We start from the raw sequence: 222,232 nt of genomic DNA, 5'->3' as shown, positions 1-222,232 counted from the left end.
TCCGCGATCCAGTCCGCGCCGTCGGCTGTGACATGGGTGATCTGGGCGCACCTGCCTTCGCCGGAGGCTTCCAGTGCGTCGAAGAACTCCTCGAGGGTGGCGCGGTCGCGTCCGGCCTTGGCCCACACCAGCCGGCCGGTGTCGTGGTCGACCACGACGGTCAGGTACTTGTGGTTGCGCTTGTAGGAGATCTCATCGATGCCGATGCGGCGCAGTCCGGCGAAGGCGTCGATCCCTTCGGCGGTGTCGGCCCAGACCCGGGCGATGATCGATCCCACGGTCCGCCACGCGATCCGCATCAACTGGGTGATCGCGGACTTCGAGCACTGGGTAGCCAGCCAGGCGACCTGCTGGTCAAAGCTCAACGTGTGACCAGCCGCGTGACGCGCCCAGGGCACATGCCGCACCGTCGGCCCATGGACCGGGCAGTTGACCCTTGGCGCGTCGGCCTCGAGGAAGACCTCGACCGTGCCCAGGTCCAGGCTTCGCCACCGTCGGCGTCCTTCTCCGTGGTCGTACCAGGCGGCTTTGATGCCGCATCGTCCGCAGCGGCCTCGAGCAGCTCGTCGCGGTCGAACGTGCGCGATGACAATGTCCTCGACATCGCTGAACTCGATCGCCTCGATGACGGTGTTCTCGACGCCCAAGAGGGCGCGCCATAGGGTGGCGTTTCGCACGCCGTTCTCCGTTCCGTGGTTCCTGACTCTCGACAAGCCAGAAACCTAGAGCGGGAACGGCGTGCGGCCATTCAGGCGCGATCAACCACCCACGGAAGCGTCAGATGAGCCAGATTTCTTCGCGCTCGGTGATCGCCCGAGCGGGTCGGCCTTCCTTTGGTGACTGAACATGACCCCGGTCAACCAAGGAGCTGCCCGTGAGCACGCCCGCCGATTCTCCCTCCGCCGCGGCCGACCGTGACCCCGTTCAGGAGGCCCGCGACCACCTTGAGCAGGCCCTGGCCGCGCTCGACCGCCTCCGCGAGGTGCTTCCCCCGCCGAGCAGTACGCCCCCGTCCGACACGGGAGGCGGTGAGCCGGCATGACCACCGAGACCGCTCTGCAAGCGGCAGACGCCGTCTTCATGGCCGAGCAGGCCGTGGGACGCGCCCGCCGGGTGGTCGACGAACTCCACACCACGGTCAACTCCGCGCTCCGGGTTCTCGATGACGCCGAGCTCGACTCTGCGAAGGCCCGCCTCAGCGACCGCGGTGACTACTACCTCGAGGCCGCCGGCGAGCACTTGGGCCGCCTGCAGCGGCGCTGCAGCGACAACGCCGAGCTGGTCGACGAACTCACTGGACACCTGGAGCGTGCATCGCAGGCGATCGCGGATGCCCACGATCTCCTCCAAGACGCCGACACCTCCGATCCTGAGCTCGCCAGCGAGGTCGCGCAGTTGAAGCCACGCCTCGCAGTCGTGGGCGAGATGATCGACCTGGCCAAGCCGATGGCCCGGTTGACCGCTCAGCACGTCGACAGCGCGCAGCTGGCGGCCCAGCACGTGACTCCGCCGTCGCTGCTGGAGCCGGTCACCCTCGAGCGGAGCATCGCGACCGCCGGCAAGGAACTCGGCCGCGCCGACGAGGACGTGCGCCTGCTCGAGAACATCGTCGACCACGCCGCGGCCAACGCTCGGCAGTCGGCCGGCATCGCGAGCGAGATCACCGACAACGCTCGCCGGCGTATGGCCGAGCAGGGCCGCGGCCATGTTCCTCGCCAGGCGGCCCCGGCCGGCGGGTCGCCGGCGCGGTAGGCGGGAGGACGGGCATGGACCTCGATCAGCGCGGCCGCCAGCTGGCTGGCCTCGTCCTCGATGCCGCCAGCCGCGGGCAGCACGACCAGGTCCCCGACCTGATCGCGCCGCTGGACGCCGAACAGCTGCGGTCGCTGGTGACCGTCCTGGCCGTCCAGGTCGACCAGACCATGCCGGCGGCGCCGGCAACCGGCCTGGCTGCGGTGTGCGAGCTGGCCATCAACGCGGCCGCACCGATGTTCGGCACCACCCCGAAGGCGATCCTGAGCGCCGAGCGCAGCCGTCCGGTCAGCGACGCCCGCGCCGTGGCCATGACCCTCGCCCGCGAGGTCGGCCTGTCCCTGCCGGCGGTCGCCGAACACTTCAACAAGGACCACGGCTCGGTGATCCACGCCGTGCGCCGCACCGCCGAGCGACCCCGGCTGGCCGACGCCGCACCCCTGGTCACCGAGCACGTCAACGACCGCTACACCGCCCGGCTCCCCCGCCCCGAGGCCACGGTGGTCAGCCTCCACCAGGATCCGCCGGCGTCGACCTTCGAGCCTGATGGCCCGGTCGAGCAGGCCGTCGTGGCGACCGCGGAGGCCTTCGGCACCACGCCCGAGGTCCTCCTCGGCACCGACCGCAGCCGGGCGGCAGCGGACGCCCCCGCGGTGGCGATGACGGCGGCCCGCATCCACGGGCACAGCCTGCCGACGATCGCGCGTCACTTCGACCGCGACCACACGACCGTGCTCCACGCGACCCGGCGCATCGAGAAGACCCCACCGCTGCGCGAACTGGCCGCGAAGATCGCCGCCGAGCTCCCCGAGGAGCCGGCCGGCGCCCGCACGAGCGGGGCAGAGGTCGTCGAGCAGATCCCCGAGCCCGGCTACCGCTCCCCCGGCGTCCGCGCGCAGGCACGCGCGGTTCCCGGCGCCGGCGAGCGTCCCCAGCTGAGGGTCGCCCGATGAAGGCCCTCATCGGCCTCGCGGCCGCGGCGATCGCCGTGCTAACCGCCGGCGGCATCAAGGCAGCCCTCCCCGTCACGCCCGCAGGCCCCGACCCATCCGAGGGCAACGTCACCCAGGTCCGCGTGACGGCCGTGGTCGACGGGGACACGCTGCGCGTCGAGGACCTCGGCAGCCGCGAGCTCGGCCGAGTCCGCCTGCTCGGCATCGTTCATTAGGCAAATCTGGTTGTCGGGATTGAACCTGTCGGCTGGCGCAAGACGCCCCCGTCCCGGTGATGGAGCCGGACGGCTCCTACGGGACGTCCGTCGGGTTGTCGGGCCAGGATGGGCTTCCGAACTGTGCGTTCACCGTTTGAGGTTCCGCATGTGGGGACCGCCTGTAACCTGAGCGCCCAGTTCAGCCCCCTGCGGAGCTCGCAACGCATCAGGTCGCAAGACCGACAAGCCCTGGGGTTGTCGTGCCCCAGTGCTGCCAAGTCATCGTTGCTTGCCAGATCGGTCGGGTCGGGGTACGTGAGATGACCTCGCGTGGCCGCGTAGTGCGCCCCTGAGGCGGCTGGGACAGGCCGAGAGGGAGATCGGCCAGGGTATTCCCGCGAGGGTGTCGCTGCTGAGATACGGTTTCAGCCTTTCCAGCCGCCGATCATGTTTCCAGCGTCGCGTTCACTCGGTGTGAGTCTGTCAGCATTCGTCCATGCCGGCGGGCGGATCCTGGGCGGCTAGCCCACTGCACCGAGAGGGCCCAAGGAGAACGAGCCCTGACAGAGCCCCACCAGAGACCGCCGCCGTAGGCCAAGTCGTCCATTCGACGGCCGACGAACGCGGCGACGGGTCGATCGCGTACTCCCTCCGAGGCGGCTGCCACGACGTCGACGACGCAGGCGGTCACGACGGCACGGCGTACCGACCGGCTCGCGATCGCACCGACCACGGCCGCCGGCCACCAGTGGCGCAGCAGCAGCGACGACTCCTGACGCAACGACCACCCGAGTCCGCGTGCGGAGAGCTGGGCCACGAGCCGGGGCGTGACCACGGGCTCGGGGAGACTCGCGGCGAGGGACGAGGCACTGCGAGCGAGGCAAGCCGCTGCCACGGGCGCGGACCAGCGTCGGCGAAGCAGCAGCGCACCGGCCGCCAGCGCCATGGCGGGCGAGAGCCGGGCCACGGCCGTGTGGTCGCCGTGGCGCTGGGCCAGCACCGCGCCGCCCGTGCCGTAGGCGAACTTGCGCCCCAGCCACCCGGCAAGCGTCGGCCGCGTGTCGTGTCGTGCGACCACCGTGGGGTCGTAGCGGACCGTGTGACCGGCGGCGACGAGGCGCCACACCAGGTCGACGTCCTCGCCGATCCGCAGCTTCTCGTCGAACCCGCCGGCGAGCAGCTGCACGCGCCCGACGACACATGCGCTGGGCAGCCAGCCGACGGCCGCGCCGGGACGCACGGAGCAGGCACGACCACCCAGGTCGAGGGACGAGGCGTGCTCGTCGTAGCGCTCGTGCCAGCGTGGCCGCACCGAGCGAGCCACGCTGACGACTCGAGGTCCCACCAGGGCCACGCGGGGATCGTCGAAGTGCCGGGCCAGTCGCATCAGCCCCTTGGCGGTCACTTGCACGTCGGAGTCGACGAAAGCGACGTACGGCGTGGTCACCGTCGCCAGCCCGGCGTTGCGAGCGCCCGCGGGCCCCACGTTGACCGGGAGCCGGATGAGGCGGGCCCCGTGCCGCGCTATCACTTCGGCGACGGCCTCCGGGTGCGTCGAGCCGTCGTCGACAACGAGTGTGTGCAGCGGGTGCAGCGCCGCCAGGGCACGGTCCAGCTGCTCTGGCCGGTCTCGCACCGGGATCACCACGGTGATCGAGTCGGTCGCGGTCATCGTCGCCAGGACGGGGTCGGCGACGTTGGCATCGAGCAGCCGCTGGGCGAGCACACCGCTTCGGCGGTCAACGACGCGCACGCTGTCTCGATCCATCAGTTCAAGAGCACCGTCGGTCAGGGTGATGGCCCGCAGCGGTGAGCCACCCACGAGCACCCGCCCGTCGCCCGGCCGTTGCACGTCACCGCGAATGCTGACCTCGAACCCGAGAGGCAGCCCGGCCGCGAACGACGTCGTCACGGCGTGAAGCCGCCATCTGCGTGCAGGACGCTGCCGTTCAACACTCCGCCTGCGGATGAGGCGCAGAAGGCGATGGCGGCGGCGATCTCGGCCGGGTCGATCGATCGGCGGATCAGCTGATGCTCCGTGAGCTCGGCGGGCGTCACGGCGTAGAGGTCGGCGGTCGCCAGCAGCATCTGGGTATCGGTGGCACCAGGCGAGACGGCGCAGGTCGTGACACCCGTGCCGACCAGATCCGCCGCCAGTCCCTTCACGATGCCGACGACGGAGTGCTTGACCGCGTTGTACGCCGCCAGATGGAACATGCCCTGGCTGCCGGCCGCCGACGCGACGGCCACGAACCGGCAACCCGAGGGGTCAGGCCCGGCCAGCATCGCCGGCACCGCGACGGCCGCCGTGTTCCAGACACCCTTGGCGTCCACGTCCCAAAGCAGGTCGAGGTCGGCTTCGCTCGTCTCCCACAGCGGCGCCCCACCCCGAATGACCGCCGCGGAAGCGACGGCGACGTCGAGCCGCCCCCAGGTCTCCAGCGTGTGCGCGACCGCCTCGGCCAGCGCACCACGATCGCGTACGTCGACGACCCGGTGCAGCACGGCATTGCCATGGGCGGCAGCGACGGCGTCGAGCTCGGCGCGCGTCGCAAGAGGCGCACCCTCGCATGAGTCCACGGTCATGACCCGGTAGCCGTCGGCGACCAGCCGAGCGACGGTCGCGGCACCGATCCCCCGGGCGCCTCCGGTGACGAGGGCGACGCGGCTCATGTCACCGGGACCGCGGCCCGGGCCAGGACGTCGCGCACCATGCGATCGAACAGCAACGCCCCCTCCTTCGCCGAGGCACCAGCCGGATCGCCGAGCACTCCGTTTGCCGAGACGTCACGCACCCCGTTCGTGACGAGCGCGGGCAGGACCTCCGTGAGTGGCTGGGTGTTGCCGGCCTCGGCCAGGTCGAGACGAACGGAGTTCGGGCGCAGGAGCAGCATCAGCGAGGTCTCGGTGCGTCCGGCATGCAGGTCGACGTCCTCGGTCGCGCATGGCGCCCAGGCAACATCGTGACCTTCGTCCACAAGTTGGCGTACGGCGCCGGTCAGCGCTTGCACGTTGCCGCCGTGAGCATTGACGAAGAGCACACGGCGCGTCCAGGTCCGCATGGACCGCACCAACTCGACCAGCATCAGGTGCAGGACATCCGTGCCGATGGAGCTCGTCCCCGGGAACGCCTGGTGCTCACCGCTGGACCCGTAGACGACCGCCGGCGCCACCCAGGCACCACCCAGGTCCGCGGCGACGGCCTCGGCCACCGCGACCGCGATCGTGGTGTCCGTGTCGAGCGGGAGGTGCGGACCGTGTTGCTCGATCGACCCGACCGGCACCACGACGAGCTCGATCTGCTCGAGATCGGGCCAGGTGGCGTCTGCGATCCGTCCGCTCATGGGTTGGCGGCGTCCGTCGCCTCAGTGCCCAGGGCCCGATGGAAGCTCGCGGGCACCAGCACGTGGTCGGGAGTCAGCTCGTCGATGGAGGACACGCCCAGCCCCATGAGTGCCGAGTCGATGCCGCCGCGCAGGACGTCGAGGACGTTCTCCACGCCCGCCTGGCCATTGGCTGCCAGCCCCCAGAGATACGCCCGACCGATCATCACTGCGCGGGCGCCGAGCGCAACGGCCTTCACGACGTCCGAGCCGCGGCGGATCCCGCCGTCCATCACGACGTCGAGGTCGTGGCCGACAGCGTCGGCGATCGGCTTGACCATCCGGATCGCGGCTGGCGTGCCGTCCAGGTTGTTGCCGCCGTGGTTGGAGACCGACAGCGCGGCCACCCCGGCGTCACGAGCCCTCAGCGCATCGTCGACGCGGCACACGCCCTTGAGGACGAAGGGCGTGCCACTGATCTGGGCCCACTGCTCGCGCATCCACGCGACGTCCTCCCAGGAGGGCGGCGGCGTGGTCATCCACTCGTAGTAGGCGGTGAAGAACGTCGGCGCGCTGCCCAGCGTTCCATCCGCGCCCCGAGGTGCGAGGTTGGGTGCGGTGAGATCGGGAATCTCCCCGGACCGTCCGAACTCGTAGAGCCAGCGCGGCTTCGTGATCACCTTCGGTGCCATCCGCACCATGGTCCTGAGGTCGACCTTCTCCGGGATCTCGGGGCTCCCCCAGTCCCGACCCACCGAGAACGACCAGTCCAGCGTGGCGATCAGGCCCACCGCGCCTGCCGCGTGCGCGCGTTGCATCCGCTGCACCACGACCTCACGATCACCGGTCCAGTACATCTGGAAGAACGTCATCGCCCCGGTCGCCGTGACCTCCTCGACAGACTTGGAGGCGAAGTTCGACAAACCCATGATCGTGCCCCGCGCCGCCGCCGCACGAGCGACGGCCACCTCACCGTCGGGATGCACCGCCTGCACACCGGTCGGGCTGATCAGCACCGGCAGCGAGACCTCGCGCCCGAGCACGGTCGTGGCCATCGACCGCTCTGTGTGCTGTCCCGCGACGTGCGGTGCGAAGCCGAGCTCGCGGAACGCCGCCTCGTTGTCACCGACCGTCTGGCCGCGTTCGGAACCGGCCACCAGGGCGCCGTACACCGGAGCGGGCAGCCGCTTGCGCGCGCGCCGTTGGGCGACCGCGACGGACTCGAACCACGGGTTCTGCTTCCACGGGTTCTCGAGCTTCACGAGCAGCATCCGTTCTGGCTCGAAGGTGCGGCCTCGAAGCCGGCGAGCGGGCTCTGCGCGCAGGCCGACACCGGCGGCCTGGTCATCAGCTGGAGCATCACCGGCTGATTGCGTGTCGGCCCCGACCGGGAGTGGTCCTGGCTGGCGGCCGGGATGGTCCTGGCCCCGGCCAGGGCGGTCTCTCCGTAGCCCTGCACGCATTCGGGGTCGGGTCCGTCGAGCGGCAGACCGGTGAAGAACTTGGCGGCCATGCAGCCACCCCGGCAGGTGTCGTAGAACGTGCACTTGGCGCACGCCCCACCGGTCTGCGGCGACCGCAGCTCGGTGAACAGCTCGGAGGTCTGCCACACGCGCTGGAAGCCTCCCTGGTCCAGCAGATTGCCCGCGAGGAAGCTGTCGTGGATCGCGAACGGGCACGCGTAGACGTCGCCGATCGGGTCGATCAGGCACACCACCCGGCCGGCACCGCACAGGTTGAGACCGGGCAGGCTCTCGCCGAACGCCGCGAGGTGGAAGAACGAGTCCCCCGTGAGGACGTCCTCACCGTGCGCCATCAGCCAGTCGTAGAGGACCTTCTGCTGGGCGGGCAGGGGATGCAGTTCGTCCCACACATCGGCCCCGCGACCCGAGGGCCGCAGCCGGGTGAGACGCAGGGTCGCGCCGTAGCGGTCCGCCAGGGCCTTGAACTCGTCGAGCTGCCCGATGTTCTCGCGGGTGCAGACGACCGAGATCTTGGCGTCCTTGAAACCAGCGTCCTGGAGGTTCTGCAACGCCGTGAGGGCGGTGTCGTAGGACCCCGTCCCCCGCACGTAGTCGTTGACCTCGGCAGTCGCGCCGTCCAGCGAGATCTGCACGTCGACGTAGTCGGTCGACGCCAGGACTCGGGCTCGCTCGGGCGTGATCCGAACGCCGTTGGTCGAGAACTTCACCCCGACCTGGTGATCGACGGCGTAGGCCAGCAGGTGCCAGAAGTCCGGCCGGATCGTCGGCTCGCCGCCACCGATGTTGACGTAGAACACCTGCATCCGCTGCAGCTCGTCGATCACTGCCTCGCACTGCGCGGTGCTCAGCTCTCGCGGGTCCCGCTTGCCCGACGAGGACAGGCAGTGCGCGCAGGCCAGGTTGCAGGCATAGGTGAGCTCCCACGTCAGGCAGATCGGCGCGTCGAGCCCGAGCTCGAACTGGTCGATGAGCGAACCACCCACTGGTCGTTCCTGCACTGCTGTCATGAGGCCAGCTCCTGCTCGCGCGGCCGGATCATGTCGGTGCGGGCGAGGCCGCGGAGCGCTGCGCCGTACGCCGCGTGCTGCGACTCCGGCACTCCCGCGGCGACCAGGGCGGACCGGACGTCCGGGTGCTCAGCGAGCACCCGGACGACCTGGACCAGCTCCGGTCGCTTGAGGAAGGTCAGCTTGCGGTTGCCGAAGTGGTAGGCCAACGCGCCGAAGGGCTCCGGGCGCAGGGCGACCGACGGCGACAACGCCCAGGCCTGGGTCAGGATGCGGTCGAGCAGGACGTCAGGCATCAGTACACGCCACACATGCCGTCGATCGAGACCTCCTCGATCAGGTCCTCCGCGACCATGTCCTCGGCGGATTCGGAGTCGTCCTGCGTCTTCAGCTCGGTGGGTGTCATGTCTCAGCCTTTCGGATCAGATGGAGATGTTCACGGACTTGTTCTGCGTGTAGAGGTCGATCGCTCCCTCGCCCAGCTCGCGACCCCAACCCGACTGCTTGAAGCCACCGAACGGCATGGCCGTATCGAAGGCGTTGTGGCAGTTGACCCACACGGTCCCCGCGTTGATCTCGCGCGCGGTGCGGTGGGCCTTGGAGACATCGCGCGTCCAGACGCTGGCGGCGAGACCGAACGGGGTGTCGTTGGCCTGACGACCGACGCCTTCCTCGGCCCTGAAGGGAGTCGCCACGGCGACGGGACCGAAGATCTCCTCGCGATAGACACTGAACGAGTCGTCCACGTCGACCATCAGGGTCGGCTCGACGTAGAAGCCCTCCGTGCCGTGCCGGCGTCCGCCGGTCAGCGCGCGGGCGCCGTCACGAAGACCCGCCTCGATGTAGCCGGTGACCCGCTCGAGCTGCGTGCCGTCGACCAGCGGGCCGACCTCGGAGGTGGGGTCGAGGCCAGGGCCGAGCTTGCTCGCGCCGGCCACCTCGGCAACACCCTGGGTGAACTCCTCGAAGATCGACTCCTCCACCAGCAGCCGGGTGCCCGACGTGCAGGCCTGCCCGTGGTTGAACAGGAAGCCGCTCGCCACACCGGGGATCGCTGCGCTGAGGTCGGCATCGGCGTACACGACCTGCGGGCTCTTGCCGCCGAGCTCGAGCGAGACCTTCTTGAGGTTGCCGCGGGCCGCGTCGACGACCAGCTTGCCGACCTCGGTCGACCCGGTGAACGCGATCTTGTCGACGTCCATGTGTGCGGCCAGTGCCGCCCCGGCCTCGCCGTATCCGGTCACCACGTTGAACACACCGTCGGGGAGGCCGGCCTCGGCCATGACCTCCGCCAGCAGCAGCGCCGAGAGCGGCGTCTGCTCGGCCGGCTTGAGCACCGACGTGTTGCCGGTGGCCAACGCGGCCGGCACCTTGAAGGCAGCCATCAGCAGCGGGAAGTTCCAGGGCACGATCCCACCGCACACGCCCACCGGCTGCCGCAACGTGTAGGCGTGCCACTGCGCGCCGGGGGCCCACGGGACCGACACCGGAATGGTCCGGCCCTCGATCTTGGTGGCCCAGCCGGCGTAGTAGGCGAAAAGCTCTGCGGTCCAGAGGACGTCGACTGCCTGGGCGACCCCGGCGGACTTGCCGTTGTCGAGGGACTCGATCTGGGCGAACTCCTCCGCGCGATCGCGGATGGCCTCGCTGATCCGGAACAGGATGCGCTGCCGCTCGGCGGGCGTCCAGAGCGACCACTCCCCGTCGAACGCGGTGCGCGCGGCAGCGACCGCCCGATCGATGTCCTCGACGTCTCCACGGGCGACCGTCGTCAACACGTGACCCGTGGCCGGGTCGATGGTCTCGAACGTCTCGCCGCTCGCGGAGTCCACCCATTCGCCGCCGATGAACAGGCGCTTCGGGGTGCCGAGGAAGTCACGGACGGCGGGAATCACCGAAGCGTGCAGGTCAGGTGCAACAGCGGTCATGGAATGCCTCCGGTTTCGGGGACCTGCCACGTGCTAGGTCCGTGAGACGAGGATCACTCCCGTCGGCTCACGCCGATGTTCAGTCTCTGGACACTCCATGGCGACGGCGACCAGCGGCGATCAGTACGTCGTGATCCGCAGCGTTCGCATGCGCGCGTAGAGGGTCGTCCGCGACATGCCCAGCTCCTCCGCAGCGCGCACCTTGTTGCCGGCGGCTGCCTTCAGTGCCATCACGATCACGTCCCGCTCGGCCTGGTCCCGAGCGGTCAACCGGTGCTCGGGTGACGTCACGCGATACTGCTCGGGCAGGTCGGGCAGGGTGAGGGCACCCACGGAGCGCTGCAGCGCCAGGTGCTGGATGACGGCCTTCAGCTCCCGGAGGTTGCCCGGCCACGACTGGGCAGCCAGGGCCCGGATCAGGCTCGGCGCCAGGTGGATCGCCCGGTTCGGAGCGACCTCGGCCAACATCGCGGCGGCGATCCCGGGGATCTCCGTGCGGCGCGCGGACAACGGCACGAGCTCCTCGCGGTTCATCGCCATCCCGGCCAGGGTGGCCGCGCGGCCGGTGAGACCGGCGATCGGACCGGCGGTGAGGATCAGGTCGGGGCGCGAGTGCCGATCCACCGAGTCGATGACGAGGTCGAGCAGCTCGTCGGGCAACAGGTCGATCCCGTCCACGCAGACGGTGCCCTTCGGACGCCGCATGGCGTCCTCGAACTCGCACGCCCACTCGGCGCCGCCCTCGAGGAGCGCGGCGGCGGGACGCATCATCTTGAGCGGCGGATGCTCGGCCGCGAGCTCCCGTGCCCGGGTGGAACGTCCGGTTCCCGGAACGCCCGTGACGATCCGGGGAGCGCCGATCTGCTTGAGCTTGTCCTGCGTCCGGCTCTTGACCGCCCGCGCGCGGTCGCCACTCACGCGGTCCACCCGCAGGAGGGCCCCTCGGCGCGCACCTCCCACGCGCGCGATCTCGATGCTCACGGCGTCGCCGCACTCGAGGGTGAGCTCCAGCGCCTGCTCGTCGCGCTGCGGTTCCTCGGCCAGGGCGCGCAGCAGCGCGATGTCTGCCGGACTGAGCAGGTCGTTGGCAGCGTGGTTGGACAGCACGATGTCCTCGCCGATCGCCAGGATGGCTCGCCGCCTCAGTCCGGCCGCACCCTGGAACGCCCGCAGCAGGTTCTTCTCCGACGTCCGGCTCCCGTCCAGGAGTCGCTGCTCGATGTCGTGGACCGCGCGCGAGATCAGCGGCGGCAGCAACGGGCTCGCCTGCTCGATGAGAGCAGTGATGTCGAGGACACCCTCGATGCGCTTGGTGAGCGGGTGCCTGATCGGGTGCCCGTAGCAGCTGAAACCCTGGAGGGACTCGGCGAAGTGCTCGCTGCCGTTGATGCTGATGCCCTGTCGGGTGACCATGGCGGTGCCGAGCGCGTTGGTGCCGATGTTCTCCTCGAGCAGGCTCGCCCCGAGCGTGAGCTTGAGGGCGTCGAAGCCGCTCTCGACCCGGTGGTCGTCGAACCACCGGCGCACGACCCGGCAGTCACGGTCCACCAACAGGGTGGAGTAGTTGCTTCCCCTCAGGTGCTCCTCCAGCTCCTCGAGGACCGGCGTGGCACCCATCAGCAGGGAGCTGCGCGGATCGACGTCGTGTGCGGCCGTGTCGAACTCGGCGCACGGGTCGAGTCCGGCCATGCTCACGCGCCGCCAGGACAGGGCGATGTCCTCGCGCAGTGCCGTGCCTGGTGGTCCAGCGGGTGGGTGCGAGTCCATGTGATCGGTCCCTTCGCGCAGCCGGCAGTCATGTGACCGCTGTCACGAAGTCTCGTGCACGCCGTGACGTCGACTTGTCCAGACATTGAACAGAATCGCTCCCGCAATCTTGCGACGGTGTGAGCCCGATCACAACCCTAGGAGCTCACGTGAAGACCATCGCAGCCGTCGTCTACGAGACTGGAAAGCCCATCGAGATCGAGGAGCTCGACCTCGACGGTCCGCGGGACGGTGAAGTACTGATCCGCTACACGCACGCCGGCTTGTGCCACTCCGACGTGCACATCGCCCACGGCGACCTCGAGGCGCGGCTCCCGATGGTGCTGGGCCACGAAGGCGCCGGCATCATCGAGGAGGTCGGCCCGGGCGTCACGCGCGTCAAGGCCGGCGACCACGTGGTCTGCTCGTTCATCCCCAACTGCGGCACCTGTCGCTACTGCGCCAGCGGCCAGCAGTCGATCTGCGACATGGGAGCCACCATCCTGGAGGGCTACCTGCCGGGCGAGCGCTTCCCCATCTCGGGCCCGCGCGGCCAGTACGGCGCCATGTGCATGCTCGGCACGTTCAGCCAGTACGGCGTCATCCACCAGAACTCCTGCATCAAGGTCGACGACGACCTGCCCCTGGAGAAGGCCGTCCTGGTGGGATGCGGCGTACCGACCGGGTGGGGCGCGGCGGTCAACACCGCCAACGTCTCTGCCGGTGACACGGTCGCCATCTACGGCATCGGCGGCATCGGCATCAACGCCGTCCAGGGCGCACGCCTGTCGGGAGCCAAGAACATCGTGGCCATCGACCCCTTGGAGAACAAGCGGGAGAAGGCGATGGAGCTCGGTGCGACGCACGCCTTCGCCAGCGCCGAGGAGGCCCAGGACAAGATCGTCGAGCTCACCCGTGGGCAGGGCGCAGACTCCGCGATCCTGACGCCGGGGTTGTTGACCTCGGAGATCGTCGCCAGCGGCTTCAACGCCATCGGCAAGGGCGGCACCGTCGTCGTGACCGGGCTGAACAAGCTCGAGGAGCAGACGATCGAGCTGCCCGGGTCGATCCTCACCCTGTTCCGCAAGACCATCAAGGGCAGCCTCTTCGGCGACTGCAACCCCACCGTCGACATCCCCCGGATCCTTGGCCTCTACCAGAGCGGCGACCTCAAGCTCGACGAGATCATCACCCGCACCTATCGCCTCGACCAGGTCAATGAGGGGTACGACGACCTCCTGTCCGGCAAGAACGTGCGCGGCGTCGTCGTTCACGAGCACTGAATGACCAGCGACCTGTCACCGTCCAGGGGTGCGGCGCCGCACGCCGCGCCCCTGGGCGCCGTCGCCCGCGTCGAGGAGGCCCAGCTCCTCGAGGCCGCGCTGCTCAGTGGTGCCCACGTGCTGCTCGAAGGCCCACCGGGCACCGGCAAGTCCACGCTGCTGCGCCAGGTCGCGCACAACCGTGAGATCCCCTTCGTCCTCGTGGAGGGCAACGCCGAGCTCACCCCCGCCCGGCTCATCGGGCACTTCGACCCAGCCCTGGTCCTGGAGCGCGGCTATGCCGCCGAGATCTTCGAGGACGGGCCGCTGCTCGAGGCGATGCGAACCGGTGGGCTCCTCTACGTCGAGGAGCTCAACCGCATTCCCGAGGAGACCCTGAACGTGCTCCTCGCTGCGATGTCCGAGAAGGAGATCGCCGTACCGCGTCTGGGGCGCGTCGTCGCCGCCTCGGGTTTCGGCCTGGTCGCCGCCATGAACCCCTTCGACGCCGTGGGCACCGCCCGGGTGTCCAGCGCACTCTACGACCGCACCTGCCGGATCTCGATGGGCTACCAGTCGGCGGCGGCGGAGCGCGACATCGTCACCTTGCACTCCCCCGACATCGATGACGCCTGGCGGGCCAAGGTGGTGGCCCTCGTGCGGGCCTCGCGAGAGCACGACGCTCTCGAGTGGGGGTCATCCGTGCGTGGCGCCATCGACATCGCCCGCATCGCGGTGGAGCTGGCCCAGCTCCGCGGGGTGGCCGTCGACGACTGGCACGTCGGCCTCGCCGCGGCCGAGGTCTCCCTCAGCGGGCGGATCCGGCTGCACGACTCCACGGGCCGCAGCCCCGAGGACGTCGTGCGGGAGATGTACGAGCGCATCTTCGGGCCGGAGCCGACCGACGACTCGGCGGACGACGCCGACTCTGCGGGGTCGCCGGGGGAACCCTGAGCCCGCCGCCCTCGGCGGGCCAGCCCCAGCCCACCGCCAGCCCGGAGGCGCGCGACCGCCCTCGCGCCGAGCGCACGACCGGCCGTTCCGACCTGGCACGCAACCCGCGGTTCGCCGAGCTGTCGCCCGAGGTGGGCGTCCTCGACGAGGAGGCCCTCGCCTCCGCCCTGAGCGACGACCCCGACGAGACGCTCACCTTGTTGGTCGAGATGTCGTCGGCGACCGACGAGGCGCTGCGCAGCCAGGTGCGCCGGCTGGCGCCTCGACTCATCCTGGAGCAGACCCGACGTGGCCTGCCAAGATCCTCCGGGGTCTCGAAGCGACGCATCCGTGCCGCCACGGTCGGAGGTGACATCGACCTCGACCGGTCCATGGACAGCGTGCTCGGCGCTCGCGCGGAAGGTCGCCGCGCCCGGCTCGACGAGCTCCTCGTCAGCGACTGGGCCAAGCCCGAGCTGGCGCTGTGCCTGGTGATCGACCGGTCCGGCTCGATGAACGGGGCTCGACTGACGACGGCGGCGGTCGCGGCTGCTGCGTGCGCCAGCCTGGCTCCTCGAGAGAATGCGGTGATCACCTTCGCTGCTCTGGTCGACGTGCTCAAGCCGATGCAGGAGCGCCACCCGGCGAGCGAGACGGTGGCCTCGATCCTGTCCCTGCGTGGACACGGCACGACCTCGCTCTCGGCTGCGCTCGAGCAGGCGCGTCGTCAGCTGGGCAGGGCCGCTGCACGGCGCAAGGTCACGCTGCTGCTCTCGGACTGCCGGGCCACCGAGGAGTCGGAGTCCGCAGCCGCGGCCTCGAGCCTCCAGGAGCTGATCATCCTGGCTCCGAGCGACGACGTGGAAGCAGCCGAACAGCTGGCTCGAGCATCAGGAGCCGCCTGGGCTGCGGTCGACAGCGTGCTCGACGTGCCGCGGCTGCTCAACCGCTTGATGGCCGACGATCGTGTCTAGGTGATCGACTTCAGCGCGGAGAACTGGTCGTCTCGGAACTCGCCCGGAGCCACCGCGTCCTGCAGGGCCAGCTCGTTCTCACGCTGACGCAGCTCGACGCGCCGGATCTTGCCCGAGATGGTCTTGGGCAACTCGGCGAACTCCAGCCGCCGGATGCGCAGGTACGGCGCCAGGTGCTCGCGCGCATGCTTCAGGATCTCGAAGGCCGTGTCCGCGGTCGGTTCGTGACCGGGCGCCAGGACGACGTAGGCCTTCGGGACGGCCAGCCGGACAGGGTCGGGCGCTGGCACGACGGCCGCCTCGGCGACTGCCGGATGCTCGATGAGCACGCTCTCCAGCTCGAACGGACTGACCTTGTAGTCGGAGGCCTTGAACACGTCGTCGGTGCGACCGATGTAGGTGACGTAGCCGTCCGCGTCGATCGAGGCCACGTCGCCGGTGTGGTAGACGCCGCCGGCCATCGCCTCGGCGTTGCGCTCGGCGTCCCCCAGGTAGCCCGTCATGAGAGGCAGGGGCCGACCTGTCGGTCCCTCGAGGTCGAGACAGATCTCTCCCTCGACACCGTCTCCGGCAACGCGTTCGCCCGTCAGCGGGTCCACGAGCACGACGGGTATGCCGGGCAGCGGGCGACCCATCGAGCCCGGCTTGACCCGTGCCCCAGGGACGTTGCCCAGGGCGGCTGTCATCTCGGTCTGGCCGAAGCCGTCCCGCAGGGTCAGTCCCCACTTCTCCTCGACCTGGGAGATCACTTCGGGGTTCAGCGGCTCACCGGCGCCGATGATCTGGCGCAGCGCGCCGGGTCCTCCCGACAGGTCCGCCTTGATCAGCATCCGCCACACCGTCGGCGGCGCACAGAAGGTGGTGACCTCCTCGCGACGCAGCGCCCCCAGCAGCGCCGCCGCGTCGAAGCGCGAGTAGTTGTAGATGAAGACCGTCGCCTCGGCGATCCAGGGCGCGAAGAAGCAGGACCACGCGTGCTTGGCCCATCCGGGCGAGGAGATGTTGAGGTGCACGTCGCCGGGCCGGAGGCCCAGCCAGTACATCGTGGAGAGGTGACCGACCGGGTAGGACACTTGCGTGTGCTCGACCAGCTTCGGCCTGCTCGTCGTCCCCGACGTGAAGTAGAGCAGCAGGCGGTCGGCCGGCGTGGTCGCTGGATGCTCGACATCACGGTCGTCGAGGTCCCGGTGCTCGGTCAGGTCGAGCCAGCCGTCCACCGCTCCGACCGAGATGCGGGTGTAGTCACCGGGCACCTCGTCGAACTTGCCGGCATCGGCGGCATTGCAGATCACGTGCCTGGCCTCGCCCCGCTCGATCCGGTCGGCGAGGTCCGCAGGCCCGGCAGCGGTGGCAGTCGGCATGATCACCGCTCCGAGCTTCATCACCGCCAGCATGCTCTGCCACAGCTCGATCTGGTTGCCCAGCATGATGATGACCGAGTCGCCCTTGCGCACGCCTCGGTCAGCGAGCCAGCGGGCGACCTGGTTGGAGCTGCGCCGCATCTCGTCGTACGACGTGGAGGAGCGGGTCCCGTCCTCCTCCAGGATCACCAGGGCCGGCCGCTGGTTCCCGGCCGCGACGTGGTCGAACCAGTCGACCGCCCAGTTGAAGCGCTCTCCGACTTCCGGCCAACGGAACATGTCCAGGGCGTCGTCGTAGCGACCGGACAGTGCGATGAGCTGGTCCCGCGCGGCGAGGTAGGCGGTCGTCGATGTGTTCATGGGTTGTTCCTTTCGCGGTGTCGACCTCATGCTCGCCTTCCGGCGCCGCCGTCCGTGTTCACGATCTGCACATGCTCGGCCCCGGCGGGGTGACTAGGCTCGTGAGATCCGGATCACTGACCTGAAACGTGTGGAGGACCGCATGGAGTCGTACGCCGCCGGCGAGCTCGAACCCCCACTGCTGGAGGAGACGATCGGTGCCAACTTCGAGCGCACCGTCGCTGCTCAGCCCGATCGCGAAGCGCTGGTCGAGGTGGCCAGCGGGCGCCGGTGGACCTGGTCCGAGCTGAACCACGACATCGATGCCCTGGCGCGCGGGTTGATCGCCGCCGGGCTGACGGCGGGCGACCGCGTCGGGATCTGGGCGCCGAACTGCGCGGAGTGGGTGCTGGTGCAGTACGCCACGGCCAAGCTCGGGATCATCCTGGTCAACGTCAATCCCGCCTACCGCACCCACGAGTTCGCCTACGCCGTCAACCAGGCCGGCGTGCGCCTGCTGATCAGCGCGGAGAGCTTCAAGACCAGCGACTACCGCTCGATGGTCGGTGAGACGCACGCCGAGTGCCCCGGCCTCGAACGCGTGGTCTTCATCGGCACCGACGACTGGTCCGACCTGATCGCGTCCGGCGCTGACGTCGCAGCCGGCACCGTGGCGGAGCAGATGGCGCGGCTCGAGCCCACCGACCCGATCAACATCCAGTACACCTCCGGCACCACTGGTCGCCCCAAGGGCGCGACGTTGAGCCACCGCAACATCCTCAACAACGGCTACCTCGTCACCGACCTGATCGACCTCGGGCCCGACGACCGGCTGTGCATCCCGGTGCCGTTCTACCACTGCTTCGGGATGGTGATGGGCAACCTCGGCTGCACCTCCCACGGGGCGACGATGGTCATCCCGGCGCCCGGCTTTGACCCCGAGATCACCTTGCGCACGATCGCCGCGGAGAAGTGCACCGGCGTGTACGGCGTACCGACGATGTTCATAGCGATGCAGAACCACCCGAGCTTCGCCGAGCACGACCTGTCCTCCCTGCGCACCGGCATCATGGCCGGCTCCATCTGCCCGGTCGAGGTGATGAAGCGCTGCGTGAACGACATGCACATGGCCGAGGTCTCCATCGCCTACGGCATGACCGAGACCTCGCCGGTCTCGTGCCAGACCCGCGCCGACGACGACCTGGACCGGCGCACGGCCACCATCGGCCGGGCGCATCCGCACGTCGAGATCAAGATCGTCGACCCCGTCACCGGCGACATCGTCGAGCGCGGCCAGCCGGGCGAGTTCTGCACCCGTGGCTACTCCGTGATGCTGGGCTACTGGGAGAACCCCGAGAAGACCGCGGAGGCGATCGACAGCGACGGCTGGATGCACACCGGCGACCTCGCGGAGATGCGCGAGGACGGCTACTGCAACATCGTCGGCCGGATCAAGGACATGGTGATCCGCGGCGGCGAGAACGTCTACCCGCGCGAGATCGAGGACTTCCTCTACGCGCACCCCGACATCGAGGACGTCCAGGTCATCGGCGTCCCCGATGACAAGTACGGCGAGGAGCTGTGCGCCTGGATCAAGCTCAAGTCCGGCGCTGCCGAGCTCGACGCCGCCGCGGTTCGTGCGTACGCCGACGGCAAGCTCGCGCACTACAAGATCCCGCGCTACGTGCTGCTCGTGGACGAGTTCCCGATGACCGTCACCGGGAAGATCCGCAAGGCCGAGATGCGCGAGGAGACCACCAAGCGGCTGGACCTCGGATAATGGTTGGGTCGTGCCGAGGCTAGACGAGGCCCGGGTTGTCTACTAAGCGTGCGAGCGTTGGGCTCAAGTGCACGCCCGCGGAGTACTCGATCGCTCACGCCGCCCAGGACACAATCGGGGCCGACACACGCCTCCTCAGCCGCGAGACGCATCGGTGAAGCCGTCGTCCCGACGCGACCTCGCTGAACGTTGTCGCCGGTTCGCTTTGGGCATCTCATGATGTGTGGCCGTTCGGTGACAACGCGCAGAAGTTCGAGGAGATCGCGACCCTTGAGGCCCCGATGGCCAGGCCATCGACAGCATAACGGCCTGAATCGCCCTGAGAGTTGAACGGAACAGGATCTCGACCAGACCGGTGGGAAAGCGTTGGCCGATCTCCGTCAGTCAAGCGACAGGCACACGTCCGGCCTATCCCGAGTGTCGCTGGCCGACCGACATACGTCGCCTCCGCAGTTCACGCGGTTGCGCCGAACGCGATCAGCGGAAGCGGATCCCTCTGTGGCACGCCCTGGACTCGATGGAGGATGCCCGCGGCCTCCTGCGCGGTCACGACATGTCGAGCAGGGTAGGACGGTCGCCGGCCCGGCCGCTGGAATCATCCACAGGGATGGGCCGTGCCACTCTGGGGACGTGGATTGGTCAACGCTCATTGCCAGCGCGGGGAGCGCCGTTCGGCGCCGTGGTGTCACTTGTGGCCGTATCCCAGGTCACGGTGCGTCGAGCACGCGCTGAACGACGCGAAGCCGCTCGCCTCGCCGTCGCCGCTGCGGGCAAGCCGCTGCAACTCGAGTTGGCCCGATACACCTATGCCGCCGGTCAGAGAACCTCATCCAAGCGCGACAACGAGGCGGCGCACATGGACGACCATCAACACGTGGTGGTTGGAGTCAGGGTCTCGTGTCGAAGTCGACGTCGATCCGGAACACGTCGGCACGGAGCCAGGAAAGCGTGAGCTCGACCGGCCGATGGTCACGGGCGGCCGCGTCGGTGCGGCTGCGGATCGCGATCACCAGCGGTCGGCCGCTAAGCCCGAGATGCTGGGCCACCTCGGACGGCGCGGGGTCGATCGCGACGCCGAACCAGCCGCGCACCGGCTGGATGCCGTAGTGGCCTGCCAGGGTGTCGTGCAGAGACGCTCCGGGCTCGAGGACCTGTGTGAGGTTGGGGACGAGATCCGGGTCGAGCCAGGTTTCGGCGAAGCCAACTAGGTCGTTGTCGACGTACCTGTCGCGGGAGATTGCGAGGAGTTGTCGTCGAGCACCCACCCGCATCCGGCTCCGCACCTCCGCCGGTGGCTGGTCGAGGCGCCAGCCCGTGGTGCGAATGTGCGGGGTCAGACCGGCTTGGCGCACGCTCGCGCTCCAGCTCGGTGGGCTGTGCCGGCTGATGGTGTAGTCGATGCGCCGCGAGACGTACGTTCCGCTGCCCTGCCTGCGCCGGACGAGGTAGCGAGATTCGAGCTCGGACAGGGCGGCCCGTGCGGTGAGGCGGCCGACGCCCAGGTCCCGGGCGAGTTCGTCTTCCGATGGGAGCCGCGTGCCGACGGGTTGCTCTGCGATGCGCTCGGCCAAGGCGTCGGCTGTGGCTAGGTAGACCGGTATCCGGGCGGAGGGCCTTCGGCGCGGGACGTCGTTGATGGGTAGGATCATAGCGGCGAGCGGGACGTCGTCAGCACCTCTCGGTTCGGGTTGTTGACGGCTCCCTCGGGCACCTTTCCGGCCAGCACCTTCAGGATGGCGTTTGCCGCGTGCTCCTCGATCGCGAGCCGGGCAGTTGCGACCGCCGAGCCCAGGTGTGGGGTGAAGAGGGTCTGCTCGTTCAGCTCTAGCAGGTCGGGGTGCGGGCCGTCTGGTCGGTTGTGGCGTGACAGGTCCTCGAACTCGAAGACGTCGGCGGCGTACCCGCCGAGGTGGCCACCGCGCAGCAGCTCGGTGACGGCGTCCTCGCTCACCACCGAGCCTCGTCCGACGTTGACCAGCAGTGCGCCCGGCCGCATCGATGCGAGTGCTTCGCGGTTCAACAGGTGCAGGCTGTCGGGCACCAGGGGTGCACAAACCACCACGGCATCGCTGTGTGTGAGCAACTCGGTGAGCTCCACGCGCTCCAACCCGAGTGCGCTGGCCTTCGACGGCGTCACTGGCTGGGGGTCCCAGTAGAGCAGGCGGGCGTCGAAGCCCCCGAGCAGCCGCGCCACCGCCTGTCCAAGCACACCGGCCCCGACGATCCCGATCGTGGCGCCGATGAGCGTGCGGCCGTAGAGCACCGGCCGCCACCCCGGGAAGCCATCGCGCACTCGGCGGTCACCGCTGGTCACATGACGCGCGAGCCCAATAAGCAGCCCGAGGGCGAGCTCGGCGGTGGGTTCGGTGAGCAGATCCTCGACCCGGGTGAGCCAGATCCCGCGCTCGGTGCAGGCATCGACGTCGATGTTGTCGTAGCCCTTGAGGGCTCCCGCAACGACCTGCAGCCGCGGACAGCCATCGAGGAAATCCGCGTCGATCTGGTCGGGCATGAACGCCATCAACGCGTCGGCGTCTGCGGCCCGTCGCCGCAGTTCGGAGGCGGGGAGGCTGTCGTTGTCCTGGTTCGGCACGACCTCGCAGACGCGGCCGAGGAGATCGAGGATCTCGGGGTGCACCCGATGGGTCAGGACGACCACCGGACGCGCGAAGGTGTCGGTCATGCGAACCTCTTCCTGAGTAGGCCACCGAGGGCGTCGACCACGGTGACGGTAGCGAGAATGACGAGCAGGATGGCGGAGACTTCCTCGTATTTGAGCGTGCGCAGCGCGGCGATCAGTTCGAACCCGATCCCGCCGGCGCCGACCACACCGACCACCACCGAGGCCCGGAAGTTGAACTCCCAGCGGTAGATCGTGACGTCAGCCATCTGCGGCAGAACCTGGGGCAGGACACCGTGCATGATCACCTGCGCCGGAGTCGACCCGACGGCGCGGGCGGCCTCCACCGGGGCCTGGTCGGCGTGCTCGATCGCCTCGGCGAAGAACTTGCCAACCATGCCGGCCGAGTGGATGCCGAGGGCAAGCGCGCCGGGCAGGGCGCCGAAGCCCACTGCGGCGACGAACACGATCGCCATGATCAGCTCCGGCACTGAGCGCAGGACGTTGAGCATCATCCGCGCCGACCAGTAGACGGCAGGGTGGGGTGAGGTGTTACGTGCGCCGAGGAGCGCCAGGGGGACCGACAGCAGCACCGCGAGCGCGGTCGCGGCCAGACTCATCGCCAAGGAATCCCAGAGCGGACCCCACCAGGCGTTCAGGTTGGTGAAGTCTGGCGGCCACATCTCGCCGAGCAGGTCCACGATGTCGACCAGCCCGGCACCCATCCGGGCACTGTCGAGCAGGCCGACGAAGTAGGCGCAGAAGAGCACCAACGCCGCCACGGCGACGAGCTCTGCTGCCCGACGGCGCCAGTCAGCGCGCACCTGCTGGGCGACCGCCCGGAAGCTTGCCTCCTGGACATCTTCCTGGTCGGAAGAGAGCAGCCCGATGCTCACTGGAAGTCCGCCAGGTCGATGTCGAGCAGCGGCGCGAGCTCGCGTACGACGTCGTAGTCCTCATCGGTGATGGGCTCGAACCCGGTAGCGCCGAACGGCTCCAGCACCTCAGTGACGTCAAGCTCGAGGAAGGCGTTGCGCACCTGCTCCTTGAAGTCTTCGGGCAAGCTCGCCTGCATGGTCCAGGGGTAGTTGGGATAGGGCTCCGACTCCGCGATCACCGCCACCTTGGCCGGGTCGATGATGCCTTCCTCGACGAGCCGCTCGTAGATCGGCTTGCTGAGGCCGCCTGCCTCGGCGTTGCCGTTTTGCACCGCGAGAGCGACGGCGTCGTGGGCGCCGACGTGTTGCTCCTGGTAGTTCCCTTCGTCGACGATCAGATCCGCCTGCTCGACGAGCATCGCCTTCGGGATCAGGTGGCTGGAGGTGCTGGCCGGGTCGCCCCAGGCGACGGTCTTGCCGGCGATGTCATCAAGGTTCTTGATGACATCGGGGTTGCCTACGATCACTGCTCGGTACGTCGGGGCCTCGCCCTCTACGTCCTGCATCGCTGCGAATGGCTCGATGTCGGACTTCTCCTGAGCAAGGACGTAGGAGAGAGGGCCGAAGTAGCCGAGCTCGAGGCGGCCGCGGGCCATGGCCTCGATCATCGAGGAGTAGTCGGTGGTGACGACGAGCTCCACCTCGACGCCGAGCTCATCCTCGAGGTACTGCCGCAGCGGCTCGTTGTTCTTGATCACGTCTGAGGCGTTCTCGTCGGGCAGCAGCGCCACCCGCAGGGTCTCGGGTACCTCGTTGGCCACGGCCTTGGCCCCGCTCCCTGAGCTGGAGCCGCAGCCGGCGAGGACGAGCGCCAATGAGATCAGGGTCGCGACGACGAGGGTGGGATGACGGTGAACGGGCATGGGTGTTCCTTGGGATGTGGTTGGGAAAAAGGGGGTGGGTCGTACTACCTGGCGGCGGCGACGGCTGCCTGTTTGACCGTGGGGTCGGTCAGGGCTGGCTCGACGGCGTTATCGGTGACGCCCTCGTAGATCAGCTGCAGGTCGGCGTCGGTGACGTTGTCGGCTGGGCCGTCGTACACGACCTCGCCGTGCGCGAGGCCGATGATGCGGTCCGCGTGCCCGAGGGCCAGGTCGACCTGGTGCAGGCTGGCGACCAGAGTGATGCCGTTGTGCTCGCAGACTCGATGCAGCAGCGACATGACGCGCTGGGAGGTTGCCGGGTCCAGGCTGGCAACCGGTTCGTCGGCGAGGATGAGGCGCGGCCTTTGCGCGAGGGCTCGAGCAATGCCGACCCGCTGTTGCATGCCGCCGCTCAGGCTGTCGGCACGCTCCAGGGCCTTGTCGAGCAGCCCGACCTGATCGAGCGCATCGAGCGCGATGCGCTCGTCCTCGCGGGTGGAGGGCAACAACCCGCGCCACAGGGACTGGTACCCGACCCGCCCCAGCAGAACGTTGCGCAGGGCGGTATAGCGCGGAATCAGCTGGTGGTGCTGGAAGACCATGCCGGTTCGGCGGCGGTGGTCTCGTAGCGCGCGGCGGGACTCAAGGGGCGGCAGGTCCTCGGCTCGGACGGTGCCGGTCGAGGGAGTGACAAGCATGTTCATGCAGCGCAGAAGCGTCGACTTGCCCGCCCCTGAGGGCCCCAGTAGCACAGTCACCTGCCCGGGTTCGATCTTGAGATCAGTGCGTTCCAGAGCTCGCACGCCACCCTTGTAGGTCTTGCTCACCTCGGAAAGTTCGAGCACGAGCGCTCCTCTATAGGTTTTAGGGGGAATGCCTGAAACGTATAGAGGATTTGTGAAGGCGGAAGGGGTCACGCCTTAACGCCCGGTGAACGTGTGCCGGCGATCCGCCGCGATTACGCAGGTACTCGGGGACGGGCACGGTGTCGGGACTAGGCTGACGGACCGTGGCCCCTTGGAAGTCGACCGACTACGTGGTTGGTCACGTAGCGGCGGTGCTCGGCGACCGGATGATCGATAACGCCCGCGTCGTGGTGCGCGAGGGTCACGTCGTAGAGGTGGGAGCGCATCCACCGGGTGCCAGCTGCGACTTGGACGGGCGGGGCGCCCACCTCCTGCCAGGTCTCGTTGATGTTCACAGCGACATGCTCACCAAGGAGCTGTGCCCGCGGCCGGGCGTAACGCTCGACCCCTCGTTCGCCCTCGGGTCGGCCGGCGCCCGCCTTCGCGCTGCGGGTATCACGACCGCCTTCCACGGCCTAGCTTTTCAGCAGCGATCCATCCTGGGCATGCCGATCGGCTCCCCCGACGCAGTCGACCTGTCACACGTGCTGCGTAATCCCCCTGACACCCAGGCGGACCACCGAATCCTGCACCGGCTCGACGTCCGCTGCGCCTACGGCCGAACGACGCTGGACGACCACCTAGCTCGGCTCCCCCCTGAGGGGGGCCTCCCGGTCGTGTCCTATGAGGACCACACCCCGGGGATTGGTCAGTTCCACGACGAGGCGACGATGCGACGCTGGCTCGTGCTGGGGGAGGGAATGACCGAGCAGCAGGCCGCGGACCACGTCGCTGGTTTGCGCCGCGACCGGAACCTCCGCCTCGATATCCGAGACAGCGCGCTTGCGTGGCTGGGCCACCTGACACACGCTGGCCGGATCCGGCTCTGGGGCCACGATCTCGCCACCTCCGCGGAGGTCAACGCGCTCGTAGCGCACGGCGGGACCGTAGCGGAGTTCCCCACCACGCTCACGGCCGCACGCGCCGCCCGTGAGCGCAACATGCTTATCGTCGCGGGCGCCCCCAACGTAATCCGCGGCCGTTCCCATACCAGAAACGTCTCGGCCACCGAACTCGCAAGAGCCGGACTGGTCGACGCCCTGGCCAGCGACTACCTGCCCACCGCGATGCTGCCCGCCGCGCTGAAGCTAGCGCGGGACGGGGTGATGACCCTGCCGCGCGCGATCGCGCTCGTGACGGCAGGACCCGCCGCGTGCGTGGGCCTCCACGACCGCGGTTCTCTGCGGGAAGGCGCTCGCGCCGATCTGGTGCTGGCCGACCTCAGCTCCACCTGGCCCGTCGTGCACCCGCTTTGCCCACCCGCCGCGTCCGCGAGGGTAGCCGACGCTACGGAGTCGTGAGCCTCGGCCTCGATCCGCAAGTTGTTCAGCGGCCCGGGAGGGTCGGGTGTGGCTGAGCCTTGATCGCCCTTGAGGTCGCTCCGGTGAAATGGCCGCCCGGCTCCTCCGGGCGCCTTGGTTGCTGATTGAGAATGTGCGTTCTGGTCGCTGTTTACGGATCGGCTTACGGCGAATCCTGCCTGACCCTGGCACGTTGGGCCGACGAATGCGCGCCGATGTGTGGGATCTGTTGCAGGGTGCTGAGCTCGTCGCGGGCTTGGTGGAGTTCGAGGGAGAGTTCGCCAATGATCTTGGCCAGCGTCTTGGTGGTCTCGCGTTCGGCCGCGAGCTGCGCTTTGAGGCTGGCGTTTTCGTCCTTGAGCGCACGGTTGTCGTCGGCGACCCGTGCGATCGAGGCTGGGGTGGCGTGCTGGGCTTTGACGCGCGCCCGGAAGTCGTCGACGAGGTCCTTGTGGTCGGCGTAGACGACGTCGCGGCGCAGGCCGGATTCGGTGATCAGTTCGCTGCTGGTGAGCTTCCCGCTGGTCGACCGCAGCGGGGTGCCGGCGAGGAGTCGCCGGATGGCGGCGGCCAGTTCGCGGCGTTCGGCGTCCCGGTCGCGTCTCTTGCGGGTCATGAGATATCGCCTTGCCCGGATGGTGCCTGGTGTTGGGCAAGCACGGCTCGGACCTGGCCGGCTTGGGCGCGGGCACGGTCACGCATCGGAGCCGGTGTGAGTACGTCGGCGGCGGCATGATCGAGGATGTCTAGTCGTTCGCGCAGCTGGGTGATGTCGCGGTCGGTGTAGGCCAGGTTCGCGCATCCCGATTGGCATTCGGCCTCGAGGGGAGCGTCGTGCGCGGGAAGCCCCTGGGTCAGCCGGGTGGTGCGGCATGCGGCGGTTTCGGGCCGGTATACGCAGGTCATCCCCTCGCCGTGGTGGATGCTGGTGTCTGCGTGCCCGAGGAGGCGTTCGACGTTGCGGACGCGGTTGACGATTCGTCCGGCGAATCGGTGGGTGCGTTCGATCCGGTCCCGGTATTCGGTGGCAGCGGGGCCGCTGACGTGTTCCCCGTCTTGCAGCAGCGCATGGTCTCGTTCGTTGTGTTCGATGATGGCCTCCAATCGTTCGATGGCGAGATCGTCGAGCCATCCGGTGTCGGCCTTCCCGCTGTAGCTGAGCGTGACGGTGGTCGAGACGTGCCCGTATTGGAGAGCGGCGGCGATCAGCCCGCGGGGCCGGCGCACGATGAAGTAGGCCAGGGTGCGGCGGAAACGTGTCGGGTAGATACGCCCGGCCGGATCCGCAGGGACGAGCGGCCGCCCGTCGGCACGGTGGAAGGTGGCGTTCAGCCAGGCGATCAGGTTGCTCAGGTCGCGGGTGATCTCACCGGGGCGGCGGGCGTGGTGTTCGGCGGGCCTGAGCTGGTGTGGCTTGAGGAGGCTGGCCGGGAACACGAACGGCGAGTCGGACAGTTGCTCCAGCAGCGCCATGGCCTGGTGGACGGGGCGCACGACGACCCAGGAGCGGCCCCAGGGGTCGTCCCCGACCGTCGGGCGTGGGGCTCGCGCGGTTCCCTTGCCGTAGCGGCCGACCACCAGCAGCTGGCCGGTCGCCTCGTCCTGGCTGGCGCAGCCGCGGCGCAGATTGAGAACCTCTCCGGGGCGCATGCCCGACAGGTAGCTGACGACGACGAAGCAGGCGGCGGACAGGTGGGAGACCAGCCCGGGGAGCTCCCGTGTGGTGATGGGACGCTCGCGCCACGGGCGGCCATCAATTGTGCCGGTGATGGTGCCCATGGGCGAGCCGTCGGCGATCGGTAGGCCACTGTCGACGACGATGGGACGAAGGCTGGGATGTACTTGGTGGTGGGGTAGGCGCAGTAGCACGGCGATCCGGCTCCAGTTGATCCGTGCCTGCTCGTGCGGGTTGCGGGCCGGGTGCCCGGGCAGGGCGTGGCCCTGCGCGGCCGCGGCGGCCACGAACGCCTCGAGCCGCTGCCGTGAGGACAGCCCTTCGAGGGGTCGTTGGCTGGGGTGGGCGCCGGTCTCAAGCTGGCCAAGCTCGGCGCGCGCTGCCACGATGTCGGGGCCGATCGTTTCGACCATGCGCAGGCTCCAGTCCAGCAGGGCCTCCATGGTGGCCGGGGCGACGCGCGGGGTCGTGTTCTCCGCTCCCCACGCTCGGCCTGGGGCCGAGGCCAGCCGTGCCGTGCTCACACCGTCCCAAGGGTTGGTGGTGGCCAGCCGGCACTGCGGTGGAAGACAGGCCCGGTAGACCCAGATGGTGCGCACCGCGGCGAGCAGATCGGCCTTGCGGCGGTTGCTGGCCTCCAGCCCGATCACGTGCCGGCGGTACTGCTGCAGGTGCTGGTCGGTGACCTCGCGCAGGCTGCGCAGGTGATGCAGGCTCATCCAGGACGCGAACACCCACAGGGTCCGCAGCCGGAAGGACAGGGTTCTGACGCTCATCGGGTCGCCGCGACTGGTCATGGTGACGCTGTTGGGGGTGGGGTGTTCCAGGAAGGCCAGGGTGATGGTCTTGAACTGTTCGACCAGCTCGGCCGGCCAGTGGTCCCAGCGGATCGCGTTGATCTTCGCGTGCGCGTCAGGGTGGGCCGGCGCGAGATGCCAGACCGTGTCTTCGAAGCGGGAGAGCTTCTCCGCCGGGGTGCCCGGGCGCACCGTTCGGGCGCGCAGGACACGCACGTTCGCGGCGACGGGGCCGGCGTCGTCGGTCAGCGCAGGTCCCATCGGCCCTCCAGGAGGTCGCTGATCTGTTGGCGGTGCCCGTCGGTGATGGCGGCTTTGGCATGGTCGATCTCGGCGGACTGGAAACCGGTGGTGATCTCGCGCAGCTGTTCCAGTCGGGGCGCGTACCGACGCGCCCACAGGGCCGGTGGCAGGTGCGGGCGCAGCTGCTGCAGCGCCTCGATCGCGGCAAGCTGGATCGGCAGCTGGTGGGGTAGCGCGCGAGCATTGGTGCAGTCCAGGCAGGACAGGAACGAGGCCGAACACGCCACCCCGGCAGGGTCGTACGGGCCGTCGAGGTGATCTCGGCAGGACGCCAGCACGGTGTCCCGGGTGCCATCCAGCAGCCCGGCCAGCTGTTCGACGCTCATGTTGGCCTGCTCGGCGGCGGCCTGCGGGTCGCGGCCGGCCAGACGCACGAACGCCTGGGTGAATACCGGGACGCGGCAGTGGTCGCGGGCCTTTCTGACCTCGGCCCGTAGGGCCTCGGCGACCACGATGCGGCTCTCCTCTTGCACCCCGGGGTTGGGCATCAGGTAGGTATCGCGCATGGTTGCCGCGGTGTGCGCGACGGGGCGGCGGCGCCGTTCGATCGCGGTCAGCCGCAGCCGCCGCACCGAGACCACCGGTTTCTCGCCGGGGACCGCGTGGGTGGCGGTGGGGAAGCCGTGCGCGGCGGCCCACCGTTGCACGTGCTGGCCGGCCAGGGTGGTGATCCACGGGCTGGTCGCCGTGCCGGTGGTTTTGGCGATCCGGCCGGCGAACAGACCCTGGCTGCTGCTCAGGCGGCGGGCGGTGCCGCCCAGGTCGAGCAGGAGCTGGTACACCCGCAGCGGTGACCGGAAGAGCCGGTGCTCCCGGTCGGTGTCGTCGAGAATGTCCTCCAACGCGATAACCATGTGCTGCCGGTTCGGTCCCCGGCGCGGCTTGCACGACTCGACCAACGCCAGGCCCTGGTCGGTCAGTCCCCCATCGGGGCGAAAGTGCGCCGCGGGCCAGGCGGCGACGGTGCCGAAGTTCTGACCGGTCAGGGTGACCAGCAGCACCGCGAATGCGGCCAGCTCATCGGGGGATAGGCACAACACTCCGGCGACCTTGACCAGGCCGCCGCACCTGCGTACCTCCGACGAGGCATCTCCGCTGGGTTTTCGTGGCAGTTCGCCGGTGCGCTCGAAGCCGTCCAACAGCCGAGCGAGCCTGGCCCGGTCGGTGCCCGCCTCCAGGTCCCCGGCCCGGTACCGGGCCAGCAGTCGCCGCCCGTCGTGGATCCGGTCGCGGGCCACCCGCACGTCGTGTCGCGCGGCGGTCAGGATCGTTTGCCACTCGGTGTCGGTGTACACCCGACCGATGCTGTCGTCATGGTCGCTGCGGTGTGCGCCGCGGATGCGGATCGCCGATAGTCCCGCCCGAGCCTGAGGAGTGAGTTGGTCCTCCTCGCGCAGCAGCCATTGCAGCGATTCGATGTAGGTGGCCGCGGTCCGGACCCTCAGGTGCTCGTAGCGGCGGCGAAAGGCGACGAAGTGCTCGGCGACGATGTCCGCCGGGTGCTCCACGTCGATCGGATGCTCCGCGAGAGTTCCCGCGAACTGTCGCGCGGCGTATGCCAACGATCGCGCAGTGGCCAACCGCTTGACCGTCGAGCGGGTACTGGCCTGGCGGGCGAGGCATTCGGCCAACCACCGGCGGATCGGATCGGCGACCGGTAGCCCGGCGAGGTCGAACATCGTGCGGCGCCCACCGGTCTCCTCGATGAACAGCACGCTCTGACCACCCGGCCCCAGACGCGGCAGCGGCGCCCACCCTGCCGATGGCTGGGTGGCGCGCTGTCCGCCTCGCGCCACACGGCTCACCGGATCGCTGCCTGCCCGCTGAGGGGCGAGGTGACTGGCTGCACGGTCCGCCCGCCTTCGTGTGCGAGGGTGCGCAACAGCGCATCGACTCCGGCGGTTTCCTCCTCGTCCAACAGCGCCATCAGGTAGTCGATCTCCAGGCCGGCGAACGGTTCGAGGTAGATGTCTCGCGTGGTCATCGGGTGGGCGTGGCCCATCAGTGCGGCCAGCTGGTACCAGATGTCACCCAGCTGGTCGCGCAGGTCACGCGTCTCCTCCTCGGACAGGCCCGTGACCCGGGTCCGCCAGACCGCCGAGAGGATCGAGTACCACTTGAGGCAGAACGAGTGCCGCAACATGTGCGGGCGAGCCCACAACGGGCACCCGTCCACACCCGCCCCGTCACCGACGGTCTTGGCCCACTCTCGGGCGATGCGACGATTGGCGTGGTCGAAGGTGTCTTCCCACCCGTAGGGCTTCTTCGGCAGCCCATTCGGGGCGAGCCACAGCCACAACGGCGCCAGCCCGTTCGGGGTGCGTCGGAACAAACGGCGTCGCTCGTCCGGGCCGAGCACGTCCAGCGAGACCGACACCGGCCCGCCCGGGTCCTCGATCAGCAGCCGCCGACTGTGCGCGCGGTAGCCGGTCACGACCCGGACGCCGGGCAACTGCTGGTAGCGGCCGGCCCGCTGAGCCCGTCGGACGACCTCAGCCCGGGAGCCCTCCACCGGGTCGGTGTAGGCGGCTACCGCGTGCAGCACGCTCCGCGGGATCCGATACGTCCGGCCGGCCTTGCCGCCCTTGAGGCACGCCGCCGCCACGTGCGCCGGCGCGAACCGGGCCGCGCCCGGTGTGGGGATCTCGACGTCGAGGACGCTGGCCCACTCCGCCAACCGCAGGCCCGTCCCGTACAGGCCATCGACGAACGCCGCATCCCGGTCCTCGTTGATGCCGCGCCAGCCGGGCTGGCGCAGCCCATCGAAGCCGTAGCCGCACAACCCGATGTTGCGCCACTGCTCGAATGCCGACCGCAGCATCCACTTTACTTGCCGACGCGCCGACCCCGCGGGCCGCAACGGGTCCCGGCCCATTGACAGGCGACCCAGCGCATCCCCTGGTTGACGGATGCTGCGCCGCAAGCCCGCCCCGGCGGTCGCGACCGGGTTGGCCACCCCGTACCGCTCCCCGGCCCACAGGTAGAAGCTGTTCAACGCCGCCCGGTCGGTGTCGAAGCTCGTCGGCTGCACCCGGCCGGTGTTGTCCAGCGCGGTCAACCGCCACTCCTTGAACGCCTCCATGTCACCCGCCGTCGCCTTCACCCAACTGCGGTCGACCACCCGCAGGTACTCCAGCCACACCACCAGCGCGTACGCGTACCGGCGCCACGTCGCCGGACGGGCCTCGGTCATGCGCCCGGTGCGGAAGAACAAGTTGACGCGCGGGTCCGGCCGCCCACCCGGGCCGATCAGCACCGGCGTCCCCTGCCGGGCACCATTGGCCACCGCTCGGGCATGCACGTCCCCGAAATCCGACACATCGACCACAGGCACGGGTTCGGTGAAGTCATAGAAGTTCACCGTCCACCTCTCCAAACCAGCAGACAACGATCCCCTCCAAGCAGGCCCTAACCGACAACTCCGCAAAGCCTAGAGAAGCATCGACGCCCCCGAAGTCGCCCACCCGCCGACGCCGGCCGAGTGCTACGCCGACCAGACAACAGACCTGCTCGAGGAGCTCGCGCCGGTCGGCAGCACCGTCCAGCTTGCCACCGACAGCGGCCAGCCCAACCGCGACCGGTACGACCGGCTGCTGCGCTACGTCGACCACGCCGGCGTCGACGTAGCCCACGAGCTCCTGGCCCGGGGCGCCGCACGCCGCTACGAGGCCTCCCCAGAGCTCGCCCGCGAGAAGTCGTATTCCGCGGCCGCCAACGATGCCCAGTACGCCGACAGCGGCCTGTGGGGCACCTGCTGAGGGACGGCCGCGCATGAACGAGCAGCTGACAACGGCCGGGGAAGACGTTGGCCCGGTCGTGCTACAACCGCGGCGTCGACGAGCGCGTCCTCGGCTGCGGTGAGCAGCTGCTCAAAGCAGCGGTCGACCAGGCACTCGGCTGACCGGCGCCGACGCACCCCGAGCACCCGCTGTGGCACAGACCGCCACGCTGCTGCGCCAGCGGCGCGACTGGGACCGCGACCACCAGGTCACTCCCTCGCCGCCCGCCCCGTGTCTGCCCTGCGCCGTGGCGGGCGAGGGGTGCCCCACCCACGCCGGCCGGCGCTGTCGTGCCTGCGGTGGCCAACTGCACCGCATCATCGTCGACGAGGGCTACGACACCCATCCGTGCTGCGACCGCCCCGGGCACGACCGGTTCCCACGCCGTCCTCGAGCGCACGGCACAGATGCTCGCCGCCACATTGCTGGCCAAGCCGGCCTGAGCACTGCCAGGCCCCCGCGTTCAACCCAGTTCGGCCGCGGTGATCGCCCGGGACCTCGGTCCGCACATAGGTGACCAGGAGGACCGGCGCAGCCGGTGCCGGTCCACGGGATTCATGGGAGTTCACATGAGTGAAACCGCTCGCGATGAAGCCGCGCTCGAGGAAGCGGCGCGACGGCGCGCCGAGGAGATCAGGGCCAGCGAGGAAGCAGCCGCCCAGGCCGCTGCCGCTGACACCGGCCCCTCCCCCGACGCCGAGATCGCACAGGTCCACCGGTCCGGCCGCCAGCACGACCACACCGCCGCCTACCAGCGGCCCCAGCTCGGCCGCCGCCGCGGCCCGCGCCGATAGGAGGCCGCGATGGCTACCGCAGCCGCGCCGACAACCGGATCCTCGACCGTCCGCTGGGTCGACTGCTCACACAAGCTGGGGTCGCTGCCCTGCATGAACCACAAGCCGCACGAGGGCGACGGCCGCGGCTGCGTGCACCACTCCACGTCCGGCTTCCAGGACGACGAGTAACCCGCCGCCGGCCGCCGCACCGCCAGAGAACAGCCTCAGCCGTGCACCAGGTGAAGCCGCGGCCGCTGAGGCTGCTCGACGGCCGTTTCCAGGCGCTGCATCCGCTCGAGCGTCATCGGGTGCCCGTAGCGCCGCAGCAGCCCCGCCAGTGCGGGACCGAGGCCGAGCGAGAGCACGAACTGGTCGGCCTGGGCCTCCGTGTGGAGCTCGATCCGCCGGCCGGCCGCCGGCACCAGGTAGGTCAGCGCGATGACCGCGCCCCCGAGCAGACCGGCCCAGGCCCGGTCCTCGACGACCGACTGCACCACGCAGATCACCCCCACGACGCCGCGCAGCGTCCAGGCCAGCCGCATGAACGGAAGCCAGGCGAATGCACGGCCGACGCCGCGGAACGTCGCCACCATCAGCCGCCACGGCGTCGTCGCCGCGAGCACGGCAAGCTCCAGACGCGGCTGGAACGCCTGGCGCCGGCCGACCGCATGAGCCAGCGCGGCGGCCGCCTCCGCGCCAGTCACACCGCCGCGGTACGTCGCCTCGACCAGCCCAGGGCTGACCACCACGGTGCGCCGGCCGATCGCCACCGCCACCGGGGTGCTCGGTCGCAGCGCCCGGCGCACGAACAGCGCGCCGACGTCGACACCGCGGCCGCCCAGCTCGGCCAGCACCGGCGCCATCACCCGGACCTCGGCCTCCGTCGCCGGCCGCGACCTGGTCAACGCCGCGACCGCAGGCTCCTGCAGCTGCCCCAGCGCCAGCGCGACCAGCACGCCGCACGCAGCCATGAACGCCACCAGGCCCAGCGCCGGCGGGAGCAGGGCGCACACCACCACAGTGAGGACGAAGCTCACCAGCAGTGCCGGCGCCAGCGTCACGGCTCTCAGAACGGTCATCGGGAACCTCATCTCGACCCTCCTCCATCTTGCAGCACTAGTGCGGATCTCTTGACTTTGCTCGCGGTGATCGTCCGGCAACCGCCGAACGACATAGGCGAACGAGACCAGTTTGTGCCCAGGTGCCGACAGCACCCCGAGTTATCCACAGCCACGCTGCTCGGCGCAGCGGGCGCGGCCGGGACGTGGGTTCATGGGCCAGACCGACCTCCGACCGAAAGGAACACCCGTGGACACCCTCAACGCTGACGCCACCTGGGACCGCCTCGGCTCGATCGCCCAGCTGCTGCACCAGGCCGCTGCCCAGGTGTGGAGCGACGCCGACGAGGCCGCCCCCGACTCCCCGCTCCACGACCTCGGGCTGGGTGTCTACCTCGCGCACTCCCAGGCCAGCGCCCTGCTGCCCGACGACTACGAGCTACCCGACGTCGACCCGCTCCCCGACCTCGAGGAACGAACGCCCCTGCAGCTGCTCACCGAGGCCGAGGAGCTGACCCGCCCGCTACCGCTGCACCAGCCGGACATGGTCCACGGCTCGCAGCTGGTCGTCGACCTGTGCGACCTCATCCGGGAAGCCCGCGGCCTTGGCTACTGACCTGCGCCTGGCGTACGCCGACATCGACGAGGAGCTCTTCGACGTCGACCAGATCCCGATGACCTCGCGCGACGTACGCACCGTCGGCGAGATGCTCTGCGACGTCGACTACCTGGCTCGCCAGCTGCTCATGGACGTCGACGGCGATGACGCCGGCACGCTCCTGCGGAGCTGGCCGACGATAGTCGCGGCCGCGGAGGACCTGTGGGCCTCGCTACCGGGTCGCCGACCTGGCGTCGACGAGCGCGATCGGCCCATCACCAGACTGTCGGCGCAGGCCTCGACCATCGCGTCCAGCCTGTCCGGCCGGAAGTCCTGGCCAGGTCAGGGCCCGACCAACCCCCGCGTCGACCAGATGACCCAGACTCTCCTCAACGCCGCGGCTCTGGTGCGCCGCTACGGCGCCGAGGTCCCGCACGAGCAGACCGAGGCCCACCGCGACCTCGAGGCAGCCCGGACCAGAGTCATGCACGGTCTCTACCTGACCGCCCACGCCGTCATCGTCGCCCTGCACGAAAACGGCCGCGACCGCGTCAACGACGCCCGCGGCTCGGGCCGCCGGGTCCAGCTGGCCCAGCACCACTCCCCCTACGCGATCGCACCCACCGGGGTCTGGGTAGACCGGATGTCTGCGTGCGAGAACACCGCACGCAGCTACCTGACCGACCGGTTCGCCCAGACACTCGCCGGCGAGGCGATCCGGCCCGTCGACGACCCCGGCCGCCTGGCACAGGCCCTGGCCAACTGGGACATCCAGTCCCACCGCGCGCTGGCCCGCGACCTTGAGCCGTCCAGCATCCTGCTCATCACCCGTACCCAGGGACTCGTCGCCGGCGCCAGCATGGTGCTCGTCGACGCGGCCGCCACCGCCGGCATCCTCGAGCCCTCGGACCGCCTGGTCCCCGCGATCGCCGAAGCAGGGCGCGCCTGGAGCAACCTAGCCGGCCGCTGGGGCGACCTCGCTCCCCCGGGCGCCCGCCTCGAGGAGCCCTTGGCGCGCGCAGCCGCGGAGGTCCGCGCCGCGTACCGCCAGATCACCCACAACACCACCACGCTCGCGACACCGGAAGTCATCGCCACCCGGCCAGGACTCCCCCAAGCCACCCTTGCGACCCTCCGTGCGATCAGGGCCGGCGCCGAGCTCGCGCACGTTGTCGCCGAGAAAGGCAACACGGCAGGTCTCACCGGGCCTGCACGGGCACTCTCGATCCGCGCCCACAACGACATCGAAGCCGGCTTGGTCGTTAATCCGCCGGAAGGCGACGTCGTCTGGGTCAGTCCGGCCGACATCCTCGCCCGCCGCAACGTACCGATACCGCGACCAGTGCGGGAGTCCCTGCGTACAGCGAGTGCAACGACGGTATCCGCCAGTGCAACGGCTGCAGCAACTGCTGACCTGACCATCGCCAACGGCGCCGACCGATCGCTCGATGTCGCGGCAACTTCCCCGGCCCTGAACCCGCTGCCCACGCGTCGACGGTCGCTGCTCGAGCCGGCTTTTACACCCCTACAACGGTTCGGCGGTGCCCAATCACGATGAGGAACCTATGTCCAAGACCACCCTTGCCACGGCTACCAACTCCACGCGGAGGCGCCGGGCGATCCGACCAGCGGCATCGCACAACCGCTGCGCATGGGTCACTTCGGACCCGTTCCTCCTGCGTTGATCGCTGCGGGCGCCTTCCTTCCCCTAGGTGACCGTAAGCAGTCACCGGCGAGACAACGGAGTGGATGCACGATGGCACGACCGACAGCAGCACAGAAACAAGCACGTGAAGCGGCAGAACGCGCTCGCAAAGCCCGCGATACAAGCGCCGACCGACAGGTAGAAACCCCGGCGTTGTCGATGGTGACGGCGGGCTACGACCCGCTCCTGACCATCGAAGAGGTCTCAGAGTGGCTCGGGATTCCCAGAGGCACGCTCTACCAGTGGCGCACCCGCAAGCAGGGCCCTCGGGCCATCAAAGTCGGCGGAGCTCTTCGCTACCGACGCACCGAGGTGGAGACCTACCTGGACCAACACACAGATCCCCGCACTGCCTAGCACGCATACCCTCTAGCGAACGACCGCACAACGCGCCATCCGGAAGGCCCGCATGATCGGCAAGTACCCGTTCGGGATCGACCAGCCCGCATCGAGTGAGGCCGGCTGATGCCGCGCCCGCCGATGCCGCCAGGCACCTGGGGCACGATCGGCGTCTCCAAGACCGCCGCCGGCACCCATGAGGCCTCCGCTAACTATGTGTACTTCAGTGGCCGAGTGGCACGCGTCCGCGCCCGCGCTGACAGCGCCCAGGCTGCTCGCACCGCTCTGATCCGGAAGCTCCAAGAGCTCAACGGCGCCGAGGCCAGCGAGAACGAACTCACTCCGCTGACCACGGTGGCTGAACTCGCAGTCTTCTGGCTGCGAGAGAAAGAGGCGCAGCAGGTGGCTACGAACTCCCTCAAGGCATACCGCAGCACGGTGAACAACCAGATCGTGCCCGTGATCGGAGAGCGACGGCTGCGCGATTGCCGGACGAGCACCCTTGACCGCGTCGTCAAAGATCGAGCCGCCCTTGGCTTCAGCCCCACCATGCTCCGCAAGGTCCTCCACGGAATGTTCGCCGTGGCCGTCCGTCACGACGTCATGGCCTCGAACCCGGTGCGGGACGTCGCGCGTATATCGAAACCGCGACGCGAGATCGAGTACCTCGACATGGACCAGATCCAGGACGTCCGCAGCCTCGTCGCAGAGTCGACCAGCAGCAAGCGACCGGGCCCACGGCCGACCACCGATCTCATGGACGCTGTCGACCTCATCCTGGGTACCGGCTGTCGCATCGGCGAGATCGGCGCGCTTATCTACTCCGAGATCGATCTGGCAGCCACACATCCCACACTTACCGTGTCCGGAACCATCATCACCGAGACCGGTGTGGGCACCTTCCGGCAACCGTGGACTAAGTCCAGCGCCGGCTACCGCACCCTGTTCCTACCACCGTTCGCCGTCGGGATCCTGCTACGGCGCCAGGTCGAGAACCACGCCAACCCGCATGGCGCTGTGTTCCCGACCCGCCGCGGAACCTGGCGGCAGATCTCAAACTGGGAACGGATGTGGAACCAGGTGGTCGACGACACCGCCTACGACTGGGTCACCTTCCACACCTTCCGCAGGTCAGTGGCCACCCTCATTGACCGTGAAGTGGGAATAGACGCTGCCCAGGCCCAGCTCGGTCACGAAGACAGCGACATCACCCGCGACTTCTACGTTCACAAGGCCACGGTCGCGCCCGATCTGACCGTCCATCTCGAGAAGTTCCGGCCCTCTACCTGACGGTCGCCCCACGAAGTCCCCCGCACGGGAGCGCTCGATACCCGGCGTGCACTCTGCCCCGCGCAGAGCGTTCTCGAGGTCTTGGCCGCGAGCGTTACTGGCCTGTTTCTGGACAGTTTCGTCATCAGATTCAAATCTCAGAGGGCCCCTGCCTGGACGTTTGCCCAGGTCAGAGGCCCTCTTCTGGCTCCCCCGGTTGGACTCGAACCAACAACCCTCCGATTAACAGTCGAATGCTCTGCCAATTGAGCTACAGGGGATCGCTTTGCAGCGCGGGCAAACCCTAGCAAGGCCCCCGCGCGGTGGGAAATCAGGGCAGGCCGACATCCCGTCGGGCCAGGTCGAGCGCCTCTGCTGCGGCCGCGCGGACGGCGGGGTCGTCGGGATCGACGCCCTCGTCGTACTCGTAGATCCACTGCACCCCGCCTGCCCCGGACGGCGCCCGGCGCGCGATCACGCGCAGGTTCTGGCGGCGCCCCAGGCTCACGTGGCGCTGCAGCACGATGCTCGCGGTGACGCGCTCGTTCACGAGCTCGAGGAGACGGCCGGGCTGCTCCAGGACCGCGGTGTGGACCGGACGCTCCTCGCCCCAGCTGCCCACCTCGGAGAGCCGGAAGGTCTCGGTGTCGCGGTCCCAGCCGGCGGCCTCGACCTGCTCCCACGGCACGCGCCGGGTGTCGCCGTCGACGACGACGTAGAACGCGTCGCGGGTGCCGGCCATGACGGTGCCCTCGGCCGTGGAGGCCGAGGCCAGCACCTTCTCCCCGGGCTCGACCGCGACCGCCGGCGACGGCGTACGCCCCCAGCCCTTCCTCGACAACGGCCTCATGACGAGGCTCCGGCCTGGCCGACGGCACCCTCGCGCAGCTTGCGTCGGTGCTGCTCGAGCATCACGAGCTCGCCGAACATGCGGTTGTAGTCGAGGGCCTGGTCGACGGGGTTGGTGCGCTGGAGGCGCGCCTTGACGTCGGCGATGCGGCGGGACGTGGTGAGCTCCTGGAGTCGGTAGACGTAGGCCACGGCGAACGTCGGGTTGGGGTCGGAGGTGCCGCGCACGGGCTCGACGCCGAGCTCGGTGATCGCGGCGCTGACGGCCGGCTCGGTCGCGGCGCCCCGCACCTTGTTGGACCAGCCCGGGTCGTCGGCGCCGGCCGCCGGTCCCCCGGCCGCTGTGACGGCCTCCCAGACGCCCTGGAAGGTCGGGTGGGTGAAGTCGGAGGCGGTGACGTGGGTCGTCGTGCGGCCGACCCCGGACGGGTGCTGGATGACGAGCTTGAGCAGCTCGCGCTCGATGAGGAACCGCGGGTCGGACAGGCTCGGCAGCGTGGGCCGGGGCGGCTGCGGCGCCTCGGCCGGCTCCGTGGCGCGGGAGGGTCGCCGCTCCTCGGTGCGCGCGGGCCGGCTGGCGGCACGGCGTACCTCCGTGCGGACCTCGTCGACGTCGACGCCGACCATGTGGGCGAGCTCGCGGGAGAAGGCCTCGACCTTCGTCCTGTCGCGGATGCTCGCCACCAGGCCGGCAGCGTCGCGCAGCGCGTCGACGCGACCGTCGGCGCGGTCGAGGTCGTGGCGGTTGAGGATGTTGTCGAGGGCGAAGCGGTAGAGCGGCTGCCGCTTGGCCACCAGCTCCCGGACGGCCTCGTCGCCCTCCTGGATCCGCAGGTCGCACGGGTCCATGCCCTCGGGGGCGACGGCGACATAGGTCTGGGACGCGAAGACCTGGTCGCTCTCCAGCACCTTCATCGCCGCCTTCTGCCCGGCCGAGTCGCCGTCGAAGGTGAAGATCACCTCGCCGCTGGTCTCGTTGTGGTCGCCGAGGAACCGGCGCAGCACCCGCGCGTGGTCGGTGCCGAACGCGGTACCGCACGACGCCACCGCGGTGCGTACGCCGGCGAGGTGGCAGGCCATCACGTCGGTGTAGCCCTCGACGACGACGGCCTGCTGGGCGTCCTTCATGGCCGAGCGAGCGAGGTCGATGCCGTAGAGGACCTGGCTCTTCTTGTAGATCGCGGTCTCGGAGGTGTTGAGGTACTTGGCCTCGATGCGGTCGTCGTCGAAGATCCGGCGCGCGCCGAAGCCGATGGTGTCGCCGTTGGCCTCCCGGATCGGCCACACCAGCCGCCCGCGGAAGCGGTCGTAGTGGGAGCGCCCGTGCGCGACGAGGCCCGCCGCGACGGACTCCTCGTCGGTGAAGCGGCGTCCCCGCAGGTGGCGGGTCAGCGCCTCGCCGTCGCGGGGCGCGAAGCCGACGCCGAACATCTCCGCCGCGGCCTGGTCGAAGCCGCGCTGGTGGAGGAACTGCCGGGCGACGACCGCGTCGGCGGACGCGAGCTGCTCGGCGTAGAACTCCTGGGCGACCTTGTGCGCCTCGATGAGCCTCCCTCGGGCGGGGCCGCGCGGCCGGACGGGCTCGTCGTCGCCGTCCTCGCGACGCAGCTGGACGCCGACCTTCTCGGCCAGGCGCTCGACGGTCTCGGTGAAGGTGAGGCCGTCGACCTTCATGAGGAAGGCGATGACGTCACCGCCCTCCCCGCAGCCGAAGCAGTGGAAGAACTGGCGGGCCGGGTTGACGTTGAACGACGGGGTCTTCTCGTCGTGGAAGGGGCACAGGCCCTTCAGCGACCCGCCGCCGGCGCGCTTGAGCGTGACGTACTGGGACACGACGTCGTCGATCCGCGCCTTCTCGCGCACCTCGGCGATGTCGTCGTCGCGAATCCGGCCTGCCACGCCGGGGAGTCTACGGGCGTGCGCCCACCGCCGACGCCGAGTCTCCACATGGGCGCGCAGGCGCCCGTCCCCGCGGACCGCCACCCCTTCGGGCGGGCGCGGGGTTGGTCACCGCGCCGAGGACTGCCATGGTCGGGACATGACTCAACAGCACGGAGCGCCGGAGAGTCAGACCCTCGGTGCCCTCGTCCACCAGCTCTCCCAGCAGATCCCCGACCTGGTCCGCTCCGAGATCCGTCTCGCGCAGGCCGAGGTCGCACAGAAGGGGAAGCGCGCAGGCATCGGGATCGGGATGTTCAGCGTCGCCGGGCTGCTGGCGTTCCTCGGTCTCGGCACGCTGGTCGCGACGGCCGTCCTGGGCCTGGCCAACGTCGTCGACGCCTGGCTCGCAGCGCTCATCGTCGCGCTGGTGCTGCTCGCCGGAGCGGCCGTGGCCGGGCTCGTAGGGAAGAACAAGGTCTCCGAGGCCACGCCCGCAGCGCCCGAGAAGGCGATCCAAGGCATCAAGGACGACATCGCGACCGTCAAGGGAGACCACCATGGCTGACACCCGCACCCCCGAGCAGATCGAGGCCGAGATCGAGCTCCAGCGCGCACGCCTCGCCGGCACCGTCGACGAGCTCGCCGCCAAGCTGGACGTGAAGTCCCAGGCACGCCAGAAGGTGGCGGACCTCAAGGACTCCGCCACCACCGACTCCGGCAGTCCGCGCCCCGAAGTGCTCGGCGCCGCGGGCTCGCTCGTGGCGATGGCCGTCGTGCTCCTGCTCTGGCGCCGTCGCCGCACCCACTGACCACTCGTTCCCGGGAAGGGAGAACCACCATGAAGAAGCTCATGCTGCTCATCGCCGGAGGTGTCGGCTACGTGCTCGGCGCCCGAGCCGGGCGGGAGAGGTACGACCAGATCAAGCGGACCGCAACGCGCGTCAAGGAAGACCCGCGGGTCCAGGAGAAGGCGACGCAGGCGGCCGACCTCGCCAAGGAGAAGGCACCCGGCGTCAAGGACGCCGTCGTCTCCGCAGCAGGTACGGCGGCGGGCGCCGCGTCGGGAGCCGCCAGCGCGGCTGCCGACAAGGTGACGCCGTCGGGCAACGGCGGTCACCGCTCGGACCTCGAGGACCAGCTGCACCCCGAGAGCACCGCGCGCCAGGACAACCCCTACCCGCAGGGCGACCTGCCGTAGCAGCAGGCCGGGCGGGTCTCGATACGCTCGCTGGCGCTCGCTACTCGACCAGCGATGACCGGCGTCAGCCGCTCAGTCCGGCGTGGCGCGCGATCGCGCTGGCGTCGGTGAGCGAGGCGACCTGGTCGATGACGACGCGGCGTCTCGCCGCGTCGTCATCGGCCTGCTGCCAGTCGTCGACGAATACCGGGTCGAGGGCGTCGACACCGCGCGCCCACATCCCCTCGACGAGCTCGGCCACCAGCTCTCGCTGGCGCTGCATGAGGCTCACCCGGTCGTCGGCCTGCATGACGTAGTGGGCGGCGATGCCCTTGAGCACCCCGATCTCGGCCTCCGTGCGGGACGGCACGACCAGGTCGGCGCGGTGGCGCACTGGCGGCGCGCCGTTCGAGGCGGCGAGGGTCGCCTCCTGAACGCTGCCGCAGAAGCGGCCGACGAGGTCGCTGGTGAGGTTCTTGATCGCGGCCAGGCTGCGCCTGCTGCCGTCGTACGGCGTCTGCGGCCAACTCGTGACGGACCGCAGGTCGGCGAGAGCCGCGTCGAGCGCGTCGTCGTCGAGGCCGGGGAGGTACCACGACCGGACGGTTTCCCAGAGGGCGTCGCGGTCGAGCCTGGTCAGGTCGAGGCGGCCCGCGACGATCCCGTCCTCCACGTCGTGCACCGAGTAGGCGACGTCGTCGGCGAGGTCCATGACCTGCGCCTCCAGGCAGCGCCGGCGACCCTCGATCCCGGTGCGCAGCCAGTCGAAGACGGGGCGGTCGTCGTCATAGACGCCGAACTTCACCACCACCCGCGGTGTCCCGTCGGCGTGGACCCCGTGGGGGCCGGTGGCCGCCTCGCGGGACCAGGGGTACTTCGTGCAGGCGTCGAGCGTGGCCCGGGTGAGGTTGAGGCCCACCGAGCGCCCGTCGGAGTCGAAGGTCTTGGACTCCAGGCGGGTCAGCAGCCGCAGCGTCTGGGCGTTGCCCTCGAAGCCCCCGCACCCAGCGCTCAACTCGGCCAGCACCCGCTCGCCGTTGTGGCCGAACGGCGGGTGGCCCATGTCGTGGGCCAGCGCCGCGGTCTCCGTGATGTCGGGGTGCGTGCCGAGGGCGCGGGCGAGGTCGCGCGCGACCTGGGCGACCTCGAGGCTGTGGGTGAGCCGGTTGCGGACGAAGTCGTCGGTCTGCGGACCGACCACCTGCGTCTTGGCCGCGAGCCGGCGCGAGGCCGCCGCGTGCACCACGCGAGCCCGGTCGCGCTCGAACGCCAGCCGCACCGGCGCGTCCACCCTCTTGGGGGGCTCGGCGACGATGCGCTCGCGCGCAGCGTCGTCGTACAGGTCCTCGATGCTCATCGACCGCCCACCCTAGCGAGCGCCCCGGATGCGGATGCGCACCGCTCCGGACCTCAGTACGTCGACACGTGCACGTGGTCGTAGTGGTTGGCCGTCGACGACCCGCGGTCGGCCATCGATCGCCAGCCCTCGGCCGAACGCTGTCCCGACCAGATGTTCTGTGCGTGGATCACGTAGTTGACGCCGAGCGCAGCAGCGTTGGCGCGCACGAATTCGGCTACCTCCCACCCGGTCGAGCCCCCGACCATGATGTCCACAGCACGGCCGAGCGGGTGATCGCCGCCACCACCACGGAGAGTGCCGTAGGTCGTGATCGAGGGCCAGTTGGCACAGACGGCCGCATGGACCTTCTGGATGTTGACACCAGCGCCGCCTGCTGAGGTGCCGTTGGAGCAGGAGCCGCCCAGAGTCGGACCGGTCGGTTGGGGCTCAGGCTTGCTCTCGGCGAGATAGGCGGCCGTGACCCAACGGGACTGACCGTCCAGGACGATCTGGGCCCGATCCAACTGGCGTCGGCCGGTGACCGAGACCTTCGTGAGCGGGTCGATCACGCCGAGCTTCTTGGCCTTCTCGCCCGGGCCGTCCCAGAGGTTGAGGGCCTCGGTGGTCCACAGGCCGTTGTCGACCTTCTTGGCCAGGCGGCGGGCCTGGCGGTCGACGCTGATGTCCTTGCGGGCAGCAGCCTCGGCCTTGGCCGCGGTGCGGATCTGCGAGCGCGACACGATCTCGTCGCGACCGCGCGGCGCCGCACCGCCGGAACCGGCGCCGGCGCCGAGGTCGGAGGCGGAGCTCGCGCTCGAGATCGACTGCGACGTCGTGGACGAGGCCAGGAGGTTGGTGTCGGGGGTCTCCGGCTCCGCACCCAGCACACCCATGGTCACGGCGGACATGGTCGCCACGACGGCGAGCGGTGCCGACACCAGGACGGAGCGGGAGAGGCGGGACGGGCGGGTGTTGCTAGCAGGGGTTTCCCGCTTGTGGCGATGATGAGCCACAGCGCTGATCCTTTGCGGTTGCTGACGGGGGACTGCGTCGATCCACGAGGTGTTGCGGGGGAAGACCTCGTGCCCACGCCGACGCGATCATCGAGTGAAGCACAGGATTTGGCGGCTGTCCCAATCTCCCACAGCAAATTTCGGCGTGTTCCGGCTCACGAGACACCGATCACGTGGTCCGGAGGTCCACGCGGCCGTGCGGATCACCCTCCGGTGGTCTCGTCCGCGTCCTCGCGCAGGTGCGCACCGCGACCGTCGGTGTCGTCGAGCCAGCCCTCGGGGAGCACGACCCTCTTGCGCGGCGCGCCCTGCCGTCCGCGCGGCGTGCCGAGCTCCCGCTCGGGGAACGGCGCGTCGCCGTCGAGTCCGTCCAGCAGCTCGTCGAGGGCGGCCAGCGAGTCGATCAGGGCCAGCTGGTGGCGCATCTCGCCACCGGCCGGGAACCCCTTGAGGTACCAGGTGACGTGCTTGCGGAACTCCTTGCAGCCGCGCTCCTCCCCCATGTGCTCCGACAACAGCTCGGCGTGCCGACGCATCATCGTGCGCACCTCGCCGAGGGTGGGCAGCGTCGCCACGTCCTCGCCGTGGAAGGCGGCGGCCAGGTCGCGGAACAGCCACGGCCGGCCGAGGCAGCCCCGTCCGACGACCACCCCGGCGGCGCCGGTCTGCTCGACCATGCGCAGCGCGTCGGCGGCCTCCCAGATGTCGCCGTTGCCGAGGACCGGGATGTCCACGTGGTCGACCAGGCGCGCGATGGCGTCCCAGTCGGCCTCACCGGAGTAGGCCTGCTGGACGGTGCGGCCGTGCAGTGCGATGGCGGCGACGCCCGTCTCCTGCGCGATGCGGCCCGCGTCGAGGTAGGTCAGGTGGTCGTCGTCGAGGCCCTTGCGGGTCTTCATCGTCACCGGGACGTCGTACGGCGCTGCGGCGGCGACCGCGGCCGTGAGGATCTCCCCGAGCAGGCCCCGCTTCCACGGCAGCGCTCCCCCGCCGCCCTTACGGGTCACCTTGGGCACCGGGCAGCCGAAGTTGAGGTCGACGTGCGCCACGCCGTGGTCGGCGCAGAGGATCTCGACGGCCTTGCCGATGTAGACCGGGTCGCTGCCGTAGAGCTGCACCGAGCGCACCGTCTCGAGCTCGTCGAACACGAGCATCTTCTGGGTGGTCTCGTCGCCCTCGACCAGACCGCGGCTGGTGATCATCTCGCTGACGTAGAGGCCGGCACCCTGCTCGGCGCAGAGGCGGCGGTAGGCGGCGTTGGTGATGCCGGCCATCGGGGCCAGCACGACCGGGGTCTCGACGCGCAGCGGACCCAGCGTCAAGGAGGTGGGCACGGCGCTCATGCCCCCATTGTCGAACCGGGCACGGCACGACCCCAAATCAGCCGCCGCGCCCCTGCTTGTCGTTCGCCTTCCTGCCCGACCGCTCCTCGACCTCGCCGGTCCACACGATCGGGTCGTAGCCCTCAGTGGGCTCGAAGACGAGGTCGCGGATGCGGCCCCGGTCCGGCACGAGGTAGACCAGGCACATCTGCTCCTCCGCGCCCGCGGCGAACGGCGTGGGGAGCGGTCCGCTCTGGCAGGCGGTGAAGTCGCCGCCGAGCGTCCAGGGGGCGCCGAGGGTGCCGCCGTCGTCGCGGAGGTAGAGCGGCACGGCCTGGCCTGCAAGATCGGACTCGCCAGTGTTGGCCATCCGCACGCGTACGAAGTAGGCACGCGAGCCGGCCATGGTGTCGTCACGCAGCCAGCCGTCGAAGACCGACGCCCGCGGCTCGACCACGGACTCCACGCTCAGCTCCAGCTCACCGGTGAGGTCGGCGGTGGGCTGCCACACCAGCGTCGCGGGCTCACCGAAGCCCAGCTGCGTGCCGGGCTCGGTCCCGGTGGCCTCGACCGCAGCGGAGGTCGCCGGAGGATCGGCGGCGTCCGGAGCGCTGCCGGACCCCGTGCACCCCGTCAGCGCGAGGGCGAGGAACGCGCCCGCGACCGGCACGGGGATCGGGGCACGCCACATGACGTCATCGTGGCACGACGTACGCCGCCCGGGTCGCCGGACGGCGTACGTCCCGACCGGCGGTCAGCAGCCGACGAACTTCTCCGCGAACCAGCGCGTGATGCCCTCGAGGCTGACCCGCTCCTGGGCCATCGTGTCGCGCTCGCGGATCGTGACGGCGTTGTCGTCGAGGGTCTCGAAGTCGACCGTGACGCAGTAGGGCGTGCCGATCTCGTCCTGGCGACGGTAGCGACGACCGATCGCGCCGGAGTCGTCGAAGTCGACGTTCCAGTTCTCGCGCAGCTCGGCCGCGAGCGCCTTGGCCTTGGGCGAGAGGTCGGCGTTGCGGCTCAGCGGCAGGACGGCGACCTTCACCGGCGCGAGGCGCGGGTCGAGCTTGAGCACGACGCGCTTGTCGACGCCGCCCTTGGTGTTGGGCGCCTCGTCCTCGGTGTAGGCGTCGATGAGGAACGCCATCAGCGAGCGGGTCAGGCCGGCGGCCGGCTCGATGACGTAGGGCAGGTAGCGGTCGTCGGCGGCCTGGTCGTAGTAGGACAGGTCCTTGCCGGAGAACTCGCTGTGCTGCTTGAGGTCGAAGTCGGTGCGGTTGGCGATGCCTTCGAGCTCCTCGAAGTCACGGCCCGAGAACCCGAAGCGGTACTCGATGTCGGTCGTGCCCTTGGAGTAGTGCGACAGCTTCTCCGTGGGGTGCTCGTAGTGGCGCAGGTTGTCGGGGTTGATGCCGAGGTCGACGTACCAGCGGGTGCGCTCCTCGATCCAGTAGCGGAACCACTCGTCGTCCTCGCCGGGCTTGACGAAGAACTCCATCTCCATCTGCTCGAACTCGCGGGTGCGGAAGATGAAGTTGCCGGGCGTGATCTCGTTGCGGAAGCTCTTGCCCATCTGGGCGATGCCGAAGGGCGGCTTCTGGCGGCTGCTCGTGACGACGTTGGCGAAGTTGAGGAAGATGCCCTGCGCGGTCTCGGGGCGCAGGTAGTGCAGGCCCGACTCGTCCTCGATGACGCCGAGGTAGGTCTTGAGCATCATGTTGAAGTTGCGCGGCTCGGTCCACGCGTTGCGGGTGCCGCAGTTGGGGCACGCGACCGACTCGTTGATGTCGACGTCGTCGGGGTCGTCGATGCCCTTCTTGGCCGCGTGGTCCTCCTGGAGGTGGTCCTCGCGGAAGCGCTTGTGGCACGACTGGCACTCGACCAGCGGGTCGCTGAAGGTGCTCAGGTGGCCCGAGGCCTCCCAGGTGCGCGTCGGGAGGATGACGCTGGAGTCGAGGCCCACGACGTCGTCGCGACGGGTGACCATGAACTTCCACCACTGCCGCTTGATGTTCTCCTTGAGCTCCACGCCCAGCGGGCCGTAGTCCCACGCGGAGCGGGTGCCGCCGTAGATCTCACCGCACGGGTAGACGAAACCCCGGCGCTTGGCGAGGGAGACGACGTTGTCCAGGGCGGTGGGGGCGGGCTTGGCCACGGTGGTGTTCCTTCGGGTCGCGCCGGCTGGCTGCCGGCTCGTGGGGGCGAGCGCTCACCCTATCGACCGCGGCTGCGCCTCGTTGAGGTCGGTCCCCTCCTCGACGACCTCGTAGGCGCTGGGCTCGTCGAGGGCGTGCACCATCAGCGGCTGGACGTGCATCTTGCCCTCGAAGGACCCGAGCGCACGGCGGTAGGAGCCGACGTTCTCCCACCGCGTGGTGAGCACCCAGAGCGCGGGGTCGTCCACGTTGCGGCCGACCTCTCCCCCGACGTAGCCGGGCTTGGCCGCGAGGATTCCGAGGGCGTGCAGCAGGCCGCGGCGCAGCTCGTCCTCCGCAGCGGCGTCGGGGCGGGGCGTACGGAGGCGGGTGACGACGAGCACGGGGTCAGCGTACGACCACGCGCAGTTTGACAATGGTTCTCAACATTGCTGAGAATCGTTCTCATGTCGCTCTCCACCCGCCTCGTCCCCCTCGCCAGCATCGTCACCGCCTCCGTCCTCCTTGCCGGATGCGGGTCGACGAACGCCGACGCGTCTGGAAGTGGTCGCCAGGCCGTGGCGGCGTTCTACCCGCTGGCCTGGGTGACGGAGCGGGTGGCGGGCGATGACTGGGAGGTCACCAACCTGACCCAGCCCGGCGGCGAGCCCCACGACCTCGAGCTCGGCATCTCCCAGACGGCCGACCTCGACGAGGCCGACGTGGTCGTCTTCCAGCACGAGTTCCAGCCCGCGGTCGACGAGGCCGTCGAGAACGTCTCGGACGCCGTGCTCGTCGACGCCGAGGAGGCTGTCGAGCTCCGCTCGATCGAGGAGCAGCACGAGGGCCACGAGGACGAGCGCTCCGACGACGAGCACTCCGAGGACGAGCACTCCAAGGACGACGGCCACGACCACGGCGACACCGACCCGCACTTCTGGCAGGACCCCCTCCTGATGGCCGACATGGCCGACGCCGTCGCGGAGGGCCTCGCCGAGGTCGACGCCGACGGCGCGGCAACGTACCGGGCCAACGCCGAGGAGCTGCGCGCGGAGCTCGAGGACCTCGACGCCGAGTTCACCGAGGGCCTCGCTGCGTGCGAGCGCGACACGGTCGTCGTCAGCCACGAGGCGTTCGGCTACCTCGAGCGCTACGGCATGCACTTCGAGGGGATCGCCGGCCTCACCCCCGACGCGGAGCCGACCCCCGCCGTCCTGGCCGAGCTGGAGGAGCTCATCGCCAGCGAGGGCATCACCACCGTGTTCTCCGAGCGGCTCGCCTCGCCCGCCATGGCCGAGAGCCTGGCCTCCGACACCGGCGTCGAGACCGCCGTACTGGACCCGATCGAGGGACCGGGCGATGACGACGGCGCCACCGACTACGTTGCTCTCATGCAGCAGAACCTCGCGGCGCTCCAGCAAGCCAACGGATGCTGAACCCCGCCGGCACCGCGGTCGTCGAGGCCCGTGACGTCACGGTCGCCCTCGGTGGCCGTCCGGTGCTCCGCGGCAACGACCTCGTGGTCCGGCACGGGGAGTTCGTCGCGCTGATGGGCGCCAACGGGTCGGGCAAGAGCACGCTGGTGCGCGCCCTCACCGGGCTGCGGCCCCTCACCCAGGGCTCCGTCCTCCTCTTCGGCACGCCCTTGCCCGACTTCAGGGAGCGCCACCGCATCGGCTTCGTCCCGCAGCGCGGCACCGCGGCGGGCGGCGTGCCGTCCAGCGTGCGCGAGGTGGTGGCCTCCGGCCGGCTCACCCGGCGCCCGCTGCTGCGCCCGGCAGGGAAGGCCGACCGGGCCGCCATCGACGACGCCCTCGAGGTCGTGGGGCTCACCGGCATGGCCAGTGAGGGCGTCAGCACGCTCTCCGGCGGTCAGCAGCAACGTGTCCTCATCGCGCGCGCACTGGCAGGCGAGCCCGAGCTGTTCTTCCTCGACGAGCCGACGGCCGGCGTCGACCTGCCCAACCAGCTCGCGCTCGCCGACGCGTTGCGGACCCTGTCCGAGCGGGGCGCCACCATCGTCCTCGTCGCCCACGAGCTCGGTCCGCTCGAGCCGCTCGTTGACCGGGCGGTGGTGATGCGTGACGGCCGGATCGCCTACGACGGCCCGCCGCTCGCCCACGAGGACGTCCACGGCCACCACCACCCGATCGCGGGCTCGCACGACCACGTGCCGCACGTCGGTTCCCCGTTCGACACGATGTCGCTCGACCCGAGGGAGGACCGCCGATGAGCCCCGCCGAGCTCCTCGACCTGTTGGGTCGCCCCTTCATGCAGCGCGCGCTCCTCGCCGCCCTGCTCACCGGCCTGGCCGCACCCGCGATCGGCACCTTCATCGTGCAGCGCCGCCTCGCCCTGCTGGGCGACGGCATCGGCCACGTCGCCGTGACCGGCGTGGCCCTCGGGCTGCTCACCGGGACGTCCCCCACGTGGACCGCGGTCGTCGTCGCCATCCTCGGCGCCGTCCTGATCGAGGTCATCAGGGAGAAGGGCCACACCAACGGCGATGTCGCTCTCGCCCTGCTGTTCTACGGCGGGCTGGCGGGCGGGGTCCTCATCACCGGACTCGCCGGCGACGGCGCCGCGGGCCTGCAGGTCTACCTCTTCGGGTCCGTGACGAGCATCAGCTCGACCGAGGTCTGGTACACCGCTGGGCTGGCGCTCGTGGTCCTGACCCTCACGCTCGGCCTCCTCCCCCAGCTGTTCGCGGTCGCCTCGGACCCCGAGTTCGCGAAGGTGGCGGGACTTCGGGTCCGCGCCTACAACCTCCTCGTCGCCGTCCTCGCCGCCGTCAGCGTGACCGTCGCCATGCGGACCGTGGGCCTGCTGCTCGTCTCGGCGCTGATGGTGGTGCCGGTCGCCACGTCCCAGCAGCTCGCGCGGTCCTTCCGCTCGACACTGCTGTGGGCCATGGTCCTCGGCGGGGTCGCCGCGGTCGGCGGGCTGGTCGTCGCTGCATGGCTGTCCGCCAGGGCCACCGTGGCCCCGGGCCCCTCCATCGTGCTCCTCGCGCTGGCGATGTTCGCCGCGACCTGGCCGGTCGGCGTCTGGCTGCGCCGTCGTCGCCGCCTCGCCGAGCCCTTCCCCGCGCTGGGCACCGGGACGTCCGGTCCGCACGAGGTGGACGAGCACCCGCACCAGCACGGCGACGACTGTGGCCACCCGGCGGTCCCGCACGACGACCACCTCGACTACGTCCACGACGGTCACCGGCACGCCCCGCACGGAGAGCACTATGACGAGCACTGACCCCCACGGCGGTGGCACCCAGACGCAGCAGCGCCGTCCCACCCGCCAGCGGCGCGCGGTCGCCGCCGCCCTGGCGGGCTTCGACGACTTCCGCAGCGCCCAGGAGATCCACGACCTGATCTCGCGCCAGGGCGACTCCGTGGGCCTGGCCACCGTCTACCGCACGCTGTCGTCGCTCGCCGAGGCCGGCGAGGTCGACATGCTGCGCAACGAGGACGGCGAGGCCATCTGGCGCAGCTGCTCCGACACGCACCACCACCACCTCGTGTGCCGCACGTGCGGCGCCACGGTCGAGGTGGAGGGACCGGCCGTCGAGCGCTGGACCAACGCCATCGCTGCCGAGCACGGCTACGCCGACCTCAGCCACACCCTGGAGATCTTCGGGACCTGCCCGACCTGCCGCTGAGGCTGACGGCTGGTCCCGCCGGGCGGTGCGAGGTCAGGCGTTGGGAAGCGCGCCGCCGTAGCGACGGTCGCGGCGGGCGTACGTCTCCACTGCGGCCCAGAGGTGCCGGCGGTCGACGTCGGGCCACAGCACGTCGGTGAAGACCATCTCGCTGTAGGCCGCCTGCCACAGCATGAAGTTGGACAGCCGCTGCTCCCCCGACGTGCGCCAGACGAGGTCGGCGTCGGGGAGCTCGGGGACGTAGAGGTGACGGGCGAAGGTGCGCTCGTCGATCTTGTCGGGGTTGATCCGGCCGGCAGCGACCTCGCGCCCGATGGCGCGCGCGGCGTCGGCGAGCTCGGCACGGCCGCCGTAGTTGACGCACATGGTCAGGGTCAGGACGTCGTTGTCCTTCGTCATCTCCTCCGCGACCTGGAGCTCCTTGATCACCGACCTCCACAGACGAGGGGCGCGCCCGGCCCACCGCACGCGTACGCCGAGCTCGTGCATCTCGTCGCGGCGGCGCCGGATCACGTCGCGGTTGAAGCCCATGAGGAAGCGGACCTCGTCGGGCGATCGCGACCAGTTCTCGGTGGAGAAGGCATAGGCCGAGATGGCCTTGACGCCGATCTCGATCGCGCCCTCCACGACGTCGAAGAGCGAGGACTCGCCCTCCTCGTGGCCCTTCGTGCGGGGCAGTCCGCGGTCCTTGGCCCAGCGGCCGTTGCCGTCCATCACGATGGCGACGTGCTCGGGGACGAGGTCGCGCGGGATCGACGGGGGCGTCGCGCCGCTGGGGTGCGGGGTGGGCTGGCGGACGGAGCGCTTCACGGGGCACAGCCTAGGTCTCGATACGCCCGCTCGTCCCTCGCGGGCTACTCGACCACCGAGGGGATGTGTCCTCGCGGGCTACTCGACCACCGAGGGGATGTGTCCTCGCGGGCTACTCGACCACCGAGGTTCAACGCTCGACGTACGCCATCGAGCGCAGGCCACGCTCGAGGTGCCAGGCGAGGTAGGCCGAGACGAGGTTGCTGGCCTCGCGCAGGTGGCGCGGGTCAGCGGCGTGGACGACCGGCCAGTCACCGACGAGCAGCGCACCCAGGACCAGCACCGTCTCGGCGGCGGGGGTGGCGGAGCCGGGCAGCTTGTCGGAGGTGCAGAGCACGCCACCGGCCGAGGGGTTGAAGAAGCGGTGCGGGCCCTCGACGCCGCACTGCACGCAGTGGTCGAAGGACGGCGCGTAGCCGGCAACCGACAGCGAGCGCAGGAGGTAGGAGTCGAGGACCTGCTTGGCCCCGTGCTGACCGGTCGCCATCACCCGCAGCCCGCCGACGAGGAGAAGGAACTGCTGGACGGCCGGCTCTCCCTCCTCGGTGACGAGACGGTCGGCGGTCTCGAGCATCACGGTGCCCGCGGTGTAGCGGTCGTAGTCCATGCCGAGGCGGGAGTTGAACGGGTCGAGCGTCTCGGCCTGGGTGATCACGTCGAGGCTGCGCCCCTCGGCGAGCTGCAGGTCGACGTGGGCGAACGGCTCCAGCCGCGAGCCCCAGCGCGACGTCGTACGCCGCACGCCCTTGGCGACGGCGCGCACCTTCCCGCGCTGACGCGTCAGCAGGGTGATGATGCGGTCGGCCTCGCCCAGCTTGTGGGTGCGGAGCACGACCGCCTCGTCGCGGTAGAGGGGCACGGGTCCATCCTCCCCCACGCACCCTGCCGGAGGCGGTTGGCGCTCAGCGTTTCCGCGCGCGGGTGCTCGTGGCCGGTGCGGCGGCGCGCCAGCAGTCGAGTGCGAAGTCGGCGGCCGCCGCGGTGAGCCGGTCGGGTCGGAAGCGCCACTCCAGGATCGAGGTGGCCCGCTCGAACCGGACGTTGGGCAGCTCGGCGGCGAGCATGTCGGCGTCGACGAACGGGTGGATCGGGTCGATCGGGTGGCCCACCAGGAAGACGGGTGCGTGGATCCGGCGGCGCTGGCTCGACGACGGCGCGAGGCGGCCGAAGATGACGCCGTGCAGGACCGAGGCGATCGAGTCGGCCCGGTGGTCGACGGTGTCGAGCCCGACGCCGGCCCAGAAGGGGACGATCCCGCGGGGAACCGACCGCGAGAGCTTCTGCAGCGTGTTGGCGGTGAAGGGAAGGTAGCGCGCCGCGAGCATGATCGGGACGAACGCCATGATCCCGGCCACGAGCGCGTGGTTGAGCACCGGCATCTCGACGACGAGGCCCTTGACCCGCTCCGGGGCGATGACTGCGACCTCGAGGGACACGTTCGCGCCCAGGGACGTGCCGCCGATGACGGCCTGCTCGGCGCCGAGGTGGTCGAGCAGCGCGACCACCTGCTCGCCGAACGACGTCATCGAGTAGACGAGCGGGTCGGCGGGCTGGTCGGAGCGGCCGTGGCCGAGGAGGTCGAGGGTGACCACGTGCAGGCCCTGCGCGGCCATCGCCCGCGCCAGCGGCTGCTGCATGCGACGGGGCATGAGCAGGCCGTGGAGCAGGACCACCCACTCGTCGCCGGAGCCGTACTCGGTGTACTCCAGCCGGTCGCGCCCGCCGTCGGACTCGACGAAGAACTGTCCGATCCGCTCGCTCACCAACATGGGCTCAATGTAGTCGCGATGGAGCGCGCCGCCGTGGAACGCTCCGACCATGGTCTCGATCATCAACGCCGGCCCCGACGACTGGCGAGCGGTCCGCGACGTCCGGCTCCGGGCGCTCACGGACAGTCCGGACGCCTTCGGGGTGACCCTGCGGGAGGCGCGAGCTCAGGCCGACGAGGTCTGGCGCGAACGCCTGGAGGGGTCGAACCCGACGCTGCTCGCGCTCGACGAGGACGCCCCCGTCGGCATGGGTGGCGGGTTCCTCCCGCCCGAGAGCGACGTCGCCTGGATCTGGGGGATGTGGATCGCCCCGGACCGTCGCGGCACTGGTCTCGGGCGCCGGATCGTCGACGAGCTGGTCCGCTGGGCGCAGGGCACCGGACGCGTCGTGCACCTCCACGTGGCCGAGGGCAACCACGGCGCCCGGGCGCTCTACGTCTCCAGCGGCTTCGTGTCGACAGGCCAGTGGGAGCCCCTGCGCGACGGGTCCCCGGTGCAGATCGAGAAGCTGGTGCTCAGGCGCGGTTGACGGCGCTGATCACGGCCTTGAGCGAAGCGGTGACGATGTTGGCGTCGAGGCCGACGCCCCAGAGCAGCTTCTCGCCCACGGCGCACTCGACGTACGCCGCCGCGATGGCGTCGCCGCCGGCGGACAGCGCGTGCTCGGCGTAGTCGAGGACCCGGACGTCGTGGCCGAGCCCGGAGATGGCGTCGACGAAGGCCGCGATCGGGCCGTTGCCCTCGCCGGAGAGCTCCTGGCGCTCACCGTCGACGAACACCCCGACCGTGAGCTGGTCCTTCTCGCCCGCGGCGCTGGAGGTGTGCACGGAGTCGAGCTCGAGCGGGGCGGTGCGGTCGAGGTACTCGGCACGGAAGACCGACCAGATCTCCTCGGGGGTGATCTCCCCGCCCTCGGTGTCGGTGCGCAGCTGCACGACCCGGCTGAACTCGATCTGCGCGCGGCGCGGCAGGTCGAGCTTGTGCTCGGACTTCAGCACGTAGGCCACGCCGCCCTTGCCGGACTGGCTGTTGACCCGGATGACCGCCTCGTAGGTGCGGCCGACGTCCTTGGGGTCGATGGGCAGGTAGGGCGCCTCCCACGGCAGCTCCCCGACGGGTACGCCGAGGGCCGCGGCCTTCTTGTCCAGGTCCTCCAGGCCCTTCTTGATCGCGTCCTGGTGCGAGCCGGAGAAGGCTGTGTAGACGAGGTCGCCGGCATAGGGGTGACGCGGGTGGACCGGCAGGTTGGTGCAGTACTCGACGGTGCGGCGGACCTCGTCGATGTCGCCGAGGTCGACCTGCGGGTCGATGCCCTGGCTGAAGAGGTTCATCCCGAGCGTGACCAGGTCGACGTTGCCGGTGCGCTCGCCGTGGCCGAACAGGCAGCCCTCGACGCGGTCGGCGCCGGCCATCAGGCCCAGCTCGGTGGCCGCGACCGCGGTGCCGCGGTCGTTGTGCGGGTGGAGGCTGATCGCTGAGTGCTCGCGGCGGGTCAGACCCCGGCCGAAGTACTCGATCTGGTCGGCGTAGGTGTTGGGCGTCGACATCTCGACCGTGGCGGGCAGGTTGAGGATGATCTCGCGCCCGGCCTCGGGCTGCCACACGTCGGAGACCGCCTCGCACACGCTGAGCGCGAAGTCGGTGTCGGACTGGGTGAAGATCTCCGGGCTGTACTGGTAGCCGAAGTCCTGGCTGCCGACGATCGAGCCGAGCCGCTCCTCGGCGTACTTCATGACCATCTCGGTGCCGCGGACGGCGATGTTGCGGCACTCGTCGGGGGTGACGTTGAAGACCACGCGCTGGAAGAGCGGCGCGGTGGCGTTGTAGAGGTGGACGGTGGCCCTCGGGGCACCGACGAGGGAGTCCACGGTGCGCTCGATGAGGTCCTCTCGGGCCTGGGTCAGCACCGAGATCTGCACGTCGTCGGGGATCCGGTCCTCGATGATGAGCTTGCGCACGAAGTCGAAGTCGGTCTGGCTCGCGCTCGGGAAGCCGACCTCGATCTCCTTGTAGCCCATCTTCACCAGCAGCTCGAACATCGTGAGCTTGCGGGCCGGGGTCATCGGGTCGATCAGCGCCTGGTTGCCGTCCCGCAGGTCGGTGGAGAGCCAGCGCGGCGCCTTCTCGACCTTCTTCGTCGGCCAGGTGCGGTCGGGCACGTCGACGGGAACGAACGGCGTGTAGCGGCCGAACGGCATCGGGCTCGTGCCCTGCTGGTTGGCGGTGTTGCTCAGGTTGGTCATGGTGTCCTCGTTGTCGGTCGGTCCAGGGCGACCGGCGCGCGCCGCACTCCGCAACGAGGGGGCCGGTTCAGGCCTCGCTGCGGCAACCAAGGAGGAGGGTGCGCATCATGACGGGACCAGCGTACGCCGCTGCCCGCGGGCGCACAGCCGCGCGTCCGACCTGCGGACCGGGACGTCAGGCGCGACCGCGAGCGGCGTACGCCACCGCCGTGAGGTCGAAGGGCCCGGGGCCGAGCCGGCGACGCAGGACCTCCTCGAGCCGGGCCCGACCGTCCGGCCCGAGCGCGGCGACGACGTCGCCGGCGGGACCGACGCCGTGCAGGTAGGGCTCCCACCACTCCTCGAAGCTCGGGTGGGTCACCGTCACCGGGACCTCGACCGCCTCGACCCCACGCAGCCCGGCACCCTCCAGGATCGCGACGAGGCCGTCACGGGAGCCGCCGGGGAACTCGCGCTCCCCCGAGTGCGCGGGCTGGAGCTCCGCGACCGCCTCCCACAGCGGCCACATCGGGGCGCGCGACCCGGCAAGATCCCAGACCGTCGCGCCGACCCAGCCGCCGGGGCGGGTCACCCGGGTCATCTCGGCGACGCCGCCGACGGGGTCGGCCATGAAGTGCACCACCAAGCAGGCCGCGGCGACGTCGAAGGAGTCGTCGTCGTGGGGCAGCGACTCCGCCTCGCCCCGGCGGACGTCGACCCCGGGGAGCCGGTCGCGGCAGGCCTCCACGAAGGACGCCGACGGGTCGACCGCCGCCACCTGTGCAGCGCCGAGCAGGTCCACGAGGACGGTCGTCAGCGCTCCCGGCCCACAGCCGACGTCGATGGCCCGCTGGCCGGGCGCCACCTCCAACCAGTCGGCGAGGTCGGCCGCGAGCGGTCGGGAGTAGCGACCCATGAACCGGTCGTAGGCGTCACCTGTCACCTCGAAGGTCACGGCACACGACGCTACTCGCCCTCGTAGGCTCTGGCCATGCCTCGACTGCTGGTGGTCCACCACTCCCCGACCCCGTCGGTCACCGCGCTGACCGAGGCAGTCGTGGCGGGTGCGTCGGACGACGCCATCGAGGGCGTCGAGGTGGTCGTGCGGACAGCGCTGGAAGCCGGCGCGGACGACGTGCTCGCCGCCGACGGCTACGTGCTCGGCACCCCGGCGAACTTCGGCTACATGAGCGGGGCGCTCAAGCACTTCTTCGACACGATCTTCCTCCAGGCCGGCGGGGCGCTGGCCGAGGACGGCGGGGCCGCCGGCGCCGAGGGGGGCCGCCGCCCCTACGGCCTCTTCGTCCACGGCCGCTACGACACGACGGGCGCGGTGCGCTCGGTCCAGTCGATCGTGGGGGCACTCCCCTGGCGCCAGGCGGCGCCGGTGCTGGAGGTGCTGGGTGAGGTGGGCGAGGCGGACCGGGAGTCGGCGTACGAGCTGGGCGGGACGCTCGCGGCCCTGGTGATGCGATGAGGCGCCTCCTCGCCGCGGCCACCGCCGTCCTGGCGCTGTCCGGGTGCACCTCCTCCGCCCCCGCGGACGAGCCCGTCCCCTCGTCGACCCCGTCACCGACGGCGCCGTCGACGCCGGAGCCTCCCCCCGATCCCGGCCCGACGCCCGAGGTGGGCGAGTGCCACTCCCTCACGTTCCGGCAGGCCGTCGCGGTGGTCGGTCGCACCGCCCCCGTGGCGTGCGGGCGCCGGCACACCGCCCAGACCTACTTCGTCGGCCGGCTGCGGCTGACCACCCCGGCGGGTCGCACCCGGAGCGTGGACTCCGAGGCTGCCCAGCGCCAGGCGCGTACGACGTGCACGGCGCGTCTGCCTCGGCACCTCGGGGTGGCACCGCGCGACCTGCGCCGCACGATGGTCAGGGCGGTGTGGTTCACCCCGAGCCCGGCCCGCGCCGAGGCCGGCGCCGACTGGTTCCGCTGCGACGTCGTGGCAGTCGCGGGACCGCGCGAGCTGCTGCCGCTGCCGCGCCGGACGAAGGGCTGGGGTGAGGCCCCGGTGCTGGAGATGTGCGGCACCGCTGCCCCCGGCACGCAGGCGTTCCGACGGGTGTCGTGCGGCGCGCGGCACACGTGGCGGGCGACGTCGACGGTCGACCTGACCGGACGCCGGTTGCCACGACCGGCGGCGGTCGCGGCGCGCATGGACCCGACGTGCCGCGCGGACGCCCGCGCAGCAGCGACGGACCCGCTCGACTTCACCTGGTCGCAGGAGGCCCCCACCCGCGAGCAGTGGGACGCCGGCCAGCGCTACGGCATCTGCTGGGTGCCTGCCTGAGCCGTCAGCCGCACGTGCTGCGCACCTGGCCGTCGGATCGGCTCACCGAGGGCCAGCACCGCCGCACGTGCGCCGACCTGGGCGGGACCGTCGTCAGAAGCCGAGCTTGCGCAGCTGGCGCGGGTCGCGCTGCCAGTCCTTGGCGATCTTGACCTGGAGGTCGAGGTAGACCGGGGTGCCGAGCAGCGCCTCGATCTGCTTGCGCGCGGCGGTGCCGACCGAGCGCAGCCGCGAGCCCTTGTGGCCGATCATGATGCCCTTCTGGGAATCACGCTCGACGTAGAGGTTGGCCACGATGTCGAGCAGCGGCTTGTCGTCAGGGCGCCCCTCGCGCAGGCCCATCTCCTCGACCACCACGGCGATCGAGTGCGGGAGCTCGTCGCGCACGCCCTCCAGCGCGGCCTCGCGGATGAGGTCGGCGGCCAGCGCCTCCTCGGGGGCATCGGTGAGGTCGCCGTCGGGGTAGAGCGGCGGGCCCTCGGGCAGCAGGCCGACCAGCAGGTCGGCGAGCAGCTGGACCTGGTCGCCCGAGACCGCCGACACCGGCACGATCTCGGCCCACTCCGTCGAGGTCTCGGCCCCGAGCGCGGCGATGTCGAGCAGGTGCTGGCCGAGCTGCTCGGGGGTCACCAGGTCGGTCTTGGTGGCCACCGCGATGCGGACGGTGCGCCGCACCTTGGCCAGCTCGGTGACCAGGAACCGGTCCCCCGGGCCGATCTTCTCGTTGGCCGGGAAGCAGCACGCCACCACGTCGACCTCGGCCCACGTCGTGCGGACCAGGTCGTTGAGCCGCTCGCCCAGCAGGGTGCGCGGGCGGTGGAGGCCGGGGGTGTCGACGAGGATCAGCTGGGCGTCGTCGCGGTGCACGATCCCGCGCACCACGTTGCGCGTGGTCTGGGGCTTGGAGGACGTGATGACGATTTTCTGCCCGACCAGCGCGTTGGTCAGCGTCGACTTGCCGGCGTTGGGCCGGCCGACGAAGGAGGCGAAGCCGCTGCGATAGCCCTCGGGCGCGGAGTAGAACGCACTGGCGGGCGCGACCCCGGAGAGGTCGAAGTCCTCGTCGAGCTCGTCGTCCTCGTCGTCCTCGTCGAGGTCGTCGTCGAGGTCGTCCGTCTCGTCGCCCGGCTCGCCGACGGTCTCCTCCACCACGTCCTGGTCGGTGTGGTCCTGCTCGTCAGCCATCGCTCGCCTCTCGCGCTGCGTCGTACTCGGCCCAGATCTGCTCGTCACTCTTCCCTGCCGCCTTGCCCGCGCGCCAGAGCGGACCCGGATCGACCGCCCGCGGCTGCCGTCCGGCCGTCGCGCGCCAGTAGCCCATGACGTCGTAGTGGCTGGTCGGCAGGCCGACCTCGCGCATCAGGTGCTTGCGGATCGCGCGCATCTGCGCGGACTCCCCCGCCATCCAGAAGTAGCCCTCGCCGGCCGGCCACTCGATGCCCTCCACGACCTCGGCCAGCGCGCTCTGCCCGTGGGACGGCGGGCTCAGCCAAGTGACGTCGGGGCCCTCGGGGAGGTAGCCCGCGAGGTCGTCCGGCACCTCGGCGATGACGTACGTCGTCAGGTCGGGGCGCGTCTCCACGATGCGGGCCATCGCCGGCATCGCGGTGAGGTCGCCGACCAGCATCAGCCACGTGGCGCCTGCCGGGGGCGCGAAGGACGACTTGGCCTCGGTGATCGTCACGGTGTCGCCCACACAGTCGCGCATCGCCCACTCGGTGACGAGGCCGACGTCGTGGACCACCACGTCGAGGGTCAGCTCACCGCCGGTGAAGTCGCGGACGGTGTAGTAGCGGCTCTGGAACTGGCCGGGCACCACGAGCCCGACCCACTCGTCGGGCACGCCGGTGCTGGTGAACCCGTCGAGGCCGTCGAGGACCAGCCGGACCAGGTGGTCCGACAGCGGTTCGCGGCGACGTACGGTCGCCTGGAACTGGGCTGCGCGGGTGCTCACCCGAGGAGGTTATCGGCCTCCCCGCGGCGCGGGCGCATCGCCCGAGCCGGTCTAGGTGGTCGTGCGGGTGTGGATCTTCCCGGCGGGGTCACCGACGAGGACCGCCACACCCGCGCCGGCGAGATCGGTGACGGCACCGAGGTCGGGAACGACGTCCGCCCCTGTGTCGGTCAGCACGACCGCGGCCTCGAGACCGGCTGCCGCGGACGCCACGGCCATGGCCACGCAGGCCTCGAGCGCGGACAGGCCGAGGTGCTCCAGGCGCACGCTCGCGGCGGCGTACGTCCGGCCGTCGAGGTCGCGGACCGCGGCGCCCTCCTCGGCCCGGGCGCGGACCCGGGTGGCCCGGGCCAGCGTCACCAGCTTGGCGTCCTCGGGGCTGAGGTCGGCGGGCTCCGGCGCGTCGGTCATGGGCGACAGCCTAGTGAGCCGTCAGCGGCCCGAGCCCGCGGCATGCCCCGGTGCGTCGTCGTCCTCGGAGCCCTCCGCGGCGAGCACCGAGACGAGCACGGCATCGATCTTGTTGCGGCGACCGGTGGCCCGCTCGGCCTCCAGGCGCAGGCCGTGGCACTCCACGACCGAGCCGGGGATCGGGACCTTGCCGAGGTGCTTGGCCATCAGCCCGCCGACGCTGTCGACGTCGTCGTCCTCGACGGTGAAGCCGACCAGCTCGTCGAGGTCGTCGACGGGGTAGCGCGAGGAGACGCGGATGGTGCCGTCCTCGAGGTGGTCGACCTCGACCTCCTCGACGTCGTACTCGTCGGTGATCTCGCCCACGATCTCCTCGAGCACGTCCTCGATGGTCACCAGGCCGGCGGTGCCGCCGTACTCGTCGACGACGACGGCGATGTGCTGGCGGCGGGCCTGGAGCTCGGAGAGCAGCGAGTCGACCGGCTTGGAGTCCGGGACGTAGTGCACCGGTCGCATCACCTCGTCGACCCGCTGGGTGAACTCGACGTCGGGTGCCTCGAAGTCACGGCGGACCAGGTCCTTGAGGTAGGCCATGCCGACGATGTCGTCGAGGTTCTCGCCGATGACGGGGATGCGGGAGTAGCCGCTGCGCAGGAAGAGCGACAGCGTCTGGCGGATGTTCTTGTGGCGCTCGATGTAGACGACGTCGGGTCGCGGCACCATCACCTCGCGGGTGATGGTGTCGCCGAGCTCGAAGACCGAGTGGATCATCCGGCGCTCGCCGGACTCGATGACAGCCGACGCCTCGGCCAGGTCGACCAGCTCGCGCAGCTCGGTCTCGGTCGAGAACGGCCCCTCGCTGAACCCTCGGCCGGGGGTGATCGCGTTGCCGAGCATGATCAGCAGCGCCGGGATCGGGCCGAGGATCGTGGTGACCGCCGACAGCGGTCCCGACGACAGCAGCGCGACCTTGGCGTCGTGCTGGCGACCGATCGTGCGCGGGGCGACGCCGATGACGACGAAGGACACGACCAGCATCACGCCAATCGTGGTGAGGACACTCGGCAGCAGCGAGTCCTGGAAGGCGTCGCGCGCCCAGGTGGAGACCAGCACGATGGCGCTGATCTCGCACAGCAGCCGCAGCAGCAGCGCGGTGTTGAGGTAGCGCGCGGGGTCGTCGAGGATCATCACCAGTCGCGCGGAACCGGGCCGTCCGTCGGCCTTGAGCTCCTCGGCGCGGGCGCGCGAGAAGCCGCTGAGCGCGGCGTCGGCGGCGGAGAAGAGGCCGGCGAGCAGGACCAGGAGGGCAGCCGAGCCGAGCTGCCAGATGTCAGCGGTCATCTCAGGCGGGCTCGGGGGTGGAGCGCCACTGCTCCAGCAGCTCGCCCTGGAGGCCGAACATCACGGCGTGCTCCTCGGGCTCGGCGTGGTCGTAGCCCAGCAGGTGGAGGATGCCGTGGACGGTGAGCAGATCGATCTCGGCCTCGCGGCCGTGCCCGGCCTCCTCGCCCTGGCGCGCGGCGACGGACGGGGCCAGCACGAGGTCGCCGAGCACGCCCTCCTCGGGCTCCTCGTTGACCTTGCCGGGACGCAGCTCGTCCATCGGGAAGGCCAGCACGTCGGTCGGCCCGTCCTTCTCCATCCACTGGCCGTTGAGCTCGGCGATGGTGTCCTCGTCGACGGCCTTGATGCACAGCTCGGCCTGCGGGTGGACGCGCATCTGCTCCATGACGAAGCGCGCCAGCCGGGAGAGACGGCGTACGTCGAGCTCGAGTCCCGACTCGTTGAGGACCTCGATGCTCATCGCGGGCCCCGCTCGGCCGGGGCGGGTGCGGTGCGCGGGCGACGGGGCTGCTCGGGCGCCTGGTCCTGGGAGTCGAAGACCTCGTAGGCCTCGACGATGCGGCCCACCAGCCGGTGGCGTACGACGTCGGTGCCGGTGAGGCGGCAGAAGGAGATGTCGTCGACGCCCTCGAGGATGCCCTCCACGACGCGCAGGCCCGACTTGGTGCCCGAGGGCAGGTCGACCTGGCTGGTGTCTCCGGTGACCACGATCCGCGAGCCGAACCCGAGGCGCGTGAGGAACATCTTCATCTGCTCGGGCGTGGTGTTCTGCGCCTCGTCGAGGATGATGAAGGAGTCGTTGAGCGACCGGCCGCGCAGGAACGCCAGCGGTGCGACCTCGATGGTCCCGGCGGCCAGCAGCTTGGGGATGGTCTCGGGGTCGACCATGTCGTGCAGCGCGTCGTAGAGCGGACGCAGGTAGGGGTCGATCTTCTCGCTCAGCGTGCCGGGCAGGAAGCCGAGCCGCTCCCCCGCCTCGACGGCCGGGCGGCTCAGGATGATCCGGTTGACCTCCTTGGCCTGGAGCGCCTGCACCGCCTTGGCCATCGCGAGGTAGGTCTTGCCGGTGCCGGCCGGGCCGATGCCGAAGGTGATCGTCGAGTTGTCGATCGACTCGACGTAGCGCTTCTGGTTGAGCGTCTTGGGACGGATCGTGCGGCCACGGTTGGACAGGATGTTGAGGCTCAGCACATCGGCCGGGCGCTCCTGGGTCTCGGTGCGCAGCATCTGGATGATCCGCTCGACCGTCTCGCCGGTCACGCCCTGGCCGGTGCGCACGAGCGTGACGACCTCGTCGAGCAGCCGCTCGGCGGTCGCGACCTCGGCGGAGTCGCCGCTGAGGGTGATGCGGTTGCCGCGCACGTGGACGGTTGCGTCGAAGGCCCGCTCGATCAACCGGAGGTGCTCGTCGCCCGGACCCAGCACGGAGACCATGTCGATGCTGTTGGGGACGACGACCGTGTGGGTCGGCCGTTCCTGCTGGGAGTCGGTGTCGGGGCGGGTGGAGCGGCGCGTGTTGTCAGTCATGGATGCCCGGGTCGGGCGGCCTTCCGAGTCGGTGGCGGGGCCCTTCCATGCTAGCGAGCGTGCCGCGGACGGCCCACTCCATTCGGGGTGAGGGTCAGTGGGGCCGGTTCAGGGCCGGGTGACCTGCAGCATCCCGAGGCACATCTCGTCCGTGGTGCCCTCGCCCCACACGACGTAGCGGTCGGGCTGGCCCTCGAAGGCGGGGAGCTTGTCGCGCAGCCACTGGACGTGGGTGCAGGTCACCTTGACCTGCTCGAAGGGCTGCAACGTGATCGGCTCGATGGGCCGGCTGCCCTGGTCGTCGAAGTCCCACACCGGGATGTCGAGGACGGTCTGCGCCTGCGGCGTACCGGGTCGGACCTCGATCTTGATCGAGCGGCCCAGCAGGTGCATGTGGCCGGCGACCCCGTGGATGGTGACCGGCTCGCCCAGGGTGCGCAGGCACGACTGGGTCCGTCCTGCCCGCGGCTCGCCGCCGCAGAGGAAGTAGAGCAGGTCGGCGGTGCTGCCCTCGGCGGCACCGAAGCGCTCCTTCACGTCCGCGACTGCGGCGGTCCGGTCGCAGAGCTCGCCGTCGGAGTGCTCGGGGCGGCACGGCAGCTCGACCGGTGCGGGGAGCAGCATCGTGCTCAGCGCCTCGTACGGCCGCTTGCCGGGCGCGAGCCGCAGCTGGGCGGCACTGGTGTCGGGCTCCTGGCCGGCCAGCAGGTTGTAGTGGACCTGCATCACGACGCGGCTGCCCTTCGCGAGCCGGGTGCCGAAACCGGGCTTGACAACCGACTCGTCCCCGCCGGGCGCCCACGCGCCGATCCACGCGGCGTCGTCGACGTTCTGGAACCGGTCGAGGCCGGTGCCGCCGAAGCAGGTCCAGCCCTCGTCGTCCTCGGCGGCGTCCTTCGCCTCGGCCGCCGCGACCTGCTCCGGCGGGACCTTGAAGAGGATGACGTGGTGCACGACGTCGGGGTTGCCGGGCAGCACCTGGGTGCCGGTGAGCCAGGCGTCGCGCTCGAGCTCGGGGTCGAGCAGGAAGCAGCGGTAGTCGTCGGTGCCGGAGCCGTAGGGCGCCGACGGGGTGTAGCTGCCGGGCATCGCGATCGTCGTACGCGTCTCTCCCGCACGCAGCGGCTTCGACCGGGCCGGCTCCGCGTCGTGGCCGCCGCCGTGGCTGCCGATTGCCTGCTCGGCCTCGTCGGCCGCCGGGGCGGGCGCCTCGACGGGCTGGGTGGCGCTGCGCTGGGCGCCGGCGTCGGTCCCGGGGGCGGCACCGCCGCAGGCCGTCAGGGCGAGCAGCGCCGAGGTGAGGAGCGCCCCGAGGGCGGTGCGGGTGCGGGTCATGGGGGTCTCAGATCAGGGACTCGGTCATGCCCGGCGCCTGGCCGAGCACGTGAAAGTGGGTGTGGAACACCGTCTGCCCGGCACCCGCGCCGGTGTTGGCGACGAGGCGGTAGTCGTCGACCCCGGCAGCCCGGGCGACCTCGTCGGCCAGCGCCACGGCGTGGCCCACGCTCGCGGGGTCCGCGGCGGCCGAGGCAGCCGCGTTGTCGTGGTGGTCGAGCGGCAGCACGAGGGCGTGGAAGGGCGCCTGGGGGTTGAGGTCCTTGATCGCGATCGCGTGCTCGGTGCGACCGAGCACGTCGGCGGGGATGTCGCCCGCGACGATCTTGCAGAAGACGCAGTCGGGCGCGCTCGGGCTCATGACGCCAGCCTAGGGTCTGGGGTCGCGGCGTGTAACCGGAAGCGCGGGGCGCGCGTCCAACTACCGTGAGCGACATGACCTTCCCCACCACCCCGGCCCGACGCGTACGCCGCTGGGCGGGCGCAGCAGCGGTGCCGCTGGCCGCCGCGCTCGTGCTGACCGGCTGCACCGGCGACGGGCAGCGGCCCGTCTCCGACGAGACCAGCGAGCCGACCCGCACGGCCAGCCCCGAGCCCACGGAGGAGCCGACCACCGACCCGTCCTCGGAGCCGACGACGGATCCCACGACCTCCCCCGACGACGGCACGGTGGTCCCCCTCTACTTCGCCGGTGACGGGCCCGGCGGCACGGCCCTGTTCCGGGAGTTCCGGCGCGTGGAGGGCGACCCGCTGACCGAGGCCGCGCGCATCGTCGCCGGTGGTGGCGAGCCGGGCGACCCCGACTACCGCACCCTCTGGCCGCAGGTCGAGATCGCCTCGGTGCAGGCGACCGACGGCGTGCTGCTCGTGGAGGTCCCGTCCGACGGCTTCACCGAGCGCCCCGACGGGATGTCGAAGCGGGATGCGCGCCTCGCCCTCCAGCAGCTGGTCTACACGCTCCAGGGCGTCCAGCAGGAGCGAGTTCCTGTGCAGTTCCAGCGCGAGGGCGACGCTCCGCTCTTCGGGCTCCCCACGACGACGCCGTACGAGGCGGGCAACGCGCTGCGCACGCTCAACCTGGTCAACATCACCTCCCCCGCCGAGGGCGACACGGTCACCGGCGACACGCTGACGGTGACCGGCGTGGCGAACTCCTTCGAGGCCAGCGGACCGTGCCGCCTGCTGCAGGACGGGCAGGAGATCGCGCTCGAGGGCTACCAGTCGGAGGGCTGGATGGAGGAGCGGCTCTTCCCGTTCGAGGTCGACCTCCCGCTCGACGGCGTCACCGGCGAGGTCGTCGTGCAGTGCGAGACCGACGACCCGACCGGCGGCACGGAGGGCAACGGCCCGGCCATCGACACGAAGACGATCCGCATCGCTGGTTGAGGAGGTCGCGCAGCGACCGTCTCGAAACCTACGTCAACCGGATCACGCCGCGGCGCGTCCCACAGCGTGACGATCCAGACCACACGTCGAGGGAGGGTGCACGTGGCCGCTCCCCCTCGGCTCGAGGCGGCCGACGCCGACACCGCCGTCGAGCAGCTCTACGCCGCCCACTGGCGCCAGCTGGTGCGCCTCTCGGTGCTCCTGGTCCACGACCAGGGTGCTGCCGAGGACGTCGTGCAGGACGCGTTCGTCGCGATGCACGGCAGGTGGTCGCGGCTGCGCGACCCCGACAAGGCCCTGGCCTACCTGCGCCAGGCGGTGGTCAACCGCTCCCGGTCGACGCTGCGGCACCGCGTCGTGGTGGACCGGCACGCGCGCACGACCACGCTGGCCGACGTCACCGTCGAGGGCCCCTCGGTCGGCGGCGCGCGCCGCGACGCCGTACGGGATGCACTGCTCGAGCTCACCGAGCGGCAGCGTGAGGTGCTCGTGCTGCGGCACTACCTCGACTGGTCCGAGGCCCAGATCGCCGACGCGCTGGGCATCTCGCCCGGGGCCGTGAAGGCACACGCACATCGAGGCCGGGCAGCCCTGCGCGAGCTGCTCGGGGACTGGTGGGAGGACGGCTCATGAACGACCGCATCACGGACCTGCTGCACGAGGTCACCGACGACGTTGAGCCCGGCGACCGGCTCGACGCGATCCGCGCGGAGATCGGCGTACGCCGTCCCCGTCGTGGCTGGTGGGCCGCCGGCGGCGCCGGGCTGGTCGCGGCGTCGGTGGCGACGGCCATGGCGCTGAGCACCGGTGGTACGCCGCAGGTCAGCGTGCCGGACCCGGCGACGTCGACCGGTCCGAGCCAGCCGATCACCGAGCCGACGACACCGGACCCGCCGACGGCGACCGAGCCGGCGACCTCGACGATGGCGATCTACTACGTGGGTGACACCCCGGACGGGCCGCGGCTCTTCCGCGAGTTCCGACGGCTGGGCGGCGATCCCCTGGCGACCGCCGTCTCGGCCGCTGTGGGGCGCACAGGGGCGGCCGGACCACCCTTGGCACCTCTCGACCCCGACTACCGGGTGCCGTGGCCGCCGATGACGGATGCGACGGCGCGCGTGGTGCCCTTCGAGGACCGGATCGAGGTAGATCTCGGAGGGGACGTCGAGGGAAGTCTGCGCGATCGTGGCGCGCTGACGTCCGCCGAGGCGGGACTGGCAGTCGAGCAGCTCGTCCGGACGGCGCAGGGAGCTGTCGGCGAACGACTTCCCGTCAGGTTCCTGCTGTACGGAGAGATCACTGATCAGGTCCTCGGTGTCCCGACCTCGGAGGAGCTGGCGGTGGGGTCTGACCTGGCGACCCTGGCCCACGTCTCCCTGAGCGATCCGTCCGAGGGGCAGCAGGTCGACAACGACGAGCCGTTCACGGTGAAGGGCGTCGGCAACTCCTTCGAGGGCACCATCGTCACCCGCATCCAGCGCCTGTCAGGCGTCGTGGAGGTCGTGGCCGAACAGCCGGCGATCGCGGGGACCTACCAGGACCGCCTCTTCCCGTTCGGGGTGACGTTCGACCTCACGACCGTGCCGCCGGGTGACTACCTGGTGGTCTCGCGGACCGATGATCCGTCAAGCGAAGGCCGCGTGCATGTCGACGACCGGCGGATCACCATCGTCGACTGAGCCCCCGGCGCGCCGGACGACCAGAAGTCGAAGCCTCGACGCTGTCCACGCGGGGCGACCCGAGCCATACGTGAGTTGTGGTCGCCCGACGCGCCGGAGAGCCGGATCAGCCCCAGCGGCTGGTGCGGCTCAGCAGCGCCGCGACCGCGACGACACCGGCGGTCGAGGTGCGCAGCACCTCCGCGCCCAGGCGTACGGACACGGCTCCCGCGGCCGTGAGCGCCTCGAGCTCCTCGGGGGCGATCCCGCCCTCGGGGCCGACGACGACCACGATCCGCCCCGAGAGGGGTACGTCGACCGCGCTGAGCGCCGCGGTCGCGTCCTCGTGCAGCACCACCGCGAGGTCCGCCTCCGCGACGAGCGCGGCGAGGTCGGCGGTGGAGGCCAGCGGGGTGACCGTGGGGAGCCACGAGCGACGGGACTGCTTGGCAGCCTCGCGGGCGGTCGCCTGCCACTTCGCGTGCGACTTCGCGGCCCGCTCGCCCTTCCAGACCGCGACCGATCGCGACGCGGCCCACGGCACGACCCGGTCGACGCCGACCTCGGTGAGCACCTCGACCGCGAGCTCGCCGCGCTCGCCCTTGGGCAGCGCCTGCACCACGGTGACGGCCGGCTCGGGTCGCGGGACGACGTCGACGGACGCGACCGAGACGGCGAAGACCCGCTTGCCCGTGGAGGTGACGGCTCCGGTGACCGAGGTCCCCAGGCCGTCGGTCAGCACGACGTGCTCACCTTCGCGCAGGCGGCGTACGGCGACGGCGTGGTGGGCCTCGTCGCCGCTCACCTCGACGACGGAGCCGACCGACACGTCGGCCAGGGACTCGACGAGGTGGACCGGCAGCGACACCGGCTCAGCCCTGGAAGGCTTCGCGCAACCGGCCGAACATCGACTTGTGGGGCGCCTCGACCTGGCCGTCCGGCGTCTCCTCGCCGCGGATCGCCGCGAGCTCGCGCAGCAGCTCCTCCTGGCGGGGGTCGAGACGGGTCGGGGTGTCGACGGAGATGCTGACGACGAGGTCGCCGCGACCGCCCCGCAGGCTCGGCACGCCGAAGCCGCGGATGACCTGCTCACTGCCCGACTGCGTGCCGGGGCGGATCTCGAGGTCGTACGTCGTGACGGGCCTCGAGTCGGGGTCCGACTCCTCCGACTGCTCGAGGTCGGCCTCGAGCAGCGGCAGCGTGAGCTGCGTGCCGAGCGCGGCCGCCGTCATCGGCAGCGAGATCGTGGTGTGGAGGTCGTTGCCGTGGCGGGTGAAGGTCTTGTGGGGCTCGACGTGGATCTCGACGTAGAGGTCACCGGCGGGACCACCGCCGGGGCCGACCTCGCCCTGGCTGGTGAGCTGGACGCGGGTGCCGTGGTCGACGCCGGCGGGGATCTTCACCGTCAGCGTGCGACGCGAGCGGACCCGGCCGTCGCCGGAGCACTCGCGGCACGGGTCGGGGATGACCGACCCGAAGCCGCGGCACGCCGCGCAGGGACGCAGCGTGCGGATCTCGCCGAGGAAGGAGCGCTGCACGACCGCGACCTCGCCCTGGCCGTGGCAGGTCTCGCAGGTGACGGGCTTCGTGCCGGGTGCGGTGCCCTCGCCCTCGCAGGTCTCGCACTTCAGGGCCGTGTCGACCTTGAGGTCGCGGGTGACGCCGAAGGCGGCCTCGGCGAGCGTGACGTCGAGGCGGATCAGGGCGTCCTGGCCGCGACGGGCACGCGAGCGCGGGCCGCGCGACTGACCGCCGCCCGGGGCGCCGCCGCCGAAGAAGGCGTCCATGATGTCGGTGAAGCTGAAGCCCTGGCCGGCACCGCCGAAGCCCTGGCTGAAGGCGTCGCCGCCGCGGTCGTAGGCCTGCCGCTTGCCCGGGTCGCTCAGCACCTCGTAGGCGCGCGAGACGTCCTTGAACCGCTCCTGCGTCTCCGGGTCGGGGTTGACGTCGGGGTGCAGCTGGCGGGCCAGCCTGCGGTAGGCCTTCTTGATCTCGTCGGCGCTGGCGTCACGCGAGACGCCGAGGATCTCGTAGGGGTCCTGGGTCACTGGTTTCCTTCATCGAGGATCCGCGAGACGTAGCGCGCGACCGCGCGCACGGCTGCCATGGATCCGGGGTAGTCCATCCGGGTGGGTCCGACCACGCCGAGGGAGCCGAGGTGGAACTCCTGCGGTCCGTAGCCGGTGGCCACGACACTGGTCGCGGCGAGCTCTGAGTAGGGGCCTTCGTGCCCGATGCGCACGGTGAGGGCGTCGACGCCCGACTCCCCCAGCAGCTTGAGCAGCACGACGTGCTCCTCCAGTGCCTCGAGCAGGGGGCGCACGGCGGTGTCGAAGTCGCCGTAGCGGGCGAGGTTGGCGGTGCCGCTGACCGCGACCCGCTCGTCGCTGCGGTGGTCGGACATCGCCTCGACCAGCACGCCGACGACCGCACGCGCGGAGTCGACCTGCTCGGGGCGTACGGCGTCGGGCAGCTCGCCCAGCGCGGCGGCGGCCGCCGCGATCTGGACGCCCGCGGACGCCTGGTTGACCGCGACGCGCAGCTCGGCGAGGTCGGTGTCGACGACCGGCACGTCGAGCTCGACGAGGCGCTGCTCGACCCGGCCGGTGCTGAGGATGAGGATCACCATCAAGCGGGTCGGGGTCAGCGCGACGAGCTCGACGTGGCGCACGGTCGAGCGCGAGAGCGTGGGGTACTGGACGATGGCGACCTGGCGGGTCAGCTGGCTCAGGAGCCGCACCGACTTCTGCACCACGTCGTCGAGGTCGACCGCGCCGTCGAGCAGCGTCGAGATCGCGCGGCGCTCGGCCGTGCTCATCGGCTTGAGGGTGGCGAGCTTGTCGACGAAGAGCCGGTAGCCCTTGTCGGTGGGCACCCGGCCGGCACTGGTGTGCGGCTGGTGGATGTAGCCCTCGTCCTCCAGCGCGGCCATGTCGTTGCGCACCGTGGCCGGGGAGACACCCAGGCCGTGGCGCTCCACCAGGGCCTTGGAGCCCACCGGCTCCTCGGTGGCGACGTAGTCCTCCACGATGGCGCGCAGCACGTCGAGCTTGCGATCGTCGACCACGTGAGCCCTCCTCGCTGGCACTCGTCAATCCGGAGTGCCAACTCTACTAGCAGCCCGTAGTGTCGCCGACATGCCCGACGACACCCCGCGGTTCGAGGAAGTGGCGCCCCGCGTGTGGGTGGCGCACTACGACTGGATGCACGTCAACATCACGCTGGTCGGGGGCTCGGACGGGCTGCTGATGGTCGACACCCACGGCTCCGCGGCACAGGCGCGGGTCGTCGCCGACGACGTACGCCGCCTCGGTGCCGGGCCGCTCACCGCGCTCGTCAACACCCACGAGCACTGGGACCACCACTTCGGCAACGCGACCATGGTCGAGCAGTTCGGCGAGATGCCCGTCCACGCCACCGAGTGGGCCCGCGACCACGTCGAGGAGTCCGCGCACCGCACGTTCGAGGACTTCGAGCAGCGCGTCGACGACCCGCGGCGCGAGGAGGTCCTCGCCACCACGCTCCACCTGCCCGACCGCACCTTCTCCTCGGCCGTCCAGCTCGACCTCGGCGACCGCGCCGTCGAGCTGATCCACCCCGGCCGCGGGCACACGGCCGGTGACCTCGTGGTCCGGGTGCCCGACGCCGACGTCCTCCTCGGCGGCGACCTCGTCGAGGAGTCCGACCCGCCCTTCATCGGCGACGACTCCTGGCCGCTCGAGTGGCCCGCGACCCTCGACCTCGTCGTCGGCCTGCTGACCGACGCATCCGTCGTGGTGCCCGGCCACGGCAAGGTCGTCGACAAGGACTTCGTGCAGGACCAGCGCATCGAGCTCGGGATCATCGCCGAGACGATCCGCGACCTCGCCTCGCGTGGCGTGCCCGAGTCGCAGGCGCTGGACGTGGGCGAGTGGCCGTGGGAGCGCGAGCGGCTCGTCAGCGCCGTACGCCTCGGCTACGCGCACCTGCCTCGCGGGCAGAAGCGACTGCCCATGGCGTGATCATCCGCGTGAGGTTAGGGTTGCCTTACCTAATTCTCATGGAGCCGTGATGATCCCCGACGAAGCCGCCCGCCTCGCCCGCAGCGTCCTGTCGTGCCCCGAGACGATCACCGTGCGCGTCAGCGACGACCGTGACGCGGTCGCCGACGAGGTGTACGACGTGACCTGCGACGTGCACGGCTCCCCCGTCTTCAGCGCCTCGGAGACCTCGGCGCTCCTCGCCGCCGCCCGGACCGGGGCGGTCGCGGTGGTCGAGGTGACCAGCGGGCTCGACCCCCTCGCTGCCGACCACCGCCGCCTCGACCTCTTCCTCCAGGGGCGCCTGGCGCAGCGCGGGTCCGGTTGCCCGTGCTGCGGCGATCCCCGCGCGCTCGTCGCCCTCGACGTGTCGCGGGTGACCCTCTTCCGCGACGACCGTCCGGTGCCCGTCGAGGTCGACCGGTTCCGCGACCGCCGCCACGTGCTCAACCCCGGCTACCTCCAGCGTGCCGCCGAGCACGCCAACGAGGCCCACGAGCAGGAGCTGCGGGCCGCGACGGCCAGCACGTTCGGCGTACCGCTGGAGTCCCTCCTGGCCGCGAGCCTGCTGCGGGTCGACGCCTCCGGGGTCGTCGTGTCGTGGCTGGACACCGCAGGAGGACACACCGAGCGGCTCGACTTCCTGCGCACGGTCGCCTCGCCGCAGGAGCTCGGCGCCGCCCTGCGCTCGCACCTGCACGCCGGCATCTGCTGAGCAGCACACCCCGACGGGGCTGGTCACCCCGCTCCGCGGCCAGTAGGACTGATGACATGAGCGACCAGAGCCAGACCCCGACCGACCCCGCCGCCTCCACCGAGAGCCCCACTGCCGGCAGCGGCACCAGCCCGGCCGACTCCGACCACGAGGGCGGCACGGCCTCCCCCGACGACGCGACGCTGGGCGGCATCTCCGACGACCAGCTGCCTGAGGACCTCCAGCCGGGCGAGGACAACCCGCTCGCCGAGCCGCTGGACCCCGACGCGGAGGAGACCAAGAGCCGCGAGGAGCTCGAGATGGACGCCACCCAGGAGGACCTGGGCAACGACGACGGCGCCAGCCAGGCACCCACCCAGGAAGGCTGACCGCCGGGGGCTCAGCGGGTGAGCGCCAGCAGTGCGATGAACCCCGCGAAGCCTCCGACGAACACCGCCACGATGCCGACGGCGACCAGGAGCTCGGCCGACGGGAGGAGCCTGTTGACGCCGACCCGGTCGTCGTCGGCGTACTCCTCGTAGTGGTTGGACGAGTCGCTCCACAGCAGCCACGCAGCCGAGCGCTCGAGGCGGCTCATCTGCTCGGGCTCGGCGCCGCCGCGGTCCAGCTCCTCGGAGACGAACCCGCTCCGCCCGCCGAAGGATCGCGCGATGTCGCTCTGCTGCGTCAGCGCGAACGCCGGCGCATGCCCCCACCCCGCTCACTGTGTGGCGGCGAGCCACGCGATGAAGCCGCCGAAGCTGGCCAGGACCAGGACGACGATGCCCACCGAGATGCCCAGGTCGACGGCCAGCGAGAGCCGCACGGGGCGGAAGACGCCGTCCTCCTCGTAGTCGACACCGACCCACCGCCGGAGCCGTCGCCCGAGCGTCGACCGCTTCGTCGTGTCCGTCGTCGCGCGTGCTGCCACGGCGTGCCACCCCCGTTTTCCGCCCATGAGGCGCCTAACGTAACCCGGTGACCCAGGATCGATACGGAACCGACGTCCTCTCCGGCGACTGGCGTGCCCCGGCCAGGGGCCGCGCCGTGGAGACCCCGACCGAGCTCGGCATGGTCGTCGAGGAGGTCACCACCGACTGGTGCGGCGAGGTGGTCGCGGTCGACCGCGACATCGACACCCTGACGCTGGAGGACCGGCGCGGCAAGCGGCGTACGTTCCCGCTGGGCCCGGGCTTCCTGCTCGAGGGCAGGCCGGTGGTCCTCACCCGTCCCGTCCGCGGCGGTGCCCCCGCCGCCCCGACGCGGACGGCGTCCGGGTCCGTCGCGGTCCACGGCGCCAAGGCCCGGGTCGCACGCGCCAGCCGCATCTTCGTCGAGGGCCGCCACGACGCCGAGCTCGTCGAGAAGGTGTGGGGCGACGACCTGCGCATCGAGGGCGTCGTGGTCGAGTACCTCGGCGGCGTCGACGACCTCGCCGACCACCTGCGCGACTTCCGGCCCGGTCCGCAGCGACGGGTCGGCGTGCTCGTGGACCACCTCGTCCCGGGCTCGAAGGAGGCCCGGATCGCGCAGGGCATCGCGAAGTCGCCCGTCGGAAAGCACGTCCTCGTCGTCGGCCACCCGTTCATCGACGTCTGGCAGGCGGTCAAGCCCGACCGCCTCGGCATCCCGCGCTGGCCCGACGTGCCCCGGGGCATCGACTGGAAGACCGGCACGTGCCAGCAGCTCGGCTGGCCCCACCGCAACCAGGCCGACATCGCGCGGGCGTGGAAGCACATCCTGGGCCGCGTCACGTCGTACGCCGACCTCGAACCCGCGCTGCTCGGGCGGGTCGAGGAGCTCATCGACTTCACGACGCTTCCCTGAGCTTGCTCAGGGAAGATCACGTCGGGAGATCGAGTAGGGCTCGGCCAGACCCGAGCGCAGCGAGCGACTGGCGACCCGTATCGAGATCCGCGATGACTGAGGGGTCTCGATACGCCCGCTCGTCCCTCGCGGGCTACTCGACCAGCGATGCAAAGGTCCCTCGCGGGCTACTCGACCAGCGATGCAAAGGTCCCTCGCGGGCTACTCGACCAGCGAGAGGTGCCTCAGTCGACGAGGTCGCGGACCACCGCGTCGGCGAGGAGCCGGCCGCGGGGGGTGAGCACGAGCCGCTCGGTGGCGAGCTCGACGAGGCCGTCGGCGACGAGGCGGGCGACCTGGGCGCGTCCGGTGGCCTCGAGGGCCGTGACCGGCAGCCCGTCCACGAGGCGGATCTCGAGCAGCACCCGCTCGACGCGCTGGTCGCGGTAGCCGAGCACCTCACGCGCGAGCGCGGGTGAGACGCCGCGCGCCAGGCGGTCGGCGTACGCCGTGGGGTGCTTGACGTTCCACCAGCGGGTGCCGCCGACGTGGGAGTGCGCGCCGGGGCCGACGCCCCACCAGTGCCCGCCGGTCCAGTAGAGCATGTTGTGCCGGCAGCGGCGCTGGGGCGACGTGGCCCAGTTGGACACCTCGTACCACCCGAGCCCGGCGGCGGTGAAGCGCTCGTCGGCGAGCTGGTACTTGTCGGCGAGGTCGTCCTCGTCGGGCATCGGCAGCTCGCCGCGCTTGACCTGCCTGGCCAGCGCGGTGCCGTCCTCGACGATGAGCGAGTAGGCCGAGACGTGGTCCGGCTCGCACGCCAGGGCCGCCTCGACCGACGTCTCCCAGTCCGCGAGCGACTCCCCCGGCGTGCCGTAGATGAGGTCGAGGCTGACGTCGTCGAAGCCCGCCTGCCGCGCCCAGTCGACGGCCGCCGGCACCCGCATCGGGTCGTGGGTGCGGTCGAGGGTCCGCAGCACGTGGTCGACGGCCGACTGCATGCCGAAGCTGATCCGGTTGAAGCCCGCGGTCCGCAGCTCCTCGAGGTCCCACGCGGCGACGCTGTCGGGGTTGGCCTCGGTGGTGATCTCCACGCCGTCGGCCAGGCCGAACTCCGCGGCCGCGCTCGCCACGATCGCGCCGAGGTCGGCGGGCTTCAGCAGCGTCGGCGTACCACCGCCGAAGAAGATCGTCTCGATCTTGACGTCGCGGTGACCCAGCACGTGGCGGGCGAAGCGGATCTCGCGGATCGCGGCCTCGGCGTACGACGACCGGCTGGCGCCGACCTCGTCGCCGAGCTCGTGGGCGGTGTAGGTGTTGAAGTCGCAGTAGCCGCAGCGCACGCTGCAGAACGGGACGTGGACGTAGAGGCCGAAGGGCTTGCTGCCGAACTCGGCCCACGCCTCGTCGGGCAGCAGGCCGTCCTCGGGGGCGACGTCGCCGTCGGGTTGCGCGGGGGGCACGCCGGTATCCAACCACGCCGCAGACGCCGAACGGGTGCCAGTGGTCTCCCACCGGCACCCGTTCGCGGACGACGTGTCAGGCGTACATCTGGTCGATCAGCGCCTGGTGGTTGCCCTGGACGACGTTGCGCTTGACCTTCATCGAGGGGGTGAGCTCGCCCGACTCGACCGAGAGGTCGTGGTCGAGGAGCTTCCACTTCTTGATGGTCTCCCAGCGGTTGAGGTGGCTGTTGAGCTCGTCGACGTAGCCGGCGACCATCGCGTGGACGGCCTCGGACTGGACGATCTCGGTGTAGGACGCACCGCTCATGCCGTTGGCCTCGGCCCAGCCCGCCATCGCGTCGGGGTCGAGGGTGACGAGCGCGACGCAGTAGTTGCGGTCCTCGCCGAACACCATGAACTGGCTGGCGTAGGGGCACACGGCCTTGAACTTCGACTCGATCGCCGGCGGGGCGATGTACTTGCCGCCGGAGGTCTTGAAGAGCTCCTTGATGCGGCCGGTGATGACCAGGTGGCCGTCCGCGTCGAGGGCGCCCTTGTCACCGGTGTGCAGCCAGCCGTCGCTGGTGAGCGTGCGGGCGGTCTCCTCCGGGAGGTTGTGGTAGCCGTCCATGACGCCGGGGCCCTTGATCATGACCTCGTCGTTGTCGCCGAGCTTCACCTCGCTGCCCGGGAACACCGGGCCGACCGTGCCGAACTTGTTGCGGTCGGGGTGGTTGACGAAGGACCCGGCCGAGGTCTCGGTGAGGCCGTAGCCCTCGAGGATGGTGATGCCGGCCGCGCCGAACCACTCGGCGATGTCGCGGTTGAGCGCCGCGGCGCCGGAGATGAAGAAGCGGACGCGTCCACCGAAGCGGTCGCGGACCTTGCTGAAGACGAGCTTGTCGAAGAGGCCGTGCTTGACCTTGAGGCCGATCGGGACCGACTTGCCCTCGCGCTTGAGGCGCTCGACCTCGAGGCCGGTGGCGAAGGCGGCCTTGAAGAGCTTCTCCTTGGCCCCGCCCTCGGCGGCCTGCATGGTGACGATGCGGCCATGGGCCTTCTCGAAGATGCGCGGGGCGGCACCCATGAACGTGGGCTTCACGACGCCGAGGTTGTCGACGATCTTGTCGACGCGGCCGTCGATCGCGGCGGCGAAGCCGCACGCCATCTGCGTCGACATCAGCACCTTGCCGAAGGAGTGCGCCATCGGCAGCCAGCGGAACTCGAGGTCGGTCTCGGAGAGGATGCCCTGCGCGCGGATCGCCTCGCCCTCGTAGACCCACGACGAGTGGCGCAGCCGCACGCCCTTGGGGCGACCGGTCGTGCCGGAGGTGTAGATCAGGGTCGCGAGCTGGTCGGGAGCGATCGCCGCGGACGTCGTACGCACCACGTCGGGCTGCTCGGCCAGCTTCTGCGCGCCCATCGCGGCGAGGTCGTCGAGCGAGATCACCCAGTCCCCGTCGGCCTTGCCCTCGAAGGTGACGACCTTGCTGACGTGGGGCAGCTCGGCGCGGTGCGCGACGAGCTTGGCGAGCTGCTCGTCGTCCTCGGCGAAGACGACACGGCTCTCGGAGTCGCCGAGGATGTAGACGGTGTCCTCGGCGTTGGTGGTCGGGTAGACCGTGGTGGTCGCACCGGCGGCGCACATGATGGCCAGGTCGGCGAGGATCCACTCGTAGCGGGTGCCGGAGGCGATGCCGACGCGCTGCTCGGGCTGGACGCCCAGCGCGATCAGGCCCGCGGCGAGCGCCTCGACCTTGTCGCCTGCCTGCTTCCAGGTGACCGACTCCCACGCCTCGCCACGCGGGAAGCGGAAGGCCTCGGCGTCGGGGGTCGCGGTGACGCGGTCGAAGAACTGGACGGCCACGTTGGGCGGCATCGTGTCGAGGAAGCTCGTGTCGATCGTGGTCGGCATCTGTTACCTACTCATTCGTCTTTGCGTGACGCGGCAGCGTCACGCAGCGGGGGCGTGCTGGGCTGACTTGGCTGTAACCTAGATCACTGTGTTTACCGAGCGGTAGCAAACACCCGGATTTGTCCGGACCTTGGCCACCGATGGCGACTTTCGGCCCCCTCCGCCCGGTCTGGAGGGTCAGTCCTGGACGGCCTTGGTGACCGCGATGCACCGGGTGATCCACTCCTGCTCCTCGCCGGTGAGCCGGCGGTCGGCGCGTCGGGCGTCCTCCACCGTCCAGCCCGCGTTGATCACCATCCGCACCACCACCCAGTCCCTGGCCCGGTCCTCGTCGAGGCCTCCGGCATCGACCACAGCGTGGAAGCGGCGCCGCAACCCGTCACGCACCGATCCGACCGCCCCGGCGCCACTCAGCTCCTCCATCCGGTTCCAGAGCAGGGGCGCCGGCTCGTAGTGCGGGTCGCCGGCCATCGGCTTGGGATCGATGGCCACCCACTCCCCCGCCGCGTCCGCCATCACGTTGGCGTAGTGCAGGTCACCGTGCACGACGACCGGCGCCGCAGCGTCCGCCAGCAGCGCGCGACCGAGGGCCAGCGCCTGCTCGACGTAGCGTCGCGGGACCGGCACGTCGCGCCCGAGCCCCTCGAGGTCGCGCAGCCACCCCTCGACGTACGACTCCACGCTCGCCAGCTGGGGCAGCGCGGGGATGTGGAGACGGCCGTAGAGGCCGCCGACCGCCTCGCAGGCCTCGACGTCCCAGGTGTCGGCGAGGTCGGGGCCGGGCAGCCACGCCAGGAGCAGGGCGCGCCGCCGCGGGTCGGCGCGCAGGAGGCGTACGGCGCCCGCGCCGCCCCAGTGCTGCAGCGCCAGCGCCTCGTGGAGCGACTCCTCGTCGCCGTCGAAGGTGATCTTGAGGGCGCCCGCGGTGCCGTCGGCATCGGTGACCGGGAGGACCAGGGAGCAGTAGCCGTGCAGCGGTGCGGCGCTCGGCGTGAGCCGCCACTCCGCCACGAGCTCCTCGGCCAGGCGCGGCAGGCGGTCCAGCCAGCGCGCCCAGTCCTCCCCCAGCTCCCGCTGGGACAGCAGTCCTGCGGGAACGGGGAGAGGCATGCAGCGAGCCTAGGCAGGTGCCCTGCTACTTCACCCGCTGGATCTCGCCGTTGGCGATCTTGGCGCGGTACTGGGACAGCTCCTTCCTGAGCACCCGGGCCAGGATGTAGAGGCCGATGACGTTGGGCACCGACATCAAGAAGATGGCGGCGTCGGAGAAGCCCAGCACCGCGTCGAGCGCGGTGACGGAGCCCAGGACGGTGAAGATGCAGAAGACCACCTTGTAGACGTTCTCGGCGGTCTGGTTGTCCCCGAAGAGGTAGCCGGTGGCCTTCATGCCGTAGTAGGACCACGAGATCATCGTCGAGAACGCGAAGAGGATGACCGCGACGGCGAGCACGTTGGGGAACCACGGCACGACCGTCTCGAAGGCCGAGGACGTCAGGGCGACACCCTCCGCTCCTTCGCCGTCCTCCCACACCCCGCTGATCACGATCATCAGCGCGGTCATCGTGCAGATCACGATGGTGTCGATGAACGGCTCGAGCAGCGCCACGTGGCCCTCGGTCGAGGGCTCGTTGGTCTTGACGGCCGAGTGGGCGATCGACGCGGAGCCGATGCCGGCCTCGTTGGAGAAGGCCGCGCGCTGGAACCCGACGATGAGCACCCCGACGACGCCGCCGGTGATGCCCTCGGGGCTGAAGGCGCCCGAGACGATGTCGCCGAAGGCACCGGGGACCTTCTCGACGTTCGCGAGGATGACGACCAGGCACGCCAGCAGGTAGAGGGCGGCCATGAAGGGCACGACCTTCTCGGTCACCCGGGCGATCGACTTGATGCCACCGAGGATGACCATGCCGACCGCGAGGGCGAACGCGATGCCGATGGCCCAGGTGAGGCCGGTGTTGCCCTCGTTGCCGGTGACGGCGAGGATCTGGGCCGTCGCCTGGTTGGCCTGGAACATGTTGCCGCCGCCGAGCGAGCCGAGGATGCAGAAGACGGCGAAGGCGGCGGCCAGCACCTTGCCGAGCCCGCGCAGGCCGAGCTCGGCGAGCCCGTCGCGCAGGTAGTACATCGGACCGCCCGAGACCGTGCCGTCCGGGTGCTCCTTGCGGTACTTCACGCCGAGGGTGCACTCGGCGAGCTTGGTGCTCATGCCGAGGAAGCCCGCCAGGATCATCCAGAAGGTCGCGCCGGGCCCGCCGAGGGTGATGGCCACGGCCACACCTGCGATGTTGCCCAGCCCGACCGTGCCGGAGACGGCAGTCGCGAGCGCCTGGAAGTGCGAGACCTCGCCGGCGTCCTCGGGCTTGGAGTAGCGGCCCCGCACCAGGTTGATCGCGTGGGCGAACCCGCGGATGTTGAGGAAGCCGAGGTAGACGGTGAAGAAGAGCGCCGCCACGATCAGCCACACGACGATCGGCAGGATGTCGACCCCGCCGATGTTGACGGGGTAGAAGACGATCTCGGTGATCTTGTTGAGGATCCGGTCGAAGAAGGGCTCGTCCTCCATCACGGCACCACCGTCACGGGGATGGTGCTCTCGTGCACGAGGTGGCCGGGGATCGAGCCGAACAGCGCGCGCTTGACGCGGCTGTCGCCGGTGCGACCGACCACGATGGCCGTCGCGGAGAACTCACCGGCGAGCTCGACGAGGGTGTCGACGGGATCGCCGTGGCGCACCACCGGCGTCACCTCGCACGAGTGACCCGACGCGACCTCGACGGCCGGTTCGATGATCTGGGTGGTGGCGGCGCGCAGCTCCTGCTGCTTGCGCTCGCCGCGCTCCTCGTTCTCGGTGGGGGTGTTGAAGGAGTAGGGGGACCAGGGGATCACGTGGGCCACGACGAGCCCCACCCCCTGCGACTCGGCGAGGCTCAGAGCGAACTCGACGGCGCGCCTGCTCGGCTCGCTCCCGTCGATTCCCACGATCACGGATGCGCTCATGCGGTCACTCTTTCTGCCGGCGGGGGTTAGGGACGGCGTGCGGTGATCGGGGCAGGGTAGTACGCCGGACGTGATCCGGGCCACAGTCGATGTGGGATCGTGGTCGGGTGAGCGAGCGACAGCAGCCCTGGTCCGACGAGGCCGCCACGCACGGCCGGATCCTGGTCCTGAGCGACAACCCCATCTCCCGCGCGATCACCTCGATCGCGACCGCCGTGGGGCGCGAGGTGCACGTCGAGCCTGCCGACGACGGCGGCCCCGGACTGCACCCGCAGGCCGGTGACGCGGTGGTCCTCTGCGACCACGACGCCCCCGACGCACCTGGCGTGCTACGAGCCGCGCTGGCCTCACCGGCGGCGTACGTCGCGATGATGGCCAGCCGGCACCGCGCCGTGTCCCTCCTCGACGAGCTCGTGGAGGAAGGCGTCGACGTGGGCGCCCTGCACGTCCCGGCGGGGCACAACCTCGGCGGCAGGGGCCCGGGCGAGATCGCCCTCTCGGTGGTGGCGGAGATCGTGGCCGAGTCCTACGGCCGTCCCGGCGGACCGATGCGCGACTGAGCGTGGCCGGCACGTGGGAGGAGCTGGCCTGCGCGACCCTCGCACGCCAGTTCCCCGCAGCCCGCACGGCGTCCGGCGTCGCCGGGCAGCTGGCCCGGATCGGGCCCGTCCAGTCGCAGACCGCCCGCTCCCCCTTCCTCGCGCTCGCCGCCCGGTTCCCGGGCACCAGCCGCGCGGAGGTCAGCGAGGCCTACGAGTCCGGCGCCGTCGTGCGTGGGAGCACCATCCGCGGCACCGTCCACACGACCACCCCGGAGGCGTACGCCGTCCTCGGGGCGGCCACCCGCGTCGGCCAACGCACCTCGTGGCAGCGGATGCTGGCGCTGGAGCACGCCACGGTCGAGGAGCTGTGGCAGGCCACCGAGGACTTCGCGTCGACGTGGCGCAGCCCCGACGAGCTGCGCGACCACCTGCACCGGTGGCTGGTCGAGCACGAGGGCCGCGACGACGTCACCGGCGGGCAGGGTGGTCGCTACCTGGCCTTCGGCCACGGCGGCCTCGTACGCCGTCCGCTGAACGGCGACTGGTCCGGCCAGGGCGCGCCGGAGTACCGCACCCTCCCCGGCGGCACGGACGCGTCGGTAGGCGACGTGGTCGAGCTCCACCTGCGCAGCCACGGACCCGCCTCGCGCCACGACCTGGCGTGGTGGTCCGGCATGGGACTGCGGGTGGTCGACGAGCTCGTCGACGACCTCGACACCCGGGTGGGCCTGGTCCAGGTGGAGGGACCGGACGGACGCACCTACCTCGACCTGCCCGATCCGCCGGAGCCGCGCGGGCTGGACGGCGTACGCCTGCTGCCGGAGTTCGACGCCCTGATGTGCGCCTACGAGCCGGTCGGGCGGGAGCGGTTCGCCGCGCCCGCGCACCTCAGGCGCCTGTGGAGCGGCGCCAACGGCCTCGTGCTGCCGCCCCTGCTCGTCGACGGCCGGATCACCGGCTGGTGGAGGGCGACCGGGTCGGCGAGGCGCCGTCCGCTGGAGGTGGTGTGGTTCGCCGGGACCCGCCGGCCCCGGAAGGCCGAGCTGGACGCGCCGGTGGCCGCGCTCGAGGCGGCGCTCGGCATCGCGGTCACGGACGTCTCACTGACCCGCGAGGTGGTGTGACGGCGCCGGGCTGGTCGCGCAGGAACTCCCCCGGCGTCATCCCGGTCACCGTCCGGAAGTCGTGGGTGAAGTGCGCCTGGTCGGTGTAGCCGAGCATGGCAGCCATGTCGGCCAGGCCGGTCGAGCCCGCCTTCAGCGCCTCGACCGCGTCGTGCAGCCGTCGGCGCTGGACCAGCCACTTCGGGCTCAGCCCGAGTCGCTGCTCGACCAGGCGCTGGAGGCTCCGCTCGGTCAGCCCGACCTCGCGTGCCATGTCCGACACCCGCGTCACGTCCGGGTGGTCGCGCAACCAAGTGACCAGCTCGTTGACCAGCAGGCCCTGCTCGTCGACCGGCAGGTGCGTCGCCAACCACTGCTCGGTCACCTCGATCGCGTCGGCGTGTGCGTCGGGATCGATCGGGTCGGCCGTCATCGCGGCCCGGACCCGGCCGACGAGGTCGGCGTGGTCCGGCGCCAGCACGGTGTCGAGCTCGACCCAGCGGTCGGTCACCGTGGCGACCGACCGACCCAGCAGGAGGCGCCCCGCTGCGGGGGTGAGCATCGTGCCGACCGCCCAGCCGTCACCCTCGAGCGTGACGGTGGAGCGTCCCCGCGCAACCCCGTAGAAGCGGGCATAGGCGTTGCTGACGACCACGAGGCACACGGGGTGCTGGAGGGTGCTCTGGGTGGACGGCTCGGCCAGCGACCAGACCGGGATCCAGAAACGGTCCACCAGGTCCGTGAGGTGGCTGCCCGGGGCGTAGCGATGGATGGGCGGCGAGGGGCGGCTCAGTCCCGTGAGGTGGGCGCGGTCCACGGGATCGACCCTTCGAGCCCCGCGCGTGTCCGGCATGTGTCGGATTATCACAAGAGGCACCGACACCGCCGCTGCGAACGTGGGTCCATGACCGACACCGCACTGCACTTCGTCCAGCGTGCCGACGCCTTCGCCGCCATCGTCGACCGGGCCCGGCCCGCGTGGGACGCACCCACCCCCTGCGAGGGGTGGACCGTGCGCGACGTCGTCGACCACGTCATCGACACCGAGCGTGACTTCCTCGAGCGACAGGACCTCGACCCCGGCTCCTCTCCCGACCGGAGCGACCCGGCCACCGCGTGGCGCCAGCACGCCGCGGCGGTCGCCGACGTCCTCGGCCGTGACGGCGTCGCCGAGCTGGAGTACGACGGCTACTTCGGCCGCACCACGATCGCCGCGACCATGGCTGACTTCTACGGCTGGGACCTGGTCGTCCACGGCTCCGACGTCGCCCGCGCCACCGGCCAGGACTGGTCGGTCAGCGACGAGGAGGCAGCACGGCTCCACGTCACCGCAGACGGGTGGGGTGACGCCCTCTACTCCGAGGGCGTCTGCACCGAGGCCGTCGACGTGGCCGACGACGCTTCTGCGTCCGACCGCCTGCTGGCCCGCCTCGGGCGGGACCCGGGCTGGCGTCCCTAGCCCAGGAGCGCACCGCGGATCTCGGTCGCCACCATCGCCATCGTGGTGCGCGCACGGACCGGGTCCTCGGTGAGGAAGTAGTGGTCGACGCCGGGCGTGATGTCGTGGACCACGCGCACCCCCGAGGCGCGGAGCCGGTGGGCGTAGCCGTCCCCCTCGGCACGGAGGACGTCGTGCTCCGCGGTGAGCACCACGGCTGGAGGCAGGCCGGTCAGGTCCCGGGCCAGCAGCGGTGAGGCGTACGGCTCGCGCCGCGTCGCGGGGTCGGGGAGGTAGACGCGGCGCACCAGCCGGCGCAGCTCCGGGGAGATCATCCCGCGCTCGCCGTCGCGCGGCTCCGCGGACAGGTCGAGGGCCGGGATGCCCAGCACCTGGAGCGTCGGGGCGAAGGAGCCCGCGTCGCGTGCCTGCAGTGCCACCGAGGCGGCCAGCCCGCCTCCGGAGCTGAAACCGCCGACGGAGACCGGCGTGCCGTCCGCGGCCAGCGCGGCGGCGACGTCGTGGGCCTGGTGCTGGGCGACGGGGTAGGCCACGCGGGGCGCGACCTCGAAGTCGACGTTGGCCACCACGACCCCTGCAACTGCGGCGACATAGCGGCACCACCAGTCGTCCATCGCGGGGTGGCGCATGAGGAACGCGCCGCCGTGCAGGTGCACGTGGACCGGGAGCGGACCGGGTGCCGGGCGGTAGAGGTGCACCGGCACCTTGCCGTGCCGCGTCTGGATGCGGACCCGCTGCGGTCCGGGCAGGTCGCATCCGGCGAACCTCAGGTCGTCGCCGTACGACACCGTCCACCGCGCCGTGGCGCGCATCATCTCGACCCTGAGCCGGTCATCGAGTCTCATCGCAGCGCGTTCGGAGCCGCGGCACGTGCCGGATGGGTCGGTCCCGGATGCGTCAGGCGCGCTGGAGCGTGACGACCGCGACGGTGCAGCGGCCGGAGACCTCGCCGGGTCCGGTGACGACGTCCGGGGACTCCGTCCGCGTGAGGACGTGGGCCACCTGGTCGCCCGCCAGCGGCAGGATCGAGGACCTGCCCAGCTCGAGCACGGTGACGAACGGCTCCACCGGATCGTCGACGACCACGTCGAGCACGCGCACCGGTCCCTCCGGGACCGACGCCACGACCACGGCGTCAGCAGTCACCGCGAACGGCCGGTGCGGCTCGAGCACGTGCGTCGCGCCCTCGACATCGATGCCGAGGACGGGGCCGTCCACCACCGTCAGCAGGCGGCGTACGCCCGGGCGCGACGGCAGCGGCCCGTCGGCGCCCACGTCGACGAGGCAGACCACCCACGACCCGTCGTCGGCCCGGGCCAGCTCGCGCACGGCCACTACTTCTTGCCGGTCTTCTCCGTCGGCTGCGTGGTGGACAGCGCGGCGATGAAGGCCTCCGGCGGGACCTCGACGGTGCCGATGTTCTTCATCCGCTTCTTGCCCGCCTTCTGCTTCTCGAGCAGCTTGCGCTTGCGGGAGATGTCACCGCCGTAGCACTTGGCGAGGACGTCCTTGCGGATCGCGCGGATGTTCTCGCGGGCGATCACGCGCGCGCCGATGGCGGCCTGAATCGGCACCTCGAACTGCTGGCGCGGGATGAGGTCCTTGAGCTTGCCGGCCATCATCACGCCGTAGCTGTAGGCCGCGTCCTTGTGGATGATCGCGGAGAAGGCGTCGACCGGCTCGCCCTGGAGCAGGATGTCGACCTTCACCAGGTCGGCCGCCTGCTCGCCGGAGCGCTCGTAGTCGAGGGAGGCGTAGCCCTTGGTGCGCGACTTGAGCTGGTCGAAGAAGTCGAAGACGATCTCGCCCATCGGCAGCGTGTAGCGCATCTCGACGCGGTCCTCGGAGAGGTAGTCCATCCCCTGCAGGCTGCCCCGCTTGGTCTGGCAGAGCTCCATGATCGTGCCGATGTAGTCGCTGGGGCTGAGGATCGTCGCCTTGACGACCGGCTCGCGGACCTCGGAGATCTTGCCCTCGGGGTACTCGCTCGGGTTGGTCACGGTGACGTCGGTGCCGTCCTCCATCGCCACCTCGTAGACCACGTTGGGCGCGGTGGAGATGAGGTCGAGGTCGAACTCGCGCTCGAGGCGGTCGCGGGTGATCTCCATGTGGAGCAGGCCGAGGAAGCCGATGCGGAATCCGAAGCCGAGCGCGCCGGAGGTCTCCGGCTCGAAGGTCAGCGCGGCGTCGTTGAGCTGCAGGCGCTCCAGCGCGTCGCGCAGCGTCGGGTAGTCGTCGCCGTCGATCGGGTAGAGACCGGAGTAGACCATCGGGTTGGGGTGCTTGTAGCCGCCGAGCGCCTCGGTGGCCCCGTGGTGCTGGCTGGTGACGGTGTCACCGACGCGCGACTGGCGTACGTCCTTCACGCCGGTGATGAGGTAGCCCACCTCGCCGACGCCGAGGTCGGCGGCCTTGACCGGCTCGGGGCTGATCACGCCGACCTCGAGCATCTCGTGCACGGCGCCGGTCGACATCATCTTGATGCGGTCGCGGTGGGTGAGCTTGCCGTCGACCACGCGGACGTAGGTGACCACGCCGCGGTAGGTGTCGTAGACGGAGTCGAAGATCAGCGCGCGCGGCGGGGCGTCGGCGTCGCCCACGGGCGCCGGGGTCTGCATGACGATCTCGTTGAGGAGCCCCGCCACGCCGACGCCGGTCTTGGCGCTGACGCGCAGCACGTCCTCGGGCTCGCAGCCGACCAGGCCGGCCAGCTCGGCGGCGTACTTGTCGACCATCGCGCCGGGCAGGTCGATCTTGTTGAGCACCGGGATGATGTGGAGGTCGGCGCCCATCGCGAGGTAGAGGTTGGCCAGCGTCTGGGCCTCGATGCCCTGTGCGGCGTCGACGAGCAGGACCGCGGCCTCGCACGCCTCGAGCGAGCGGCTCACCTCGTAGGTGAAGTCGACGTGGCCGGGGGTGTCGATCATGTTGAGGACGTAGGTGCCGGGCTCGGCACCCTCCTCGTTGTCGCCCGGCACGGTCCACGGCATCCGCACGGCCTGCGACTTGATCGTGATCCCGCGCTCGCGCTCGATGTCCATGCGGTCGAGGTACTGCGCGCGCGCCGCCCGCTCGTCCACCACGCCGGTGAGCTGCAGCATGCGGTCGGCCAGCGTCGACTTGCCGTGGTCGATGTGCGCGATGATGCAGAAGTTGCGGATGATCGACGGGTCGGTCGAGCCAGGCTTGGGCGCGTTCTTGAGGCTCACGGACTGCTTTCCGGGGTACGACGGCGGGGTCGGGTCATTCTTCCACGCGGGCGTGGGGGCGCCGAACCGACGAGCGTCGCACGCGTCCGACCTCGATCCCCCACGCGACGAGGAGGACCGCCACCACGACGGCCGCGACCACCCCGGCCGCCATGCCGAGGACGAAGAGGATGACGGGCTCGGCCCACAGGTTGACGATGCCCAGGATCGCACCCACCGACGTCAGCACCGGCACCGCGGGCACGGTGACCGCGAGCACCAGCCAGGACGTCGGCACCACCTCGGCGCGGGCCAAGGTGCGGCCGGCCGCCACGGGCAGCAGGACCAGGGCGGGGAGGATCCCGAGGCCGGCGGTGAGGAAGCCCAGCGGGATCCCGACGCCGAGCGCGACGAGGCCGAAGCCCCACTGCCGGCGCAGGCCGGCCACGGTCGCCCCGGTGTCCCCCATGGCCGGACGCTAGCGTGCGCGAGTGACTTCTCGGACCGGATCGGCGCACCTGCCCCTGGTGCCCGCCGCCGCGTTCGTGCTCGTCTGGTCCTCGGGATACATCTCCGGTCCGGCAGCGGTGGACGCCGCCGCACCCTTCACTGTTCTGGGCTGGCGCTTCGTGCTGGCAGCGGTCCTGGCGGCCGCGCTGTCCCTCGCGCTGCGCCGGCCCACCCGGATGGACCGCGCCACCCTCGCCCGCGTCGCGGCGGTCGGCGTGGTGATGAACGCCGTGCAGTTCGGCCTGATGTACGTCGCCTTCGACCTCGGCCTCGGCGCCACCCTCGCCTCGCTCTTCCACGCCCTCAGCCCGGTCCTCACCGCGCTGCTCGCCGCCGGGCTGCTCGGGGAGCGGGTGTCGCCGCTGCAGGTCGTCGGCTTCGTCGTCGGGGTGCTCGGCGTGCTGCTGGTGCTCGGCGGGGACCTCAGCCACGCCGGCGGCGTGGCCGCGGTGCTGATCGGTTGCCTGAGCATGCTCACGCTCAGCCTCGGCACCCTCGGCCAGCGCTGGATCGGGGCGCAGCCCGACCTGCTGTGGTCGGCCGCCGTCCAGTTCGCGGTGTCCGCGCCACCGATGCTCGTGCTGGGATGGACCACCGAGGGCGCGTGGCCGGTCACCGACGGCCGCCAGGCCCTCGTGGCCGTCGTCTTCCTCGCCGTCGTCAACTCGATCGTCGGCCTGGTGCTGCTGTCGCTGCTGGTGCTGCGCGGGGGCTCGGGCGCAGCGGCGAGCCTGTTCTTCCTCAGCCCACCGGTCACCGCGGTCCTCGCCTGGCTGGTCCTCGACGAGACCCTCTCCGTCCTCCAGCTCGTCGGCCTGGTCGTCGCGGTCGTCGGCGTGGCCGTCGCGACCCGCACGCGGCGTACGCCGGACCGCGCGCCCTCGCCCTCCCCGCCGGCGTAGTCCACCGGGAAACGGTCGTCGGGCGGCCCTCAGTGCGACCACCTCCGGGTGGACTACCCGCGGGGCGGCCGGGAGGACTACCGCGAGGTCGGCACCCAGTAGCGCCGCTTCACCCCGCGTACGTCCTCCAGCTCGCCCCCCGCGGCCTCGATGACCCGGAGCGAGCCGACGTTGTCGTCGTCGCAGGTGACCAGGGCCGGGTCGATGCCCAGCTCGAGCGCCCACGGCAGCGCCGCGCGCAGCATGGCCGTGGCGTGGCCCTCCCGCCGTCGCGTGGGGCGTACGTCGTAGCCGATGTGGCCGCCGACCTCGAGCAGGAAGTCGGTGAGCCGGTGGCGGATCGCGAGCCGACCGAGGTAGTGCTCGCCGTCCACCCACCACAGCGTCGTGCACGGCACGTGCCACTCGGGGCGCGGGCTCTCCTCCAGCGCGTCGGCGCGGACGGCCTCGACGAAGGCGGCGAAGGCGGCGGGGTCCTGCCAGCCCGGGGCGTTGTGGTCGATCCAGGCCGCGGTCTGGCTGAGCTCGACGCCCTCGGCGACGAACTCGTCCATCGCCTCCAGGAAGGACTCGCGGACGGACGTGGTGGGCAGGACGAGCTCGGGCATGGGCGCCATCCTTCCCCGCCGCCGGTCCGCGGCGCACACGGGTTTCACCGGGCAGCTGTCCCCGACGAGGCGGGCCGGCGGATATCGGTTCGTCCCTCACAGGTCGGTGGGAGAGGATTCCGCACATGTCCCGCACCGCACCCGTCGCGCCCTACCCCGTCCCGCCCGACCGGACCGCCCGGCGCCTCGAGTGGCCCTTCCTCCCGGCCAACCTCCGTGCCTACATCGAGCGCAAGTGCGGCTCCCCCGTCGCCACGGCGACCTCCCAGACCAGCGGCTTCACGCCGGGCTTCGCCTCCGTGCTCGTCTGCGAGGACGGCTCGCGCCACTTCGTGAAGGCCGCGTCCGTCAAGGCGCAGCGGATGTTCGCCGACTCCTACCGCGAGGAGGCGCGCAAGCTCGCCGCCCTGCCCACCGGCGTCCCGGCACCCCGCCTGCTCTGGCACCTCGACGACGACTGGGTCGTGCTCGGCATCGAGCACGTCGCCGCGCGGGCGCCGCACCGCCCCTGGCGGGCTGGCGACCTCGACGCGCTCCTCGACTCGTTGGAGGTCGTCGCCGACGTGCTGACCCCGGCGCCCGCCGGCCTCGCCCTCGACACGGCCGAGGCCGACTTCGCTCCGCTGCTGGACGGCTGGGAGTCGATCCACCGTGACCGCACCGACCTGGACCCTGTGCGCCTCGCCGAGGCGGAGGCGCTGGCACGCCGCTACGCCGAGGTCGTCGGCGGCGACACGCTCGTCCACACCGACGTGCGCTCCGACAACGTCCTCATCGACGCCGACGGCCGCGCGCTCCTGTGCGACTGGAACTGGCCGGTGCGCGGCGCCGCGTGGTTCGACTCGTTCGCCGCCCTCATCGGTCCGCGCGGGGAGGGCATCGACGTCGACGGGGTGATCGCCGAGCGGCGGCTCCTGCGCGACCTCGACCCCGAGGTGCTGGACATCAACCTCGCCCTCTACGTCGGCTACTTCCTCTCCCAGTGCGAGCTGCCGGTCCCGCCCACCTCGCCGCACATCCGCGACCACCAGCGCTGGCAGGGCGAGGTGTGCTGGGACTGGCTGTCGGAGCGCCGGAGCTGGTCGTGAGCGCACCCCGCGCGGTCGGTGTACGCCGGCCGTACGCCGCCGTGCCGGCCACGGTGCGCGCATGGGTCGAGCACGAGCTGGGCTCCCCCGTCGTCGGCACCGCCGAGCAGGTGGGCGGCATGTCCCCGGGCTGCGCGACACGGCTGACCTGCGCCGACGGCACCCGCGCCTTCGTCAAGGCGGTCGGGTCCGAGCTCAACCCCGACACCCTCGGCCTGTTCCGCCGCGAGGCGGCGGTGCTCGAGCACCTCGGCGAGCACCCGCTGTGGGCGCGCATGCGAGCGGCGTACGACGACGGGGCATGGGTGGCACTGCTGATCGAGGACGTCGAGGGGCGCCATCCCGACTTCACCGATCCCGCCGAGCTCGCGGAGGTGCTCACCGGCACCGACAGGCTCTCCGAGGTCCTGCGGCACCGCCACGTCCCGACGACGGTCGACCTCGTCGACGTGGCGCACGTCCTCGGCACGTGGGCCGACAGCCTCGACTCGCTCGCCGACGCGCCGGACGAGGTGCCGGTGCCGAGGTGGCTGCGCACCGACCCGCACGGATGGGCGGAGGTCCTGCGCGAGCAGGCGCGCACGCCGATGCCGCACCTGGCCCACTGGGACATCCGCATCGACAACATGCTCCGGCGCCCGGGCGGCGAGGTCGTGTTCCTCGACTGGGGTGTCACCGCGCGCGGCCCCGCCTGGGTGGACCCGCTCCTCGCCCGGCTCGAGCGCGTCGAGGAGCCGTGGTTCGACGACTCGCTCGCCACCTCCCCCGCCCTGGCCGAGACAGGGGACGAGGCGGTCACCGCCTTCCTCGCCGGCTTCGCCTCCCACATGGCGCTGCGCTCGCTCGTCGCCGTCGACGTCAACCTCCCGACGCTCAACGATTTCCGGATCCGGGAGTCGCGGCGCATGCTGGAGGCCGTCGCTCGTCGCACCGGCCGCTGACGCGGTCCGCGGCGCACGACGGATTTGGGCGCGCACGAGGCCTGACGGTAGAGTTTCTCCCTGCGTGTCCGGCGCCCGCCCCTGACCGGGGTTGCCAGGCAGCCGACAGCACCAGACTTCCATTCCAGACCAGTTCGAGCATCCGAGGATCCACACGTGGCGAACATCAAGTCCCAGATCAAGCGCAACAAGCAGAACGAGAAGGCGCGCCAGCGCAACCAGGCCGTGAAGTCGCGCCTGAAGACCGCCGTTCGCAAGTTCCGCGAGCTGTCCGAGGCTGGCGACAAGGACGGCGCCGTGGCTGCCAGCCGCGACGCCATGAAGGCCCTCGACAAGGCCGCCTCGAAGGGTGTCATCCACTCGAACCAGGCCGCCAACCGCAAGTCGTCGATCGCCAAGAAGGCCGCCTCGCTCTGAGTCGTCCCTCTTCCGCAAGCACCCGCCCCCGTGGCGGGTGTTTCGCATTTCCGGCCGGTCGCGGGCCTCAGCGGGTCTCGCGCAGCCCGGCCACGGTGAGGACCAGCCGCTCGAGCGTGTAGGACGCGTCGTGGGCCTGGCCCTTGATGTCGGCGTCGGCGACCGCGACCGCGCGCACGGCGGCGGCGATGCCCTCCGGCGACCAGGCGCGCGACTGCTCGCGCACGGTCCGCACCTTCCACGGGGGCACGCCGAGGTCGCGGGCGAGGTCGCCGTCACGCGCGCCACGGGAGGCGCCGAGGTAGCGCGCCAGGCTCCGTGCCGAGGCCGCCATCGCGGACGTCACGAGCACGCCCGCGGTGCCGGTGTCGAGCGCCCACCGCAGCTCCTCGAGCGCGAGCGCGCGCTTGCCGGAGAAGGCGGCGTCGGCGACGGTGAAGGACTTGGCCTCCGCGCGGCCGCCGAAGTAGCGCTGGACCTTCTCGACCGTGAGCTGCTCGCCGGGATAGTCGTTGGTGAGCTGGTCGGCCGCAGCCGCCAGCGAACGCAGGTCGTGGCCGATGGCCTGCACGAGGAAGGTGGCGGCGTCCGAGGTGATCTTCGCGCCGTGGGTGGCGACCTCCGATGTCACGAAGCCGGGCATCTCGCTGGCCTTGATCTCCTCCGACTTCACCTCCGTCACGGCCGCGAGCTTGCGCAGCTTGGTGAGCACGCCGCTGCCCTTCTGCCCGCCGGAGTGCACCAGCACGAGCGCGACGTCGTCGGCCGGGGCGGCGCAGTAGGACAGCAGGCCGTCGACGGACTCGTCGGGCAGGTCCTCCAGGCCGCGCACGACCACGCAACGGATGGAGGAGAAGAGTGACGGCGCGGACATCTCGCCCAGCGAGGCCAGTGTGAGCTCGGAGGCAGCCGACTCGGCGAGCTCGGCCTCCGCGTCGTGGGTCCGGACGGCCTCGCGGACCGAGCCGACCGTGCGCGCGGAGAGGTATTCCTCCTTGCCCGTCACGAGGACGACGCGGCCGAGGACCTGAGCGGCGGAGGGAGTGCGAGCCATGGTGGGGCCAGCCTAGTCGCGGGTGACGACACCGACCTCGCCCCGTCGCACCACCACGACGACGTCGCCCGCCAGGTCCGTACGCCACACCTCCGCGCCCGCCGCGTCCAGGGCGGCAAGGACGTCGGGCGCCGGGTGCCCGTAGTCGTTGTCCTCCCCCACCGACACCAGCGCCACCCTCGCCCGCAGCGACGTCAGCCAGTCGAGGTCCTGATGCCGGCTCCCGTGGTGAGGCACCTTGAGGACGTCGACCTGCAGGCCCGCCACGTCGCGCGCCAGCGCCGCCTGCGCCGACGGCTCGACGTCCCCGGTCAGCAGGACCCGCAGGCCGCCGACCTCGGCCAGCACCACGACGCTGGCGTTGTTGGGCGCGCTCTCGCTGGGGTCCGTGCGGCCGGCCCCCGGGGGCGGCCACACCGCCTGGAGGACGACGTCGCCGAACCTGCGCGTGCCGCCGTACGCCGCCACGTCCGGGTCACGCCCCGCCGCAGCCTCCACCGCCTCCACCCCGGCGACGGGGTCGAGCAGCCCGGTCCCCTCGACCACCCCGACCTCGCGCCCCTCCAGCACCCCCGCCACCCCTTCGACGTGATCGGCGTGGAAGTGGGTGAGCAGCAGCAGCGGCACCTCCTCGACCTCGAGCCGGTCGAGGCAGGCGTCCATCGCGGCCGGGTCGGGGCCCGCGTCGACCACCACGGCCGCGCGCTCTCCCGCCCGCAGCACCAGGCCGTCGCCCTGCCCCACGTCGCAGGCGGCCAGCACCCACCCCTCGGGCGGCCAGCCGGGTGTGGGTGGCCGCACGAGCATCACCACCACGAGCAGACCGGTGCACGCCAGCGTGGAGGCGGGGTTGCCGAGGAGCCTCGGCGCCAGCGGCACGGACACCAGGCATGCGAGGGTGAGGGCGAGCAGCGCCAGCGGTCCGGTGCCCCAGTCGATGGCGGCGGTCGGGACCGCCGCGCCCCAGCGGGCGACCGTGATGATCCATCCCGCCGACCACGCGGCAGGCGCACCGACCACGACCCCCAGCGGCGCCCACACCAGCCCGAGCAGCCCGCCGCCGAGGCCGAGGACGGTGGCCGGCGCGACGGCCGGTGCGGCCAGCAGGTTGGCGCCGACCGCGACGAGGCTGACCTGGCCGGACAGCGCCGCCACCACCGGGGTGCACGCCACCTGCGCCGCCAACGGCACCGAGACCGCCTCGGCCACCCACCGTGGTGTCCACCGGCGAAGGGCGTCGCGCCACACCGGCGCGAGGAGCAGGATCCCGGCCGTGGCGAGCACGGAGAGCGCGAAGCCGGCCGTCACCGCCAGCCGTGGCCAGAGCAGGAGCAGGGCGAGCACCGCCACCCCGAGCCCGCGCGTCCCGCGTGAGCGGCCGTTGCTGCCCATCCCGATGAGCGCGACGGTCCCCATCGCCGCAGCGCGTACGACGCTGGGCTCGGCGCGCGCGGTCAGCACGAAGCCGGCGATGCCGACGGCGGCCAGCACGTGCAGCCAGCGACCGCGCACGCCCAGCCAGCGGCCGAGGATGAGCAGGGCGCCGACCACGAGGGTGAGGTTGGTGCCGCTCACCGCGAGCAGGTGCGTGAGGCCGGTCGTGCGGAAGTCGTCCGCGAGGTCCGGGTCGAGACCACCGTCGTCGCCCACCACCAGGGCCGGAACCAGCTCGCGCGCGTCGGCGTCCCGGCCGGCGACCGCGGCACGCACCGAGCGGCGTACGGCTGCTGCGGCGTCCCACCACACGTCCGGACCGGCCACCACGCGGGGCTCCCCGGTCGGGCGCACCAGCGCGGCCTCCTCGCCGTCACCGGGGACCAGCCGGGCCGTGGTCTCCAGCGTGGTGCCGAGCGGCAGGCGCGGCCAGTCCGCGCCCGCCATCACCACCACCGGCGCGGTCAGCGCCCAAGCGGTGCCGCGGCCCTCGACCCGCGACACCGTGGCTTGCACGACCTGGAGGTCGCCGTAGCGTCCCGCCACGACGCGTACGTCGGAGGTGAGCTCGAGCCTCACGTCGACGACCGCCGACTCCTCGGCGAGCGCGGTGAGCGGCGAGGTCGCGACCAGGGTGAGCTGGAGCGTGGCGACACCAGCGACCGCCGCCAGCGCGGCCACCGGCCCGAGCCACGCCGGAGCGACGGTGCGCCGAGCGACGAGCAGCACCGCGACGAGGACGACCACCACCACAGCACCGAGGGCGACCCACCCCGGCAGTAGCAGCACGAGGAGCGCCCCCGCCCACGCGCCGACACCGAGCGCGACCGCGCGCAGGTCGGGCACGGGTCAGAGGGTGACGAGCGGCGCGAGGTCCTCGAGGGTCGCCTCCCCGATGCCGTCCACCTCGAGCAGCTCCTCCACCGAGGTGAACCCGCCGTTGTCCTCGCGCCACGACACGATCGCCTCGGCCGTCACCGGCCCCACACCCGGCAGCGTGTCGAGCGCGGCGAGGTCGGCGGAGTTGAGGTTGACCAGCGCCCCGCCTTCCGGGGCGGGGGACGTCAGGGTGCCGGCGACCCCGGGCGCCGGCGCCACTCCCACCAGCACCTGCTCCCCGTCGACGAGCGGGCGGGCGAGGTTGAGCCCGGTGAGGTCGACGCCGCGCCGGGCTCCCCCGGCCGCCTCCAGCGCGTCGACGACCCGCGACCCCACCGGCAGCACCGCGATGCCCGGCCGGCGGACCTTGCCGGCCACGTCGACCACCACCTCCCCCGTCTCCTCGGTCCCGTCGCCGGTCGCCCCGGAGCCGCTGTCAGCACCCGCGTCGGTCTCCGAGTCGTCGGGGCTCAGCGACGTCAGCGGCGCCGGCGCGGAGGCGTCGACGCGCACAGGGACCGCCTCGGCCTGGTCCCGCACGGCCCACCAGGCAGCGAGCCCGACCGCCACCGCGGCAACGACGGCCACCACCGCGAGGTGCACCGGACCGAGCTGGAGCCCGCCGATCCGCACCCGTCGCGACGCGTGGCGCCCCGGGACCGGCAGCGCCACGGGTAGCGCGACGGATGGGGCGACGGGCGGGGCGGCCGCGGGCCCGACGTCGCCACCGCGGTCGCGCACCCGCGTGTGCGGCCAGGGCTCGCCGGACGCCGGCTCCCCCGCGGGCGGCTCCCCGCGGACCGCCGCGAGCTCGGCACTGAGCGAGGCGAGCCGCCGCGACACCGCCTCGGCGTGCTCGGCGGACGACTGGTTTCGGCGCATGCCTCCACGCTAGGAAGGCCGACGCCGCCACCGACAGGGGTGCAGGACGATCTGTGGACAGCCGTCAGGATGTCGGACGCGGCGAGACGCAGACCGCGACCATGCCGGGACCGACGTGGGCGCCGAGCACCGCGCCCAGCTCGCCGCACATCACCTCGCGCCCCTCCAGGCCGGCGGCCAGCCGCTCGGTGAGCGCGGCGGCCAGCTCCTCGGCACGGTCGGCGTTGGCGAGGTGCGAGACGCAGACGTCGACCGCCGCGTCGCCCGCCGCCTCCACCGCGAGGTCGGCCAGCCGGGCGAGGGCGCGCGACGCCGTACGCACCCGCTCGCGCGGCACGACCCTGCCGTCCGCGATCTCGAGCAGGGGCTTCACCGACAGCGCGCTGCCGAAGATCGCGGCCGCTGCGCCGATCCGGCCGCCGCGGCGCAGGTACTCCAGGGTGTCGACGTAGAAGAGCGAGGTCGCGGCGAGACCGCGCGCCCGCGCCGCCTCGGCCGCCACCTCGCCGCTGCCGCCCGTGTCACGCACGTCGGCGGCGGTCAGCGCGGCGTAGCCGGTGGCGATCCCGACCTGGCCGGAGTCGACCACGTGCACGGGCACGTCGACCTCGCGGGCGGCGAGCTGGGCGGACTCGAAGGTGCCGCTCATCTCGCGCGAGAGGTGCACCGAGACGATCTCGTCCGCACCGGCCGCTGCCAGCTCCCGGTAGACCTCGGCCAGGAGGGCGGGCGAGGGCCTCGAGGTGCTGACCGGCACGAACTCGCGCAGCGCCTCGGCGACCACGTCAGGAGTCGCGCCGTCGGGTCCCTCGTCGAGCACCCGGGCCCCGATCACGACCTGCAGCGGCACGACCCGGATGCCGCGCTCCAGCGCCACCTCGGCGGGCAGGCTCGCGGTCGAGTCGGTGACGATGACGGTGCCGGACACACCCCGAAGGCTAGTGGCTCGCACCACCTGGCAGCGCGGCCCGTCCGCCTTGCCGCGGCTTGGCGGCCTCCGCTTGGATGTCCAGATGCCCGACAGGCTCGACAGCTTCGCCGATGCGCTGCGGCTGGCCATCGACGCGCGCGGGCTGAGCCTCGAGCGGATCACCGACCACCTCGCCGGGCGCGGGGTGAGCGTCAGCGCCGCGACCCTCAGCTACTGGCAGTCCGGACGCAGCGTCCCCGGCCGCAAGTCCTCGCTGGCCGCCCTGCCGCACCTCGAGGCGGTGCTGGGGCTGTGCCCCGGTGACCTGACCCGGACCCTGCCCGACACCCGCGAGCGCACCCCGCGCCACGCCGTGCGCGGCCTCGAGACGCTGTGGCCCGAGCAGCCGCACGCCGCGGTGCTGGGTCGCCTCGACACCAGCTGGGACACCCACCTGGCCTGGGTGTCGGTCCACGACGTGCTCCGCGTCGGCCCGGACCGCCGCCAGGTCAGCCTGACGGTGCGCCAGGCGATGCGCGCCCGTGTCGACGGGCCTGACCGCCGGGTGGTGATGCACGCGCAGGACGACACGGACTCGGCGCTCCCCCGGATCCGGCCGGTGCGCGGCTGCTCCCTCGGTGCCGTCGAGCACGACCGCAGCGGTGGCGTCGTCGGCGCGGAGCTGCTCTTCTTCCGCCCGCTGCGACGCGGCGAGACGGTGATCGTGACCTACGACGTCGTGTCGGCCACGCCCGGCCCGCAGGAGCGCGAGTACACCCGGCGCCTGCGCCTGCCCATGCGCGAGTACCTCCTCGAGGTCGAGTTCGACCCCCGCGCGCTGCCCGCCGCCGTGGTGTCGTTCGCCGACGGTCTCGAGCAGCCGATCACGCTCGACGACGACCACCGCGCGCACCTGGTGCACTCCGACACGGCACCGGGCACGACGGGCATCCGCTGGAGCTGGCCGGCCTCCTGACCCGTCCCGGGCGGGGCACGCACCGGACCCTGAGTTAAGTGTTAAGGAACGGTCAAGCCTTGTCGCGGGGGCGCTCGCCCGGTCAGGGTCTGCTCGTCCATCTTTCTCGGGAAGGAACCCTTTGATGAACCCTGTCCACCCCCGCCTGGCCGCCGGCCTCGCTGTCTCCCTGGCCGGCGCCACCCTCGCGCTGACGCCCTCTGTCACCCACGCAGCCGAGGAGAAGCCGCAGGAGGCTCCCGCGGCGTCCGTCGCCGACGACGGGCTGGCTCCCGTCCGCGGCACGTCGGCCGACGACCGCTACATCGTCGTGCTCGACAAGGAGGCCCCGGGCAAGAGCCTGCGCTCCGCCAAGGCCGAGGTGCGCGCTGACGGCGCCACCGTCACCCACACCTACAGCACCGTGCTCGACGGCTTCGCCGCCCAGCTGAACGACAAGGCCCTCGCCGCCCTGCGCAAGAACCCCAACGTCGCCTACATCGAGGCCGACGCACCCGTGCAGCTCGAGGCGACCCAGTCGCCGGCGACCTGGGGCCTGGACCGCATCGACCAGCGCGACCGGCCGCTGGACAACTCCTACACCTACAACGCCACCGGCGCTGGCGTGACGGCGTACGTCATCGACACCGGCATCCTGACCAACCACACCCAGTTCGGCGGCCGCGCGGTCTCCGGCTACACCGCGATCAACGACGGCCGCGGCACCTCCGACTGCAACGGACACGGCACGCACGTCGCCGGCACCGTCGGCGGCTCGACCTACGGCGTGGCCAAGGGCGTACGCCTCGTGGCCGTCCGCGTCCTCGACTGCGCCGGCAGCGGTTCCAACTCCGGCGTCATCGCCGGCGTCGACTGGGTCACGCAGAACCACACCGCCGGCTCGCCCGCGGTCGCCAACATGAGCCTCGGCGGCGGCATCTCGAGCGCGCTCGACACCGCGGTGAACAACTCCATCGCCGACGGCGTGACCTACGCGCTGGCCGCCGGCAACGACTACGGCGCCAACGCCTGCAACAGCTCGCCCTCGCGCGTGGCGGCCGGCCTCACCATCGGCTCCACCACCAACACCGACGCGCGCTCGGACTTCAGCAACATCGGCTCCTGCCTCGACATGTTCGCGCCGGGCTCCAACATCACCTCTGCCTGGCACACCGGCACCTCGGCGACCAACACCATCAGCGGCACGTCGATGGCCACCCCGCACGTCGCGGGCGCTGCTGCGCTCTACCTCCAGGGCAACCCGTCGGCCTCTCCGGCCACGGTCGGCAACGCGCTGATCTCGGCCTCGACGCCCAACAAGGTCACCAACCCCGGCACCGGCTCGCCGAACCGCCTGCTCTACGTCGGCACCGGCGGCACCACGCCGACCCCGACCCCGACGCCGACCACGTGCAGCACGATGCCTGAGACGGAGTCCGGCTCGCTCTCCTCGGGTGGCGCGGCCTACCACCCCGGCACCAACGACTACTACAACGCCGTTGCCGGCACCCACGTCGGCTGCGTGTCGGGCCCGGCGGGCACCGACTTCGACCTGTTCCTCGAGAAGTGGAACGGCTCGACCTGGGTGGTCGTCGCGCAGGGCGTGACCAGCACCTCGGAGGAGAAGATCACCTACACCGGCACCGCGGGGTACTACTCGTGGCGCGTGGAGTCCTACTCCGGCTCGGGCAGCTACACGTTCGGTCTCGACCGTCCGTGACGCTCCCCCGCTGAACGACGAACGGCCCCGCGGCTCACGCTGCGGGGCCGTTCGTGCGCCTGGTCTCAGACGACGATGTTCACGAGCTTCGGTGCGCGGACGATGACCTTGCGCACCGTCGCCCCCTCCAACGCCCGCTGCACGCCGGCGTCGGCCAGTGCCGCAACCTCCAGGTCGGCCTCGGAGATGTCCGGGGCGACCTCCAGCCGGGCGCGGACCTTGCCCTTGACCTGCACGACCGCAGTGACGGAGTCCTCGACCAGCAGCGCGTCGTCGACCTCGGGCCAGCCGACGCGCACGACGGTGGGCTCGTGGCCCAGCCGCTCCCACATCTCCTCGGCCGTGTAGGGCGCGACCAGCGACAGCAGGATCGCCACCGCCTCGGTCGCCTCGCGCACGGCCGGGTCGGCCGGGCCGCAGCCGGAGTCGATGGCCTTGCGAGTGGCGTTGACCAGCTCCATCACCTTGGCGACCATCACGTTGAAGCGGTATGCCTCGACCAGCGTGGCCGCGTCGTGCACGGTCCGCGCCGTCGCACGCCGCAGCGCCAGATCACCGGTGGCGACGTCGACGCCGGGCTCCGAGGTGACGTCACCGGACAGCCGCCAGGCGCGCTGCAGGAAGCGCAGCGACCCGTCGGGCGACATGTTGGCCCAGTCGATGTCGTCCTCGGGCGGGCCGGCGAACACCAGCGTCAGGCGTACGGCGTCGACGCCGAAGGCGGTCAGCTGCTCGCCCAGGTTCACGCCGTTGCCCAGCGACTTGCTCATCTTCTTGCCCTGGTTGATCACGAAGCCCTGGTTGAGCTGGGCCGACCACGGCTCGCGGAAGCCGACCAGGCCCATGTCGTTGAGGACCTTGGTGAAGAACCGCCCGTAGAGCAGGTGCAGCACGGCGTGCTCGACACCGCCGACGTAGAGGTTGGCGGGCATCCAGGCGTTGACCTTGTCGGGGTCGAACGGCCGGTCGTCCTCGTGCGGCGAGCAGTAGCGGAACATGTACCACGACGAGTCGACGAAGGTGTCCATCGTGTCGGTGTCGCGGGTGGCCGGGCCGCCGCACGTCGGGCACGCCACGTTGACCCAGTCGGTCGCCCCGCCCAGCGGCGAGGTGCCCTTGGGCTTCAGGTCGGCGCCCTTGAGCATCGGCAGCGTGACGGGCAGCTGGTCCTCCGGGACGGGGACCTCGCCGTCCACGGGGCAGTGGATGATCGGGATCGGCGCGCCCCAGTAGCGCTGGCGGCTCAGCAGCCAGTCGCGCAGGCGGAAGTTGACCGCACCGGACCCGCGGCCGTCGGCCTCGAGCCTCTCGATGATGGTGCGGATGCCCGACGCCTTGTCGTGCAGGCCGTCCAGCTCGCCGGAGTTGACGTACGCCCCGTCGCCGGAGGTCGCGACGAAGGTCTCCTCGGGGTTGTCGTCTCCGGTGTCGATGACGCGACGCACGGGCAGGCCCATCGCCCTCGCGAAGTCCAGGTCGCGCTGGTCGTGGGCGGGCACGGCCATGATCGCGCCGGTGCCGTAGTCGGCCAGGACGTAGTCGCTGGCCCACACCGGCACCTCCTCACCCGAGACGGGGTTGGTCGCGGTGATGCCCAGGTCCACACCGGTCTTCGGCCGGTCGGTGGCCAGGCGGTCGATGTCGGAGGCCTTGCGCACCTCGACCAAATAGTCCTGCAGCGCCTGCGCGCGGTCGGGGTGCACGATCTCCGCTGCCAGGGCAGCGTCAGCGGCGACCACCATGAACGTCGCGCCGTACAGCGTGTCCGGCCGGGTGGTGTAGACGTCGATGTCGTGCCCGGTCGACAGGGTGAAGGTGACGTGGGCGCCCTCGGAGCGACCGATCCAGTTGCGCTGCGCGGTGACGACCCGGTCTGGCCAGGTGCCCTCCAGCTCGTCGAGGCCGTCCAGCAGCTCCTGGGCGTAGTCGGTGATCTTGAAGTACCACTGGGTCAGCTCCTTCTTGGTCACCTCCGCCCCGCAGCGCTCGCAGGCACCCGCCACGACCTGCTCGTTGGCCAGCACCGTCTGGTCCTGCGGGCACCAGTTCACGGCGCTGTTCTTGCGGTAGGCCAGGCCGCGCTTGAAGAACTCCAGGAACAGCCACTGCGTCCAGCGGTAGTAGTCCGGGTCGGAGGTGTTGAAGGTGCGCGACCAGTCGAAGGAGGCGGCGTACTTCTTGCACGACTCGATCGACTTGGCGATGTTGGCCCGCGTGTAGGTGTCGGGGTGCTCGTCGTTGCGGATCGCCGCGTTCTCCGCCGGCAGGCCGAAGGAGTCGAAGCCCATCGGGTTCAGCACCTCGTAGCCCCGCTGCCACCAGTAGCGCGCCACCACGTCGTGCAGCGCGAACACCTCGGCGTGGCCCATGTGCAGGTCGCCGCTGGGGTAGGGGAACATCGTCAGCGCGTAGCGCTTCTCGCGCGGGCTGTCGTCGTCGGCCCGGAAGGGGTCGAGCTCCTCCCAGACGCGCTGCCACTTCGTCTCGGTGGCCGCGATGTCGTACGTCGCGCGCTCCGCCGTCTCGTGCGGGGCCGTCTCCTGCGGGGCTGCGGTGTCTCCCGTGTCCTGGCTGCTCATGGCGTGTCCTCTTGTGGCGTGCTGCGGGGTGTTGGCATGAAAAAACCCCTCACATGGAGGGGTGGCCGCGTGTCCGTCCTGGTGGGACGAGATCAGCGCGGCTGAGGAAGAAGGAGGTTCTGGTGCACAGCAGCAGCATACTCGCTTCCATGGCCGCTGACCTGAGCAGGTACGACGACGTGCTGGACCTCCTCACCGCGCTCCCTCGCCGGGTGCCGGAGCTGCGGGTCGTCGTGGTCAACGGCTCGGCCGTCACCGGCGGCTGGGACGACCACTCCGACCTCGACGTCGAGGCCTGGTGCGACGGCGACGCCGCGACGACGTACGCCGCCGTGCTGGCGCTGCTGCGCAGCGAGCTCGAGGTCGACCACGTGTGGGAGCTGCCGGAGGCCACCTGGCCCACTGGCCGCCAGTGCTTCGTGCACCTGCAGCCGGACGCCGCCGACCTCAGCCGGCCCACGCGGCTGATCGACGTGGTGGTCCAGACGCTGCCCCAGCGGCTCACCATGGACACCCGGCGCCACGGCGTGCCGCTCGTGCTCCACGATCCCGACGGCCTGCTGCTGCTCGAGGACGACGACGAGGCCGGGCTGTCCGCCCAGCGCGCGCAGGCGGTGGCGCAGACCGCGGCACGCCGGCAGACCGGCGCCTGGCTGGTGGAGCGGGCGATCGCACGCGGCGACCTCGCCGCGGCGACCACGCTGCACCTGCGCTTCGCGGTGGAGCCGCTGGTGCGGCTGCTGCGCATCGAGCACTGCCCGGCGCGCCACGACTTCGGCCTGCGCTACCTGCGCACGGACCTGCCGGCCGGCATGGCCGAGCAGGTGGAGGCGCTGCTGCCCGGGCCGGACCTCGCGGTCCGGACCCGGGCGGCGTTCGCGTGGCAGGACGAGGTCCTGCGACGGCTGAGCTGACGGCGCCTACTCGACGAGGCTCACTTCACGAAGGCCGGGGTGAGCGGCGGGTTCCACCACTCGCCGTTGTAGGCCTTGACCGCACCGATGACGTGCAGCACGCCGGCGATCACGAGCGGCACCAGGAAGATCGGCAGCAGGACCACGAAGCCGATGCCGAGGGTGAGGATCGAGAGGACCACGTAGACGATCGTGGCGACCACGAGCCAGATGAACATCGAGATCTGGATGTTGATCGAGTTGGCGGCGTGCGACCGCACGAACGGCCCGCGGTCCTTGTGGATCACGTAGACGGCGATCGAGGCGATGAAGCCGAGGAAGCCGGCCGAGCAGATCATCGCGACGACGGCGCCCGCGTGGCTGATCGCGCCCCACGTGCGCTCGTCCTGCGGCGACATCGTGGTCGGCGGCATGCGGTAGGCCTGCTCCTGCGGCGGCTGCTGGCCGTAGCCGCGGGGCTGGCCGTAGCCGTCCGGCTGTCCCGGGACCTGCGGGTCGTGGGGCTGCTGGGGGTACTGCGGGTACTGGTCTGACATCTCACTCACTCCTCGGGGCGGGGTGCCCTGCCTCTGGGGACAAGCCAAGCACGCCCGGAGCCCGGAATCACCCCGTTCCGGGGTCGAGTCAGGGTGTGTTCAGGGTGGGGTGCGGGTGCCCCGTGGCACCACACCGCCCAACAACCGTTTGACAGTCGTGCGGACGGCGGGCACACTCACTCCCCAAGAACTCTTGGAGGGGTACGCCGTGGTGGACGAGACAGAGCCCGAGACCGACGGGCAGGCGGTGGCCCGGCTGCGCGCGACCGCGCACCCGGCGCGGCTGCGCATCATGTCGCTGCTGACCGCGCAGGCGATGAGCGCCGCGGAGGTCGCCCGCGCGCTCGGGCTGACGCACGCCAACGCGTCGTACCACCTGCGGGTGCTCCACGACATCGGCGAGCTGGTCGTCGAGAGCGAGGAGAAGATCCGCGGCGGGACCGCCAAGCGCTACCGCTACGACGCGTCCCGCGAGCTCGCCGACCGCACCAGCGGCATCGACGACCGCATTGCCTACGCCCGCGCCAACGCCGTCGAGGTCGAGCGCCGACTGCTCGACGCGGCGAAGGGCGCGGCCTCCTCCAGCGACCTGGAGGCGTGGGTCCCCGTGCCGGTGTGGCACCGCGCCCTGGACCTGCTCCACGAGGCGTCGCACCTGCTGCACGCCGAGGCCCGACCGGCAGGTACGCCGGACACCGTCCACGTCAGCGCCACCACCAACGCCTTCACGATGACCGGCGGGCTCGACGCCGAGGCCGTGCGCTGGATCCCGGCGAGGGAGCAGCGATGACCTGGACGACCGCGCTCGCGCCGCTGCGCAACCGCAACTTCGCGTGGTACTTCGCCTCGCGCTTCGTCAACACGCTCGGCAACATGATGGCGAGCATCGCGCTCGCGTTCGCCGTGCTGGACATCACCGACTCCCCCACCGCGCTCGGCCAGGTGCTGGCCGCCCACATGATCCCGATGGTGGCGCTGCTGCTCTACGGCGGTGTCATCGCCGATCGGTTCCCGCGCACCCTGGTGCTGCAGTTCTCGAACGTCGCCTCGGCGGTGAGCCAAGGTGCCATCGCGATGCTGGTGCTCGCGGGCGAGGCCGAGATCTGGATGCTCGTGGTGCTGTCGATCGTCCACGGCGCCGTGTCCGGAGTGGGGTTCCCGGCGATGGCCAGCGTGCTTCCCCAGCTCGTGCCCCGTGAGGACCTCCAACCGGCCAACGCCCTGGTCTCCCTGACGCGCAACGGCATGATGGTGCTGGGCCCGACGATCGGTGCGCTCCTGGTGGTCACGGTCGGCTCGGGCTGGGCCCTCGCCGTTGACGCGGCCACCTGGTTGCTCGCCGCGCTGCTGCTCATACCGGTGCGCATGCCCGCCCGGCAACCGCGGGCGGAGGCACCCGACACGCTGCGCGAGCTGCGGGAGGGCTGGTCGTTCTTCTGGGCGACCCCGTGGCTGTGGATCGTGGTCGTCGGCTTCGGCGTGCTCAACGCGATCCACGCCGGCGCCTGGCTCACGCTCGGACCGGCGGTCGCCGACGACACCGTCGGCCGCCAGGCCTGGGGCATCGTGCTGTCGGCGGAAGCCGCGGGCCTGCTCCTCACCACGGTCGTCCTGCTGCGCGTACGCCTCGAGCGACCGCTGCTGCTCGGCATGCTCGGCGTGGCGATGATGGCCCCACCGATGCTCCTCCTCGGCGTCTCCCCCACCCTGGTCGGGCTCGTCACCACGGCCTTCCTGGCCGGCGCCGGGACGGAGATCTTCGGGATGGGCTGGAACCTGGCGATGCAGGAGAACATCGAGGACGGCATGCTCTCGCGCGCCTACTCCTACGACGCCCTCGGCTCGTTCGTCGCGATGCCGATCGGCCAGCTCGCCTACGGCCCGCTCGCCCTGGCCTTCGGCTTCCGGCCGGTGCTGGTCGCCTCCGCGGTGGCGTACGTCGCCGTGGTCGCGCTGGTGCTGTGCTCCCGCTCGGTGCGCACGCTCCCCCGGGCACCGGCGACCCCGGCGCCTGCGGTGACGACCACCACGTCCTAGGGTCTCGCCATGGGAGTCATGGAGATGTTCCGCCTCGACGGCAAGGTCGTCATCGTCACCGGCGCCTCGAGCGGGCTGGGGGTCGCGTTCGCCCACTGCTTCGCCGAGGCCGGCGCCGACGTGGTGCTCGGTGCGCGCCGCGTCGAGAAGCTCGAGCGGGTGGCCGAGTCCGTCCGATCGACGGGTCGCCGCGTGCACACGGTCGCCACCGACGTGGCCGACCCCGAGCAGTGCCAGCACCTCGTGGACGAGGCGATGGCGAAGTTCGGCCGGGTCGACGTGCTCGTCAACAACGCCGGCGTCGGCACCGCCGTCCCGGCGACCCGCGAGACGCCCGAGCAGTTCCGCTCGGTCATCGACGTCAACCTCAACGGCTGCTACTGGATGGCCCAGGCGTGCGGGCGGGTGATGGAGCCCGGGTCGAGCATCATCAACATCTCCTCGATCCTCGGCATCACCACCGGAGGCCTGCCGCAGGCGGCGTACTCCGCCTCCAAGGCCGGGCTCGGCGGGCTCACCCGCGACCTCGCCCAGCAGTGGACGGGCCGCAAGGGCATCCGCGTCAACGCCCTCGCCCCGGGCTTCTTCACCTCCGAGATGACCGAGACCTACCCCGAGGGCTACCTCGACCTCGCCCTCCAGCGGGTCCCGGCCGGCCGCAAGGGCGACCCGCACGAGCTCGCCGCGACCGCGGTCTGGCTGGCATCGGACGCCGCGGGCTACGTCACCGGCCAGATGATCCCGGTCGACGGCGGCCTGACGATCGCCTGATGTCCCACGGGGACTACAAGGCGTTCTTCACGGCCGCCTGCGCGGGCGACGTCGACCTCGTCGAGCACCACCTCGACGCCGGCGTCGATGTCGACTTCGTGCATCCCGAGCTGCAGTCGACGGCGCTGGTGGCCGCGATCGAGGAGGGCCGCGCCGACGTGGCGCTGCTCCTGCTCGACCGCGGCGCCTTGCCGACCCTGCGCTCGCCGCTCGAGGGCATGACGCCACTGGAGGCCGCCCGCGCCGCAGGGCTCGACCGGGTCGTGGACCGGCTGGCCTAGGGGCGGACTCAGCCGGCGGTGAGGATCTCGGTGACGGCGTTGACCAGCAGCGCGATGTCGTCGTCGCTCGCGACGAGCGGCGGGGCGAAGCGCACGGTCGAGCCGTGGGTGTCCTTGGCCAGGATGCCGCGGGCCATGAGCGCCTCGGACATCTGGCGACCGGTCATCAGCGCCGGGTCGATGTCGATACCGGCCCAGGCGCCGCGGACGCGCACGTCGACGAGGCCGCGCCCGACGAGCGGGCGGAAGCCGGCCTCGATCTGGGTGCCGATCTCGGCGGCGCGGGCCTGGAAGGTGCCCTCCTCGAGCATCGCGACCACCTCGGTGCCGATGGCCGCAGCAAGCGGGTTGCCGCCGAAGGTCGAGCCGTGCGAGCCGGGAGTGATGACGTCCATGACCTCGTGGTCGGCCGCGATCGCGGAGACAGGGTAGATGCCGCCGCCGAGCGCCTTGCCCATGACGTAGATGTCGGGCACGACGTCCTCGTGATCGCACGCGAACGTCCGACCCGAGCGTGCGAGGCCGGACTGGATCTCGTCGGCCACCATCAGCACGTTGCGCTCGGTGCAGAGCGCGCGCAGGTCGCGCAGGAAGCCCTCGGGCGGCATCACCACGCCGCCCTCGCCCTGGATGGGCTCGAAGAGCACCGCGACCGTGGTGTCGTCGATGGCCGCGGCGACCGAGGCGATGTCGCCGTAGGCGGCGCGGCGGAAGCCGGAGGTGAAGGGGGCGTAGCCGGACGTGGCGACCTCGTCGTCGGAGAAGCTGACGATCGTGGTGGTGCGGCCGTGGAAGTTGCCCTCCATGGTGACGATCGAGGCCTGGCCGGCGGGGACGCCCTTGACCTCGTAGCCCCACTTGCGGCTGACCTTGATCGCGGTCTCGACGGCCTCGGCGCCGGAGTTCATCGGCAGGACCATGTCCTTGCCGGTCAGGCGCGCCAGCGACTCGGCGAAGCCCCCGAGCTGGTCGTTGAAGAACGCCCGGCTGGTCAGCGTGAGGCGGCCCAGCTGCTCGCGCGCGACGGCGACCAGGCGCTCGTTGGAGTGACCGAAGTTCAGCGCGCTGTAGCCCGCCAGGCAGTCGAGGTAGCGCCGTCCGTCGACGTCGACGACCCACGCGCCCTCGCCCTGCGCGAGCACCACCGGGAGGGGGTGGTAGTTGTGCGCGGCGTAGCGCTCGGTGGTCGCGATGTGAGCGGCCGTGCGCTCGGAGACGGTGCTGGTGGAGAGGTCGGTCGCGGTCATGGGCCCATGGTGCCACTGCCCGATTCCGAACGCCGACTCGGCGAGGCCCGAGAAACGGCGAAGAGGCCGGACCCTTCGGTCCGGCCTCTCGTGTCGGTGGAGCTGAGGGGACTCGAACCCCTGACCCTCTGCATGCCATGCAGATGCGCTACCAGCTGCGCCACAGCCCCAACATCGTCCTCCCGTGGAGCCGGGAGGACAACGACGAGAACATTAGCCGACAGCATCCCGGAGGTGAAATCGGGGTCGCCGGTCAGGTCACCAGCCTCCACAGGAACCAGATCCCGAGCACCGTCACGGCCAGTCCGGCGACGATCGGGACCGCCATGAGGGCCACCGCGCCCACCACGTACGCCGGTGTCGGGGGCTCGCGCAGCGGCTCGCGCTCGATCTCGCGGAGCAGCAAGCGGAGGTTCTTGCGGTTGGCGCGGTGGGCGACGTCGAGCAGGTCGCCGACGCCCGGCACCAGGCCGAGCAGCGCGTCGAGGACGAGGTTGAGGCCCATCCGGGCGAGCACCACCGTCGGCACCCGGGCGCGCACCGCGTCGCGCACGATGATGCTGGACAGCGCGCTGCCGAGGGCGTCGCCGATGCCGGGCACCAGCCCGATGACGGCGTCGAGGCCGACGCCGATCTGCGTGCCGGGCACGGTCACCGCGTCGTCCATGACGCGTGCGAGGCGCCGGCTCGAGGCCACGTCGACCTCGCGGGCGCGCTCGCTCACGGGGTGACCACGCGGTTCCAGGCCGTCAGCCGCCAGCGCTCGACCCCGCCGGTCCAGGTCGACGCCGAGTGCTCGAGGACCACCCAGCCGCAGTTGGCCAGCACCCCGAGGCTCTCGCCCGGGTCGCCCTCCCAGCCGAGGAAGGCCGGCACGGCGACGCGCAGGGCGGCTCCGTGGGAGACGACCACTCCGGTCTCCCCCTCGGCCAGCGAGTCGGCGTACGTCCCGAGCGCGGGCAGGAAGCGCTGCAGCACGTCGTCGCGGGTCTCCCGGCCGGGGATCGCGTCGAGGTCGCCGGCCAGGAGCGCGGCGTACTCCTCGGGGTGGGCGGCGGCGTACTGCTCCGCGGTCAGGCCCTGCCTGTTCGGTCCGACGTCGAACTCGCGCAGCCGCGGGTCGAGCACCGGGTCGAGCCCGCACTCGGCGGCCATGGCGGCTGCCGTCCCGGCCGCGCGGGCGAGGTCGGAGGACCACACCGCGACGGGTCGCAGGCCCGCCAGCACCGGCGCGACCTCCTTGGCCTGCGCCAGCCCGACGTCGTCGAGCGGGACGTCCGCGTGGCCCTGGGCGCGTCCGGAGTCGTTCCACTCCGTGCGGCCGTGGCGGAGCAGGACCAGGCGCCTCACGTCAGGTCGAGCGGGATCACCGGGCAGTCGCTCCAGAGGCGCTCGAGGGCGTAGAACATCCGCTCCTCCTCGTGCTGGACGTGGACGACGATCTCGCCGTAGTCGAGCAGCACCCAGCGCCCCTCCTTGTGGCCCTCGCGACGGATCGGCTTGGCGCCGACCTCGCGGAGCTTCTCCTCGACCTCGTCGACGATCGCGCCGACCGCGCGCTCGTTGGTGGCGCTGGCCAGCACGAACGCGTCGGTGATCGCGATCTGCTCGCTGACGTCGAAGGCGAGCACCTGGTCGGCCTTCTTGTCGTGCGCGGCCTGGCCGGCGATGGCGACGAGCTCGAGGGCGTGGTCGGTGGCTGTCATGCAGAGTCCTTGCTGTCGTGCGTGGTCGAGGGAGCGTAGAGGTCGTGCTTGGCGATGTACTGGACGACGCCGTCGGGCACGAGGTACCAGACCGGCTCGCCGCGGCGCTTGCGGTCACGGCAGTCGGTCGAGGAGATCGCCAGAGCGGGGATCTCGACCATGGTGACCTTGTCGGACGGGATCTTCTCAATCGTCGCCGGGTCCATCTCGTAGCCCGGGCGCGTGCAGCCGACGAAGGTGGCCAGCTCGAAGAGCTCGTCGGCGTCACGCCACGTGAAGATGTCGGCGAGCGCGTCGGCGCCGGTGATGAAGAACAGCTCCGCGTCGGGCAGCTCGGCCTTGAGGTCGCGCAACGTGTCGATGGTGTAGGTCGGGCCGTCGCGGTCGATGTCGACGCGCGAGACGTTGAAGCGCGGGTTGGCAGCCGTCGCCACGACCGTCATGAGGTAGCGGTGCTCGGCCTCGGTGACGTCACGGTCGCTCTTCTGCCACGGGTCGCCGGTGGGCACGAAGAGGACCTCGTCGAGGTCGAACCACGCCTGGACCTCGGAGGCCGCGACGAGGTGGCCGTGGTGGATGGGGTCGAAGGTGCCGCCCATCACGCCGACGCGTCGGCCTGCAGCCGACTGCTCCTTCACGGAGGTCGCCGACCTCAGCTGTGCTCGCGCCCGCCGCCGAAGGACACCACGGCCAGGAGCAGCACCAGCAGCAGGACCAGCGTGACGGCGCCGATGATGTAGGGGCTGACGACGGGGTCGCCGTGCTCGGCCTCGGAGGCGAGGACAGTCAGGGAGTTCAGCATGGCGTGATCCTATCGTCCGCGCCGCGGCGGCTCAGCGCACGTGCCCGTCCCCGACCACGACGTACTTGCTGGACGTCATCTCCGGCAGTCCCATCGGGCCCCGCGCGTGCAGCTTCTGGGTCGAGATGCCGATCTCCGCACCGAAGCCGAACTCGCCGCCGTCGGTGAAGCGGGTCGAGGCGTTGACCACCACCGCCGCCGAGTCGACGGCCGCGACGAAGCGGCGGATCGTGGCCTGGTCGCGTGCCAGGATGGCCTCGGTGTGCCCCGACGAGAAGCGACGGATGTGCTCGATCGCACCCTCGACGTCGCTCACCACGGCTGCGGAGATCTCGAGGCCGAGGAACTCGGCCGCGTGGTCCTCGTCGGTCACCGGCACCACGTCGTCGTACTCGGCGAAGGCGGGGTCGCCGTGCACCAGCACGCCGGCCGCCTGGAGCGCCTCGACGACGATCGGCAGGAACTCGTCGGCGACGTCCTCGTGCACGAGGAGGGACTCCGCGGCGTTGCACACGCTCGTGCGCTGGGTCTTGGCGTTGAGCACGATCGCGAGCGCCTGCTCGAGGTCGGCCGAGGCATCGACGTAGACGTGGCAGTTGCCCACCCCGGTCTCGATCACCGGGACGGTCGACTCCTCCACGACGCTGCGGATCAGGCCGGCGCCGCCCCGCGGGACGAGCACGTCGACGAGCCCGCGGGCGCGCATCAGCGCCTTGACGCTGTCGTGGGTCTCCCCCGGCACCAGCTGTACGACGTCCTCCGGCAGGCCGCTGCCGGCCAGCGCACCGCGCATCGCCGCGACGATGGCGGCGTTGCTCGACCGGGCGCTCGACGAGCCGCGCAGCAGCACGGCGTTGCCGGCCTTGAGGCAGATCCCGGCGGCGTCGGCCGTGACGTTGGGGCGCGCCTCGTAGATCATCCCGACGACGCCGAACGGCACCCGCACCTGCCGCAGCTCGAGGCCGTTGGCCAGCGTGCTGCCGCGCAGCACCTCACCGACGGGGTCGGGCAGGCCGGCGACGTCGCGCAGGCCCTGCGCCATCGCGGCGAGGCGTTCGTCGTCGAGCCGCAGCCGGTCCACGATGTTGGCGGGGGTGCCCGCGGCCCCGGCCCGCGCCACGTCCTCGGCGTTGGCCGCCAGCACCTGCGGTGCCGCCTCGTGCAGGGCGTCCGCCATCGCGTGCAGCGCGGCGTCCTTCGCCGCACGGGTGGCAGTGGCGAGCTCGTGGCTGGCCGTCCGGGCACGGACGGCGACCTCGCGGACGGACTCCTCGCTGCTCATGCGGTCCAGCGTAGGTCCGGCTGACCTAGGGTGAGGTCATGTCTCGCATCACGGGGGTGATCGTCGCACTGGCGACGGCAGCGGCTGTCCTGACCGGCTCGACCGCGGGCGCCGCACCGGCACCGGAGGGGGTCCACGACGCAGGTGACCTCCCCCGGGAGCTCGAGGGCGGAGTCGAGCTGACGCTCGCCGACGGCGACCTGTTCCGCGTCTGGGTCGACGACGACCACCAGGGGGTCTGGGGCAGGCGCTACGACGCCGCCACCGCGACGTGGGGAGGACGGCAGGAGGTGCTCCGGGAGGAGGACCTCGCCTGCGGCGACGTCGACGCACGCACGGCCAACGGTGCCGTGGCCGTGACGGCGAAGTGCGACCGGGGCGGCTACCCCGACGACCAGGCGCCCACCGGGTCCCACGCCGTGTGGTCCGCCGACACGATCACCTGGTCGTCGTACCCGCTCGAGGGCGAGGCCTACGACGAGCCCGGCATCTCGCCCGACGGGAGCCGCGCGGTCTGGCTCGAGTTCCGTGGCTACGTCACCTGGGGCCCCGAGGGGTTCACCCGCCGCGCCCTCGAGACCCCGGGGCGCGAGTACACGGCGACCGCCACCATCACCGACGACGCCCAGGTCTCCTACCTCTTCGGCGCGCACGTGTCCCGTCGCCGGTGCGCCCTCGTCGTGCTCACCCGGACCGGGGACGCCCCGCCCACACGCCAGGAGGTCGCGCTCGACGACGCGTGCCAGGACCGCAACTTCGCCAACGTGGATGCGAACACCGCCGTCTTCGGGGAGTTCGCCCTGCCCTCCTCGGTGGCCGTCGTCTCGCGCGCCGACGCCGCGTCCCCCTGGGCCGTGACACGGCAGCCCCCGATCACGGCGCCGGGCCTCGTCCTGGTCGACCGCGGCCTCCGCACGACGTTCCGCACCGCGCCGGGAGCCCCGCTCGTGGCGCTCGGCTCGCGGACGGGCAGGAGGGTCCGGGCCCAGGTCTACGACCCGGTCGCCCAGGTGTGGGGAGCCGCGGTCACGGTCCACGAGTCGCCCACCCGGTGCCGCTGGGGAGCCGACGGCACCGTCCAGCCCCTGGCCGTCATCGCCGCGGTCGTGGGCTGCGGGCGCGGCAACGTGGTGCTCACCACGCGCGACGGTCTGGCCTGGGACGCGCTGCGGATGGGACGGCGGACGCTGGGCCAGTCGGACGACGGACGGTACGTCGCCGTGCCGGGCCCGCGCGACGTCCACGTGATCTCGCCGGAGCGCGGCGTCGTCAGCCTGCCGGGAGGCACCACCGGCCGGTGCGACGTCGTGGTGCCGGACGGTCCGGACGCCGCCGTCCAGCTTGTCGCTGCGGGGCCGCGGAGGTGGCCGACCATCCTCCGTCGCGTCTCGTCCGGCGGCACGGAGCGCCTCGGGCGCTTCCCCACCCGGACGCGGGGCAGGTGCGCCGGGGTGGAGCAGTCCTACGACCGGGCTGCGTACTTCGACATGGACAGCACCCGCCCGAACCGGGGCCAGACCGTGGGCATCGTCAGGCGCGAGGACGGCTGGGCGGTGCGGGTCGACCGCTGGTGAGACCGGCTCCGCACGCACGGACGCCCCCGACCGAGCAGGTCGGGGGCGTCCGGTGGGGCAGAGGACTCAGCCCTTGCGCTCCTTGACCTTGTCGGTCGCTGCGGGCAGGACCGTGTGCAGGTCGCCCACGACACCGAAGTCGACGAGCTCGAAGATCGGGGCCTCGGGGTCCTTGTTGACCGCGACGATCGTCTTCGACGTCTGCATGCCGGCGCGGTGCTGGATCGCACCCGAGATGCCGTTGGCGACGTAGAGCTGCGGCGAGACCGTCTTGCCGGTCTGGCCGACCTGGAACGCGTGGGGCATCCAGCCGGAGTCGACGGCCGCACGCGAGGCGCCCACGGCCGCGCCGAGGGAGTCGGCGAAGCCCTCGACGGACTCGAAGTTGCCGCCGGTGCCACGACCGCCGGAGACCACGATCGCGGCCTCGGTCAGCTCGGGGCGACCGGTCGACTGGCGCGGCTGGGTGGCCACGATCTGCGCCGTCTTCGCGACGTCGGACACCGTCGCGGCGAACGCCTCGACGGCACCCGCACCCGCGGCCTCCTCGGGGGCGGCCGAGTTGGGCTTCACGGTGATGATCGGCGTGCCCTGCGTGACCTTGGCCTGCACGGTGTAGTTGCCGGCGAACACGCTCTGCGTGGTCACGCCGCCCTCGGCGACGTCGACGGCGTCGGTGATCAGGCCCGAGCCCAGCTTGATCGCCAGGCGACCGGCGACCTCCTTGTTCTCGAACGTCGACGGCAGCAGGATCGCGGCAGGGCTGCTCTTCTCCGCCAGCTGCTGGAGCGCCTCGGCCTTCGGCGCGACGAGGTAGCCCTTGATCTGGGCGTCGTCGACGACGTAGACCTTCTCGGCGCCGTACTTCTTGACCTTCTCGGCCACGGCGTCGCCTTGGTCGGGCGAGCCGAAGAACACCGCGGACGGCTCGCCGAGGCGGCGCGCGATCGTGAGGAGCTCGTAGGTGGGCTTCTTGACCTCGCCGTCGGCGTGGTCGATGACTACCAGGACTTCAGACATGGTGGCTCTCCTGTTCCTGTCAGCCTGCTCAGATGAACTTCTTGGACGCGAGGAAGCCGACCAGCGCGTCTGCGCCCGAGCCGTCCTCGTCGGTGACGATCTCGCCGGCGGTGCGCGGCGGGCGCTCGGTGGTGTCCTCGACCTGCGACCACGCGACCGAGAGGCCGACCTGCCCGGCGTCGACGCCGAGGTCGGACAGCGAGAAGGTCTCCAGCGGCTTCTTCTTCGCGGCCATGATGCCCTTGAAGGAGGGGTAGCGCGCCTCGCCCGACTGGTCGGTGACCGACAGCACGATCGGCAGCGTCGCGCCGATGACCTCGGTGGAGCCCTCGTTGTCACGCTTGATGCGGACCTGGTCGCCCTGCGACTCGATCACCGACGCGAGCGTGACCTGCGGCATGCCGAGGCGCTCGGCCAGCATCGCCGGCACCACGGAGCCGGAGGCGTCCGTGGAGGCCATGCCGCAGACCACGAGGTCCGCGCCGACCTTCTCGATCGCCTTGGCCAGCACCAGCGACGTGGCGATGTAGTCGGAGCCCGCGATCGCATCGTCGACGACGTGGACGCCCTTGTCGGCACCCATCTGCAGCGCCTTGCGCACCGCGTCGACCGCCTTCTCGGGCCCGACGGTCAGCGCGGTGATCTCGATGTCCTCACCCTCGCGCTTCTCGCGGAACTGCAGGGCCTGCTCGACGGCGTACTCGTCGAGCTCGGACAGCAGACCGTCGACGCCGACGCGGTCGACGGTGTAGTCGTCCTCGAACTTGCGGTCGGCGGTGGCGTCCGGCACGTACTTCACACAGACAACAATGTTCATGGCGTGTGGCCTCGCGGCCCCTCCTGTGAAATCGGATGTGATTGCGAGGTTACTAGCCGGTCACCCGACCGCGGAACGGTGATGCGGGTGGAGTCGCTCACAGTGGAACTGTCACGGTGATGTGCGGTGGCCCGGATCAGCCGCGCGGGACGCGGAGCCGCTCGACCACCCGCGTACGCCGGTGCTGGCTGTCCCCGACGTAGGTCACCTCGACGCGGTAGCCACCGGCGCGCAGGTGGCCGAGGCGGGCCACGGCCGCACCGCTGGGATCCAGGCGCACGCCCACCCGGGCGACACGGCCCGCGCCGGCGCGGCGGAGGTCGACCCTCACGCGGCCGGTGGGACGGGTGCCGTAGTCGCCGTCGACACGGAGCCGCACCGTCGTCGGGACGCGCGTACGCCTGCCGGCGACCTGCACCTGGAGGTAGGAGCGCGCCGGTGCGACGACCAGGCCCGCGGGGGCTGAGGAGCTGCCGGACTGCCCGCCCGACGGGACGTAGGTTGCCGAGACGGCGTGCGTGCCCACCAGCAACCCGGACAGCACCACGCTCGCAGTGCCATTGCCCAGGAGGTTCGCCTTGATGTCGCGGCCATCAACGGCGAAGTAGACGTCGCCGTCGGGCTCCCCGCCGGCACTCACCACCTGCGCCGACGCGGTCACCGACTGCCCGTACGCCGACTCGGTAGTGCTCAGCGTGAGGGTCGTGCTGGACGGCGGCGCGGAGGCCGCCGCGGGACCGGCCGGGACGAGGGCCAGGGCCAGCACGGCCGCCGACGCCGCGGCGGACGACCGGGTGATGTGCGACATGGTGGAAACCCTACGTCGCGGTCAGGGCTTCACGATGCGATCGAGGATGCGGCCCACGACCAGCCAGGCGATCGCACCGAGACCCCAGTTGAAGAGCGCGTTCTTGACCTCGGCACCCTCCCCGCCGAACTGCTTGATGCCCTCCTTGCGCGAGAAGACGTCGAGGTCGACGACCGCGGCCGCCCGCAGGACCGCGTCGACGAGCGCGTTGGAGGTGTTGGCGTCCAGCGCGACCAGCAGCGCGCCGACGGCGAGCACCAGGGCGCACAGCGCGCAGGCCAGCCACAGGAGTTGGGCGAGCGCAGCCCGGATCTTCGTTGCCACAGTGCATGTCTCCTTGTCGGGGCCGGGTCGGCCCGGGGTGAGCGGGGTGGACGAGGTCAGCGGCCGACGAACGTGGCCTTGCCCGGTCCGTTCTCAACGAACGACGTCATCCCGCGGGTACGGTCCTCGGTCGCGAAGATCGCCGCGAACTGCTGGCGCTCGATCTCCAGGCCGGTGTCGAGGTCGGTCTCGCTCCCCCGGTCGATGCACTCCTTGGCTGCGCGGATCGCCAGGGCCGCTGCCCCGCTGAACTGGGCGGCGTACGCCACCGACTCCTCGAGCACCTTGTCGGCGGCGACGACCCGGTCGACCAGGCCGATGCGCAGCGCCTCGTCGGCCTTGACGAAGCGGCCGGTGAAGATGATGTCCTTGGCCTTCGCCGTGCCGACCAGGCGGGTCAGCCGCTGCGTGCCGCCGGCACCGGGGATGATGCCGAGCAGCACCTCGGGCTGCCCGAGGACGGCGTCCTCGGCGGCAAAGCGGAGGTCCGCCGCGAGCGCGAGCTCGCAGCCCCCGCCGAGGGCGTAGCCGTTGACCGCGGCGACGACCGGCTTGGGGATGCGCGCGATGGCGGTGGTGGCGGACGTTGCCGAGGTGGCGACCTTCACCATCTCGGCGTAGGACAGGTCGGCCATCTCCTTGACGTCGTTGCCGGCAGCGAAGACGCGCTCGCCTCCCCACAGCACCACGGCGCGTACGTCGTCGCGCTCGGTGAGCTCGGCGGCCGCGTCGCGGAGGTCGGCCTGCACCTGGACGCTGATCGCGTTCATCTTGGGCCGGTCCAGTCGCAGGACCGCGACCCCGTCGGTCACGTCGATCGAGACGAACTCCATGGTTGCTCCCCTTCGTCGGTGCGTCGGTGCGCCTGTGTCGGCGTCCACCACTGCGTGGGCGCATTCTGCCGTGCCCGCCGGCAAGCACCACAATGGCTCGCGTGACACCGCCCCCCGACCAAGCATCAGTCTGGAACCACGACGGCGAGACGCGAGAGGTCTGGCCGGGTCGCAACTACCCCCTGGGCGCGACGTGGTCCCACGACGCGACCAACTTCGCCGTCTACGCCCCCAGCGCCGAGCGGCTGTGGGTGTGCGTCTTCGACGACGACGACGTCGAGACGCGGCACCTGCTCACCGAGCACTCGCTCGGCGTGTGGCACGGCGCGGTGCCCGGAGTCGCGCCCGGCACGCGCTACGGCTACCGCGCCCACGGTCCGTGGGACCCCGACGCCGGCCTGCGGTTCAACGCCGCCAAGCTGCTGCTCGACCCCTACGCCAAGGCGGTCTCGGGCGACCTCGTGGCCGACGACGCGATCTTCGGCTACGTGCCGGGCGACCCCGACACCATCAGCGACCTCGACTCAGCGGCGTACGTGCCCCGCAGCGTGGTGGTCTACGACGACTTCCAGTGGGGTGCCGACACCTCGCCGCGGCGGCGCTGGCGCGACACCGTGATCTACGAGATGCACGTCAAGGGGATGACGGCGCTGCACGACCGGGTGCCCGAGGAGCTGCGCGGGACGTACGCCGGCCTCGCCACGCCCGCGGTCACCGACTATCTCCGCGACCTGGGCGTCACGGCAGTCGAGCTGCTGCCGGTGCACCAGTTCTTCTCCGAGCCGGCCCTGGCCGAGCGCGGGCTGGTGAACTACTGGGGCTACAACTCGCTCGGCTTCTTCGCCCCCCACAACGCCTACGCGCACGCGGGTGACCGCGGCCAGCAGGTGACCGAGTTCAAGCAGATGGTGAAGGCCTTCCACGAGGCGGGCCTCGAGGTCATCCTCGACGTCGTCTACAACCACACCGCCGAGGCGGGGCCGCTCGGGCCGACGCTGAGCTTCCGCGGGCTGGACGACCTGGGCTATTACCAGCGCGTCGTGACACCCGAGCCGGCGCCGGGCGAGGACCCGATGCCCGACACCTACTGGGACGTGACCGGCTGCGGCAACACCGTCGACGCCACCCACACCCAGAGCCTGAGGATGATCCTCGACTCGCTGCGCTACTGGGTCAACGAGATGCACGTCGACGGCTTCCGCTTCGACCTGATGAGCGCGCTGACCCGCACCAACCAGGTCGTCGACCTCGGCAGCCACTTGATCACCGCGATCGGCCAGGACCCGGTGCTGCGCCACGTGAAGCTCGTCGCCGAGCCGTGGGACGCCTCGATGGACGGCTACCGCGTCGGTCGCTTCCCCCCTCCGTGGATCGAGTGGAACGACCAGTTCCGCGACACCGTGCGGGACTTCTGGCGCGGCCACTCCGCCGGCGTACGCACTGTGGCGACCCGGCTGGCCGGCTCGAGCGACCTGTACGCCGACGACGGCCGCTCGCCCTACGCGTCGGTCAACTTCGTGACCGCGCACGACGGCTTCACGCTGCGCGACCTGGTGTCGTACAACGACAAGCACAACGAGGCCAACGGCGAGGACAACCGCGACGGCACCGACAACAACCGGTCGTGGAACTGCGGTGTCGAGGGCGAGACCGACGACGCCGAGGTCATCGCGATGCGACGGCGCCAGGCAGCCAACCTCATGGCCACCCTCTGCTTCTCGAGCGGCGTGCCGATGCTCACCGCCGGCGACGAGCGGGGTCGCACGCAGGGCGGCAACAACAACGCCTACGGCCAGGACAACGAGACGTCGTGGATCGACTGGCGCCCCGACGACGCGTGGCTCGACCTCTACGAGATCACCAAGACCGCGTTGCGGCTGCGCCGCGAGCACCCGGTCCTGCGCCAGCGCCACTGGTTCGAGGGCCGGCCCACCATCCGCGGCGGCATCAAGGACCTCGTCTGGGTCCACCCCAGCGGCCGCGAGATGGCGACCGACGACTGGAACGACGACTCGGTCCGCACGGTCGGGATGTTCCTCAACGGCGCACCCCTGCGCTACCCCGGACCGCGTGGGGAGCAGGTCCGGGACAAGTCGTTCATGATCTGGCTCAACGCCGGGGCCGACGACGTGGAGCTCGCCCTCCCGGACAACCAGTGGGTCCACCACGGCGAGGTGGTGCTCTCGACCAACGCCGAGGTCGCCGTGGGCACGCCGGTCGTGGCGGGCACCTCGATGCTGCTGCAGGCGCGCTCGGTGCTGGTGATGCGCCAGACGTGACCGGTCTCGACGGATTGGTCCCACCGCGCCGACCTGCGAGAATGGGGCCATGGCCAGCAGCGTTCCCGCACGTCGGCAGGAGAAGGGTCGAGGTCACCTCCTCGACATGAATGCCCCACGTCGCGTCGTGGCGGACCCCGAGAAGGACGCCCGCGACCTCGCCCGCGTGCAGAAGTGGGTCATGTCGACGCTGGCCGTCACCACGATCCTGCACCTCGTGGTCGGCCTGGTGGTCGCCGCGGTCATGCTCGACGACGCACCGGACAGCTCGAAGATCGGGCTCAACGTCATCGCCGGGATCTTCGGCGCGATCGCCGTCGCGACGGGTCTTGCGATCCACGGCCGTCGCATCCTCTCGCCGTGGCTGCTGCTCGGCGTCGTGCCGACCGCGATCGGCCTCCTGCTGACCTTCGGCTGACCGTTCCCGCGCAGGGCTACAGTCGTCCTATGGGAGCCACCGAGGACACGACCGGCCAGCGCTTCTCGACGCTCCCCGCCGGCGTGGCCGTCGAGGACACCATCGCGAGCGTCGACACCAGCCGCTTCCCCGACCCCGACGACGTACGCAGCGTCGACCAGCACAGCGCACTGCGCGACGACTGACCCGTCCCCGCCCGCGGTCGGACGGACCCAACGGTCCGGAGCCTGCTCGCGGGACGCTCGCGAGCGCGTTCCGGCCAGCCGTTCGGTCCGTCCGGCGGCGCGTCAGAGGCCGAGGACCTGCACCGCGGCCAGGTAGGAGCCGCGCGTGCCCTCGGGGTCGTGGAGCGAGACGTCCAGATCCGCCGCACGTGCGCGTACGGCGGCGCCCGGGTCGAGCGAGGTGAGGTCGGCGGCGAGGGCGGAGACCGCGAGCGCGCGGTCGTGCGCGTCGAGGTGGTCGAGGGCCAGGCTGTTGTGGAGCACCTGCGCCGCCTCTGCCATCAGCTCGCGGGCCAGGCCGGGATCGACGTCCGGCCGGGTGCCGACCGAGTCCGCGGCGGCCAGGAACGGCGTGAGGAGGTCGGGCGGCGGGGTCGAGGACATGGTCCGATCCTCGCGACGCCGGCGCGCGGCGGCAAGGGCCGCACCGGCGCACGCGCTAGGGGCTGACCCGCTCCGTGAGGATGCGGAGGGTCGCCTGCAGGTCGGCGAAGTCCTCGACGCTCAGCGCGAGCGCGTCCTTCATGTCGCAGTGGATGCGCTCCGCGTGGCTGCGCAGCCGCTCACCCTTGGCGGTGAGCGACACGACCACGAAGCGCTCGTCCTCGTGGTGGCGGTGCCGTGCGACGAACCCGGCGACCTCCATCCGCCGCAGCAGCGGCGTGAGCGTCCCGTGGTCGAGGCGGAGGGCCTCCGCGATGTCACGGACCGCTCGCTCGTCCCGCTCCCAGAGCACGATCAGCACGAGGTACTGCGGGTACGTCAGGCCCAGCTCGGTGAGAGCCGGGCGGTAGGCGGCCGTGACTGCCCGCGACGCGGCGTAGAGGTCGAAGCACAGCTGGTCCGACAACGGAGGGGCGTCGATCTCGGTCACTGGGACATCATGCACCCCGGAGGCGCTACCTTGTGCACAAGATCATTGGACACAAGGTGTCAAGAAATCCCTGGGGAGGGAGTTCGATCGTGGTGAACGTCCTGGAGCAGAGGCTCATGGAGGCGGGCCGTGGCGACCACGCGGCCGCCGCAGCGGTGTACGACGACGTCGCCGAGGTGGTCTACGGCCTCACCCTGCGCATGACGGGCGACCCGGAGCGCGCGCAGGCCCTCGCGCTCGAGGCGGTGCTCGCCGTCATCCGGACAGCGGCCCTCTTCGACCCCACGCAGGGGTCGGCCCGCAGCTGGATCGTGGGCGTGGCCCACCGCCACGCCGCCCGGAGCCGCAGGTCGGAGCGGACGCCGCGACAGGCGGGCACGCCGGAGCCGGTCGCCGGCCTCTCGGCGTTGTCGGGAGCCGACGCACGCGCCGTGGAGCTCTCCTGGTTCGGCGCGCGCACCTACGACGACGTCGCACAGCACACCGGCGAGTCGCCCGACCAGGTCCTCACGCGTCTGAGGAGCGCGCTCCTGGACCTCGGGAGCGACCCCGCCGCACCGGAGCCGCGGCGCTCGAGCTGAGCGCCACGGCTCCCGGTGTCAGACGGGCGTCACGCCGGCGTCAGGCCGGCTCGGCCACCAGGCCGAGCTCGGCCACGGAGGCCAGCGACTCGTTGCGCGGGACGGCGCGCACCGTGTAGCCGAACGGACCGGACCGGTCCAGCGAGACCGCGGCGTCGAAGCGGTGGCGGTTGCCGTCGTAGGACTCCCCCACCAGCATCGGCGTCACGGTGGTCGCGGTGAGCACGTCGTCCGCGCCGATGCGGCCGTGCACGACCTGGACCTCGACGTCGTCGGCCGACAGCGAGCCGAGCGCCACCCAGGCGCGTACGGCGAGGGTCGCGCCGACCTCGGCCTGGTCGCCCACGCCCTCGGAGTCGACGTGCTCGACACGCACGCCGTGCCACGCCTCGCGGACGGTCTGCTTCCAGCCCGACAGGGTGCGGGCACCGGCGTAGTCGGAGTTGAGAGAGCGCGCGGTGTGCGCGGCAGGTGCGTAGAGCTCGCGGACGTAGTCGCGCACCTGGCGGGTGGCGAGCACCTTCGGGCCGAGCGACTTCAGCGTGTGGCGCACCATCTCGAGCCACCGCGGCGGGACGCCCTCGTGGTTGGTCTCGTAGAAGCGCGGCACGACGTCCGTCTCGAGCAGGTCGTAGAGCGCGTGCGCCTCGAGGTCGTCACGACGGTCGGCGTCGTCGATGCCGTCGGCGGACGGGATCGCCCAGCCGTTGTTGCCGTCGTACCACTCGTCCCACCAGCCGTCGAGGATCGAGAGGTTGAGGCCACCGTTGAGCGCGGCCTTCATGCCCGACGTGCCGCAGGCCTCGTAGGGGCGCAGCGGGTTGTTGAGCCACACGTCGCAGCCGGGGTAGAGCGGCTGCGCCATCGCGATGTCGTAGTTGGGCAGGAAGGCGATGCGATGGCGGATTTCCGGGTCGTCGGCGAAGCGCACCATCTCCTGGATGAGCCGCTTGCCGGTCTCGTCGGCCGGGTGCGCCTTGCCGGCGATGACCAGCTGGATCGGGCGCTCGGGGTCGAGGAGCAGCTTCTTCAGGCGGGCCGGGTCGCGCAGCATCAGCGTGAGCCGCTTGTACGTCGGAACGCGGCGCGCGAAGCCGATGGTCAGCACGTCGGGGTCGAGCGCGGTGTCGATCCACGTCGTCTCGGCAGGGGCGAACCCGCGCTTGGCCGCCGAGCGGCGCATCCGGTCGCGGGCGTCCTCGATGAAGCGGGTGCGCAGCGTGCGCTTGAGGTCCCAGATCTCGCGGTCGCCGAACTGGTCGATCATCGGCCACAGCGCGTCGGTGTCGTCGCCGTCGATGTCGGCGCCGCGGCTCGCGGCGAGCTCGATGACCTCGCGCGCGATCCAGGTCGGGCCGTGCACGCCGTTGGTGATCGACGTGATCGGCACCTCGGCCTCGTCGAAGGCCGGCCAGAGGCCGTTGAACATCCCGCGCGACACGTGCCCGTGCAGCATCGAGACACCGTTGGCGCGCTGGGCGAGGCGGAAGCCCATCACCGCCATGTTGAAGACGCCGGCGTCGCCGCCGTCGTAGTCCTCGGCGCCGAGGGCGAGCACGCGGTCGACCGGGACGCCCGGCGTGGGCGAGCTGCCGCCGAAGTACTGCGAGACCAGCTCGCGGGGGAAGCGGTCGATGCCCGCGGGGACCGGCGTGTGGGTCGTGAAGACCGTGCCGGCGCGCGAGACCTCGAGCGCGGTGTCGAAGTCGAGGTGCGGACCGTCCTCGCCCACGGTGAGCTCGCGGATCCGCTCGATGCCGAGGAAGCCGGCGTGGCCCTCGTTGGCGTGGAAGACCTCTGGGGCCGGTGCGCCGGTGATGCGCGACCAGACGCGGAGGGCCCGTACGCCGCCGACGCCGAGCAGAAGCTCCTGGCGCAGGCGGTGCTCGGAGTTGCCGCCGTAGAGGCGGTCGGTGACGTCGCGGTAGTGGGCGCTGTTGTCCTCGATGTCGGTGTCGAGGAGCAGCAGCGGCACGCGGCCGACCTGCGCCACCAGGATCCGCGCGACGAGGTCCGGGCCGTCGGGCAGCGCGATCGAGACCGTCGCGCGGGTGCCGTCGGCCTCCCGCAGCTGGGTCAGCGGCAGCTCGTCGGGGTCGAGGACGGGGTAGCTCTCCTGCTGCCAGCCGTCGCGGTCCAGCGCCTGCTTGAAGTAGCCGTGGCGGTAGAACAGGCCGACACCGACCAGCGGGATGCCGAGGTCGGAGGACGCCTTCAGGTGGTCGCCGGCCAGGATGCCGAGACCGCCGGAGTACTGCGGCAGCACGGAGGCGATGCCGTACTCGGACGAGAAGTAGGCGATGGCGCGCGGGGCGTCCTCGCCGGCCTTGCGGGCGTACCAGCGGTCCTCGGAGAGGTACCGCTGGAGGTCCGCGTGGGCGGCGTCGAGCCGGGCGCGGAAGTCGCCGTCGTCGACGAGCTCGTCGAGCCGCTCGCGGCTCACCGCCCCCAGGAACCGGACCGGGTCGCCGGCCACGTCGCGCCACAGCTGTGGGTCGACGGACGCGAAGACGTCCTGGGTCGGGGGGTGCCACGACCAGCGCAGGTTGCCCGCGAGGACGGACAGGGCGCCGAGGGGCTCGGGAAGGACAGGACGGACGGTGAATCGTCTGAACGCTCGCACGGTCCAGCACGCTAGAGCATTTCTTGGATCGATCCAAGAGCCGCGCCGCGAGCCCCTTGCAACTCGCGGGAGTCAAAGGGGTGAGACCACTTCCCTCCCGGCTTGCGCCCGTGACCCAACGTTCGCAAGTGTGGGGGCATGGTTGGACGCATACCCGTGATGGATGTATCCCCCGTCGTCGACCTCGGTCGGCAGTCGGCGAAGGCGACGGTCGGCGAACCGATGCCGGTCCGGGCGACCGTGTTCCGCGAGGGGCACGACCAGCTCGCGGCCGAGGTCGTGGCCACCGACCCGGCGGGAGGACGTCGCGCCCCCGTGCGGATGGTCCCCGACGGAGCAGCCCCCAACCGCTACGTCGCCCACGTCACCCCCGACACCGAGGGCGAGTGGACCTTCGAGATCCACTCCTGGTCCGACCCGGTGGCCACCTGGCAGCACGACGCCGGCATCAAGATCCCCGCCGGGGTCGACGTCGAGCTGATGTTCACCGAGGCCCGGCTCCTGCTCGAGCGGGTCGCCGCCGGCACCGGCACCGACAAGCTGGACAGCGCGTCCGCCGCCCTCGTGAAGGGTGCGATCGCCGCCGCGAGCGACCAGGAACGCCCCGTCGGTGCGCGCCTCGCGGCCCTGCAGGACCCCGAGCTGGACGCCGTCCTGCTCGCCCACCCGCTGCGCGAGCTGACCTCGGTGACGGGCCCGTTCCGCTTCCGTGCCGACCGCGTCCGCGCGCTCTTCGGCAGCTGGTACGAGTTCTTCCCCCGCTCCGAGGGCGCCACCCGCGACCCGAAGACCGGCAAGGTCGTCTCCGGCACCTTCCGCACCGCTGCGAAGCGCCTCGACCGCGTCGCGGAGATGGGCTTCGACGTCCTCTACCTCCCGCCCATCCACCCGATCGGCGAGCTCAACCGCAAGGGACCCAACAACACCCTCACGCCCGGCCCCGACGACCCCGGTTCGCCGTGGGCGATCGGCAGCAAGGACGGCGGGCACGACGCCATCCACCCCGAGCTGGGCACGTTCGAGGACTTCGACGCCTTCGTCGCCCGGGCCGGTGAGCTCGGGCTCGAGGTCGCCCTCGACCTCGCCCTCCAGGCCGCGCCCGACCACCCGTGGGTCACCACGCACCCGCAGTTCTTCACCACGCGCGCCGACGGCACGATCGCCTACGCCGAGAACCCGCCGAAGAAGTACCAGGACATCTACCCGATCAACTTCGACAACGACCCCAGCGGCATCTGCCGCGAGGTGCTGCGGATCGTGAAGCTGTGGATCTCCCACGGCGTGCGGATCTTCCGCGTCGACAACCCGCACACCAAGCCGCTGGCCTTCTGGGAGTGGCTGCTCGCCGAGGTGCGGCGTACGGACCCCGACGTCATCTTCCTGTCCGAGGCCTTCACGAAGCCGGCGATGATGCACGGCCTGGGCGCCGTGGGCTACCACCAGAGCTACACCTACTTCACCTGGCGCACCGGCAAGCGCGAGATCGAGGAGTACCTCGTCGAGGTCTCGCGCGAGTCCGACCACCTGATGCGCCCGAACTTCTTCGTCAACACCCCCGACATCCTCCACGCCTACCTGCAGTACGGCGGCCCGGCGGCGTTCAAGGTCCGTGCGGCCCTCGCCGCGACCGGGTCGCCGAGCTGGGGCGTCTACGCCGGCTACGAGCTGTTCGAGCACGTCGCGGTCAAGCCCGGGTCGGAGGAGTACCTCGACTCGGAGAAGTTCCAGATCCGCATCCGCGACTGGGAGCAGCGCGACGCCGAGGGCACCACCCTCGCGCCGTACCTCACCCGCCTCAACGAGATCCGGCGCCAGCACCCGGCACTGCAGCTGCTGCGCAACATCACGATCCACGAGAGCGAGGACGACTCGGTCCTGGTCTTCTCCAAGCGCCACACGACGCCCGACGGGCACGACGACGTGGTCCTGGTGGTCATCAACCTCGACCCCCATGGCACGCGGGAGACCATGGTCCACCTCGACATGCCCGCGCTCGGGCTCGAGTGGCACGAGTCGTTCAACGCCCACGACGAGATCACCGGCGCCGACTGGGGCTGGAGCCGCCACAACTACGTCCGCCTCGATCCCGGACACGAGCCCGCGCACGTCATCAGCGTCAGGAGGAACCGTTGACCGAGCACCACACGCCAGCCCATCCCACGTCGGCCCAGATGCCGACGGACGCGGGGGCCGCCACGGCGGTGCTCAACGCGGAGCCGGACTGGTTCCGCACGGCCGTCTTCTACGAGGTGCTCGTCCGCTCGTTCCGCGACTCCAACGGCGACGGCACGGGTGACTTCAAGGGCCTGATCGAGAAGCTCGACTACCTCGAGTGGCTCGGCGTCGACTGCCTGTGGGTGCCGCCGTTCTTCACCTCGCCGCTGCGCGACGGCGGCTACGACGTGGCCGACTACAACAACATCCTCCCCGAGTGCGGCACGGTCGAGGACTTCCACGAGTTCCTCGACGCCTGCCACCAGCGCGGCATCCGCGTGATCATCGACTTCGTCATGAACCACACGAGCGACGCGCACCCGTGGTTCCAGGCCAGCCGCAGCGACCCCGAGGGCCCCTACGGGGACTTCTACGTCTGGTCCGACACCGACGAGCTCTACCAGGACGCCCGGGTGATCTTCGTCGACACCGAGCCGTCGAACTGGACGTGGGACCCGGTGCGCCAGCAGTACTTCTGGCACCGGTTCTTCCACCACCAGCCCGACCTCAACTTCGACAACCCCAAGGTCCACGACGCGATGCTGGACGCGATGGCGTTCTGGCTCGACATGGGCCTCGACGGCTTCCGCCTCGACGCCGTGCCCTACCTCTACGAGCGCCCCGGCACCAATGGCGAGAACCTGCCCGAGACGCACGACTTCCTGAAGAAGTGCCGCCGCTTCGTCGACGAGAACTACCCCGGGCGCGTGCTGCTCTGCGAGGCCAACCAGTGGCCTGCCGACGTCGTGGAGTACTTCGGCCCCGAGCAGACCGAGGACGGCCGCTGGGTCGGCACCGAGTGCCACATGGCGTTCCACTTCCCGGTGATGCCGCGCATCTTCATGGCGGTGCGCCGCGAGTCGCGCTTCCCGATCTCGGAGATCCTCGAGCAGACCCCGTCGATCCCCGACGGCTGCCAGTGGGGCATCTTCCTGCGCAACCACGACGAGCTCACGCTGGAGATGGTCACCGACGAGGACCGCGACTACATGTGGTCCGAGTACGCCCACGACCCGCGGATGAAGGCCAACATCGGCATCCGCCGACGGCTGGCGCCGCTGCTCGACAACGACGTCAACCGCATGGAGCTCTTCACCGCGATCCTGCTGTCGCTGCCCGGCTCGCCCGTCCTCTACTACGGCGACGAGATCGGCATGGGCGACAACATCTGGCTCGGCGACCGCGACGGCGTGCGTACGCCGATGCAGTGGACGCCCGACCGCAACGCGGGCTTCTCCAACGCCACGCCCGGCAAGCTCCACCTGCCGGCGATCCAGGACCCGGTCTACGGCTACCAGTCGGTCAACGTCGAGGCGCAGCTGGAGAACACCTCCTCGCTGCTGCACTGGACCCGGCGCCTCGTGCACGCACGGCGCCGCCACCCGGCCTTCGGCCTCGGCGACTTCGTCGACCTCGGCGGCTCGAACCCGAGCGTGCTGTCCTACATCCGCGAGCACGAGGGCGACGACGGGCGCGACGTGATCCTGTGCGTCAACAACCTCTCGCGCTTCCCGCAGCCGGTCGAGCTCGACCTGCGCCGCTGGGAGGGCATGGTGCCCGTCGAGCTGCTCGGCGGGGTGCCGTTCCCGGCCATCGGCGAGCTGCCCTACCTGCTGACGCTCGGCGGCTACGGCTTCCTGTGGCTGCGACTGACGGATCCGACCGGCTCGGGGGTGGAGCAGTGAGTGACGAGAGCAGGGCGCACGACCTGACGACGTGGATCGGCGAGGCCCGCTGGTTCGGCGGCAAGGGCCGCGAGTGGTCGCTGGCCGGCGTACGCCGTGTCGGTGAGCTGCCCGACGCCCCGCCCGGGCTGCGGGTCTCGATCGACCTCGCCGAGGTGGCCTACCGCTCCGAGCGGGGCGGGGAGAGCGAGCTCTACCAGCTCCCGCTGGCCTTCTACTCCGAGCCGCAGGAGCGCCTGGCGCACGCGCTGGTCGGCGAGTGGGACGACCCGTCCTTCGGCCACGCCTTCGTCTACGACGCGCTCCACGACCGGGAGTCGATGGCGCTGTGGCTGCGCGCGTTCGCCGCGCCGCCGTCCAGCACCGACCGCGGCCAGCTCGCCTTCCACAGCCTGCCGGGCCACGACCTCGACCTCGAGGCGCACTCGACGCTGTTCTCCGGCGAGCAGTCCAACTCCTCGGTCGCGTTCGGCGAGGACGCGCTGATGAAGGTCTTCCGCAAGGTCACGCCCGGGGTGAACCCCGACGTGGCGATCCACCACGTGCTCACCGAGGCCGGGTCGACGCACGTCGCCTCGCTCTACGGCTGGCTCGACCTCGTGGACGAGGAGACCAACACGACGATCCAGCTCGCGATGCTGCAGCAGTTCCTGCGCACCGCCAGCGACGGCTGGGACCTGGCGCTGGCCAGCGTCCGCAACCTCTTCGCCGAGGCCGACCTGCACGCCGACGAGGTGGGCGGCGACTTCGCGGGCGAGGCCGCTCGTCTGGGCGTGGCGCTGGCCGAGGTCCACGCCGACCTGGCCGAGCACTTCCCCGTCGAGGACCGCGACGCCGCCGCCGTCGACGCCCTCGCCAGCGCCATGGAGGGCCGGCTCGAGGCCGCCCTGGAGGTCGTGCCCGGCCTGGCCGAGCACGAGGCGGGCCTGCGGGCGACGTACGCCCGGCTGCGCGACCTCGACCGCGTCGAGGTCCAGCAGGTCCACGGGGACCTGCACCTGGGCCAGACGCTGCGCACCGCGCGCGGCTGGAAGATCGTCGACTTCGAGGGCGAGCCGGCCAAGCCGCTCGCCGAGCGCCTCAAGCCCGACTCGGTGTGGCGCGACGTCGCGGGGATGATCCGCTCCTTCGACTACGCCCCGCGTGTGGTCGCCCTCACCGGCGGCGGCTACGACGCCGGCGAGAGCGACCAGCGGACCTACCGGGCCGCGGAGTGGTCGGCCCGCAACCGCGAGGCCTTCCTCGCCGCCTACACCGCGCAGCGCGGCGCCGAGGTCGACGCGTCCGCCGGCACGCTGCTCGAGGCCTACCTCGCCGACAAGGCCGTCTACGAGGCCGTGTACGAAGCCCGCAACCGACCGGGATGGCTGTCCATCCCGCTGGCAGCGTTGGGAGAGACGTCATGACCGACCCGAACGGCACCACCCGCACCTACGCCCCCGGAGAGCTCGACCTCCACCTGATCGGCGAGGGCCGCCACGAGGAGCTGTGGAAGGTGCTCGGCGCGCAGGCGACCGACACCGGCACGTCCTTCCGGGTCTGGGCCCCCAACGCGCTCGAGGTCCAGGTGGCCGGTGAGTGGGCCGGCTGGGACGGCGCAGCCCACCCGATGACGAAGCTCGACGGCTCGGGCGTGTGGCACGTCCACGTCGAGGGGGTCGGATCCGGCGCCCAGTACAAGTACCGCCTCCGCGGCGCCGACGGCCAGTGGGGTGACCGCGCCGACCCGCTCGCGCAGTACGCCGAGAAGCCGCCGAGCTCGGCCTCGGTCGTCTGGCGCTCGCAGCACGAGTGGAACGACGACGCCTGGCTGGAGGCGCGCCGCACCAGCCAGCCCGTCGACGAGGCGATGTCGATCTACGAGGTCCACCTCGCGTCGTGGCGCAAGCACTACTCCGGCGAGATCTACACCTGGGACCAGCTGGCCGACGCCCTCGTGCCCTACGTCTCCGACCTCGGCTTCACCCACGTCGAGTTCATGCCGGTCATGCAGCACCCATTCGGCGGCTCGTGGGGCTACCACGTGACCTCTTACTTCGCCCCCGACGCCCGCTTCGGCGACCCCGACGGGCTCAAGCGGCTCATCGACCGGCTCCACCAGGCCGGCGTCGGCGTCATCCTCGACTGGGTGCCCGGCCACTTCGCGACCGACGAGTGGGCCCTGGCGCGCTTCGACGGCACGCCCCTCTACGAGGACCCCAACCCGCAGCGCGGCTGGCACAAGGAGTGGGGCTCGCACATCTTCAACTTCGGGCGCCACGAGGTCCGCAACTTCCTCTACGCCAACGCGGTCTACTGGCTCGAGGAGTACCACGCCGACGGCCTGCGCGTGGACGGCGTCGCCTCGATGATCTACCTCGACTACGCCCGCGAGCACGGCGAGTGGTCGCCCAACGTCCACGGCGGACGCGAGAACCTCGAGGCCGTGCAGTTCCTCCAGGAGATGAACGCCACCGTCTACAAGCGCGTGCCGGGCATCGTCACGATCGCCGAGGAGTCCACTGCGTGGCCGGGCGTCACCGGGCCCACGAGCGACGGCGGTCTGGGCTTCGGCTTCAAGTGGAACATGGGCTGGATGCACGACTCGCTCAACTACGTCTCCCAGGACCCGCTCTACCGCAGCCACCACCACGGCCAGATGACCTTCTCGCTGGTCTACGCCTACGCGGAGAACTACGTCCTGCCGATCAGCCACGACGAGGTCGTGCACGGCAAGGGGTCCCTGCTGCGCAAGATGCCGGGAGACCGCTGGCAGCAGCTGGCCAACCTGCGCGCCTACCTCGCCTACATGTGGGCCCACCCCGGCAAGCAGCTGCTCTTCATGGGTTGCGAGTTCGGCCAGGAGTCCGAGTGGGCCGAGAGCCGCGAGCTCGACTGGTGGCTCCTCGAGCACCCCGAGCACGCCGGCGTGCACGCCATGGTCCGCGACATGAACACGACGTACGCCGCCTCCGGCGCGCTGTGGGGCCGCGACAACGACCCGGCCGGCTTCGCGTGGATCGACGCCAACGACGCAGGGCGCAACACGTTCTCGTTCGTGCGCCGCTCCCCCGGCCACCCCGACCTGGTCTGCGTGGCCAACTTCGCCGGCACCCCGCACGAGGGCTACCGCCTCGGGCTCCCGGACGCCGGGCGGTGGACCGAGGTGCTCAACACCGACGCCGAGTCCTACTCCGGCTCCGGGGTGGGCAACCTCGGCTCGATCACCGCGGTCGCCGGCGAGCACCACGGCCAGCCGGCGTACGCCGACATCGTGGTCCCGCCGCTCGCGACGGTCTGGTTCCGTCGAGACGACACCTGAGGCATCACCGGCGTCGGTCCCGTGCCTGCGTCATACGTTCCCGCATCCATGCGTGCGGGAACGTATGACGCTCAGACGGACCGACGCCCGGCCCGGCACAGGTGGGACCGCTCGCTAGGGTGAGTGGGTGCCCAGCCCGATCACCGTGACGCCCGGCGACGGCGTCGTACGCCTTGCGTGGACCGGCGAGGTCAGCACCGACGAGCTGCGGCGGGAGATCGCCGAGGCGATGACGGAGCAGCCCCGCGTCGAGGCGCTCGTGGACGCCGACGACGCGACGGCGCAGCGGGCCGCGACCTGGGCGGGCCTGCACCGCGAGGGCGTACGACGTGGCGTGGGCCCCGACGGGGAGCCGCGCGACCAGATCGTCTTCGCCCGGCTGGTCACCGACGAGCCCGTCCACGAGCCGGGCGGCTTCCGATCGCTCCTCAACTCCTTCCTCCCCCGCAAGCGCGCCATCTCGCAGATGCTGGTGCGCGACCCCGACGGCCGCGTGCTGCTGTGCCGGCTGACCTACAAGCGCGACTGGGACCTGCCCGGCGGCGTGGTCGAGGTGGGCGAGTCGCCACAGGTGGCCGTTCAGCGCGAGGTCGAGGAGGAGCTCGGGCTCACGATCGAGCCGCGCGGCCTCCTGCTCACCGACTGGCTGCCGCCGTGGGGCGGCTGGGACGACGCCGTCTGCCTCGTCTTCGACGGCGGCACGCTGCCCACCGCAGCCCTGGCCGACGTCGTCATGCAGGAGAGGGAGATCCGTGATGTCCGCTTCTGCACCCTCGAAGAGGTCGACGAGCTCGCTGCGGACTTCACCGCGCGACGCGTCCGGGCCGCGGTCGGCGGCCACGAGCCGTATACGGAGTCCGGTCGCTGAGGCAGGATGCCTGCATGGCTTGGGTCTACGAATTCTCAGAGGGCAGCAAGGACCAGAAGGACCTTCTCGGCGGCAAGGGGGCCAACCTCGCCGAGATGACGAACCTCGGGCTCCCGGTGCCACCGGGCTTCACGATCTCCACCGAGACCTGTCGGGCCTACCTCGCCCTCCAGGAGTCGGGTGAGGGAGGCGAGCCCGACGGGCTCGCCGAGGAGGTCACCGAGCACCTCGAGCGGCTCGAGTCCGCGATGGGCAGGCGTCTGGGCGACGCAGGAGACCCGCTGCTCGTGTCGGTGCGCTCGGGTGCGAAGTTCTCCATGCCCGGGATGATGGAGACGGTCCTCAACGTCGGCCTCAACGACGAGTCGGTCGGCGGCCTCGCCGCACGCAGCTCCGACGAGCGCTTCGCCCTCGACTCCTACCGCCGCCTGCTCCAGATGTTCGGCGGGACGGTGCTGCACGTCGACGGAGAGCTCTTCGCCGATGCCCTCGACGAGGCGAAGCGCGCCCTCGGCACCGAGTCCGACCTCGACCTGGGCGCCGACGACCTCCGCGCACTCGTCGAGCGCTTCAAGGCGATCATCAAGGAGGAGACCGGCAACGACTTCCCCCAGGACCCCCGCGAGCAGATGGACCTCGCGATCCGGGCGGTGTTCGAGTCCTGGAACACCGACCGAGCGCGGCTGTACCGCCGCCAGGAGCGGATCCCCGAGGACCTCGGCACGGCGGTCAACGTGCAGGCGATGGTCTTCGGCAACTTCGGCATGGACTCAGGCTCCGGGGTCGCCTTCACCCGCGACCCGGCCAGCGGCGAGCAGGGCGTCTACGGCGACTACCTGCAGAACGCGCAGGGCGAGGACGTCGTCGCCGGCATCCGCAACACGGTGACGCTCGCCGACATGGCCGAGGTCGACCGCCAGTCCCACGACGACCTGCTCGACATCATGACGCGCCTCGAGCGGCACTACCGCGACATGTGCGACATCGAGTTCACCGTCGAGCGCGGCAAGCTCTGGATGCTGCAGACACGTGTCGGCAAGCGCACCTCCGAGGCGGCGTTCCGCATCGCCGTCCACATGGTCGACGAGGGCCTGATCCAGATGGACGAGGCCGTCCTGCGGGTGACCGGCGACCAGCTCGCCCAGCTGATGTTCCCGCGCTTCGACGTGACCTCGGAGCGCACCCTGCTCGCCAAGGGGATGAACGCCTCCCCGGGTGCGGCCGTCGGCAAGTGCGTCTTCGACTCCGACACCGCCGTGGAGTGGGCGGCACGCGGCGAGGACGTGATCCTGGTGCGCAAGGAGACCAACCCAGACGACCTGCGCGGGATGGTCGCCGCACGCGGCATCCTCACCAGCCGGGGCGGCAAGACCTCGCACGCCGCCGTCGTGGCGCGCGGCATGGGGCGCACGTGCGTGTGCGGCGCCGAGTCGCTCGACGTCGACACCAAGGCCAAGGAGTTCCGCGTCCGCGACGGCGAGACCGTCCGCGAGGGCGACGTGATCTCCATCGACGGCACCACCGGTGAGGTGTTCGCCGGAGCGGTCCCCGTGTCCGACTCGGTCGTCGTACGCCACTTCGAGGGCGAGAAGCTCGACGACGACCTCGCCCACGCGGTCGCGCGGATCATGGCGCACGCCGACGGCGCGCGCCGGCTGCGGGTGCGGACCAACGCCGACACCCCCGAGGACGCCGCCCGCGCCCGTCGTTTCGGCGCCCAGGGCATCGGCCTGTGCCGCACCGAGCACATGTTCCTCGGTGAGCGGCGCGAGCTGGTGGAGAAGCTGATCGTCGCCGAGGACGAGGCCGGCGTCGAGGAGGCGCTGGCCGCGCTCCTGCCGCTGCAGCGCCAGGACTTCACCGAGATCCTCGAGGCGATGGACGGCCTGCCCGTCACCATCCGCCTCCTCGACCCGCCGCTGCACGAGTTCCTGCCCGACCTCACGGACCTGAGCGTCGAGGTGGCCCTGGCCGAAGAGCGCGGCCAGGTCGACGAGCGCGCCGCGACCCTGCTGACCCACGTGCGTCGCCTCCACGAGCAGAACCCGATGCTCGGCCTGCGCGGCGTCCGGCTCGGGATCCAGATCCCCGGCCTGTTCCGGATGCAGGGCCGCGCGATCGCCGAGGCGGCCGCCGACCGGATGGCCGTCCACGGCACGCCCCGACCGGAGATCATGGTCCCGCTGGTGGCCAGCGTGCGCGAGCTCCAGATCGTGCGCGCCGAGCTCGAGCAGCAGGTGGCGGCGGTGGAGGAGGAGCGCGGGATCAAGCTCGACATCGCGATCGGCACGATGATCGAGCTGCCGCGGGCAGCGTTCCTGGCCAACCGGATCGCGAAGTCGGCCGACTTCTTCTCCTTCGGCACCAACGACCTGACCCAGATGGCGTGGGGCTTCTCCCGCGACGACGTCGAGGCCTCGTTCTTCTCGCGCTACTTCGAGCACGGCATCTTCGACGTCTCGCCCTTCGAGTCGCTCGACCAGCTCGGCGTCGGCGGGATGGTGGAGATGGGCACCAAGAAGGGCCGCAAGACCAAGCCCGACCTCAAGGTCGGTGTCTGTGGCGAGCACGGCGGCGACCCGCGCTCGGTCCACTTCTTCGACGAGGTCGGCCTCAACTACGTCTCGTGCTCGCCCTTCCGCGTGCCGGTCGCCCGGCTCGAGGCCGGACGCTCCGTGCTGGGCAAGCGCGACTCAGAAGAGCGCTGAGGCCAGGTTGCGACGACCCGCGAGCACGCGCGGGTCGTCGTTGCCGACCGCGGCGAAGAGACCGAGCAGGTGGTCGCGGGCCCTGGACCGCTCCGGGTCGGCGGTGCGCGCGACCAGGTTCACCAGCCGGGTGAAGGCGTCCTCGACGTGCCCGCCGAGCATGTCGAGGTCCGCGACCATCGTCTGGGCGTCCACGTCGTCGGGGGCGTCGGCAGCCGCCGCGCGCGCCTGGGCCAGGTCGACGCCCTGGGTGCGCTGCATGACCTTGGCGATCGCCAGGCCGCCTGCGGCCTCGACGTCGGCCGGGTTGGCGTCGACGAGCTTCTGGTACTCCGCGACCGCGGCGTCGATGTCACCGGAGGCGAGCGCGTCCTGGGCGGGCGCGTAGCGGGGGTCGACGGCCTCCTCCTCGCCCTCGGCGGCGGGCGCACCTGCGGTGCGGGGCTGGTGACGGCCGGTGATGCCCTGCGTGGTGAGCTGCTGGGCGACCTGGGTCAGCGCGGTGCGCAGCTCCTCGATCGGCAGCGGGTCCTGCAGCAGCGGCATCGGGCGTCCGTCGACGACGGCGACCACGAGCGGGATCGAGGGGATCTGCATGGCCTGCGCGATCTGCGGCGCGGCGTCGATGTCGACGAGGCCGAGCAGGAAGCGGCCCTCGTGCTCGCCCACCACGGTCGCGAGGTCGTCGGCGAGCTGCCCGCTCTCGGGCATCCGGGTGCGGGAGTAGAACGCCAGCAGCACCGGGGCGGTCATCGACTGCTCGAGCATCCCCTGGAAGTTCTGCTCGTCGACGACCACGCTGTACGACGACGCGGCGCCGGTCGGCGTACCGGTCGGGGCGCCGGCGGGAGCGGCGGGCTGCGGGGCGGGCTTGCCCAGCCCGGAGAGGTCGATGGCACCTGGGCGGCTGAACGGCTGCTGCGTCATGGGCACAATCCTAGGGAGAGACGCCACGGGCGGCGGCAGGGGTCGGTAGCCTCGCCGCATGGGATCCCGGCGAGCCGCGCTCATGGCGCGCCACGGTCGCAACTTCGGGCTGCTTGGGCGCTTCGGACTGGTGGGTGCGTCCGGGGTGCTGGTCAACCTGCTGACCCTCGTGGTGCTGCGCCGCCTGGGCCCCCACTTCGACGACGCGGTCGTCGCCATCGGGTCCACCGACTTCAACCTCCGCTGGTACCACGTCTACTCCACCCTGGCCTTCCTGGTGGCGAACCTGTCGAACTTCCAGCTGAACCGCACCTGGACCTTCCGCAGCAGCAAGGCGCAGCGCTGGTGGTCGGAGTACTGGCCGTTCCTGGTCGTCGGCTTCGGCGGCCAGCTGGTGGGCCTCGCGCTCCTCACCCTCCTGATGCACCCCCACTCCCCCGTGAGCCTGCCGACCGAGGTCTTCGACGACTCCTCGGGGCTGCGCAACCGGCTCTACTGGTCGCAGCTGATCGTCATCGGCCTCGTCACGCCCCTGTCGTTCGTGTTCAACAAGCTCTGGACCTTCGCGGCGGTCCGGACCGGTCGGCTGGACCTCGCCGACCCCATCCGTGAGGGTGAAGTGATGGCTGGGAAGGATGGGACCTGAACGGTCCCGACCGTGGCCGAGACGTGCACCGTCTCGCCTGTCACCGCACCCGTGGCGCGTGGTAGAAACTCCCCGGAGTTCGACGGGAGGGACGCCACTCAATGACGACATCGGGGTCGTACGACTTCGCCGGCTACCAGGTCCTGGTCGTCGGTGGCACGCGCGGCGAGGGCCACGCGATCGCGTCGTCCTTCGCCTCGTGCGGCGCCTCGGTGACGGTGACCGGCACGATGATGCTGCGCTCGCTCTACGACACCGACCTCTCGGCCTTCGACTACGAGTCGGTCAACCTGGCGCGCCAGGACTCCATCGACCACCTCGCGGCGAGCATCGACCACATCGACGTGCTCGTGCTCGCAGCCACCTGCAACCTCCCCTACGGCCTGCCGGTCGGTGAGCACGACTTCATCGCCGAGGCGGCCCGCTCGGGCCTGCTGGGTCCGACCTTCCTCACCACGAGGCTGCGGCTCAAGCTCGGCCAGAGCCCGGCCCTCGGCGGCGGGTGCGTGGTCAACACCGGCGCCGTACGCACCTGGCTGGAGCTGTCGCAGCCTGCCGAGACGGCCCACGCCGAGCTCGTCGCCTCGACGGCGCGCGCCGCTGACAACTGGGCCGGCCTGGGGGTGCGGGTCAACTCGGTCGCCCGCTCCCCCCGTCGCGTCCTGCCCCGCCAGTTCGCTCCCCGCCCGGCCGCGTCCGCGGGCAGCCGGGTCGCGGGCGACACGCTCGTACGCGACCCCCGGTCGGCCACCGACACTGCCGTGGCCGACGCCGTGCTGTTCCTCGCCAGCAGCTCGGCGTCGCGGATCACCGGCCACACGCTGACGATCAGCTGAGGCTCGCCCGACCGGGCCGCGCTCGCTGCGGTGCGCGGCGACGCGCTCTCCTCGATTCGAGCGAAATGCTCCGCGATGGGCGTCAGGGCGGTTACGGTCCATGCACTCATCGGCAACAAGAGATCCACAAGTGTTTTGCGGCCACCTCGGGCTCCGTCGCTTTCCCGTCATTCGGAAGGACGTGCTCACGTGACTGCTGAACTCATCTCCTCGCCCGCCACCCGGCGCCGTACGTCGTGGGCGGGGCGTGCGTCGCAGCACCGTCGCCAGCAGGTCGGCTCCCGCGACGCCCGCACCGACGCCCAGGTAGAGGCCCTGTGGCTGTCCCTCGTCGAGGTGCTCCGCGCGATGGACGACCCGTCGTCGGCCGTGCTCTGCACGGCCGGGGGAACCCCGGTCGCGGCCTACGGCCTGCCGAAGCCCGAGGTCCCGCGCGTCTCCCGCCAGGCCGGCAGCGCCTTCGCCACCCGCACGCGCCCGGACGGGTCGGTCGGCGAGGTCGAGACGGTGGAGCTCACCGCAGGCCGGCGCCACACCGTGATCGCGTCCGTCCCCGGGGCGGACGCCGACCACCTGCTCTCGGTCACCGCGGAGGGCGTCAGCCCGCCGCTCCTCGAGGCCTGGACCCGCCGGGCCGCCGAGGACCTGCGCCAGGCACTGTCAGTCGCCGCCGCCGTCGACTAGGCGGTCCGCCGCGGCGTAGGGGTCGGTCTCCCCCGCCGCGACGCTCGCGGCGAGGACCTCGAGGTCGTCGCCGGAGTCGGTCCCGCCCCAGCGCTCGCGCAGCGCGGCCAGGGCGATCGCCTCGACCTCGCGCCGCGCCCGGAGCGTACGCCGCCGCGTGAGCTCGCCGGACTCCTCCAGCCAGACCGCGTGGCGGTCGAGCTCCCCGAGCAGGTCGTCGACCCCCTCGCCCGTGCTGGCCACGGTCATCAGCACCGGGGGCCGCCACGCACCCTCGGGCCGCTCACCGAGGGTGAGCATCGTGCGCAGCTCGCGACGGGTGCGCTCGGCGCCCTCGCGGTCGGCCTTGTTGACGACGTAGAGGTCACCGACCTCGAGGATGCCGGCCTTCGCGGCCTGGATGCCGTCGCCCATCCCCGGCGCCAGCAGCACGAGGGTGGTGTCGGCGAGCCCGGCCACCTCGACCTCGCTCTGGCCCACGCCGACGGTCTCGACGACGACCACGTCGCAGCCGGCCGCGTCGAGGACCCGCACCGCCTGCGGGGTCGACCACGCGAGGCCGCCGAGGTGCCCGCGGGCCCCCATCGAGCGGATGTACACGTCCTTGTCGAGCGCGTGGTCGCCCATCCGCACCCGGTCGCCGAGCAGCGCACCCCCGCTGAAGGGCGACGACGGGTCGATCGCCAGCACGCCGACGCGCTTGCCGGCGCGCCGCATGCCGGCCACCAGCGCGTTGGTCGACGTCGACTTGCCGACGCCCGGCGCACCGGTGATGCCCAGCACGTGGGCGCGACCGGTGTGCGGGTTGAGTGCGGCCATCACCTCGCGCAGGAGAGGTGAGGCGTCCTCCACGAGGGTGATCAGGCGTGCGACCGCTGCCGCCTCACCCGCACGCGCGCGTGCGACGAGGTCGGGGACCGCTTGGGCGCCCCGCCGCGTCACGAGCGCCGCCTCGCGGCCCGGGTCACCGAGCAGGCACGCGGATGATGAGCGCGTCGCCCTGGCCGCCACCGCCGCAGAGCGCCGCCGCACCGGTGCCGCCGCCCCGGCGCTGGAGCTCCAGCGCGAGGTGGAGCACGATCCGGGCGCCGGACATCCCGACCGGGTGGCCCAGGGCGATGGCACCGCCGTTGACGTTGACCCTGTCCTGCTCCACACCGAGCTGGCGCGCCGACTCGATGCCGACGGCGGCGAAGGCCTCGTTGAGCTCGAAGAGGTCGATGTCGGAGACCGCGATGCCCTCCTTCTCGGCCGCCTTGGCGATCGCGTTGGCCGGCTGGAGCTGGAGCGAGGAGTCGGGGCCGGCGACCTGGCCGGAGGCGCCGATCTCGGCGAGCCAGGTGAGGCCGAGCTCCTCGGCCTTGGCCTTGCTCATCACCACGACCGCGCAGGCGCCGTCGGAGATCTGCGAGGCAGAGCCGGCGGTGATGCTGCCGTCCTTGGCCACGGGCCGGAGGCCGGAGAGCGACTCGACGGTCGTGTCGCCGCGTACGCCCTCGTCCTCCGCGACCGTGACGTCGCCGCGGCGGCTGGTGATCGTGACCGGGACGACCTCGTCGTCGAAGACGCCGTTCTTCCATGCCAGCGCCGCGCGCTGGTGCGACTGGGCGGCGAAGGCGTCCTGCTCCTCGCGGGTGAGGTTGGCGCCGGCGGCGTTGCAGCCGTCGGTGAGGCTGATCATCGCCTGGTGGGTGAACTGGTCGTAGAGCGCGTCGTAGGCCATCGAGTCGACGAGCGCGGTGTCGCCGTACTTGAAGCCCTCGCGGCTCTTGGGCAGCAGGTGGGGCGCCTGGGTCATCGACTCCATGCCGCCGGCGACGACGATCTCGTGCTCACCGGCGCGGATCAGCTGGTCGGCCATCGCGATCGCGTTGATGCCGGAGAGGCAGACCTTGTTGATGGTGATGGAGGGGACGCTCATCGGGATGCCGCCCTTGACCGCCGCCTGGCGGGCCGTGATCTGGCCGGCACCGGCCTGGATGACCTGGCCCATGATCACGTAGTCGACCTGCTCGCCGGACACGCCGGCCCTCTCCAGGGCGCCCTTGATGGCCACGCCGCCGAGGTCGGCCGCCGACTGGTCCTTGAGTCCGCCGAGCAGGCGGCCGATCGGGGTGCGAGCCCCGGCAACGATCACGGAACCGGTCATGAGCTTCTCCTCCAGGCATGCGGGGTGGTGGGTGCTACCTCCAGCGACGATACCCATGACGACGGCCGGTGCGGCAGGGTGTGGGAGCCGCCCGGGGTGAGGCACACGTCACACCCCCTCGCGCCCCACGCCGCCGGAGTGCACGATGACCCCCATGAGCGCGCCCGACCTCCCAGACGACCTCCAGCACCTCTTCACCGCGATCGACCACGTCGGCATCGCGGTGCCCGACCTCGACGCGGCGATGGCCTTCTACCGCGACTCCTACGGGATGCGGGTGCTCCACGAGGAGGTCAACGAGGAGCAGGGCGTGCGCGAGGCGATGGTCGGCATCGGCGACTCCGGTTCCTGCATCCAGCTGCTCGCGCCGCTGACGCCCGAGTCGACGATCGCCAAGTTCCTCGACCGCAACGGACAGGGCATCCAGCAGCTCGCGTTCCGAGTCGAGGACGTCGAGCACGTCGCGGACGTGCTCCGCGAACGCGGCCTGCGCCTGCTGTACGACGCCCCGCGGCGCGGCACGTCGGGCAGCCGCGTGAACTTCATCCACCCCAAGGACGCCGGCGGGGTGCTCGTTGAGCTCGTCGAGCCCGCGCGCTAGCGACGTATCTCACACCACGCACCACGCAAGGTTACTCGCCGGTACGTTGACCGGCACCCGACAACGGCACCGATGCCTCGCCCACCCTGATTCCAGGAGACACCCGTGCACAACATCCTCGAAGCCATCCAGTCCGGCAACGCCACCTCGGAGGACTTCGCCTCCCTGGAGCTGCCCGAGTCCTACCGCGCCGCCTTCGTCAAGAAGGACGAGGTCGACATGTTCGAGGGGGTGGCCTCCCGGGACAAGGACCCCCGCAAGTCCCTCCACGTCGACGAGGTGCCCCTGCCGGAGCTCGGCCCGGGCGAGGCGTTCGTGGCCGTGATGGCCAGCGCCATCAACTACAACACCGTCTGGACCTCGATCTTCGAGCCCGTCTCCACCTTCGGGTTCCTCGAGCGCTACGGCCGCAACTCCGAGCTCACCAAGCGCCACGACCTGCCCTACCACGTGGTCGGCTCCGACCTCTCCGGCGTCGTGCTCAAGGTCGGCGCCGGCGTCACCAAGTGGAAGCCGGGCGACCGCGTCGTCGCGCACTGCCTCTCGGTCGAGCTCGAGGGCCCCGACGGCCACAACGACACGATGCTCGACACCGAGCAGCGCATCTGGGGCTTCGAGACCAACTTCGGCGGGCTGGCCGACGTCGCGATGGTCAAGGCCAACCAGCTCATGCCCAAGCCGGAGCACCTCACCTGGGAGGAGGCCGCCTCCCCCGGCCTCGTGAACTGCACGGCGTACCGCCAGCTGGTCTCCAAGAACGGCGGCGACATGAAGCAGGGCGACAACGTCCTGATCTGGGGCGCCTCGGGTGGTCTCGGCGGCTTCGCCACGCAGTACGCCCTCAACGGCGGCGCCACCCCCGTCTGCGTGGTCTCCAACGAGGAGAAGGCCGCCATCGCCCGCAGCATGGGCGCGGAGCTGATCATCAACCGCTCCGAGGAGGGCTACAAGTTCTGGAACGACGAGAACACCAAGCAGGACCCGAAGGAGTGGAAGCGCTTCGGCGCCCGCATCCGCGAGCTCACCGGCGGCGAGGACATCGACATCGTCTTCGAGCACCCCGGCCGTGAGACCTTCGGCGCGTCCGTCTTCGTCACCCGCAAGGGCGGCACCATCACCACCTGCGCGTCGACGTCGGGCTACATGCACGAGTACGACAACCGCTACCTGTGGATGAACCTCAAGCGCATCATCTCCAGCCACTTCGCCAACTACCGCGAGTCGTGGGAGGCCAACCGCCTCATCGCCAAGGGCAAGATCCACCCGACCCTGTCGAAGACCTACACGCTCGAGGAGGTCGGCCAGGCCTCGCTCGACGTCCACCACAACTCCCACCAGGGCAAGGTCGGCGTCCTGTGCCTCTCGCCCGAGGAGGGCCTCGGCGTCCTCGACCACGAGATGCGCGCGCAGCACGAGACGGCGATCAACCGCTTCCGCGGCGTCTGAGGCAGCACCGGCACCCCGACGAGACACTGCTCACACCCCGGTTCGCCCGACTCGCACCGAGTCGCCCGCGAGCCGGGGTGTGATGTTGTCGGGGCATCGGCAAGACTGGCACCCACGCAGTCAGTTCGACCGAGAGAGGGTGCCTCGACCATGAGCTCCGACAAGGGCCTGTCCATCTTCGACGAGCCGGAGTCCGCCGACGACGCGGCCGAGGAGACCCAGGTGCTCCCGGTCACGGCGAAGGACGAACCGGAGGTCGCGAAGCCCCAGACCGGCAGCCGCGCCGCGACGCAGGCCGCTCCGGCAGCGCCGAGCCCGGACGCCGAGGCGACGCGCCGCTCCCCGGTGGTCCCGCCCGCGGCCCGACCGCCCGCGTCCCGACCGGCCGCGGCTCCCGCGGCGGCCACCACGTCCCCCGTCGCACCGACCCCGGCCGGCGCGGCCCCGCTCCCCGTCGTACGCCGCGGTGGCTACGACAAGGCGGCCGTCGACCAGCGCGTCGGCCAGCTCCAGAACGAGAAGTCCGGCCTGGCCACCAGCCTCGCCAGCAGCGAGCAGCGCGTCATCGAGCTCGAGGCCGAGCTCTCCGCAGCCCGCGAGGAGCTGCAGGAGAACGCCAACCCGACCTACGCCGGGCTGGGCGGTCGCGCCTCCTCGATGCTGAAGATGGCCGAGGAAGAGGCGGCCGACGTGCGCCGCGCCGGGCACCGCGACGCCGCCGACATCCGCAAGGCCGCCGAGCGCGACGCCACCAGCATCCGCGCCGACGCCGCCCGCGAGGCCGACGACATGCGCATGGTGCAGCTCAAGGAGCTCGACGAGATGCGCGCGCGGCTCACCGCCGACGCCGAGACAGAGCGCAGCCTTGCCAAGGCCGAGGCCGAGGACCTGCTCGCCGCCGCGCGCCGCGAGTCCGACCAGCTCCGCCTCGCCGCCCAGCAGGAGACCAACGAGATGCGGGTGACCGCGACCCGCGAGGCCGAGCAGGCCCGGGCCGCCGCGGACCGCGAGGTCCAGGAGGCCCGACGCACGCTCGCGGTCGAGAAGGAGCGCCTGACCCGCGAGGCCGCCGAGCACCACAGCAACGCCACGGCCGAGACCCAGCGCCTCGTCGCCGAGGCCGAGGCACGGGCCACCGCCGCGGAGCAGCGGGCCCGCGAGGCCACGGCCCAGGCCAACGCCCACCGCCAGCAGGCACAGGCCGAGGCCGAGGGGCTGCTCACCCGAGCCCGTCGCGAGGCCGAGCAGGTCGTCGCCTCGGCACGAACCCAGGCCGACTCGATCGGCGCCACCCGGGTCGCGGAGGCCGAGCGCGAGCTCGCCAACATCCAGGCCGAGGTCGACCGGGTCGCCAAGCGACGTGACGCCATCACCGCCCAGCTCGGCGCCCTGCGCGACGTCGTGGCCGGCTTCGGCGAGGACGAGTCCTGAGCTGGCGCGACCGGCTCCGGCAGGCGATCGCCCCGCGCGACACCGAGACCCAGCCCTCCCCCGCCGCGACCGACCTGCCCCCCGACGCCGGGGTCCACGAGGTCGTGGAGAAGGTCAGCGAGGACGCCGACCGCGCCGAAGCAGCCGCCGAGGCCGCTGAGGAGTCGGCGAAGTCGGCCGCCGAGATCGCCGAGCAGATCGACGACGCCATCGACCTCGTGGTCGACGAGGCGGCGCCCGCCCCCTACGTCCCGGCGGAGGTCCCGGCAGCACCGCTGCTGCTGCGCCACTCGCCGTTCAAGATCGGGTTCTTCGGTGCCTTCGGCGCCCTGGCCGCGATCTTCCTGTCCCAGCAGCTGTTGAGCATCTCCTCGATCCTGATCCTGCTCGTGATGTCGATGTTCCTCGCCATCGGGCTCAATCCGGTGGTGGAGCTCTTCATGCGTCGCGGCATCCGGCGCGGGCTCTCCGTGCTGATGGTGCTGGTCGTGGTGATCGGGGTGCTCGCGCTCTTCGTGGTCGCCATCGCGCCGGTGATCAGCGAGCAGATCGCTGCGATCACCCGCAACGCCCCGGGGTGGCTCGACGACCTCCAGGCCAACTCGCAGGTGCAGAAGCTCGACGACCAGTACGACGTCATCGCCAAGGCGCGCGACTACATCCAGAACGGCGACTTCGGCCAGAAGGTCTTCGGCGGCGCGCTCGGCGTCGGCCTGAGGGTGCTGTCGGCGGTCGCCAACAGCTTCATCGTCCTGGTGCTGATGATCTACTTCCTCGCCTCGTTGCCCAGCATCAAGCACGCCGCCTACTCCCTGGCGCCGGCCTCGAAGCGGCCGCGGGTCAGCGAGCTCGGCGACAAGATCATCCGCTCGACCGGTGCCTACGTCGCCGGCGCGTTCCTCGTCGCGCTGTGCGCGGGACTCAGCACGCTGGTGTTCTCGTTCATCGTGGGACTCGGCGACTACGCCTTCGCCCTCGCCTTCGTGGTGGGCCTGTTCTCGCTGATCCCGGTCGTCGGTGCCTTCGTGTCCGGTGCGCTCATGACGCTGCTCGCGCTGACGGTCTCACCGACGGTCGCCCTGGTGGCGCTCGTCTACTACGTCGCCTACCAGCAGGTGGAGTCCTACCTGATCTACCCGCGCATCATGAAGAAGTCGGTCGACATCCCCGGCTCGGTCACGGTCGTGGCCGCGCTCGTGGGCGGATCGCTCCTGGGCATCGTCGGTGCGCTGCTCGCGGTGCCGGTGGCCGCGGCCCTCCTGCTGCTGCACCGCGAGGTGTTCCTCAAGCGGCAGGACGCCCTCTGACCGACACGGCATCGGGCTCGGGCTCGGGGAGCGGCTCCACCACGAGGGACGTACGCCCCTCCCCCAGCTTGACCACGACGACGCCGGCGAGCACCAGCAGCCCGCCGGCGAGCTGGATCGTGCGCGGCAGCTCGCCGAGCAGCAACCACGCCCAGAGGACGGCGGCGAGGACCTCACCGAGCGCGACGAAGGACGCCAGGCGGCTGCCGAGGCGACGCCCCGCCTCGATGCCGGTGACGTAGGCGAAGGCCGCCGTCACCAGGCCGAGCGCGACCACCGTCGCCCACCACGGCACGGTGAAGCCGTCGTAGGCCGCGTCCGCGGTCGAGGCGCGGAAGGGCAGCAGCCCGCTGGCACCGGCCGCCGACAGGACCACGCTCGCGACGAACAGGCCACCGGCGGCGAGGCTGATGCCCGGCAGCCCGTTGGACTCGTCGGCGGAGATGATGAAGTACGACGCCGCGCCCACCATCGCGCCCAGCGCCCACAGCACACCGACCGCGCTGAGGTCGGCACCGGAGATGACGTCGAGCACCAGCACGAGGCCGCCGGCGGCCAGGACGGCGCCGAGCACCGTCAGCCGGGAGGGCCGCTGCCCGTGGCGCAGCCAGAGCCACATGACCACCGCGACCGGGGCGGTGTACTCCAGCAGGAGCGCCACGCTGACCTGCATGTAGGTGACGGCGTAGAAGTAGCACAGCTGGGCACCGGCGACGGCGGTGATGCCGTAGAGCGTGATGAGGCCCGCGTTGTCGCGCAGCAGGTGCCAGCGGCCGCGCAGCGCCAGCAGGCCGGGGACCAGGAGGACGACGGCGGCCAGGACGGTGCGGACGGTGACCGCGGCGCCGGCGCTCCAGCCGGTGTCGAGCAGGCCGCGGGCGAGTGCGCCCGACATGCCGAAGCTCGCGGCGGAGGCGAGCGCGAGGAGCAGGCCGGCCGCTGTCCGGGAGGACGTGGTGTCATGAGTCAAAGCCGTCACAGTCATGACGCTAGAGCGCGCTGATGTAATGTGTCAACATGCTTTTCACGGATGACACGGACGCGGCCCTGCAGGCAGCGGTCGCGCTGGTGAACTCGACCGACGAGCCGGGCGACCCCCTCGGCTCGGTCGAGGACCTCTCCGGCTTCCTGGCGTCCTGGTCCTACACCGGGCGCCACGACGCCGGCGCCGAGGAGCTCGCGGCCCTGCGCCGCCTCCGACCCGCCCTGCGCGAGCTGCTGCTCGCCGATCGGGACGAGGCCGCGGGGATCGTCAACGGCATGCTCGCGCGCGCCCGGGCGCTCCCCCAGCTCCAGCGCCACGACCAGTGGGACTGGCACCTGCACGCCGTGGAGCCGGACCGACCGCTCGACGAGCGCGTCATCGTGGAGACGGCGATGGCGATGGTCGACGTGATCCGGGCCGACGAGATGTCGCGCCTGGCCCGCTGCGCCGCCGACGACTGCGACGACGTCGTGCTCGACCTGTCCCGCAACCGCTCGCGCCGTTACTGCTCGACCACCTGCGGCAACCGCGAGGCCGTCGCCGCCTACCGCGCCCGCCAGAAGGCCTGACGCGCTCCCTCAGGCCAGGAAGCGCCTCAGCACCTCGAGGAAGACCTCGGGCTGCTCGGAGTGCACCCAGTGCCCGGCCCCCTTGACCAGCACCCGGCGGTTGCGCGGGAACCGGCGGTCCATCTCCTCGGCGTGCTCGTCGGCGATGTAGTCGGAGTCCGCCCCACCGACCCACAGCACCGGGCCGTCGTACGTCACCTCGCCGAGCGCCTCGGCGGGCCAGCCCGTGAGACCGGGCATCGAGTCGCCGAGCAGGTCCAGGTTGACCTGCCAGTGCCACCCGTCGTCGCCGCGTCGCAGGTTCTGGAGCAGGAAGCTGCGCACCACCGGGTTCGGCACCGCCTCGCGCAGGGCGTCCTCCGCCTCGCCCCGCGAGCCCAGTGCGGCCAGGTCGAGGCCCTGCATGGTGTCGATGTAGCCGACGAACTCGCGTCCGCTCGGGTAGGCCACCGGGGCGACGTCGACGACGGCGAGCCGCTCGACCAGCTCGGGGTGGCGCAGCGCGAGGCACATCGCGATCTTGCCGCCCATCGAGTGCCCGACGAGCGCCACCGGCTCGTCACCTAGCTCGGCGGCCACCAGATCGGCGAGCTCGAGGTAGTCGAAGGTCTCGGTCCACGGGGACCGCCCGTGGTTGGGCATGTCGAGCAGCAGGACGCGGTGCTCGGCGCTCAGCGCCTTGGCGGCCTGGGTCCAGTTCCTGCCCTGGCCGAAGAGGCCGTGACAGAAGACGACGCGGGACCCGGTCTCGCCGAGCTCGGTGCGGTGCAGGCTCACCGGGACATCCTGACGTGCGGGTGGTGCGACACGCTCGGGAGGGTCGTCGAGGGGGTGGTGCGGGCTCAGAAGTCGAAGCCGTCGAACATCCCGCCGATGCCGTCGCCGATGCTGCCGAACATGTCGCCGAGCCCCTCACCCACCGCACCCAGGCCCTCGCCGAGGCCGTCGAAGCCGCCGCCGAAGAGCATGCCCATGAACATCCAGTCCATCGGACCGAAGGTGCCGAAGTAGCCCTGGGCGTAGGGCTGGTAGGCGCGACCACCCTGCCAGTAGGGCACCCGGCGCGAGCCGACCATCACCTTGCGGATGTCGGGCTCGGCGCCGGCGCGGACACGCTCGACGTCGAGGGCGCAGGCGGGCACGTCGCGCGGTGCGCCGCCGGGCGGGGTCCACGGCACGTCGGCCACCGACAGCCCGTGGCGGGGGTCGAAGAAACAGGGCGGGCGGCGCTGCGGGAGGGGCTCACCGGCGACGCGGGCGCGCACGCACGCCATGGCGTAGCGGCCGTCCTCGAGGATCTCGGTCACGTGGCGCACGTCCTCGGGGCGGGTGAGCGCGGCGGCCGCGGTCTTCGCGGACTCGTAGGAGTCGAGGGCGCGCTGGTAGTCGGCATTGGCGCCCGGGTCGAGCTGCTCCCCGGCGAGGTCGATGTCGAGGTCCTGGAGCTCCACGCCGAGGGCGGTGACGTCCTCCTCGGCGAGCTTCTTCACCGGTGCGACCTCGGCCTCGGCGCGGGCCAGCTCACGCTTCTTGCTCGACCTGCCGGCTCCCACGGCGAGCGCCGTGAGACCTCCGAGGACGACGAGCACGAGCACGAGTTCCATGCAGCCAGCGTACGCAGAACCTGCAAGAGCAGGCCGCCCATCGACCCCCGACGATGTGCGACCTGCTCCGGCACGTGGCCTGTGGGCGTCGGGACCATCCCCTCGTGCGGTCCCCACGCCCGTGGCGCACGAGAAGACTCCCGCGAACCTGCAGGTGTCGGCATCCGTAGTCCTACCTATCTCTCCGGCCCGGGACGATAGATTCGATCCGTGCTGTCCCCCTGTCTCGGTCGTGAGGACGTCAGGCGTGCGCTGGACCGGGCGCTCGAGGAGTCGCGCTGGGTGACCGTGGTCGGTCCTCCCGGCAGCGGCAAGACCCTGCTCGTGCGCCACGCCGCCGAGGGACTGGGTGTCGCATGGGTCGACGCCCGCGCCCTGCACCACCTCGACGAGGTGCTCCTCGCCGCGCTCGGCAGCCTCGGCGCCGAGACGGCGCCCGGTGACACCCTGGCCGGCGCCCTCGGCCGCGCGCTCGACGGGCGCGACTGCCTGCTCGTCCTCGACGGCCTCGACATCGACGCCACCGGCGCCGGTCCGGCCATCGAGGCGATGCTCGAAGGCACCACCGACGTACGCGTCGCCGTGACCGCGCGCACCACGGCCGGCGAGCCGCACGAGTCCGTCGTACGCGTGGGGCCGCTCCCCGTGCCCCACCAGCGTGCGCCGCTCGAGGGCCCTGCGGTGGAGCTGTTCCTGCGCGGCATCCGCGCCGCGGGCGGACCGCTCGTCGACCTCACCTCGCAGGCACACGAGGTACGCCGCCTGCTGAGCGCCACCGGCGGGCTGCCGCTCCTCATCGAGCAGGTGGCCGTGCAGTCGGCGCTGGTCGGGCTCAGCAACGCGATGTCCACCGTCAGCCTCGACCAGGCCGTCGACTCCGCACACGGCCTGCTGGACCCGTCGAGCGCCACTGCGCTGCGCCGCATCGGCCTGCTCGACTTCCCCGTCGGCCTGGGGGTGCTCGCCCACGCGCTCGACCGGTCCACCGCCGAGGCCGCCGAGCTCGCGGGCAACCTCGTGCGCCGCAGCCTGCTCGAGGTGGACCAGCGCGGGCACTTCGACATGCTCTCCCCCATCCGCGGTCGGGCCCGCGCGCTGGCCGGTCCCGACGACGTCGCGGCCGTCGGCTCCGGCCTGCTCGCCTGGGCCCAGAGCCACGCCCCCGACCACGACAACTACGGCGCCGCGGACGCCGAGTGGCTGCGCGACCTGCCCGCCATGCGCCACGCCGTCCTCACCGCCTGCGCCGACCCCGCCACGCGCGCCGAGGGCTACTCGGTCGCCAACCGGATCTTCTCCTCCCTCTACACCTCCATGCGCGCCCGTGAGGCGCTCGAGATCCTCGAGGGCGCGCTGTCGAGCGGCGACGGCCCCTCGGAGATCGGAGCCCAGGTCGCGCGCCGCGCCGGCATCGCGGCCTCGGAGGTGCGCGGCACCTACGAGGGCCTCTGGCTGCTCGACCGCGCCGACGAGCACGCCTCGGCAGCGCCGCGGCCCGAGGAGCAGCTGGCCAAGACGGCGTCCATCCGCGCCGAGATGCACCTCGACGCCGGAGACACCGCCCGCGCCGAGGCGGAGGCGAAGCGGGCGATCAGCCTCGACCCCGAGGGATCGATCAGCCGCCAGGCGACCCGCACCCTTGCCGACGTCTACGCCTCCCAGGGCCGCTTCGCCGAGGCGGCCCAGGCCGTCAGTGACGCGATGCCCGCGCGGATCAGCCGCGACGAGCGGTGGATCGACCTCTCCGCCCGCACCGTGCTCGCGCGCATCGCGCTCGAGCAGGGCCGGATCGCCGAGGCGGTGGCCGGGGCCCGCGCGGTGGTGCTGGAGGCCCGCGAGCTCGCCGAGGACCGGGTCGGGCTGCTGGCCGAGACGCTGCTGCGCGGCATCGACCCGACGTGGCGGGCCAGGGACGTCGTGCGCGACACGCTGCCGTGGGCCGTACGCCTCCCCGTCCTCGCGCAGGACGGGCGCGACCTGCTCGTGGCGGGCGAGACCCAGCAGGCAGCGGGGCTCGCCGCCGACGTGGTGGCGCTCGCCGACTCCGCACGCCTGGGGCGCGACGGTGTCGAGGCACGGCTGCTGCTCGGGCGGGCGCTCGTGGGCCTCGGCGACCTCGACCAGGCCACGACGACCTACCTCACCGCCCTCGACAGCTGTCACACGATGCGGCTGCCGCTGCGTGCCGCGGACGTGCTCGACGGCCTCGCCGGGGTGGCGCGGGCGCGCGACCTCCCCGAGGCCCGGCTCCTGGCTGCGGCCGCCTTCGCACTGCGTACGCCGCGCATGGCCGTGCGGTGGGGCTACTCCGCCGACTACGACGTGGTCCCGGCACACCGGGCGCCTGCCGAGTGGATCGACGGCGCCGAGCTCTCCGACGACGCCGTCGCGCTGGTGACGGCCGTGTTCACCCGGCCCGGACCGGCCGTGCCGTCGGTCCTCGACGCCCTGACCGCCGCGGAGCGCCAGGTCGCCGACCGGGTCGCGCACGGTCTCACCAGCCGGCAGATCGCCGAGGAGCTCTTCGTCTCGCCGCGCACCGTCGACGCCCACCTGACCCACATCTACCGCAAGCTCGACATCAACACCCGCGCGCGCCTGGCCGCGCTCGTCGTCGACAGCCGCTGAGCCGTCGTCTGGGTCGCCCGATGTCGGTGGGGTGGTCCACGATGGACTGATGAGCCGGACCATCCAGGTGACCTTCGACGCCCACGACCCGGAGGCGCTCTCCCGCTTCTGGGCCGACGCGATGGGCTACGTCAACCCTCCGCCGCCCGGGCACGAGCTGGAGCCGGGGCAGGACCCCTTCGAGGCGTGGCACGCCTTCCTCGCCGAGGCGGGGGTCCCGGAGTCGGAGTGGAACTCCGCCTCCGCCGCGCAGGACCCGGACGGAGCCGGCCCGCGGCTGTTCTTCCAGCGGGTGCCCGAGGGCGCGACCGCGAAGAACCGTGTGCACCTCGACCTGCGCGCCGCTCCCGGCCTCGACGGCGAGGAGCGGATGGCCGCGCTCGAGTCGGAGGCCGAGCGGCTGGTGGCGCTCGGCGCCACGCGCGTCGAGCGGCACGAGCCCGCCCCGCCCATGACCGCCGGCCACCTGGTGATGGCAGACCCCGAGGGCAACGTGTTCTGCCTCGACTGAGCTCCGCCTCTCAGCGTCATGCGAACCCGCACCCATGGGTCGTGCTTCGTATGACGCAACATCCCGGCCGACGGCGCTGCGTCATCCGAATCCGCACGCATGAGTGCAGGTTCGTATGACGCAGGGGCGAGACTCCGCGGGTGCGGCGGAGAGGCGTACGACGCTCAGCGGGCGCTGTAGTCCCGGAACCCCCGGCCGGTCTTGCGGCCGAGGTAGCCCGCGGTCACCAGGTGCTCGAGCAGCGGCGCCGGGGAGAAGCCGGGCTCGCGGAACTCAAGGTAGAGCTCCTTCTGGATCGCCAGCGACACGTCGTTGCCGACCACGTCGAGGAGCTCGAAGGGACCCATCGGCAGGGCACAGCCCTGCTTCATCGCGGTGTCGATGTCATCGGCGGTGGCGTAGTGCGCCTCGAGCATCTTGACCGCGTCGTTGAGGTAGGGGAACAGCAGCGCGTTGACGATGAAGCCGGATCGGTCGCCGCACTTCACGGCCACCTTCCCGACGCGCTCGCACAGCGCGAGCACGGTCTCGGTCACGGCCTCGTCGGTGGCGACGGTGGAGACGACCTCGACGAGCTTCATGATCGCCGCGGGGTTGAAGAAGTGCATGCCGATGACGTCCTGGGGACGCTTGGTCACCTTGGCCATCGAGATGATCGGCAGCGACGACGTCGTGGTGGCCAGGATCGCGCCCGCCCCTCCTCGACCACCCGTGCAGATCTCGTCGAGGTTCTCGAAGAGCGTGGTCTTGATGGCGAGGTCCTCCGCGATCGCCTCGACCACGATGTCGACGTCCTTGAGGTCGTCGAGCGACGTGGTGCCACGCACCCGGCCCAGCACCTCGGACTTCTGCTCCTCGGTCGCGCGGCCGCGCTGGATCTGCTTGTCGAAATTCTTGGTGATGGTGGCCAGCACGCCGTCGACCTTGTCCTGGCCACGGCCGGTGAAGACCACGTCGTAGCCCGCCTTGGCGAAGACCTCGACGATGCCGGAGGCCATCGTGCCGGTGCCGACGACACCGACCAGCTTGATGCTGTGCCGCAGCTGCGGCTTGTCGTCGGCGCTCGGGGTCTGGGCGTCGGCGACCACGATCGGGGAGTCGGGCGCCTCGTAGGTGTAGAAGCCGCGGCCCGACTTGCGACCGAGCAGGCCGGCGGTGACGTACTGCTTGAGGATCGGCGCGGGCGCGTGGAGGCGGTCGCGGCCCTGCTTGTACATCGTGTCGAGGATCTCGTAGGCGGTGTCGAGGCCGATCAGGTCGAGCAGCGCCAGCGGGCCCATCGGGTAGCCGCAGCCGAAGCGCATGGCCGCGTCGATGTCCTCGCGCGAGGCGTACTTGCCCTCGTACATCGCGACGGCGTGGTTGAGGTAGCCGAAGAGGAGCGTGTTGGCGATGAAGCCGGCCTTGTCGCCGCAGACCACCGGGTTCTTGCCCAGGCTGCGCAGCAGGCCCTGCACGTCGGCGAGGACGTCGGGCTCGGTGACCACCGTGCTGATGATCTCGACGAGGTTCTGCACGGGCGCGGGGTTGAAGAAGTGGACGCCCACCACGCGGCCGGGCATGGCGTTGGCGGTGGAGATCTCGGTGACGCTGAGCGAGGAGGTGTTGGTCGCGAGCACCGCGTCCGGGCGCACGATGTCGTCCAGCGCGCGGAAGATCGACTTCTTCACCTCGAGCGACTCCACCACGGCCTCGACGACGAGGTCGGCGACGGCCAGGTCGGCCATCTCGGTGGTGAGGGTGATCCGGCCGAGCAGCTCAGCCTGCTGCTCCGTCGTCATCTTCTCGCGCTTCACCGCGCGGCCCGTCGAGTGCTCGAGGTGCTCGCGACCGCGCTGGACGCCCGCGTCGTTCTGCTCGACGCCGATGACGGTGAAGCCGTTGCGGGCGAAGACCTCGGCGATGCCGGCGCCCATCGTGCCGAGGCCGATCACGCCGACGGTGCTGAACTCGCGGGTAGTTTCGTCGCTCATGGACGCATGCTCCCACGCGGGCGATCCCCCGTGGGTGTGGGAACCGTCACTTCCCGGAGGGTTCCCCCACGGGGGTCGAGGGGCGTACGACGACCACCTCGTCGCCCGGTCGGACGGGTCCGGGGCGCACCACCTTGGCGCACAGCCCACGCAGGCGCCGCGGCTTGCCCTCGGGGCCGTTGACGAAGCCCATCGCGTCCTTGCCGAAGCGGGCGATGAACTTGCCGCAGCCGTTGTGCGGCTGGTCGGTCACCACGATCACGGCGCCATCGGGGCCGCCGATGTGCAGCTCGCTCCACGCCGGCAGGTGGTCGTGCGAGAGGTCGAGGTCGAGGAACATCTGGTCGCCCGCGAGCGCCTCTCGGTCGGGGTCCTGGGCCAGGAACTCCACGAGCCGGTGGCTCATGATGTTGAGCTGCATGTCGGGGTGCGCCGACCCGTCCGGCGTACGCCGGCTGCCGCGCTCGGCCCACGTGTCCCCCACGAGCCCCTCCGCGAGGTCGAGGTGGCCGACCTCGAGCACCTCGCGCTCCCCGGCGCCGGGCGGCGGATGACGGCGCGGAGCGTGCCGACCTCGCGCGGTGCGGCGTCGAGGACCGGGAGGAAGTCGGTGAGGTCCGCGGCGGTGCGGTGCGAGCGCAGGACGCGGCGCACGAGCACGTGGCCGGGCTCCTCGCGCATCGCGGACAGCGGCCCCGGCAGCGGCTCCTCCGACGGGATCTCGGCGAAGCCGAGGTCGGCGTACGTCGCTGCCTCGGGGCCGGCGAAGGGCAGGGCCGTCAGCTGGCCGTGGCCTTTGGCGGCGAGTCGCTCGCAGGCCGCCTCGACGAGCGCACGCGCGGTGCTGCCGTCGAGGTCGACGCCGGGCGCGAGGCGGGCGAGGTGGGCGTGCCCGTCGAGGAGGTCGACCCGGGCATGGCCGAGGGCGGGATCGCCCGCCACCACGACGAACCCGGGCCCGTGGGAGGCGTCCTCGATGCCGAGGTGCGCGAGGTCGCGCTGCCGCGCGGGACGTACTGCGTGGTCGGTCACGGGGCCACTGTAGATTCGCCCGTCGTGAGGATCGTCGTCGCGCGCTGCCAGGTGGACTACGCAGGACGGCTCTCGGCCCACCTGCCCCTCGCCACCCGTGTCCTGATGCTCAAGTCGGACGGGTCGGTGCTGATCCACTCCGACGGCGGGTCCTACAAGCCGCTCAACTGGATGTCGCCGCCGTGCACGGTCCGCGAGGGCGTCTCCGAGGACGGTCGCGCCGAGTGGCTGGTGAGCGCCACCAAGTCCGACGACACCCTGCGCATCCTCATCGACGAGGTCCTCCACGACACCTCCCACGACCTCGGCATCGACCCCGGCCTGCAGAAGGACGGCGTCGAGAAGCACCTCCAGGAGCTGCTCGCCGAGCACCCGGCGAGCCTGGCCGCGGGACTGACGCTGGTGCGCCGGGAGTTCATGACAGCCATCGGTCCCGTCGACCTGATGTGCCGCGACGCCGACGGGCTGTCGGTCGCGGTGGAGATCAAGCGGCGCGGCGACATCGACGGCGTCGAGCAGCTCACCCGCTACCTCGACCTGCTCAACCGCGACCCCGCGCTGACGCGCAAGGGCGCGGTGCGCGGCATCTTCGCCGCCCAGGAGATCAAGCCCCAGGCCCGGGTGCTGGCCACCGACCGCGGCATCGCCTGCGCCCTCGTCGACTACGACGCGCTGCGCGGGATGGACGACGGGGAGCACCGGCTCTTCTGAGCGCCAGCACTCTCCACAGCCGCTGCCCCCAGATGAACTTCCACCCGCACAGGTGGAACTTCAGGCCTGAAAGCGCCGCCCTGAGCGTAGAACCGGATGAACTTCCGCTCGTGCGCGTGGAAGTTCATGCGCCTGCGTATCGCGCCCTCACCTTGTCGCTTCCACCAGTGTCGGTGGCTGGTGCCACGGTCCGAACAGAAGCCATCTCGACGCGAAGGACCGACATGACACGATCGCCAGCACCCGGGCTGACACCGCACCGCACGCCCCTCGACCTCTCGCCCCTGGACGGGATCACGGTCCTCGACGAGCCACTGCCCTTGCTCTGGAGTGCGCTGCTGCGCCTGCAGATCGAGCCGTCCCGTGACGGAATGGCCGAGGTGTCGGCGACGGTGACCAGCGAGGAGGGTTCCGCCCTGGAGCGGGCGATGGCCAGGGTCGAGGACGAGGACGCCGAAGACGTCCGCTCCGAGGGACAGTGGGATGGCGACCGACTCGTCGCGGTGGCCCATCGGGTTGCTCAGGCAGTCGAAGACTTCTGGAGGACTCACAGCCAGGTCGAGTAGCGCGCCTCCCCCGCACCGCCGCACCTCACCGTCGGATCCCGAGGCGGTCACCGCGTCGGAGCGAAGGCGAAGTCAGGTCGCTACCCTCGCACGGTGGTTACTTCGTCGACCCCCGACCGCATCTTCCACATCGCCACCGACGCGGACTGGCGCCGCACCCTGGAGACCGGCACCTACTCGACCTCCACCGTCGGGCGCACGCTCGCGGAGGAGGGCTTCATCCACGCGTCGAGGCGCGAGCAGGTGCAGGGCGTCTTCGACCGCTACTACCGCGGCCTCGGCGAGCACCTGGTCCTGCTGACCATCGACCCGTCACGGCTCACCGGCGCCGAGGTGCGCGTCGAGGAGGTCGGCGACGACACCTACCCCCACGTCTACGGCCCGATCAACCGCACTGCCGTCGTCGACGTGGCCCCCCTCGACCGCCGGGGCGGCACCGAGACGCTGATGTCGATGTGGATCAGTGGCATGGTCGTGCGGATGGGCATCGCCCTCGCCGTCATGGCGCTCGTGACCGTGGTCGTGCTGGTGCTCAGCTGACCGGGCGGTCGGCCCACGACCGGGCCACCCAGCCGTCCGCGTCACCCTCGAGGGCCACGACGCCGCAGTTGGGCATCGGCAGGTCACGGGAGTGGGTCAGCGCCAGGTTGCGCGCGACGGCGGAGAGGGCCATGCACATCACCCCGCCGTGGCTGACGACCAGCACCGACTCACCGCGGTGCGCGTCGGCGATCTCGTCCAGCACCGCGGTGTAGCGCTCGACCACGTCCTCGCCGCTCTCCCCACCGGGGATCCGCGCGGCGAGGTCACCGTCGAGCCAGGCCGCGAAGGTCTCGGCGAAGGGGTCGGGGTCGCCGGTCGTGCCGGCGGCGTCGCCGACGCCGAACTCGCGCAGCCCCTTGCGTACGACGACGTCGGTGCCGAGCGCGGCCGCCACGATCTCGCCGGTCTGCACGGCGCGGGCCATGTCGCTGGTCCACACGCGGGAGATGCGTTCGGGCGCCAGCCGCTCGCCGAGCGCCCGTGCCTGGTCGCGCCCCGACGGGCTCAGCCAGCCCCCGGCGTCGCTCAGCAGCTCGCTCTCGTAGACGGCCTCGCCGTGCCGGGCCACGAACACCCGGGCGGCGCACTGGAGGTCACTCACCGGCCAACCCCACCACGTCGGCGGCGCAGCCCCACGACAGGGTCACGCCCGCACCCCCGTGGCCGTAGGTGTGGATGACGTCGCCGACCCGCTCGAGCCGGACCACGGGGCGGACCGGACGCAGTCCGACCTTGTGCCGCAGGACCCGCGCGCCCTCCAGCTCCGGCACGAGCGCGGTCGCCCGGTGCAGGACAGCCTCGGCCGTCGCCGGGTCCGGGGTGCGGCTCCACTCCCCCTCCTCGGCCGTGCCGCCGACGACGATCTCGCGCGACCGCGGGACCACGTAGGTCGGTCCGTCCGCGTCGAGCGTCCAGCGCTCGAGGCCGACCTGCTCGAGGACGACCACCTGCCCCCGCACGGGCGTTACGCCGGTATCAGCGCCGAAGTGCCGGGCGCCCAGCCCGGTCGCGTCAACCACGAGCGCGCCCTCGGACGGCAGCGCGGACAGGTTCATCCGGGTCAGCGTGCCGCCGAGCTCCTCGATGCGGGCCGTGAGCCAGCGGAGGTGGACCGGCATGTCCACGACCGGGCTCACGAAGGTCCAGCCGTCGGCGTAGCCGGGTGGCAGGGCGGTCTCGCGGTCCAGCGACGGCACGGCCGCACGCCACCACGGGTCCGGCTGCGGGGCGCGCAGCACCTCGGTCCCGGTGAGCATCCGCACGCCCGTGCGCTCGTCGCGGGCGAGGTCGGCGAACACGGCGTACGACGTCGCGGCCCAGGCGGTGACCCGGTCCTGCGGCAGCGCTCGGTAGGGGTACCAGAGCGCGGCGGCGACCGCGGACGTCGTCTCCAGGGGCAGGTCGCGCGCCACCACGTCGACGCGGTGGCCGGCCTCCAGCAGCCGCACCGCGCAGGTCAACCCGACGACACCGGCCCCGACGACGATCACACGCCCCATGGGCTCAGTGTGTCAGCCTCCGGCGCCGGCCTGGCGCGGCGCGGTGGCGTCCTCGCCCTCCGCACCGTGCTCGCGGGCGACGTACTCCTCGATGTCCTCGATGTCGTCGTGGTTGCGCCGCACCACCGCGAGCAGGTCGCTCATGGTCGCGACCTCCTCGACCTGCTCCTTGATGAACCACTGCATGAACTGCTCGGAGGCAAAGTCGCTCTCCTCGCGCGCGATGCGCAGCAGGCCGTTGATCTGGTCGGTGACGGTCCGCTCCTGCGCCAGGGCCAGCTCGACGGGCGCGACGAGGTCGGCGAACAGCGAGGTGGGCGCGCCGACCGCGGGGATGGTGACCTCGGCGTCGGTGTCGAGGAGGTACTGGACCATCATCATCGCGTGGCTGCGCTCCTCGAGCGCCTGGTCGTAGAAGAAGGCCGCCATGCGGGGCATGGTCAGCGCGTCGTAGTAGATCGCGCAGGCGAGGTACTGGTTGTGCGCGGACAGCTCGTTGCCGATCTGGGCGTTGAGCTGCTCGACGAAGCGGGGGGCGGGCACGGCGGCCTCCTGGTCGGTGGGGCCCTCAGGCCGCGAGGGTCTTCTTCTTGTCCTTGTCCTGCTGCAGCTTCTTGGTCTTCACGAGCTTGCGCTTGTGGACCGTGTAGCCGTCGGGCAGCGTGCCTTCCTTGAGCATTCTCAAGGGGCAGCGGCCGCACTTGGTGCGGGAGACGCAGCACTTCTTCTTGGGCAGCTTGGCGACCTTGCCGGTCGACGCGCCGGACTTCTTGGTCCCGCCCTTGCTCTTCTTGCCCACACCGCGACGATAGCAGAATTCTTAGGGCAGCCTTACCTCAGTCCAGGTCGTTCGCCGCCCGGATCACGTCGACGATGCCGCCCATGATCTCGGTGAGCCCGTAGTCCTTCGGCGTGTAGACGGCAGCGACCCCGAGCTCGCGCAGCCGTCGGCCGTCGCCGTCGGGGATGATCCCGCCGACGATGACCGGCAGGTCGCCCAGGCCGGCCTCGGCGAGGCCGTCGAGGACGTCGGGCACCAGCTCCATGTGCGAGCCGGACAGGATCGACAGCCCGATGCAGTGCACGTCCTCGGCCACGGCAGCGGCCACGATCTGCTGCGGCGTGAGCCGGATGCCCTGGTAGATGACCTCGAACCCGGCGTCGCGGGCACGTACGGCGACCTGCTCGGCGCCGTTGGAGTGACCGTCGAGCCCCGGCTTGCCGACCAGGAGGCGCAACCGGCCGCCCAGCTCCTCGCCGGTGGCCCGGACCCGTTCGCGCACCGCGAGGAGGTCGGCTCCGGCCTCGGCCACCACGGCGCCGGAGACGCCCGTCGGGCCGCGGTACTCGCCGAACACCTCGCGCAGGGTGGCGGCCCACTCCCCCGTCGTCGCGCCGGCGCGCGCCGCGACCAGCGTCGGGGCCATCAGGTTGGCATCGGTCCGCGCCGCCGCGGCCAGGGCCTCCAGTGCCTCGGCGACCTCGGACTCGTCGCGCTGCTGCTTCCACGCCTCGACGCTCGCGCGCGCGGTCCGCTCGGCCTCCGGGTCGGCGGCCATGATCGCGGCGTCGAGGTCCGCCGTCAGCGGCGACGGCTCGGTCGACTCGAACTTGTTGACGCCGACGATGATCTCCTCGCCGGACTCGATGCGGGCCCGACGCGCGGCGTGGGAGGACACCAGCTCGGACTTCATGTAGTCGACGGCGGCGATCGCCCCGCCCATCTCCTGCACCCGGTCGATCTCGGCCCGCGCGCCCTCGACCAGCTCGGCGACCTTGGCCTCGATGACGTGCGAGCCGTCGAAGATGTCGTCGTACTCCAGCAGGTCGGACTCGAAGGCGAGCACCTGCTGCAGCCGCAGCGACCACTGCTGGTCCCAGGGCCGCGGCAGGCCCAGCGCCTCGTTCCAGGCCGGCAGCTGCAAGGCGCGGGCACGGGCGTCCTTGGACAGCGTCACACCGAGCATCTCCAGCACGATGCGCTGGACGTTGTTCTCCGGCTGCGCCTCCGTGAGGCCGAGGGAGTTGACCTGCACGCCGTAGCGGAAGCGACGCATCTTCGGGTCCTGCACGCCGTAGCGGTCGCGGGTGATCTCGTCCCAGAGCTGCACGAAGGCCCGCATCTTGCAGGTCTCCTCCACGAACCGCACGCCCGCGTTGACGAAGAACGAGATCCGGCCGACGACCTTCTCGAAGTCCTCCTCCGACACCTGCCCGGCGGCCTTGACCTGGTCGAGGACGGCGATGGCCGTGCTCAGCGCGTAGGCGAGCTCCTGCGTCGGCGTCGCCCCGGCCTCCTGGAGGTGGTAGCTGCAGATGTTGATCGGGTTCCACTTCGGGATCTGGTGCACCGTGTAGGCGATCATGTCGGCGATGAGCCGCATCGAGGCCTCGGGCGGGAACGCGTAGGTCCCGCGGGAGAGGTACTCCTTGATGATGTCGTTCTGGGTGGTGCCGGCGAGCTGCGCGGCGACCTCCTCGGGCGAGACGTCGCCCCCCGGGACGGCTCCAGCCTGCTCCTCGGCGACCACCTGGTAGAGAGCGAGCATCCACATCGCGACCGCGTTGATGGTCATCGAGGTGTTCATCTCGGTCAGGGGGATGTCGGCGAACAGCTTGCGCATCTCGCCCAGGTGCGGGACGGGTACGCCGACCTTGCCGACCTCGCCGCGGCTCAGCGGGCTGTCCGGGTCGTAGCCGGTCTGCGTGGGCAGGTCGAACGCCACGCTGAGCCCGGTCTGGCCCTTGGCCAGGTTGGTGCGGTAGAGCGCGTTGGACGCCTCGGCGGTGGAGTGGCCGGCGTACGTGCGCATCACCCAGGGCCGGTCCTTGGTCGGACGCTCCGATTCGGTCATGGCGTCAGGTTAGGACTCCGGTTACCCGTCAGTCACCGGTTGGGCGTGTGACGGATGCCTCAGACCCGACCCGGCCCGGAGCCGTCTCAGGCGGTCGCAGCGACGCGCTCGACCTCGATGGCGTGCGCCAGCCGGGTCAGGTGGGCCATCCGCCGCACCGCCGGCCCGGGGTTGCGGACCGTCAGGTGGTGCCCGGAGAGCCAGGCGTGGCGGGTGGCGACGGCGAGGAGCCGGAGTGCGGTGGCGTCGATGGTGGACACGTCGCTCATGTCGACGACGACGTCGTAGTCGCCCGACTCGAGGCAGGCGTAGATCGCGTTGCGCACCTCACCGGTGCTGCGGACGTCGAAGGCCCCGTGCAGCACCAGCGTGGACCCGTCCCAGGTGATCTCCATGGGGTGCTCCTCCCGACGTCCCCCGACGCCGCTGCGTGACCAGTGTCACTCCTATGACGCTGTTCTACCCTGCGCGGTTGCACCCGCGCCTCACCTTTTCCGGCGAGTCCCCACCAGTAGGCTCCCGACATGGTCAACCTGACGCGCATCTACACCCGCACCGGCGACGCCGGGCGCACCCGGCTCGGCGACATGAGCGAGACCTCGAAGACCGACCTGCGCCTCGAGGCGTACGCCTGCGTGGACGAGGGCAACGCCCACATCGGCGTCGCCCTGGCCCACGCCTCGCTCGACGGGAGCCTCGACGAGGACGTCGTCGAGGTGCTCACCCACGTGCAGAACGACCTCTTCGACGTCGGCGCCGACCTCTGCACCCCCGTGGTGCCCGACCCGGAGTACCCCCCGCTGCGCATCGAGCAGGACTACGTCGACCGCCTCGAGCAGTGGTGCGACCACTACAACGAGTCGCTGCCAGCGCTGCGCTCCTTCATCCTCAACGGCGGCACCACGGCGGCTGCCCACCTGCACGTGGCGCGCACCGTCGTACGCCGTGCGGAGCGGGCCGGCTGGGCGGCCTGGGCGGAGCACGAGGAGACCATGAACCTGCTGTCGATCACCTACCTGAACCGGCTCTCGGACCTGCTGTTCATCCTCGCCCGCCACGCCAACCGCGAGAACGGCGACGTGCTGTGGGTGCCGGGCGGGGAGCGCTCGAGCTAGCCGACCGGGCTGGTCTCGCGGTCGTCGCGACCCTCGCGCGCAGCGGGGACCACCAGCGCCGCCGGCATCAGCAGGACGGCGACCACCAGCAGGGCCTTGAGGGTGCCGACCTCGTCACCGACGAAGCCCAGCAGGGGCGGACCGGCGAGGAAGGCGGCGTAGCCGATCGTCGACACCACGCTGACGCGCGCGGCGGCGCTGCGCGGGTCGTCGGCGGCGGCGCTCATGCCGACCGGGAAGCCGAGCGAGGCGCCCACGCCCCAGAGCACGATGCCGGTCACCACCAGGGCGGGCTGCTCGGCGAGCACGATGAGCAGCACGCCGGCACCGGCCAGCGCCATGGTGCTCCACAGCACGGTGACCCGGCCGAAGCGGTCGATGAGCCCGGTGCCGGCGATGCGACCGATCGTCATGGCGAGCACGAAGACCGCGAAGCCGCCGACGCCCACCGAGTGCGACACGTCGTGCCCGTCGACGAGCGCGACCGCGAGCCAGTCGTTGGCGGTGCCCTCGGTCATCGCGAGCGCGAGCACCATCACGCCGATGAGCAGCGTGCGCGGCTCCAGCCAGGCGCGGGCCGCGGAGGTCCGGTGCTCCTCGGGTGTCTCGACCACCGGCAGGAAGGCCGGCGAGGAACGCCAGACGAGCACGACGGACAGGAGCACGATGCCGACGAGGTGTGCCACGGCCGGCACGCCGAGCTCGATGAGCAGCACGCCCAGGAGCGCGCCGACCACCGTGCCGCCACTGAAGCCGGCGTGGAAGCGCGGCATGATCGTGCGGCGCAGGCCGCGCTCGACCTCGGCGCCCTCGACGTTCATCGCCACGTCCCACACGCCGATCCCGAGGCCGTAGACGAAGAGACCGGCCACGGTCACCCAGAGCAGGTTGCCCAGCCCGAGCGCGGCCGCCAGCATGCCGACCGTCGCCGCCGCGGCTCCCACCCGCACGACCTGGACGGTCCCCCAGCGGGTGATGACCGCGCCGGTCGTGGGCAGCGCCAGCAGGGAGCCCATGGCGATCGAGAGCAGCACCAGGCCGAGCTGGCCGTTGGTCAGCTCGAAGCTCGACCGCACCTCGGGGATCCGGGAGACCCAGCTGGCGAAGACCAGCCCGTTGAGGAAGAAGGTCAGGCCGACGGCGTTGCGGGCAGCGGTCAGGGTGGGCACGGGCACTCCTCGGCACGCGGGCGCTGGCGGCACCCGGCGAATCGTTTCGATCGAATCGATTCGATGCTAGCCTCTCCCCCGTGTCCGGTCCAACCCGCGCCCCCACCCTGGCCGACGTCGCCGCCTCCGCCGGGGTGTCGCTCTCCACGGCGTCCCTCGCCTTCTCGGGCAACAAGCCGGTGTCGGCAGCGACGCGCGAGCGGGTGCTCGCGGCGGCCACCGAGCTGGGCTACTCCGGGCCGAACCCCCTGGCCCGCAACCTGCGCCAGGGCCGCAGCGGGGTCGTCGGCATCGCGGTCGGGCAGCTGAGCACGGCCTTCCGCGACCCGGCCGCCCTCGCGATGCTCGACGCGGTGTCGGAGGTCCTCGGCGCGGCCGGGCTCGGCCTGCTCCTGATGAGCGACGACGACGAGCACGCACGACTCCCCCTCGACGCGGTCATCTACGACATCTGCGGGCGCGAGACGTGGGCGGCGTACGACGACCTGGTGGCTCGCGACGTGCCACTGGTCGTGGTCGAGGGACCCGAGTGGCCCGGCTCGACCTACATCGACATCGAGCACCGCGCCGGCTCGGCCGCGCTCGCGGAGCACCTGCACGCCCTCGGCCACCGCGACGTGGCCGCGGTGACACTGGTGGCCTCCCACCCCCAGCGCGAGCGCGAGGCCGGGCTGCGCGACGTCTTCCCGGACGCCCGGGTCCTCGGGGCGTGCGAGAGCGACGTCGCCGCTGCCCAGTCACTCGTGGCCCGCCACCTCGGCGACCGTGGTCCGGTGTCCGCGATCGTGTGCCAGAGCGACGTGCAGGCCGCCGGCGTGGTCCTCGAGGCGCGACGACGCGGCATCCGGGTGCCGGAGGACCTGAGCGTCGCCGGCTTCGACGGCGTCGCCACCCCCTGGCTCGACCTCGAGCTGACCACCGTCGTACAGCCGTTGGCCGACAAGGGACGCGCGACGGCCGAGGCGGTGCTGGGACGCATCGCGGGAGCCGGCGTCACGGACGTGGTGCTCCCGGTCGAGCTGCGGGTCGGCGAGTCGACCGGACCTGCCTGAGCCCGGACGACCACAGGGTCAGGTCAGCGACGGTTCCAGTCGGTGCCGGGCGGCCCGGACTCCAGCCACGACTGGAAGCCGGTGAGCGAGGCCTCGCTCATGGCGATCTCCAGCGGCTCGCCGTCGTAGTGGCACGACGCCACCACGTGGCCGTCGTAGAGCGACACCTCCTCCGGCCCCTCCGGGGAGCGCCGTCCGGAGTAGTCCAGGAGGTCGCGGGCCCAGACCCGCTTGGGGCGGGGCGAGAGCGAGAAGATCCGGAACCACTCCAGCGACTGGCCGGAGTAGCGCCCGATGCCGAGCAACCAGCCGCGACCGGGCCGCTCGGTGCGGACCCGGTAGCTGAGCTCGAAGGTGCCACCGTGGCGCGCGAGGAGGCGCCGCCGCACGATCAGTGAGATGCCGTAGAGCAGCGCAAGGAGAAGGACGAGCCCGACGAGGTCGAGAACCCACTCCCAGACCGGCATCCACACCTCCCACCAACGCCCCTGGAAACAGGTGAGCGCACGAACCCTGCGGTTCGTGCGCTCACCCTAGCGGTCGTGCGGGAGGACTCCGTCAGGAGGCCCGCTCCGCGGCACGGATCCGTGCCTCGGCGCGGCGTACGGCCTCCTGCGCGGCGTCATCGTCCTCGCCCGAGCTCTTGGCCCGCTCGAGGTCCTGACGCGCCTTCTCCAGGTCGATCTCGTGCGACATCTCGGCACGCTCCGACAGGATCGACACGCGGTTGTCGGCCACCGACAGGAAGCCGGCGTCGACGGCCGCGACCCAGGTCTCACCCTCCACGGTCTGCACGTCCACGACGCCCTCGATGATCGAGGACAGCAGCGGTGCGTGGTTCGGGAGGATGCCGACGTCGCCCTCGGTGGTGCGGGCGATGACCATGGTGGCCTGGCCCGACCAGACGAGCCGGTCGGCAGCGACCAGCTCGACCTGCAGGACGCTGTCGCCTGCGTCGGCCATCAGAGGCTCTTCTGGATCTCGGCCCACTTCTGCTCGACGTCGTCCAGACCGCCGCACATGAAGAAGGCCTGCTCGGCCACGTGGTCGTACTCGCCGTCGGCGATCTTGTTGAACGCCTCGATGGTGTCGGCCACCGGGACGGTCGAACCCTCGATGCCGGTGAACTGCTTGGCGACGTAGGTGTTCTGCGACAGGAAGCGCTGGATGCGGCGCGCCCGCGACACGATGACCCGGTCCTCCTCGGAGAGCTCGTCGACACCGAGGATCGCGATGATGTCCTGGAGCTCCTTGTTGCGCTGCAGGATCTGCTTGACCCGCACCGCGCAGCGGTAGTGGTCGTCACCGATGTACTGCGGGTCCAGGATGCGCGAGGTCGACGTCAGCGGGTCCACCGCCGGGTAGATGCCGAGCGAGGCGATCTCGCGCGACAGCTCGGTCGTGGCGTCCAGGTGGGCGAACGTCGTGGCCGGGGCCGGGTCGGTGTAGTCGTCGGCGGGGACGTAGATCGCCTGCAGCGACGTGATCGAGTGACCACGCGTCGAGGTGATGCGCTCCTGCAGCTGACCCATCTCGTCGGCCAGGTTGGGCTGGTAGCCCACGGCGGACGGCATGCGGCCGAGCAGCGTGGAGACCTCCGAACCGGCCTGGGTGAAGCGGAAGATGTTGTCGATGAAGAGCAGCACGTCCTGCTTCTGCACGTCGCGGAAGTACTCCGCCATCGTCAGAGCCGACAGGGCCACGCGCAGACGCGTGCCCGGCGGCTCGTCCATCTGGCCGAAGACGAGGGCGGTCTGGCCGAGGACGCCGGCCTCCTCCATCTCGACGATGAGGTCGTTGCCCTCACGGGTGCGCTCGCCGACACCGGCGAACACCGACACACCGCCGTGGTCCTTCGCGACTCGCGCGATCATCTCCTGGATGAGCACGGTCTTGCCGACACCGGCACCACCGAACAGGCCGATCTTGCCGCCCTGCACGTAGGGGGTGAGCAGGTCGATGACCTTGATGCCGGTCTCGAACATCTGGGTCTTGGACTCCAGCTGGTCGAAGGCCGGCGCCTTGCGGTGGATGCCCCAGCGCTCGGCGGGCTCGAAGGTCTCGCCCTCCTTGAGGTTGAGCACGTCGCCGGTGGTGTTGAACACCTTGCCGAGCGTCGCGTCGCCCACGGGGACCGTGATCGAGGCCCCCGTGTCGACGACCTGGCCGCCGCGCACGAGGCCGTCGGTCGGCTTCATGGAGATGGCGCGGACCATGCCGTCACCGATGTGCTGGGCGACCTCGAGGATGATCGACTTGGTCTCGCCGCTCAGCTCGAAGTCGCACGTGAGCGCGTTGTAGATCGGGGGCATCGCGTCGGACGGGAACTCGATGTCCACGACCGGGCCGATGACGCGGGCGATGCGGCCCACGCCGCCTGCCGAGGTGGTCTCGGCGGACTCGTTGATGGTGGCAGTCATATCTCATTCACTCCCGGCTTGTGCGTCGGCAAGCGCGTTGACGCCACCGACGATCTCGCTGATTTCCTGTGTGATGCCAGCCTGGCGAGCCTGGTTGGCGATGCGCTTGTACTTCTTGATGAGCTCGTCCGCGTTGTCCGTGGCCGACTTCATCGCCTTCTGACGGGCAGCCAGCTCGGAGGCGGCCGCCTGCAGCAGGGCGAAGAAGATCCGGCTCTGCACGTAGCGCGGCAGCAACGAGTCGAGCACGTCGCTGGGCGACGGCTCGAACTCGTAGAGCGGCAGCAGGTCGCCCGCCTCGGGCGGCTCCGTGCCCTCCACGACCTCGAGCGGCAGCAGTCGTACGGCGGTGGGCTCCTGGCTGAGCATGGAGCGGAACCGCGTGTAGACCACGTGCACCTCGTCGACGTCCGCGAGGTCGTCGCCCTCCTCGGCGAGGAAGGTGGCGATCAGCGTGGCGCCGATCTCGGCCGCCACGTCGTACGTCGGCTGGTCGGAGAAGCCCGTCCACGACTGCACCACGCGGCGCTGACGGAACTTGAAGTAGGCCTCGGCCTTGCGACCGGAGGTGTAGAGGTCGACGTCCTTGCCCTCGCCCTTGAGCTTCTCGATGAGCCGCTCGGCCTCCTTGAGCACGCTCGAGGAGTAGGCGCCGGCGAGACCACGGTCGGAGGTGACGATCAGGATCGCCGCCTTCTTCGGGTTCTCCGGCTCGAGGGTGAGGGCGTGGTCGACGTTGGAGAACGTCGCCACGGCCGACACCGCACGGGTGAGCTCACGGGCGTACGGCGCTGCGGCCTGGGCCCGCTGCTGCGCCTTGATGATGCGGGACGCGGCGATGAGCTCCATGGCACGCGTGATCTTCTTCATCGACTCCGTCGACTTGATCCGCGCGCGGTACTCGCGTACCGAGAGAGCCATTGCGTCAGCCTCGCTTCTGCTTGACGATCTGCTCCTGCTCGACGTCCTCGTCCTCGAGGGCGACGTGCTCTTCCTTGCCGGCCTTGATGCTCTGGCCGTCGGAGGTCTCGAACTGGTCGAGGAAGGAGTCGTAGGCCTGTGCGAGCTGGTCCTCGGTGGAGTCCTCGAACTTCGAGGTCTCCCGGATGCCCGCGAGGATGCCCTCGTGGCTGCGGCGCAGGTAGTCGAGGAACTCGTTCTCGAAGCGGAGCACGTCCTCGGTGGGCACCTTGTCCAGGCGACCCGAGGTGCCGGTCCACAGCGAGACGGTCATCTCCTCGACCGGGTACGGCGAGTACTGCGGCTGCTTGAGCAGCGCCATCAGGCGCTGGCCGCGGTCGAGCTGCTGGCGCGAGGCCGCGTCGAGGTCGGAGGCGAACATCGCGAACGCCTCCATCGCGCGGAACTGCGCCAGGTCGACCTTGAGCGAACCGGTGACGGCCTTCATGGCCTTCGTCATCGCCGAGCCACCCACGCGCGAGACCGAGACACCCACGTCGATGGCGGGGCGCTGGTTGGCCGCGAACAGGTCCGACTGGAGGAAGATCTGGCCGTCGGTGATCGAGATGACGTTGGTCGGGATGAACGCCGAGACGTCGTTGGCCTTGGTCTCGATGATCGGGAGACCCGTCATCGAGCCCTTGCCCATCTCGTCGGACAGCTTGGCGCAGCGCTCGAGCAGCCGGCTGTGCAGGTAGAAGACGTCACCGGGGTAGGCCTCGCGGCCCGGCGGGCGACGCAGCAGCAGCGACACGGCGCGGTAGGCCTCGGCCTGCTTGGTCAGGTCGTCGAACACGATGAGGACGTGCTTGCCGGCGTACATCCAGTGCTGGCCGATGGCCGAGCCGGTGTAGGGGGCGAGGTACTTGAAGCCGGCGGAGTCGGACGCCGGGGAGGCCACGATGGTCGTGTACTCCAGCGCGCCGGCCTCCTCGAGGGCGCCACGCACGGAGGCGATGGTCGAGCCCTTCTGGCCGATGGCGACGTAGATGCAGCGGACCTGCTTGTCCGGGTCGCCGGACTCCCAGTTGGCCTTCTGGTTGATGATCGTGTCGATCGCGATCGTCGTCTTGCCGGTCGCGCGGTCACCGATGATCAGCTGGCGCTGGCCGCGGCCGATCGGCGTCAGGGCGTCGATGGCCTTGATGCCGGTGGCGAGGGGCTCGTGCACCGACTTGCGCACCATCACGCCGGGAGCCTGGAGCTCCAGCGCGCGGCGCTCGTCGGAGGCGATGTCGCCGAGGCCGTCGATCGGGTTGCCGAGCGGGTCGACGACGCGGCCGAGGTAGTTCTCGCCGACGGGGACCGAGAGGATCTCGCCCGTGCGACGCACGGTCTGGCCCTCCTCGATCTTGTCGAAGTCACCCAGGACCACGACACCGACCTCGCGGGTGTCGAGGTTCAGCGCGATGCCGAGCGTGCCGTCCTCGAACTCGAGCAGCTCGTTGGCCATGACCGAGGGCAGGCCGCTGACGCGAGCGATGCCGTCGGCGGCCTCCGCGACCGTGCCGACCTCTTCCTTGGCCGCCGTGTCGGGCTCGTAGTCCGACACGAAGCGCTGAAGCGCGTCCCGGATCTCGTCCGGACGGATGGACAGCTCCGTCATTTCATTCACCTGTTCTCTGGGTCTGCTGGAGTCTTGGATGTCTGGGGGCGTCAGCCGGCGAGCCGGCGACCGGCTTCGTCGAGACGGCTGGACACCGTCCCGTCGATGACGTCGTCACCGATCTCGACGCGGATGCCACCGATGACCTCGGGGTCGACGATGACGTTGAGGTGCACGTCGCGGCCGTAGGAGCGCGCGAGCGCCGCGGCCAGGCGGTCACGGTCCGCGTCGGCGAGCGGGCGGGCGACACGTACGGTCGCCACTCCCTCACCACGGACCTCGGCCGCCACCTTCTGGTAGGCCGCGAGGGCGACCGCCACGGTGCGGTGGCTCCCGGACAGCGACTGCTGCACGAGGGCCACGGTGGCGGGCAGGACCTTGTCACCGAGCAGCCCCGTCACCAGCGCTGCCTTGTCGCCGCGGCTGCGGGCCGGGTCGGAGAGCGCGTCGCGCAGCTCCGGGTTGGCCTGCACGAGCCGACCCACCGCGAAGACCTCGTCCTCGAGGCGGTGGGCGTGGTCGCCGGTGGAGCGCACCGTCGCGACCACACCGAGCTGCTCGAGGGTGTCGCTCAGGTCACGACCCGAGGTCCACCGCTGCGCGACGGCGGTCGCCACCACGGTCAGGGCCTCCGGGGAGACCTTGTCGGCGAGCACACCGCGCAGCAGGTCGGCCTTGGCCTCGCCGCGCAGCGACACGTCGGTGGCGACGCGGCGCAGGCCCGGCTCGGCGCGGAGCAGGTCCGCCGTCCCGAACAGGTCCTGGCCCACCCGGCCCAGGTCGCCGGTGCTCGGGAGCACAGCGGCGGCCGCGGCATAGGCGTCTGCGGACGCACCTCGCATCATCAGTTGACGCTCCCCGTGGTGGTGCCGTTCTGCGCCTCGAGGTCGGTGAGGAACCGCTCGACGACGCGGCTCTGGCGAGCCTCGTCCTCCAGGCTCTCGCCGACGATGCGTCCGGCCAGGCCGGTCGCGAGCGTGCCCACCTCGGCACGGAGCGAGGTGATCGCCTGCTGGCGCTCGGCCTCGATCTGCGCCTTGCCGTGCTCGACGATGCGCGAGGACTCGGCCTGGGCCGTCTCCCGCATCTCGGCGACGATCCGGGCACCCTGCTCACGCGCCTCCTCACGGATGCGCGCGGCCTCGTGCCGGGCGTCGCCGAGCTGCTTCTCGAGCTCGGCGAGCTTGGCGTCGGCCTCGGCCTGCTTGGACTCGGCCGCGGCGATGCCACCCTCGATCGCCTGCGTGCGCTCGGCGAAGGTCTGCTCGAAGCGGGGCGCGACGAACTTCCAGATGAGGAAGAACAGGATGCCGAAGGTGACGAGCGACAGGGCGAACTCGACGGGCACGAAGCCCAACGGGTTCTCGACCGCGGCCGCCACCACGATGTGGTCCGTCATGCGATGGTCCTAACTGGGGTCGGACTGGTTCAGAGGACGAACGCGAGGGCGATGCCGATGATGGCGAGCGCCTCAGCCAGGGCGAAGCCGAGGATGGCGATCGACTGCAGGCGGCCCTGGGCCTCCGGCTGACGTGCCACACCGGAGATGTAGGCCGCGAAGATCAGGCCGATGCCGACGCCGGGGCCGATGGCCGCGAGTCCGTAGCCGATCATGTTGAGGTTGCCGTCCACGGCTGTTTCCTTTCGGTTGTTTCTACTTGAGAGATGGGGTCAAGCTGCTCGGGCGGCCCCGGGGCGGTGGACACCCCGGTGCGACTCAGTGCTCGTCGGCGAGCGCGCCCGAGATGTACATGGCGTTCAGCAGGGTGAACACGTAGGCCTGGAGGAACTGCACCAGGAGCTCGAGGAACGAGATCGCGATGGCGAGGACCCACGCGAGCGGACCCGCGACGTAGCCGATGCCGCCGTACTCGATGAGGAACAGGCCGCCGGTCGAGAACAGGATCAGCAGCAGGTGGCCGGCGAACATGTTGGCGAAGAGTCGCAGCGCCAGCGTGGCCGGGCGGACGAGGATGTTGGAGAAGAACTCCAGCGGCACCAGGAGCGGGTACATCACCGGGCTGACGCCGGACGGGACGCTCTGGAGCTTGAGGTAGCCGATGAGGCCGTGCTTGTGGATGCCGACGCCGTTGTAGATGACCCAGCTCAGCCCGGCGAGCGCGTAGGCCATCGAGGCGCGGGAGAAGGTCGGGAACTGGATCGCCGGGATCGAGGCGAACGCGTTGTTGATCAGCAGGAAGAAGAACAGCGCGACCAGGTAGGGCACGAACTTCGCGAAGTCCTTGCTGCCGATGATGTCGCGGCCGATCGAGTTGCGGACCATGCCGTAGGCGGCCTCGCCGGCGAACTGCAGGCGGCCCGGCACGATCGACGCACGGCGGAACGCGGCGTAGAAGAAGGCGAAGACGATGACGGCGCCGAGGACCAGCTGGACCATGGGCTTGGTCACCGCGAGGCCGCCGAGCTCGAACAGCGGGACCTCGGAGAAGTCGAAGCTCGCGGGGCCCGGAGCGACGTAGCCTTCACCCTCCGCTGCCATCGTGATGCCGGTCTTCATGGTCACCCGTTCTCCTGCCGATCTGCCTTGTTGAACCGTGCGTATGTCATGTAGAGCCCGAAGCCGGCACCGATGAGGATGCCGATCGCCACGAGGAAGGTCGTTCCGAGCCACCGGTCGAGCGCCCAGCCAGCAAGACCGTAGACACCCACACCCGAGACGACGTAGCCGAAGGCGTGCCAGGGGTCGCCCTTGGGAGAGTCGTCGGGTGAGGCCGTCGGGGGAAGCTGTCGAGCCATCGCGCCCCGCACACTAGCAGCGGATTCGGTCATCGCTCACCCCCGGGGTGATCGACCAGCCGGCCGGCCTCGGAGTCGGCATAGACGGGGATCCGCTGGCGGGTGGCGGCGACCAGCTGGCCGGCCATCCAGAGCAGCGTCACGGCGATCACGCCGGCCGCGAACCAGCCGCGCGAGAGCGTCGCGGCGCTCACGTCGGCACGCTCGATCGAGGCCACGACGAGGGCCAGGACGAGGAGCTGGAGCACGTAGGTCATCAGCGCGACGAGCAGCGATGCTGCAGGCACCAGGCGCGCCACGAGGCTCACCGTGCCCGTGCCGAGGGCGAAGACCGCCAGCGTCACGCCGCCTCCGACGAGCGCACCGACGACGGCCGCACGACCGTCGAGGACGGCGGCGAGGAGGCCCAGGGCAAGGACCGCGACGAGGGCCGAACCCAGTGCCACGGCCAGCGGGGAGAGCCCGCTGCGGGTGCTGTTCTTCGACTCGGTCGTCATGTCGGCGGCCTGTCCGTGGAGGTCGGTCTGAGTGCTCGTGAAAACTATCACAAAGTCCTGCCGACCCCGACATCAGGGCCCGCGGACGCCCTCTCCCGACGGGCCGTACGGGCCCGACGAGTCCGCCGGCTCGAGCCGGTCGTCGTCGGCGGGGTCGCGGCCCTCGATCACGGCGTTCTCCGGGAGCCCGGTGTCCCCCAGCCCCGTCTTGCGCGGCCGGTGCAGCTTGGGGAGCACGAAGGTCATCGTGACGGTGAGCGCCAGCATCGACCCCAGGCTCCACCAGACCCAGGGGTCGTCCCTGAGGCTGACGATCACGGCACCCGCGGCCAGTGTGAAGGCCCACATCCACATGATCAGCACGGCACGGCGCTGCGAGTGGCCGATCTCCAGCAGGCGGTGGTGCAGGTGCTGCTTGTCCGCACTCATCGGCGAGCGGCCCGCCCGCGTGCGGCGTACGACGGCGAGCACGAGGTCCACGATCGGCACCATCAGCAGCGAGATGGGCAGCAGCACCGGGAGCACGGTCACGAAGAGGCTGTTGCCCTCCGAGGTCGGCATGCCGAAGAACTGGCCGGTCAGCGTGAGCGCGCTGGCGGACAGCACCAGCCCGATCAGCATCGATCCGGAGTCGCCCATGAAGAGGCGCGCGGGGTGGAAGTTGTGGGGCAGGAACCCCGCGCACGCGCCGGCCAGCGCCGCGCTCAGCAGGGCTCCGGTGGTGGCGAGGGTGAGGTTGTTCTCGGCCGACAGGGTGTAGCAGTAGAGGAAGAACGCGGACGCGCCGATGCCGACCACCCCGGCGGCGAGGCCGTCGAGCCCGTCGACGAAGTTGACCGCGTTCATGGTGCCGATGACCACGACCAGTGTCAGCAGCGCACTCTGGGCGTCGTCGAGGGCGAACTGCGTGCCGTCGGGCGAGGGGAAGTAGTAGAACCGCACCCCCATCGCGACCAGCAGGCCTGCCGCGAGCACCTGGCCGCCGAGCTTGGTCAGCGCGTCGAGGTCGAAGATGTCGTCGATGACGCCGACGGCGCAGACCAGGGCACCGGCCAGCAGCACCACACCTGCGTCCTTGAAGACGAAGCCCTCGCTGCGGGTGCCGAGGAACGGCAGCTCGCGGGCCACGAGGTAGGCGGCGGCCAGTCCCCCGAGCATCGCCAGGCCGCCGAGGTAGGGGATCGGCTCGGCGTGCACGTCGCGGTCGCGCACCGCGGCCACGGCGCCCGTGCGCAACGCGATCTCACGGGCGATGACCGTGAGGAGGTAGGTCACCGCGAGGGCGACCAGGAAGACGAGGAGGTATTCGCGCAAGGCGCCCCTCAGCCCTCGTCGGCGAGCACCACGCCGTGCTCCTCGATGGCGGCGTTCAGCACCTCGAGCGAGAGCGCGCCCAGCCGCAGGACCCGGCCCTCGGGGACGGTGACGTCGATGATGGTGGAGGCCTCGCCTCCCGGGGACGTGCCGCCGTCGACGATGACCGCGACGGCATCGCCGAGCATCTCCTCGGCGGCGTCGGCGTCGGTGGCCGCCGGGCGGCCGGTGATGTTGGCCGAGCTGACGGCGAGCGGGCCGGTGCGCTCGAGGACGGCCAGGGCCACCTCGTCGTCGGGCATCCGGACCGCGACGGTGCCGCGGGTCTCCCCCAGGTCCCACACGAGCGAGGCCTGCTGGCGGCACACGAGGGTCAGCGGGCCGGGCCAGAACTGCTCGACGAGCGTGCGGGCCCAGGTGGGCACGCCCTCGGCGAGCGCGTCCAGCGTGGTCGCGGCGGAGACCAGGACCGGTGGCGGCATCTCGCGCCCGCGGCCCTTGGCCTCGAGCAGCGCCTTCACCGCGTCGTGCGAGAACGCGTCGGCAGCGATGCCGTAGACGGTGTCGGTGGGGATCACCACCAGCTCTCCGCGTCGTACGGCGCCGGCGGCGGCGGTCACCGCCGCCTCCCGCTCCTCCTCCGTCGAGGTCGCAAGCCTGTCCACGACGCTCATCGTGCCAGCCTCGCGGTCACGTAGCGTGCCCGACCCGCGAGGTCGCGGTGGTCGGCCACGTCCTGCCAGCGTCCGGCGGCAGCGAAGACGGCCGGGGCGGACTCCCCCTGCACGTCGGCGTGCTCAGCGCCGACCACTCCCCCGGGTCGCAGGAGCAACGCCGCTCGCTGCTCCAGCACGCGCATCGCGTCGAGCCCGTCGTCGCCGGAGAAGAGCGCGAGGTGCGGGTCGTGGTCGCGGGCCTCGGCGGCCACGGACTCCCACGCCTCGAGCGGGATGTAGGGCGGGTTGCAGACCACCACGTCGACGGTGCCGGCGAGGTCGTCGAAGGCGGTGGCGAGGTCGCCGTGGCGCAGGTCGACGCCGGTGCCGGCGAGGTTGCGCTCGGCCCAGGCCAGGGCGCCCTCGTCGAGCTCGACGGCGTGGACCACGGCATCGGGGACCTCGTCGGCGACGGCCTTCGCGATCGCTCCCGAGCCGGTGCAGAGGTCGACGACCACAGGTGGTCTCGACGCGCCGGCGACCAGCTGCGCCTGCTCGATCGCCCAGCCGGCCAGGAGCTCGGTCTCGGGACGCGGCACGAAGACCCCCGGCCCCACGGCCAGCTCGACGTGGCGGAACGCCGCGGTGCCGGTCAGGTGCTGCAGCGGCTCGCGGGCGGCACGACGCGCGACCAGGGCGGCGTACTGCTCCTGCTGGGCGCCGGTCAGGTCGTCGACCAGGGGCAGCCAGCCCAGGCCGACGTCGAGGACGTGGGCCAGGAGCAGGTCGGCGTCGCGCTCGGGCGAGGCCACGCCGGCCCCGGCGAGCTGCGCGGCGGCCGTACGCCGCGCCGTGCCGGCGCGCACCGTCTGCTCCATCTTCCCCTCCATCTAGGCCTCCAGCGCCGCGAGGCGGGCCGCCATGTCGGTCTCGACGCACGAGTCGAGCACCGGCTGGAGGTCGCCGTCGAGCACCTGGTCGAGGTTGTAGGACTTGTAGCCCGTGCGGTGGTCGGAGATCCGGTTCTCCGGGAAGTTGTAGGTGCGGATCCGCTCCGAGCGGTCCACCGTGCGCACCTGCGAGCGGCGCGCGTCGCTGGCCTCCGCGTCGGCGGCGTCCTGGGCGGCCTGGAGCAGCCTCGAGCGCAGGATCCGCATCGCGGACTCCTTGTTCTGCAGCTGGCTCTTCTCGTTCTGGCAGCTCGCCACGATCCCGGTCGGGACGTGGGTGATGCGGACGGCCGAGTCGGTGGTGTTGACGCTCTGCCCGCCGGGGCCGCTGGAGCGGTAGACGTCGATGCGCAGGTCGTTGTCGTCGATGGTCACGTCTACCGGCTCGGCCTCGGGCGACACGAGCACGCCGGCGGCCGAGGTGTGCACCCGACCCTGCGACTCCGTGACGGGCACCCGCTGGACCCGGTGCACGCCGCCCTCGAACTTGAGCAGGGCGTACGGCGCCTGGCCGGGCTCGACCGTGCCCCGCGCCTTCACCGCTGCGGTGACGGACTTGTAGCCGCCGAGGTCGGACTCGGTGGCGTCGAGCACCTCGACGCTCCAGCCGCGGGTCTCGGCGTAGCGGGAGTACATCCGCAGCAGGTCGCCGGCGAAGAGCGCCGACTCCTCGCCGCCCTCGCCGGACTTGATCTCCAGCAGCGCGTCCTTGCCGTCGGCGGCGTCGCGCGGCACCAGCAGACGGCGCAGCCGCTCCGAGGCGACCTCGCGGCGCGCGGCCAGCTCCTCGGCCTCCGCGGCGAAGGCGGCGTCGACGGTCCCGAGCTCCCGCGCGGCCTCGACGTCGTCGCCGAGCTGGAGCCACTCCTGCCAGGTGGTCACGACCGCGGTCAGCTCGGCGTAGCGCTGGTTGAGCTCCTTGGCCAGCCGCTGGTCGGCGTGGGTCTCCGGGAGGGCCAGTCGCTGCTCGATCTCGGCGTGCTCCTGGCGCATGCCCTCGACGGCCTCGAACATCGCACTCCTTCTCGGTTCCCCCGGCGGCTGGACAGACGACAAGGCGCCGGCCACCCGCACGGAGCGGGCGACCGGCGCCTGACGTGGACTACTGCTTCTCGGCCGGGGCCTTCTTGGCGTAGCGGGCCTCGAAGCGGGCGACGCGGCCGCCGGTGTCGAGGATCTTCTGCTTGCCGGTGTAGAACGGGTGGCACTGCGAGCAGACGTCGGCGTGGAGCTTGCCGGAGGTCGCGGTGCTGCGGGTGGTGAACGACGCGCCGCAGGTGCAGGTGACGGCGGTCTCGACGTAGTCGGGGTGGGTGTCCTTCTTCATGGTGTCCTCTCAGGTGTTCCGGGTCGCCTGCGTGGATCGCATGTGACGTGAACCGGAACCGACGCACAAGTGTGCCACCGGTCCGAACGCCCGCGCCAATCCAGACATTCCCGCGTGGGTGTGCGCCTCAGCGGGCGCCGATGACCTTGCTGACGGCCTGTGACGAGTCGGCGGCCGCGAGCTGCTTGCGGATGTCGCCGACGACGGCTCCCTCGGCGGGTGCGAGGAGCTTCTCCTCGTGCCGGGTCCCGGACGCGACGACGTCGACGGCCGGGACGATGCCCCGGGCCGCACGCTCGGCGCTGAGCGCCAGCTCCCAGTTCTCGGTGCCGGCGATCTCCTCGAGGAAGAACTCGTCCGTGGCCGAACCGGTGCCCACCGCGACCGTCGCCAGCACGGTCAGCGAACCGGCGTCCTCGATCTTGCGCGCAGCGCCGAAGAACTCCTTGGTGGGGTGCACCGCGGACGCGTCGACGATGCCCGCGAGCACGCGGCCGTTGGCCGGGGCGGCCAGGTTGTAGGCACGGCCGAGGCGGGTGAGCGAGTCCAGCAGGACCACGACGTCGTGGCCGAGCTCGACGAGCCGCTTGGCCCGCTCGATCGCCAGCTCGGCGACCAGGGTGTGGTCGGCGGGCTGCCGGTCGAAGGTCGAGGCGACGACCTCGCCCTTGACGGCGCGCTGGAAGTCGGTGACCTCCTCGGGCCGCGCGTCGACGAGCACGACCATCACGTGGCACTCGGGGTTGTTGGTGGTCACGGCCTGCGCGATGGACTGCAGCAGGGACGTCGCACCTGTGCGCGGCGGGGTGAGGATGAGGCCGCGCTGGCCCTTGCCGACGGGTGCGGCGATGTCGATGACCTTGCCGGTCGGGTTGGCGTCGTCCGTGGCCAGGCGGAGCCGCTGGTGCGGGTGCACCGGCACGGCGTCGGAGAACTCCGGGCGCTCCTTGGCACCCTCGGCCTCGGTGCCGTTGATGCTGTCGATGCGGACCATCGGGTTGAACTTCTCCCGACGCTCCCCCTCGCGCGGCTGGCGGACCTGGCCGACCACGGCGTCGCCACGACGCAGGTGGTACTTGCGCACCATCGACAACGAGAGGTAGACGTCCTCGGGCCCGGGCAGGTAGCCCGAGGTGCGCACGAAGGCGCAGTTGTCGAGCACGTCGAGGATGCCGGCAGCCGGCACCAGGACGTCGTCCTCGAGGATCGTGGTGTCGGGCTCGCTGCGGTTGCCGCCGCCTGCGCGGACGGTCGTACGGTCGCGGCCACGGCGGCGACGGTTGCGACGGCTGCCGCCCTCCCCGTCGTCGTCGTCGTCCTGGTCCTGCTGGCGCTGGTCCTGCTGGCGGTCCTGGTTGCGGTCCTGAGCCCGCTGTTCCTGCGCCCGCTGCTCGCGCTGGTCCTGCTGGCGGTCCTGGCGCTGGTCCTGGCCGCGCTGCTCCTGGCGCTGGTCCTGCTGGCGGTCCTGGTTGCGCTGGCCCTGCTGGTTGCCCTGCTTCTGGGCACCCTGCTTCTGTCCCTGCTGCTTGTCGTTCTGCTTGTCGCTCTTCTGGTCCTGCTTGTCCTGCTGCTGCTTGTCCTGCTGCTTCTGCTTCTGCTCCGGCTGCTTCTGCTCCGCGACCTCGGCAGCCTGCTCCGCCGCGCGCTGCTTGCGGGTGCGGGTGCGCACGGTCGTCTGCGGCGCCGGCTCCTCGGTGCGGGTCGGGGCGTCAGACCGGACGGCCTCCGGCTCAGCCGACGCCTGCGCCTGCTTCGGATCCTGCGTCGGCGCCTGCTTCGGCGCCTGCTTCTCGGCCGAGGCCGGGGACTGGGAGCTCGGTGACTGGGCCGCCTTGATGGCCTCGACCAGCTGCGCCTTCTTCATCGAGCCGGCCCCGGCGATGCCCATGCCACCGGCCATCGACTTGAGGTCGGCGAGCAGCATCGAGCCGAGGCCCCCGGACTTCGAGGCCTTCCGGGCAGGCTTCGTCGCGGCGTCTGGCGCCGCGTCCTGCGAGTCGGCAGGGGTGGCGGCAGAGGGAGTCTCGGTCACGTGGATCCTTCGCACGTTGCGTCGCCGGCAGTGACCGGACGAGCGGCCGAGCTGCGGCGGATGGTGGTCGCCCGGTCGCGCGGTCGGACGACCGGGACGGGCTGGTGCGCCGAACGGCGCGCCGTCAGGTTAGCAGGGCAGCACCCTGGGACTCGATCACCAGGTCGTGACACTCCCAGCCGTCCGGGCAACGTGCGCGGAGCGAGGAGGTGTCGGTCGTGCCGAAGGCCAGCACGGTGGGGCCGGCACCCGAGACCACGGCAGGTACGCCGTCCGCGCGCAGGCGGCGCACGAGCGCGAGCGACTCCGGCATCGCCGGCTCCCGCTGGTCCTGGTGCAGCCAGTCGCGGGTCGCGGCGAGCAGGTGCTCGGGCTGACCCGTGAGGGCGGCGACCAGCAGGGCCGCGCGACCGGAGTTCGCCGCGGCGTCCGCGTGCGGGACGGTCGCGGGCAGCAGCCCACGGGCCACGGCGGTCTCGACGCCCGTCGGCGGCACGAAGGCCACGGCGGTGATCCTCGGGTCGACGCCGGCGCGCACGGCGAACCAGCGATCGTCCTCGCGACCGGAGATCACGAAGCCGCCGAGGAACGCGGGCGCCACGTTGTCGGGGTGGCCCTCGAGGTCGGCGGCGAGGTCGAGGAGCGCCTCGTCGGAAGCGAGGAGCTGACCGCCCGCGACGAGCCCCCGTGCCAGGACCACGCCCGCGACGATCGCCGCCGAGGACGAGCCGAGCCCGCGGGCGTGCGGGATCCGGTTGTGGCACGACAGGCGCAGGCCCGTCGGCTGCTCCCCCATCAGGTCGAAGGCAGCCCGCATGGCGCGCACCACCAGGTGCGTCTCGTCGCGGGGCACGCCGTCGGCGCCGGTTCCCTCGACCTCGACGACGAGCCCCTCGCCCACGACCTCGGCCTCGAGCTCGTCACGCAGCGACACCGCGAGGCCGAGGGAGTCGAAGCCGGGCCCGAGGTTGGCCGAGGTCGCGGGGACGCTGACGCGCACCGGCCCGTCGACGAAGGTCGCCACGCTCAGGCCAGCCCGGCGGCGGCTGCCGCGGCGGCCACGTCGGCGTCGACGACCGTGTCGACGACGTCGCCGTAGGACTCGAGCGCAGTGGCGGTGTCCTTGAGGCCGTGGCCGGTCACCGTGATCGCGACCGTCGTGCCGGCGTAGGTCTCCCCCGCCGCGAGCTCGGCGAGGAGTCCCGCGACGCCCGCCGCGGAGGCGGGCTCCACGAAGACGCCGTCGTGGCGCGCGAGCTGTGCCTGCGCGGCGAGGATCTGGGCGTCGCTGACCGCGGCGAACCGACCACCCGACTCGTGGGCCGCCGCCTCGGCGAGCTTCCACGAGGCGGGGTTGCCGATGCGGATCGCGGTCGCCTTGGTCTCCGGGTCCGGGAAGGGCTCACCGGTCACCAGCGGCGAGGCGCCCTCGGCCTGGAAGCCCCGCATCACGGGGCGCTTGCTGGCGCGGCCGAGGTCGGCGTACTGCTCGTAGCCCATCCAGTAGGCCGAGATGTTGCCGGCGTTGCCCACCGGGAGGAGGTGGTAGTCGGGGGCGTCGCCGAGGAAGTCGCAGATCTCGAAGGCCGCGGTCTTCTGGCCCTGGAGGCGCACCGGGTTGACCGAGTTGACCAGAGCGACGGGGTAGTCCCACGCCAGGCCCTTGGCCATCTGCAGGCAGTGGTCGAAGTTGCCGCGCACCATGATGATCTGCGCGCCGTGGACGACCGCCTGGGCCATCTTGCCGGCCGCGATCTTGCCCTCGGGCACGAGCACCAGCGGCTTGAGGCCGGCCTTCGCGGCGTACGCCGCCATCGACGCCGACGTGTTGCCGGTCGAGGCGCAGACCACCGCCTGCGCCCCCTCGTGCTTGGCGACCGAGATCGCCGTGGTCATGCCGCGGTCCTTGAAGGAGCCGGTGGGGTTGTCACCCTCGACCTTGAGCCACACCTGCGCCCCGGTCAGCGAGGAGAGCCACTCCGAGTGCACGAGGGGCGTGCCGCCCTCACGCAGGGTGACGGCCTCGAGGCCCTCGGGCAGCAGGTCGATGAGGTCGCGGTACTCCTCGATGAGGCCACGCCACTGGGGCCTCATTCGTCGCCACCCTCGACGCGCATCACCGAGGTGACCTCGCGGACGATGTCCATCGAGCGCAGCTGCTGCACGGTGGCGCTCAGCGCGGCGTCCGGGGCGGCGTGGGAGACGACCACGAGCTGGGCGTCGGCGCCGCGCCCCTCCTGTCGCACCGTCTGGATCGACACGTCGTGGTCGGCGAAGGCGTTGGCGACCGCCGCGAGCACGCCCGCACGGTCATCGACGTCGATCGCGACGTGGTAGCGGGTGCGGGTCTCGCCCATCGGCTGCACCGCGCGGTCGGCGTACGCCGACTCCCCCGCGCCGCGGGTCTCGGCGAGGCGGTTGCGCGCGACCGTCACCAGGTCGCCGAGGACGGCGCTCGCAGTGGGCGCGCCACCAGCGCCGGGGCCGTAGAACATGAGCTGGCCGGCGGCCTCGGACTCGACGAAGACCGCGTTGTAGGCCTCGCGCACGCTGGCGAGGGGGTGCGAGCGCGGGATCATCGCGGGGTGCACACGGGCGGCGACCTGGTCGCCGCGCAGCTCGCAGATCGCGAGCAGCTTGACGACCGAGCCCATGTCACGGGCACTGGCGACGTCGGCGGCGGTGACCTCGGAGATGCCCTCGCGGTAGACGTCGGAGGCGGTGACCCGGGAGTGGAAGGCCAGGCTGGCCAGGATCGCGGCCTTGGCGGCGGCGTCGAAGCCCTCGACGTCGGCGGTCGGGTCGGCCTCGGCGTAGCCGAGCTGCTGGGCCTCCTCGAGCGCCTCGGAGAAGCCGGCGCCGGAGGTGTCCATCTTGTCGAGGATGAAGTTGGTGGTGCCGTTGACGATGCCCAGCACGCGGGTCACCTTGTCCCCGGCCAGCGACTCACGCAGCGGTCGCAGGATCGGGATCGCGCCGGCGACGGCCGCCTCGTAGTAGAGGTCGCGCTCGGCCTTGGCCGCGGCCTCGAAGAGCGTCGGCCCGTCCTCGGCCAGCAGCGCCTTGTTGGCGGTGACGACGCTGGCACCGTTCTCCAGCGCCGAGAGGATCAGCGAGCGCGCGGGCTCGATGCCGCCGATGACCTCGACGACGAGGTCGACGTCCTCACGCGCGACGAGCGCGGTCGCGTCGGTGGTCAGCAGGCCCTCGGGGACCTCCACCTCGCGGGGCGCGTCGAGGCGGCGTACGGCGACGCCGACCAGCTCGACCGGCGCGCCCACCCGGGCGGCCAGGTCGTCGTGCTGCTCGGTCAGCAGCCGCACCACCTGCGAGCCGACGGCTCCGCAGCCGAGCACGGCCACCCTGAGAGTTCGCTCGCTCATGAAGAAACACCCACATCGGTCGCCAACAGGTCGGCCTCAGTCTCTCGTCGCAGCACGGTGAAAGTCTTCCCGTCCCGAACTCCGATCACCGGAGGACGCAGTGCGTGGTTGTAGTTGGAGGCCATGGATCTGCAGTAGGCGCCCGTCCCGGGCACCGCGACGAGGTCGCCGGGGCGTACGTCGCCGGGCAGGAACTCGTCCTTGACCACGATGTCACCGGCCTCGCAGTGCTTGCCCACCACGCGGGTCAGCGACGCCGGCGACTGCGAGGCGCGGGAGGCGAGGGTGGCGGAGTAGTCGGCGTCGTAGAGGGCGGTGCGGATGTTGTCGCTCATCCCACCGTCGACCGAGACGTAGGAGCGGCGTGCCCCTCCGTCGAGGGCGACGTCCTTCACGGTGCCGACCTCGTAGACGGTGCACATCGACGGTCCGACGATGGCACGGCCGGGCTCGATCGAGAGCCGCGGCTCGGTGATGCCCAGCGCGCGGCACTCGTGGGCGACGATCGCGGACATGCCGGAGGCAAGCACGTCAGGCTCGGCGGGGTCGTCCTGGGTGGTGTAGGCGATGCCGAAGCCGCCGCCGAGGTCCATCTCGGGCATCTCCACCCCGACCTCGTCGCGGACCCGGGCGTGCAGGGCCAGGACGCGGCGGGCCGCGACCTCGAAGCCGGAGGTGTCGAAGATCTGGCTGCCGATGTGGGAGTGCAGGCCCAGCAGCCGCAGGCCGGGAGCGGCGTGCACGCGTCGCACTGCCTCCAGAGCGTCACCGCTGGCGATGGAGAAGCCGAACTTCTGGTCCTCGTGCGCGGTGGCGATGTACTCGTGGGTGTGGGCCTCGACGCCGGCGGTCACGCGCACCATGACCCCGACGCCCCCGCTGGTCGAGGTGCGAGCGCCAGCGAGCCTCGAGGCCACGTCGGCCAACCGCTCGATCTCGTCGAAGGAGTCGACGATGACCCGGCCCACCCCGAGCGCGACGGCGCGCTCGAGCTCGGCGACGGTCTTGTTGTTGCCGTGGAAGCCGACGCGCTCCATCGGGAAGCCGGCCCGCTCGGCGACGGTCAGCTCCCCGCCCGAGCAGACGTCGAGGCTCAGCCCGTCCTCGGCCAGCCACCGCGCGACGGTGGTGCAGAGGAACGCCTTGCCGGCGTAGAACACGTCGTAGCCGGCGAAGGCGTCGCGGAAGGCGCGGGCCCGGGCGCGGAAGTCGTCCTCGTCCAGGACGTACGCCGGCGAGCCGTGCTCGCGGACCAGCTCGGGCAGCGGCACTCCCCCGACGGCCAGGACGCCGTCGGACTTGGCGGCCGTGCGCGACCAGAGGTGGGTGACCAGCGCGTTGGGGTCCTCGGGCTCACGCAGCCAGTGGGGGCCGCGCAGGGCGCCGTCGGCGTGCGCCCAGCCGGACGGGTGGGCGGTCGGCACGACCGATCACATCCTCTCGGGCGCGGTGACGCCGAGCAGGTCGAGGCCGTTGGCGAGGACCGTGCGGGTGGCCGCGACGAGGACCAGGCGCGACAGGTTCGCGGTGGTGACCGGCTCGTCGCCCTGAGGCAGCATGCGGCACTCCTTGGTGTCGTACCACTTGTTGAAGACCGCCGCGGTGTCCTCGAGGTAGCGCGCGACGCGGTGCGGCTCGCGCAGCTCCGCGGCGCTCGCCACCACCCGCGGGTAGTCGGCCAGGGCACGCAGGAGGCGACCGTCGAGCTCGTGGTCGAGCAGCGAGGGGTCGAAGTCCTCGCCGGGCAGCGCCATGCCCACGTCGGCGGCGTTCTCCATCATCCGGCAGGTGCGGGCGTGGGCGTACTGGACGTAGTAGACGGGGTTGTCGGCCGACGCCTTGGTGATCTCGGCGACGTCGAGGGTCAGCGGGCTGTCCGCGGGGTAGCGGGCCAGCGAGTAGCGCAGGGCGTCGACGCCGATCTCGTCCATCAGCTCGTTGAGCGTGACGATGGTGCCGGCACGCTTGGAGAGCTTCATCTCCTCGCCGTCGCGCATGATCTTCACCATCTGGCCGATCATCACGTCGAGGGTCAGCGCGGGGTCGTCGCCCACGCAGGCCGCCATCGCGCGGAGGCGACCGACGTAGCCGTGGTGGTCGGCGCCGAGCAGGTAGATGCAGTGGTCGAAGCCGCGCGAGCGCTTGTTGAGGTAGTAGGCGGTGTCGGAGGCGAAGTAGGTCAGCTCACCGTTGGAGCGGATCAGCACGCGGTCCTTGTCGTCGCCGAAGTCCGTGGTCCGCATCCACAGCGCGCCGTCGGCCTCGAACAGGTGGCCGTTGTCCTTGAGGCCCTGGAGCGTGTCCGCCACCGACCCGTCCGAGCCGGCCGCGTGCAGCCCGCGCTCGGAGAACCACACGTCGAAGTGGGTGTTGAAGCCGTCGAGCTGGTCCTGCTGCTCCTTGAGCTGCAGCGCGTAGCCGGCCTCGCGGAAGGCGGGCAGGCGCTCGTCCTCGGGCAGGTCGACGATGCCGGGGTGCTCGGCCACGATGGCTGCGGCCAGGTCGGCGATGTAGGCGCCCTGGTAGCCGTCGGCCGGGATCGGCCGGCCGAGGGCGGCGGCCTCCAGCGACGCACCGAACAGGTCCATCTGGTTGCCGCGGTCGTTGATGTAGAACTCGCGCGCCACCTCGGCGCCGGCAGCCTGCAGCACCCGGGCGATCGCGTCGCCGAGCACGGCCCAGCGCGTGTGCCCCAGGTGGAGGGGGCCGGTGGGGTTGGCGGAGATGAACTCGACGTTGATCGTCTGCCCCGCGAGGACCTGGGACCTGCCGTACGCCGCACCTGCCGCGACGACGTCGGCTGCGACCCGGCCCTGGGCGCCCGCCTCGACGCTCACGTTGAGGAACCCGGGGCCTGCGACCTCGACCTCGCTGATGCCGTCGGCAGCACGCAGGCGCTCGGCGACGAGCTCGGCGAAGGCGCGCGGGTTGGTCCCGGCCTTCTTGGCCAGCTGCATCGCGACGTTGGTGGCGTAGTCGCCGTGGCCCTTCTGCCGGGGTCGCTCCACCGTGACCTGGGTCGGCACGCCGTCGGGCAGCGTGATCGTGCCGTCGGCCACGAGGGCCCCCAGCACGTCGACGATGGTCTCGGAAAGCTGCTCAGGATTCACCGGGCAAGCCTATCGGCGGACCACTCCCCCGCCCGAACCGGTTTCACGCCCTGGTTCGCCCGGGCCCGTCTTGGCCCTAGGGTCCTGCCTGTGACGACGCACCCGACCTATGACCAGCTCTGCGACCTCCCGGCCTACGTCGAGCAGCCCGTGCCGATGCCGTTCGAGGACATCAACGGCCACCTCAACGTGCGCCACTACATCGGCATCGCCAGCGAGGGCCTCGACGAGTCGCTGGTCGAGGTCGGCATCCCGCAGATGTGGCCGCTCACCCACGGCCACGCCTGCTTCACCGCCGAGCACCACGTGACCTACCTGCACGAGCTCCGCACCGGCGACACGATGTCGGCCCGGGTGCGGCTCCTCGGCCGGTCCGAGCGAGCCGGCCACGCACTCGTCTACCTGCTCGACGAGACCCACCAGCGCGTGGCGTGCGTGGTCGAGGAGGTCTTCCTCCACATCGACATGGAGACCCGGTTGACGGCGCCGTGGCCCGAGGACGTGGCGGCCGCGCTCGACGCACGGGTCGCCGAGCACGCTGCCCTGCCCTTCGACGCGCACACCTCGGGCTCGCTCGGGCTGCGCTGAGTCGAGGTCGTTGCACGACCCGGCCGGGTGAGGCGGTAGTCTTCACCGCGCGCTGGCCCAGCCGGCGCTGGCCTCCGTAGCTCAGGGGATAGAGCACTGGTTTCCGGTACCAGGTGCCGCAGGTTCGAATCCTGCCGGAGGCGCACGTCGGCGGCAGCACCCAGCAGGGTGCTGCCGCTCTGCATTTCCTCCGGTGACCACCGTCACCCATCCGCGCCTGCGTCGTTGATCGCGCGAGGGAGCTACCGGCCGGTCACAGGGGATGCGGTCGCGTTGTCGGCTCCCGATCCTTTGGGAGGGACCATGAGGGACCACGTACGACACAGCATCCGCCGCCGGGCGACCGCGGCGCTCGGCGCCGGGCTCAGCGTCGGGCTCGTCCTCGGCACCGGCGCCACCGCACCCGCGACCGCCGCCGAGGAAGTCGGCGCGAGCGCCGCGAAGGCTGCCCGCGCCGACCGGCTCAGCAACTTCGGCTACCGCGGTGACGTCTACGGCGTGAAGCTGGTGACCGACAGCGTCGAGGCGCTCAACCTCAAGGACGCCCACGCCCAGCAGCTGTGCACGCGAGCGGTCGGGAAGGTCGTCGAGGCGGACAGCATCGCGTCGGTGCCGGACAACCCGCTCATCAACATCTCGGCCAGCACCAGCCGCACCGAGACGTACGTCGACGGTGCCACGCACGGCGTACGCGGGACGAACACCATCGGCGACATCAGCATCGGCGGCACCGTCGGGCCGCTCACCACCCCGAAGCTGGTCATCAAGGGGCTCCGCACGACGGCCAACGCCTTCCACACCCCGCAGGGCTACGGCCACGACGAGAGCTTCACCTTCGCGAGCATCTCGCTGAGCCTGCTCGAGAACACGGTGGTCGAGAGCCTGCCGCCCGAGCTCCAGGAGCTCCTCGCGCCCCTGCAGCAGGTCACCGACACGGTCTTCACCGGCACCCAGCAGGCGGCCCAGGAGGTCTTCCAGGTGCTGAGTGACGTGACGAAGCCGATCCAGATCCCCGGCCTCGGCAGCATCGCCCTCGGCTACGAGAACGGCCGGGCCAACGACCACAACGCACAGTCGCAGGCCTCCGCCCTGCGCATCGAGGTCACCGCCGGCGAGCGCCGCCAGCTCGTCGAGCTCGGCACGGCGCGCGTGCGGATGGGTGGCCCCGCCCCCGTCGGCGTCTTCCGATCCGGCGGCACGGCGATGGACTACCAGGCCCTCCAGGGCGCGCTGAAGTTCGGCAACGTCCAGCACAAGGCGCTGCCCTGCCAGGGCTCGCAGGGGCGCACGCAGACCTACCAGGTCCCCAACGCCAGCCAGCTGCTCCCGGTGCCGGTGCTGCTCGAGGGCGTCACCTACCAGGTCAACGGCGACCAGTTCCGCGGCAAGAAGGTGGCCAAGGGCTGGTCCCGCACGGCGATCCGGTCGGTGTCCATCCCCACCGCCCAGCTGGTCATCAGCGACGTCAGCTCGCGAGCCGCGATGCGCCAGAAGGCCGGCAAGCGGGTCCGGTCGAAGATCTCGACCGGCATCGGGTCCATCACCGTCGGCGGGCAGCCCGTCGAGGTCCCGGCCCCCGGTGGCGTGGTCGAGCTCCCCAACGGTGCGGGTGAGATCCAGCGCCAGCTCGTCGACACCGGCTTCCGCGGCTCGCAGGTCATCGGACTGCGGATCAAGCTCTACTCCGAGGCCGTGGTCATCGACCTGGCCCGCACCGCGGGCCGGATCTACCCCTACTGACCAGCCGTCGGCCGACCAGCCGTCGGCCGACCAGCCGTCGGCCGATCAGCAAGTCCGCCGGTCAGCAGCCCCGCAGCTGCGCGTCGCCGCGGGCCTGGCGCCCCAGGCGCCGGGCCTGGGCGACGTCGGGGAAGACCACGCTCGCCGCACCGACGAAGCCGATCCGGCCGCGGACGACGCACGTGGTGATCTTCGACGGGTCCACCTGGGCGACCGCCTGGGCGAGCTCGAACAGCTCGGCCGGCGAGGCGTTGGTGTCGGTGTGCTCCAGCACGGTCATCACACCGCGCTCGATGAAGCCGGGGACCTCGGCCTGGGCGCGGATGCGCGCGTGGATCCCGCGCAGGGTGCGCTGCTGGTTGGCCGAACGGTCGAAGTCGCCGCCGGCCAGCCCGTAGCGGATGCGGGAGAAGGCCATCGAGTTGTAGCCGTCGAGGCGGATCCGGCCCTTCGCGAACCCCTCCTTCTTCAGGTTGGGGTCGGAGAACCGGCGCGGGTTGGTGACGGTGATGCCGCCGATGTCGTCGACCATGTCCTCGAAGAACGGGAAGCGCGTCACCATCACGTAGTCGGGCTCGATGCCGATGAGGTTGCTCATCGCCCCGGCCATGCCGCGCGGGCCGGCGAAGTAGAGCGCGGAGTTGATCTTCTCCCGGCCGTGGCCGGGGATGCTGACCCACGAGTCACGGGGTACGCCGATGGCGGTGGCGGCGCCGGTGCGGGTGTTGATGCCGATCATCTGGAGTGCGTCGCCGCGGGCGCGGGTCATCGCCTGGCCGGGACGGGCGTCGGAGCCGACGGCGAGGATCCAGACCACGTCGGCGCCCCCGGCGGCGACCCCCTGGGCGTGGCGGATCTTCACCAGGCTGACCTCGGAGGACTGCACCGAGGACTGCGGGACCACCAGCGCGGTGAGGGCCAGCACGCCGGTGAGGACCGCCGCCCGAACGGCTCGCCGGGCCCGGAGCAGCGTGGTCGACGGTGAGGTCATCGGGTCGATCCCTTCGCCAGGTCGTAGCCGAAGATGCGCCACGCACCCCGCTTGTGCGTCAGGAACAGGCGTCCGCGCACCGTCGTGGTCGCGGGTCGCTCCCCCGTGCTGTCGAAGCGGAGCAGGACGTGGGCGGTGACGCTGCGTGCCCGTCCCCGGGTGGCCAGGATGTCGAGGGAGACCGTGCGCCGCCGTGGCGTCACGGCGTCGACGTGCGGGGCCCGGGTCTGGTTCGTGAGCAGCGCCTTGTCAGCGCGGGCCCGCTGCTCGGCCGCGTCGGTGAATCCCGGGAAGGCCGACGGGAAGCTGCTGCGCGGGTAGGTGCCGCCGAGGTAGGCGGCGTCCCACCAGCGGTCGACGACCGCGCCGACCTGGGTGCGTACGGCCTTGCGGCGCGGGTCGGGCAGCCGGCCGTGGACGCGGCGGATCCGGGTCCTCGTCTCGACGGGGTGCGAGGCCAGGCTCGCCTGCGCGTCGCTGCGGCTCAGCCGCTCGGGCGCGGCGGAGGGCTCCGAGGCCGACCGGCAGGCGGTCGCGGACAGGGGGACGAGCAGGGCGAGGGCGAGTGCCGCACAGCGGCGGGCCCACGGGTTGCGGCCCTGCGAGGGGCTAGGCATGTACGACTCCAGCGGGGCGGAACGGGGGCGAAACAGGGGGCGAAACAGGGGGTGGAACGGGGTGTGGGCCACACCATGCCTCAAACCCTGAGCCCGCCCCTGCATTTGCGAGCGTGTGCGACTAGCCTTGTCAGCGCCCTAGACAGGCACAGTTGTCAAACCCATGCGCGAAGAGATCTGGAAGAGGCGAAACAAGCGTGGCGCAGTCCCCGAACGGGCAGTCCGGCAACCAGTCATCGGTTGCACCTTCATCTGACCTGGGAGCCAACGAGTGGCTCGTGGACGAGATGAAGGAGCAGTACGACAAGGATCCCTCGAGCGTGGGTCCGGAGTGGGCTGCCTACTTCGGCAACGGGGCCTCGACCTCGTCCGCCGCCACGAGTGCCGCGCCTGCGAAGGCTGCGGCTCCGGCGAAGGCCCCGGCCCAGGCCCCTGCCCAGGCGCCGGCAGCTGCGAAGCCGGCGGCGAAGTCCGCTGACACGCCCGCCGCGAAGCCGGCCGAGAAGACCGGCGAGAAGACCGCCGAGGCGCAGAAGTCGCCCGCGAAGTCGACGCCGCGCCCCGCGGCCGCGGCCGAGGAGCCGGCCAAGGGCACGAGCAAGCCCGTCGCCAAGGACCCGAAGCCCGCAGCGCCGTCGCCCACCAGCGACTCCCCCACCTACACCGTCCTGCGCGGCGCGCCGGCGCGCACCGCCGCCAACATGGACGCCTCGCTGTCGGTGCCCACCGCCACCTCGGTGCGCTCGGTGCCCGTCAAGCTGCTGTGGGACAACCGCACGGTCATCAACAACCACCTCGCCCGCGCCCGCGGCGGCAAGGTCTCCTTCACGCACCTCATCGGCTACGCCCTCGTGCGCGCCCTGCGCGACATGCCGGAGATGAACGTCGGCTTCGAGGTCGTCGACGGCAAGCCGAACCTCATCACCCCGGCCCACATCAACCTCGGGCTCGCGATCGACATGAAGAAGCCCGACGGCACCCGGCAGCTGCTGGTGCCGAGCATCAAGGGCGCGGAGTCCATGGACTTCGCCGGGTTCTGGACGGCGTACGAGGACGTGGTCCGCAAGGCGCGCGACAACAAGCTGACCGTGGCGGACTTCCAGGGCACCACGATCTCGCTCACCAACCCCGGCGGCATCGGCACCGTGCACTCCGTGCCGCGCCTGATGGCGGGCCAGGGCGCGATCATCGGCGTCGGCGCGATGGAGTACTCGCCGGAGTGGCAGGGCGCCTCGGAGGAGGCGATCAACCGCAACGCCATCAGCAAGTCGATGACGCTGACCTCGACCTACGACCACCGCGTCATCCAGGGTGCGCAGTCGGGTGAGTTCCTCAAGCGCGTGCACGCCCTGCTCATCGGCGAGAACGACTTCTACGACGAGATCTTCCGCTCGCTGCGCATCCCCTACGAGCCGATCCGCTGGGCGCGCGACGTCGTCGCCAGCCACGACGACGACATCGTCAAGCAGGCGCGCATCCTCGAGCTGATCCACGCCTACCGGGTCCGTGGCCACCTCATGGCCGACACCGACCCGCTGGAGTACCGCCAGCGCAGCCACCCCGACCTCGAGATCGAGTCGCACGGCCTCACCCTGTGGGACCTCGACCGCGAGTTCGCCACCGGCTCGTTCGGCGGCGAGGGCCGGCGCTTCATGAAGCTGCGCAACATCCTCGGCATCCTGCGTGACTCCTACTGCCGCACCACCGGCATCGAGTACATGCACATCATGGACCCCGAGCAGCGCAAGTGGATCCAGGAGCGCGTGGAGCAGCCGCACGTGAAGCCGCCCCGCGAGGAGCAGCTGCGCATCCTGCTCAAGCTGAACCAGGCCGAGGCCTTCGAGACGTTCTTGCAGACCAAGTTCGTCGGCCAGAAGCGCTTCAGCCTCGAGGGCGGAGAGACCACCATCCCGCTCGTCGACGAGATCTGCGAGGCGGCCGCCGAGACCGGCCTCGACGAGGTCTGCATCGGCATGGCCCACCGCGGTCGGCTCAACATGCTGGCCAACATCGTCGGCAAGAAGTACAGCCAGATCTTCCGCGAGTTCGAGGGCAACATCGACCCGCGCACCGTGCAGGGCTCCGGCGACGTGAAGTACCACCTCGGCGCCGAGGGCGAGTTCGTCGCCGGGTCGGGCGACAAGATCAAGGTCTCCGTGGCGGCGAACCCCTCGCACCTCGAGGCGGTCAACCCGGTCCTCGAGGGCATCGCCCGCGCCAAGCAGGACCTCCTCGACCAGGGCGAGAAGTTCCCGGTGCTGCCCCTGCTGGTGCACGGCGACGCCGCCTTCGCCGGCCAGGGCGTCGTGGCCGAGACCCTCAACCTGTCGCAGCTGCGCGGCTACCGCACCGGCGGCACCGTGCACGTGGTCATCAACAACCAGGTCGGCTTCACCACCGCCCCGGGATCCTCACGCTCCTCCCTCTACGCCACCGACGTGGCGCGGATGGTGCAGGCCCCGATCTTCCACGTCAACGGCGACGACCCGGAGGCGTGCATCCGCGTCGCCCGGCTCGCCTTCGACTACCGCCAGGCGTTCAACAAGGACGTCGTCATCGACCTCGTCTGCTACCGCCGTCGCGGGCACAACGAGGGCGACGACCCGTCCTACACCCAGCCGCTGATGTACGACCTGATCGAGCAGAAGCGCTCGGTGCGCAAGCTCTACACCGAGTCCCTCATCGGTCGTGGCGACATCACGATCGAGGAGGCCGAGCAGGTCCTCAAGGACTACCAGCAGCAGCTCGAGCGGGTCTTCACCGAGGTGCGCGAGGCGAGCTCCGAGGCGCCCACCGAGTGGACGACCGTGCCGGACTACCCGGACAAGCCGACCGGGGACTTCTCCACCGCGGTGACCCCCGAGGTGCTCAAGAGGATCGCGGACAGCTACGTCACGCCCCCGGACGACTTCACCGTCCACCCCAAGGTGATGCCGCAGCTCCAGCGCCGCGCCGCCGCGATCACCGACGGTCCCATCGACTGGGGCACCGGCGAGATCCTGGCGTTCGGCTCCCTGCTGATGGACGGCCGCCCGGTCCGGCTGGCCGGCCAGGACTCGCGCCGCGGCACGTTCGTGTCGCGCTTCGCCACGATCATCGACCGCACCAACGCTGACGAGTGGACGCCGCTGACCAACCTCACCGAGGACCAGGCGAAGTTCTACGTCTACGACTCGCTGCTCTCGGAGTACGCCGCCCTGGGGTTCGAGTACGGCTACTCCGTGGCGCGTCCCGAGGCCCTCGTGCTGTGGGAGGCGCAGTTCGGTGACTTCGTCAACGGCGCGCAGACCGTCATCGACGAGTTCATCTCCGCGGGCGAGACCAAGTGGCGCCAGCAGTCGGGCGTCGTCCTGCTGCTCCCCCACGGCTACGAGGGCCAGGGTCCCGACCACTCGTCGGCGCGCATCGAGCGCTTCCTGACGATGTGTGCCGAGGACGCCATGGTCATCGCGCAGCCCTCGACCCCCGCGTCGTACTTCCACCTGCTGCGTCGGCACTCGCTCGGAGAGGAGCACCGTCCGCTGATCGTCTTCACCCCGAAGTCGATGCTCAAGCGCAAGGAGGCTGCCTCCAGGCCGGAGGACTTCGTCGGCGACACGACCTTCCGGGCGTTCATCGGCGACGACGCCGCCGACCCCGCGCAGGTCGAGACGCTGATCATGTGCTCGGGCCGCGTCACCTGGGACCTGATGGTCGAGCGGACCAAGCGCGACAACGGTGCGCAGTTCGCCATCGGCCGGATCGAGCGCCTCTACCCGAACCCGGTCGAGGAGATCAGGGCCGAGATCGCGAAGTACCCGAACCTCAAGGCCATCCGCTGGGTGCAGGACGAGCCGCGCAACATGGGCCCGTGGCCGCACTACCAGCTCAACGTGTGGCCCCAGCTCGACCTCACGGTCGAGCCGGTCACGCGCCCGGCGTCGGCCTCGCCCTCGGTGGGCACGGTCAAGCGGCACGTGGAGGAGCAGAAGACGCTCCTCGACACGGCCTTCGAGACGCCGCGCAACCGCGGCAACGACTACTGAGGCACGCAGGGAGAACCACCGGTGTACTTCACCGATCGCGGGATCGAGGAGCTCGAGCGGCGCCGGGGTGACGAGGAGGTCACCCTGGCCTGGCTGGCCGAGCAGCTGCAGGCCTTCGTCGACGCCAACCCCGAGTTCGAGGTCCCGGTCGAGCGGCTGGCCACCTGGCTGGCCAGGCTCGACGACCCCGAGGACTGAGCCGGACCCGGACACGACCGAACGGCCCGCCCCGGGCACCGGGGGCGGGCCGTTCGGCTCGGCTCAGGCGGCCTGCGGACGGCGTACGGCGACCGGCTCGTCCGGCGGCGCCGTCGCGCGGTCGGGCAGCGCGAGGCGGCAGATCTTGCGCGCCACGCTCATCAGCTGCCTGCGCAGCGGTCCGGTGGTGTAGGCGATGCCGTAGCGCTCGCAGATCTCGCGCACCTCGGGTGCGATCTGCGGGTAGCGCCTGGCCGGCAGGTCGGGGAACAGGTGGTGCTCGATCTGGTGGCTCAGGTTGCCCGACATGACGTGGAAGAGCGGGCCGCCGGAGATGTTGGCCGAGCCGAGGACCTGGCGGTAGTACCAGTGTCCGCGGGTCTCGTCCTCGCACTCCTCGGTGCTGAAGGTCTCCGCCCCTGCGGGGAAGTGGCCGCAGAAGATGATGTTGAAGGCCCACACGTTGCGGACCAGGTTGGCGGCGGCGTTGCCCGCGAGGGTGAGCGGGAAGAGCGGGCCGGTGAGCGCCGGGAAGAGCACGTAGTCCTTGAGTGCCTGGCGGCGGACCTTGCGCATGATGCCGGCGTGGAGGGCCTTGTTCTCCTCCAGCCTGCGGGTGCCCTTGACGATGTTCTCCACCTCGAGGTCGTGCATCGCCACGCCCCACTCGAAGAAGACCATGAGCAGCAGCGCGTAGACCGGGTTGCCGAGGTAGTAGGGGTGCCACTCCTGGTCCTCGTCCATGCGCAGGATGCCGTAGCCGATGTCGCGGTCCTTGCCGAGGATGTTGGTGAAGGTGTGGTGGATGTAGTTGTGGGAGTACTTCCACTGCTCGCTGGGGCACACGTTGTCCCACTCGTAGACGCGCGAGCTGAGGTGGGGGTCGCCCATCCAGTCGTACTGGCCGTGCATGACGTTGTGGCCGATCTCCATGTTCTCCAGGATCTTGGAGGCCGAGAGGGCCGCGACCGCGAGCGGCCAGGCGGGCGGGAGGTAGAACAGCGCACGCCCGAGGACCTCGAGCTGTTGCTGGCGCCTGACGACCTCGCGGATGTAGGCGGCGTCGTCCTTGCCGAGGTCGGCCAGGACGCGCTGGCGCAGCGCGTCCATCTCGTTGCCGAACGCCTCGAGCTGCTGGGGGGTCAGGTGGGGCTTCATGGTGGGTCCTTCCTTCACAGGTCGACGACGCAGTCGCCGACGGGGGCAGAGACACAGATCTGGATGTCCTCGTCGGGGAGCGAGGACTCGGCACCGGAGAGCACGTTGCGCACAATGCCCTCGGCCTTGCGGGTGGTGCAGGAGAAGCAGATGCCCATCCGGCAGCCGAAGGCCGGGGCGAGGCCCGCCTCCTCGGCCTGCTCGAGGATGGAGGCGCCGGTGTTGGCCACCTGCTCGCCGCTGCCGGAGAACACGAGGTCCCCCTTGGCGCTGCCGGTGCCCGTCGCGGGCGGCTTGAAGAGCTCCAGGCGGAGCCGGGGGCTCTCGGCGTACGCCGCGCGCACCAGGTCGATCATCCCGGCCGGTCCGCACGCCCAGGTGTCGGTGTCGCGGTAGCGCGGGGCCAGGCGACGCAGCTCCAGCTCGTTGAAGACGGCGTCGCCGTGGCGCAGGTGCACCGTGACGTTGTTGTCGGCGGCTGCGATCCGGGCCAGCTCGTCGGCGTAGATCTGGTCGGCCGCGGAGCGGGCGTAGTGCAGGAACGTCACCGGGCGTCCGGCGCGGCCGTCGTAGCCGTCGCGGAGGAGCGTCCGCACCATCGACATCGCGGGCGTGATGCCCGAGCCGCCTGTGATGAAGAGCAGCGGGTCGATGCCTGGCGTGGCCGGGCTGACCGGCAGGGTGAAGTCGCCCTGCGCCTGCGAGAGGTGCAGCACCTGGCCGGGCTCGGCCTCGACGAGGTACTTGCTGACCTGGCCGTCCGCGTGGGAGCGGATGGTCAGGGTGATCTGCTCCCCCGGTCCCGAGGCGGGAGAGGAGATGGAGAAGCAGCGGGTCATCCGGCGCGCCGACCCCGGCAGGTCGAGCCCCACCTGGACGTACTGCCCGGCGCGGTGGCCGCGCCAGGTCGTGGTGGGCTGGAGCGTGAGGGTCGCGACCGGCGCGCCGGGGGTGTCGGTCTCGCGGCGTACGCCGACGACGCGGGCGCGCACCTCGTGCGCGGCCCACATCGGGTTGATGCGCGAGAGGTAGTGGTCGACCCCGTGCGGCGAGGCGAGGGCCGCCATGGTGCGCGAGCGGGTGATCATCGAGACGAGCGCCATGCTGGCCTCCCGTTGAGTGAACGTCTGTTCACTCAACTATCACCGCTCGCCCTCAGCGCGTCAACGGGCGTCGCCCGTGATCCACCGCACGTCGGTGCACACGTGTCCACCCAAGGCCGTCGAGGCCGTGCCCTACGATCGCGCCATGCAGGAGACCGCCGAGGCCGACGACGGTGAGTCGCGCGCCGAGCGCAAGGAGCGCACCCGCCGGGCGATCCTCGACGCCGCCCTCGCACTGGCCGCCGACTCCAACCTGGCTGCGATCTCGCTGCGCCAGGTGGCCAAGCAGGTCGGCGTGGTGCCGACCGCGTTCTACCGCCACTTCGGCTCCCTCGAGCTCCTGGGCCTCGCGCTCGTCGACGAGAGCTTCCGGTCGCTGCGGCTGATGCTGCTCGACGTGTGGCGCCACGCCCCCGAGTACCGCGACTTCATCGACGGCTCGCTGCCCATCGTGGCCCAGCACGTGCGGGAGAACTGCTCCCACTACGCGTTCATCGCTCGCGAGCGGACCGCCGGGCCGCCCCGGGTCCGCGAGGCGATCCGCCACGAGATCGAGCTCATCACCCGCGAGCTGGCGACCGACATCGCCCGCAGCGGGGCCGCGGAGCACTACTCCAGCAAGGACATCGGCCTGCTGGCCGACCTCATCGTCTCCTTCGTGGTCACCATGGCCGAGCGGCTCGTGGAGGACCCCGACTCCGAGGAGCGCACCCTCGCCGATGCGCGCACCCAGCTGCGGATGCTGCTCGTCGGCGCGCTGGGCTGGCGATCGACCGGAAGGACCTGACATGACCGCTGGACTCGCTGCCGACCTCGGCTACGCGCACGCCTCGGCCAACCCGCTGCACCGCCTGGTGCGGCGGGGCGCCGGCACCCGAGCCGGCGGGTGGGTGTTCTCGCACACCCTGCGCCGCCTCGACGACGTCGTGGTCCGGCTCTCCCGCGGGCGCCACAGCGCGCCGGGCCTGCTCGCCGGGCTGGCGGTGCTGGAGGTGACGACGACCGGTCGCAGGTCCGGGCAGCGGCGCACCAGCCACCTCATCGCGACGCCGTACGCCGGCACGCTGGCGCTGCTCGGCACCAACTTCGGCCAGGCCTCGACGCCCGCGTGGGTGCTCAACCTGGAGGCCGATCCCCGCGCGACGGTCAGCTATCGCGGGGTCTCCCGCGAGGTGATGGCGCGTCCGGCCACGCCCGCCGAGGCCGACGAGGTCTTCGCGCTGGCCGGGCGCTTCTACCCCGGCTACGTCAGCTACCGCGCCCGCGTCGGCACGAAGCGACGGATCCGCGCCTTCGTGCTGGAGCCCGCCTGATCAGGTGCCGGGTCGCGGCACCACCGGACGGACGGTCACGTCCGGGATGGTGGCGTCGAACGGCAGGTCGATGACGTGCACGATCGTGTCGACGACGGTGTCGACGCTGATCCAGCGCGACGCGTCGTACGTCCGGCCCTCCTGCTCGTGCACCTTCTCCTGCATCGGGGTGGCGGTGCGGCTGGGGTAGACCGTGCTCACCCGGACGCCGTTCTCGACCTCCTCGGCACGCAGGGCGTCGGCGAAGGCGCGCAGCCCGAACTTCGAGGCGGCGTACGCCGACCACTCGGCGCTGGCGCTGAGCCCGGCCGAGGAGTTCACGAAGACGACCGTGCCGTGGCTGGCGCGCACGTGCGGCAGGAGCTCACGGGTCAGCACCGCGGGGGCGGTGAGGTTCACCGTGATCTGCTCCTCCCACTCCGCGAGGCGCAGCCGGTCGACCCGTCCGAGGTCGACCACGCCTGCGACGTGCAGGACCGTGTCCACCTCGCCGTCGACCTGGCGACCGAGGCCGTTGAGGGTGCCGGGGTCGGCCAGGTCCGCCACGAGCAGCTGCGCGCGCGGGAAGCTCCGGCCGAGCTCGTCCGCGCGGGCGTGGCTGCGCGCGACGAGGACCAGGTCGTCGCCGCGGTCGGCCAGGCGGTGGGCCAGGGCGAGCCCGATGCCGGACCCGGCGCCGGTGAGGACGTTCCTCACCGGGTGAAGACGATCTTGCCGAAGACGTCGCCCCCGGCCATCGCCGCGAAGCCGTCACGCGCCTGCTCCATCGGGATGGCGCGGTCGACGAGCGGGCGGGCGCCGGTGGCGTCGAGGAAGCGGACGAGCCGGTCGAGCTCGGCCCGGGTGCCCATCGTGGAGCCGATGACCGAGAGCTGCTTGAAGAAGACGTGCGTCAGGCCGGCGTCGTCGACGTCGGGGCCGGACGTCGTGCCGCTGATGACGATGCGGCCGCCGGGGCGCAGCGAGCGGATCGAGTGGGTCCAGGTCGCCTTGCCGACGGTCTCCATCACCGCGTCCACCTTCACCGGCAGTCGGGCGCCGGACTCGAAGACCTCGTGCGCACCGAGCTCGAGGGCGCGGGTGCGCTTGGCCTCGTCGCGGCTGGTCGCCAGCACCGTCAGGCCCGCGGCGCGTCCCAACGTGATGAGCGCGGTCGCGACGCCGCCGCCGGCGCCCTGAACGAGGATCGTCTCGCCGGGCTGGCACGCACCCTGCACGAAGAGCATCCGGTAGGCAGTGAGCCAGGCGGTCGGCAGGCAGGCCGCCTCCTCGAAGGACAGCGACGCCGGCTTGGGCACCAGGTTGCGGCGCGGGACGACGACCTGCTCGGCGAAGGTGCCCTGGTGGCGCTCGGAGAGCAGCGATCGGCCCGGGTCGTCGGCCTCGTCGCCGGTCCAGGCCGGGTCGCCGATGACACCGTGGACGACGACCTCGTTGCCGTCCTCGTCGAGGCCGGCCGCGTCACAGCCCAGGATCATCGGGAGCGCCTCCTCTCGCAGGCCCACCCCGCGCAGCGACCAGAGGTCGTGGTGGTTGAGGCTGGCGGCCCTGACCGTGACAGTGGCCCACCCGTCGGGGGCCTCGGGTGCGGGGCGCTCCCCCACCACCAGCCCGCTCATCGGGTCGTCGAAGGAGAAGGACTCGGCGTAGACGGCGAACATTCCCCGACCCTAGCGAGTGGTGCGGAGCACGAAGGACCCGGACACGTTCCGTCCCACGTGGCGGAGGTCGGCGAGGGCGCGGTACCGCGACCCGCACCTCTCGGCGCGCATGCGGACGCTCGTCGCGCCGGAGCCGTCGATCGGGCCCTAGGTCCGTCACCGCCGCACGTGCGGCGGGTCTGGCCCTCCATCCGACCTTGGGTTCAAGGGGTGATCGCAACACCTGATCGATTGGGGTGTGCGATGGATGCGCGTGAAGGGCGGCCTGCGCCGCCGGCTGAGACGGTTGCCCGGTTTTGGGCCGGGGTACGTCGGGGGTTGTCGCAGGAGGAAGCGGCGGTGGTGGTTGGTGTGTCGCGCCGCACGGGGAACCGGTGGTTCGGTCAGCGTGGCGGAGTGATGCCTCCAGCCATGGTAGGACGCCGGTCGCGGAGCTTGTCGTTCAGGGAGCGCGAGGAGATCGCGTTGCTGCGCGCACGCGATGCTGGCGTGCGAGAGATCGCACGCGAGCTCGACCGCTCACCGTCGACGATCAGTCGCGAGCTTCGACGGGTTCAGCACCATGGCAACCGTCCTGCCCGACGTCGGCTGGAGTACCGGGCGTCGACAGCACAGGCCGATGCCGATCGACAGGCTCAACGTCCGAAACGGGCGCGGCTGGCGAGCAACGAACGGCTGCGGCAGGAGGTGCAGTCCAGACTGGTCGATGACCACAGTCCCGAGCAGATCGCGCGACGGCTGCGGGAGGACTTCCCCGACGATCCGGAGATGTGGGTGTCGCACGAGACGATCTACCAATCGCTCTACGTCCAGAGCCGCGGCACGCTCAAGCGCGAGCTGGTCAAGCACCTGCGCACCGGTCGGACCGTACGCAAGCCCCACCGCAGGAATGACCAGCGGCGCGAGCGGTTCGCCGCGATGGTGATGATCAGCGAACGTCCGGCCGAGGTCGAGGACCGCGCTGTGCCCGGTCACTGGGAAGGCGACTTGATCCTCGGCTCGGCCCGGTCGGGATCAGCTGTGGGCACGCTGGTCGAGCGAGCGACGCGGTTCGTGATGCTGCTCCACCTGCCCGGTGGCCACACCGCCGACATCGTGCAGGAAGCGATGGTCGCCAAGATGGCGACACTGCCTGAGCAGCTGCGAGTCTCCCTGACGTGGGATCAGGGCAGCGAGATGGCCAACCACGTCCAGATCGCTGAGGCGACCGGGCTTGCGATCTACTTCTGCGATCCCCACTCGCCCTGGCAGCGAGGAAGCAACGAGAACACCAACGGGCTCCTGCGTCAGTACCTGCCCAAGGGCGCCGATCTCTCGTTCTACGGCCCCGGAATGCTCGACAACATCGCCGCGCAACTCAACAGTCGACCGCGCAAGACCCTGAAGTGGCGCACGCCAGCCGAAACCCTCCAAGCACTACTGTCCGGTGAGTCAGGACCACCTGGTGTTGCGACCACCGGTTGAATCCGCCGACGATCCGAGGGCCACGACCGCCGCACGTGCGGCGATCGGGGGCTCAGCGCCGAGCGACCCCGTCGGCGCGAGCGGCAGCGGCCACGGCCTCGCGCACGGCACCCGGCACCCGGGGGTCGAACGGCGAGGGGATGATCAGGTCCTCGCTCAGCGCGTCGCCCACCAGCTCGGCGAGCGCGGTCGCGGCGGCGACCTTCATGCCCTCGGTGATCGCAGTGGCGTGCACGTCGAAGGCCCCGCGGAAGATGCCGGGGAAGGCGAGCACGTTGTTGATCTGGTTCGGGAAGTCCGAGCGACCCGTGGCCACCACGCGGGCGTACTTGTGGGCGAGGTCGGGGTGCACCTCGGGCGTGGGGTTGGCCAGGCCGAAGATGATCGCCTCGGGCGCCATGGAGGCGACGATCTCCTCGGGCACCTGTCCGCCGGAGACACCGATGTAGACGTCGGCGCCGTCCATTACGTCGGCGAGGGTGCCGCGGCGGCCGAAGACATCGGCGGTGTCGCGGGCCAGCGCGGCCTTGACCTCGGTGAGGTCGTGGCGCTCGGAGTTGAGCACGCCCTGCCGGTCGAGCACGGCGATGTCGCGCACGCCGGCCTCGAGCAGGATGCGAGCCACGGCCACGCCGGCGGCACCGGCGCCCTGGATCACGACCCGGGCGGTGCCGGGGTCGCGACCGGTGAGGCGGAAGGCGTTGGTCAGCGCGGCGAGGGCCACGACCGCGGTCCCGTGCTGGTCGTCGTGGAAGACCGGGATGTCGAGGCGCTCCTTGAGCCGGGCCTCGATCTCGAAGCAGCGGGGCGCCGAGATGTCCTCGAGGTTCACGCCGCCGAAGCTGGGGGCCAGACGGACCACGGTCTCGATGATCTCGTCGACGTCGGTGGTGTCGAGGCAGATCGGCACGGCGTCGACGCCGCCGAACTGCTTGAACAGCACCGCCTTGCCCTCCATCACGGGCATCGCGGCCGCAGGGCCGATGTCACCGAGGCCGAGGACGGCGGTGCCGTCGCTGACGATGGCGACGACGTTGGGCACCCACGTGTAGTGCTGGGTCATCGACGGGTCTGCGGCGATCGCTTCGCACACCCGCGCCACACCGGGGGTGTAGGCGAGCGAGAGCTCGTCGGGACCGGTGAGGGCGACGGTCGAGACGGTCTCCATCTTGCCGCCGACGTGCAGGTCGAACACGGGATCGCCTGGGTGCGGGTGCGAGGCCATGTCGGCGATACTCGCACAGCTCAGCGGGCGCGCAGGGCCCGTCCCACGCGTGGGGAAGGCCACACCCGCAGGCGTACGACGCCCAGCACCGCGTCCTCTGCCACGGGTCCGCGGTGGCGCGAGTCCACGCCCTCGTCTGGGTTGTCGCTCACCAGCCACCAACCCACTGCGTCCGACGCCGTACGCCGCTGCTCCTGGGCCCGCTTGACCGCGACCGTCCCGTCCGGGAACCGCGCGACCACCAGGGAGCCCGGCCGCACCTGCGCGCCGTACTGCACGAGCAGCCGGTCACCGTCGCGCAGCGTGGGGAGCATCGAGCGCCCACCCACCCGGGCGAGACCCCACTGACCCGCGCGTTCCACGCGGAGTAGTGTCGCAGGAGAGCAATTCCCCGACGTTCGAGAGGTTGCACATGCTTCGCACTTTCTTCGCCCCGACCATCGAGGTCTCGGCCCACTGCGACCTGCCCTGCGGTGTCTACGACCCCGCCCAGGCACGCATCGAGGCCGAGTCGATCAAGGCGATCATCGCCAAGGTCGCCGACAACGACGACCCCGACTTCCGCACCCGCGCGATCCTCATCAAGGAGCAGCGCTCGGAGCTCGTCAAGCACCACCTGTGGGTGCTGTGGACCGACTACTTCAAGCCCCCGCACTTCGAGAAGTACCCCCAGCTGCACACGCTGGTCAACGAGGCCACCAAGCTCGCCGGCGCCTCGGGCACGAAGGGTGAGCTCGACGCGGCCAAGGCCGACGAGCTGCTCGCCAAGATCGACGAGATCGCCGAGATCTTCTGGGAGACGAAGAAGGCCTGAGCAGGTGCGGCGGAGCCGCGACTGCTCAGGCCTTCTTCTGAGCGGCTTGCCGCTCCGCACCTTCTGAGCGGCTTCCTGCTCCGTACCTTCTGAGCGGCTTGCTGCTCCGCACCTTCTTCACCCCCACACGCCGCCCCGGTCCTCGCGGACCGGGGCGGCGTCGTGCATCCTCGGACCAGTCGAGCCGAGAGGATCCCGCGTTGATCGAGGAGGTCCGGCTGCGCGACGGCACCGACGCGATCGTCGTACCCCTCATGCGCACCGACCGCGCGACGCTGGCCGCGGAGTTCGAGACCCTCTCCCCGGAGTCGCAGCGCCGGAGGTTCCTGGCGCCGGTGCACCACCTCAGCGACGAGATGCTCGCGCACCTGGTCGACGACGTCGACGGCGTGGACCACGTCGCCCTCGTGCTGTGCGTCGAGACGTCGCCGGACACCTATGACCCCGTCGCGCTGGCGCGGATCGTGCGCTACGCCGACGTCCCGGACGCCGCCGACCTGGCGGTCACGGTCAAGGACGCCTGGCAGGGCCGTGGCGTCGCGACCGTCCTGCTCGAGGTGCTGATGCGTCACCGCCCGCTAGGCGTGCAGCGCATCGTGACGGAGGTCTTCAAGGACAATCCGGCGTCCCTGGGGATGCTGCGTCGGCTCGGGCCCGTGACCGAGCAGGGCAACGGCTACGGCGTGTACGGCGTGGTGGTCGAGCTCACCGCCGCGCCGGGGTGCACGCCCGCGGAGGCCACGCCCCGCGCCGACCGGCAGTCCCCGCTCGTGGAGGACAGCGCGCACCGCCACGCACTGCGCACGCGTGACCAGGTCTGCCCCTGGTTCCGCCCCAACCGGGCTAGGGTGTGGCGAGCACATCCGCCTCGACGACGGGACTTGACGCTGATGGCAGATCACACGGGGGGCTCTCGCGCCGACGTCGAGCTCCGCATCCCCGCCGAGGGTGCCTACGCCTCGGTGGTCCGCACCACGGCCGCCGGACTGGCGGCCCGGCTGGACTTCACGATCGACGACATCGAGGACCTGCGGATCGCCATCGGTGAGGCGACCGCGCTCGCGATGCCGGCCGCCGACCCGGGCACGGACCTGGTGGCGTGCTTCCACTTCGGCGCGGGGGCGCTGACCGTCACGCTCGAGACCGAGGCGGCCGACGAGCCGCCGCTCGACACCGAGAGCTTCGCCTGGCAGGTGCTGGACACGATGGCGCAGGACGCCTCCGCGGGTCCCGAGGACGGACGGTTCCACGTCCGCTTCACGGTGACCTCGAGCGTCGCTGCGGGAATGACGGGTGCCGAGCTCTGACATGAGCACTGACACGGGGGGCACGGGGGACGACAGGGCGGCGGGGGCCGCCCTGGACCGGGAGGACGACGACGTCGTCCCCACCGGTCTCGAGCACGTACGCGCGCGCAGCGCCGAGCTGTTCACGCTGATGCGCGACACCGACGCCAGCGACGCCCGGCGCGCCGGCGCCCGCGACGACCTGGTGCACCTGCACCTGTCGCTCGTCGAGCACTGCGCGCGGCGCTTCCGCAACCGCGGCGAGCCCTTCGAGGACCTGGTGCAGGTCGGCACCATCGGCCTCATCAAGGCGGTGGACCGCTTCGAGACCGATCGCGGTGTGGAGTTCTCGACCTACGCCACCCCGACGGTCATAGGCGAGATCAAGCGCCACTTCCGTGACAAGGGCTGGGCCATCCGGGTGCCGCGTCGCCTCCAGGAGCTCCGCATGCAGATCGGCGGGGCCACGGGCGAGCTGACCCAGAAGCTCGGCCGCTCCCCCACCCCGCGTGAGCTGGCCGAGGTCATCGGCTGCTCGGTGGAGGAGATCATGGAGGGCATCGAGTCCTCCCACGCCTACGCCACCTTGTCGCTCGACGCCTCCGACGACAACGACGACGGCCCGCCGGCGATGCTCGCCACGCTCGGTGTCGAGGACGCCAACATCGAGCACGTCGAGATCCGGGAGTCGATCAAGCCACTTCTCGAGGGGCTCGGCGAGCGGGAGAAGCGCATCCTGCTGCTGCGCTTCTTCAAGAACATGACGCAGTCGCAGATCGCCGAGGAGATCGGCGTCTCGCAGATGCACGTCTCGCGCCTGCTGACCCGCACGCTGACCCAGCTGCGGACCTCGCTCGAGGCGGAGTGACGCGAGCCGGACCGACGCGGCTCAGGGTCGCGGCGCGAGGTCGTACGTCACCCAGTGCGTGGCCTGCGCGACCGAGTCGTAGAGCGATCGGGCGGTGCGGTTGTCCTCCGCGGTGATCCAGCGGACCACCGAGCGCCCGTCTGCCCCCGCCTCGCCCGCGAGGTGGTCGAGCAGGGCCCGCCCGGCGCCGGAGCCGCGGACGACGGGGTCCACGAACAGGTCGTCGAGGAAGGTCCCGACCGTGCCCGATGCCGGCCGGTGGAAGCGCCGGTGGTTCGCCAGGCCGACGACCAGGCCGTCGCGCACGGCCACGAGGCCCTGGACCTCGTTGTCGTCGTCGAGGAGCCAGGTCCAGACGCGGTCGACCACGTCGGCATCCGGGTCCAGCTCGTAGAAGGCCCGGTAGGCGGCGTAGAGGGTCTTCCACACACCTTCGTCGGCAGGCTCGACGGGCCGCACGCTCGTGGGGGCACTCACAGTCGTGCATCCTCCTCGAGGACCTCGGTCGTCGCGGGGTGGAGCAGGCCCACGATCACGAGCAGGGCGACGAGGGCGAGCGACAGCGGGAGCACCAGGCCCCCGACGTCGCGGAAGTTCCACGCGAGACCCAGCTGGATCAGCTGCGCCATCACGACTGGTCCGCGTGCCCAGCGGCGTACCTTCCACAGCGACCAGGCGCACCACGCGAGCCCGGCGGCCGCCAGGAGGAAGAACGCCGTGGTGGTCAGGCCCATGGTCAGCCGGATGACACGGAGGTTCGCCAGCTCCAGGACGCCGAGCGTGAGGAGCACGAACGCCTCCACCGCGACGAGCGAGGCGGCGACCACGAGCGGGGGCGGCGCGCTACTGTCTGGACCAGGGGGAATGTCAGAAGGTGTAACGGGCACGGCTCAACACTAGTTGTGACGGACACGACCAGCGTTGGGGGTTGTGTGAACGTTCAAAGGTTGCGAGTCTTGTCGCTGCGCTTCCGGCGCCCGGGCCCAGCTGAATGTCCGAGAACAGCACCTGCCTGTGACGAGAAAGAGGGATTCCCCTACCCATGGATTGGCGCAGTCGCTCTGCATGCCTCGACGAGGACCCCGAGCTGTTCTTCCCGATCGGCAACACCGGTCCCGCGATCCTCCAGATCGAGGAGGCGAAGCAGGTGTGCCGGCGCTGCGAGGTGCGCGAGCAGTGCCTTGCCTGGGCCCTCGAGGCCGGGCAGGACCACGGAGTGTGGGGTGGCCTCAGCGAGGACGAGCGTCGCGCGCTGAAGCGCCGCAACGCCCGCGCCCGCATCCGCACCGCCTGACCGCGGGCCTCCCGTCGAGCGGCCACCTGGGCTACTCGACGGGCAGGTCTGCCTTCACCCGCGCTCCACGGCTCCCGGGTCCGATCTCGAGCACACCACCGAGCTCGGACTCCACGAGCGTGCGCACGATCGAGAGGCCCAGCTGGGTCGAGGCGTCGAGGTCGAACGAGTCGGGTAGTCCCCGCCCGTCATCCTCGACGACCACGTGCAGGCGCCCGACGATGCGGCGCGCGGTGACCACCACGCGCCCCTCGGACCGCCCGGACTCCCCCGCGTAACCGTGCTCGACGGCGTTCTGCAGCAGCTCGGTCAGCACCATCGCCAGCGGCGTCGCCGCCTCGGAGGCGAGCTTGCCGAAGGATCCCTCGCGCACCACGCGTACGGGCACCTCGACGCCGCTCACGTCGACCACCATCGCGCCGAGCCGGTCGGCGATCTCGTCGAAGTCGACGGTCTCCTCGACGGCGTGGCTGAGCGTCTCGTGCACGATCGCGATCGACCCGACCCGGCGCACGGCCTCCTCGAGGGCCGCCTTGGCGTCCTCGGCCTGCGTACGCCGCGCCTGCAGGCGCAGCAGCGCGGCCACCGTCTGGAGGTTGTTCTTCACGCGGTGGTGGATCTCGCGGATCGTGACGTCCTTGGTGACGAGCTCGCGGTCGCGGCTGCGCAGCTCGGTGACGTCGCGGACCAGCAGCAGCGCACCGCTCCGGTCCCCCTGCGGGCGCAGCGGGATGCTCCGCACGATCAGGGTGACCTCGTCGGTCCCGACCTCGGTCGCGCGCCCGTCGCGCCCGCCCAGGACCGCGCTCAGCGTCTCCTCGTCGATCCGCTTGCGCGCGGGCACCAGGTCGCGGGTCAGGTCGGTGAGCACCAGCCCGGTCAGGTCGCCCTGGAGGCCGAGGCGACGGTAGGCCGAGAGCCCGTTGGGACTCGCGTAGACGACGCGTCCCGTCGGGTCGAGGCGGACGAACCCGTCCCCCACACGCGGTGAGTCGGCGTGGTCGCTGCGCTGCCCCGGCAGCGGGAAGTGGCCCGCGGCGATCATCTGGGTCAGGTCGGCCGCGGTCTGGAGGTAGCTCAGCTCGAGCCGGCTGGGCGTGCGTACGCCGAGCAGGTTGGTGTTGCGCGCGATCAGGGCGATCACCCGGCCCGCGCGGCGCACGGGGATGACCTCCACCCGCACGGGCACGTCGTCGCGCCACTCGGGATCCCCCTCGCGCACGAGGCGTCCGGTGCCCAGCGCCTCGTCCAGCATCCGGCGCCGGCCCGTGGGGATGAAGGTGCCGAGGACGTCGTCCACGAGCGCTGTCGGCCCGGTGGTGGGTCGCATCTGCCCCCCGGCCCAGTAGCCCTTGCCTTCCCGGTCCGGGAGCCACATCACGAGGTCGGCGAAGGACAGGTCGGCGAGGATCTGCCAGTCGGCCATCAGCAGCTGGAGCCAGGCGATGTCGTCCTCGACCAGGTCGGTGTGGGCGCGCACGAGCTCGTGGAGGGATGGCACCCGGCCACCCTAGGGCCAGCCCCGGACCGGGCTGGGGCGACGTCGGTGACTGCTGGCAGGATGGGCCGCATGTCGATCGGCTACTGGGACCAGGTGCAGGCGGCTGGTTTCGAGGTCCCCTCGGACCGCCCGCTCGGCGACCTGACCGCGGAGCTCACCACGATGCTCGGCTCCACGCAGCCGGAGGTGCGTGACGGCACGGCCTACCCCGCGCTGGCGACCTGGATCGACCGTGGCGTCTACGACGACCTGCTCGCCGGCCTCGGCGACGGCATGGTCACCGGGCTGTCGGTCGGCCTCGGGGAGCAGGGCACCGACACCGTCTTCCGGCGCAGCTTCAGCGCTCTGATCCTCGCCGAGTGCCTCGAGCGCGACACCGCCGAGCACCTGATGCCCGCGGCGAAGATCATGGACTGGGGCGACCGGATCGCGGTCTGGTTCCTCACCGAGGTCGACACCCGCGGCTTCGTGCCGGGCAAGGGGTGGGCGCATGCGATCGCCCACGGCGCGGACACGATCGGGGCCCTCGCCGAGTCGCCGCACCTCGCCGGCGACGAGCACGCGGTGCTGCTCGACATCCTCGCCGAGCGCCTGCTCCAGCAGCCCGCCGACCAGCCTCTCGAGTCCGGCGAGCCCGACCGGATGGCCCACGCAGCGATGCGGATCCTGCGACGCAACACGCTCGGCACCGACGTCCTCGAGCCCTGGGTGCACCGCATCGGCGCCGCGGCCAACGCGTTCGGCGGCCCGGTCGACCACGACCCGTTCGCCCGCACCCATGCGCCCCAGTCGTTCCTGCGCGCGCTCTTCATCCACCTGTCCCTGGCACCGGACGCGCCGCAGGTGCGCCCCGACCTGCTGCTCGTGCTGATCGAGGCGCTCCGGATGACCAACGCGCCCTTCTTGCGACCCAGCACGGACTGACCGCCAACCCGGCACCGACTAGCCTGCGGGGCATGAGCGAGCCCACCGACATCTCCGGCCACAGCGGCGAGCTGGCCGTCCACGTCGCCCGCGCCCACGGCGTCGAGACCATGTTCACCCTCTCGGGTGCCCACGTCTTCCCGATGTACGACGGCGCGGTGAAGACGCAGGCCGAGGGGCAGGGCCCGCCGATGCGCCTGCTGGACGTACGCCACGAGCAGACCGCCGCGTTCGCCGCAGAGGCCACCGGCAAGCTCACCCGCGTGCCCGGCCTGGCCGTCCTCACCGCAGGCCCCGGCGTCACCAACGGCATCAGCGCGATCGCGCAGGCCCAGTTCGCCGGCTCCCCGATGGTCGTCGTCGGCGGTCGCGCCCCGCAGAACCGCTGGGGCAGCGGCTCCCTCCAGGAGCTCGACCAGCCGCCGATCATCGCCCCGGTCGCGAAGGCCGCACGGACCCTGATGACAGCCGGCGAGGTGGCGGGCGGCATGGACGAGGCCTTCACCCTGGCCCGCTCCAGCCACCGCGGTCCCGTCTTCGTCGACGTGCCGATGGACGAGTTCTTCAACTCCTCGACCGGATCGACCGGCTCGGGCGAGGGCACGCGCATCGCGCCTGACCCCGACGCGGTGGAAAAGGTCGCGCGGCTGCTGGCCGCGGCCCGGCGCCCGGTCCTCATCCTCGGCACCGACGTGTGGGCCGACCACGCCGAGGTCGCCGCGCTCCGGCTCGTGGAGGACCTCGGCATCCCGACCCTGACCAACGGCATGGGTCGCGGCGTGATCCCCGGCGGGCACCGGTCCCTGGTCACCAAGGCCCGCGGCGCCGCCCTGTCCGGCGCCGACCTGGTCGTCGTCGTCGGCACGCCGCTCGACTTCCGCCTCGGCTACGGCGCCTTCGGCGGCCCGGACAAGAACCCGCAGGGCGAGTTCGCGAAGGTCGTGCACATCGCCGACTCCCCCGGCCAGGTCTCGGGCCACGCAGAGCTGGCCGCGTCGGTGTCCGGCGACCTCACGACCGTCCTCGAGGGCCTCCAGGCCGCGATCGAGCGCGGCGACAAGCCCGACTGGCAGGACTGGTCCGACCAGCTCGCCGACCAGGTCAAGGTCGCCGCGGCGCGCGACGCCGAGCTGCTCACCGCCGAGGCCGACCCGATCCACCCGGCCCGCATCTACGGGGAGCTGGTGCCGCGGCTGGCCGACGACTCGGTCGTCATCGGCGACGGCGGCGACTTCGTCTCCTTCGCCGGCAAGTACGTCGAGCCCAAGCGCCCCGGCGGCTGGCTCGACCCCGGCCCCTACGGCTGCCTCGGCGCCGGCCTGGGCGCCGCGATCGCCGCCCGGATCGCCCGCCCCTCGGCCCAGGTGACGCTGCTGCTCGGCGACGGTGCCGCCGGCTTCTCCCTCATGGACGTCGACACGCTGGTGCGCCACGACCTGCCGGTCGTGATGGTGATGGGCAACAACTCCGCCTGGGGGCTGGAGAAGGGCCCGATGCAGATGCTCTACGGCTACGACGTGATCGCCGACCTCGGCCAGCGCACGCCGTACGACGACGTGGTGAAGGCGCTCGGCGGTGCCGGCGAGACGGTCACCGACCCGAAGCAGATCGGGCCCGCGCTCGACCGGGCGTACGCCGCCGGTGTCCCCTACCTCGTCAACGTGATCACCGACGTCGAGGCGGCCTACCCGCGCAACACCTTCGGGATCTGAGCCGGCGGTCGTGGTGGAGGTGCGCCTCGCGCGACCCGAGGACCTCGAGGCGGTCGGCGAGCTGACCGTGCGCGCCTACGCGGCGTACACGCTCGGCCCGACGGATCCCTACGTGGCCCGGCTCCGCGACGCCGCGTCACGGGCGAGGGCTGCGGAGCTGTGGGTCGCGGTCGACGGTGACCGGTTGCTGGGCAGCGCGACCTGCTGCCCGCCGGGGTCGTCCTACCGCGAGGTGAGCCGTCCCGACGAGGGCGAGTTCCGGATGCTCGCCGTCGACCCCGACGCCCGCGGGACGGGTGCGGGCACGGCGCTCGCCGCCCACTGCGAGGAGCGGGCGCGGGAGCACGGAGCAGTCGGGATGGCACTGTCCTCGCTGGCCGTGATGACGGCCGCCCACCGGATCTACGAGCGCCTGGGCTACGCCCGCGATCCGTCGCGCGACTGGTCGCCCCTGCCCGGCGTCGACCTGCTGGCCTTCAGCAAGGTGTTCTGACTCAGCAGGACCGCGCCGTGTCCGGATCGGCGACGTCGTCGAAGCAGACGGTCCCCGTCGGGAACGCGGCCATCTGCTCGCGTGCCACCCACACCCACTGGAATGCCTGCCAGGTGTCGTCCGCACCCGGGACCACGGTGACGAGAGCGCCGTTCTGGGTCAGCCACGTCCGGACACCCTCGGCGCCGGGCGAGACATCGCCCACCGGCATCAGGCGCGACAGGAAGTCGCCGCTCTGCGCCAGCACCTGGACCACGCTGGGATCCGACGCGGAGGTCACCACGAGCGAGACGCCGTCGGAGGTGATCGCCGTGGGCTGCTGCCGGTTGACCAGCGGGTCGGGCACCCTGGTCGCGAGGTAGGAGCTCGGCATCCGGCCCGGGCCCGCCACGACCAGCGACGCCGGGTCGCCGGCGTCGATCCGCACGGAGAACGGGACGACCTCGTCGAACGTGGCCTCCTCCCCGACCCCGATGGTCTCGGTCGCCACGGGCGACACGACCGGCGGGTCGTCGACCTGCCCGGGGGCACAGTCGGTCAGGGACTCCGGACCCTTCACCCGGCACCCGGCCTCCCCCCCGTCGTCCCCGAGGACCCACCTCCAGGTGTCCACCACCGAGCGCTCGGGGCGGAACAGGTACATGTTGCCGCTGGCGAAGGCGTTGACGGACCTGCTGGACCAGACGTCGCCGTCCTCGATCCAGTAGTCGTGGACCCGGACCATCTCGTAGTGCTCGGTGCCCTCACCCGGCACCGGCACCTGGCCGCGCACCAGGAGGTTGGCGTCCTCGACGGCCACCTGGACGAGCAGGCCGTCGCGCAGGTCGAAGACCAGCGGGTAGCCGCCGCCACCGACCGCGGACAGGTCGTCGAAGTAGAGCACCAGCTCCTTGTCGCCGTCGTCGTCGGCGTCGACGGGGTCGAGGGCGGTCGTGCCGATCGTGGTGCCGAGCTCTGCGATGCCGTACGCCTGCTCCCCCGTCGTGCTCAGGGTGGTCTGGAGGCGGACCCGACCGTCGAAGTCCTCCGTCGGCTCGGCGAGGAACTCCACCCGCTCCTTCCTGCCGTCGCCGTCGAGGTCGAGGCGCGCCGGGGACGAGAGGTCGTCGGCCTTCCACTCCCGGCCCACGTCGGCGGGCAGCTCGAGCTGCGGCGCGTCCGGCTCCGGCGCGACCTCGTCAGAGCGCGTACGGCTCCCGACACCCTGGAACACCACGCCCAGGACGAGCAGGACCACCGCGGCCGCGGCGAGCAGGACCCACGGAGTGGACCACCGCGGACGCAGCGGGGTGACCGTGGCCAGCGGGGTCAGGTCCTCTCCCGTCACGAGGTCGGCCCGCGCCGCCAGCGCGGCGCGCAGGCGCGCCTCCAGGTCCGGGGCACCAGGTGTCGTGCTCATCGCTCCTCCTCCCCCGAGCTCGTCGTGACGGTGTCGTGCATGGCCTTCTCCAGTGCCACGAGCGCGCGGCTCGCGGTCGACTTCACGGTGCCGCGGCTGATGTCGAGAGTGCGGGCGATCTCCGCCTCGGACAGGTCCGACCAGTAGCGCAGGACCAGCACCTCCCGCTGGCGCGGGGCCAGGGTGTGCAGCGCGACGATGACCTCCCGGTGCTCCTCCGCCAGCACCGCGCTGTCCTCGGGCGTGGGTGGGGACAGGTCGTGGGGTGGCGAGTACGCCCGCGCCGTACGCCGTCGCCGCAGCGCGGACCGTGCGGTGTTGACCACTGCGACGCGCAGGTAGGCCAGCGCCTTCGACGGGTCCTTCACCGCGTCGGGACGCCGGGCGAGCGCCGCGAAGGCGTCCTGCACGACGTCCTCGGCGGAGGCGACGTCGTCGACCAGCAGCACCGCCAGCCGCACCAGGGCGAGCCGGTGCGCAGCGTAGAGCTCGGTGATGTCCACCGCCGGCTCCATCGCCACCCCCGATCTCGCCCCCGATCTCGCCCCTGGTCCTGCGGTCCCCGTGTCCATGTCTGGTAGACGTGTGGGTGGCACACAGGTTGCCTCACCGTGCCACCCATCTGTCGGAAGGTCCCCCATGTCCCGTCCCGAGACCGCCACCCTGACCTTCCTCGTGGGCGAGGACGACACCGCTGCGGCCGTCGGCAGCGGCTCGCTGCCGGTGCTCGGGACGCCGCGCCTCCTCGCGTGGCTCGAGGCGGCCACGTGCGCCGGGCTGGAGCCGCTGCTGCCCGAGGGATCGACGAGCGTCGGTACCCGGGTGCAGGTCGAGCACCTCGCCGCCAGCCCCGTCGGGGCCGAGGTCGAGGTCAGCGCCTCCAGCGCCTACGAGGACGGCCGCCTGCACCGCTTCACCGTCAGCGCGCGCGACACGACCAGCGGCAAGGTGCTCGCCGCCGGGGAGATCACGCGCGTGGTGGTCGACGCCGAGCGGTTCCTCGCCCGCCTGTAGCGTGCGTCAGGGCCGACCTGACTAGACCGCCCCGCACGTCCTCGCCCGGATGCATCGCGGGACGGCCGCTGGTCTGGCAGGCTCGCGCACGGCGCGCGGGGGCGCGCGTACGGAATGGGGCACACCAGCATGGATGATCGGCTGCGAGAGGCACTGGCGACACTGGGCCAGCGCATCGAGTTCGCGGAGTACGAGCGACACATCGCGCTCGAGGAGGTGCGCGCCATCGTGTCGCAGCACCACCTGGACCTGCACCTGCCGCACGTCGCGGAGCTCACCACGCTCACGCAGCCGGCACTCGGGGCGATGGTCCCCGACCAGCACGCCTAGCCCACCGCCCGAGCCTGGACGTGCAAAAGTCCCCGCCGCGGCGGGGACTTCTACGAGATGACGTGCAGGTGCGCGTCAGGCGTTGGGGCGCTTGCCGTGGTTCGCGCCCTTCTTCTTGCGCGCGCGGCGCTTGCGTCCGGTCTTGCCCATGGTGGTCCTCCTGGAATCGGTGCTCGAGTCAGTGTGTCAAAAACCCGGGGGTGCGGCGAATCGGGTGACCCCGGGGTCAGGCCCCGCCCTCGGTGATCTGGATGCTCACCTCGCGCAGCTGGAGGCGTACGCGGTCACGCAGCGACTCAGGCGCCGCCTCCGAGCAGGAGCGGGCGACGAGCTGCTTGACGGCCTTCTGGAGGTCGTGGCGCTCGAGGCAGGGCCCGCACTCGCGCAGGTGCATCTCGACGACGGCGCAGTCGGCCTGGTCGAGCTCGTTGTCGATGAAGTAGACGATGCGCTCGATGTAGTCGACGCAGTCGTCGTTGCCGTGCTCGTGGGTGCTCACGTGGCCTCCCCCTCGGTGTCGGCGCCGGGGACGGTGGATGCGGGAAGGAGGTCGTTGGCACGGACGTAGTCGGCCAGCATGTCGCGCAGCTGGCGTCGGCCACGGTGCAGGCGCGACATCACGGTGCCGATGGGCGTGTCCATGATCTCGGCGATCTCCTTGTAGGGGAAACCCTCCACGTCGGCGAGGTAGACCGCGAGGCGGAACTCCTCGGGCAGGCGCTGCAACGCGTCCTTGACCTCCGAGTCGGGCAGGTGCTCCAGCGCCTCCATCTCCGCGGACCGCAGGCCGGTCGAGGAGTGGGACTCCGCGCGGGCGAGCTGCCAGTCCTCGACGTCCTCGGACATCGACTGCTGCGGCTGGCGCTGCTTCTTGCGGTAGGAGTTGATGTAGGTGTTGGTGAGGATCCGGTAGAGCCAGGCCTTGAGGTTGGTGCCGGGCTTGAACTGGTGGAAGGCGCTGTAGGCCTTGGCGAACGTCTCCTGCACCAGGTCCTCGGCGTCGGCCGGGTTGCGGGTCATCCGCATGGCGGCGCCGTAGAGCTGGTCGAGGAACGGCAGGGCGTCGCGCTCGAAGCGGGCGGACCGCTCGTCGGAGGTCTCGTCCTCGACGGCGATCTCAGGGCCGGACGTGTCGTCCGTGAGTGATTCAGTCATCACGGTCCACGATAGCGCTGCGGGTCTCTCAAGGGTCAGTGACTGCACACTGTCCCCAACACCTCACCCCACCCGGGGATTCCCGACGACGTCACGCACCAGCCACTCCAGCGTCGACTCGACCACGATCCCCATCGCCTCGTCCTGGCTCACGCCGCCCCGCGCGGGCACCTTCAGCCCGTGGTCGGCGCCCGGCACGACGACCATGTCGACCCGCTCGAGGTCGCCGGGGAACTCCTCGGGACGCCCCATCGGGTCGCGCTCGCCCTGGATGAGCAGGGTGGGCAGGCCGGTGCCGCGCAGCTCGGGGAGCCGGGTGGGCTCGGTGCGGCCCGGCTGGTGCAGCGGGAACGACAGGGCCAGGCAGCCGGTGGCCCCCAGCGAACGGGCGGTGCGTGCAGCGGAGCGCGCGCCGGCCGAACGACCGCCGACCACGAGCGGCGTACGCACCCGCATCACGTCGGCCGCGCACGTCAGCGCCGCGTCGAGGGTCGGCGGCGCGGTCGCGACCTTGCGGCCCGCGACCCGCCACGGCTGCTCGAACAGCACGACCGAGACGCCCTGCGCCGGCAGCGCGTCGGCCAGCGCCCACAGGTCGCGCGACTCGATCCCGCCACCGGCACCGTGGCTGAGCAGCAGCGTGGCGATCGGCCTGGTGGCACGACGGGTGTGCAGCCGGCCCTCGCCGTGGGGGGTCGCGACGGAGCGGACGGTGGCCTTCTTCACTGCAGGGTCTCCTCGGCGGGCAGGGGCTCGACGAGCTCGGGGCCGTTGTTGCGCACGTTGCTGACGAGCGTGGGCACGGCGTACGCCTCGAGCCGGCCCGGCGCGGCCGGCACCAGGAGGGAGGTGTCGCCGGGGGTGGTCGGGTCGAGCCACTCGTGCCAGCGCTCACGCTCGACCATGAGCGGCATCCGGTCGTGGATGTGCCCGAGGGAGTCCTCGGCCTGGGTGGTCAGCACCGTGCAGGTCCAGCGGAAGCGGTCCGGGTCGTCCTCGGCACGGGTGGGGTCGCGCCAGATCTCGTAGAGCCCGGCCATCGCCAGGACCCCGCCGTCGCGCGGTCGGATGAAGAAGGGCTGCTTGACCGGCTTGCCCCGGGCGTTGGTCTGCGAGGTGGCGTACCACTCGAAGTAGCCGTCGGCCGGCAGCAGCGCACGCCGGCTCGCGAAGGCCTTGCGGTAGGCCGGCTTCTCCGCCACGGTCTCCATCCGCGCGTTGATCATCCGGTTGCCGATCGAGGGGTCCTTGGCCCACGACGGGACCAGGCCCCAGGTGAGCACGCGCAGCTGGCGCTGGGCCGGCTGGCCGGACTCGCGCGACGGGGGACGCTCGACGACGGCGTAGACCTCCTTGGTGGGGGCCACGTTGTAGTCGGGCGACAGGGGCGCGGCGATCCGGCTCTCGACGACCTCGAACTCCTCGACGAGGTCCTCGGAGCTGCGGGACGAGGCGTAGCGACCACACACGAGGCCCACCCTAGGGGAGCCCGACGACGGCGTCCGCTCAGCCGCGGGCCAGCTCGTCGAGCAGCATCCCCGCGCCGGCGTCCGTGGCGGGCAGCCCCTCGATCCACGCGCGGACGGCGGCGCCGCCCGACTCGGCCTGCGCGCCGTCGAGCAGGGTGCGCAGCACCCGCACCCGTCGTCCCAGCCGATCGTCACGGCGGGTGAGGATCGCGAAGCGGTGCATGCCCAGGCGGGCCACGGTCTCGTCGCGGACGAAGGCCGTGCGGGCGAGCTCACCGGCGCGGGCGAGGCGCATGGCGCGGGTGAAGTGGTCGCCCGGCTCCTCCGACGGGTCGTCGCCGAAGGGCAGCGCGCAGACGACGAGCGCGTGCGCCCCGACGACCCTGGCGGTCCCGTCCACCTCGTCCTGGGCGTCGCTGGCGGCCAGCCGGTAGAGCTCGGAGAGCCGGCTGCGCAGGTGGGCCTGGCTGGACAGGCCCGTCATCGGGTCCTCGCAGGAAAGCTGGTGGAGGTAGCCCAGGGTGGTCTCGCTCCACGCGGTGAGGAGCGCCGCCACGACGTCGTACGCCGGATCGGCACCCGTGAGCCGTCGCCACGTGCCGCGCAGCCCCTCGAGCGTCTCCTCCACCGATGCGCCGTCGCGGGCCAGGTCCTGGCCCGCGACGCTGCAGGCGAGCAGGACGTCCGATCCTGAGGTGAGCGCCTCCCCCACGGCCTCGAACCGGTGCGGCAACCCCGACCGCACATCAGGAGACTGCGAGCCGCTCACCCCAGGACCGGATGCCGCGAGTCGTCGCCCACGTGTGGCGAAGTTCTTCACGGCAGCTCCCTCCCGGATCCGGTCTTGCTCACTGGTGTGACGTCGCCCCTGCGGATCCATGACGCGGACTCGGGGGCGGAAAATCACGATTCAGCCATCGCTGCCCCGGGACGACCGCGGAGGTCTACAGTTCAAGGAGCCCTGACAGCCGGGTCAGGAGAGCTCCGGGAAGCGTCGATCCACATGAGCATTGCCACCAGCGTCGAAGCGCCGGGCGACGCCGAGCTGATCTCGGCGGTCCGCGGTGGGGACCTCGACGCCTACGGCACCCTCTTCGAGCGGCACGTCGACGCGGCCCGGCGCCTGGCCCGCCAGCTCGTACAGGCGGGCGACGCCGAGGACCTCGTCTCCGAGGCCTTCGTCAAGGTGCTCGGCGTGCTGCAGCGCGGCGGCGGTCCCGACGTCGCCTTCCGCGCCTACCTGCTCACCTCGGTGCGCCGCCTCCAGGTCGACCGGTTCCGTGCCGGCGCGAAGCTGCACACCACCGACGACATGGAGGCCTTCGACCCGGGGGTGCCGTTCCGCGACACCGCCGTCGAGGGCTTCGAGAGCGCCGCTGCCGCCCGCGCCTTCGCCTCGCTGCCCGAGCGGTGGCAGCTGGTGCTGTGGCACACCGAGGTCGAGGGCGACAAGCCTGCCGACATCGCGCCGCTGCTCGGCATGAGCGCCAACTCGGTGTCGGCGCTGGCCTACCGCGCCCGCGAGGGGCTCCGCCAGGCCTTCCTCACCCAGCACGTCGGCGAGCTCGAGCAGGACCAGTGCCGCTGGACGCACGGCCAGCTCGGGGCCTACGTCCGCGACGCCATCTCGCGCCGCGACGCCGCCCGGGTGCAGGGGCACCTCGAGGAGTGCCGCTCCTGCATGGCGATCTACCTCGAGCTCACCGAGGTCAACAGCAACCTCGGCGGCCTGCTCGCCCCCCTGCTCCTGGGCGGCGTGGCCACCGCCTACCTCGGCGGCGCCGCCGCGACCGGCGCGATGCCGTTCGGGATCGGCCTGCTGGCCGGGCGGGTCCGCGACCTCGTCGTCGGCAACGCCGGCGTCGCCGCCGTGGCGGGCGTGGCCGCCAGCACCGTGGTCGTGGCCGGCGGCATCGCGCTCGGCATCGGCGGCCCCGACCGGGCGCCCGGCGAGCCCGCGGCGCTGCGCGCGCCGACGTCGGCCTCGTCGACGACCGACCCCTCCGTGGCCGCCCCCGGCGGTGGCTCGCCGCGGAGCTCGGCCACCGGCTCGGACGCCGGCCCGGACACTGTGGTCATCGCGCCCGGCGAGGAGGTGGTGGTGCCCGGCACGACCACCCCGGTCGACCCGACGACGAACCCGCTCACGGATCCGACGACCGACCCGACCGGCGATCCCACGACCGACCCGACCGGGGACCCCACGACCGACCCCACGGGCACCCCCTCGACCTCCCCCACGACCGTGCCGACCTCGCAGCCGACGCCCACGTCGAGCCCGAGCGCCAGCCCCACCTCCAACCCCACGTCGAACCCGACGTCGAACCCGACCTCGAACCCCACGTCCAACCCCACGTCCAACCCGACGTCCAGCCCCACCTCCAGCCCCACCTCCAGCCCGACGGGCCAGCCGACGAGCAGCCCGACGCCCACCCCGACCCCGACGACCACCCCGACCCCGCCGCCCCCGGCGGCCGACGTCTCCCTCGGCGGCACGGCGTCGGGGTCGCGACCGACGTACGACGTGGTGCTGCGCGTCGCTGCCCTCGCGGCCGGCTCCAGCGCCGTCCTCACGGTCGAGGCGGCAGGCGCCGAGGTGGTGCGCACCGACGACGGACGGTGCACCACCAACCGGGCCCGCGCCAGCTGCCAGATCTCGGGCGCGAACCTGGCCCCCGTCTCCTTCGAGGTCGTCGCACCGCAGGGCGCGCAGGTCGTGGCCTCCCTGTCCACGGCGCAGCCGGACCCCGACACGTCCGACAACACCTGGCGCGCCGTCCTCGACTGAGGACACGTCCACCGGACGCATCCCTGCGGGCGGGGCGCACCTTCGGCGCATCGTGTAGACAAGGGCCATGACGATCACCCGGTTGCTCGCCCGTCCGATGCTCGCCACGATCTTCGTCGCCGGTGGCATCAACGCCATCCGCAACACCGAGGCCCACGCCGTCAAGGCGAAGAAGGTCACCGACCGGGTCGTGCCGAAGGTCCAGCAGGCCGCGCCCGGGGCGCCGATCCCCACCGACCCGCAGACCCTGGTCCGGATCAACGCCGGCGCGCAGATCCTCGCCGCCGCCGCCCTCGCGACCGGACGTGCGCCCCGCCTGAGCGCCACCGTGCTCGCCGCGTCGCTCGTGCCCACGACGCTCGCCGGACACCCCTTCTGGGAGGAGTCCGACCCGCAGGCCAAGGCCGCCCAGCGGCTCCAGTTCATGAAGAACACCTCGATCCTTGGTGGCCTGCTCCTCGCCGGCGTCGACACCGACGGCCGCCCGGGGCTCGCCTGGCGCGCGCGTCGCGCCGCCGCCGACGTGCGTCGCGAGGCCAAGCAGGTGGCCAAGGACGCCCGCCGCGAGGCGAAGCTCGCCAAGGCACAGCTCACCTGATCGATAGGGTGCGCGGGTGAGTGAGCTCTGGCCGGCACCCCGTCCCCTCGACCCCGTGGACCGGGTCGTGTCGTTGCCGGGCAGCAAGTCGTTGACCAACCGCGCGCTGGTGCTCGCCGCGATCGCGGACGGCCCGAGCGTCGTACGCCGTCCGCTGCGCTCGCGCGACACGCTGCTGATGGCTGCCGCGCTCACCTCGCTCGGCACCCGCATCGACGACACCGACGGGCCGGGAGCCGGCGACTGGGCGGTCACCCCGCAGGCGTGGGACCGCGACGCCGACGTCGACTGCGGGCTCGCCGGCACCGTCATGCGTTTCGTCCCGCCGGTGGCGGGCCTCGCACGCGGGACGGTGGGCTTCGACGGCGATCCCCACATGCGCCTGCGGCCGGTCGGGCAGATGCTGTCGGCGCTGACGGCGCTCGGGGTCCACGTCGACGACGACGGCCGCGGCGCCCTCCCCTTCGCCGTGCGCGGCAGCGGAACGGTGGCCGGCGGCACCGTGACCATCGACGCCAGCGCCTCGTCGCAGTTCGTCTCGGCGCTGCTGCTCGCCGGCGCCCGCTACGAGCACGGGGTCGACGTACGCCACGTGGGCAAGCCGGTGCCCTCGCTCCCCCACATCGAGATGACCGTGCAGATGCTGCGCCAGCACGGCGTCGAGGTGGACGACCACGACGCCAACCGGTGGGCGGTCGCCCCCGGACCGCTCGCCGCCGTCGACCACGCCATCGAGCCCGACCTGTCCAACGCCGCACCGTTCCTCGCCCTCGGCGCCGCTACGGGCGGTCGCGTGACGGTCACCGACTGGCCGGCCACCACCACCCAGCCCGGCGACGAGCTGCGCGAGATCCTCTCGCTGATGGGCTGCGAGGTCAGCCTCGCCGAGGGCGACCTGACCGTGCAGGGTCCGGCGCGCCTCTCGGGCGTCGACCTCGACCTGCACGACGTGGGCGAGCTGACGCCGGCGATCGCCGCACTCTGCGCGCTGGCCGACTCCCCCTCCCACCTGCGCGGGGTGGCGCACATCCGCGGCCACGAGACCGACCGGATCACGGCGCTCGCCACCGAGCTCGGACGCCTCGGCGCCGACGTCACCGAGCGCGAGGACGGCCTGTCGATCCGGCCCTCGTCGCTGCACGGCGGGACGTTCCACACCTACGCCGACCACCGCATGGCCCACGCCGGGGTCATCCTCGGCCTGGCCGTCGACGGCGTGCTGGTGGAGGACATCGCCACCACGTCCAAGACGTTCCCCGACTTCGCGACCGCGTGGAGCACCGCCGTGCGGGGCGGGACCGCGTGACCACCGGCCGCTACGGCGAGCACGACCACGAGCACTACGAGCGCCCCCGGCGCCGCACCCGACCGCGCACCAAGGACCGGCCGAGCTACGACGACGCGGTCGACGCCCGCGTCGTCACGGTCGACCGCGGACGCTTCACGCTCCTGCTCGACGGGCACCGCGTGATGGCGATGAAGTCGCGCCCGCTGGGACGCAAGGGCGTCGTGGTCGGCGACCACGTGCGGGTCGTCGGCGACACCAGCGGGGTCGACGGCTCGCTGGCCCGGATCGTGGAGGTGGTCCCGCGCACCACCACCCTGCGACGCACCGCCGACGACGACGACCCCGTGGAGCGGGTGATCGTCTCCAACGCCGACCAGCTCGTCGTGGTCACCGCGCTCGCTGACCCCGAGCCGCGCCCGCGCCTGATCGACCGGGCCCTCGTGGCGGCGTACGACGCCGGGATGGCGCCCCTGCTGTGCCTGACCAAGGCCGACCTGGCCGACCCCGAGGTGCTGCTGTCGACCTACCGCTCCCTCGGCGTGCCGTGGGTGGTGACCCAGCTCAGGGGCGAGGGCGCCGGCGACCTCACCGAGCTGCGTGACCGGTTGCGGGGACGCACCAGCGTGCTGGTCGGGCACAGCGGCGTGGGCAAGTCCACGCTCGTCAACGCGCTCGTGCCCGACGCCCACCGCGAGGTCGGGATCGTCAACGCGGTGACCGGCCGCGGCCGGCACACCTCCACCAGCGCCTACCTGCTCGAGCTGCCCGACGCCGAGGGCTGGATCATCGACACCCCCGGCATCCGTTCCTTCGGCCTCGCGCACGTGCAGCCGGAGAACCTCATCGAGGCCTTCCCCGACCTCGACGAGATGACAGAGACCTGCCCGCGCGGCTGCTCCCACGGCACCGGCGAGCCCGAGTGCGGGCTCGACGAGGCGGTCACCGCCGGCGAGGCGGACCCCGACCGGGTCGAGTCGTTCCGGCGGCTGCTCGCCGCCCGCGAGGCCTCCAGCGACTGGTAGTCCTGCGGTCAGCCCCAGACGGCCTGCGCGCCGGAGTCACCTGCGAGGTAGACGGTGACGAGCAGCGCGACCGCGCCGACCGCAAGCAACGCCATGACCGGGACGCCGAGGCGCGTCTCGCGCGCCCCGCGGCCCGAGGCCAGCGCGGAGACCCCGCCGAGCGCCCACGCGGCGAGGCCGGAGACCAGGACGTAGGCCAGCGACACGGTGCGCAGCAGCTCGCCGGCCTCCTCGTGCTCCTCCACGATCGGGGCGAGCTCGGGGCGCGAGGCCAGCAGGTCCTCGCCCGCAGCGACGGCGAGCAGGGAGGTGGCGGCGGTGACCACCGCGAGCACGACGAGGGGCCACCGCAGCAGCCAGCGCCACTTCGGAACGAACGCGTAGGCGAGGCCGGTCAGCGCCGCCAGCGGGCCCAGGACGACGACGGCGTGGACGACGAGCGGGTGCAGCGGCACACCGTTGAGTTCCATGCGTGCAGGGTAGGACCCGATGCTGGGAATAGCCTGTGAACATGCCCATCACCGGCCCCGGCTCAACTGACTACACCGACGACCTGCGTCTGGCGCACGTCCTCGCCGACGACGCGGACTCCATCACCCAGGCACGCTTCAAGTCGCTCGACCTGCACGTGATGAGCAAGCCCGACCTCACACCGGTCACCGACGCCGACAAGGCCGTCGAGGAGGGCATCCGCCGCACCCTGTCGCGGGTGCGCTCGCGCGACGCCGTCGTCGGCGAGGAGCAGGGCACCACCGGCCACAGCCAGCGCCGCTGGATCGTCGACCCGATCGACGGCACCAAGAACTTCGTGCGCGGGGTCCCCGTCTGGGCCACGCTCATCGCGCTCGCGGTCGACGACGAGGTCGTGCTCGGCGTGGTGTCCGCACCGCAGCTGCAGCGCCGGTGGTGGGCCTCGGTCGGCAACGGCGCCTGGACGGGCCGGTCCCTGCTTAAGGCGACGAAGTGCGAGGTCTCCGACGTACGCCGCCTCGAGGACGCCTCGCTCAGCTACTCCTCGCTGGGGGGCTGGGACGAGCGCGACCGGCTCGACGACTTCGTGTCGCTGTCGCGGCGCTGCTGGCGTACGCGCGCCTACGGCGACTTCTGGTCCTACATGCTGCTCGCCGAGGGCGCCGTGGACATCGCGGCCGAGCCCGAGCTCGAGCTCTACGACATGGCGGCGCTCGACGTCATCGTGCGCGAGGCGGGCGGCCGCTTCACCTCGCTCGACGGCACCGACGGCCCGTGGGGCGGCAACGCGCTCGCCTCCAACGGCCACCTCCACGACGCCGCGCTGTCCTTCCTGGGCTCGCTCGACGACGACGGCTCCGACCCCGACGTCCCGCGCCGCGGCCCCGGCTCGGTGAGCAACCTGCGCGACCGGCAGGCCCCGCCCGTCCTCGACTGATATGTAGGGCGCGCCTGTCAAGGGCAGGGTGAGGCGCCGTCGGGCCTGGGTGGCCTGACGGCGCCTCGCTTGGTCTGGATCTGGTCGTCTGCGCAGCGTGTCTTCGCGACGCGCGGT

At 71.4% G+C, this 222,232-nt stretch carries 231 protein-coding genes and 3 tRNA genes (1 of these 234 cut by a window edge); 95 read left to right on the top strand and 139 right to left on the bottom strand.

The genetic code is table 11. The annotated features are described in order from the left end of the window. Positions 1 to 677 carry the 5' portion of an ISL3 family transposase gene (locus IRX98_RS12605; RefSeq protein ID WP_224277233.1) on the bottom strand. Its footprint begins 616 nt before the window's first position, so only the first 677 of its 1,293 coding nucleotides appear in the window; its start codon is at positions 675 to 677; the stop codon falls past the left edge of the window. A 197-nt stretch (positions 678 to 874) separates the two neighbouring features. Between IRX98_RS12605 and IRX98_RS12600 the strand changes: the two genes are divergently transcribed. From IRX98_RS12600 to IRX98_RS12585, 4 genes are read left to right on the top strand one after another with little or no spacing between them, the layout of a single operon-like run. Then, complete coding sequence (locus IRX98_RS12600; RefSeq protein ID WP_224277232.1) at positions 875 to 1,042, top strand: hypothetical protein; 168 nt, start codon at positions 875 to 877, stop codon at positions 1,040 to 1,042. Beyond that, positions 1,039 to 1,752, top strand: a complete 714-nt coding sequence (locus IRX98_RS12595; RefSeq protein ID WP_224277231.1) for a hypothetical protein — start codon at positions 1,039 to 1,041, stop codon at positions 1,750 to 1,752. The genes IRX98_RS12600 and IRX98_RS12595 overlap by 4 nt, the downstream gene beginning before the upstream one ends. 14 nt (positions 1,753 to 1,766) lie before the next feature. Further along, entirely contained in the window at positions 1,767 to 2,705 is a 939-nt protein-coding gene (locus IRX98_RS12590) for a helix-turn-helix domain-containing protein (RefSeq protein WP_224277230.1), read from the top strand. Further along, the gene (locus tag IRX98_RS12585) at positions 2,702 to 2,920 is read left to right on the top strand and encodes a hypothetical protein (RefSeq protein WP_224277229.1); all 219 of its coding nucleotides are present in this window, start codon (positions 2,702 to 2,704) and stop codon (positions 2,918 to 2,920) included. Before IRX98_RS12590 ends, IRX98_RS12585 begins: the two co-directional genes overlap by 4 nt. A 427-nt stretch (positions 2,921 to 3,347) precedes the next feature. Here IRX98_RS12585 and mftF read toward each other — a convergent pair whose 3' ends face one another. From mftF to IRX98_RS12540, 9 genes are all read right to left on the bottom strand, one after another. Beyond that, positions 3,348 to 4,814 carry a mycofactocin biosynthesis glycosyltransferase MftF gene (gene mftF, locus IRX98_RS12580; protein ID WP_224277228.1) on the bottom strand — a complete coding sequence of 489 codons (1,467 nt, stop codon included), beginning with the start codon at positions 4,812 to 4,814 and terminating at the stop codon, positions 3,348 to 3,350. Next, a complete protein-coding gene (locus IRX98_RS12575; RefSeq protein ID WP_224277227.1) occupies positions 4,811 to 5,575 on the bottom strand; it encodes a mycofactocin-coupled SDR family oxidoreductase in 765 nt (254 codons plus the stop codon). Before IRX98_RS12575 ends, mftF begins: the two co-directional genes overlap by 4 nt. Further along, a complete protein-coding gene (gene mftE, locus IRX98_RS12570) occupies positions 5,572 to 6,246 on the bottom strand; it encodes a mycofactocin biosynthesis peptidyl-dipeptidase MftE (protein WP_224277226.1) in 675 nt (224 codons plus the stop codon). Before mftE ends, IRX98_RS12575 begins: the two co-directional genes overlap by 4 nt. Continuing rightward, complete coding sequence (mftD, locus tag IRX98_RS12565; protein WP_224277225.1) at positions 6,243 to 7,496, bottom strand: pre-mycofactocin synthase MftD; 1,254 nt, start codon at positions 7,494 to 7,496, stop codon at positions 6,243 to 6,245. The genes mftE and mftD overlap by 4 nt, the downstream gene beginning before the upstream one ends. Beyond that, entirely contained in the window at positions 7,484 to 8,716 is a 1,233-nt protein-coding gene (mftC, locus tag IRX98_RS12560) for a mycofactocin radical SAM maturase (protein WP_224277224.1), read from the bottom strand. Before mftC ends, mftD begins: the two co-directional genes overlap by 13 nt. Then, the gene (mftB, locus tag IRX98_RS12555) at positions 8,713 to 9,012 is read right to left on the bottom strand and encodes a mycofactocin biosynthesis chaperone MftB (RefSeq protein ID WP_224277223.1); all 300 of its coding nucleotides are present in this window, start codon (positions 9,010 to 9,012) and stop codon (positions 8,713 to 8,715) included. Before mftB ends, mftC begins: the two co-directional genes overlap by 4 nt. After that, positions 9,012 to 9,122 carry a mycofactocin precursor MftA gene (mftA, locus tag IRX98_RS12550; RefSeq protein ID WP_224277222.1) on the bottom strand — a complete coding sequence of 37 codons (111 nt, stop codon included), beginning with the start codon at positions 9,120 to 9,122 and terminating at the stop codon, positions 9,012 to 9,014. The genes mftB and mftA overlap by 1 nt, the downstream gene beginning before the upstream one ends. A gap of 16 nt (positions 9,123 to 9,138) precedes the next feature. After that, positions 9,139 to 10,611, bottom strand: a complete 1,473-nt coding sequence (locus IRX98_RS12545; protein WP_308044876.1) for an aldehyde dehydrogenase family protein — start codon at positions 10,609 to 10,611, stop codon at positions 9,139 to 9,141. Positions 10,612 to 10,764: 153 nt separating this feature from the next. Then, entirely contained in the window at positions 10,765 to 12,411 is a 1,647-nt protein-coding gene (locus IRX98_RS12540; RefSeq protein ID WP_224277220.1) for a sigma-54-dependent Fis family transcriptional regulator, read from the bottom strand. A gap of 149 nt (positions 12,412 to 12,560) precedes the next feature. On the opposite strand from IRX98_RS12540, the gene IRX98_RS12535 reads away from it, so the two are divergent. The 3 genes from IRX98_RS12535 (at position 12,561) to IRX98_RS12525 (ending at position 15,559) form a co-directional block, all read left to right on the top strand. Continuing rightward, the gene (locus IRX98_RS12535) at positions 12,561 to 13,673 is read left to right on the top strand and encodes an NDMA-dependent alcohol dehydrogenase (RefSeq protein WP_224277219.1); all 1,113 of its coding nucleotides are present in this window, start codon (positions 12,561 to 12,563) and stop codon (positions 13,671 to 13,673) included. Next, a complete protein-coding gene (locus tag IRX98_RS12530; RefSeq protein ID WP_224277218.1) occupies positions 13,674 to 14,606 on the top strand; it encodes an AAA family ATPase in 933 nt (310 codons plus the stop codon). A 131-nt stretch (positions 14,607 to 14,737) separates the two neighbouring features. Beyond that, positions 14,738 to 15,559, top strand: a complete 822-nt coding sequence (locus IRX98_RS12525) for a VWA domain-containing protein (RefSeq protein ID WP_224277217.1) — start codon at positions 14,738 to 14,740, stop codon at positions 15,557 to 15,559. Here the strand turns inward: IRX98_RS12525 and IRX98_RS12520 are convergent. Next, positions 15,556 to 17,280, bottom strand: coding sequence for an AMP-binding protein (locus IRX98_RS12520; protein WP_224277216.1), 1,725 nt, complete (start codon positions 17,278 to 17,280; stop codon positions 15,556 to 15,558). The two genes, IRX98_RS12525 and IRX98_RS12520, sit on opposite strands and share 4 nt — an antisense overlap. Positions 17,281 to 17,422: 142 nt before the next feature. Between IRX98_RS12520 and IRX98_RS12515 the strand changes: the two genes are divergently transcribed. Continuing rightward, positions 17,423 to 19,039, top strand: a complete 1,617-nt coding sequence (locus tag IRX98_RS12515; protein ID WP_224277214.1) for an AMP-binding protein — start codon at positions 17,423 to 17,425, stop codon at positions 19,037 to 19,039. Positions 19,040 to 19,926: 887 nt separating this feature from the next. On the opposite strand, the gene IRX98_RS12510 is transcribed toward IRX98_RS12515, so the two are convergent. From IRX98_RS12510 to phnC, 5 genes are read right to left on the bottom strand one after another with little or no spacing between them, the layout of a single operon-like run. After that, the gene (locus IRX98_RS12510; RefSeq protein ID WP_224277212.1) at positions 19,927 to 20,688 is read right to left on the bottom strand and encodes a GntR family transcriptional regulator; all 762 of its coding nucleotides are present in this window, start codon (positions 20,686 to 20,688) and stop codon (positions 19,927 to 19,929) included. Then, positions 20,685 to 21,698 (bottom strand): phosphonate dehydrogenase, encoded by a 1,014-nt coding sequence (locus IRX98_RS12505; RefSeq protein ID WP_224277210.1) that lies wholly within the window; start codon positions 21,696 to 21,698, stop codon positions 20,685 to 20,687. The genes IRX98_RS12510 and IRX98_RS12505 overlap by 4 nt, the downstream gene beginning before the upstream one ends. Positions 21,699 to 21,718: 20 nt before the next feature. Beyond that, the gene (phnE, locus tag IRX98_RS12500; RefSeq protein WP_224277207.1) at positions 21,719 to 22,555 is read right to left on the bottom strand and encodes a phosphonate ABC transporter, permease protein PhnE; all 837 of its coding nucleotides are present in this window, start codon (positions 22,553 to 22,555) and stop codon (positions 21,719 to 21,721) included. Continuing rightward, positions 22,552 to 23,460, bottom strand: coding sequence for a phosphate/phosphite/phosphonate ABC transporter substrate-binding protein (gene phnD, locus IRX98_RS12495; protein ID WP_224277205.1), 909 nt, complete (start codon positions 23,458 to 23,460; stop codon positions 22,552 to 22,554). The genes phnE and phnD overlap by 4 nt, the downstream gene beginning before the upstream one ends. A 44-nt stretch (positions 23,461 to 23,504) precedes the next feature. Next, positions 23,505 to 24,305 carry a phosphonate ABC transporter ATP-binding protein gene (gene phnC / locus IRX98_RS12490; protein WP_224277203.1) on the bottom strand — a complete coding sequence of 267 codons (801 nt, stop codon included), beginning with the start codon at positions 24,303 to 24,305 and terminating at the stop codon, positions 23,505 to 23,507. Between the two features lie 164 nt (positions 24,306 to 24,469). Between phnC and IRX98_RS12485 the strand changes: the two genes are divergently transcribed. After that, positions 24,470 to 25,666, top strand: a complete 1,197-nt coding sequence (locus tag IRX98_RS12485; protein ID WP_224277201.1) for an alpha-D-ribose 1-methylphosphonate 5-triphosphate diphosphatase — start codon at positions 24,470 to 24,472, stop codon at positions 25,664 to 25,666. Positions 25,667 to 25,829: 163 nt separating this feature from the next. Here the strand turns inward: IRX98_RS12485 and IRX98_RS12480 are convergent, their stop codons facing one another. From IRX98_RS12480 to IRX98_RS12465, 4 genes are all read right to left on the bottom strand, one after another. Further along, on the bottom strand, positions 25,830 to 26,282 hold the full coding sequence (locus tag IRX98_RS12480) for a hypothetical protein (RefSeq protein WP_224277199.1): 453 nt from the start codon (positions 26,280 to 26,282) through the stop codon (positions 25,830 to 25,832). Next, positions 26,279 to 28,399 (bottom strand): site-specific integrase, encoded by a 2,121-nt coding sequence (locus tag IRX98_RS12475; protein ID WP_224277197.1) that lies wholly within the window; start codon positions 28,397 to 28,399, stop codon positions 26,279 to 26,281. Before IRX98_RS12475 ends, IRX98_RS12480 begins: the two co-directional genes overlap by 4 nt. Beyond that, the gene (locus IRX98_RS12470; RefSeq protein WP_224277195.1) at positions 28,384 to 30,156 is read right to left on the bottom strand and encodes a hypothetical protein; all 1,773 of its coding nucleotides are present in this window, start codon (positions 30,154 to 30,156) and stop codon (positions 28,384 to 28,386) included. Before IRX98_RS12470 ends, IRX98_RS12475 begins: the two co-directional genes overlap by 16 nt. An 86-nt stretch (positions 30,157 to 30,242) precedes the next feature. Continuing rightward, the gene (locus tag IRX98_RS12465) at positions 30,243 to 31,802 is read right to left on the bottom strand and encodes a site-specific integrase (protein WP_224277193.1); all 1,560 of its coding nucleotides are present in this window, start codon (positions 31,800 to 31,802) and stop codon (positions 30,243 to 30,245) included. A gap of 79 nt (positions 31,803 to 31,881) precedes the next feature. Here IRX98_RS12465 and IRX98_RS23765 point away from each other — a divergent pair, with 79 nt between their 5' ends. The 3 genes from IRX98_RS23765 to IRX98_RS12450 all read left to right on the top strand — a co-directional run bounded on the left by IRX98_RS23765 (position 31,882) and on the right by IRX98_RS12450 (position 33,185). After that, entirely contained in the window at positions 31,882 to 32,199 is a 318-nt protein-coding gene (locus tag IRX98_RS23765; RefSeq protein WP_224277237.1) for a thermonuclease family protein, read from the top strand. 590 nt (positions 32,200 to 32,789) lie between these two features. Next, complete coding sequence (locus tag IRX98_RS12455) at positions 32,790 to 33,014, top strand: hypothetical protein (RefSeq protein ID WP_224277191.1); 225 nt, start codon at positions 32,790 to 32,792, stop codon at positions 33,012 to 33,014. 9 nt (positions 33,015 to 33,023) lie between these two features. Continuing rightward, positions 33,024 to 33,185, top strand: a complete 162-nt coding sequence (locus IRX98_RS12450) for a hypothetical protein (RefSeq protein ID WP_224277189.1) — start codon at positions 33,024 to 33,026, stop codon at positions 33,183 to 33,185. A gap of 35 nt (positions 33,186 to 33,220) precedes the next feature. Here the strand turns inward: IRX98_RS12450 and IRX98_RS12445 are convergent, their stop codons facing one another. Beyond that, entirely contained in the window at positions 33,221 to 34,075 is an 855-nt protein-coding gene (locus tag IRX98_RS12445) for a hypothetical protein (protein ID WP_224277187.1), read from the bottom strand. Between the two features lie 229 nt (positions 34,076 to 34,304). Between IRX98_RS12445 and IRX98_RS12440 the strand changes: the two genes are divergently transcribed. From IRX98_RS12440 to IRX98_RS12425, 4 genes are all read left to right on the top strand, one after another. Continuing rightward, on the top strand, positions 34,305 to 34,670 hold the full coding sequence (locus tag IRX98_RS12440; protein WP_224277185.1) for a hypothetical protein: 366 nt from the start codon (positions 34,305 to 34,307) through the stop codon (positions 34,668 to 34,670). Then, on the top strand, positions 34,660 to 36,210 hold the full coding sequence (locus IRX98_RS12435) for a hypothetical protein (RefSeq protein WP_224277183.1): 1,551 nt from the start codon (positions 34,660 to 34,662) through the stop codon (positions 36,208 to 36,210). Before IRX98_RS12440 ends, IRX98_RS12435 begins: the two co-directional genes overlap by 11 nt. Positions 36,211 to 36,303: 93 nt before the next feature. Then, positions 36,304 to 36,714, top strand: a complete 411-nt coding sequence (locus IRX98_RS23480; RefSeq protein ID WP_308044861.1) for a helix-turn-helix transcriptional regulator — start codon at positions 36,304 to 36,306, stop codon at positions 36,712 to 36,714. A 108-nt stretch (positions 36,715 to 36,822) separates the two neighbouring features. Beyond that, positions 36,823 to 37,986 carry a site-specific integrase gene (locus IRX98_RS12425; RefSeq protein ID WP_183593694.1) on the top strand — a complete coding sequence of 388 codons (1,164 nt, stop codon included), beginning with the start codon at positions 36,823 to 36,825 and terminating at the stop codon, positions 37,984 to 37,986. A 184-nt stretch (positions 37,987 to 38,170) separates the two neighbouring features. On the opposite strand, the gene IRX98_RS12420 is transcribed toward IRX98_RS12425, so the two are convergent. The 3 genes from IRX98_RS12420 to dnaG form a co-directional block, all read right to left on the bottom strand. After that, positions 38,171 to 38,246 (bottom strand) — tRNA-Asn (locus IRX98_RS12420). A 50-nt stretch (positions 38,247 to 38,296) separates the two neighbouring features. Beyond that, positions 38,297 to 38,815, bottom strand: coding sequence for a hypothetical protein (locus IRX98_RS12415; protein ID WP_224277180.1), 519 nt, complete (start codon positions 38,813 to 38,815; stop codon positions 38,297 to 38,299). Beyond that, positions 38,812 to 40,713 carry a DNA primase gene (gene dnaG, locus IRX98_RS12410; protein WP_224277179.1) on the bottom strand — a complete coding sequence of 634 codons (1,902 nt, stop codon included), beginning with the start codon at positions 40,711 to 40,713 and terminating at the stop codon, positions 38,812 to 38,814. Before dnaG ends, IRX98_RS12415 begins: the two co-directional genes overlap by 4 nt. A 139-nt stretch (positions 40,714 to 40,852) precedes the next feature. Between dnaG and IRX98_RS12405 the strand changes: the two genes are divergently transcribed. Genes IRX98_RS12405 through IRX98_RS12395 form a run of 3 tightly spaced genes read left to right on the top strand, consistent with a single transcriptional unit; the run spans position 40,853 to position 41,893 of the window. Next, entirely contained in the window at positions 40,853 to 41,260 is a 408-nt protein-coding gene (locus tag IRX98_RS12405) for a phage holin family protein (RefSeq protein WP_224277178.1), read from the top strand. After that, on the top strand, positions 41,253 to 41,504 hold the full coding sequence (locus IRX98_RS12400; protein ID WP_224277177.1) for a DUF3618 domain-containing protein: 252 nt from the start codon (positions 41,253 to 41,255) through the stop codon (positions 41,502 to 41,504). The genes IRX98_RS12405 and IRX98_RS12400 overlap by 8 nt, the downstream gene beginning before the upstream one ends. A 29-nt stretch (positions 41,505 to 41,533) precedes the next feature. Beyond that, the gene (locus IRX98_RS12395; RefSeq protein ID WP_224277176.1) at positions 41,534 to 41,893 is read left to right on the top strand and encodes a hypothetical protein; all 360 of its coding nucleotides are present in this window, start codon (positions 41,534 to 41,536) and stop codon (positions 41,891 to 41,893) included. Positions 41,894 to 41,957: 64 nt separating this feature from the next. On the opposite strand, the gene IRX98_RS12390 is transcribed toward IRX98_RS12395, so the two are convergent. From IRX98_RS12390 to IRX98_RS12365, 6 genes are all read right to left on the bottom strand, one after another. Then, positions 41,958 to 43,229 carry a deoxyguanosinetriphosphate triphosphohydrolase gene (locus tag IRX98_RS12390; RefSeq protein WP_224277175.1) on the bottom strand — a complete coding sequence of 424 codons (1,272 nt, stop codon included), beginning with the start codon at positions 43,227 to 43,229 and terminating at the stop codon, positions 41,958 to 41,960. 53 nt (positions 43,230 to 43,282) lie between these two features. Further along, positions 43,283 to 44,119, bottom strand: coding sequence for a VldE C-terminal domain-containing protein (locus IRX98_RS12385; protein WP_224277174.1), 837 nt, complete (start codon positions 44,117 to 44,119; stop codon positions 43,283 to 43,285). A 308-nt stretch (positions 44,120 to 44,427) separates the two neighbouring features. Beyond that, entirely contained in the window at positions 44,428 to 45,567 is a 1,140-nt protein-coding gene (dusB, locus tag IRX98_RS12380) for a tRNA dihydrouridine synthase DusB (RefSeq protein WP_224277173.1), read from the bottom strand. A 37-nt stretch (positions 45,568 to 45,604) separates the two neighbouring features. Then, on the bottom strand, positions 45,605 to 46,237 hold the full coding sequence (locus tag IRX98_RS12375; RefSeq protein ID WP_224277172.1) for a hypothetical protein: 633 nt from the start codon (positions 46,235 to 46,237) through the stop codon (positions 45,605 to 45,607). A gap of 63 nt (positions 46,238 to 46,300) precedes the next feature. Next, complete coding sequence (locus IRX98_RS12370) at positions 46,301 to 47,701, bottom strand: glycine--tRNA ligase (protein ID WP_224277171.1); 1,401 nt, start codon at positions 47,699 to 47,701, stop codon at positions 46,301 to 46,303. A 54-nt stretch (positions 47,702 to 47,755) separates the two neighbouring features. Further along, positions 47,756 to 48,085: an antibiotic biosynthesis monooxygenase family protein gene (locus IRX98_RS12365; protein ID WP_224277169.1), complete on the bottom strand. Its 330-nt coding sequence runs from the start codon at positions 48,083 to 48,085 to the stop codon at positions 47,756 to 47,758. Between the two features lie 63 nt (positions 48,086 to 48,148). On the opposite strand from IRX98_RS12365, the gene IRX98_RS12360 reads away from it, so the two are divergent. The 4 genes from IRX98_RS12360 to IRX98_RS12345 are packed head-to-tail and all read left to right on the top strand — an operon-like array spanning position 48,149 to position 51,336. Continuing rightward, entirely contained in the window at positions 48,149 to 49,117 is a 969-nt protein-coding gene (locus IRX98_RS12360) for a metal ABC transporter substrate-binding protein (RefSeq protein WP_224277167.1), read from the top strand. Beyond that, complete coding sequence (locus IRX98_RS12355; protein WP_224277165.1) at positions 49,111 to 49,914, top strand: metal ABC transporter ATP-binding protein; 804 nt, start codon at positions 49,111 to 49,113, stop codon at positions 49,912 to 49,914. The genes IRX98_RS12360 and IRX98_RS12355 overlap by 7 nt, the downstream gene beginning before the upstream one ends. Then, positions 49,911 to 50,930, top strand: coding sequence for a metal ABC transporter permease (locus IRX98_RS12350; protein ID WP_224277163.1), 1,020 nt, complete (start codon positions 49,911 to 49,913; stop codon positions 50,928 to 50,930). Before IRX98_RS12355 ends, IRX98_RS12350 begins: the two co-directional genes overlap by 4 nt. Then, entirely contained in the window at positions 50,917 to 51,336 is a 420-nt protein-coding gene (locus tag IRX98_RS12345) for a Fur family transcriptional regulator (RefSeq protein WP_224277161.1), read from the top strand. The genes IRX98_RS12350 and IRX98_RS12345 overlap by 14 nt, the downstream gene beginning before the upstream one ends. A gap of 33 nt (positions 51,337 to 51,369) precedes the next feature. On the opposite strand, the gene IRX98_RS12340 is transcribed toward IRX98_RS12345, so the two are convergent. From IRX98_RS12340 to IRX98_RS12330, 3 genes are all read right to left on the bottom strand, one after another. Beyond that, positions 51,370 to 52,146: an isoprenyl transferase gene (locus IRX98_RS12340; RefSeq protein ID WP_224277159.1), complete on the bottom strand. Its 777-nt coding sequence runs from the start codon at positions 52,144 to 52,146 to the stop codon at positions 51,370 to 51,372. 130 nt (positions 52,147 to 52,276) lie between these two features. After that, positions 52,277 to 53,005 (bottom strand): DNA repair protein RecO, encoded by a 729-nt coding sequence (gene recO / locus IRX98_RS12335; RefSeq protein WP_224277157.1) that lies wholly within the window; start codon positions 53,003 to 53,005, stop codon positions 52,277 to 52,279. Between the two features lie 43 nt (positions 53,006 to 53,048). Then, on the bottom strand, positions 53,049 to 53,915 hold the full coding sequence (locus IRX98_RS12330) for an alpha/beta fold hydrolase (protein WP_224277154.1): 867 nt from the start codon (positions 53,913 to 53,915) through the stop codon (positions 53,049 to 53,051). Between the two features lie 49 nt (positions 53,916 to 53,964). On the opposite strand from IRX98_RS12330, the gene IRX98_RS12325 reads away from it, so the two are divergent. Beyond that, positions 53,965 to 54,444 (top strand): GNAT family N-acetyltransferase, encoded by a 480-nt coding sequence (locus IRX98_RS12325; protein WP_224277152.1) that lies wholly within the window; start codon positions 53,965 to 53,967, stop codon positions 54,442 to 54,444. On the opposite strand, the gene leuA is transcribed toward IRX98_RS12325, so the two are convergent. Both leuA and IRX98_RS12315 read right to left on the bottom strand, forming a co-directional pair. Further along, positions 54,431 to 56,158, bottom strand: a complete 1,728-nt coding sequence (gene leuA / locus IRX98_RS12320) for a 2-isopropylmalate synthase (RefSeq protein WP_224277150.1) — start codon at positions 56,156 to 56,158, stop codon at positions 54,431 to 54,433. The genes IRX98_RS12325 and leuA overlap by 14 nt on opposite strands. A 175-nt stretch (positions 56,159 to 56,333) precedes the next feature. Beyond that, positions 56,334 to 57,092, bottom strand: coding sequence for a class I SAM-dependent methyltransferase (locus tag IRX98_RS12315; RefSeq protein WP_224277148.1), 759 nt, complete (start codon positions 57,090 to 57,092; stop codon positions 56,334 to 56,336). A gap of 36 nt (positions 57,093 to 57,128) precedes the next feature. On the opposite strand from IRX98_RS12315, the gene IRX98_RS12310 reads away from it, so the two are divergent. Next, the gene (locus IRX98_RS12310; RefSeq protein ID WP_224277146.1) at positions 57,129 to 57,614 is read left to right on the top strand and encodes a flavodoxin family protein; all 486 of its coding nucleotides are present in this window, start codon (positions 57,129 to 57,131) and stop codon (positions 57,612 to 57,614) included. Then, complete coding sequence (locus IRX98_RS12305) at positions 57,611 to 58,429, top strand: septum formation family protein (RefSeq protein WP_224277144.1); 819 nt, start codon at positions 57,611 to 57,613, stop codon at positions 58,427 to 58,429. The genes IRX98_RS12310 and IRX98_RS12305 overlap by 4 nt, the downstream gene beginning before the upstream one ends. Positions 58,430 to 58,522: 93 nt before the next feature. On the opposite strand, the gene era is transcribed toward IRX98_RS12305, so the two are convergent. The 8 genes from era to IRX98_RS12265 form a co-directional block, all read right to left on the bottom strand. Then, positions 58,523 to 59,614 (bottom strand): GTPase Era, encoded by a 1,092-nt coding sequence (era, locus tag IRX98_RS12300; RefSeq protein ID WP_224277142.1) that lies wholly within the window; start codon positions 59,612 to 59,614, stop codon positions 58,523 to 58,525. Next, the gene (locus tag IRX98_RS12295) at positions 59,607 to 60,383 is read right to left on the bottom strand and encodes a siderophore-interacting protein (RefSeq protein WP_224277140.1); all 777 of its coding nucleotides are present in this window, start codon (positions 60,381 to 60,383) and stop codon (positions 59,607 to 59,609) included. Before IRX98_RS12295 ends, era begins: the two co-directional genes overlap by 8 nt. Before the next feature lie 51 nt (positions 60,384 to 60,434). Beyond that, on the bottom strand, positions 60,435 to 60,794 hold the full coding sequence (locus IRX98_RS12290; protein WP_224277138.1) for a cytidine deaminase-like protein: 360 nt from the start codon (positions 60,792 to 60,794) through the stop codon (positions 60,435 to 60,437). A 21-nt stretch (positions 60,795 to 60,815) separates the two neighbouring features. Then, positions 60,816 to 62,135 (bottom strand): hemolysin family protein, encoded by a 1,320-nt coding sequence (locus IRX98_RS12285; RefSeq protein ID WP_224277136.1) that lies wholly within the window; start codon positions 62,133 to 62,135, stop codon positions 60,816 to 60,818. A 1-nt stretch (position 62,136) separates the two neighbouring features. After that, positions 62,137 to 62,598 carry an rRNA maturation RNase YbeY gene (ybeY, locus tag IRX98_RS12280; RefSeq protein ID WP_224277134.1) on the bottom strand — a complete coding sequence of 154 codons (462 nt, stop codon included), beginning with the start codon at positions 62,596 to 62,598 and terminating at the stop codon, positions 62,137 to 62,139. Beyond that, positions 62,595 to 63,665, bottom strand: coding sequence for a PhoH family protein (locus tag IRX98_RS12275; RefSeq protein ID WP_224277132.1), 1,071 nt, complete (start codon positions 63,663 to 63,665; stop codon positions 62,595 to 62,597). The genes ybeY and IRX98_RS12275 overlap by 4 nt, the downstream gene beginning before the upstream one ends. Before the next feature lie 108 nt (positions 63,666 to 63,773). Beyond that, on the bottom strand, positions 63,774 to 65,000 hold the full coding sequence (locus IRX98_RS12270; RefSeq protein ID WP_224277130.1) for a hypothetical protein: 1,227 nt from the start codon (positions 64,998 to 65,000) through the stop codon (positions 63,774 to 63,776). 7 nt (positions 65,001 to 65,007) lie between these two features. After that, on the bottom strand, positions 65,008 to 65,361 hold the full coding sequence (locus IRX98_RS12265; RefSeq protein WP_224277128.1) for an HIT domain-containing protein: 354 nt from the start codon (positions 65,359 to 65,361) through the stop codon (positions 65,008 to 65,010). Positions 65,362 to 65,435: 74 nt separating this feature from the next. On the opposite strand from IRX98_RS12265, the gene IRX98_RS12260 reads away from it, so the two are divergent. The 3 genes from IRX98_RS12260 (at position 65,436) to IRX98_RS12250 (ending at position 68,065) form a co-directional block, all read left to right on the top strand. Further along, positions 65,436 to 66,386, top strand: coding sequence for a Gmad2 immunoglobulin-like domain-containing protein (locus tag IRX98_RS12260; protein ID WP_224277126.1), 951 nt, complete (start codon positions 65,436 to 65,438; stop codon positions 66,384 to 66,386). Between the two features lie 102 nt (positions 66,387 to 66,488). Next, positions 66,489 to 67,019: a SigE family RNA polymerase sigma factor gene (locus IRX98_RS12255; RefSeq protein ID WP_224277125.1), complete on the top strand. Its 531-nt coding sequence runs from the start codon at positions 66,489 to 66,491 to the stop codon at positions 67,017 to 67,019. Further along, positions 67,016 to 68,065, top strand: coding sequence for a Gmad2 immunoglobulin-like domain-containing protein (locus tag IRX98_RS12250; RefSeq protein WP_224277123.1), 1,050 nt, complete (start codon positions 67,016 to 67,018; stop codon positions 68,063 to 68,065). Before IRX98_RS12255 ends, IRX98_RS12250 begins: the two co-directional genes overlap by 4 nt. Positions 68,066 to 68,171: 106 nt before the next feature. Here the strand turns inward: IRX98_RS12250 and IRX98_RS12245 are convergent, their stop codons facing one another. From IRX98_RS12245 to hrcA, 3 genes are read right to left on the bottom strand one after another with little or no spacing between them, the layout of a single operon-like run. Next, positions 68,172 to 68,912, bottom strand: a complete 741-nt coding sequence (locus tag IRX98_RS12245; protein ID WP_224277121.1) for a 16S rRNA (uracil(1498)-N(3))-methyltransferase — start codon at positions 68,910 to 68,912, stop codon at positions 68,172 to 68,174. A 4-nt stretch (positions 68,913 to 68,916) separates the two neighbouring features. Continuing rightward, complete coding sequence (gene dnaJ, locus IRX98_RS12240; protein WP_224277119.1) at positions 68,917 to 70,092, bottom strand: molecular chaperone DnaJ; 1,176 nt, start codon at positions 70,090 to 70,092, stop codon at positions 68,917 to 68,919. Then, positions 70,089 to 71,111, bottom strand: a complete 1,023-nt coding sequence (gene hrcA / locus IRX98_RS12235) for a heat-inducible transcriptional repressor HrcA (protein ID WP_224277117.1) — start codon at positions 71,109 to 71,111, stop codon at positions 70,089 to 70,091. The genes dnaJ and hrcA overlap by 4 nt, the downstream gene beginning before the upstream one ends. A gap of 70 nt (positions 71,112 to 71,181) precedes the next feature. Between hrcA and IRX98_RS12230 the strand changes: the two genes are divergently transcribed. The 3 genes from IRX98_RS12230 to IRX98_RS12220 are packed head-to-tail and all read left to right on the top strand — an operon-like array spanning position 71,182 to position 73,146. Then, positions 71,182 to 72,045, top strand: coding sequence for an MBL fold metallo-hydrolase (locus IRX98_RS12230; protein ID WP_224277115.1), 864 nt, complete (start codon positions 71,182 to 71,184; stop codon positions 72,043 to 72,045). Between the two features lie 49 nt (positions 72,046 to 72,094). Further along, positions 72,095 to 72,778, top strand: coding sequence for a hypothetical protein (locus IRX98_RS12225; protein WP_224277113.1), 684 nt, complete (start codon positions 72,095 to 72,097; stop codon positions 72,776 to 72,778). A 56-nt stretch (positions 72,779 to 72,834) separates the two neighbouring features. Next, positions 72,835 to 73,146 (top strand): hypothetical protein, encoded by a 312-nt coding sequence (locus IRX98_RS12220; protein WP_224277111.1) that lies wholly within the window; start codon positions 72,835 to 72,837, stop codon positions 73,144 to 73,146. An 11-nt stretch (positions 73,147 to 73,157) separates the two neighbouring features. Here the strand turns inward: IRX98_RS12220 and IRX98_RS12215 are convergent, their stop codons facing one another. Together IRX98_RS12215 and IRX98_RS12210 are read right to left on the bottom strand one after the other, a co-directional pair. Then, entirely contained in the window at positions 73,158 to 73,355 is a 198-nt protein-coding gene (locus IRX98_RS12215; protein ID WP_224277109.1) for a hypothetical protein, read from the bottom strand. 123 nt (positions 73,356 to 73,478) lie between these two features. Next, on the bottom strand, positions 73,479 to 73,688 hold the full coding sequence (locus tag IRX98_RS12210; RefSeq protein WP_224277107.1) for a hypothetical protein: 210 nt from the start codon (positions 73,686 to 73,688) through the stop codon (positions 73,479 to 73,481). Positions 73,689 to 73,735: 47 nt separating this feature from the next. Here IRX98_RS12210 and IRX98_RS12205 point away from each other — a divergent pair, with 47 nt between their 5' ends. Beyond that, on the top strand, positions 73,736 to 74,584 hold the full coding sequence (locus IRX98_RS12205; RefSeq protein WP_224277105.1) for a DUF3097 domain-containing protein: 849 nt from the start codon (positions 73,736 to 73,738) through the stop codon (positions 74,582 to 74,584). Positions 74,585 to 74,808: 224 nt separating this feature from the next. On the opposite strand, the gene hemW is transcribed toward IRX98_RS12205, so the two are convergent. The 5 genes from hemW to IRX98_RS12180 all read right to left on the bottom strand — a co-directional run bounded on the left by hemW (position 74,809) and on the right by IRX98_RS12180 (position 80,920). Next, on the bottom strand, positions 74,809 to 76,026 hold the full coding sequence (gene hemW, locus IRX98_RS12200) for a radical SAM family heme chaperone HemW (RefSeq protein ID WP_224277103.1): 1,218 nt from the start codon (positions 76,024 to 76,026) through the stop codon (positions 74,809 to 74,811). Between the two features lie 76 nt (positions 76,027 to 76,102). Then, a complete protein-coding gene (locus IRX98_RS12195) occupies positions 76,103 to 77,923 on the bottom strand; it encodes an AMP-dependent synthetase/ligase (RefSeq protein WP_224277101.1) in 1,821 nt (606 codons plus the stop codon). Positions 77,924 to 78,100: 177 nt separating this feature from the next. Continuing rightward, complete coding sequence (locus IRX98_RS12190) at positions 78,101 to 79,033, bottom strand: aminoglycoside phosphotransferase family protein (protein WP_224277099.1); 933 nt, start codon at positions 79,031 to 79,033, stop codon at positions 78,101 to 78,103. 25 nt (positions 79,034 to 79,058) lie between these two features. Next, positions 79,059 to 80,486 (bottom strand): alanine/glycine:cation symporter family protein, encoded by a 1,428-nt coding sequence (locus IRX98_RS12185; RefSeq protein ID WP_224277236.1) that lies wholly within the window; start codon positions 80,484 to 80,486, stop codon positions 79,059 to 79,061. Then, positions 80,486 to 80,920 carry a universal stress protein gene (locus tag IRX98_RS12180; RefSeq protein ID WP_224277097.1) on the bottom strand — a complete coding sequence of 145 codons (435 nt, stop codon included), beginning with the start codon at positions 80,918 to 80,920 and terminating at the stop codon, positions 80,486 to 80,488. Before IRX98_RS12180 ends, IRX98_RS12185 begins: the two co-directional genes overlap by 1 nt. Positions 80,921 to 81,027: 107 nt before the next feature. Between IRX98_RS12180 and IRX98_RS12175 the strand changes: the two genes are divergently transcribed. After that, positions 81,028 to 81,480: an XdhC family protein gene (locus tag IRX98_RS12175; RefSeq protein ID WP_224277095.1), complete on the top strand. Its 453-nt coding sequence runs from the start codon at positions 81,028 to 81,030 to the stop codon at positions 81,478 to 81,480. A 2-nt stretch (positions 81,481 to 81,482) separates the two neighbouring features. Further along, positions 81,483 to 82,586: a winged helix DNA-binding domain-containing protein gene (locus IRX98_RS12170; RefSeq protein ID WP_224277093.1), complete on the top strand. Its 1,104-nt coding sequence runs from the start codon at positions 81,483 to 81,485 to the stop codon at positions 82,584 to 82,586. On the opposite strand, the gene IRX98_RS23475 is transcribed toward IRX98_RS12170, so the two are convergent. Beyond that, positions 82,552 to 83,382, bottom strand: a complete 831-nt coding sequence (locus IRX98_RS23475; protein WP_224277091.1) for a helix-turn-helix domain-containing protein — start codon at positions 83,380 to 83,382, stop codon at positions 82,552 to 82,554. The genes IRX98_RS12170 and IRX98_RS23475 overlap by 35 nt on opposite strands. Before the next feature lie 87 nt (positions 83,383 to 83,469). On the opposite strand from IRX98_RS23475, the gene IRX98_RS12160 reads away from it, so the two are divergent. Next, on the top strand, positions 83,470 to 84,024 hold the full coding sequence (locus IRX98_RS12160; RefSeq protein ID WP_224277089.1) for a TIGR03086 family metal-binding protein: 555 nt from the start codon (positions 83,470 to 83,472) through the stop codon (positions 84,022 to 84,024). Here IRX98_RS12160 and IRX98_RS12155 read toward each other — a convergent pair. Genes IRX98_RS12155 through IRX98_RS12140 form a run of 4 tightly spaced genes read right to left on the bottom strand, consistent with a single transcriptional unit; the run spans position 84,021 to position 87,681 of the window. Then, entirely contained in the window at positions 84,021 to 84,869 is an 849-nt protein-coding gene (locus IRX98_RS12155) for an alpha/beta hydrolase fold domain-containing protein (RefSeq protein WP_224277086.1), read from the bottom strand. The genes IRX98_RS12160 and IRX98_RS12155 overlap by 4 nt on opposite strands. 52 nt (positions 84,870 to 84,921) lie before the next feature. Beyond that, a complete protein-coding gene (locus IRX98_RS12150; protein ID WP_224277084.1) occupies positions 84,922 to 85,353 on the bottom strand; it encodes a HutD family protein in 432 nt (143 codons plus the stop codon). 5 nt (positions 85,354 to 85,358) lie between these two features. Further along, the gene (gene lepA / locus IRX98_RS12145; RefSeq protein ID WP_224277082.1) at positions 85,359 to 87,233 is read right to left on the bottom strand and encodes a translation elongation factor 4; all 1,875 of its coding nucleotides are present in this window, start codon (positions 87,231 to 87,233) and stop codon (positions 85,359 to 85,361) included. A gap of 34 nt (positions 87,234 to 87,267) precedes the next feature. After that, positions 87,268 to 87,681 carry a hypothetical protein gene (locus IRX98_RS12140; RefSeq protein ID WP_224277080.1) on the bottom strand — a complete coding sequence of 138 codons (414 nt, stop codon included), beginning with the start codon at positions 87,679 to 87,681 and terminating at the stop codon, positions 87,268 to 87,270. A gap of 22 nt (positions 87,682 to 87,703) precedes the next feature. On the opposite strand from IRX98_RS12140, the gene IRX98_RS12135 reads away from it, so the two are divergent. Continuing rightward, the gene (locus IRX98_RS12135; RefSeq protein WP_224277078.1) at positions 87,704 to 88,624 is read left to right on the top strand and encodes an EamA family transporter; all 921 of its coding nucleotides are present in this window, start codon (positions 87,704 to 87,706) and stop codon (positions 88,622 to 88,624) included. 77 nt (positions 88,625 to 88,701) lie between these two features. Here the strand turns inward: IRX98_RS12135 and IRX98_RS12130 are convergent, their stop codons facing one another. Further along, positions 88,702 to 89,232 carry a GNAT family N-acetyltransferase gene (locus IRX98_RS12130; RefSeq protein WP_224277076.1) on the bottom strand — a complete coding sequence of 177 codons (531 nt, stop codon included), beginning with the start codon at positions 89,230 to 89,232 and terminating at the stop codon, positions 88,702 to 88,704. Between the two features lie 125 nt (positions 89,233 to 89,357). On the opposite strand from IRX98_RS12130, the gene IRX98_RS12125 reads away from it, so the two are divergent. The 3 genes from IRX98_RS12125 (at position 89,358) to rpsT (ending at position 91,678) form a co-directional block, all read left to right on the top strand. Further along, positions 89,358 to 90,320, top strand: coding sequence for a phosphotransferase (locus tag IRX98_RS12125; protein ID WP_224277074.1), 963 nt, complete (start codon positions 89,358 to 89,360; stop codon positions 90,318 to 90,320). Further along, positions 90,317 to 91,261: a phosphotransferase family protein gene (locus IRX98_RS12120; RefSeq protein ID WP_224277072.1), complete on the top strand. Its 945-nt coding sequence runs from the start codon at positions 90,317 to 90,319 to the stop codon at positions 91,259 to 91,261. The genes IRX98_RS12125 and IRX98_RS12120 overlap by 4 nt, the downstream gene beginning before the upstream one ends. A 156-nt stretch (positions 91,262 to 91,417) precedes the next feature. Continuing rightward, positions 91,418 to 91,678, top strand: a complete 261-nt coding sequence (rpsT, locus tag IRX98_RS12115; protein ID WP_224277070.1) for a 30S ribosomal protein S20 — start codon at positions 91,418 to 91,420, stop codon at positions 91,676 to 91,678. 67 nt (positions 91,679 to 91,745) lie between these two features. Here rpsT and holA read toward each other — a convergent pair whose 3' ends face one another. From holA to IRX98_RS12095, 4 genes are all read right to left on the bottom strand, one after another. Continuing rightward, positions 91,746 to 92,732 carry a DNA polymerase III subunit delta gene (gene holA / locus IRX98_RS12110; protein ID WP_224277068.1) on the bottom strand — a complete coding sequence of 329 codons (987 nt, stop codon included), beginning with the start codon at positions 92,730 to 92,732 and terminating at the stop codon, positions 91,746 to 91,748. A 12-nt stretch (positions 92,733 to 92,744) separates the two neighbouring features. Further along, entirely contained in the window at positions 92,745 to 95,012 is a 2,268-nt protein-coding gene (locus IRX98_RS12105; RefSeq protein ID WP_224277066.1) for a ComEC/Rec2 family competence protein, read from the bottom strand. 3 nt (positions 95,013 to 95,015) lie between these two features. Next, positions 95,016 to 95,927, bottom strand: a complete 912-nt coding sequence (locus IRX98_RS12100; protein ID WP_224277064.1) for a ComEA family DNA-binding protein — start codon at positions 95,925 to 95,927, stop codon at positions 95,016 to 95,018. A gap of 64 nt (positions 95,928 to 95,991) precedes the next feature. Then, positions 95,992 to 96,855 carry a DegV family protein gene (locus IRX98_RS12095; protein WP_224277062.1) on the bottom strand — a complete coding sequence of 288 codons (864 nt, stop codon included), beginning with the start codon at positions 96,853 to 96,855 and terminating at the stop codon, positions 95,992 to 95,994. Positions 96,856 to 96,940: 85 nt separating this feature from the next. Between IRX98_RS12095 and IRX98_RS12090 the strand changes: the two genes are divergently transcribed. Together IRX98_RS12090 and IRX98_RS12085 are read left to right on the top strand one after the other, a co-directional pair. After that, positions 96,941 to 97,813 carry a helix-turn-helix domain-containing protein gene (locus IRX98_RS12090; protein WP_224277060.1) on the top strand — a complete coding sequence of 291 codons (873 nt, stop codon included), beginning with the start codon at positions 96,941 to 96,943 and terminating at the stop codon, positions 97,811 to 97,813. Positions 97,814 to 97,937: 124 nt separating this feature from the next. After that, positions 97,938 to 99,512 carry a S8 family peptidase gene (locus IRX98_RS12085; RefSeq protein ID WP_224277058.1) on the top strand — a complete coding sequence of 525 codons (1,575 nt, stop codon included), beginning with the start codon at positions 97,938 to 97,940 and terminating at the stop codon, positions 99,510 to 99,512. A 65-nt stretch (positions 99,513 to 99,577) separates the two neighbouring features. Here IRX98_RS12085 and leuS read toward each other — a convergent pair whose 3' ends face one another. Next, complete coding sequence (leuS, locus tag IRX98_RS12080; RefSeq protein ID WP_224277056.1) at positions 99,578 to 102,091, bottom strand: leucine--tRNA ligase; 2,514 nt, start codon at positions 102,089 to 102,091, stop codon at positions 99,578 to 99,580. Between the two features lie 149 nt (positions 102,092 to 102,240). Between leuS and IRX98_RS12075 the strand changes: the two genes are divergently transcribed. Next, positions 102,241 to 103,005, top strand: coding sequence for a hypothetical protein (locus IRX98_RS12075; protein ID WP_224277054.1), 765 nt, complete (start codon positions 102,241 to 102,243; stop codon positions 103,003 to 103,005). Between the two features lie 20 nt (positions 103,006 to 103,025). Here IRX98_RS12075 and IRX98_RS12070 read toward each other — a convergent pair whose 3' ends face one another. After that, entirely contained in the window at positions 103,026 to 103,541 is a 516-nt protein-coding gene (locus IRX98_RS12070; RefSeq protein WP_224277052.1) for a DUF4870 domain-containing protein, read from the bottom strand. 208 nt (positions 103,542 to 103,749) lie between these two features. On the opposite strand from IRX98_RS12070, the gene IRX98_RS12065 reads away from it, so the two are divergent. The 4 genes from IRX98_RS12065 to IRX98_RS12050 are packed head-to-tail and all read left to right on the top strand — an operon-like array spanning position 103,750 to position 106,630. After that, the gene (locus IRX98_RS12065; RefSeq protein WP_224277050.1) at positions 103,750 to 104,331 is read left to right on the top strand and encodes an ArsR/SmtB family transcription factor; all 582 of its coding nucleotides are present in this window, start codon (positions 103,750 to 103,752) and stop codon (positions 104,329 to 104,331) included. After that, complete coding sequence (locus IRX98_RS12060; protein ID WP_224277048.1) at positions 104,328 to 105,578, top strand: MFS transporter; 1,251 nt, start codon at positions 104,328 to 104,330, stop codon at positions 105,576 to 105,578. The genes IRX98_RS12065 and IRX98_RS12060 overlap by 4 nt, the downstream gene beginning before the upstream one ends. A gap of 9 nt (positions 105,579 to 105,587) precedes the next feature. Further along, the gene (locus tag IRX98_RS12055) at positions 105,588 to 106,349 is read left to right on the top strand and encodes an SDR family NAD(P)-dependent oxidoreductase (protein WP_224277046.1); all 762 of its coding nucleotides are present in this window, start codon (positions 105,588 to 105,590) and stop codon (positions 106,347 to 106,349) included. Next, a complete protein-coding gene (locus IRX98_RS12050) occupies positions 106,349 to 106,630 on the top strand; it encodes an ankyrin repeat domain-containing protein (RefSeq protein WP_224277044.1) in 282 nt (93 codons plus the stop codon). Before IRX98_RS12055 ends, IRX98_RS12050 begins: the two co-directional genes overlap by 1 nt. Before the next feature lie 8 nt (positions 106,631 to 106,638). Here IRX98_RS12050 and rocD read toward each other — a convergent pair whose 3' ends face one another. The 8 genes from rocD to IRX98_RS12010 form a co-directional block, all read right to left on the bottom strand. Then, positions 106,639 to 107,877 carry an ornithine--oxo-acid transaminase gene (rocD, locus tag IRX98_RS12045; protein WP_224277041.1) on the bottom strand — a complete coding sequence of 413 codons (1,239 nt, stop codon included), beginning with the start codon at positions 107,875 to 107,877 and terminating at the stop codon, positions 106,639 to 106,641. Positions 107,878 to 107,974: 97 nt separating this feature from the next. Then, positions 107,975 to 108,047, bottom strand: a tRNA-Ala gene (locus tag IRX98_RS12040). Positions 108,048 to 108,130: 83 nt separating this feature from the next. After that, positions 108,131 to 108,601: a DUF4112 domain-containing protein gene (locus IRX98_RS12035; RefSeq protein WP_224277039.1), complete on the bottom strand. Its 471-nt coding sequence runs from the start codon at positions 108,599 to 108,601 to the stop codon at positions 108,131 to 108,133. Next, positions 108,598 to 109,227, bottom strand: a complete 630-nt coding sequence (locus IRX98_RS12030) for a histidine phosphatase family protein (protein WP_224277037.1) — start codon at positions 109,225 to 109,227, stop codon at positions 108,598 to 108,600. The genes IRX98_RS12035 and IRX98_RS12030 overlap by 4 nt, the downstream gene beginning before the upstream one ends. Continuing rightward, positions 109,224 to 109,583: a ribosome silencing factor gene (gene rsfS, locus IRX98_RS12025; RefSeq protein ID WP_224277035.1), complete on the bottom strand. Its 360-nt coding sequence runs from the start codon at positions 109,581 to 109,583 to the stop codon at positions 109,224 to 109,226. Before rsfS ends, IRX98_RS12030 begins: the two co-directional genes overlap by 4 nt. Then, positions 109,580 to 110,221, bottom strand: a complete 642-nt coding sequence (gene nadD, locus IRX98_RS12020) for a nicotinate-nucleotide adenylyltransferase (protein ID WP_224277033.1) — start codon at positions 110,219 to 110,221, stop codon at positions 109,580 to 109,582. Before nadD ends, rsfS begins: the two co-directional genes overlap by 4 nt. Positions 110,222 to 110,235: 14 nt before the next feature. Continuing rightward, the gene (locus IRX98_RS12015) at positions 110,236 to 110,385 is read right to left on the bottom strand and encodes a hypothetical protein (RefSeq protein WP_224277031.1); all 150 of its coding nucleotides are present in this window, start codon (positions 110,383 to 110,385) and stop codon (positions 110,236 to 110,238) included. A gap of 31 nt (positions 110,386 to 110,416) precedes the next feature. Next, positions 110,417 to 111,667, bottom strand: a complete 1,251-nt coding sequence (locus IRX98_RS12010) for a glutamate-5-semialdehyde dehydrogenase (RefSeq protein ID WP_224277029.1) — start codon at positions 111,665 to 111,667, stop codon at positions 110,417 to 110,419. A 38-nt stretch (positions 111,668 to 111,705) separates the two neighbouring features. Between IRX98_RS12010 and IRX98_RS12005 the strand changes: the two genes are divergently transcribed. After that, positions 111,706 to 113,241 (top strand): hypothetical protein, encoded by a 1,536-nt coding sequence (locus IRX98_RS12005; protein ID WP_224277027.1) that lies wholly within the window; start codon positions 111,706 to 111,708, stop codon positions 113,239 to 113,241. Between the two features lie 66 nt (positions 113,242 to 113,307). On the opposite strand, the gene IRX98_RS12000 is transcribed toward IRX98_RS12005, so the two are convergent. The 5 genes from IRX98_RS12000 to IRX98_RS11980 all read right to left on the bottom strand — a co-directional run bounded on the left by IRX98_RS12000 (position 113,308) and on the right by IRX98_RS11980 (position 117,043). Beyond that, the gene (locus IRX98_RS12000; protein WP_224277025.1) at positions 113,308 to 114,261 is read right to left on the bottom strand and encodes an electron transfer flavoprotein subunit alpha/FixB family protein; all 954 of its coding nucleotides are present in this window, start codon (positions 114,259 to 114,261) and stop codon (positions 113,308 to 113,310) included. Positions 114,262 to 114,289: 28 nt separating this feature from the next. Next, positions 114,290 to 115,060 (bottom strand): electron transfer flavoprotein subunit beta/FixA family protein, encoded by a 771-nt coding sequence (locus tag IRX98_RS11995; protein WP_224277022.1) that lies wholly within the window; start codon positions 115,058 to 115,060, stop codon positions 114,290 to 114,292. A gap of 154 nt (positions 115,061 to 115,214) precedes the next feature. Then, a complete protein-coding gene (locus IRX98_RS11990) occupies positions 115,215 to 115,886 on the bottom strand; it encodes an Ig-like domain-containing protein (protein ID WP_224277021.1) in 672 nt (223 codons plus the stop codon). 21 nt (positions 115,887 to 115,907) lie between these two features. Next, positions 115,908 to 116,210, bottom strand: a complete 303-nt coding sequence (locus IRX98_RS11985; protein ID WP_224277019.1) for a hypothetical protein — start codon at positions 116,208 to 116,210, stop codon at positions 115,908 to 115,910. 56 nt (positions 116,211 to 116,266) lie between these two features. Then, the gene (locus IRX98_RS11980) at positions 116,267 to 117,043 is read right to left on the bottom strand and encodes an enoyl-CoA hydratase/isomerase family protein (protein WP_224277017.1); all 777 of its coding nucleotides are present in this window, start codon (positions 117,041 to 117,043) and stop codon (positions 116,267 to 116,269) included. Between the two features lie 101 nt (positions 117,044 to 117,144). Here IRX98_RS11980 and glgX point away from each other — a divergent pair, with 101 nt between their 5' ends. The 3 genes from glgX to IRX98_RS11965 are packed head-to-tail and all read left to right on the top strand — an operon-like array spanning position 117,145 to position 119,925. Beyond that, positions 117,145 to 119,322, top strand: coding sequence for a glycogen debranching protein GlgX (gene glgX / locus IRX98_RS11975; protein WP_224277014.1), 2,178 nt, complete (start codon positions 117,145 to 117,147; stop codon positions 119,320 to 119,322). A gap of 49 nt (positions 119,323 to 119,371) precedes the next feature. Beyond that, complete coding sequence (locus tag IRX98_RS11970) at positions 119,372 to 119,740, top strand: hypothetical protein (RefSeq protein ID WP_224277012.1); 369 nt, start codon at positions 119,372 to 119,374, stop codon at positions 119,738 to 119,740. Between the two features lie 29 nt (positions 119,741 to 119,769). Continuing rightward, a complete protein-coding gene (locus IRX98_RS11965) occupies positions 119,770 to 119,925 on the top strand; it encodes a hypothetical protein (RefSeq protein ID WP_224277009.1) in 156 nt (51 codons plus the stop codon). 102 nt (positions 119,926 to 120,027) lie between these two features. On the opposite strand, the gene IRX98_RS11960 is transcribed toward IRX98_RS11965, so the two are convergent. Then, on the bottom strand, positions 120,028 to 120,348 hold the full coding sequence (locus IRX98_RS11960) for a hypothetical protein (protein ID WP_224277007.1): 321 nt from the start codon (positions 120,346 to 120,348) through the stop codon (positions 120,028 to 120,030). 55 nt (positions 120,349 to 120,403) lie between these two features. Then, entirely contained in the window at positions 120,404 to 120,838 is a 435-nt protein-coding gene (locus IRX98_RS11955) for a MarR family winged helix-turn-helix transcriptional regulator (RefSeq protein WP_224277004.1), read from the bottom strand. Between the two features lie 89 nt (positions 120,839 to 120,927). On the opposite strand from IRX98_RS11955, the gene IRX98_RS11950 reads away from it, so the two are divergent. Next, positions 120,928 to 121,419, top strand: a complete 492-nt coding sequence (locus tag IRX98_RS11950; RefSeq protein WP_224277002.1) for a sigma factor — start codon at positions 120,928 to 120,930, stop codon at positions 121,417 to 121,419. Between the two features lie 40 nt (positions 121,420 to 121,459). Here IRX98_RS11950 and glgP read toward each other — a convergent pair whose 3' ends face one another. Continuing rightward, complete coding sequence (glgP, locus tag IRX98_RS11945; RefSeq protein WP_224277000.1) at positions 121,460 to 124,042, bottom strand: alpha-glucan family phosphorylase; 2,583 nt, start codon at positions 124,040 to 124,042, stop codon at positions 121,460 to 121,462. A 138-nt stretch (positions 124,043 to 124,180) separates the two neighbouring features. On the opposite strand from glgP, the gene IRX98_RS11940 reads away from it, so the two are divergent. The 6 genes from IRX98_RS11940 to ppdK all read left to right on the top strand — a co-directional run bounded on the left by IRX98_RS11940 (position 124,181) and on the right by ppdK (position 134,818). Further along, positions 124,181 to 126,175, top strand: a complete 1,995-nt coding sequence (locus tag IRX98_RS11940) for an alpha-1,4-glucan--maltose-1-phosphate maltosyltransferase (RefSeq protein ID WP_224276998.1) — start codon at positions 124,181 to 124,183, stop codon at positions 126,173 to 126,175. A 38-nt stretch (positions 126,176 to 126,213) separates the two neighbouring features. Next, positions 126,214 to 127,941, top strand: a complete 1,728-nt coding sequence (gene treS, locus IRX98_RS11935; protein WP_224277235.1) for a maltose alpha-D-glucosyltransferase — start codon at positions 126,214 to 126,216, stop codon at positions 127,939 to 127,941. Next, positions 127,938 to 129,347 (top strand): maltokinase N-terminal cap-like domain-containing protein, encoded by a 1,410-nt coding sequence (locus IRX98_RS11930; protein ID WP_224276996.1) that lies wholly within the window; start codon positions 127,938 to 127,940, stop codon positions 129,345 to 129,347. Before treS ends, IRX98_RS11930 begins: the two co-directional genes overlap by 4 nt. Then, entirely contained in the window at positions 129,344 to 131,242 is a 1,899-nt protein-coding gene (gene glgB, locus IRX98_RS11925) for a 1,4-alpha-glucan branching protein GlgB (RefSeq protein WP_224276994.1), read from the top strand. The genes IRX98_RS11930 and glgB overlap by 4 nt, the downstream gene beginning before the upstream one ends. A gap of 127 nt (positions 131,243 to 131,369) precedes the next feature. Continuing rightward, positions 131,370 to 132,110, top strand: a complete 741-nt coding sequence (locus IRX98_RS23100; RefSeq protein WP_224276992.1) for an NUDIX hydrolase — start codon at positions 131,370 to 131,372, stop codon at positions 132,108 to 132,110. A 14-nt stretch (positions 132,111 to 132,124) separates the two neighbouring features. After that, positions 132,125 to 134,818, top strand: coding sequence for a pyruvate, phosphate dikinase (gene ppdK, locus IRX98_RS11915; protein ID WP_224276990.1), 2,694 nt, complete (start codon positions 132,125 to 132,127; stop codon positions 134,816 to 134,818). Here ppdK and IRX98_RS11910 read toward each other — a convergent pair. Continuing rightward, on the bottom strand, positions 134,804 to 135,745 hold the full coding sequence (locus IRX98_RS11910; RefSeq protein ID WP_224276988.1) for a tetratricopeptide repeat protein: 942 nt from the start codon (positions 135,743 to 135,745) through the stop codon (positions 134,804 to 134,806). The genes ppdK and IRX98_RS11910 overlap by 15 nt on opposite strands. A gap of 58 nt (positions 135,746 to 135,803) precedes the next feature. Here IRX98_RS11910 and IRX98_RS11905 point away from each other — a divergent pair, with 58 nt between their 5' ends. From IRX98_RS11905 to IRX98_RS11895, 3 genes are all read left to right on the top strand, one after another. Further along, positions 135,804 to 136,391 (top strand): GtrA family protein, encoded by a 588-nt coding sequence (locus IRX98_RS11905; RefSeq protein WP_224276986.1) that lies wholly within the window; start codon positions 135,804 to 135,806, stop codon positions 136,389 to 136,391. 101 nt (positions 136,392 to 136,492) lie between these two features. Further along, entirely contained in the window at positions 136,493 to 137,227 is a 735-nt protein-coding gene (locus IRX98_RS11900; RefSeq protein ID WP_224276984.1) for an SDR family oxidoreductase, read from the top strand. Between the two features lie 189 nt (positions 137,228 to 137,416). Continuing rightward, complete coding sequence (locus tag IRX98_RS11895) at positions 137,417 to 137,911, top strand: hypothetical protein (RefSeq protein WP_224276982.1); 495 nt, start codon at positions 137,417 to 137,419, stop codon at positions 137,909 to 137,911. Here the strand turns inward: IRX98_RS11895 and meaB are convergent. Next, complete coding sequence (meaB, locus tag IRX98_RS11890) at positions 137,888 to 138,853, bottom strand: methylmalonyl Co-A mutase-associated GTPase MeaB (protein ID WP_224276980.1); 966 nt, start codon at positions 138,851 to 138,853, stop codon at positions 137,888 to 137,890. The two genes, IRX98_RS11895 and meaB, sit on opposite strands and share 24 nt — an antisense overlap. 22 nt (positions 138,854 to 138,875) lie before the next feature. Further along, positions 138,876 to 140,060: an acetyl-CoA C-acetyltransferase gene (locus tag IRX98_RS11885; protein WP_224276978.1), complete on the bottom strand. Its 1,185-nt coding sequence runs from the start codon at positions 140,058 to 140,060 to the stop codon at positions 138,876 to 138,878. Positions 140,061 to 140,214: 154 nt separating this feature from the next. Here IRX98_RS11885 and mce point away from each other — a divergent pair, with 154 nt between their 5' ends. From mce to IRX98_RS11865, 4 genes are all read left to right on the top strand, one after another. After that, a complete protein-coding gene (gene mce / locus IRX98_RS11880; RefSeq protein ID WP_224276976.1) occupies positions 140,215 to 140,661 on the top strand; it encodes a methylmalonyl-CoA epimerase in 447 nt (148 codons plus the stop codon). 105 nt (positions 140,662 to 140,766) lie between these two features. After that, positions 140,767 to 142,107 (top strand): crotonyl-CoA carboxylase/reductase, encoded by a 1,341-nt coding sequence (ccrA, locus tag IRX98_RS11875; protein WP_224276974.1) that lies wholly within the window; start codon positions 140,767 to 140,769, stop codon positions 142,105 to 142,107. A 150-nt stretch (positions 142,108 to 142,257) separates the two neighbouring features. After that, positions 142,258 to 143,538: a coiled-coil domain-containing protein gene (locus tag IRX98_RS11870; protein WP_224276972.1), complete on the top strand. Its 1,281-nt coding sequence runs from the start codon at positions 142,258 to 142,260 to the stop codon at positions 143,536 to 143,538. A gap of 104 nt (positions 143,539 to 143,642) precedes the next feature. After that, positions 143,643 to 144,845 (top strand): AI-2E family transporter, encoded by a 1,203-nt coding sequence (locus tag IRX98_RS11865; protein WP_224276971.1) that lies wholly within the window; start codon positions 143,643 to 143,645, stop codon positions 144,843 to 144,845. Here IRX98_RS11865 and IRX98_RS11860 read toward each other — a convergent pair. Next, positions 144,823 to 145,824, bottom strand: a complete 1,002-nt coding sequence (locus IRX98_RS11860) for an EamA family transporter (RefSeq protein ID WP_224276970.1) — start codon at positions 145,822 to 145,824, stop codon at positions 144,823 to 144,825. The genes IRX98_RS11865 and IRX98_RS11860 overlap by 23 nt on opposite strands. Before the next feature lie 38 nt (positions 145,825 to 145,862). Here IRX98_RS11860 and IRX98_RS11855 point away from each other — a divergent pair, with 38 nt between their 5' ends. Beyond that, entirely contained in the window at positions 145,863 to 146,399 is a 537-nt protein-coding gene (locus tag IRX98_RS11855; protein ID WP_224276969.1) for a CGNR zinc finger domain-containing protein, read from the top strand. A gap of 9 nt (positions 146,400 to 146,408) precedes the next feature. Here the strand turns inward: IRX98_RS11855 and IRX98_RS11850 are convergent, their stop codons facing one another. Together IRX98_RS11850 and IRX98_RS11845 are read right to left on the bottom strand one after the other, a co-directional pair. Further along, positions 146,409 to 147,176 carry an alpha/beta fold hydrolase gene (locus IRX98_RS11850; RefSeq protein WP_224276968.1) on the bottom strand — a complete coding sequence of 256 codons (768 nt, stop codon included), beginning with the start codon at positions 147,174 to 147,176 and terminating at the stop codon, positions 146,409 to 146,411. Between the two features lie 65 nt (positions 147,177 to 147,241). Next, positions 147,242 to 148,003, bottom strand: coding sequence for a hypothetical protein (locus IRX98_RS11845; protein ID WP_224276967.1), 762 nt, complete (start codon positions 148,001 to 148,003; stop codon positions 147,242 to 147,244). Between the two features lie 210 nt (positions 148,004 to 148,213). Between IRX98_RS11845 and IRX98_RS11840 the strand changes: the two genes are divergently transcribed. Then, positions 148,214 to 150,631: a LuxR C-terminal-related transcriptional regulator gene (locus IRX98_RS11840; protein WP_224276966.1), complete on the top strand. Its 2,418-nt coding sequence runs from the start codon at positions 148,214 to 148,216 to the stop codon at positions 150,629 to 150,631. A 49-nt stretch (positions 150,632 to 150,680) separates the two neighbouring features. After that, entirely contained in the window at positions 150,681 to 151,142 is a 462-nt protein-coding gene (locus IRX98_RS11835; protein ID WP_224276965.1) for a VOC family protein, read from the top strand. 164 nt (positions 151,143 to 151,306) lie between these two features. Here IRX98_RS11835 and IRX98_RS11830 read toward each other — a convergent pair whose 3' ends face one another. Genes IRX98_RS11830 through IRX98_RS11820 form a run of 3 tightly spaced genes read right to left on the bottom strand, consistent with a single transcriptional unit; the run spans position 151,307 to position 154,147 of the window. Next, entirely contained in the window at positions 151,307 to 153,115 is a 1,809-nt protein-coding gene (locus IRX98_RS11830) for a 3-hydroxyacyl-CoA dehydrogenase family protein (protein WP_224276963.1), read from the bottom strand. A 46-nt stretch (positions 153,116 to 153,161) separates the two neighbouring features. After that, positions 153,162 to 153,521 carry an MOSC domain-containing protein gene (locus IRX98_RS11825; protein ID WP_224276961.1) on the bottom strand — a complete coding sequence of 120 codons (360 nt, stop codon included), beginning with the start codon at positions 153,519 to 153,521 and terminating at the stop codon, positions 153,162 to 153,164. Next, entirely contained in the window at positions 153,518 to 154,147 is a 630-nt protein-coding gene (locus IRX98_RS11820; RefSeq protein WP_224276959.1) for a hypothetical protein, read from the bottom strand. Before IRX98_RS11820 ends, IRX98_RS11825 begins: the two co-directional genes overlap by 4 nt. Between IRX98_RS11820 and nucS the strand changes: the two genes are divergently transcribed. From nucS to IRX98_RS11805, 3 genes are all read left to right on the top strand, one after another. Further along, complete coding sequence (nucS, locus tag IRX98_RS11815) at positions 154,136 to 154,858, top strand: endonuclease NucS (RefSeq protein ID WP_443683627.1); 723 nt, start codon at positions 154,136 to 154,138, stop codon at positions 154,856 to 154,858. The two genes, IRX98_RS11820 and nucS, sit on opposite strands and share 12 nt — an antisense overlap. 32 nt (positions 154,859 to 154,890) lie before the next feature. Next, complete coding sequence (locus tag IRX98_RS11810) at positions 154,891 to 155,424, top strand: hypothetical protein (RefSeq protein WP_224276956.1); 534 nt, start codon at positions 154,891 to 154,893, stop codon at positions 155,422 to 155,424. A gap of 93 nt (positions 155,425 to 155,517) precedes the next feature. Beyond that, positions 155,518 to 155,964, top strand: a complete 447-nt coding sequence (locus tag IRX98_RS11805; RefSeq protein ID WP_224276953.1) for a DUF952 domain-containing protein — start codon at positions 155,518 to 155,520, stop codon at positions 155,962 to 155,964. Here the strand turns inward: IRX98_RS11805 and IRX98_RS11800 are convergent. From IRX98_RS11800 to IRX98_RS11775, 6 genes are all read right to left on the bottom strand, one after another. Continuing rightward, a complete protein-coding gene (locus IRX98_RS11800) occupies positions 155,957 to 156,568 on the bottom strand; it encodes a histidine phosphatase family protein (RefSeq protein WP_224276951.1) in 612 nt (203 codons plus the stop codon). The two genes, IRX98_RS11805 and IRX98_RS11800, sit on opposite strands and share 8 nt — an antisense overlap. After that, positions 156,561 to 157,466 (bottom strand): FAD-dependent oxidoreductase, encoded by a 906-nt coding sequence (locus IRX98_RS11795; RefSeq protein ID WP_224276949.1) that lies wholly within the window; start codon positions 157,464 to 157,466, stop codon positions 156,561 to 156,563. The genes IRX98_RS11800 and IRX98_RS11795 overlap by 8 nt, the downstream gene beginning before the upstream one ends. Before the next feature lie 12 nt (positions 157,467 to 157,478). Beyond that, positions 157,479 to 158,009 (bottom strand): ferritin, encoded by a 531-nt coding sequence (locus IRX98_RS11790; protein ID WP_224276948.1) that lies wholly within the window; start codon positions 158,007 to 158,009, stop codon positions 157,479 to 157,481. Positions 158,010 to 158,034: 25 nt separating this feature from the next. After that, positions 158,035 to 158,265 carry a hypothetical protein gene (locus IRX98_RS11785; protein WP_224276947.1) on the bottom strand — a complete coding sequence of 77 codons (231 nt, stop codon included), beginning with the start codon at positions 158,263 to 158,265 and terminating at the stop codon, positions 158,035 to 158,037. Between the two features lie 37 nt (positions 158,266 to 158,302). Further along, positions 158,303 to 160,321, bottom strand: coding sequence for an ethylmalonyl-CoA mutase (locus IRX98_RS11780; RefSeq protein WP_224276946.1), 2,019 nt, complete (start codon positions 160,319 to 160,321; stop codon positions 158,303 to 158,305). Between the two features lie 86 nt (positions 160,322 to 160,407). Beyond that, positions 160,408 to 160,716, bottom strand: a complete 309-nt coding sequence (locus tag IRX98_RS11775; RefSeq protein WP_224276945.1) for an STAS domain-containing protein — start codon at positions 160,714 to 160,716, stop codon at positions 160,408 to 160,410. Positions 160,717 to 160,845: 129 nt separating this feature from the next. On the opposite strand from IRX98_RS11775, the gene IRX98_RS11770 reads away from it, so the two are divergent. Beyond that, on the top strand, positions 160,846 to 161,436 hold the full coding sequence (locus IRX98_RS11770; protein WP_224276944.1) for a cob(I)yrinic acid a,c-diamide adenosyltransferase: 591 nt from the start codon (positions 160,846 to 160,848) through the stop codon (positions 161,434 to 161,436). Here IRX98_RS11770 and IRX98_RS11765 read toward each other — a convergent pair. Beyond that, positions 161,433 to 162,605, bottom strand: coding sequence for an MFS transporter (locus IRX98_RS11765; RefSeq protein WP_224276943.1), 1,173 nt, complete (start codon positions 162,603 to 162,605; stop codon positions 161,433 to 161,435). The two genes, IRX98_RS11770 and IRX98_RS11765, sit on opposite strands and share 4 nt — an antisense overlap. An 80-nt stretch (positions 162,606 to 162,685) precedes the next feature. On the opposite strand from IRX98_RS11765, the gene IRX98_RS11760 reads away from it, so the two are divergent. Further along, positions 162,686 to 163,657 carry a LacI family DNA-binding transcriptional regulator gene (locus tag IRX98_RS11760; RefSeq protein WP_224276942.1) on the top strand — a complete coding sequence of 324 codons (972 nt, stop codon included), beginning with the start codon at positions 162,686 to 162,688 and terminating at the stop codon, positions 163,655 to 163,657. A 23-nt stretch (positions 163,658 to 163,680) separates the two neighbouring features. On the opposite strand, the gene IRX98_RS11755 is transcribed toward IRX98_RS11760, so the two are convergent. From IRX98_RS11755 to argS, 22 genes are all read right to left on the bottom strand, one after another. Continuing rightward, positions 163,681 to 164,124, bottom strand: a complete 444-nt coding sequence (locus tag IRX98_RS11755) for a DUF2550 domain-containing protein (RefSeq protein WP_224276941.1) — start codon at positions 164,122 to 164,124, stop codon at positions 163,681 to 163,683. 91 nt (positions 164,125 to 164,215) lie between these two features. Further along, positions 164,216 to 164,620, bottom strand: a complete 405-nt coding sequence (locus tag IRX98_RS11750; RefSeq protein ID WP_224276938.1) for a F0F1 ATP synthase subunit epsilon — start codon at positions 164,618 to 164,620, stop codon at positions 164,216 to 164,218. Next, on the bottom strand, positions 164,620 to 166,077 hold the full coding sequence (atpD, locus tag IRX98_RS11745) for a F0F1 ATP synthase subunit beta (protein WP_224276936.1): 1,458 nt from the start codon (positions 166,075 to 166,077) through the stop codon (positions 164,620 to 164,622). The genes IRX98_RS11750 and atpD overlap by 1 nt, the downstream gene beginning before the upstream one ends. Positions 166,078 to 166,080: 3 nt before the next feature. After that, a complete protein-coding gene (locus IRX98_RS11740; protein ID WP_224276934.1) occupies positions 166,081 to 166,998 on the bottom strand; it encodes a F0F1 ATP synthase subunit gamma in 918 nt (305 codons plus the stop codon). A gap of 4 nt (positions 166,999 to 167,002) precedes the next feature. Then, on the bottom strand, positions 167,003 to 168,643 hold the full coding sequence (gene atpA, locus IRX98_RS11735; RefSeq protein WP_224276932.1) for a F0F1 ATP synthase subunit alpha: 1,641 nt from the start codon (positions 168,641 to 168,643) through the stop codon (positions 167,003 to 167,005). Positions 168,644 to 168,693: 50 nt separating this feature from the next. Then, a complete protein-coding gene (locus IRX98_RS11730; RefSeq protein ID WP_224276930.1) occupies positions 168,694 to 169,488 on the bottom strand; it encodes a F0F1 ATP synthase subunit delta in 795 nt (264 codons plus the stop codon). Then, positions 169,488 to 170,042: a F0F1 ATP synthase subunit B gene (locus tag IRX98_RS11725; RefSeq protein WP_224276928.1), complete on the bottom strand. Its 555-nt coding sequence runs from the start codon at positions 170,040 to 170,042 to the stop codon at positions 169,488 to 169,490. Before IRX98_RS11725 ends, IRX98_RS11730 begins: the two co-directional genes overlap by 1 nt. A gap of 29 nt (positions 170,043 to 170,071) precedes the next feature. After that, the gene (atpE, locus tag IRX98_RS11720; RefSeq protein WP_269800883.1) at positions 170,072 to 170,275 is read right to left on the bottom strand and encodes an ATP synthase F0 subunit C; all 204 of its coding nucleotides are present in this window, start codon (positions 170,273 to 170,275) and stop codon (positions 170,072 to 170,074) included. Between the two features lie 85 nt (positions 170,276 to 170,360). Next, entirely contained in the window at positions 170,361 to 171,161 is an 801-nt protein-coding gene (atpB, locus tag IRX98_RS11715) for a F0F1 ATP synthase subunit A (RefSeq protein WP_224277234.1), read from the bottom strand. 2 nt (positions 171,162 to 171,163) lie between these two features. Beyond that, positions 171,164 to 171,400, bottom strand: a complete 237-nt coding sequence (locus IRX98_RS11710) for an AtpZ/AtpI family protein (protein ID WP_224276926.1) — start codon at positions 171,398 to 171,400, stop codon at positions 171,164 to 171,166. A 29-nt stretch (positions 171,401 to 171,429) separates the two neighbouring features. After that, a complete protein-coding gene (locus IRX98_RS11705; RefSeq protein ID WP_224276924.1) occupies positions 171,430 to 171,897 on the bottom strand; it encodes a hypothetical protein in 468 nt (155 codons plus the stop codon). Positions 171,898 to 171,969: 72 nt separating this feature from the next. Continuing rightward, positions 171,970 to 173,211 (bottom strand): MraY family glycosyltransferase, encoded by a 1,242-nt coding sequence (locus tag IRX98_RS11700; RefSeq protein WP_224276923.1) that lies wholly within the window; start codon positions 173,209 to 173,211, stop codon positions 171,970 to 171,972. A gap of 8 nt (positions 173,212 to 173,219) precedes the next feature. Next, positions 173,220 to 173,885, bottom strand: coding sequence for an L-threonylcarbamoyladenylate synthase (locus IRX98_RS11695; protein WP_224276921.1), 666 nt, complete (start codon positions 173,883 to 173,885; stop codon positions 173,220 to 173,222). Then, the gene (gene prmC / locus IRX98_RS11690; RefSeq protein WP_224276919.1) at positions 173,882 to 174,757 is read right to left on the bottom strand and encodes a peptide chain release factor N(5)-glutamine methyltransferase; all 876 of its coding nucleotides are present in this window, start codon (positions 174,755 to 174,757) and stop codon (positions 173,882 to 173,884) included. Before prmC ends, IRX98_RS11695 begins: the two co-directional genes overlap by 4 nt. Further along, on the bottom strand, positions 174,758 to 175,831 hold the full coding sequence (prfA, locus tag IRX98_RS11685; RefSeq protein ID WP_224276917.1) for a peptide chain release factor 1: 1,074 nt from the start codon (positions 175,829 to 175,831) through the stop codon (positions 174,758 to 174,760). It abuts the gene before it with no gap. An 88-nt stretch (positions 175,832 to 175,919) separates the two neighbouring features. Next, complete coding sequence (gene rpmE, locus IRX98_RS11680) at positions 175,920 to 176,144, bottom strand: 50S ribosomal protein L31 (protein ID WP_224276915.1); 225 nt, start codon at positions 176,142 to 176,144, stop codon at positions 175,920 to 175,922. Between the two features lie 127 nt (positions 176,145 to 176,271). Beyond that, entirely contained in the window at positions 176,272 to 178,176 is a 1,905-nt protein-coding gene (rho, locus tag IRX98_RS11675; RefSeq protein ID WP_224276913.1) for a transcription termination factor Rho, read from the bottom strand. 124 nt (positions 178,177 to 178,300) lie between these two features. Further along, positions 178,301 to 179,200, bottom strand: coding sequence for a homoserine kinase (gene thrB / locus IRX98_RS11670; protein WP_224276911.1), 900 nt, complete (start codon positions 179,198 to 179,200; stop codon positions 178,301 to 178,303). 2 nt (positions 179,201 to 179,202) lie between these two features. Next, positions 179,203 to 180,270 carry a threonine synthase gene (gene thrC, locus IRX98_RS11665; RefSeq protein WP_224276909.1) on the bottom strand — a complete coding sequence of 356 codons (1,068 nt, stop codon included), beginning with the start codon at positions 180,268 to 180,270 and terminating at the stop codon, positions 179,203 to 179,205. Then, complete coding sequence (locus IRX98_RS11660; protein ID WP_224276907.1) at positions 180,267 to 181,559, bottom strand: homoserine dehydrogenase; 1,293 nt, start codon at positions 181,557 to 181,559, stop codon at positions 180,267 to 180,269. The genes thrC and IRX98_RS11660 overlap by 4 nt, the downstream gene beginning before the upstream one ends. Further along, entirely contained in the window at positions 181,556 to 182,983 is a 1,428-nt protein-coding gene (lysA, locus tag IRX98_RS11655; protein ID WP_224276904.1) for a diaminopimelate decarboxylase, read from the bottom strand. Before lysA ends, IRX98_RS11660 begins: the two co-directional genes overlap by 4 nt. Positions 182,984 to 182,989: 6 nt before the next feature. Continuing rightward, positions 182,990 to 184,669: an arginine--tRNA ligase gene (gene argS, locus IRX98_RS11650; protein WP_224276902.1), complete on the bottom strand. Its 1,680-nt coding sequence runs from the start codon at positions 184,667 to 184,669 to the stop codon at positions 182,990 to 182,992. Positions 184,670 to 184,759: 90 nt separating this feature from the next. Between argS and IRX98_RS11645 the strand changes: the two genes are divergently transcribed. The 3 genes from IRX98_RS11645 to IRX98_RS11635 all read left to right on the top strand — a co-directional run bounded on the left by IRX98_RS11645 (position 184,760) and on the right by IRX98_RS11635 (position 186,997). After that, positions 184,760 to 185,257 (top strand): thioesterase family protein, encoded by a 498-nt coding sequence (locus IRX98_RS11645; protein WP_224276900.1) that lies wholly within the window; start codon positions 184,760 to 184,762, stop codon positions 185,255 to 185,257. 70 nt (positions 185,258 to 185,327) lie between these two features. Next, positions 185,328 to 185,400, top strand: a tRNA-Arg gene (locus IRX98_RS11640). A 160-nt stretch (positions 185,401 to 185,560) separates the two neighbouring features. Then, positions 185,561 to 186,997, top strand: coding sequence for a choice-of-anchor P family protein (locus tag IRX98_RS11635; protein WP_224276898.1), 1,437 nt, complete (start codon positions 185,561 to 185,563; stop codon positions 186,995 to 186,997). Positions 186,998 to 187,058: 61 nt separating this feature from the next. Here IRX98_RS11635 and IRX98_RS11630 read toward each other — a convergent pair whose 3' ends face one another. Both IRX98_RS11630 and IRX98_RS11625 read right to left on the bottom strand, forming a co-directional pair. Next, a complete protein-coding gene (locus tag IRX98_RS11630; protein ID WP_224276896.1) occupies positions 187,059 to 187,988 on the bottom strand; it encodes an LCP family protein in 930 nt (309 codons plus the stop codon). Continuing rightward, complete coding sequence (locus IRX98_RS11625) at positions 187,985 to 188,605, bottom strand: hypothetical protein (protein ID WP_224276894.1); 621 nt, start codon at positions 188,603 to 188,605, stop codon at positions 187,985 to 187,987. The genes IRX98_RS11630 and IRX98_RS11625 overlap by 4 nt, the downstream gene beginning before the upstream one ends. A 197-nt stretch (positions 188,606 to 188,802) precedes the next feature. On the opposite strand from IRX98_RS11625, the gene IRX98_RS11620 reads away from it, so the two are divergent. After that, positions 188,803 to 192,630, top strand: a complete 3,828-nt coding sequence (locus tag IRX98_RS11620; RefSeq protein ID WP_224276892.1) for a multifunctional oxoglutarate decarboxylase/oxoglutarate dehydrogenase thiamine pyrophosphate-binding subunit/dihydrolipoyllysine-residue succinyltransferase subunit — start codon at positions 188,803 to 188,805, stop codon at positions 192,628 to 192,630. 21 nt (positions 192,631 to 192,651) lie between these two features. Continuing rightward, entirely contained in the window at positions 192,652 to 192,828 is a 177-nt protein-coding gene (locus tag IRX98_RS11615; RefSeq protein WP_207084593.1) for a DUF6104 family protein, read from the top strand. 63 nt (positions 192,829 to 192,891) lie between these two features. Here IRX98_RS11615 and IRX98_RS11610 read toward each other — a convergent pair whose 3' ends face one another. Beyond that, on the bottom strand, positions 192,892 to 193,986 hold the full coding sequence (locus IRX98_RS11610) for a fatty acid desaturase family protein (protein ID WP_224276890.1): 1,095 nt from the start codon (positions 193,984 to 193,986) through the stop codon (positions 192,892 to 192,894). Positions 193,987 to 194,000: 14 nt separating this feature from the next. After that, positions 194,001 to 195,089: a flavin reductase family protein gene (locus tag IRX98_RS11605; protein WP_224276888.1), complete on the bottom strand. Its 1,089-nt coding sequence runs from the start codon at positions 195,087 to 195,089 to the stop codon at positions 194,001 to 194,003. 145 nt (positions 195,090 to 195,234) lie between these two features. Between IRX98_RS11605 and IRX98_RS11600 the strand changes: the two genes are divergently transcribed. Continuing rightward, positions 195,235 to 195,876, top strand: coding sequence for a TetR family transcriptional regulator (locus IRX98_RS11600; protein WP_224276886.1), 642 nt, complete (start codon positions 195,235 to 195,237; stop codon positions 195,874 to 195,876). 1 nt (position 195,877) lies between these two features. After that, the gene (locus IRX98_RS11595; RefSeq protein ID WP_224276884.1) at positions 195,878 to 196,402 is read left to right on the top strand and encodes a nitroreductase family deazaflavin-dependent oxidoreductase; all 525 of its coding nucleotides are present in this window, start codon (positions 195,878 to 195,880) and stop codon (positions 196,400 to 196,402) included. Here IRX98_RS11595 and IRX98_RS11590 read toward each other — a convergent pair whose 3' ends face one another. Next, on the bottom strand, positions 196,403 to 197,098 hold the full coding sequence (locus IRX98_RS11590; RefSeq protein ID WP_224276882.1) for an SDR family oxidoreductase: 696 nt from the start codon (positions 197,096 to 197,098) through the stop codon (positions 196,403 to 196,405). Further along, entirely contained in the window at positions 197,095 to 198,063 is a 969-nt protein-coding gene (locus IRX98_RS11585) for a zinc-binding dehydrogenase (protein WP_224276880.1), read from the bottom strand. Before IRX98_RS11585 ends, IRX98_RS11590 begins: the two co-directional genes overlap by 4 nt. 243 nt (positions 198,064 to 198,306) lie before the next feature. Here IRX98_RS11585 and IRX98_RS11580 point away from each other — a divergent pair, with 243 nt between their 5' ends. Beyond that, a complete protein-coding gene (locus tag IRX98_RS11580; protein ID WP_224276878.1) occupies positions 198,307 to 199,527 on the top strand; it encodes an IS30 family transposase in 1,221 nt (406 codons plus the stop codon). 52 nt (positions 199,528 to 199,579) lie between these two features. Here IRX98_RS11580 and IRX98_RS11575 read toward each other — a convergent pair whose 3' ends face one another. Together IRX98_RS11575 and IRX98_RS11570 are read right to left on the bottom strand one after the other, a co-directional pair. After that, positions 199,580 to 200,752 (bottom strand): NAD(P)-dependent malic enzyme, encoded by a 1,173-nt coding sequence (locus IRX98_RS11575; protein ID WP_224276876.1) that lies wholly within the window; start codon positions 200,750 to 200,752, stop codon positions 199,580 to 199,582. A 20-nt stretch (positions 200,753 to 200,772) separates the two neighbouring features. Beyond that, on the bottom strand, positions 200,773 to 201,114 hold the full coding sequence (locus tag IRX98_RS11570; RefSeq protein ID WP_224276875.1) for a S24 family peptidase: 342 nt from the start codon (positions 201,112 to 201,114) through the stop codon (positions 200,773 to 200,775). Between the two features lie 50 nt (positions 201,115 to 201,164). Here IRX98_RS11570 and sodN point away from each other — a divergent pair, with 50 nt between their 5' ends. The 3 genes from sodN (at position 201,165) to IRX98_RS11555 (ending at position 203,720) form a co-directional block, all read left to right on the top strand. Then, complete coding sequence (gene sodN / locus IRX98_RS11565) at positions 201,165 to 201,566, top strand: superoxide dismutase, Ni (RefSeq protein ID WP_224276873.1); 402 nt, start codon at positions 201,165 to 201,167, stop codon at positions 201,564 to 201,566. Positions 201,567 to 201,766: 200 nt separating this feature from the next. Beyond that, positions 201,767 to 202,873: a GNAT family N-acetyltransferase gene (locus tag IRX98_RS11560; protein ID WP_224276870.1), complete on the top strand. Its 1,107-nt coding sequence runs from the start codon at positions 201,767 to 201,769 to the stop codon at positions 202,871 to 202,873. A gap of 1 nt (position 202,874) precedes the next feature. Continuing rightward, positions 202,875 to 203,720 carry an RNA polymerase sigma factor SigF gene (locus tag IRX98_RS11555; RefSeq protein WP_224276869.1) on the top strand — a complete coding sequence of 282 codons (846 nt, stop codon included), beginning with the start codon at positions 202,875 to 202,877 and terminating at the stop codon, positions 203,718 to 203,720. Between the two features lie 21 nt (positions 203,721 to 203,741). Here the strand turns inward: IRX98_RS11555 and IRX98_RS11550 are convergent, their stop codons facing one another. Together IRX98_RS11550 and IRX98_RS11545 are read right to left on the bottom strand one after the other, a co-directional pair. Continuing rightward, positions 203,742 to 204,197, bottom strand: coding sequence for a GNAT family N-acetyltransferase (locus IRX98_RS11550; RefSeq protein ID WP_224276868.1), 456 nt, complete (start codon positions 204,195 to 204,197; stop codon positions 203,742 to 203,744). After that, positions 204,194 to 204,547, bottom strand: coding sequence for a hypothetical protein (locus IRX98_RS11545; protein ID WP_224276867.1), 354 nt, complete (start codon positions 204,545 to 204,547; stop codon positions 204,194 to 204,196). The genes IRX98_RS11550 and IRX98_RS11545 overlap by 4 nt, the downstream gene beginning before the upstream one ends. A gap of 215 nt (positions 204,548 to 204,762) precedes the next feature. Between IRX98_RS11545 and IRX98_RS11540 the strand changes: the two genes are divergently transcribed. Further along, positions 204,763 to 205,014, top strand: a complete 252-nt coding sequence (locus IRX98_RS11540) for a WhiB family transcriptional regulator (RefSeq protein ID WP_056601527.1) — start codon at positions 204,763 to 204,765, stop codon at positions 205,012 to 205,014. A gap of 31 nt (positions 205,015 to 205,045) precedes the next feature. On the opposite strand, the gene IRX98_RS11535 is transcribed toward IRX98_RS11540, so the two are convergent. Continuing rightward, a complete protein-coding gene (locus IRX98_RS11535; RefSeq protein ID WP_224276866.1) occupies positions 205,046 to 206,515 on the bottom strand; it encodes a sensor histidine kinase in 1,470 nt (489 codons plus the stop codon). Positions 206,516 to 206,584: 69 nt separating this feature from the next. Here IRX98_RS11535 and IRX98_RS11530 point away from each other — a divergent pair, with 69 nt between their 5' ends. The 3 genes from IRX98_RS11530 to IRX98_RS11520 are packed head-to-tail and all read left to right on the top strand — an operon-like array spanning position 206,585 to position 209,644. Continuing rightward, a complete protein-coding gene (locus tag IRX98_RS11530; RefSeq protein WP_224276865.1) occupies positions 206,585 to 207,439 on the top strand; it encodes a DUF2785 domain-containing protein in 855 nt (284 codons plus the stop codon). 32 nt (positions 207,440 to 207,471) lie between these two features. Continuing rightward, positions 207,472 to 209,151: an acetolactate synthase gene (locus tag IRX98_RS11525; protein ID WP_224276864.1), complete on the top strand. Its 1,680-nt coding sequence runs from the start codon at positions 207,472 to 207,474 to the stop codon at positions 209,149 to 209,151. A 10-nt stretch (positions 209,152 to 209,161) separates the two neighbouring features. Then, positions 209,162 to 209,644: a GNAT family N-acetyltransferase gene (locus tag IRX98_RS11520; RefSeq protein ID WP_224276863.1), complete on the top strand. Its 483-nt coding sequence runs from the start codon at positions 209,162 to 209,164 to the stop codon at positions 209,642 to 209,644. Position 209,645: 1 nt separating this feature from the next. Here IRX98_RS11520 and IRX98_RS11515 read toward each other — a convergent pair whose 3' ends face one another. Beyond that, positions 209,646 to 211,043 (bottom strand): hypothetical protein, encoded by a 1,398-nt coding sequence (locus IRX98_RS11515; protein ID WP_224276861.1) that lies wholly within the window; start codon positions 211,041 to 211,043, stop codon positions 209,646 to 209,648. Beyond that, positions 211,040 to 211,546, bottom strand: a complete 507-nt coding sequence (locus IRX98_RS11510; protein ID WP_224276859.1) for a SigE family RNA polymerase sigma factor — start codon at positions 211,544 to 211,546, stop codon at positions 211,040 to 211,042. The genes IRX98_RS11515 and IRX98_RS11510 overlap by 4 nt, the downstream gene beginning before the upstream one ends. A 136-nt stretch (positions 211,547 to 211,682) precedes the next feature. Between IRX98_RS11510 and IRX98_RS11505 the strand changes: the two genes are divergently transcribed. Together IRX98_RS11505 and IRX98_RS11500 are read left to right on the top strand one after the other, a co-directional pair. After that, a complete protein-coding gene (locus IRX98_RS11505) occupies positions 211,683 to 212,057 on the top strand; it encodes a thioesterase family protein (RefSeq protein WP_224276857.1) in 375 nt (124 codons plus the stop codon). 129 nt (positions 212,058 to 212,186) lie between these two features. Then, entirely contained in the window at positions 212,187 to 212,387 is a 201-nt protein-coding gene (locus tag IRX98_RS11500) for a hypothetical protein (protein WP_224276855.1), read from the top strand. Between the two features lie 75 nt (positions 212,388 to 212,462). On the opposite strand, the gene IRX98_RS23760 is transcribed toward IRX98_RS11500, so the two are convergent. The 6 genes from IRX98_RS23760 to IRX98_RS11475 form a co-directional block, all read right to left on the bottom strand. Continuing rightward, positions 212,463 to 212,537 (bottom strand): 50S ribosomal protein bL37, encoded by a 75-nt coding sequence (locus IRX98_RS23760; RefSeq protein ID WP_369759046.1) that lies wholly within the window; start codon positions 212,535 to 212,537, stop codon positions 212,463 to 212,465. Between the two features lie 76 nt (positions 212,538 to 212,613). Further along, complete coding sequence (gene rsrA / locus IRX98_RS11495) at positions 212,614 to 212,886, bottom strand: mycothiol system anti-sigma-R factor (protein WP_056601554.1); 273 nt, start codon at positions 212,884 to 212,886, stop codon at positions 212,614 to 212,616. Then, positions 212,883 to 213,542, bottom strand: coding sequence for a sigma-70 family RNA polymerase sigma factor (locus IRX98_RS11490; protein ID WP_224276853.1), 660 nt, complete (start codon positions 213,540 to 213,542; stop codon positions 212,883 to 212,885). The genes rsrA and IRX98_RS11490 overlap by 4 nt, the downstream gene beginning before the upstream one ends. Before the next feature lie 63 nt (positions 213,543 to 213,605). Continuing rightward, the gene (locus IRX98_RS11485; protein WP_224276851.1) at positions 213,606 to 214,268 is read right to left on the bottom strand and encodes an alpha/beta hydrolase family protein; all 663 of its coding nucleotides are present in this window, start codon (positions 214,266 to 214,268) and stop codon (positions 213,606 to 213,608) included. After that, a complete protein-coding gene (locus IRX98_RS11480; protein WP_224276849.1) occupies positions 214,265 to 215,011 on the bottom strand; it encodes an SOS response-associated peptidase in 747 nt (248 codons plus the stop codon). Before IRX98_RS11480 ends, IRX98_RS11485 begins: the two co-directional genes overlap by 4 nt. Before the next feature lie 37 nt (positions 215,012 to 215,048). After that, positions 215,049 to 215,756: a hypothetical protein gene (locus tag IRX98_RS11475; RefSeq protein WP_224276847.1), complete on the bottom strand. Its 708-nt coding sequence runs from the start codon at positions 215,754 to 215,756 to the stop codon at positions 215,049 to 215,051. 258 nt (positions 215,757 to 216,014) lie between these two features. Between IRX98_RS11475 and IRX98_RS11470 the strand changes: the two genes are divergently transcribed. The 4 genes from IRX98_RS11470 (at position 216,015) to rsgA (ending at position 220,707) form a co-directional block, all read left to right on the top strand. Then, on the top strand, positions 216,015 to 217,799 hold the full coding sequence (locus tag IRX98_RS11470; RefSeq protein ID WP_224276845.1) for a sigma-70 family RNA polymerase sigma factor: 1,785 nt from the start codon (positions 216,015 to 216,017) through the stop codon (positions 217,797 to 217,799). A 67-nt stretch (positions 217,800 to 217,866) separates the two neighbouring features. Further along, on the top strand, positions 217,867 to 218,397 hold the full coding sequence (locus IRX98_RS11465; RefSeq protein ID WP_224276843.1) for a DoxX family membrane protein: 531 nt from the start codon (positions 217,867 to 217,869) through the stop codon (positions 218,395 to 218,397). 16 nt (positions 218,398 to 218,413) lie between these two features. Beyond that, the gene (gene aroA / locus IRX98_RS11460) at positions 218,414 to 219,703 is read left to right on the top strand and encodes a 3-phosphoshikimate 1-carboxyvinyltransferase (protein ID WP_224276841.1); all 1,290 of its coding nucleotides are present in this window, start codon (positions 218,414 to 218,416) and stop codon (positions 219,701 to 219,703) included. Beyond that, positions 219,700 to 220,707 (top strand): ribosome small subunit-dependent GTPase A, encoded by a 1,008-nt coding sequence (gene rsgA / locus IRX98_RS11455; protein WP_224276838.1) that lies wholly within the window; start codon positions 219,700 to 219,702, stop codon positions 220,705 to 220,707. The genes aroA and rsgA overlap by 4 nt, the downstream gene beginning before the upstream one ends. An 8-nt stretch (positions 220,708 to 220,715) precedes the next feature. Here the strand turns inward: rsgA and IRX98_RS11450 are convergent, their stop codons facing one another. Then, complete coding sequence (locus IRX98_RS11450; RefSeq protein WP_224276836.1) at positions 220,716 to 221,177, bottom strand: DUF2231 domain-containing protein; 462 nt, start codon at positions 221,175 to 221,177, stop codon at positions 220,716 to 220,718. A 41-nt stretch (positions 221,178 to 221,218) separates the two neighbouring features. Between IRX98_RS11450 and IRX98_RS11445 the strand changes: the two genes are divergently transcribed. After that, complete coding sequence (locus tag IRX98_RS11445; RefSeq protein WP_224276835.1) at positions 221,219 to 222,115, top strand: inositol monophosphatase family protein; 897 nt, start codon at positions 221,219 to 221,221, stop codon at positions 222,113 to 222,115. The last annotated feature ends 117 nt before the right edge of the window (positions 222,116 to 222,232 follow it).

It is taken from the genome of Nocardioides lacusdianchii (genome assembly GCF_020102855.1).
Lineage (GTDB): Bacteria > Actinomycetota > Actinomycetes > Propionibacteriales > Nocardioidaceae > Nocardioides > Nocardioides lacusdianchii.
Note: the sequence above shows the minus strand (reverse complement) of the source record. Positions and strands in the feature narration are given on the sequence as shown.

Excerpts from the sequence above, each read along its gene's own strand:
- IRX98_RS12595 (WP_224277231.1), top strand. The coding sequence starts at position 1,039 with ATGACCACCGAGACCGCTCTGCAAGCGGCAGACGCCGTCTTCATGGCC.
- IRX98_RS12590 (WP_224277230.1), top strand. The coding sequence starts at position 1,767 with ATGGACCTCGATCAGCGCGGCCGCCAGCTGGCTGGCCTCGTCCTCGAT.
- IRX98_RS12585 (WP_224277229.1), top strand. The coding sequence starts at position 2,702 with ATGAAGGCCCTCATCGGCCTCGCGGCCGCGGCGATCGCCGTGCTAACC.
- IRX98_RS12575 (WP_224277227.1), bottom strand. The coding sequence starts at position 5,575 with ATGAGCCGCGTCGCCCTCGTCACCGGAGGCGCCCGGGGGATCGGTGCC.
- mftE (WP_224277226.1), bottom strand. The coding sequence starts at position 6,246 with ATGAGCGGACGGATCGCAGACGCCACCTGGCCCGATCTCGAGCAGATC.
- mftD (WP_224277225.1), bottom strand. The coding sequence starts at position 7,496 with ATGCTGCTCGTGAAGCTCGAGAACCCGTGGAAGCAGAACCCGTGGTTC.
- mftC (WP_224277224.1), bottom strand. The coding sequence starts at position 8,716 with ATGACAGCAGTGCAGGAACGACCAGTGGGTGGTTCGCTCATCGACCAG.
- mftB (WP_224277223.1), bottom strand. The coding sequence starts at position 9,012 with ATGCCTGACGTCCTGCTCGACCGCATCCTGACCCAGGCCTGGGCGTTG.
- mftA (WP_224277222.1), bottom strand. The coding sequence starts at position 9,122 with ATGACACCCACCGAGCTGAAGACGCAGGACGACTCCGAATCCGCCGAG.
- IRX98_RS12540 (WP_224277220.1), bottom strand. The coding sequence starts at position 12,411 with ATGGACTCGCACCCACCCGCTGGACCACCAGGCACGGCACTGCGCGAG.
- IRX98_RS12530 (WP_224277218.1), top strand. The coding sequence starts at position 13,674 with ATGACCAGCGACCTGTCACCGTCCAGGGGTGCGGCGCCGCACGCCGCG.
- IRX98_RS12520 (WP_224277216.1), bottom strand. The coding sequence starts at position 17,280 with ATGAACACATCGACGACCGCCTACCTCGCCGCGCGGGACCAGCTCATC.
- IRX98_RS12515 (WP_224277214.1), top strand. The coding sequence starts at position 17,423 with ATGGAGTCGTACGCCGCCGGCGAGCTCGAACCCCCACTGCTGGAGGAG.
- IRX98_RS12510 (WP_224277212.1), bottom strand. The coding sequence starts at position 20,688 with ATGATCCTACCCATCAACGACGTCCCGCGCCGAAGGCCCTCCGCCCGG.
- phnD (WP_224277205.1), bottom strand. The coding sequence starts at position 23,460 with ATGCCCGTTCACCGTCATCCCACCCTCGTCGTCGCGACCCTGATCTCA.
- IRX98_RS12480 (WP_224277199.1), bottom strand. The coding sequence starts at position 26,282 with ATGACCCGCAAGAGACGCGACCGGGACGCCGAACGCCGCGAACTGGCC.
- IRX98_RS12475 (WP_224277197.1), bottom strand. The coding sequence starts at position 28,399 with ATGGGACCTGCGCTGACCGACGACGCCGGCCCCGTCGCCGCGAACGTG.
- IRX98_RS12455 (WP_224277191.1), top strand. The coding sequence starts at position 32,790 with ATGAGTGAAACCGCTCGCGATGAAGCCGCGCTCGAGGAAGCGGCGCGA.
- IRX98_RS12450 (WP_224277189.1), top strand. The coding sequence starts at position 33,024 with ATGGCTACCGCAGCCGCGCCGACAACCGGATCCTCGACCGTCCGCTGG.
- IRX98_RS12445 (WP_224277187.1), bottom strand. The coding sequence starts at position 34,075 with ATGACCGTTCTGAGAGCCGTGACGCTGGCGCCGGCACTGCTGGTGAGC.
- IRX98_RS23480 (WP_308044861.1), top strand. The coding sequence starts at position 36,304 with ATGGGTCACTTCGGACCCGTTCCTCCTGCGTTGATCGCTGCGGGCGCC.
- IRX98_RS12425 (WP_183593694.1), top strand. The coding sequence starts at position 36,823 with ATGCCGCGCCCGCCGATGCCGCCAGGCACCTGGGGCACGATCGGCGTC.
- IRX98_RS12415 (WP_224277180.1), bottom strand. The coding sequence starts at position 38,815 with ATGAGGCCGTTGTCGAGGAAGGGCTGGGGGCGTACGCCGTCGCCGGCG.
- IRX98_RS12405 (WP_224277178.1), top strand. The coding sequence starts at position 40,853 with ATGACTCAACAGCACGGAGCGCCGGAGAGTCAGACCCTCGGTGCCCTC.
- IRX98_RS12400 (WP_224277177.1), top strand. The coding sequence starts at position 41,253 with ATGGCTGACACCCGCACCCCCGAGCAGATCGAGGCCGAGATCGAGCTC.
- IRX98_RS12395 (WP_224277176.1), top strand. The coding sequence starts at position 41,534 with ATGAAGAAGCTCATGCTGCTCATCGCCGGAGGTGTCGGCTACGTGCTC.
- IRX98_RS12390 (WP_224277175.1), bottom strand. The coding sequence starts at position 43,229 with ATGAGCATCGAGGACCTGTACGACGACGCTGCGCGCGAGCGCATCGTC.
- IRX98_RS12385 (WP_224277174.1), bottom strand. The coding sequence starts at position 44,119 with ATGTCCGCCGTGACCATGGGTGTGCTGGGTGCGGAGCCGGAGACCCCC.
- dusB (WP_224277173.1), bottom strand. The coding sequence starts at position 45,567 with ATGAGCGCCGTGCCCACCTCCTTGACGCTGGGTCCGCTGCGCGTCGAG.
- IRX98_RS12375 (WP_224277172.1), bottom strand. The coding sequence starts at position 46,237 with ATGTGGCGTGCCCCGATCCCCGTGCCGGTCGCGGGCGCGTTCCTCGCC.
- IRX98_RS12360 (WP_224277167.1), top strand. The coding sequence starts at position 48,149 with ATGTCGCTCTCCACCCGCCTCGTCCCCCTCGCCAGCATCGTCACCGCC.
- IRX98_RS12355 (WP_224277165.1), top strand. The coding sequence starts at position 49,111 with ATGCTGAACCCCGCCGGCACCGCGGTCGTCGAGGCCCGTGACGTCACG.
- IRX98_RS12350 (WP_224277163.1), top strand. The coding sequence starts at position 49,911 with ATGAGCCCCGCCGAGCTCCTCGACCTGTTGGGTCGCCCCTTCATGCAG.
- IRX98_RS12345 (WP_224277161.1), top strand. The coding sequence starts at position 50,917 with ATGACGAGCACTGACCCCCACGGCGGTGGCACCCAGACGCAGCAGCGC.
- IRX98_RS12330 (WP_224277154.1), bottom strand. The coding sequence starts at position 53,915 with ATGTTGGTGAGCGAGCGGATCGGACAGTTCTTCGTCGAGTCCGACGGC.
- IRX98_RS12325 (WP_224277152.1), top strand. The coding sequence starts at position 53,965 with ATGGTCTCGATCATCAACGCCGGCCCCGACGACTGGCGAGCGGTCCGC.
- leuA (WP_224277150.1), bottom strand. The coding sequence starts at position 56,158 with ATGACCAACCTGAGCAACACCGCCAACCAGCAGGGCACGAGCCCGATG.
- IRX98_RS12310 (WP_224277146.1), top strand. The coding sequence starts at position 57,129 with ATGCCTCGACTGCTGGTGGTCCACCACTCCCCGACCCCGTCGGTCACC.
- IRX98_RS12305 (WP_224277144.1), top strand. The coding sequence starts at position 57,611 with ATGAGGCGCCTCCTCGCCGCGGCCACCGCCGTCCTGGCGCTGTCCGGG.
- era (WP_224277142.1), bottom strand. The coding sequence starts at position 59,614 with ATGGCTGACGAGCAGGACCACACCGACCAGGACGTGGTGGAGGAGACC.
- IRX98_RS12290 (WP_224277138.1), bottom strand. The coding sequence starts at position 60,794 with ATGACCGACGCGCCGGAGCCCGCCGACCTCAGCCCCGAGGACGCCAAG.
- IRX98_RS12285 (WP_224277136.1), bottom strand. The coding sequence starts at position 62,135 with ATGACCGCTGACATCTGGCAGCTCGGCTCGGCTGCCCTCCTGGTCCTG.
- ybeY (WP_224277134.1), bottom strand. The coding sequence starts at position 62,598 with ATGAGCATCGAGGTCCTCAACGAGTCGGGACTCGAGCTCGACGTACGC.
- IRX98_RS12275 (WP_224277132.1), bottom strand. The coding sequence starts at position 63,665 with ATGACTGACAACACGCGCCGCTCCACCCGCCCCGACACCGACTCCCAG.
- IRX98_RS12270 (WP_224277130.1), bottom strand. The coding sequence starts at position 65,000 with ATGACCCGCACCCGCACCGCCCTCGGGGCGCTCCTCACCTCGGCGCTG.
- IRX98_RS12265 (WP_224277128.1), bottom strand. The coding sequence starts at position 65,361 with ATGAGCCCGAGCGCGCCCGACTGCGTCTTCTGCAAGATCGTCGCGGGC.
- IRX98_RS12260 (WP_224277126.1), top strand. The coding sequence starts at position 65,436 with ATGACCTTCCCCACCACCCCGGCCCGACGCGTACGCCGCTGGGCGGGC.
- IRX98_RS12250 (WP_224277123.1), top strand. The coding sequence starts at position 67,016 with ATGAACGACCGCATCACGGACCTGCTGCACGAGGTCACCGACGACGTT.
- IRX98_RS12230 (WP_224277115.1), top strand. The coding sequence starts at position 71,182 with ATGCCCGACGACACCCCGCGGTTCGAGGAAGTGGCGCCCCGCGTGTGG.
- IRX98_RS12225 (WP_224277113.1), top strand. The coding sequence starts at position 72,095 with ATGATCCCCGACGAAGCCGCCCGCCTCGCCCGCAGCGTCCTGTCGTGC.
- IRX98_RS12220 (WP_224277111.1), top strand. The coding sequence starts at position 72,835 with ATGAGCGACCAGAGCCAGACCCCGACCGACCCCGCCGCCTCCACCGAG.
- IRX98_RS12215 (WP_224277109.1), bottom strand. The coding sequence starts at position 73,355 with ATGAGCCGCCTCGAGCGCTCGGCTGCGTGGCTGCTGTGGAGCGACTCG.
- IRX98_RS12195 (WP_224277101.1), bottom strand. The coding sequence starts at position 77,923 with ATGCCGACCACGATCGACACGAGCTTCCTCGACACGATGCCGCCCAAC.
- IRX98_RS12190 (WP_224277099.1), bottom strand. The coding sequence starts at position 79,033 with ATGCCTCTCCCCGTTCCCGCAGGACTGCTGTCCCAGCGGGAGCTGGGG.
- IRX98_RS12185 (WP_224277236.1), bottom strand. The coding sequence starts at position 80,486 with ATGGAGGACGAGCCCTTCTTCGACCGGATCCTCAACAAGATCACCGAG.
- IRX98_RS12180 (WP_224277097.1), bottom strand. The coding sequence starts at position 80,920 with ATGAGCGCATCCGTGATCGTGGGAATCGACGGGAGCGAGCCGAGCAGG.
- IRX98_RS12160 (WP_224277089.1), top strand. The coding sequence starts at position 83,470 with ATGACCGACACCGCACTGCACTTCGTCCAGCGTGCCGACGCCTTCGCC.
- IRX98_RS12155 (WP_224277086.1), bottom strand. The coding sequence starts at position 84,869 with ATGAGACTCGATGACCGGCTCAGGGTCGAGATGATGCGCGCCACGGCG.
- IRX98_RS12140 (WP_224277080.1), bottom strand. The coding sequence starts at position 87,681 with ATGGGGGACACCGGGGCGACCGTGGCCGGCCTGCGCCGGCAGTGGGGC.
- IRX98_RS12130 (WP_224277076.1), bottom strand. The coding sequence starts at position 89,232 with ATGCCCGAGCTCGTCCTGCCCACCACGTCCGTCCGCGAGTCCTTCCTG.
- IRX98_RS12125 (WP_224277074.1), top strand. The coding sequence starts at position 89,358 with ATGTCCCGCACCGCACCCGTCGCGCCCTACCCCGTCCCGCCCGACCGG.
- holA (WP_224277068.1), bottom strand. The coding sequence starts at position 92,732 with ATGGCTCGCACTCCCTCCGCCGCTCAGGTCCTCGGCCGCGTCGTCCTC.
- IRX98_RS12100 (WP_224277064.1), bottom strand. The coding sequence starts at position 95,927 with ATGCGCCGAAACCAGTCGTCCGCCGAGCACGCCGAGGCGGTGTCGCGG.
- IRX98_RS12090 (WP_224277060.1), top strand. The coding sequence starts at position 96,941 with ATGCCCGACAGGCTCGACAGCTTCGCCGATGCGCTGCGGCTGGCCATC.
- IRX98_RS12085 (WP_224277058.1), top strand. The coding sequence starts at position 97,938 with ATGAACCCTGTCCACCCCCGCCTGGCCGCCGGCCTCGCTGTCTCCCTG.
- leuS (WP_224277056.1), bottom strand. The coding sequence starts at position 102,091 with ATGAGCAGCCAGGACACGGGAGACACCGCAGCCCCGCAGGAGACGGCC.
- IRX98_RS12075 (WP_224277054.1), top strand. The coding sequence starts at position 102,241 with ATGGCCGCTGACCTGAGCAGGTACGACGACGTGCTGGACCTCCTCACC.
- IRX98_RS12070 (WP_224277052.1), bottom strand. The coding sequence starts at position 103,541 with ATGTCAGACCAGTACCCGCAGTACCCCCAGCAGCCCCACGACCCGCAG.
- IRX98_RS12060 (WP_224277048.1), top strand. The coding sequence starts at position 104,328 with ATGACCTGGACGACCGCGCTCGCGCCGCTGCGCAACCGCAACTTCGCG.
- IRX98_RS12055 (WP_224277046.1), top strand. The coding sequence starts at position 105,588 with ATGGGAGTCATGGAGATGTTCCGCCTCGACGGCAAGGTCGTCATCGTC.
- IRX98_RS12050 (WP_224277044.1), top strand. The coding sequence starts at position 106,349 with ATGTCCCACGGGGACTACAAGGCGTTCTTCACGGCCGCCTGCGCGGGC.
- rocD (WP_224277041.1), bottom strand. The coding sequence starts at position 107,877 with ATGACCGCGACCGACCTCTCCACCAGCACCGTCTCCGAGCGCACGGCC.
- rsfS (WP_224277035.1), bottom strand. The coding sequence starts at position 109,583 with ATGACAGCCACCGACCACGCCCTCGAGCTCGTCGCCATCGCCGGCCAG.
- IRX98_RS12015 (WP_224277031.1), bottom strand. The coding sequence starts at position 110,385 with ATGCTGAACTCCCTGACTGTCCTCGCCTCCGAGGCCGAGCACGGCGAC.
- IRX98_RS12010 (WP_224277029.1), bottom strand. The coding sequence starts at position 111,667 with ATGAGCAGCGAGGAGTCCGTCCGCGAGGTCGCCGTCCGTGCCCGGACG.
- IRX98_RS12005 (WP_224277027.1), top strand. The coding sequence starts at position 111,706 with ATGTCTCGCATCACGGGGGTGATCGTCGCACTGGCGACGGCAGCGGCT.
- IRX98_RS12000 (WP_224277025.1), bottom strand. The coding sequence starts at position 114,261 with ATGTCTGAAGTCCTGGTAGTCATCGACCACGCCGACGGCGAGGTCAAG.
- IRX98_RS11990 (WP_224277021.1), bottom strand. The coding sequence starts at position 115,886 with ATGTCGCACATCACCCGGTCGTCCGCCGCGGCGTCGGCGGCCGTGCTG.
- IRX98_RS11980 (WP_224277017.1), bottom strand. The coding sequence starts at position 117,043 with ATGGAGTTCGTCTCGATCGACGTGACCGACGGGGTCGCGGTCCTGCGA.
- IRX98_RS11970 (WP_224277012.1), top strand. The coding sequence starts at position 119,372 with ATGGCCAGCAGCGTTCCCGCACGTCGGCAGGAGAAGGGTCGAGGTCAC.
- IRX98_RS11965 (WP_224277009.1), top strand. The coding sequence starts at position 119,770 with ATGGGAGCCACCGAGGACACGACCGGCCAGCGCTTCTCGACGCTCCCC.
- IRX98_RS11960 (WP_224277007.1), bottom strand. The coding sequence starts at position 120,348 with ATGTCCTCGACCCCGCCGCCCGACCTCCTCACGCCGTTCCTGGCCGCC.
- IRX98_RS11940 (WP_224276998.1), top strand. The coding sequence starts at position 124,181 with ATGGTTGGACGCATACCCGTGATGGATGTATCCCCCGTCGTCGACCTC.
- treS (WP_224277235.1), top strand. The coding sequence starts at position 126,214 with ATGCCGACGGACGCGGGGGCCGCCACGGCGGTGCTCAACGCGGAGCCG.
- glgB (WP_224276994.1), top strand. The coding sequence starts at position 129,344 with ATGACCGACCCGAACGGCACCACCCGCACCTACGCCCCCGGAGAGCTC.
- ppdK (WP_224276990.1), top strand. The coding sequence starts at position 132,125 with ATGGCTTGGGTCTACGAATTCTCAGAGGGCAGCAAGGACCAGAAGGAC.
- IRX98_RS11910 (WP_224276988.1), bottom strand. The coding sequence starts at position 135,745 with ATGACGCAGCAGCCGTTCAGCCGCCCAGGTGCCATCGACCTCTCCGGG.
- IRX98_RS11905 (WP_224276986.1), top strand. The coding sequence starts at position 135,804 with ATGGGATCCCGGCGAGCCGCGCTCATGGCGCGCCACGGTCGCAACTTC.
- IRX98_RS11900 (WP_224276984.1), top strand. The coding sequence starts at position 136,493 with ATGACGACATCGGGGTCGTACGACTTCGCCGGCTACCAGGTCCTGGTC.
- IRX98_RS11885 (WP_224276978.1), bottom strand. The coding sequence starts at position 140,060 with ATGACCGGTTCCGTGATCGTTGCCGGGGCTCGCACCCCGATCGGCCGC.
- mce (WP_224276976.1), top strand. The coding sequence starts at position 140,215 with ATGAGCGCGCCCGACCTCCCAGACGACCTCCAGCACCTCTTCACCGCG.
- IRX98_RS11870 (WP_224276972.1), top strand. The coding sequence starts at position 142,258 with ATGAGCTCCGACAAGGGCCTGTCCATCTTCGACGAGCCGGAGTCCGCC.
- IRX98_RS11855 (WP_224276969.1), top strand. The coding sequence starts at position 145,863 with ATGCTTTTCACGGATGACACGGACGCGGCCCTGCAGGCAGCGGTCGCG.
- IRX98_RS11845 (WP_224276967.1), bottom strand. The coding sequence starts at position 148,003 with ATGGAACTCGTGCTCGTGCTCGTCGTCCTCGGAGGTCTCACGGCGCTC.
- IRX98_RS11835 (WP_224276965.1), top strand. The coding sequence starts at position 150,681 with ATGAGCCGGACCATCCAGGTGACCTTCGACGCCCACGACCCGGAGGCG.
- IRX98_RS11830 (WP_224276963.1), bottom strand. The coding sequence starts at position 153,115 with ATGAGCGACGAAACTACCCGCGAGTTCAGCACCGTCGGCGTGATCGGC.
- IRX98_RS11825 (WP_224276961.1), bottom strand. The coding sequence starts at position 153,521 with ATGAGCCACCGGCTCGTGGAGTTCCTGGCCCAGGACCCCGACCGAGAG.
- IRX98_RS11810 (WP_224276956.1), top strand. The coding sequence starts at position 154,891 with ATGAACTTCCACCCGCACAGGTGGAACTTCAGGCCTGAAAGCGCCGCC.
- IRX98_RS11795 (WP_224276949.1), bottom strand. The coding sequence starts at position 157,466 with ATGGGGCGTGTGATCGTCGTCGGGGCCGGTGTCGTCGGGTTGACCTGC.
- IRX98_RS11780 (WP_224276946.1), bottom strand. The coding sequence starts at position 160,321 with ATGACCGAATCGGAGCGTCCGACCAAGGACCGGCCCTGGGTGATGCGC.
- IRX98_RS11775 (WP_224276945.1), bottom strand. The coding sequence starts at position 160,716 with ATGGAGATCACCTGGGACGGGTCCACGCTGGTGCTGCACGGGGCCTTC.
- IRX98_RS11770 (WP_224276944.1), top strand. The coding sequence starts at position 160,846 with ATGGTCAACCTGACGCGCATCTACACCCGCACCGGCGACGCCGGGCGC.
- IRX98_RS11755 (WP_224276941.1), bottom strand. The coding sequence starts at position 164,124 with ATGCCGGTCTGGGAGTGGGTTCTCGACCTCGTCGGGCTCGTCCTTCTC.
- IRX98_RS11750 (WP_224276938.1), bottom strand. The coding sequence starts at position 164,620 with ATGGCCGACGCAGGCGACAGCGTCCTGCAGGTCGAGCTGGTCGCTGCC.
- atpD (WP_224276936.1), bottom strand. The coding sequence starts at position 166,077 with ATGACTGCCACCATCAACGAGTCCGCCGAGACCACCTCGGCAGGCGGC.
- IRX98_RS11740 (WP_224276934.1), bottom strand. The coding sequence starts at position 166,998 with ATGGCTCTCTCGGTACGCGAGTACCGCGCGCGGATCAAGTCGACGGAG.
- atpA (WP_224276932.1), bottom strand. The coding sequence starts at position 168,643 with ATGACGGAGCTGTCCATCCGTCCGGACGAGATCCGGGACGCGCTTCAG.
- IRX98_RS11730 (WP_224276930.1), bottom strand. The coding sequence starts at position 169,488 with ATGATGCGAGGTGCGTCCGCAGACGCCTATGCCGCGGCCGCCGCTGTG.
- IRX98_RS11725 (WP_224276928.1), bottom strand. The coding sequence starts at position 170,042 with ATGACGGACCACATCGTGGTGGCGGCCGCGGTCGAGAACCCGTTGGGC.
- atpB (WP_224277234.1), bottom strand. The coding sequence starts at position 171,161 with ATGAAGACCGGCATCACGATGGCAGCGGAGGGTGAAGGCTACGTCGCT.
- IRX98_RS11710 (WP_224276926.1), bottom strand. The coding sequence starts at position 171,400 with ATGGCTCGACAGCTTCCCCCGACGGCCTCACCCGACGACTCTCCCAAG.
- IRX98_RS11705 (WP_224276924.1), bottom strand. The coding sequence starts at position 171,897 with ATGACGACCGAGTCGAAGAACAGCACCCGCAGCGGGCTCTCCCCGCTG.
- IRX98_RS11695 (WP_224276921.1), bottom strand. The coding sequence starts at position 173,885 with ATGAGCGTCGTGGACAGGCTTGCGACCTCGACGGAGGAGGAGCGGGAG.
- prmC (WP_224276919.1), bottom strand. The coding sequence starts at position 174,757 with ATGGAGGGGAAGATGGAGCAGACGGTGCGCGCCGGCACGGCGCGGCGT.
- prfA (WP_224276917.1), bottom strand. The coding sequence starts at position 175,831 with ATGTTCGAGGCCGTCGAGGGCATGCGCCAGGAGCACGCCGAGATCGAG.
- rpmE (WP_224276915.1), bottom strand. The coding sequence starts at position 176,144 with ATGAAGAAGGACACCCACCCCGACTACGTCGAGACCGCCGTCACCTGC.
- thrC (WP_224276909.1), bottom strand. The coding sequence starts at position 180,270 with ATGAGGCCCCAGTGGCGTGGCCTCATCGAGGAGTACCGCGACCTCATC.
- IRX98_RS11660 (WP_224276907.1), bottom strand. The coding sequence starts at position 181,559 with ATGAGCGAGCGAACTCTCAGGGTGGCCGTGCTCGGCTGCGGAGCCGTC.
- IRX98_RS11635 (WP_224276898.1), top strand. The coding sequence starts at position 185,561 with ATGAGGGACCACGTACGACACAGCATCCGCCGCCGGGCGACCGCGGCG.
- IRX98_RS11630 (WP_224276896.1), bottom strand. The coding sequence starts at position 187,988 with ATGACCTCACCGTCGACCACGCTGCTCCGGGCCCGGCGAGCCGTTCGG.
- IRX98_RS11625 (WP_224276894.1), bottom strand. The coding sequence starts at position 188,605 with ATGCCTAGCCCCTCGCAGGGCCGCAACCCGTGGGCCCGCCGCTGTGCG.
- IRX98_RS11610 (WP_224276890.1), bottom strand. The coding sequence starts at position 193,986 with ATGAAGCCCCACCTGACCCCCCAGCAGCTCGAGGCGTTCGGCAACGAG.
- IRX98_RS11605 (WP_224276888.1), bottom strand. The coding sequence starts at position 195,089 with ATGGCGCTCGTCTCGATGATCACCCGCTCGCGCACCATGGCGGCCCTC.
- IRX98_RS11600 (WP_224276886.1), top strand. The coding sequence starts at position 195,235 with ATGCAGGAGACCGCCGAGGCCGACGACGGTGAGTCGCGCGCCGAGCGC.
- IRX98_RS11595 (WP_224276884.1), top strand. The coding sequence starts at position 195,878 with ATGACCGCTGGACTCGCTGCCGACCTCGGCTACGCGCACGCCTCGGCC.
- IRX98_RS11585 (WP_224276880.1), bottom strand. The coding sequence starts at position 198,063 with ATGTTCGCCGTCTACGCCGAGTCCTTCTCCTTCGACGACCCGATGAGC.
- IRX98_RS11580 (WP_224276878.1), top strand. The coding sequence starts at position 198,307 with ATGGATGCGCGTGAAGGGCGGCCTGCGCCGCCGGCTGAGACGGTTGCC.
- IRX98_RS11575 (WP_224276876.1), bottom strand. The coding sequence starts at position 200,752 with ATGGCCTCGCACCCGCACCCAGGCGATCCCGTGTTCGACCTGCACGTC.
- sodN (WP_224276873.1), top strand. The coding sequence starts at position 201,165 with ATGCTTCGCACTTTCTTCGCCCCGACCATCGAGGTCTCGGCCCACTGC.
- IRX98_RS11555 (WP_224276869.1), top strand. The coding sequence starts at position 202,875 with ATGAGCACTGACACGGGGGGCACGGGGGACGACAGGGCGGCGGGGGCC.
- IRX98_RS11540 (WP_056601527.1), top strand. The coding sequence starts at position 204,763 with ATGGATTGGCGCAGTCGCTCTGCATGCCTCGACGAGGACCCCGAGCTG.
- IRX98_RS11530 (WP_224276865.1), top strand. The coding sequence starts at position 206,585 with ATGTCGATCGGCTACTGGGACCAGGTGCAGGCGGCTGGTTTCGAGGTC.
- IRX98_RS11525 (WP_224276864.1), top strand. The coding sequence starts at position 207,472 with ATGAGCGAGCCCACCGACATCTCCGGCCACAGCGGCGAGCTGGCCGTC.
- IRX98_RS11515 (WP_224276861.1), bottom strand. The coding sequence starts at position 211,043 with ATGAGCACGACACCTGGTGCCCCGGACCTGGAGGCGCGCCTGCGCGCC.
- IRX98_RS11505 (WP_224276857.1), top strand. The coding sequence starts at position 211,683 with ATGTCCCGTCCCGAGACCGCCACCCTGACCTTCCTCGTGGGCGAGGAC.
- IRX98_RS11500 (WP_224276855.1), top strand. The coding sequence starts at position 212,187 with ATGGATGATCGGCTGCGAGAGGCACTGGCGACACTGGGCCAGCGCATC.
- IRX98_RS11490 (WP_224276853.1), bottom strand. The coding sequence starts at position 213,542 with ATGACTGAATCACTCACGGACGACACGTCCGGCCCTGAGATCGCCGTC.
- IRX98_RS11470 (WP_224276845.1), top strand. The coding sequence starts at position 216,015 with ATGAGCATTGCCACCAGCGTCGAAGCGCCGGGCGACGCCGAGCTGATC.
- IRX98_RS11465 (WP_224276843.1), top strand. The coding sequence starts at position 217,867 with ATGACGATCACCCGGTTGCTCGCCCGTCCGATGCTCGCCACGATCTTC.
- IRX98_RS11450 (WP_224276836.1), bottom strand. The coding sequence starts at position 221,177 with ATGGAACTCAACGGTGTGCCGCTGCACCCGCTCGTCGTCCACGCCGTC.
- IRX98_RS11445 (WP_224276835.1), top strand. The coding sequence starts at position 221,219 with ATGCCCATCACCGGCCCCGGCTCAACTGACTACACCGACGACCTGCGT.